Here is a 224,977-nt window from a genome sequence, read left to right on the forward strand (position 1 = left end):
TTGCTGGGGCTTCTTTCGCTGGTCGCCGCACCGGCAACAGCGCAGGAGCTTTCCATTAACTTGGGCGATGGCGGGTCTCTGTCCGCTAGGTCTGTTCAATTGATCTTGCTGTTGACCGTATTGAGCCTTGCGCCGGGACTTGCGGTAATGGTGACCTGCTTTCCCTTTGTGGTGACGGTGCTGTCGATCCTGCGCCAGGCCATTGGGCTCCAACAGGCGCCACCCAATATGCTGATCGTCAGTCTGGCGCTGTTTCTGACGTGGTATGTGATGGATCCGGTCTTTACCACGGCCTGGGTAGACGGGCTTGGTCCTCTTAGCCGCGAAGAACTGGAATTGGGGCCTGCCATTACACGAACATTGGCACCCTTCCGCGAATTTATGGCGGCGCGACTGGACCCTGCAACATTTGCCCATCTGGCTGAATTGCGACCCGGCCCGATGCCCGCCGCCTTGCCCGATGCGCCGCTATCGGTGCTTGTCCCTGCCTTCATGCTAAGCGAGATCAAACTGGCCTTTGAAATCGGTTTTCTGGTGTTCCTGCCATTCCTGATCATCGATCTGGTGGTGGCGGCAGTGCTTATGTCGATGGGCATGATGATGGTGCCGCCCGCGATCGTCTCACTGCCCTTCAAACTGGCATTTTTTGTGGTCGCAGACGGGTGGAGCCTGATCGCGCAGGCCTTGGTCCGGTCGTATATGTAGCGAACTTACTGCGCTGAAAGCGCCGTAAGGATCGCCTTGGCGCTGTCGCTGTCCCATTCTGCGTCGCCAATCAGACGGGCCACTTCTTTGCCCTGAGGGTTCAGGATCAGCGTCACCGGCAGGGCCATCACGCTGGCCGACCGTGACAGTTGCGATTTCGGATCGCGCAGGATGGGCAGGTTGACGATACCGGCCTCGGTATAGAATTTCTGAATACCCGGCACGGCATTGCGACCCGTCGCTACCGGCACCACAGCAATGTCGGGCAAGGCCAATTGCAGACGGTCAAGTGAGGGCATTTCATGCCGACAGGGCGCACACCATGTGGCCCAGAAATTCAGGACAACCCATTTACCATGAAAGTCTGCAAGGGATTTCTGCTCGTCAGCTGCATCGAACAGGGCCACATCTGCCAGTGCGACAAGTGTAGAGTGCAGGGCGAGTTTTTTCATGTCGCCATCGCGCATGGCGGCGATGTCGGCGGCCACCGGATTTGCACCAAGCGCCAAGGCCGTATAAAGAACAGCCAGAGATTTCCGTAGCATCATCCCTCCGAAAGCCGCATCCATGACCGCACCCGCAGACCCAAAGACCGCCAACCAGATGTGGGGCGGGCGTTTCGCCGAAGGGCCGGACGCGATCATGACGGCGATCAATGCCTCGATCGGGTTCGACAAACGGCTTTACGCGCAGGATATTGCCGGGTCGCGTGCCCATGCGGCGATGCTTGCCACTACAGGTATTTTGACACCTAGCGATGCGGAGGCGATCGGGGAAGGCCTGCTCACCGTGTTGTCAGAGATTGAAACGGGAAACTTTCCGTTCCGCACCGATCTGGAAGACATTCACATGAATGTGGAGAACCGTTTGAAAGAGCTCATCGGTGCGCCGGCTGGGCGGTTGCACACGGCGCGGTCGCGCAATGACCAGGTGGCGGTCGATTTCCGCCTTTGGGTGCGCGACCAATGCGATGCGGCAATTGCGGGGCTGACGGCGCTGATGCAAACCTTTGTCGCGCAGGCTGAGGCGGGGGCCGATTGGGTGATGCCGGGCTTTACCCATCTGCAAACCGCGCAGCCGGTCACATGGGGGCATCACATGCTTGCCTATGTCGAGATGTTCGCCCGCGACCGCTCGCGCTTTGCAGATGCGCGGGCGCGGATGAACGAATGTCCGCTGGGTGCCGCGGCTTTGGCGGGGACGGGTTTTCCGATTGACCGGCACATGACGGCGCAGGCGTTGGGGTTTGATCGTCCAACAGCCAACAGCCTCGATTCGGTCAGCGACCGGGATTTCGCGCTGGAGTTTCTAGCGACCTCCAGCATTTGCGCGATGCATCTGAGCCGGTTTGCCGAAGAACTGGTGATCTGGTCCAGCGCCCAGTTCCGTTTTGTGCGGCTTTCGGACAAATGGACGACGGGCAGCAGTATCATGCCGCAGAAGAAAAATCCGGATGCGGCGGAATTGCTACGCGCCAAAATTGGGCGGATTCTGGGGGCAACGGTGGCGCTGTTCACGGTAATGAAGGGCCTACCGCTGACCTATTCAAAGGATATGCAGGAAGACAAGGAACAGGTCTTTGACGCCGCCGATACGCTGATGCTTGGCCTTGCTGCCATGACCGGGATGGTCGGCGACATGACCGCCAACCGCGTGGTTCTGACGCAGGCTGCGGCAAGCGGCTTTTCTACCGCAACTGATCTGGCCGACTGGCTTGTGCGCGAACTGGGCTTGCCATTCCGCGACGCGCATCATGTGACAGGCACGCTGGTGGCCTTGGCCGAGGCCGAGGGATGTGATTTGCCCGACCTGACACTAGAGCAGATGCAGGGCGTGCATGTGGGCATCCGAGAGGATGTATTTGATGTGTTGGGGGTCGAAAACTCGGTCCGCTCGCGGCAGTCTTATGGTGGCACCGCACCCGATCAGGTGCGCGCGCAGGTGGCGCGTTGGAAGGAGATTTTGGCATGATCCGATTCATCGGGGTGCTTTTGACAGTCGGTGTGCTTGCGGGTTGCGGAGCAGATGGCCCGCCAGAACGTCCATCTTCTGGCGTAAAAGTGACGGGTGATGCCCGGATCGGCGTCGTTCTGAACTGACGACTCTGGCCAAGACTGGTGCAGGCGCTAGCTGGTCGGTCGAGAAGGGGGCGCAGATGGCACCGATACGCATGACTTATCTGGCACTTGCCATCTGGGGCGCGGTGCATCCGATGTATTGGTTTGTCCGCTACATGCGCGAGACGGGCACGGGCCTGTCGGGCCTGATTGATGCTTGGTATGTCAATGCGTCCACCACGGGTCTTACGTGGGATCTGACCATTGCCGCGATCGCGCTGACAGTCTGGATCGTGGCGGAAACGGCGAAGCGTAAGGCATGGCGCAACCTTATTGCCATCCCGGCCATTTTTTGCATTGGTGTCAGTTGTGGCTTGCCGCTCTATTTGTTTTTGCGCACGCGCTGAGGCTCAAGCGGCTGCCCGCTATAGTTCCGTTTGAATTTGGTCGCGGCAAAGGCTAGATGCTGGCGCGCACAAGGGGCGGGGTTGCGGGGCACATGGATCATTTTCTGTATCAAAACGGGCTCCTTCATGCCGAAGATGTCGCGATTGCCGACATTGCGGCCACGGTTGGCACGCCGTTTTATTGCTATTCCGCAGCAACACTGACAAGGCACTATCATCTGTTCACCGAAGCGCTGACGCCGCTGCCGCATCTGGTGTGCTTTGCGATCAAGTCTTTGTCGAATGTCGCAGTGCTGAAGCTGTTGGGTGATCTGGGCGCGGGTATGGATGTGGTGTCGGGGGGCGAATACCGCCGTGCGCGCGCTGCGGGTGTTCCGGGGGAACGGATCGTGTTTTCCGGCGTAGGTAAAACACGTGAGGAGATGCGGCTGGCGCTGACCGGGGGGATCCGCCAGTTCAACGTGGAATCGGAACCCGAAATGCGGGCGCTGTCCGAGGTGGCTTTGTCTTTGGGCGTGGTGGCCCCGATCACCATCCGGGTGAACCCGGATGTCGACGCCAAAACGCATGAGAAGATTGCCACCGGTAAAAGTGAGAATAAATTCGGCATCCCCATCGCCCGCGCGTCCGAGGTTTATGCCGAAGCCGCGGCGCTTAAGGGGCTGCGCGTTATCGGGATTGATGTGCATATCGGCAGCCAGCTAACGGAACTGGAACCGTTTGAGCAGGCCTATCTGAAGGTTGCCGATCTGACCCGACGGTTGCGCAGTGAGGGCCACTCGATTGAGCGTCTTGATCTGGGCGGCGGCTTGGGCATCCCCTATGCCCGCTCAAACGAGGCGCCGCCGTTGCCCACGGATTACGGCGCGCTGATCAAGCGGACCGTCGGCGATCTGGGCTGTGAGATCGAGATCGAACCCGGTCGTCTGATTTCCGGCAATGCGGGCATTTTGGTGTCTTCCGTCGTCTATGTGAAGCACGGTGAAGGCCGGGACTTTCTGATCTTGGACGCGGCAATGAACGATCTGGTGCGCCCTTCAATGTATGGTGCGCATCATGACATCGTGCCGATTGTCGAACCCGCGCCGGGGCACGAGTCACAGCCCTATGATGTGGTTGGCCCGGTATGCGAGACAGGCGATACCTTTGCAAAGCAGCGCGCTCTGGCATCGTTGGCAGAGGGCGATCTGATCGCGTTTCGCAGTGCGGGGGCCTATGGTGCTGTGATGGCATCAGAATACAACACAAGGCCACTTATTCCGGAAGTTCTGGTCAAAGGGGATCACTTCGCTGTCATTCGGGCACGTCCGACCTTTGACGAAATACTTTCGCGCGATACCATCCCTGCGTGGCTGTGACACTCCGTCCGGCCGATGGAAAGGCTGGCATGGCGGTTTCCGGGTCAAATGATATTCTGAAAAGCATCGCAAGACCGTTGCGGCTGACCCATTTCGGCCTTTGGGCGGAACGGTTGACGCGGGCGTTTTGGCCGTTGTGGACATTGGTTCTTTCGGTGCTGGCACTGCTGGCTTTTGGCATTCAGGACCATGTTTCGCTTGATCTGGTCTGGGGCGGGGCCGCGATTACACTGATCTTGGCGGTGCTGGCGCTTGGGCTTGGGCTGCGCGCGTTTCGGGCGCCGACGCGGGCCGAGGCTTTGGTGCGACTTGATTCGCGCCTGCCGGGGAACCCTATTGCGACCCTCGCGGATGTGCAGGCGATCGGTGCAAGCGATCCGGCATCCTTGGCCGTGTGGCGCGCGCATCAGGCCCGGATGGCGGCGCGGGCGGCGCACGCGCGGGCGGTGGAACCGGATCTGCGGCTGTCGTCTCGAGATCCTTTCGCTCTACGCTATGTCGCGCTGACGGCCTTTGTCATGGCGCTGATGTTTGGCTCTTTGTGGCGGGTGACTTCGGTGGCAGCCCTTGCACCGAGCGCGGCGGGGTCGCTGGCGGCGGGGCCAACGTGGGAAGGCTGGGCGCAGCCGCCCACCTATACCGGCAAGCCGACGCTATACCTGAACGATGTGACAGCCGAGGCTGTAGAGGTGCCGGTTGGCACTCGGATGCAGTTCAGACTTTATGGTGAGGTCGGCGCGCTGACGCTGACCGAAACTGTGTCAGGCACTGATGCGGCCTTGGTCGATGCTGCGCAAAGTGTTGCGCGGGACTTTGTGCTGAACACATCAGGCACGGTGACCATCAACGGTCCGGGTGGGAGGTCATGGGCCTTTACCGCCAAGCCCGACATTGCGCCGACGATCTCGACGGAAGGCGAGATCGGGCGTGAAGCGGACGGACGGTTCCGTCAGGGGTTTGCGACCAGCGATGATTACGGCGTGGTTCAGGGTCAGGTCAGCATAGCGTTGGATTTGTCCGGCATAGACCGCCGGTTCGGGCTGAGTGCAGAGCCAGAGCCGCGTGATCCGGTGGTTTTGGATCTGCCTATGCCCGTTACCGGAAACCGTGCGGCATTTTCGGAAACGCTGATCGATGATCTTTCACAACACCCGTTTGCCAATCTGCCGGTGGTGATGTCGTTTTCAGCCACAGATGCAGCAGGGCAAGTCGGGCAAGCCGCGCCCTTGACCGTCACACTTCCCGGCAAGCGGTTTTTTGACCCGTTGGCGGCCGCTTTGATTGAAATGCGGCGTGATCTGCTTTGGACGCGCGAGAATGCACCCCGGTCGGCGCAAGTACTCAGGGCTGTGACCCATCAGCCCGAGGGATTCATCCGCAACCAGCGTGCATACTTGCGTCTGCGCGTGGTGATGCGCCAGTTGGATGTTGGAAAGGCCAGTCTTACGCCAGACGTGCGCGACGACATCGCCGAGGAGTTGTGGCAAATTGCGCTCTTGGTGGAAGAAGGCGATCTGGCCAGCGCAATGGAACGCCTGCGCCGTGCTCAGGACCGCTTGGACGAAGCGATCCGCAATGGCGCCAGCCCGGAAGAGATTGACCAGTTGATGCAGGAAATGCGGCAGGCACTTGCCGATTACATGCAACAACTTGCCGAGGAGGCGGAACGTAACCCCGACAGCCAGCTTTCGCAGAATATGGAAGGCATGGAGATGTCGGGCGACCAGCTTCAGGAAATGCTGGATGAATTGCAGCGTCTGATGGAAGAAGGCCGCATGGCCGAGGCGCAGGAACTGATGGAAATGCTGCGCCAGCTTATGGAGAACATGCAAGTCACCCAAGGTCAGGGCCAGGGACAAGGCCAGGGTCAGGGCAATCAGGCGATGCGTGAGCTGGGTGAGACGCTGCGCGACCAGCAGGGACTGTCCGATGATGCCTTCCGCGATTTGCAGGATGGCCAGCCGGGTGGTGAGCAGGAGGGGCAAGAGGGCGAAGGGCAGGGCGGCGAAGGTCTTGCGCAGCGCCAGCAGGAATTGCGCGACCGTCTGGGCCAGTTGGGCCGGGGGCAGTTGCCGGGCGAGGGCAGCGAGCGTGGTGACGCGGGCCGTCAACAGATGGACCGCGCCGGCCGCGCAATGCGCGACGCCGAAGACGCGCTGCGCCGGGGCGATCTGCCGGGCGCGCTGGACCGTCAAGCCGAAGCCATGGAAGCCCTGCGCGAAGGCATGCGCAATTTTGGCGAGGCTTTGGCCGAAAACCAGCGCGAGCAGCAGAACGGGGCCGATCAAGGCGACGCCTTTGGCCGCGCCGACCCCAACAGCCAGCGCGACCCCTTGGGTCGCGAGCCCGGCGATTCTGCGCGCATCGGGTCTGACCGCAATATGTTGCAAGGCGAAGACGTGTATCGCCGCGCGCAGGATCTGCTGGACGAAATCCGCCGTCGTACCGGTGATCAGCAGCGGCCAGAGGCCGAGCGTGATTATCTGCGGCGCTTGCTGGATATGTTCTAGACGGGCGGGCGGCCCTTGATGGGCCGCCAGTTTAGCGCAGGCGCAGGTCGGTTTTGGCGTCAAACGCCATCATCTGCGCCGCATCAAAGCTGACAGCCACTCGGTCGCCCAATCGCACTCTTGGGTCTTCGCGCGACTCGATCACCAACTTTTCGCCGGTTTCGCCAGTGACATGCAGATAGCTGACCCCGCCAAGTGCTTCGGTCATCTCGACCTTGTGCGTGGTGCCTTCGGTCAGGGTCAGGTGTTGCGGCCGGATGCCAAGTGTTACCGGCTGGCCGGGTTTAGGCAACCGCATCGACAGGCTGACCGGGCCATTCAGGCCGGGCGCCGTCACGCTGCCCGGCGCAGCTACCTGTGCCGAGACGAAGTTCATCGCGGGGCTGCCGATGAAACCCGCCACGAATTTGTTGTCGGGGTCGTGATAGAGGTCCAGCGGTGCGCCGACCTGTTCCACCCGACCCGCGCGCAGCACCACAATCTTGTCGGCCAGCGTCATCGCTTCGACCTGATCATGGGTGACATAAATCATCGTGGCCCCTATTTCGCGGTGCAGACGGGCAATTTCCACCCGCATTTCCACTCGCAACTCGGCATCAAGGTTCGACAAAGGTTCGTCGAACAGGAATACTTCTGGCCCGCGCACAATCGCACGACCGATCGCAACCCGCTGGCGTTGGCCACCAGACAGCGCCTTTGGCTTGCGGGTCAGATAATCACCCAGCTTCAGGATACGGCTGGCCTCGGCCACTTTGCGCTCAATTTCGGGCTTGGGATGGCCAGTCATTTTCAGGCCAAACCCCATGTTTTCAGCCACGGTCATGTGTGGATAAAGCGCATAGGTCTGGAACACCATCGCAACGCCGCGCTCTGCCGGGTCGGCGTGGGTAACATCGCGGCTGCCAATGTGGATAGCGCCGCCTGAAGTTTCCTCCAGCCCTGCCACCATACGCAAAAGCGTGGATTTACCACACCCCGATGGTCCGACAAAGACGCAGAACTCACCGTCCTTCACCTCCAGATCCACGCCATGGATCACCTGAGCATCACCGTATTTCTTGACCACGCGGTTCAGCGTAACGCCTGTCATTCCCGTATCCTCCCCTTAATTCTGATCCGGAAAACGCCAGTTTTCCGCTTCGGCTGCGATCTGCGTGGCGCAGTCCGTGATTCGAGTGGCTTCTGCCTCCAGCGTCGCAAGCGAGCTGCGCGCCGTGGTTGATGTCACCGACAGTGCCCCCATCACTTTGCCGCTGCGTGCGAGAATCGGTGCGGCACAGCAGATGATTCCCGGCTCATGCTCTTCGCGGTCAAAGGCATAACCAAGGGTGCGAATCGCCGCTAACTCGGCACGCAGCTTGCCCGGTGTGTCGAGCGTGTGATCGGTAAAGCGGTGAAACGACTGGCGCGAGATTGCGGCTTCGACTGCATCATCGGACATGAAGGCCAGCATCGCCTTGCCCACCCCGGTGCAATAGGCTGGGCCAACCTTTCCGGCCTGCGAAAACATCTCAACCGGCTTTGCCGCATTGCGCTTGTCGACATACAAAACTTGCCCCTGATCCATCTGGGCAAGGTGAACCGTTTCCCCGGTCTGGGCCGCTAAGTCACTGATAAATGGGCGCGCCAATGGTGCAAGTGAGCTTTGCGTCCAAGCCGTATGGGCCAATCGCACCAGTCGCACCCCCAGCGAATAGGTGCCGCGATCTGTGTCATAGGCCAGCATGCCCTGATGCGTCAGCGTCTGCAAAAACCGGTAAAGCGTGGCTTTGGGATAGGGCGATTTTTCCAGCAGATCGGAAAAGCGCACGGGGTGGCCATGGCTGGAAACCATGTCGAGCACATCAAGCGCTTTCCCGACCGTTCCGTCGGAGTGTCCTTCGCTTCCCATTCATTCCTCCCGCAGCGTCCCTGTTGACAGCCATAACGATACCCGACATAGTTTTCAATATTCAAGACTAAGTTTCAAATAATGGAACCAAACGGGAGGAAACCATGGTCCATCTTGCAAAGGGCGCTCTGGCCCTGACGGCGGCTTTGCTGTTGTCCACTGCCGCATCGGCGCAGCAGCGTGTGCTTAAATACAATGCCGATTACGACCCGATTCCGCTGGCAGCGATGGAGGCGCTGATTGCGGACTTTGAGGCCGCAAATCCGGACATCGACGTCCAGCTGAACAACTTTGACCACGAAGGCTACAAAACCGCGATCCGCAACTTTCTGACTGCGGATGCCCCCGATCTGGCCAACTGGTATGCGGGCAACCGCATGGCTCCGTTTGTTGCGGCTGGTCAGTTCATGGATGTGAGCGATGTGTGGGAATCGGCGGGCCTTGGCGACGATCTGGCCTCGGCCAAGGCGTCGATGACCATTGATGGCAAGCAGTGGGGCGTGCCCTATACCTATTACCAGTGGGGCATTTATTTCAACAAAGACGCTTACGCTGCGGCTGGCGCAGAGGTGCCAACAACCTGGGCTGAGTTCGTTTCCAACTGCGAAAAATTCGCGGCAGCGGGCGTAGATTGCCTGACTACCGGTTCAAAGGCCCTGTGGCCAATTGCTGGAATTTTCGATTATCTCAGCCTGCGGACCAATGGCTATGAATGGCACATGGACCTGACCGCCGGAAAGGTGGAGTGGACCGATCCAAAGGTCAAAGCCGTGTTCGCTGAATGGGCAAAGATCTTGCCCTATACTACCGCGAACCACGCGGCGATTGACTGGCAGGATGCGGCGGCGCTGTTGGTACAGGGCAAGGCAGCCAATTACGTCATGGGCAACTTTGCCGTCGGCACCTTCAAAGAAGGCGGCATGACCAACGAAAACCTTGGCTTCATGATCTTTCCGGAAATCACACCGGGCATTCCACGGGCCGAAGAAGCACCGACCGATACGATCCACATTCCGGCTGGTGCCAAGAACGTCGAGGATGCCAAAGCCTTCCTCGCCTTTGTCGCCAGTGCCGAGGCGCAGACCAAGTGGAACACGGCGGTTGGTCAGTTGCCGACCAACAAGAATTCGTCCGTGCCTGCGGATGATCCCTTCCTTGTTGCCGGGTTCGAAGCTCTGTCGGGTGCCTACGCTCTTGCGCAGTTCTTCGACCGCGACGCACCTGCCGAAATGGCCAAAGTCGGGATGGAAGGGTTTCAGGAGTTCATGGTGAAACCTGACAACGTTGACGCCATTCTGGACCGTCTCGAAAAGGCTCGCGCGCGCATTTACAAGTAAGCGCAAAGGCCGGGGTGGCGCGATGCTTCCTCGGCAAACCGGCTCCGGTGTGAACACACCGGGGCCTTCTCACCCCGGAAGATGAGGGCGTGCTATGTCCGCACTGTGGAAAGCCAACCAGCGCAGAATTGCGCCGTGGCTGTTTCTGGCCCCCGGCCTGTTCATGTTTATGATCTATGTGATCATTCCAATTTTTCAGTCGATTTGGGTCAGCTTTTACGACTGGGATGGGCTGGGTGCCGCGCGATGGATCGGCACCGCGAATTACATTGAACTGGTTGATGACGACGCGTTCTACACCTCGTTGAAAAACAACGTGATCTGGCTGGTGCTTTACATGCTGGCGGTGCCCGCCGGGCTTATGATCGCGATTTTTCTGAACCAGACGATTTCGGGGATGCGGCTGTATAAGTCGCTGTTCTTCTTTCCGTTTGTGATCTCACAGGTTGTGGTTGGCCTGATGTTTTCGTGGTTCTATGCGCCTAATTTCGGGCTGTTCTACAACCTGCTGGAATGGCTGACCGGCAAGGGCACAGCCGTTCTGGCCGATGATCGCTATGTAACTTATGGGATTATCGCAGCAGGGCTTTGGCCACAGATTGCCTATGTGATGATCCTGTATCTGACGGGTCTGAACAACGTGGCCCCCGATCAGGTAGAGGCCGCACGGCTGGATGGTGCCAAGGGCTGGCGGATGCTGTGGTATGTCATCCTGCCGCAATTGCGTCCGGCGACCTTTATCGCGGTCGTGGTCACGGTGATCGGCGCGCTGCGCAGCTTTGACTTGGTGTCGATCATGACCAACGGCGGCCCCTATGGGTCTTCGCGCGTGCTGTCGTTTTACATGTATGAGCAGGCGCTTAGCGAATATGGCTACCGTATGGGATATGGCGCTGCGATTGCGGTGGTGTTGTTTGCTATCATGATGATTTTCATTTCGGGCTTCATCTGGAAGATGTGGCGCGACGAAACGGAGCGTTAGGCCATGTTTCCCCGTCCGATTACCCAGCTTTCAGCCCCCATTCAGACGCTTTATAAAATCGCCGTGCCGGTCGCGCTGTTCTTGTGGCTGCTGCCGCTACTGGGTGTTGCACTTACCTCGGTGCGGCCGGCGTCTGATCTGGCGCAGGGCAATTACTTTGGCATGCCCTCGGCGCTTGCGTTTGAAAATTACGCGCTGGTGTTCAAGAACACGCCGATGCTGCAATACATGCTGAACTCCTTCTGGGTGACGATCCCAACGGTCATCGGGGCGATTACCCTGTCATGCCTGACCGGGTTTGCCCTGGCGATTTACAGATTTCCCTCGAACCTGATCGTGTTTTTCATGTTCGTGGCGGGCAATTTCGTGCCGTTTCAAATCCTGATGGTCCCGGTGCGAGATCTGACGCTCAGCCTTGGGATGTATAATACCTGGTATGGGCTGGCGCTGTTTCACATCGCGTTCCAGACCGGGTTTTGCACATTGTTCATGCGGAATTTCATAAAATCCCTGCCGTTTGAATTGATCGAGGCCGCGCGGGTCGAGGGCGTTGCCGAATGGCGCATCTTCTGGTTCATCGTGATCCCGCTGATGCGCCCAGCGATTGCGGCGCTGTCGGTGCTGGTCTTCACCTTCATCTGGAACGACTTTTTCTGGGCCACCGTGCTGACCACCAGTGCGGCGACGCAGCCGGTAACGGCGGGTCTGTCGTCGCTGAATGGGCAGTGGATTGCGCAGTGGCATCTGGTGTCGGCAGGCTCGATTCTGGCGGCCTTGCCGCCGGTGCTGATGTTTTTTCTGATGCAGCGGCATTTCATTGCCGGTCTGACACTTGGGGCGGTGAAGTGATGCAGTGGCGGATGGATGCTGGGGAGCAAACGCTTGCCCTGACGTCGAATGGCGGTTTGCCAATGGTGATCTATTGGGGCGCGCGGCTGCCCGACGACGAAGATCTGGCGCAACTTGCCGCAAGCGCGCGCCATGACCTGACCGGCGGCATGATCGACCAACTGCCCGCGCTGACGCTGTCGCCAGAGTCAGGCCGCGCCTTTGCCGGGCAACCAGGGCTGATCTGCGCCGAGGCTGATGGCACTCCGCTGCATCCGGTGTTCAGCTTTGACCGCGCAGAACACAGTGCGTGCAGCCTGTCGCTGATCTGCAGCGCAATGGGTCTGACACTTGCCCACCGGATCACTGCGCAGCCGACCGGGGTTTTCACGCTGCAAACCGTCCTCGAGGCTGATCGAGATATTCGCCTGCACTGGCTGGCGGCACCGGTACTGCCCGCGCCGCAGGCGGCCGACACCATGATCGACCTGCATGGCCGTTGGGTGCGGGAATTCCATCTGAACCATGTGCCTTGGGCCCCCGGCATTCGGATGCGGGAAGCGCGCACGGGCCGGTCAGGGCATGAGCACCCACCCTATCTGATCCTGCCCGAAACTGGTTGCACCAATACCAGCGGCAGCGCATTTGCTCTGCATTACGCATGGTCGGGCGGGCACCGGATGGTCGCAGAGGAGTTGCCAGACGGCCGCCGTCAGGTGCAGTTCGGAGCGACGACAGGGGCTGAGACCCAAGCCAAGCGCCGTTTTGAGACCGCCGAACTGGTCGCACTCCATTCCACCATCGGCCTGAATGGCATCGCCGCGGCCTTTCAACGCGACACGCGTGATCGTGTGGTGAAATGGCCAAACCCGGCCCGCCCGCGTCCGGTGCATTACAACTGCTGGGAGGCGATCTATTTCGACCACAGCCTTGCCGACCTGTCCGACATTGCCGATCGCGCGGCCGCCTTGGGCGCAGAGCGGTTCGTGCTGGATGACGGCTGGTTCGGGCGGCGCGATGATGACACTACGTCGCTGGGCGACTGGACCATTGACCGCACCAAGTGGCCCGATGGGCTACAGCCGTTGATTGCGCATGTGAAGTCGCTGGGGATGACTTTTGGCCTGTGGTTCGAGCCGGAGATGGTGAACCCCGATTCCGACCTGTTCCGGGCGCACCCCGACTGGATGCTGGGTCCGGTAGATCAGGTGACTGGGCGGCATCAACTGGTGCTGGACTTGTCGAAACCGCAGGTCCGCGATTACTTGTTCGATGCCGTGTCGGCCATTCTGGCCGGGCATGACATCGATTACATCAAGTGGGATCACAACCGCCTGCTTCCGGTGGTCGATGCGGTGCAGAGCCATGGGGCCTATGACCTGTTCGACCGTCTGCGGGCCGCGCATCCGGGTGTCGAGATCGAAAGCTGCGCGAGCGGAGGCGGGCGGATTGATGCCGGCATCCTGGCGCGCACGCATCGGGTCTGGCTGTCGGATTGCATCGATGCGGAAGAGCGGTTGCGGATGCAGCACGACGCGGCGCTGTTCCTGCCGTCTTGCGTCACGGGCAGCCATGTCGGCGCTTTGCACAGTCACACCACTGGCCGCGCCCTGCCGATGGCATTCCGCGCATGGGTCGCGGCGCAGCGGCATTTTGGGTTCGAGATGGACCCGCGCAAAATTTCCGGCGCCGATGCCGCGGTGCTGAGCGAGGTGACGGCGTGGTACAAGGCCAACCGCGTGTGGATGATGGCGGGCACGATCCTGCGGCTGGACAGCGCAGACCCGACCGTGACGTCGGAAATGCAACTTGCCGCTGATGGCGGGCGTTTTGTACTGTTTGCCGGGCAGAACGCGCAGACCGTGCAGATACTGCCGCGACCGTTGCGACTGACCGGGCTTGACCCTGCGGCTCTCTATCGTATCACCCTCCGCAATGCGGGGGACGCGCCGCCGCAATCGCGCGGACCCAATGCGTTGAAAAACGGGCCGCTGACTCTGTCCGGGCGCGCGCTGATGGGGCAAGGCATATTGCTGCCTGTGGCATGGCCCGCGACGATGTGGGTGGTTGAAGGAGAACGGCTGTGACCCCAGACTGGATTGCGGTAGACTGGGGGACATCCAACCTGCGGGTCTGGGCGATGGGGTCCGAACGGGTTCTGGCCTCGGCCGCGTCGGAAGATGGCATGGGCCGCCTTGCGCGCGACCAGTTCGAAGCGTCGCTGTTGTCGCTGATTGCGCCGTGGCTTGGGGTTGATGTCACGCCTGTCATCGTTTGTGGTATGGCAGGCAGCCGTCAGGGCTGGCATGAGGCGCCCTATCGCGCGGTTCCCTGCACGCCCTTGGACCGGGCGGGGTTGGTGCGGGTAAAGGTCGCTGATGCGCGGGCGGCCGTCTACATTGCCCCTGGTCTGAAACAGGCAAAGCCCGCCGATGTGATGCGCGGTGAGGAAACCCAGATTGCGGGCGCGCTTGCCTTGCATCCAGCCTTTGACGGGGTGATGTGTTTGCCCGGCACCCATTCGAAATGGGCGCAGATCAGTGCGGGCGAAGTGGTCAGCTTCCAAACCTTTATGACGGGCGAGATGTTTGCCCTGTTGGCAGAGCACTCGGTGCTACGGCATGGCATGGCAAGCGGTGGCTGGGACGATGTAGCCTTTGACCTAGGTCTGTCGGATGCCCTGTCGCGCCCTGACCGGATTGGTGCGCAGCTGTTCACCCTGCGGGCCGAAGGGTTGATTGCCGACCTGCCCGCAGCACAGGCCCGCGCCCGGTTGTCGGGACTGTTGATCGGGGTCGAACTGGCGGCCGCCAAGCCCTATTGGCTGGGTCAGCCAATCACCCTGATCGGGGCCGAGGCGCTGTGCCACAGCTACGCCCGCGCACTTGCCACACAAGGGGTAACCGCGCGCATCCTGCCCGCAACCGAATGCACTCTGGCTGGCCTTGCCAGTCTTGCCCGTCAGTTGGAGACAGCCATATGACCCATCGCAACCTCATTGCCATTCTGCGCGGTATAACGCCGCCCGATGCGGTGCCGGTGGCCGAAGCGCTGATTGCAGCCGGGATCACCCGGATCGAGGTGCCGTTGAACTCACCCGATCCGCTGGCCTCCATTACTGCCATGGCGCAGGCGACGGCGGGGCGGGCGCAGATTGGTGCGGGCACGGTTCTGACACCTGCCGATGTTGCAGCAGTGCAGGCGGCTGGCGGCACACTGATCGTGTCGCCCAATTGCGACCCGCAAGTGATCGCAGAGACAAAGGCGCGCGGCATGGACTCGTGGCCCGGAGTGTTGACGCCTACCGAGTGCTTTGCCGCTTTGAAGGCCGGGGCGGACGGGCTGAAGATATTTCCAGCCTCGCTGATCGGCCCCGAAGGTATCAAGGCGATGCGTGCCGTGTTGCCGCGCGCCACTCCGGTTTATGCGGTCGGGGGGGCTGGCCCACACAACTTTTCGGATTGGATCAACGCGGGGGCGGATGGCTTTGGCATCGGCACCGCGATCTATACTCCCGGCCTGTCGGTCGCCGAAGTCTCCGCTCGCGCACAAGCCATTGTCAAAGCCTATGACGAGGCCACGGCATGACCGTGTTTGACGCGACCCCATGCATTCTTGGCGAAGGTCCGCTTTGGCACCCCGGCAGGGGTGAGCTGTTATGGTTCGATATTGTGAACTGTCGTTTGCATTCGGCCAGCCGCCAGTGGGATTTTCCCGAAATGGTCAGCGCCGCGGGCTGGATCAGCCAGGATGAGGTGCTGATCGCATCTGAAAGCCGCATTTTCCGGTTCAATCTGGGCAGCGGGACCGAAGAAACCCTTTGCGCGCTAGAGGCCGACAACCCAGAAACCCGGTCGAACGATGGCCGCGCCGACCCGATGGGCGGGTTCTGGATCGGCACCATGGCCAAGGCCGAGGCGAACGGTGCAGGCGCGTTCTACCGCTTTTACAAGGGCGAATTGCGCAAGCTGTGGGAGGGCATCACCGTGACCAATGCACAGTGCTTTGCCCCGGATGGCCGCACCGCATACTTCAGCGATACGCCGACGCATCAGGTGATGCGCGTGGCTTTGGATTCCCACGGCTGGCCTTGTGCCACGCCCGAGGTTGTATTGGATTTCACGGCGCAGGGCTGGTATCCCGATGGCGCTGTGACCGATGCCGCAGGCAACCTGTGGATCGCGTTCTGGGGCCGGGGCTGCGTGGAAGGCTACACACCCTCGGGCGAAAAGTTGCAGACCTATGATTTCCCTTGCCCGCAGACCACTTGCCCGGCCTTTGGCGGCTCGGATTTCAGTCAGCTTTACTGCACCTCTGCCGCGCGGGATCTGACCAACGACAATCCCGCAAATGGCCAGACCTTTGCCGTAGACACGCCCCTGAAGGGCCGCGCCGAACCGCGCGTCCTGCTCTGACCCCCTTAGCCCTGGACCAAACCCATGAAGCGCACTCTTGGCGTCTGCTATTACCCCGAACATTGGCCGGAACCTCAGTGGGAGGAAGACGCCGCCCGCATGGCCGCACTTGGCCTGACATGGGTGCGGATCGGTGAATTCGCATGGGCCAGAATGGAGCCTGTGCCGGGCGCCTATGACTGGGGCTGGCTGGACCGGGCGATTGAAACGCTGGGGCGGCATGGGTTGCAAGTGGTGCTGGGCACGCCCACGGCCACGCCGCCACGCTGGATGATCGACCGCCATCCCGATATGCTTGCAGTGGATGCGCAGGGTCGCCCGCGCGGCTTTGGCTCGCGCAGGCATTATGATTTCTCTCACCGGGGGTATCGGGGCGAGTGTACCCGGATTGTGCAGGCGATGGCCGAACGCTATGGCCGCAACCCGCATGTGGCTGCATGGCAGACGGATAACGAATATGCTTGCCATGATACAGTGTTGTCTTATTCGCCAGCAGCACTTTCGGCGTTCCGTGATTGGTGCGCGCAGCGGTATCAATCGACCGACGCGCTGAACCGGGCTTGGGGCAATGTGTTCTGGTCAATGGATTATGACCGCTTTGACAATATCGGCTTGCCCAACCTGACCGTGACCGAGGCGAACCCGGCGCATGTGATGGCGTTTCGCCGCTTTGCCAGTGATGAGGTGGTCAGCTTCAACCGCCTGCAAACTGAAATCATCCGCCGCCATTCCGACGCGCCCATTGCGCATAACTACATGGGCCGCGTGACCGACTTCGACCACTTCGACGTCGGTGCCGATCTGGATATCGCGTCATGGGACAGTTACCCGCTTGGATTTCTGTCGGACCGGCTGGAGGCCACGCCTGACCATAAGCGCCGCTTTGTCCGCCAAGGTGATCCTGACCTGCAAGCCTTTCACCATGATCTGTACCGGGCTGTCGGGCGCGGGCGGTGGTGGATCATGGAACAGCAGCCCGGCCCGGTGAACTGGGCGCCCTACAACCCTGACCCATTACCCGGTATGGCAAGGCTTTGGGCATGGGAGGCGTTTGCGCATGGGGCCGAGGCGGTGTGCTATTTCCGCTGGCGGCAGGCCCCTTTTGCACAGGAACAGATGCACGCCGGCCTGTTGCGCCCCGACAGCGTGGCAGCCCCCGCGCATGACGAGGCGGCGCAAGTCGCGCGCGAATTGGCGAGCCAGCCCGAACAGGGCACCGCATTGGCCGATGTGGGGCTGGTGTTCGATTATGCTTCGGCGTGGGCGTGGCAGACCCAGCCTCAGGGCCGTGATTTCGACTACTTCCGGTTGGTGTTCCACATTTACAAAGGGCTGCGTCGACTTGGCCTGAACGTCGATATCCTGCCACCCGATACTGCTGATCTGTCAGGCTATCCGCTGGTGATGGCGCCCGGTGTAGCCACGCTGTCTGACAGCCTTCTGGCCGCTTTGGCTGCGCATCAGGGGCAAAGCATTATTGGTCCGCGCAGCAACGCAAAGACAATTGAATTTGCAACGCCCGTGCCGATGCCACCCAACCTGCCGGGGCTGAACGCCACTGTGATGCGGGTTGAAAGCCTGCCACCTGATGTTCCGGTCCCGCTTGCGGCGGGAGGTAACCTGCGGCACTGGCGCGAAAAGCTGGACACCACAGCACAGGTAATCGAGCAATCGGCCGATGGTTTCCCCGCGCTGATCGTCGCGGGGGGGCTGCACTATCTTGCGGGCTGGCCGGATGATGTGGCGCTTGACCGTATCCTGACCGCAGCGTGCCATCGTGCGGGGCTGAAAACCACCACGCTGCCCGATGGACTGCGCCAGCGCAACAGCAACACGCACCGCTTTTGGTTCAACTACAACCCCGATCCGGTGGAGTGGGAGGGCATCACCGTGCCGCCCGCTGGGGTGCATTGGCAGGCGCTCTAGCGGCCTTTACTTCGTGCAAAGACCGGATCAGAACGGCCTCGCAATCTGTGTGAGGCCGACATGTTCGAAGTGACTGCCGATCTTGTGGCTCTGCTGATCCTTGCGGCCTTTTGGGCCGGTTTTGTTGATGCCATTGCGGGGGGCGGCGGGCTGATCTCGGTTCCCGCTCTGCTGTTGGCGGGGGCCAGCCCGGTTGAGGCGCTGGCCACCAACAAGCTGCAAGGCACCTTTGGCGCAGGGACAGCGATGGTCAGCTATGCGCGCGCGGGGCATGTCCGTCTGCGTGATCAGGCCGGCATGGCCTTGGTCAGTCTGGCTGCGGGGGCATGCGGCGCGCTGGTCGCGCATCTGATCCCGGCCGAGGTGCTGCGGGTGATCATGCCGGTGATACTTGTCGCGGTGGCGCTGTTCTTTGCGCTGAAACCGGGCCTGAGCGATCAGGACCGGGTGCAGCGGATGGGTCCGGGGGTGTTCACCTTTACGGCTGTGCCTTTGATCGCGGCCTATGACGGTTTTTTTGGGCCGGGGACGGGCAGTTTCTTCATGCTCGGCTTTATCCTTTTGGCGGGGTATGGCGTGCTCAAGGCGACGGCCCATACCAAGCTTTTGAACTTTTCCTCGAACCTTGGGTCGCTGGCGGTTTTTGTTTTCTCGGGTGCGACGTGGTGGGCGGTGGGGCTGGCCATGGCGGTCGCTCAGGTGGCGGGGGCCGCACTGGGCGCGCGGCTTGCGATGCGGGTCGGCGCGCGGCTGATCAAGCCGCTGCTGGTCACCACATCCACCCTGATGGCCGCCCGTCTGCTGTGGCAGGTCTGGGGCTGATGTAACACAGGGGGAAGAGTCTTGAGTATAATAAATTCAATGGGTTGGCGCTGTTGGGTTAAGGTTTTTTAACCTTTTCCCACGCGGGCCTGCAGATGGCCCGGACACATATACCTCATTCAGCAGCCGGTGCGGCTCTGCCGGGGAGAGCGTTCAGATGGGCGGTTTGAGGCCATTTCGGTGTTTCAGATTATCATCCAAGTCGGCGCGCCCAACAAGCTGTTGCCCCTCTCAGGCCAAGACAAGCAGGCGGCTGGGCCGGGCTGTCATCTGCCATGAACCATCAGCGCGACGACAAGAGCTTCGGTGTTGTTAAAGTAGATTGGATTATTGGTCAGTTCCTTGATCAGGGCTGAGCGGCGAGCTTCCGGAACGTCGGCAAGGTTCATGGCACCGGTCAGCTCGGGCCCTCCGCCTAGCATGGCTTGCCTCAAGATCATTGCCTGATGCGCAGTGACAAAGTCTGACACCTGTGCGCGGCGGGCGTCATAGTTGACATTTGACAGCGCAGACCCGACCGACGTGACGGGCCATGTCAGCGGGTTCCCAATATGGTTTGCTTCGGTGGAACAGCCAGCCAAGAGCAGTAGCGGTATTGAAAAAAGCAGCTTTGGCACCGGTTTTCCTGTGTCTTCAGGTTTCTTGATCGATACCATGTAAAGAGAGGACGATGTCGCCTGCAATGGTCATGTAGGAATGACGATACGACGGCGCGCGATCTGTAAAACCGACGCTCAAGTCAGTTATTTCTGCAATCGCAGTGAATGACCGAGAGGTCCGCATTCCTGCCGTTCACACGCAAGGCTGATTGGCACTAGCCGCCGTTCCGCGCTCCTTCAGGTTCGGATCACAAACCCGCGCGCGATGTGGTTTCGGACGAACCAGATCATCGCAAGGCCGGGCAACAGGGAAAACACGGTCATTGCCATCACCAGCCCGATGTCGGTTTGAAAGGTGAAGAGCGCGTTGATGGCCATGGTGATGGGTTTGCCTGCAGTGACGGTGAGGATGCGGGCGAAGACCACCTCTACCCATGAAAAGATAAAGCAGAAAAACGCGGCGACGCCGATGCCGGGGGCGATGGCGGGGATCATGTGGCGTAGGAAAAAGCTGGGCAGCGAGTGGCCGTCAAGGAAAGCGGTTTCGTCAAATTCGCGCGGAACGGCGCGGATGAAGCTTTCCAGGATCCAGATCGCAATCGGCAAGTTGAACAGGCAATGCACCAGTGCGATGCCGACGGGGCTGTTGATCAGGCCAAATTGCGCGAACAGGATAAAGATTGGCAGCGACAGAACGACAGGGGGCGTCAGGCGAAAGGCCAGCATCAGGAACAGAAAGTGCCGGTCGCCGACAAAGCGGTAGCGGGCAAAGGCATAGGCAGCAGGCAGGCCCGCAATCAGGCACAGCGCCACATTCAGCAGCACATAGATCAGCGAATTCATCAGCGCATCGACCAGCGCAGGATTGGCAAAGATGTTGCGATAGTTGATCAGGCTAATGCCGCCCACCTTCACGCCCTCATGCGGCAGGGTGGCGGTAAAGCTGAGCAGGATGGTCTGCGCCAATGGCAACAGGATGAACATTGCCAGTGCGACAAGCGCCGCCGCGCGCAGAAGGATCATGCGCCAACCTCTGGCTGTTGGCGTTTGCGGTGGTCGGTGACCGCGACAAAGATGCGCACCACAGACAGCACGATCAGGAAATACACCATGGCCAGCGCTGCGGCAGAGCCGTAGCTGAAGCCCTTTATCGCCTCGCCCAGATCGAGCGACAGGAAGGTGGTGGCGTTGTTTGGCCCACCTGCGTTGATGGCAAATGCCTCGGTATAGATCATGAAGCTGTCGACAAAGCGCAGTAGGATCACGATGAACAGCGCTGAACTGATCCGGGGCAGCTCTATATGCCGAAACAGCGCCCAGCGGGATGCGCCATCTATCGCGGCGGCCTGATAATAGGCGCGCGGAATGCCGGAGAGACCCGCATATGCGAGGATCACCACAAGGCCCAGCCAGTGCCATGTGTCCATCACCAGCAGCAGCGCCCATGTGTGCAGAGCTGTGAATTTGTAGTCAAATGTGATGCCCAGGGTGACCATCGCCCGACCGGCAAGGCCGGTATCAGGGTTGACCAGTGACAGCCACATGATCGGGATCATGTTCCACGGCACCACCAGCGGCACCGCGACCAACAGCAGCATGAACAGCCCCACGCGCCCCGAGCGCACCAGAAGCAGCGCGATTGCAATGCCCAACGGCAGTTGAATGCCAAGGACCAGCGTAGAAAACAGCAGGCTGCGGCCAAGGCTGGCGTGAAAGCGGGTCGAGGTGATGATGGACTCATACCACTCGGTCCCGATCCAGTGCAGGCTGTCGAGCGTGAAGATGTCGTGAAACGAGAAGTTCAGCACGGTCAGCAGCGGCAAAAGGCCCACAAAGGTCATGACCGCAGCCGCCGGGATCAGCAAAAACCACGCCCTGTTGTCGTGAGATTTCATCTGTGCCCTCCCCGATCTGTACGCTGTGCAGGGGCGATGGTGTTGGGACTGCGCGCAAGAGGCAAGCACAAAGGTGATCTGGGCTATTTGCCTGTCAAATTCCCATGTTGCGCCCAAATGATGTGAAATGGCCAGAAATTTAGGCGAGTGGGCTGGTCGTGAGACACTTTTCGGACGACCTGACTTTCACATTTTCGTTAACATGTGGGGATGGGCGGTGTGCTGCCGCCCCAAGCTGACGCGTCAGATCAGTGTGAAACACCAACAAAGGAGTATGGATATGCCGGGGAAGATATTGGTTGCCGTGGATGGCAGCGACGCGGGTGCGCGGGCTTTGGCCTTTGCCCATTCGCGGGCGAAGCGTGAGGGCTGGTCACTGATGCTGGTGCATGTGCTGGAATGGTCGCCCTACACCTTTCTGACCGCGGAGGAGTTGGAAGAGCGCCATGCGCGACGCAAGCAGGAACTTGCACGGGCCGAGGCCGCGATCATCTCGCCCTTGGTGGCGGCGTATCAGGGGCAGGGTGTCGAGATTGAGACAGCCATCAAATACGGCCATGTGACCGAGACGATCTGTGATGTCGCTACCGAGATCAGGGCAAGTGAGATTGTCACTGGGCGGACCGGCAATTCAGGCGTGATGTCGCGCGTTTTTGGCTCTGTTGCGGGCACGCTGGCGCAGATTGCACCGGTGCCTTGCACCATCGTTCCGTAAAAGGAGTTCCAGATGACACGTTTTATTACCCATCTTTTGGCGGCTTTCGCGATCTTTGCCGCGGGTTCGGCGCGGGCGCAGAGTATTGACGAAACAGTGAACGAAATTTTTGCCGCCTCGACCGGGTGGTTTGTGAGTTTTATCTTTGCTCCGATCCCCGGCACAGGATTTGCGTGGATTGTGGCGTGGCTGGTGATTGCGGCGTCGGTGTTTACTCTGTATTTCGGCTTTATCCAATTTCGCGTCTGGCGCCATTCTATCCAGTTGGTAAGCGGCAAATATTCTGACCCAAATGACGCGGGTGAGGTCAGCCACTTTCAGGCGCTGGCAACCGCGCTGTCCGGCACCGTTGGTCTGGGCAATATTGCCGGGGTGGCGGTTGCTGTCACCATTGGTGGAGCAGGAGCGACGTTCTGGATGATACTGGCCGGGCTGCTTGGCATGGCATCGAAGTTCACCGAATGCACTTTGGGTGTGAAGTATCGCAACGAGTATCCTGATGGCACGGTCTCGGGTGGCCCGATGTATTACATTACCAAAGGGTTTGCCGAGCGTGGTCTTCCGGGCGGCAAGATACTTGCGGTCATGTTCGCGATTTTCTGTGTGTTGGGGTCGCTGGGTGGCGGCAACATGTTTCAGGCCAATCAGGCGCATCAGCAATTGGCGAGTGTGCTGGGGCAATATCCGGGCTGGATCACCGGGGTGATCTTTGCCGCCATCGTCTTTGCCGTGATCATCGGTGGGCTGAAGTCGATTGCACGGGTGACCGAGCGTGTCGTGCCCTTGATGGGCGTACTGTATGTCGGTGCTGCGCTGATCATTCTGGTGATGAACTACGACATGATCGGCTGGGCCTTTGGTCAGATCATCAACGGGGCCTTTACCGGCAACGGGATCGTCGGCGGCATGATCGGGGCGCTCATCCAAGGGTTCCGGCGGGCCGCGTTTTCGAACGAGGCGGGCGTTGGCTCTGCTGCTATCGCCCATTCGGCAGTGCGGACCAAAGAGCCGATCACCGAAGGCTTCGTGTCACTGTTGGAGCCGTTCATTGATACCGTGCTGATCTGCACCATGACAGCGCTGGTCATCATCATCACGGGTCAGTTGACCACGGATGCAGCGACGGGGCTGTATATTTTGGGCGAGAATGGCCAGATCGTCACCGCGTCGGGCACGACGGGTGTTGGCCTGACCTCGGCTGCGTTTGGATCAGCCTTGCCCTGGTTCCCATATGTGCTGGTGATCGCAGTCTTGCTGTTCGCGTTTTCAACCATGATTTCTTGGTCTTACTATGGGCTGAAGGCCTGGACCTATCTGTTCGGTGAGGGCAAAAACCAGGAGATCTCGTTCAAGGTGATGTTCTGTGTGTTCGTGGTGATTGGCGCTGCTGCATCGCTGGACCCGGTGATTGACTTCTCGGACGCCGCGATCTTTGCGATGGCCGTGGTGAACATTATCGGCCTGTATTTCCTGATGCCTGTCGTGAAGCGCGAACTGAACAGCTATCTGGCGCGGCTGGAATCGGGTGAGATCAAGCGGTTCAAGTAAGGCGTTCCTGAAAAGCAAAGGCCCGGACCCGACAGGTCCGGGCCTTTGGCCTTACTGGCCCCAGTCAGCGCCCTGCATTTCGCGCAATCGGCTGGCGGTGCGTTCAAATTCAAAACTGCCGGTGCCTTCGGTGTAAAGCCGTTCGGGCTCGTCTGCGGCGGAACAGATCAGGCGCACGCGGGCTTCATACAGCGCGTCAATCAGCATGACAAAGCGTTTGGCCTCATTGTAGTTGCTGGCCGACAGTTGGGGGATATCCTCAAGGATAAGCACGCGGACGGCGGCGGCGATGGCAAGGAAATCAGCGGCTCCCAAGGGGCGGGCGCAGAACTCCCAGAAGGTGGCACGGCCAACGCCATTGGCAAAGCGGGGGATCTCTGCCTCGCGCCCGTTGACGGGCAGTTTCAGGGGCACACCTTGCATGCCGCCCGTCAGGTCGGTCCATATCGCATCAATCTGCGCACGGGCCTTGCCTGCGGGGTGGAAATAGACCTGCGCCCCGGCAAGCCGGTGTTGGCGATAGTCGTTGGGGCTTTCCAACTCGTGCACGGTCAACCGGTCACGCAGCATGGCGATAAAAGGCAGGAACAGTGCGCGGTTCAGGCCGTTGAGATACAGGTCTTCGGGCACGCGGTTGGATGTTGTGACAATGACGACGCCAGCATTGAACAGCTTTTCAAACAGTCGCCCCACAATCATCGCATCTGTGATGTCGGTGATCTGCATTTCATCAAAGGCCAGCAGACGGGTATCTTTGATGATGGCATCGGCCACCGGCGCGATCGGATCTTCGACACCTTCCTTGCGTGCGGCGTGGATGCCGTGATGAATGTCCTGCATGAAGGCGTGGAAATGAACGCGGCGCTTTTTGTCGATGTCGGTCGCGTCGAAAAACAGGTCCATCAGCATGGATTTGCCGCGACCGACCCCGCCCCACATGTAAAGTCCCTTTGGTGGGGTAAGTGGTTTGGCGAACAACCCGGCGAACAACCCGGTGCGGCGAGTGGCGTTTTCTTCCAGCCAGGTGCGCAGCGAGTCCAGTTCCGGCAGCACGCCATGCTGCGCCGGGTCGGGGCGCAGGGTGCCCGCCGCGATGCGGGCGTCGTAAATCTGGAGCAGGCTTTGGCGCATTAGCGCTGTATACATCGGTATGCTGTGAACGGGCAACACTAGGATTGTGCGGATTGCAGCTTGAAGCACAGATTCAAAACGGTTTGACTGTGGTAAACGGTGTAGGGGACGGGTATGGCGGAATGGTGGCGCGGGTCGGTGACCTATCAAGTCTATCCGAGGTCTTTTCAGGATTCCAACGGCGATGGCATTGGCGATCTGGTCGGGATCACCGCGCGCCTGCCGCATCTGGCCGCTCTGGGGGTTGATGCGGTCTGGCTAAGCCCGATTTTCAAAAGCCCGATGGCAGATATGGGCTATGACGTTTCGGATTATACCGACGTCGACCCGTTGTTCGGTGATCTGGCGGCGTTTGATGCGATGGTGGCGCAGGCTCATGCTCTTGGGCTAAAGGTGATCATTGATCAGGTGATTTCACATTCGTCGGATCAGCATGCGTTTTTTCGCGAAAGCCGGCAAAGCCGCGATAACCCGCGCGCCGATTGGTATGTCTGGGCCGATGCGAACCCCGATGGCAGCCCGCCGACCAACTGGCTGTCAGTGTTTGGTGGGTCGGCGTGGGAGTGGGATGCGCGCAGGCGGCAGTATTATTTGCACAACTTCTTGCCCAGCCAGCCGGATTTCAATTTTCATAACCCGGCGGTGCAGGACTGGGCACTGGAGGTGCTGCGGTTCTGGCTGGAACGTGGGGTGGACGGGTTCCGTCTGGACACGGTGAATTACTATTTCCACGATGATCAGCTGCGCTCGAATGGCCCGATGCCGACGCGTGACAACCGCCCGCCGGTGAACCCCTATGACTTGCAGGATCATGTGTTTTCCAAATCGCGGCCCGAAAACACAGGCTGGCTGGAGCGCATGCGCGCGCTGACAGATGAATACCCTGACCGCACCATGGTGGGCGAGGTGGGCGATGCAGCGTGGCGCAATGTGGCGATCATGGCAGAATATACCCAGCCGGGGCGGCTGCACATGGCCTATAGCTTTGACATGCTGGGGCCGGAATTCACCGCAGGCCATTTCCGTGAAAAGATCGAAGGCTTCTTTGCCGGTGCGCCCGATGGCTGGCCGATGTGGGCGTTTTCCAATCATGATGTGATCCGGCATGCCTCTCGCTGGGCCAGTCACGGCGCTCCCGATGCGGTGGCCAAGTTGGCGTCGGCGATGTTGCTGTCGTTCGAGGGCTCGGTTTGTCTGTATCAGGGGGAGGAGGCCGGGCAGGTTGAGACGGAAGTGCTTTTTGAAGAACTGACCGACCCGCCGGGGATACGGTTCTGGCCCGACTACAAGGGGCGCGATGGCTGTCGCACGCCGATGGTCTGGGACGCGTCGGAGCATGGCGGGTTTTCCGAGGTAAAGCCGTGGTTGCCGGTGAAAGCGCCGCAGCTGGCGCGCAATGTGGCGGCGCAGGACGGGGTGCCGGGGTCGGTGCTGGAGTTTTACCGCGAGATGCTGGCGTTCCGGCGCATGACCCCCGCGTTGCAGGTCGGGCGGACCCGGTTCTTTGATTTGCCCGAGCCGGTGCTGGGGTTTGCGCGCGGCGACGGCTTGGCCTGCGTGTTCAACCTGTCCGCTCGCCCGGTGGTGCTGACTGCCACCGGCGCTTTGATAGACGGCGCGCCCTGCCATGCCGCGCATCTGGACGCGGGGCGATTGCTGCTTGGGGCCAATGGCTTTGCCTTTCTGCGCCCCGACGGCGGGCTTGGCCTTAGCGCAGGGTAAACTTGCGGTGGATGCGCCCGACGACCTGCCCGGATTTCAGTGCGTAATCCGGCTCGGCCCCGATGTCGGTGAACCCGAGCCGGGCGTAATAGGCCAGCCCTGGCACATTGTCGGCGCGGATGGTGGCGAAAATCCCGGCGATACCCTTGTCGAGGCACAGCATGCTGGTTTGCGCGAAAAGAGCGCCGCCCGTGCCTTTCGCCTGAACGTCCGGGCTGACGAAGGTGCCAATGTGCGGGTCTCCGTCATGCCAGCCAACCGCCTGCCAGCCGATGATCTGCGCGCCGACTTCGGCAACCACACAGGTAAGGGTGTCGGGACCGTCGATGTAATCGTGGCACACGGCGTCAGGTTTTTTTTGGTCTTCATGCGCGGTGGTGCCGCCAATGGCGATGATGCGGTTAAGCAGGTCAGCCATGGCGGGCGCATCCTGCGGAATCGCTGCGCGGACGATCATGCTGCAAATTCTTCGCGCCGGTAGCCTTGCAGATACAAAAGCGCGGTCAGATCACCGTGGTTGACGCGCAGATTGCATTGAGCGGCGACCGATGGCTTGGCATGCAGCGCCACGCCTGCGCCCGCGTTGGTCAGCATGGCAAGATCATTGGCGCCATCCCCCACGGCGATGGCATCGTCGGGCGTGATACCCAGCCGGGCGGTGATCTCTAGCAGCGCATCAAGCTTGGCTTGTTTGCCAAGGATCGGATCTGCGACATGGCCCGTCAGTTTCTCGTTTTCGATCAATAGGGTATTGGCGCGATTCTCGTCAAAGCCCAGAACGGCGGCAATGTGCGCGGTAAAGGCCGTGAAGCCGCCCGACACCAGTGCCGCATATGCACCATTTGCGCGCATCGTGGTCAGAAGGGCAAGGCCGCCGGGCATCAGGGTGATACGGTCGCGGATCACGCGGGTGATGGTATCGGCAGGCATGTCGCGCAATAGGCCCACACGCTCACGCAGGGCGCTGTCGAAATCCAGCTCGCCATTCATCGCGCGGGCGGTGATGCCCGCGACATAGCTGCCCACCCCCGCCTCATCCGCCAACTCGTCAATACATTCTTGCTGGATCATGGTTGAATCCATATCGGCGATAAGCAGGCGTTTGCGGCGATTCGCGCCAGGCTGCACGGCAAGGTCGATGCCCAAGGGTTGCAGGCCGGACCACACGTCCCATAGATTTGCGGGAACCGCTTCCAGTGGAAATTCCGCCGCCACACCCGGATCAAGCCAGATCGCATCGCCGCCGCCCCACGCGTTGCGCAGCGACTCCACCGTCGCGCGGTCAAGGACAGGCGTTTCCGGGTTGGTCAGCAGGGTGGCTGTAAACATGGGCAGGGTCCGTCTGGCAGGGGCGTCGTTTTCGCGCGGTGATGCGCCGCATTACGACGATTTTCCCTCTTGTGCCAGAGGGGGCGGCTCTGTAAACGCGGCAGCGGGACACCCTTCCCCAACGAAGGGCATTTATCTGTGAGGATACCATGGCTGATCTGATCGCCCCGGCGTTGCGCCCGGCAAACCCGCGCTTTTCTTCTGGCCCTTGTGCCAAGATCCCCGGCTTTTCCCTTTCGATGCTTGACGACGCGCCGCTGGGCCGCTCGCATCGTGCCGCTGTCGGCAAGGCAAAGCTGCTTGAAGCCATTGACCTGACCCGTGAGATTCTGGGTGTGCCTGCGGATTACCGCATCGGCATCGTGCCTGGTTCCGATACTGGCGCTGTGGAAATGGCGATGTGGTCACTGCTTGGTGCCCGCCCGGTTGAGATGCTGGCGTGGGAGTCGTTTGGGGAGGGTTGGGTGACCGATGTGGTCAAGCAACTGAAGCTGGATGCGGTGGTCAAGAAAGCCCCTTACGGCCAGATCGTTGATTTTTCGACCGTCGATTTTGACAAGGACGTGGTGTTCACATGGAACGGCACGACCAGCGGCTGCCGCCTGCCAAATGCCGATGGCATTCCGGCAGATCGCGCCGGGCTGACCATTTGTGATGCCACCTCGTCGGCCTTCGCGATGGAGATGGACTGGGCCAAGCTGGATGTGGTGACGTTCAGCTGGCAAAAAGTGCTGGGCGGTGAGGGCGCGCATGGCGTGCTGATCCTGTCGCCCCGCGCGGTTGAACGGCTGGAAAGCTATACCCCCGCATGGCCGCTGCCCAAGATTTTCCGCCTGACAGCCAAGGGCAAGCTGATTGAGGGGATTTTTGTGGGTGAAACGATCAACACGCCCTCGATGCTGGCGGTGGAAGATTACCTTGTGGCGCTGAAATGGGCCAAATCGGTGGGCGGTCTGCAAGGGCTGGTTGGCCGGGCAAGCGCCAATGCGCAGGTGGTCTGGGATTTCTGCGCCGCGAACCCATGGTTGCAAAATCTGGCTGAAACGGCTGAGACTGCGTCGACGACCAGTGTTTGCCTCAAATTTGCCGACGCGCGGATCACCGATGGTGAGGCTTTTGCCAAAGCGGTGGCCAAGAGGCTGGAAAAGGCCGGGGTTGCCTACGATATCGGCGCGTATCGCGATGCACCCGCCGGTTTGCGCATCTGGTGCGGATCGACGGTGGAAACCGCCGATGTGGCCGCGCTGATGCCTTGGATCGCCCATGCGTTCGAGGCCGAAATCGCAGCAATGGCGCAAGCCGCCTGATCGGGATGGCGGGGTGAACCCCGCCCAACCCCCCATTTGTAGGGCGGGGTTCACCCCGCCACCCCCTTCCCTTTCAAGATAGGTTCCATAATGGCCCCCCGCGTTCTTGTTTCCGACGAACTTTCCGAAACCGCCGTTCAGATCTTCCGCGACCGTGGGGTCGAGGTGGATTACATGCCCAAACTGGGCAAAGACAAAGATGCCCTGCTTGCCGTCATCGACCAGTATGACGGGCTTGCCATCCGCTCTGCCACCAAGGCCACCGAAAAGCTGCTGGCTGCGGCCACTCGGCTGAAGGTTATTGGGCGCGCCGGGATTGGTGTCGACAATGTCGATATCCCGGCCGCGTCGAAAAAGGGTGTGATCGTGATGAACACGCCGTTTGGCAACTCGATCACCACCGCTGAGCATGCCATCGCGATGATGTTTGCCGTGGCGCGTCAACTGCCCGAGGCCAATGCCAGCACCCATATGGGTAAGTGGGAAAAGTCCCGCTTCATGGGCGTGGAACTGTTCAACAAGACCCTTGGTGTGATCGGCGCGGGCAATATCGGCGGCATCGTCTGTGATCGCGCCCTTGGCCTGCACATGAAGGTGGTCGCCTATGATCCCTTCTTGTCGGAAGAGCGGGCGATCCAGATGGGTGTCACCAAGGTTGAGCTGGATGAGTTGTTGGCGCGGGCTGATTTCATCACTCTGCATGTGCCGCTGACCGACAAGACCCGCAACATCCTGAGCCGTGAGAACCTTGCCAAGACCAAGAAAGGCGTGCGTATCATCAACTGCGCCCGTGGCGGTCTGATCGATGAGGCGGCGCTGGCCGAGGCGCTGCAATCAGGCCAGGTGGCCGGTGCCGCTTTGGATGTGTTTGAGGTGGAACCGGCAACGGAAAACCCACTGTTCAACCTGCCCAACGTGGTGGTCACGCCGCATCTTGGGGCCTCGACCAGTGAAGCGCAGGAAAACGTTGCGCTGCAAGTGGCCGAACAGATGTCCGACTACCTGCTGACCGGCGCTGTCACCAACGCGCTCAACATGCCGAATGTCACCGCCGAAGAGGCCATCGTCATGGGCCCCTGGGTCAAGCTTGCCAGCCATCTGGGGGCCTTCATCGGCCAGATGACCGACGAGCCGATCAAGGCGATCAACATTCTCTATGACGGCCGCGTGTCCGAAATGAACATCGCCGCGCTGAACCAGTCGGTGATTGCGGGCGTGCTCAGGGCGCAGAACCCGGATGTGAACCTCGTCTCCGCCCCGATCGTGGCCAAGGACAAAGGCATTCAGATATCGACCACCCGGCAGGACAAATCGGGGGTGTTTGACGCCTATATCAAGGTGACGATGGTCACCGACAAGCGTGAGCGGTCGATTGCGGGCACCTGTTTTTCCGATGGCAAGCCGCGCTTTATTCAGATCAAGGGTATCAATATCGACGCCGAAGTGGGCGAGCACATGCTGTATACCACAAACGAAGATGTGCCGGGGATTATTGGCCTTTTGGGCATGACGCTGGGCAAGAACGGCGTGAACATCGCCAACTTCACCCTTGGCCGCTCGGCCATAGGCGAAGATGCCATCGCTCTGTTGTATCTGGATCAGGCGATCAACCCTAAGGTCGTCGATACATTGGAATCCACAGGCATGTTTTTGCGCGTCAAACCGCTCGTCTTTGAAGGCGCATAAGGACAGAAGGCTCTTTCCTCATTTTCTGTCTTCAAATATTCCGGGGGTCCGGGGGCAACGCCTCCGGGCTTTCCGCATTCGAAAGGCCCGACCATGCAGACATATGCCATTGGCGACATTCACGGCCACATTGACCTGCTCAAGGGCGTGCATGACCTGATCGCCAACGACATGGCCCGGCATGGTGCGGGGCAGGTGGTGCATGTGGGCGATCTGGTGGACCGTGGGCCAGACAGCAAGGGCGTGGTGGATTACCTGCGCCAAGGCATAGCCGATGGGCAGGACTGGGTGGTGCTGAAGGGCAATCACGACCGGATGTTCAGCCTTTTCCTCGACGATCCCGCAGCGCAAGACCCCGGTTTGCGCTCGGTTTACAGCTGGCTTCACCCCCGTCTGGGCGGAGCGACGACGCTTGAGTCTTATGGTGTCGCAAACGCGGGCGACCGTCCGGTTGCCAAGGTTCATGCGGATGCTCTCGGTCTTGTTCCGCAAGCGCATATTGATTTTCTGGCAAACCGCCCGACTTTTCACCGTAGCAATGGTGCGATCTTTGTTCATGCCGGGGTGCGACCTGGTATTGCCATCACCGATCAAGATGAAGACGATCTGGTCTGGATCCGTCAAGGTTTTCTGGACCACGACGCCCCGTTTGAGGCATTGATCGTTCATGGTCACACTGCCATCGATACTCCGACCCATTACGGCAATCGGGTCAATATTGATTCCTCCGCCGCCTATGGCGGACCGTTGTCTGTGATTGTGGTTGAACAGGATACACAGGTGTTTCACCTGACCGCAAAAGGCCGGGTGCCGCTGCTGGATTGACCAGCGACTGTGACGCTCGGGGACAACAGCACCAAAAGCGCGGCAGCCCGCTCGCGCATTCCTTTTGGACAGAATATCTGGCTAGCGGCGCAATTCTGGCAAGCGCCGATACAGGCGCAGGCCCAGAAGCGCAGAGGTCGCGGCGACGGCCGCCAGAATGACGAAAAACCCAATGCCTCCGAGGGGTTCCAGCAGCGGGGCCAGCACCACAGGGGCCAGAATGCCGCCGACCAGACCCGCCGCAATGATGGTTGGTGCCGTGCGTGGGTCATCGCCCATCAAACGGCTTGCGGCGACATAAAAACCGGGGAAGAACAGCCCGGCCGAAACGCCCAGTGCTACGAAAAACACGCCTGGGCTGACAAAGGCTGCAAGGCTGGCAGAGATCGCCGCACCCGCCATGGCACCTAAGTAAAGCGCGAAGGGCGGAGCAAGGTGGGCGATGAAAATCAACAGCGTTCGCGCGCCCAGAAAGGCCACAAAGAACGCGCTGAGAAGTTGCGCGGCGGCAATTTCGGAGATGCCAGTTTCGATCAGGGCGCTGGGGCCAAGACCGATCAGGGTCGCCTCAATCCCGATACCGGCAACGGCAAACAGTTGAAATGGCAGCATTGGACGGAACGGGCCGGTTGCCCCGGCCTCTGGTGGTGGGGCGGCGCGTCCGGCAGGGCCAGCGCCCAACCAGACAACCCCGGCAAACACGGCGACAAGTCCGAAGGACAAGGCCGGGTTTGATCCCAGCCAGACATAAATCAGCGGGGCGGCAATGGCACCGATGCCAAAGGTGGCATTCACCAGACTGACCATAGCGGTGCCGCGTATGCCGAATGCCCGCAAGATGCGGGGATTGAACACAACCGCGGCCAAGCCATATCCGATGCCAAAGATTATTGCTCCGGCAAAGGTGGCGGCTGTGCCAACACCGGCTGCAATCAAGGCAAGGCCAATGGCCATCGTGCCAAGCGTGATGCGTGGAGAGATGCCTTTGCCCCAACGATACATCATGGCCACACCGACTGCACAGCCGATCCAATGCGCCGAGATCAGCCATCCGGCCTGTGCCGTGTCAAGCAAGAGGGTCCGGCCAAAAGCGGGAAGTGCAGGGCCATAAAGGGCTTGCCCTGCCCCCATCATGACAAAGGTGGCGATCCCTACCAATAGCAGGCCAGTGTTTGCCCGTTTCACATCTTGCATCACGGCCTCGGATGGGTTTGCATCTGCATTCCTTCGCTTGGCGCGCAGGGAGTGTCAATCGACGCTGCGTTATCTTTCCCCGTTGCGGAAATTACCGTTAGACTTGCTCAAATTTCAGGAGGTTCCGATGGCCAGCGACTCGAATGATGTGTTTGTCCTGTCTGCAACGCGCAGCGCGATTGGTGGGTTCGGCGGGGCGCTTGCCTCGGTGCCGCCGATTGATGTGGCGGCGCAGGTGATCGGGTCTGCTTTGCGGCAGGCCGGGATAGGTGGCACGCAGGTGGGCCATGTGGTGATGGGCCATGTGATCAACACCGAGCCGCGCGACATGTATCTAAGCCGGGTGGCGGCGATGCAGGCGGGGATACCCGAAACCACGCCCGCGATGAATGTCAACCGGCTGTGCGGGTCGGGCGCGCAGGCGGTGGTGTCGGCGGTGCAGGCCTTGATGCTTGGCGATTGTGCCGTTGCGGTGGCGGGTGGTGCCGAAAGCATGAGCCGGTCGCCCTATATCCTGCCTTCTGCGCGCTTTGGGCAGAAGATGGGAGACACGAAGGCGTTGGACATGATGACCGGTGCGCTGACTTGTCCGTTTGGCACCGGGCATATGGGGGTGACGGCGGAAAACGTGGCTGCTCAGCATGGGATCAGCCGCGCCGCCCAAGACGCTTTTGCGCTGGAAAGCCAGAAGCGGGCCGCGCGCGCGATAGAAGGCGGGCTGTTCGCCAGCCAGATCACACCGATCAAGGTGGAAACGCGCAAGGGCGTGGTGGAATTTGCGGTCGATGAACACCCCAAGGCCACCTCACTGGAGGCGCTGTCGGGGTTGCGGACCGTGTTCCAGAAGGACGGCACCGTGACGGCGGGCAATGCCAGCGGCATCAATGATGGAGCGGCGGCGATCGTCTTGTCGCGCGGGCTGTTTCCGGGGGCACGCCCGCGGGCACGGGTGATGGGCTATGCCCATGCGGGAGTGGACCCACGGGTGATGGGGATTGGCCCGGTTCCGGCAGTAGAGGCGTTGTGTGCCAAGTTGGGTATGAAGCCCGGCGATTTCGACTTGGTTGAATCAAATGAGGCCTTTGCCGCGCAGGCGATTGCGGTCAACCGCGAGCTTGGGCTGGACACCACGCGCGTCAACCCCAATGGCGGGGCGATTGCACTGGGCCATCCGGTCGGGGCGACCGGGGCTATTCTGGTGGTGAAGGCGCTGCATGAGCTGGAGCGCACGGGCGCGCGCACAGCGCTGATCACCATGTGCATCGGTGGTGGGCAGGGTATTGCACTGGCGATCGAGCGGGTGTGAAGTTTGGAGACTCACACCGTGCGCGGGCGGATCTTTCGGATGCGCCCGCACGGCAGTATTTTTGCCAAGATGAAGTCTACAGTGCAAACGGGTGGGGGGCGTGCTGTGGCGTTGGTCAGTGCAGCCGCACCTTTGCACGGGCCGAGCGGCCTTGGGCGTCGATCACTGACAGGCTGACAAAGCCGGTGCCGGGCAGGGTAAGCATCGCTTGTCTTGCGCGGTCTTGTACCACGACCGGCACGCCATCGGCCAGCCATGTGAACGGCCCTGTGCCGCCCGCAACCTTGACCATCAGGATGCCGTTCAGCAGTTCCACCTCGGCCCCGTCGGGGGGGAAGGCAACGCTGGGTGCGGTCGTGTCGCCGGTGAGGGTGTCGCGGGGGCGAAAGCGTTGCAGTGGTTGCGGCAGTTGAGTGTTTGACACCAGCAGCGTGGCGGGTGGCGCAGGCGGTTGGGGGGCCAGCTGGGGCGCGATGCGGGTAAAAGCCTGAAACAGCACGGGGGCGGCAAGGTCTGCACCAAAGACGCCGGGCACAGGCGTGCCATCGGCGCGGCCCAGCCAGACGCCGACGACATGGCGGCCATCATAGCCGATGGCCCATGCGTCTCGGTGGCCATAGCTGGTGCCCGTTTTATAGGCCAGCCGGTTGGAGGGCGCACCGGGGGGCGGCGCAAGGCCAGCGAGGATGTCGCCAACCTGCCAAGCGGAGCCGGTGGACAGCAGGCGCTGCCCCTCGGCCCTTGTGCCATCCATCCGCCATGTCAGCGGCAGGGCGACGCCGCCGCGCGCGATGGCGGCGTAGAGTTGCACCATGTCGGTCAGGCTGATGCCGATGCCGCCAAGGCCGATGGCAAGACCGGGTTGGCCGCCGGGGATAACCGCGCGAATTGCGGCCTTGTCGAACGCGGCCAGCAAGCGGGGCGGGCCCATGGCATCCAGCAATTGCACGACGGGCAGGTTCAGCGACAGTTGCAGCGCGTCACGCACCCGGATCGTGCCGCGAAACTGGCGGTCAAAGTTTTGCGGGGCGTAAGTGCCAAAGCGCTGGGGCCGGTCTTCCATCATCGTCTCGGGGTGCGCGAGGCCCTGATCAAAGGCGAGGCCGTAGATCAGCGGTTTCAGCGTCGAGCCGGGGCTGCGCAGGGCAGTGGTCATATCGACAAAGCCCGCGCGGGCGTCGGCCTGAAACGCGGCGGACCCGACAGAGGCAAGTATTTCGCCGGATTTATGGTCGGCGGCGACAATGGCGATTTGCAGACGCTCGCCTTGAGTCGCAATCACGTCTCGGGCGAGGAATTCGAGGCTGCGTTGCAGGCTGGCTTTCAGCGTCAGCTGGTGGCGGGCGGCGATGGGGTCGTCGCTGCGCGCGCGATCGGCCAGATGCGGGGCAAGGGCGGGGAAGGGCTGGCGTGCGTTCGGCACTGGTTCGGTCAGCGCCCCTTGCGCCATGTGATCCGGCACGATGCTATCGCGCAGGGCGCGGGCCAGCACCCGTTCGCGGGCGGCCACCGAGCGGGCGTGAGCGCGGTCGGGGCGGCGGGATTCGGGGGCTTGTGGGATGGCGACCAGCAGGGCGGCCTGGGCGGGGGTCAGACGGCGTGGTTCCTTGCCGAAGTAGGCGAAGGAGGCAGCGCGGACACCTTCGAGGTTGCCGCCAAACGGAGCGAGGTGCATGTAAAGCTGCAAGATCTGGTCTTTGGTCAACTGCCGTTCCAGCGCCCATGCCACGCGCATCTGACGGAACTTTCCTGCCATTGCGCCGGTGCCTGAATCCTCGAGTAAGCGCGCGACCTGCATGGTCAGGGTTGACCCGCCCGAGATCACTCGGCCATTGCGCAGGGCTTGGGCGACGGCGCGGGACATGGCGCGCAGATCGACGCCTGCGTGGTCGTAAAACCGCTTGTCTTCATAGGCGATGAGCATGGCGCGGTAGTCTTCATCAACGTCGCCAAGGTCCACCGCCATGCGCCAGCGGCCATCTGCGACCGTGTAGGCGCGCAAAAGGGTGCCGTCGCGGTCCGTCACTTCAACCGAGGTTTCCAGCGCGAGCGGGGGAAGATGGGTGGCGGTGATCCAGTCGTCAAAGCGGTCGCGGGCCAGTCCGGTAAGGAACAGGCTCGCGGCGAGAGAAAAGGCGATGCTTGCACGCATCACTCGGCAATCGTCACCCGGCCCGTGTCGGAGCGGGCGCGGAAGGAGGGGCGATACATGTCTTCTACCGAGGCTGCAGGGTGGTGGAATTCCCCCGGTGAGATCGCGCGCACGATGTAGCCAAGGCGGAAGGCATTGCCATTGGTGCGGTCGATTGCGGTAAGGAAGCGGTCTTGCCGGAATTCACTATGCGCGACATCGCCTTCAAGGTTCAGCCATTCCAGATTGGCCAGAGCGCCGCCCGAGATCAGGTTGGGGTTGTCGATTTCAAACCCTGCGGGCAGGGGATCGGACACCATCAACCGGGCCTCACCTTTGCCAAATGGTGTCACCTCTAGCACCGTGACCAGTCGGTCGCCGGTGCGCAGCGTGTCAAGCGTGGTCGGCGCGCCTTCCGTTGTGTAGTAGTTGCGGGTGATGGCATAGCCGTTGCCGCCTGCCGGTTCGGGTTCAACCGGGGTGCCGAAAGCGGTCAGGGTCAGCAGGGTATCGGCGCCGCTGTTTTGTACGATGGCGGGGCTGCTGGCTGCGGTCAGCACCTTGACCAAGGGGCCGGTCATGGCCGCACCGTTAAGGGTGATGCCATCAAGGCCGGGGCGGTCGATCAGTGCGTTGGTGGCCATCAGCGCCCACGTTGCCTCTTGGGTCGACAGAGTGGCGGCATTGGCCGAGATGCGGGTGATGAGGGCCTGCTGGTTGATGGCTTGGCTGCCGGATTCGACAGCAAGGGTCAGGATCGCGGCAGAGTCGCGGAAGTTGGTGCCATAATCGGCGCGGAACGTCTGTTCGGATTCCGTTGCCATCAGCGCTTGCACCCGGGCGCCTGCGCGGCGGAACATCGCATCGGCGCGGGGTTGGTCGCCGTAGCTGGCCAGTGCTGCGCCCAGTTGCGCCTGAGCCAAGGCAGTGCGGAAGGCGTCGCCTTTGACATCGGCAAAGTAGCGCAGATCACCAATGGCGGCAGCACCTTCGCGGGCAAGAACCATCAGCGCATAGGCAAGCGCCTCGCCGCCGCCGTTGGAGTTTGCGTCAAAGTCGGGGGCGTAGTTGACCTGCGCTCGAAGGGAATCCAGCGCAGAGCGGAAGGCGCGGTCTGGCACTGCATGCCCCTGCGCGCGAGCGCGGCTAAGGAAATCGGTGACGAAGGCATCAAGCCAGAGATCACCGCTGCTCGCCGACCACAGGCCAAAGCCGCCCTCGGTGCCTTGGTTGGTGAGGATCTCGGCCACCGCCTGTTCGATACGCTGGCGGATGTTGTCGGCACCCTTCAGGTCCATCGCTTGGGCGACTTGGTCGAAATACAAAAGCGGCAGGGCTTTGGAGGTGATCTGTTCGGTGCAGCCGTAGGGGTAACGGTCAAGCGCAGCCAGCAGGCCGGGTGCGTCCATTTGGGCCAAGGGGCCGATGGCCATGCTGGCCTTGGCGCTTGCGGGGGCAAGGCCGGCAAAGATGGTGTCATCCAGCGTCAGCGTTTGGCCTTGCGCAAGGGTAAGACGGGTGGTGCGCGCAACCTCGGGGTCGTTTGATTGCACCGGCAGGGTGAGGGTTTTGGCCAGTTGCTTGCCGTCTGGAGTGGTAAGGTTGACGGTGATGGTCTGGATGCCCGTCTCGTCAGCGGTGACGGGAACGGCGAAGACGGTTTTGGCCTGATCGCCAAGGTCAAAGCCGGATGGAACGGGGCCAAGGGTGACGCCGGCTGATGTCACGTCCAGACCCATGCGGCCCGATGGGCCGGTGGCGTGGACGATTTCGAGCAGCATCCGGCTGGTATCTCCGGGGGCCATAAAGCGGGGCAGGCTGGCTGTCACGACAACCGGATCGCGCACCAGCACATCGACATTGGCTTGGCCGACGGCTTTGGCGGACCATGCCACAGCCATGATTTTCACGCTGCCGTTGAACGAGGGCAGGGTAAAGGTGGTGCGGGCGTAACCATCTGGTCCAACCTGAAGTGGGCCGGTGAAATAGGCGACCAGTTCTTCTGTGGGCGGCGGCGCTTGCAGCCGGGCCTGCGCGCCCGCGTCACCGCCAGAACGGACAGTTCCCTGCGCGCCGTTCAGCCCATCGATCAACCGGCCATAAACGTCACGAATGCCCACACCCAGCTTGCGCTGGCCGAAGTAATGCGCGGATGGGTCCGGCGGGGCAAAGGCGGTAAGGTTCAGGATGCCCTGATCCACCGCCGCGATGGTAACCCAGGCAGGTTCGTCCTGTGCCAGCCCGGCCACGTTGATAGCCACATCCAGCGGGCCGCGCGGGGCGGCCTCGATCACGGTTTCGATCGTGACATCCAGCTTGCGCGCACCGGGATCAATCGCGGCATAGGCAAGTCCAAGTGCGCGGGCGGGGTTGCGGCCTGCGGCCACATCCATCGGGCGCAGCACCGATGCGGTGACATAAACGCCCGCGCCCCAGTCGTCGGTGACGGGCAGGGTGATCAGGTTTTCGCCCTCGGAAACCTCGACCGCCTGCATGGCGATCAGGCGGTTAGACAACACGGTGATCAAAGCGGTGCCAGCCGCGCGCGGAACGATGCGCAGGGTGGCAGTGTCGCCAGCTTTATAGGCGGCTTTGTCGAGCGAAAGTTCCAGCGTGTCTGGGGTGGAGGTTACATCGGCGGGCGCATACCAGCCCGCATAAAAGGTGGTGGAGGTGACAGCGCCATTGGCGGATTTCACCCGCAGTTCGTATTCGCCCCATTGCACCGGGGCAACAATTTCGACGGCCTGCACCCCAAGCTGGGCAGTGCCTTCGGCAGTGATGGTGCGGGAAACCACAGGCTCCCAGTTCCAAGATCCATAGCTTTGATACCATTGGTAATTGGTCTGGATACGGGTAATCTGCCAGTCCACCGGCATATCGGCGGGCTTGCCATCGGGACCAAGGCCGATCAGAGCAAAGCGGGCCTCGGTGCCCTCGGCCACCACGCCATCAAACAGCGGTCGGGCGCCGATCATCGGGGTGGTAGGGGTCAGAAGTTTGGCAATCTGACGTTCTACCGGGCGGCCTGATCCTTCGGCAATGCGGACGGTAAAGCGCGCCTCAAGCGGTTGTTGAGGCGCTTCGGCGAAGGGGAGGGCGGGCGCTATGATGGCCACACCGGATACGTCCGTGCGGTCGCCACCAAAAGATTCCATCCGTGCGCCAAAGGGTTCGTCATGCGGGCCGAAGACATAGTCGGTGAAGCCTACGATTTCCTTTGCGGCGCGCAACAGCACCTCGCCCTCAATCGCAAGGTCAGCGCCGGGGGCACCGAACAGGTAGCGCGCCTTGACGGTCAGCTCTGGCGAGTCGCCAAGGCGCAATTCGCTTGCGGCCAGCGACAGATCAAAGTCGATGCGTTCGGGCAGAAAATCCTCGACCAGAAAGGTGCGGCTGGTCAGCGGGTCGGCATCCGGGTCGGCCAGCACCTCCAGCCGCCAGACGCCACGCGGGGCGGTGCCTGCGATGGGAAGGGCAAAGACATGGCCACCCGCGCCTGCATCTTCGACCAGAGCGCGGGAATACTCCACGCCGTCGGGTCGTTTCAGGCGGGCGGTCAACGGCAGGCCGGGCACGGCTGCGGCGGTGCTGTCGCGCGCAAGGGCGGTGGCATAGACAGTTTCTCCCGCGCGGTACGCGCCGCGATCAGTGGTCAAGAACACATCGACCGGCGGGGCTGCCGGGCGGCCTTCAACCCCGCGATCTGAAAGATCGAATTCCGGGTCTGTCAGTGACAGAAACGCAATGTCATCGCCGCCGTCGCGCGCCACAATCAGCGCGGGAGCGGCGCCGCCAGTGCCTCGGGTCAGCCCTGCGTCAAAGCGGGCATAGCCCATGGCGTCTGTCGTGGCGGTGGCAAGAACCTCATTGGCGGTCGAAATCAGCTCCACCGTTGCCTCTGCCCGTGCGCCCGCAGTGCCAAGGCTGCGGACAAAGACATGCAGGCCATCGACGCCCGACAGGGTGGTGAGGCCAAGGTCAGACACCACAAACCATTGCCATCCGGCAGCCACGTCATATGGGTCTTTGCCGGGGATCGCGGCCTTCAGCGCATATACGCCAGCGGGTTGGCCCTGTAAGGCCTCGGTCAGGGGCAGGCGGGTGGTGACATCGCGGTTCACATCCAGACCAACGGTTGCGTTGCCCGTCCATATCTGTGCGCCGATTTCACCGTTGAAATAGCTTTCCTGCCAGTTGGAAATTGGTTGGCTGAAATAGCCATTCTGGAACGCGCGCAAAAGGTTGCGGTCGGTCACGCGAAACAGCGTCAGGTCAAGTTTGTCGGTGTTGACGGTTTCAACCGGAATGGCGGCGCTTTCGCCCTTTGGCAGCACATAGGACCGGCCCGGAAAGCGCACACCGGCGGCACGGTCGCGGACATAGGCGGTGATGGCGACAGATTTCGCCATATCCTGCCCGTCGGCTGCGGGCAGCCCCTCTCGGAAGGTTACGGTATAGCGCGCGCCATGGACCAACCCTTCGACACACAAAGTGCGGTAGCCGTCAGAGGTGACGGTCAGCCCCGATTGCGGCAGCTGCACGAAGGTTTCATAATCTACCCCGGCCTTGACCAGATCTTCTGAAAAGCTGGCGCAGATGCGCGGGCGCAGGGAATCGGCCTGCACCTCATGCTCAGTGATGCGGAAACCGTATTTCCCGATGGCGGTTTCAAGCGCCGAGGCCGTGTCATCGCGGGGTTGCAAGGATTGCGCAAGACGCAGGGCGCCAACTGTATCGCGACCCCGACCAAGGGCTTCCAATGCCTCGCCCATGGTCACAAGTATGGAGTGGCGCAAAGGCGCGGCTTCGGCGCGCAGATAGCTGTTGATGGCAGCCTGAAGCGCCTGTTGGCGGAGTGCGCGTTGGCCGGATGCATTGCGGCTGCCTGCCTTGAGCGACAGGCGGGCATATTCAAGCCACCCATCGGCCGAGTCGGTCAAGGCAACGGCGGCCCCGGCAAACTGGACTGCGGTATCAAAGTCGCCACGCGCGTCAGCGTCTGCGGCGGCGCTGAGGAAAACGTCGGCGTTGGAGCCATTGGCCGGGTAATTGCGGCCAAGTCCTTGGGCTTGTGCAAGAGCATCCTGGCTGTCCCGGTCCGAAATGAAACGCAGGTCGTCGCGACGGGCACGGGCGCGATCAGCAGCGCCCGGTGCTGCGCGCAGAATCTGTGCCGATATTGCCCCAAGGTAATAGCTTGCCTCGCCTGGGTTTGCCTTTGGAAAACACGAGCCGTTGCGGGTGTTGAAGGTAAACGCGGTGCATTGTGCGTTGCTCAGACATGCGCGCTCACACGCCTCAGCCGTGGTGTCAAACAACTGGGCGATGTCGCCGCCGGGAAGATCGGTATCTTGCGCCAGAATCGCGCGCTTTTCAGGGATCAACGCTCTGTCTTGTGCCAGAGCTGGAATGGCAAAACCCAGCGAGGCCACCACTAGAGGAGCCAGAATCAGTGCTGAAAACCGCATATCAATATCCCTTATCTGAACGCGGGCATGATGATCTGACAGCCCCTTGGGCGCAAGCATCACCAATCCGCTGACACGATTTGTCATGTTAATCCGGCGTTCATTTTGTTGCCGTTATGGTCCGGCGATGGCCCTGCGGCAGAAAGCGGAACGGGGAACGGGTCGGAATGGATATGACAGAGCGACTGGCAAAAGAACGGCGCGCGCGGCTTGCGGCGGAACGGTTGCTGGAACAGAAAAGCCGCGAATTGTTTGCTGCCAATGAAAAACTGGCAATGCATGCGCGCGTGCTTTCTGACCAGATCGTTGTTCAACGCTCGGTCATGCGTGAGGCGCAGTCGGAGGCGGAGGCGTTGAAAGGCCAGAACGCCCAGTTCGTGACTGCGTTGGAACAGGCGCACACCCTTGCCGTAATGGCTGAACGGCGGTTGTGGGACTCGATTGACACGATTCGTGATGGTTTTGCCGTTTTTGATTCTGGTCTGAACATGGTGGCAGCGAACCGGGCATATCTGGGGGCGTTTGCTGGCCTCAATGTGGGCCCTGGCATCAGCTATCAGGCGATTTTGCAACTTGCCGCCGAGCGCGCTCTGGTCCGGTTGGAGGGTGACAGCCCCGAAGACTGGGTGGCGCGGATGCTTGCACGGCTGGAGGATGAGGTGGTCGAACCTGTGGTCCTGCAATTGGCCAATGGCAATTACCTGCGCCTGATGGACAGGCGCGCGCGCGATGGCGACATGGTCACATTGGCGATTGATATAACCGAACAGATGCGAATTTGGGCCGCGATTGAAGCGATCCCCGATGGTTTTGTGCTTTTTGACAGGGAGGACAGGCTCTTGACCTGCAACCAACAGTATCGCGACATCTACCCGGAAAGCGCAGATATTCTGCGCCCCGGTGTGACGTTTGAGGACATCTTGCGCCAGGGACTGGCACGCGGCAAATATGCCGAAGCGGTCGGGCGTGAGGCAGAGTGGATGTCGGAGCGTATGGCCGCTCATCGCGCTCCGTCATCCATCAGCGAACAGAAGATCTCGAACGGGCGTTGGCTGCGTGTGCTGGAACAAAGCACTCCTGATGGCGGGCGGGTTGGCTTGCGGGTCGATATCACCGACTGGAAAGACCAGCAGGCCGCGCTGGAGGCTTCACGGCTGCAAGCCGAGGCTGCAAACCGCGCCAAATCGGCGTTTCTGGCCAATATGAGCCACGAGATCCGCACGCCGATGAATGGGGTGGTGGGGATGGCAGAATTGCTCTGCGATACCCAGCTCTCCGAGGAACAGCGCCTGTTCGCAGAGACCATCCGCTCGTCCGGCGAAGCACTTCTGGTCATCATCAATGATATCCTCGACTACTCCAAGATTGAGGCTGAGCGGCTGACACTTCACCCGGAACCTTTTGATCTGGAGAGAACAATCCACGAGGTCGCAATGCTTTTGCAGCCGCGTGCGCGGGCCAAGGGCATTGATCTGATGATTGACTACGACATGTTCCTGCCCACCCGCTTTGTTGGTGATCCGGGCCGTATCCGGCAGGTGTTGACCAATCTGATGGGCAATGCGGTGAAGTTTACCGATCAGGGTCATGTTCTGGTGCGCGTGGTTGGACCAGAGGGGGGCGAGGGCGTGCAGCAGGTGCATGTGACGATCGAAGACACCGGGATCGGGATTTCGCAAACCAATCTCGAGCACGTCTTTGGCGAGTTCAATCAGGTCGAAGATCAGCAAAACCGCAAGTTTGAGGGCACGGGCCTTGGTCTGGCCATCACCAAACGGCTTATCGAACGGATGGAAGGCTCGGTCTGGGTCGACAGTGTTTTGGGCAAGGGGTCTTGTTTTGGCTTCCGGATCCGGTTGCCGGTTTCGGAGAAGGTTCCCGGTGCGCGGTTGCCCATTACCTTGCGCAGGGCACTTGTGGTGGATGACCAGTTCATCAACCGCACCATTCTGGAACGGCAACTGACCCCGTATGGCATTTCTGTCACCTTGTGCCGGTCGGGTGCAGAGGCACTGGCCACTCTGGCGCGTGACAGCGGGTTTGATGTGGTGCTGACCGATCACGACATGCCTGAAATGGATGGGCTGACACTCGCGCGCAACATCCGTGCGGCCGGACATCACACGCCCTTGGTCCTGCTGTCATCAAACCCCTTTGTTGCGCGGGACGCAGGCGCGGATCTTGCGGCAATCCTGCAAAAGCCATTGTTGCGGGCAGATCTATATCGCCACCTTCAGGCGCTGTCGGTAACTGTTGCCGCAGCACCGCTGGCCGGACCGCCCATGGCGCTTGGCCCGCGTCAGATGCGGGTTTTGGCGGCAGAGGACAACCGGACAAACCAGCTGGTTTTTGCCAAGATGGTCAAGGACATCGACATTGACCTGCGCTTTGCCAACAACGGGCGCGAGGCGGTTGAACAGTTTCAAAGCTGGAAGCCGGACCTGATTTTCATGGATATCTCCATGCCGGAAATGGATGGGCGGGAAGCTGCGCGTGCGATCCGCCTGATCGAGGATGGCCGTAGCCATGTGCCGATTGTCGCGCTGACCGCACATGCGATGGATGGGGATGGCACCGAAATACTAGCCTCCGGTATGGATAAATACATGACCAAACCGCTGCGTAAATCGGCCATTCTAGACGTGCTGGAGGCCTATTGCCCGGAAGAGGTGCGCCCAGTGGGGGCGGCCGCTTAGGCCGCCTGCTGTGCGGGGGCCTGGCGCAGGAAAACCATTTGCCTGTCGCTGGACCTGTCTGGCTGGTGGCGATATCCGCCAACGCCAAAACTGCGCAGGTCAGCGGGATCGGTGATCTGATGCTCACACACGTAGCGCGCCATCGCGCCACGGGCGCGCTTGGCCCAGAAGCTGACGGTTTTGGCTTGCCCGTCCCGATCTTCAAGAAAAACGGGGGTGATGACTGGTTGATGCAGGACCATGGGATCAACAGCGCCAAAATACTCGACCGAGGCGCAGTTGAGCACTGCACGTGCCCCCGAGTCTTTGGCAAGCGTGTTTAGCGACTGTGCGATACGCTGGCCCCAAAAGGCGTAAAGGTCTGCCCCACGCGGATTGGCAAGGCGGCTGCCCATCTCAAGCCGATAGGCCTGAATGGCATCAAACGGACGTAACAGGCCGTAAAGACCGGAAATGATACGCAAATGCCTCGCCGCCCATGTCAAGGCGGGGGCAGACATCGTGCGGACCTCAAGCCCCTGATAGGTGTCGCCTGCAAAGCACTGAACCGCCGGATAGATCGTACCGGGGGCGGGCGTTGCGCTGAAGGCGGCGAAACGGTCGCAGTTCAGACGGGCGAGGGGTTCAGAAATGCGGCTGAGCTTGCGCAACTGATCCACTGACAAATCGCGGGCGAGGGTGGCCAGTTCAAGCGCCTGCGCCACGAACTCAGGGTCGGTCATCTGGTGTCCGTCAGGCAGCGCCTGTGGAACCTCGTTCAGCTTCTTGGCGGGGGAGATGACGGTCAGCATGAGTAACCCTTTTGTTGACCACAGAAGATATGGTGTGTGGCGGCTGTGTCCAGAGCATCGCGTCAGGCGTTGCGCAGAACGTCCAGAAAAGCCGTGCCAAAGCGTTCGATCTTGGCAGGGCCAAGATCACCCACCCGGTCAAGGTCTGAGAGGGTCGAGGGTCGCGCCTCGGCGATGCGACGCAGGATGCCGGGCGACAGGCTCAGCGGCTTTCCGGTGCCGTCGATCCCGCGCAGCAAGGATAGCTGCACCTCGGCCAAACGATCATACACAGCGCCCGAGGGTTTGCCCGCAAGGCGCATTCTGGCGGGGTGAAGCCCCTCGGACGCCCCGTTGATGACGGCCAGGAAGGCCGCGCCGTAGCTTTCCAGCTTTTTCGCGCCAACCCCGGTCACGCCCGCCATATCATCCAAAGTCGCGGGCTTGCGTTCGGCCATCTCTATCAGAGTGCGATCAGGGAAGACGACATAGGCCGGCACGCCCGCCGCCTCGGCCATGGCGCGGCGTTTGGCTTTCAGCGCGGACAAGAGCGGCGCATCTTCGTCCGCGACCAGCGTTTTGACGATGGTGCGAGGGATGGCAGAGGTGATGGTATCGCGCCGCAGTGAAATGCTCGCCTCGCCGCGCAGGATCGGGCGGGCGTTGTCGGTCATTCGCAGGGCGCCAAAACGGTCGGGATCGGGCCGCACCAGATCTCGGCCCATCATCTGGCGGAACACAGCACCCCAAGCGGGTTTCGACAGGTCGCGGCCCACGGCAAAAGTGGGGAGTTGGTCATGCCCCTTTTCGCGCACCTTGGCGGTGGCATTGCCGGTAAGAATGTCGATCAGATGACCTGCGCCGAACCATTCGCCGGTGCGCAGGATGGCGGAAAGTGCTTTGCGCACCGATTCAGTCGCGTCGAACACCTCCACCGGACGGTCGCACAGGTCGCAGTTGCCGCAGGGCGTGGAGGTTTCGCCGAAATAGCCAAGCAGTACCTGGCGACGGCAGGCGGTCGCCTCGGCCAAACCCAGAAGAGCGTTCAGGCGGCCATGGTCGGCGGCCTTACGGTCGGGCGGCGCGGCGCCTTCATCTATCTGGGTGCGGCGCAGGCGGATATCGTCGGGGCCATACAGGGTGAGGGTTTCCGCCGCCGCCCCATCTCGACCCGCGCGGCCGATTTCCTGATAATAACCTTCGATGCTTTTGGGCAGATCGGCGTGGGCAACCCAGCGGATATCGGGTTTGTCGATGCCCATGCCAAAAGCGATGGTTGCCACGACGATCAGCCCGTCTTCTTGCTGAAAGCGGATTTCCACGCGGCGGCGCTCTTCTGCCTCCATCCCACCGTGGTAGTGGCAGGCAGAATGACCAGCCTCACGCAGGGCTTGCGCCAGCACTTCGGTACGGGCGCGGGACGCTGTGTAGACGATGCCGGACTGGGTTTTACGCGCGGCGGCAAAGCGCAGGATCTGGTCGCGCGGCTTGTCTTTGACGGCAAAGGCAAGGTGGATGTTGGGCCGGTCAAAGCCGCGCAGAAAGGTTTCAGGAGCCACGCCATCAAACAGCCGGGTGACGATTTCGGCGCGGGTTTCCTCATCCGCGGTGGCGGTAAAGGCGGCCAGCGGTACGCCAAGGACGCGGCGCAATTCACCGATGCGCAGATAGTCTGGGCGGAAGTCATGACCCCATTGCGACACGCAATGCGCCTCATCCACAGCGATCATGGTAACGCGGGCGCGGCGCAACAGCGACATGGCCCCGCCCGAGGCAAGGCGCTCGGGCGCCATGTAAAGCAGCTTCAGCCGGCCTTCGTCGATGGCAGTGAAAACATCTTCAGTTTCGGCGTCGGTGTTGCCAGAGGTCAGCGCCCCCGCCTCTACCCCAGCTGCTTTCAGCGCGCGAACCTGATCACGCATAAGGGCGATCAGGGGGGAAATCACGACGGTCACGCCGTCACGGCACAGCGCGGGAAGCTGGAAACACAGCGATTTGCCGCCGCCCGTTGGCATGATGGCAAGGGTGTTGCGGCCTGCCATAACCGCTTGCACGATCTCTTCCTGTCCCGGCCTGAAATCGGGAAAGCCAAAGACTTGCTGCAAAAGCTGGTGGGGGTCGTGCATCGGGAGGATCAGAACCCGCCCGTGGCGACCAGTCGTTGCAGGAAGAAGATCACGATCAGCACGATCAGCGGCGCAAGATCCAGCCCGCCCATATTTGGCATCATGGCCCGGATGCGCGAGTACAGTGGGTCAAGGATCCGGTTCAGCCCGTCCCATATCTGGGCGACTAGCGGCTGGCGCAGGTTCAGCACCTGAAAATTGATCAACCAAGACATGATGATATGCACAATGATGATCCATTGCGCGATGTTCAGGATCAACAGCAGGGTGTCGCGAAGCGCAATCATTGGGGTGACCTTATCCGAAGGAGACTAGGGGTTGTGGTATTCGTATCGTGCGTCCCCGCGAAGGGCAACCGCCTTCCGCTGCGTCTTGCTTGACGTTTGCGTAATGCCGGGGCAGCAGGGGGCGGTCAGACCGGAGTAGGCCGCACATGTATCCTTATGCCCGAATGTTCAAGGAATTGTTCAAATTCCGCAACGCGCCCAGGTTGGGTGTGTTTGATACCCATATCAGCCATCACATCTGCTGGCCTTGGGATATCGACCCGTGGATGGAGCTGAACAACGGCCGCACGCTGACCCTGTATGATCTGGGGCGCATTCCGCTGGGGCAGCGGATGGGGCTGCACAAGGTGCTGAAGGCGCGTGGTTGGGGGCTGGCGGTTGCAGGCAATACCACGCGCTACCGCAAGCGGGTGAAGATGTTTCACCGGGTTGAGATGCGCACGCGGATCATCGGCTGGGACGCGCGGTTTTTGTATATTGAGCAGTCAATGTGGCGGCGGGGCGAATGCACGTCGCACATCCTGATCCGGTCGGCGGTGACGGGGTTGGGCGAGCGTGGCAAAGGCGGGATCGTGCCGCCAGCCGAGCTGGCGCGGGCCTTTGGTCTGCCGCCCGAAAGCCCGCCCCTGCCGGAATGGGTGCAGGCGTGGATCGCGGCGGATGCAGCGCGGCCTTGGCCCCCGATGCAATAACGCCCGTCTTGCGCCCGTCATCCTTTTGAGGCTTGATCCTGAAAAGGCCGATGACAGGGCCAACTGGGGGCGGGAATGACTGCGGATAAAAAGCGGATCTGGGGTTGGTATTTTTTTGATTGGGCCAGTCAGCCCTATAACACGTTGCTGTTGACGTTCATCTTCGGACCCTATGTCGTGTCGGTCGTGGGCGATGGCACGGCGGCGCAGTCGATCTGGGGTTACGGTATCGGCACGGCAGGGCTGATCATTGCCGTGCTGTCGCCGCTTTTAGGCGCGGTCGCTGACAAGTCGGGCGGGCGGATGGCGTTCATCTGGCTGTTTTCGGCACTGTATGTGATTGGCGCGTGGATGCTTTGGTATTCGGCGCCCGGTGATTTCAACGTCTGGTTTGTGATGCTGTTCTTTTGCATCGGCCTGATCGGGATGGAGTTTGCCACCACTTTTACCAACGCCATGCTGCCAGATCTGTGCCCGCGCGCCGATCTGGGGCGGATTTCTGGCAATGGGTGGGCGTTCGGGTATCTGGGTGGCATTGTTGCGCTGATCATCATGCTATTGCTGCTGGCAGAGAACGCGTCCGGGCGGACGTTGCTGGGTATTCCGCCGATCTTGGGGCTTGATCCGGAAACCCGCGAAGGCACGCGGTCTGTCGGGCCCTTGGTGGCCATCTGGTATGCGGTGTTTATGATCCCGTTTTTTCTGTGGGTGAAGGAACCGCGCAAAGCGGGTGCGATGGCGATAGGACAGGCCATGCGGGCGGCATGGCCAGAGCTGAAATCGACACTGGTCCGGTTGCCGCAGCAGCGCAGCCTGTTTGCCTATCTGGGCTCGTCGATGTTTTACCGCGATGCGCTGAATGGCATGTATGTCTTTGGCGGCATTTATGCGGCGGGGGTGCTGGGTTGGTCTGTCACCAATGTCGGGATTTTCGGCATCATCGCGGCGCTGACCGGCGCGATTTTTGCCTGGGCAGGCGGCAAGATGGACAGCCGGGTGGGACCAAAGCCGGTGATCATTCTGAACGTGACCCTGTTGACGGCAGTGGCCATCGCGGTGGTGTTTGTCAGCCGGGATTCTGTGTTTGGCGTGCCGGTTGGGCCGGACAGTATTCTGCCGGACGCTGGGTTTTACATCCTTGGCGCACTGATCGGCGCGGGTGGCGGATCGCTGCAGTCGTCCAGCCGCACGATGATGGTGCGGCAGGCCGAACCGGGGCGGATGACAGAGGCGTTCGGGCTGTATGCTCTGGCCGGTAAGGCCACATCTTTCATCGCACCGTTGTCGATCGGTGTTGTTACCGATCTGACGGGAAGCCAACAACTTGGCGTGACTCCGCTGATCGGGCTGTTCCTGATCGGGCTGTTCCTGTTAGTCTGGGTGAAACCAGAGGGAGAGTACGCATGATCCGAGCCGTGATTTTGGCAGCAAGTTTGTGCTTGCCCGGCGCGGTGCAGGCGCAGCAGCTGGCCAATCAGCTGTTTGGCGCGCATGCCGCCCCCAGCCAGCAAAAACCGATGCCGGTGGGATCTTATGCCAAGGGCTGTGCGGCGGGCCTGGTGGCTTTGCCGGAAAGCGGGCCAAGCTGGCAGGCCATGCGCCTGTCGCGCGGGCGCAATTTTGGCCACCCAGAGATGATCAACTTTCTGGTCGACCTGAGCCGGACGGCGCAGCAGATTGGTTGGGCGGGGCTGTATATCGGCGATATCAGCCAGCCGCGCGGCGGGCCGATGACCAGCGGTCACGCCAGCCATCAGATCGGGCTGGATGCCGATATCTGGCAACTGCCGCCCCAGCGCCTGAACCTGACGCGGAGCGAACGCGAGAACATTTCATCAATTCCGGTGCGGTCGGCAGACCAGAAATCGGTGACAAAAAATTGGACTGCGCGGCACCATGCGGTGATGCGGGCGGCGGCGTCTGACAGCCGGGTGGACCGGATCTTTGTGGCCGCCTCGGTCAAGATCGAGATGTGTAAAACCGCAACGAAAGCAGATACGCCGTGGTTACAGAAAATCCGCCCAGTGGCGGGGCATGACACCCATTTTCATGTGCGACTGAAATGCCCGAAAGGTGCGCGTTTGTGTCAAACCCAGACTCCCACGGTTTCCGAGCTGTCCAAAGGTGGCAATGGCTGTGACGAAACTCTGATGTGGTGGGTGACCGACTACCTGAACCCGCCCAAGAATACGACGAAAAAGCCCGTGGACCCTGACACGCCGCGGGCGCGTCATCCGCGCCAGTTCACGATGAAGGATTTGCCTCAGCAATGCCAGGACGTTCTCGCCTCGCGGTAATCGCGGCGGCGGCGCTGGTTGCCTTCGGGCTGCAAGGAAGCGCCAATCCGACACAACAGCCGGGGTTTCTTGGCACGTTTCGCTGGTCAGTCGCGGACCCTCGTTTTGGCGGGTTCTCGGCCATTGACCTGTCGGCGGACGGCGTGCAGTTCACGGCATTGAATGACAGGGGTGCCTTTGTGCAGGGCCGTTTGCGCCGGGCAGCAAATGGAACGATTTCGGCAGTTGAAATGGGGCCGATTAAGCGGTTGAAATCCAACACGAACGAACCGATTGCGATCGGGCGGAACGACAGCGAAGGCATTGCAGTGGCTGCTGACGGGACGACCTATGTCTCGTTTGAGGGGGTTGCGCGCGTGCTGCGCTACCGTGATCTGGACGGTTTGGCTGAAAACTTGCCGACACCGCCAGAGTTTGGTGCCTTTCCCCGCAATGCCGCGCTTGAGTCTTTGGCGATAGATGCAAAGGGCGTGCTTTACACGATCCCCGAGGAGTTGCCGGGATCAAAGCGCATTCGCCTGCTGACGGGGCAACCGGGCAACCCGGACGGACCAGATTTTCCGGTTTGGCGGTTTGCAAACGGGACATGGACTCAGCCGTTTGATCTGCCGCGCGATGGAGTGTTTTTGCCAGTCTCAGCCGATTTCGGGCCAGATGGCCGGCTTTATGTGCTGGAACGGTCGTTTCGCGGCATCGCAGGCTTTGCCAGCCGGGTCCGGTCATTCAAGGTCGGAGCAAAGGCATTGACCGATGGCAGGCTGCATTTGCAGACACCGACCGGCCAGCATGGTAATCTGGAAGGGCTTTCGGTCTGGCGCGACCGCAGCGGGGCGATCCGGCTGACGATGATTTCAGACGATAACTTTATATCGCTGCTGCGCACCGAGATTGTGGAATACCGTCTGATGGATTGACAGGCGCGCGTTGCTGCATTAGGGCAGCGCGTCCCCAATCAAGCGGGGGGCAAGTCTCCGCGACCTTGCATAAAAAACGGATCACATGATGCAAAAACTTCTGCCTGGCGTAATTGCCATGGCCGCGATTGTCGTGGCCTCTAATATCCTTGTACAGTTTCTGTTTGGCCAATGGCTGACGTGGGGGGCCTTTACCTATCCGCTGGCCTTTCTGGTGACGGATCTGACCAATCGTCTGTATGGCGCGCAAGCGGCACGGCGGGTGGTGTTTACCGGCTTTGCCGTGGGTGTTGCCTGTTCGCTGATCGGCACGCAGATCATGGGCGAGTTCGGCCCGCTGGTGACATGGAGGATTGCCATCGGGTCTGGGGTAGCGTTCCTGACCGCGCAATTGCTGGACGTGGCGGTGTTTGATCGCTTTCGCAGTGGTGCGTGGTGGCGCGCTCCTCTGGTGTCAACGCTGATCGGATCGTCCGTCGATACGGCGCTGTTCTTTTCCATCGCGTTTTCGGGGGCCCTGGCGGGGCTGGAACCGGGCAATGATGTGAGCTGGGCCAACGAGGTTTTGCCGGTGCTGGGGCTTGGTCCGGCAGCACCCTTGTGGGTGTCGCTGGCGATTGCAGACTGGGGTGTAAAGCTTCTGCTCGCTTTGGTGGCACTTTTGCCATTTCGGCTAATTGTCAGAAAATTGACCGCACCGATTGCGTAAAAGCATTTGACAGGCACAAAATCTGTGTCACGCTACCCATATCGGCAACACATTTGAAAGGAGGTGATCCAGTGTCTAGAGTGATATTGGAGAGACGTGTCGGGACAGTCATGGGGGGTGTTTTCTAGGGGCAACCCCTTAGTCAACGAACCTTTGATTGGGACAGGTTACCTAACTGGCCCATCTCCTTGAACTCGGAAAGGGTTGCCGCACTCCGGCAACCCTTTCTCGTTTGCAGATTTTGAAGAGCTGAGCGCGCTATGCGCGCATTCTTTTTGTCTCGTTGGCGCCTGCGCGCCGCCTCGGATGTTTGCGCGCCGCGCGGGGATATTTAAGAACAGAAAATGGACAGGGCTTTCGTTGTGGCTGGCCTTTGCTATGGTGCGGGCATGTTGCAGATTACAGATACAGTGTCGCTGGCCGACTGGGAGTTGACGGAGACCTTTACCCGCTCGCAAGGACCGGGGGGGCAGAATGTCAACAAGGTTGAGACGGCGGTGGAATTGCGGTTTGAGGCCGAGCGGTCGCCGCATTTGTCGGGGCCGGTGAAGGCACGGCTGAAAAAGCTGGCCGGGCGGCGCTGGACGCTCGACGGGGCGATTTTGATCCGGGCGGAGGAGACGCGGAGCCAGGCCCGCAACCGGGAATTGGCGCGTGAGCGGCTGGTGGAGATGATCCGGCAGGCGCTGGTGGCACCCAAGCGGCGGGTGGCGACCAAACCGACGTATGGTAGCACCTTGCGGCGGTTGAAGGCCAAGGCGGTGCGTGGGGATGTCAAGGCCGGGCGCGGCCGGGTGGAGGGGGATGATGACTGAGACGCTTGCGGCCCAGAGCTTTGAAGTGCGGCGGGCGCGGCTGATGGGGCCGAATGTGCCGACCTTTTACCGCGCGCCAGTGCATATCGTGCGCGGGCAGGGGGTATGGTTGTGGGATGCAGACGGCAAGCGCTATCTGGATTGCTATAACAACGTGGCCCATGTCGGGCATTGTCATCCGAAGGTGGTGGCGGCGATTGCCGGGCAGGCTGCAGTTTTGAACACCCATACCCGCTATCATCATGGTCTGGTGCTGGACTATATCGAGCGGCTGGTGGCGACGCTGGGGCATGGGGTTTCCCAGGCGATCATGGTGTGCACCGGATCAGAGGCGAATGATCTCGCCTTGCGGATGGCGCAGGCGGTGACGGGCAAAACGGGGATTATTGCCACCGACAACACTTACCATGGCAATACGGCGGCGGTGAGCCAGCTTTCCACTCGCCGGCCGCCGATTGGTGGGCGTGCGCCAAATGTGCGGCTGGTGCCGTCGCCTGACACGCTTGCGCCTTTGGGTGACAGTGCTGCGGCGCAGCCTGCGGCATTTGCGGCGCATGTGGCGCGGGCGATTGAGGAGCTGGAGTCTGCGGGGTTCGGGTTTTCTGGGCTGATGCTGTGCCCGGTCTTTGCCAATGAGGGGTTGCCTGACGTGGGGCCGGGGTTTCTGGACCCTACGGTTGCAGTGGTGCGTCGGGCGGGTGGTTTGATCCTGTGTGATGAGGTTCAGCCGGGGTTTGGTCGGGTGGGCAGCCACTTCTGGGGGCATGATCTGTTGGGCTTTGCGCCGGATGTGGTGACGGTTGGCAAGCCGATGGCGAACGGGCATCCGGTGGCGGCCTGCCTTGCGCGGCCCGATGTGATGGCGGCCTTTCGTGAGGCGTTTGGCTATTTCAACACCTTTGGCGGTAATCCGGTGTCGGCGGCGGCCTGTCTGGCCACGCTGGATGTGATTGAGGAAGACGGGTTGCAGGCGCGGGGGGCTGCGACCTCGACCTACTTGCTGGAGCGGTTGGGCGATTTGCGGCATGGCCGGATTGTGAATGTGCGCGGGACGGGCATGTTCTTTGGGGTGGAGTTCGGCGGTGTGGATGCGGGCGAGTTTGCCGCTGATCTTGTGGAGGATATGGTGGCGCGCGGGTTTTTGCTGAACCGGATTGGGCGCGGGGGGGCGACGCTGAAGATCAGGCCGCCGATGGTGTTTGGGCAGGCCGAAGCGGACCTGCTGGCGGATGCCCTGCAAGCGGCGATGGATGCGGCATGATCGAGGCGGAGGACGCGGCGGGCCTGTGGGGGGGCACAGTGGTGCGCCCTTTGCGGCTGCGCGAAAATGAGGTCTATGAGGTTTCGCTCGCGGGCAGGCGTGCGGCGTTGCGATTGCATCGCCGGGGATATCAGTCGGCGGATGCGATCCGGTCAGAGCTGTGGTGGTGTGCGGAACTGGCGCAGCTGGGTTTGCCGGTGCCAGCGGCTTTGGCCTTGCCGGAGGGTGGGCATCTGGCAGTGCTGACGGGCGGGCGGATGGCGTCTGTTGTGGATTGGGTTGATGGCGCGCCTTTGGGGGAGGCGGGGGTGCCGTTGGGCGGATCATCGGCGGATCAGGCGACGCAGCACCATACCTTGGGGCAGTTGGTGGCGCGGGTTCATGCGGCGACGGATGGGCTGCCCTTGCCCGACTGGTTCACGCGGCCCTGCTGGGATCGTGACGGTCTGGTGGGGGAGGCGCCGTTCTGGGGGCGGTTCTGGGAGCATCCTGCGCTGAGTGCTGCTGAGGCTGGTTTGCTGGCCGAGGCGCGCGCCTGGTTGTCAGAGCGCTTGGCGGTGCAGGCCGGGCCGATGGGGCTGATCCATGCCGATGTGTTGCGGGAGAATATTCTTGTGAACGGGCATTCACTTTCCATGATCGACTTTGACGACAGCGGCTTTGGCTATCGGATCTATGATCTGGGAACCGTGCTGTCGCAAAACCTGTATGAGCCTGCTTATGATGATATCAGGGCGGCGCTGTGTGAGGGGTATGGGTTGGCTGACACAGGGCTGGTCGATGCGTTCACTTTGGCCCGGACGCTGGCCTCGGTTGGTTGGGCGGCCCCGCGCCTGCCCACGGACAGCCCGGTTCATGCCAGCCACATTGCGCGGGCGGTGATGTTTGCGCAGCGCTGTCTGGCCTAGGGGGAATCGGTTGTCAGGGCCATTGTGAACGGATAGTCAGCGCATCTGTAACGCGGGCGTGACGCTCTGGTAACAGGTAAATGACATGACGGATCAGCCGCCCCCGCCGATCAACCAGTGGAAAACACTGGACAAGGATCTGGGTCGTATCGTGCAACTGGAGCAGGCGCTGGTCTATATCAGCCGCCCGATGATTGCGATCAGTCTGGGTATCCTGTTCATTTTGATCTGTGCGGTTTCGGCGATCATTCTTGCGGGTGGGTCATCTTCGACGGTCATTCTGGTGACGGCGGCGGCGTTCGGTGCCTATATGGCGCTGAACATCGGTGCGAATGATGTGGCCAACAACATGGGACCAGCGGTTGGGGCCAATGCGCTGACCATGGGCGGTGCGCTGATCATCGCGGCGGTGTTTGAAACTGCTGGCGCGTTGATTGCTGGTGGCGATGTTGTCTCGACCATCTCAGGGGGAATTGTATCGCCTGATGCAGTGGCCGATCCTGACACGTTTATCTGGGCGATGATGGCGTCGCTGCTGGCGGCGGCTCTGTGGTTAAATCTGGCAACATGGATTGGTGCGCCGGTATCGACCACACATTCCATTGTGGGCGGTGTGATGGGCGCAGGGATCATGGCTGCCGGTTTTGGGGCGGTGAACTGGCCGACGATGGGACAGATTGCGGCAAGCTGGGTGATATCGCCGCTGTTGGGTGGGTTGATTGCGGCGTTGTTCCTCAGCTTCATCAAGGCATTTATCAATGATGTGCCGGATAAGATCGGGGCTGCGCGCAAATGGGTGCCGGTGCTGATCGGCGTGATGGCGGGCGCGTTTTCAGCCTATCTGGCGGTCAAGGGGCTGCGGCGGATTGTTGAGATAAACCTGACAATGGGCCTGATTTTGGGTCTGGCTATCGGGGTGGCGGCGACGCTGATCACGCGTCCCATGGTGCGGCGGCAATCCGAAGGGCTGGAGAACCGCAAGAAATCGCTGAAAAAGCTGTTTGCCATTCCTTTGGTGGTGTCCGCCGCTTTGTTGTCCTTTGCCCATGGGGCCAATGATGTGGCCAATGCGGTCGGACCCTTGGCCGCGATTGCCCATGCCGTGCAAGAAGGTGGAAATGGCGCGCGGGTGACGATTCCGCTGTGGGTGATGATCATTGGCGCGGCAGGCATTTCTTTTGGGTTGGTGCTGTTTGGCCCCAAACTGATCCGCATGGTGGGCGGAGAGATCACCAAGCTGAACCCGATGCGCGCCTATTGCGTGGCACTGTCGGCGGCAATTACGGTGATTGTTGCCAGCGGGCTGGGGCTGCCTGTCAGTTCGACCCACATCGCGGTAGGTGCAGTGTTTGGCGTGGGGTTTTACCGCGAATGGCATGCCGAGCGAAAAGCGCGGCTTTTGGGGATCGAAAAGGGTAAGCCTGTGGCCCCGGATGAACGCAGCCGTCGCAAACTGGTGCGGCGGGCGCATTTCCTGACCATTGGGGCGGCTTGGGTGGTCACAGTGCCGATGGCGGCCATGATGTCCGCGCTGATCTTTCTGGCACTGAAAGCGGTTTCCTAAACCACCACGTCCATCGGGGCCTGTTCGCCCACTTGAAACACCCGTTTGTAACGGGCGATCTCATCTGGCGGGCCCATTGCCTTGTTAGGGTTGTCCGACAATTTGACCGTAGGCCTGCCATTTGCTGAAACTGCCTTGCACACCAGACTGAATGGCGCGAGCGCATCATTTTCCGCAAGACCGCGGAAGTCATTGGTCAGCATGGTGCCCCAGCCGAACGATACCTTTACCCGGCCGACGAACTGGGCGTGCAGTTCGGCGATTTTGTCTGCGTCCAGCCCGTCGGAAAAAATCACCAGCTTGCCTTGCGGGTCTTCGCCACGCTCTTTCCACCAGCGGATTGCGGTTTCCGCGCCCGTTGCCGGATCGCCCGAGTCGATGCGGATGCCGGTCCATTTCGCCAGCCACTCAGGCGCGCGGGCAAGGAAGCCCTCGGTGCCGTAAGTGTCGGGCAGCATGATGCGCAGATTGCCGTCATGCTCTTCATGCCAGTCGGCCAGCACCTGATAGGGGGCTTGGGCCAGTTCGGCGTCAGTGTTGGCGAGGGCGGAGTAGACCATCGGCAGTTCATGCGCGTTGGTGCCAATCGCCTCGACTTCACGCCGCATGGCGATCAGACAGTTTGAGGTGCCGATGAACTTGCCCTCCATGCCCTCAATCAGGGCCTGCACTGCCCAATCCTGCCACATAAAGGAATGGCGGCGACGGGTGCCGAAATCGGCCAGCCGCAGCCCGTCAATCTGGCGCAGCTTCTCGATCTTGGCCCAAAGCTTGGTCATGGCGCGGGCATACAGTACCTGCAGTTCAAACTTGCCCATGCTGCGCAGCACCGCGCGCGACCGCAACTCCATCAGTACGGCAAGCGCGGGGATTTCCCACATCATGACCTCGGGCCATTTGCCCTCGAATGTCAGTTCATACTGGCCGTCATGCTTTTCGAGATGGTAGGGCGGCAATTGCAAGCCTTCGAACCAATCCATGAAATCGGGGCGAAACATCTGGCGTTTGCCATAGAACGTGTTGCCCCGCAGAAAGGTGCTTTCGCCGCGTGACAGGCGCAGGGTGCGGATATGATCCAGTTGTTCGCGCAGTTCACCTTCGTCGATCAGATCGGCAAGGCGGATGCTTTTGGTGCGGTTGATCAGGCTGAAGGTGACGGTGGTATCGGGGCGATTGCGAAACACCGACTGACACATCAGCAGTTTGTAAAAATCGGTATCCAGCAGCGACCGCACAATCGGGTCGATCTTCCACTTATGATTGTGGACGCGGGTGGCGATATCGACCATCTGGCAGCTCCTGCACGGCACTTTGGGCCGTTAAATCAACTGGGCGCGGCGCTGTCCAGTTATGTCAGCGCTTTTCAGCCTTCCAGCCGGATGCCTGCGTCTGTCATCCGTGCTTGCATGGTGGCAAGGCTGCCCTCCAGATCAATGGCGCGGCACAGGTCCATCCGCACGGTCACGTCATAGCCCAAACGTGCTGCATCCAGTGCGGAAAAGGCCACGCAAAAATCCGTGGCCAGCCCGGTCAGCACCAGCCGCGATATGCCCCTGTCGCGCAAATAACCGTCAAGTCCGGTCTGGGTGGTCTGGTCATTCTCGAAAAACGCGGAATAGCTGTCGATTGCGCGGCGAAAGCCTTTGCGTAGGATCAGATCGGCGCGAGTCATGTCCAGACCCGCATGAAACGCGGCCCCCTCGCTGCCCTGCACGCAATGGGTGGGCCACAGAACCTGTGGGCCATAGGGCATCTTGGTCAGGCTGAACGGTGCGGTGCCCGGATGGTTCGCCGCGAAAGAGCTGTGGTTGGCCGGGTGCCAGTCTTGGGTCAGCACCACGGCGGCAAATTCGGCCATCAGGGCGGTGATACCGGGCACAATCGCATCACCTTCCGCCACCGCTAACGCACCGCCGGGGCAAAAGTCGTTTTGGACGTCAATGACGATCAGGGCATCGGTTGCTGGGCGCATTTGTGTCTTCCTTCTGGCAGTCGTGCAAGTGGACGGGATCGACTGCACGCTGTCAATTGCCAATGGGCAGCGGCAAGCTGTCGCTTGATCCGGCACAGCACTTGGCCTATGCCGCGCCCATGTTCACCATTGCCGCACTCTACCACTTCACTCGTTTTCCCGACTATGCTGCCTTGCGCGGGCCGCTGATTGATCTGTGCGCGGCACAGGGCGTCAAAGGGTCGCTGCTTTTGGCGGCAGAAGGGATCAACGGCACCATCGCAGGCACCCGTGCGGGCATCGATACGGTGCTGGCCCATATCCATGCCTTGCCGGGCTGCGCGGATATGGAGTGGAAAGAAAGCTTTGCCGATAAAATGCCGTTTGGCCGCATGAAGGTGAGGCTGAAGCGCGAGATCGTGACGATGGGCGTGCCGGATGTGGACCCCAAAGCGCGGGTGGGTCACTATGTGACTGCCGCCGACTGGAACGATCTGATCAGCCAACCTGATGTGGCGGTGATCGACACCCGCAATGATTACGAGGTGGCGATCGGCACATTCGCAGGTGCCGTCGACCCCGCCACCCGCAGTTTTCGCGAGTTTCCGCAGTGGTGGGAAGAAAACCGCGACCGCTTTCACAATAAGCGGATCGCGATGTTCTGCACGGGCGGCATCCGCTGCGAGAAATCAACCAACTATTTGCTGTCGCAAGGGGTCGAGGATGTGTTCCACCTCAAAGGTGGTATCCTGAAATACCTTGAGGACGTGCCGCAGGATCAAAGCCTGTGGCAAGGCGAATGCTATGTGTTCGACTCCCGCGTGTCAGTCGGTCACGGGTTGATTCCAGGTCAGAATGACAGCTGCGGCGCCTGTCGACGCCCGGTCACGCCTGAGGGCCGCGCGCATGCCGCCTATGAACGGGGCGTGTGCTGTGCCGCCTGCGCAGGTGAATATCAACCCGAAGACCGCGCCCGCTTCCGTGAACGCCAACGCCAGATGGACCTTGCCCACGCACGGGGCGAAACCCATCTGGGCGGCTGAGTTTCATCTTGGCAAAAACACTTAGGGGCTGGCGGGGCAGTGCCCCCTTACCACAAAGGCCAAGCCTTACCCGCCCCCGATCAGAACGCCCGCCGCAAACACCAGCGCGCCACCCAGAACCACCTGCATCGCCGCGCGCAGGAATGGCGTGTCCATAAACTTGTTCTGAATCCACGCAATCGCCCAAAGTTCGATAAAAACCACAACCATCGCGACAGAGGTTGCGGTCCAGAAATCGGGGATCAGATAGGGCAGGGCGTGACCCATGCCACCGATGGTGGTCATCACCCCCGAGGCCACCCCGCGCTTCCACGGGCTGCCACGCCCGGACAGCACGCCATCGTCATGCGCGGCCTCGGTAAAGCCCATCGAGATGCCCGCACCCACGCTTGCGGCAGTGCCGACCAGAAAGGTCGTCCAGGTATCCTGCGTGGCAAAAGCGGTGGCAAAGATCGGGGCGAGGGTAGAGACAGAGCCATCCATCAGCCCGGCCAGCCCCGGCTGCACCCATGTCAGGATGAACTGCCGCTTGGCAGCCCGGTTTTCCTGATCTTCAGAGTCGGGGTCAACATGTTCGGTGATCAGGGACCCGGCCTGTGTCTTGTGGCTCGATTCCGCTGCCGCCAAATCGCCCAGCAGTTTGCGGGTGCCCGCGTCTGACGTGGCTTGGGCAGCCTTGAGGTAGAAGATTTCGGCCTGCCGCTCCATCGCTTCGGCTTCGCCGCGGATGGTGTCAAGCGACAGGTTTTCCACCAGCCAAACGGGACGCCGGGCATAGAAACCGGCGACATGCTCACGGCGGATCAGGGGGATTACCTCGCCAAAGCGCTGGCGGTGCAGTTCGATCAGGCGGCGGCGGTGGTCATCTTCTTCCACGGCCATGCCGTCAAACGCGCGCGCTGTGGCCGCATAGGCACCGCGCAGGCGTTCCGCATAGCTACGGTAGATGCGGGCGTCGTCCTCTTCGGAGGAAATGGCAAGGGCCAGAACCTCTTGTTCCGAGAGGTCAGAGAATCTGCGGCGATGTGTCAGGGCAGAGAGCATGGCTTCACCTTTTAGAATAATTCTAAACTATCCGCGCCGCAATGATGTGCAAGAGATAATAATGAACTAAGCAGTTCATTTTTCGCTTGCGTGAGAATACTTGTGAGTCCATATGAACTGAACTCAAAAGTTCAATTTCAGGAGTTTTCCATGCGTCCCGTTCTGTTCGCCCTTACCGTTGTTTTGACAGCCGCCCCTGCCTTCGCCTTTGGCACTGTCGTGGATTTGCCAAATCTGACCTGGCCACAAGATGCTCAGACCAGCACATCTACCAAAGGCTGTGAAACCATTTCCCAGCCAGCCACCGACGAGTGCAAGTAACCTTGTCCCGATGGGTGGCTTGCTGTCCTGCGGCTTCCTGACCTATGGTCGGGAAAACGGGGTGAGTATGGCTCAGGTTGTGGAACAGGTGGTGCGCCGGGGGCGCAAGTTTGATCAGGTGCTGGCAGGCGCCCGGACAATCTTTCTGCGCGACGGGTTTGACGGTGCCTCGGTCGATGACATTGCGCGCCAAGCAGGTGTCAGCAAGGCCACGCTTTATGCCTATTTCCCTGACAAACAGCTGTTGTTCAAGGAAATCTGCTCGCAGGAGTGCCTGCGCCAAACCCAAGAGGTTGAGGCAGAAATTGATCCGGCGATGACGGTCGAGGCCATGCTGATGCTGGCAGGTGTTCGAATCGCCGGGTTCCTGATGTCCGATTTTGGGCAGAACGCCTGTCGGCTGGTGATCGGTGAAGGCGCGCGCTTTCCTGAATTGGCGCGGGATTTCTACCGCAACGGCCCTGCATTGGTGCATGATCGCTTGGCGCATCATTTGCACCATCTGGCGCAAAATGGTCAGCTACAGATCGACGATCTGGATCTGGCGGCAGATCAGTTCATTCAGCTGTGCAAAGCGTCCATTCTGGAAAAGCTGGTGTTCCGCATGGACCACCATCTGCGCGAAGACCGGGTCCGCCAATCGGTTCAGGGTGCGGTAGAGATGTTCATGGCGCGTTATGGGGTGCAGCGCGGCTGAGTCTGCGCACCCGCGCTGTCGGCCCCCTAGGGTCGCAGACCAGCAGTGTTTTCTGAGGCGCTGCCTGAAGCCAGTTTCGCCACGATTTTTCCGGTGTCTGCGAAATCTGAAATCCGGCACGTGAAGCTTCTGTATTCAGCAAGGTGATTGCAACCCCGTCTGCCCCTGAAACCGCAAGCCGCGAAACCACCCATTCTGTCAGGTCTTTGGTGTCCTTGGTGGCCTTCGGCGGTGGGGGAGGCTGCGGCTGCGCAACGTCAAGGTGAGTGAACTCGGTGCAGGCGGCGCGGAAGGCTCCGGGTGTCTTGCCCTCTCCCATACCGATCAGGCGATGGCCACATTCGCGCAGTTGATTGGCCAGATAAGAAAAATCCGAGTCACTTGAAGCGACGATCAGAGTTTTAATATTGTCCTTCAACGCCAGTGTCATCGCTTCCACCGATAGCAGCAGATCGGCTGCATTCTTGCCGGGACGGGTGGTGATCAGCCGAAACCCATGGTCTGCCCAAGCTGCGATCGCTTCGGGTTTGCCATAAACACGGCGGATCATAGGGTCGCCATAGCGACGGGCGTTGGTCAGGATCGCCCGTGCGTGGGTGAAGGACAGGTTTTCCCCATCGACAAGAACGGCGACGGGCGGTTTTTGCGGGGACAGGTCCATCACGGCGACTCACATTGCAGTTTGTGAGAACAAAGCAAGCAAATGCGGCTGTCGTGAGGCTCTTTGTAGCCTCTACCCGTTTTCGCGCAAAATCGCACCAGCAAGGTAAAGTGAGCCACAGATCAGCACGCGAGCTGTTGGGTAGGTTGCCGAAATGGCAGACAGCGCGTCAGACACGGAAGGGGCGGCATGAGCTACCAGTCCAGCGGCAAGGGCCGCGTCGCGGGTTGTTTCTGCGGGCAGCGTGTTCTTTTCGCCGGGGATGGAAACGGCATGCAACCCTGCGACATGCGGGGCCAGCGGCCGCATATACCCTGTCACGTCCTTGGTGTTCAGCATGCCGCAAATCAGCCAAGTGGGGCGTTTCGGCATCCGGGCAAGGGTCGCGGCGATTGCCTTGCCCCCAGCCGGGTTGTGCCCGCCGTCGAGCCACAGCTCGATGTCGGGGGCCATATCGACCAGCGGGCCATGGCGCAGGCGCTGCATCCGCGCGGGCCAGACGGCAGTGGTGATGGCGGCTTCACACGCCGACTCATCCCGGCCAAGGGCGCGCAGGGCGGCGATGGCGGCTCCCGCGTTCTGGATCTGATGCGGGCCGGGCAGGTTGGGCAGGGGCAGATCCAGCAGGCCGGACTCGTCTTGGAAAATCAGCCGGCCCCGGTCTTCAGCCACATGCCAATGCTGACCATAGGCAAGGATCGGCGCACCCATGCGGGCGGCTTTTTCTTCAATGACGGCCAAGCCTTCGGGGCTTTGTGGGCCGACGATGACCGGCACAGCGCGTTTGATGATCCCGGCCTTTTCGCCCGCGATTTCGGGCAAGGTATCGCCAAGGTATTGCTGATGGTCGATGCTGACCGGGGTGATGATGGTAAGCCGCGGGTGATCGATCACGTTGGTTGCGTCCAGTCGGCCGCCAAGACCCACCTCAAGCAAGGTAAAATCGGCAGGGGTGCGGGCAAAACCCAAGAGGGCGGCGGCGGTGGTGATCTCAAAAAAAGTTATGGAGTCCGGGCCATTGGCCTGCACGCATTCATCAAGCAGGGCGGTCAATGCAGGTTCACTGATCAGGTCACCCCCCAAACGGATGCGTTCATGAAACCGCGCCAGATGCGGCGAGGTATAGGCGTGAACGGTGGCACCAGACGACTCTAGCCCCGCACGGATCATCGCTTGGGTGCTGCCTTTACCGTTGGTGCCGGCGATGTGGATCACTGGGGGCAACTGGCGTTCGGGGTTGCCAAGCGCGGCCAGCAGGCGGTGCATGCGGTCCAGCGTAAGGTCGATGACCTTGGGGTGCAGGGTCATCATCCTTTCAAGGATGGCGTCGGAACCTTGCGCCAAGATCAACCTGCGGCGGGTGCTGGCGGGACGGGCGCGGGTTCGGGTGCTGTGGGGGCGGGCAAGTCACCTTTGACGGCGGGGGACTGGCCGGTGAGCATGCGCAGAATGTTGGTCAGCTCATCGCGCATTTGCTTGCGATGCGTCACCCGATCCAGCATGCCGTGATCCAGCAGGTATTCCGCGCGCTGGAAGCCTTCTGGCAGCTTTTCGCGGATGGTTTGCTCAATCACGCGGGGCCCGGCAAAGCAGATCAGCGCATTGGGTTCCGAGATCTGGACATCACCCAGCATCGCATACGAGGCCGTTACCCCGCCTGTTGTGGGGTGGGTCAGGACAACGACATAGGGCAGTCTCGCCTCTTTAAGCATTTGAACTGCAACGGTTGTTCGTGGCATCTGCATCAATGACAAGATGCCTTCTTGCATCCGCGCGCCACCGGCGGCGGAGAACAGGACCAAGGGGCGTTTCAGTTTCACGGCGCGTTCGGCGGCGGCCAGAATGGCGTTGCCGACATACATGCCCATGGAGCCTGCCATGAAGCTGAAATCCTGTGCCACGGCGACAATCGGGGTGCGGCCCATCTCGCCCTCGGCGACCAGCATCGCCTCTTTTTCGCCAGTCGTTTTCTGTGCGGCTTTCAGGCGGTCGGGGTACTTCTTCTGATCCTTGAAGTGCAGCGGGTCGACCACGGGTTCAGGCACCTTGACTTCGGTGAAAATACCACTGTCAAACAAGGCCTTGAACCGGTCACGCGGGCTGATCGCCATGTGGTGATCGCAGTTGGAGCAGACGTTCAGATTTTCCGCCAGCTCGCGGTGGAACAGCATTGTTCCGCACTCAGAACACTTCGTCCACAGATTTTCCGGCACTTCCCGGCGCGAGAAGAGCGAGTTGATTTTCGGGCGGACGTAGTTCGAAATCCAGTTCATGCGGGCGTGCCTTTCGGGTGCCGATCTTTGCGTTCAGATAAAGCGCCGGGGGATGAAATGCAATCGGCAGCGTCGTATGGATCGTGTCTGGCGCGGGTCTGGTTCACGTATGGCAAGTGTCATGACGTTGGTGCGCAGGGCAAGAAGCGGTCAGGGCAGGGTAAAGGCGGTTGCGGGCAGGCGCATAATCAGGTTGGGGTCGGGGCAGATGGCTTGCCAGACATCCCACAGGCTGCTGTGCCCGACGCCGTAGAAGTTGCCGTTCGCCTGATCCAGCATGTCGGTCATGATCTGGAAGTGTACATGCGGGGCCCAGCCGCCATTTTCAGGCCAGTCACCAAGGTCGGCAATATGCTGGCCCGCTGCGACCTGTGCGCCGGGTTGCAGCAAGCTGGGCAAGGTGGCGGCAAGGTGGCCGTAAAGGGTGTAGAACGGTGCGCAATCAGACTGGTGTTCCACAATCAGCGTGTGGCCGTAATCCAGTGGGTCGGCGTTGTAGGTCAGGTGCAGGACGCGGCCCGCCAGCGGTGCATGGACGGGGCTTCCGGCGGGGGCGAAGACATCTATGCCCAGATGCCGGGTGCGGCGTTCGGGGCTGATCGCATCGGCGAATTGGGCGGTGCGGTAGACTGACCGATCCTCGCCATAGGTGCCAATGCCGTAGGGCACGTCTTTTGCCGCAAACCACGCGTCAAAGTTGCGGTCGGAAAACGGCGGCATATCGGGGTGTTCGTCATTGGTCAGCAGGGCAAGCGTGCGGCTGTTGGCAACATCGGGGCGGAACAATGGTTCGGGTGTCAGCGCGCGCAGATGGGTGATGATCCGGGGGGCGGAGGGAATCGCAGGCTGGCCAAGCCCGGCACGCAGGATCGCGCGCAGCAGGCCCTGATCCGCAGCGCGCAGACGTGTGGCGACGTGTGGCGGGCTGGCGGCTATCAGGGTGGGCAGGTCTTCTGGCGCAGCCCCGCTGCGGCGCAGCGCGGCATAGAGATCGGGCTGATCGGGGATCGGGTGCATGGCGGCCTATAGGTAACGGGTGAAGATATAGACCGCGCCGAACAGCACGGGCTGGTGGATCAGATAGATGGCAAGGCTGTGTTTGCCGGGCCAAAGCGCTGCACGTGTCACATTGCCGGGTTGCCAATGGCGCAGCCTGTCCCATGCCCCGGCGCGGGTCATCAGCTTTGCGGTGGCGATGCCCAGAAGGACCGGGCAGAGCCATGGCAACAGCGGTTCATAATCTATCATCGGCGGGATTTCAGTGGACAGGCCAAGCCAGACCCAGTGCGGGGCGTTGAACACCTCGGACCGGGCCAGATGCGGGGCGGTGAAAGCTGCGGCCGCGATGGTGACGGTCAGGATCACGGGCGCGCGCAGGAACAACAGGCCGATCAGGCTGCCGGCGGCGATGGCATGCAGGATTCCCCAGCGGATGAATTGCGCGCCCATGGTGTAATAGGTGGCGATGGTGACAAGCGCCGCCGCCGCAGCGACCATGGCAAAGCGCCACCAGAATGCGCTCCAGCGGATGCGTTTGTTGTGGGCCAGCCAAAGCGACACGCCTGCCAGAAACAGAAAACTGGAGGCGATGGCGCGGGCGATCAGCGGCCATGGGCCCTGAAACACAAAGCCCGGTGGCAGATGGCCAAAGAGCATCAGATCAAAGGTAAAGTGATACCCCGCCATCGCCAGAAGGGCGAGCGAGCGGGCAAGGTCGATGGCATGGATGCGCTGTGCGGTCATAAGCCGACACAGTATCCAAGCCAGCGGCGGTGGAAAGCCCCGATGCTTTGGCGGGTTTGTTGGCGGGCAATAAACTGCGTTTTGGGCAAGGGCGTTTCGGGCCGCGCTGTCTGGTGTTGGGGCTGCGCTTGTTGCAAGTGTAGGGCGGGGTTCACCCCGCCTTGCCCGGCACATATGGCGGGGTGAACCCCGCCCTACCCCTTTGGCATTGGCCAATGACATTCGATTACCCCTGTGTCCTTTGCTTTCGCGGCTTGCCCCCGCTGGTTTCGCCCATTATCCAAATGCCAGCCAGTCAAAGCGGGAGGATGCCCATGTCCACGAACACGCGTTTCGATAAATCGAAACTTCCCAGCCGTCATGTGACCGAGGGTCCGGCGCGTGCGCCGCATCGGTCGTATTTCTATGCCATGGGCATTACCGAGGAAGAAATTCACCAGCCTTGGGTTGGCGTGGCCACCTGCTGGAACGAGGCCGCACCGTGCAACATCGCGCTGAACCGTCAGGCGCAGATCGTGAAGCATGGCGTGAAAAAGGGTGGCGGCACCCCACGCGAGTTTACCACCATCACCGTGACCGATGGTATTGCCATGGGTCATGAGGGGATGCGGTCGAGCCTTGCATCGCGTGATGCGATTGCCGACACGGTGGAATTGACGATGCGTGGGCATTGCTATGATGCGCTGGTCGGTCTTGCGGGCTGCGACAAGAGCTTGCCGGGGATGATGATGGCGATGGTTCGCCTGAACGTGCCGTCGGTGTTCATCTATGGCGGGTCGATCCTGCCGGGCCGCTATCAGGGCCGTGACATCACCGTGCAGGATATGTTCGAAGCCGTGGGCCAGCATCAGGCTGGCAACCTGTCGGATGCGGAACTTGAGATCATGGAGCGTGTGGCCTGCCCGTCCAGTGGTGCGTGTGGCGCACAATACACCGCCAACACCATGGCCTGCGTGTCCGAGGCCATCGGGCTGGCGCTGCTGAATTCATCTGGTGCGCCTGCACCTTATGAGAGCCGCGACCAATATGGTGAGGCGTCGGGTGTGGCCGTGATGCATCTGATTGAAAAGAACATCCGCGCGCGCGACGTGGTCACGCGCAAGTCGTTGGAAAATGCGGCGCGGGTTGTGGCCTGCACCGGGGGCAGCACCAATGCAGCGCTGCACCTGCCCGCAATCGCGCATGAGGCTGGCATCGATTTCGACCTGTTCGATGTGTGCGACATCATGCGCGACACGCCCTATTTCGTCGATCTGCGCCCGGGCGGCAAATATGTGGCCAAGGATCTGTACGAGGTGGGCGGCGTGCCTGTCGTGATGAAGGAACTGGCCAAGGCCGGGTTGATGCATCTGGACTGCATCACCGCCAGCGGCAAGACGATTGGCGAAAGCCTTGAAGAGATCACGGGTGTGGCCGATGGCCGGGTGATCTATCCGGTGGAAACGCCGATCACCAAGACCGGCGGCGTTGTTGGCCTCAAGGGAAATCTTGCCCCTGATGGCGCAATCGTCAAAGTTGCGGGCATGAGCGAAGCGGAGCAGGTGTTCACTGGCCCGGCGCGTGTGTTCGAGTGTGAAGAAGACGCTTTTGCCGCGGTCAAGGCCCGCAGCTACAAGGAAGGCGAGGTTATCGTCATCCGCAATGAGGGCCCCGCTGGTGGGCCGGGCATGCGCGAGATGCTGTCTACCACTGCCGCTTTGTCGGGGCAGGGGATGGGCAAGAAGGTGGCTCTGATCACCGATGGCCGCTTTAGCGGTGCGACTCGCGGGTTCTGTGTGGGGCATGTGGGACCAGAGGCGGCTCATGGCGGGCCGATTGCGCTGCTGCGTAACGGCGACATGATCACGCTGAACGCGCTGACCGGCGAATTGTCGGTGGCGGTGTCGGACGAGGAACTGGCCAAGCGCAAGACCGAATGGAAAGGCCCGCGCGAGACGCAATATGCGACGGGTGCTTTGTACAAGTTCGTGAAGCTGGTGGGCGGGGCGCGTTGGGGGGCTGTGACCCATCCGGGGGCCAAGGCTGAGAAGCATGTATACATGGACCAGTAGGCTGGTCCTGCTGATGGGGCTGGCGCTGAGCCAGCCCCTTGTCAGCATGGCCGACGTGCCATTGCCAAAGACGGTCATGTTACGCGCGCAAGACCTGACTGTGCAGGGGGCAGCGGGCTATTGTCCTGATCCGGCGACACTGAAACAGACGGATGGCGCTGTGGCGGTGTTGTTGGGCAGGTGCAACGATCAGACCTCTATCGCGCCAGCGATCATCACCATTACCTTTGGCCGGGCCGGAAGTGCTGCTGCCATGGCGGCGGGCGGGGCAGAGTTGGCTGCATTTTTCGCGACAGAGGCCGGGCGCAAATCCCTTAGTCGTCGTGGACGAGCGGCAGATGTGTCGGTGACCTCGGCGCGCAGTGTGGGAGATGTGTTCCTGTTCCGGGTGGCAGACCGGGGAGAAGGCACCTATTGGCGCGGCATGACGGCCCTGAAGGGCCGCACGGTCAGCGTGAAGGTCTCGGGCCCTGATCTGGACGAGGCGACGAGCCGCAAGCTGGTCGAAGACACCGCAAAAGCGCTGCGTCGCGCCAATCGCTGAGTGCCGGTTGCCGGGCTATTGTGATTGCACCCGTCGCCTCGCCTGCAAAGTGTGTGGAGTCTTAGGATTTTTCCGGCAATAAAGGGAATCGTTTCCGCGCCGTCAACAATCGGCGCGGGTTACCGGGTAGAGTTGCGGAAAAGCATATGGCAGGCAGGTTTGACGCGTTTCTTGATCGGGTGTTGCAACGCCGGATGCAACGCCGTTGGGGCGCCGTGGCTGAACGTGCTGCCAGTTTGGATCTGGAGCAGCTCAGCACTTTGCGCGGACGCGCACGCGCGATCCGCCGTCAGTTGGACCGGGTGATCCATGAGGCCGAGCATCGGCTGGCGTTGCCGGTGATCGGGTCCAACGCGATGCGCCGCCCGTTGGGCACGGACTGGTCATGGCGGCCAGCGCTGTGGCGGGGGCCTATTCCGGTGCCGGGTTTTTCCTCGGTGCCCGGCCGGGCGCTGGTTTGCGAGGGTGCGACGGTGTTTCACGATTGCCGCCGGAGTGAGTTGACCGTGCGCCAGATCCGCAACACACGGCAATCTGACCTTGCGCCCTTTGGCTTTCGGATGGACGTGTTCCGCTTTGACGGCTCGTTTCTGAGTCTGGTGCTGGATCTGCCGCCCGAGGCCGCGTCCGGGTTGAAGCTGCGCCATCTGATCCGGCTGGATGTGATCGTGGAAATGGAAAAACCGTTGGAGATTTTCGCGCGGCTGAACATCAAGCACGGGCCCAATGTCGAGCAGATTGTGCGTGAGTTGCCGCTTGGTGACGAGGAAGTGATGGTCGAATTCGACCTTGCCTATACCAAGGTCAGTGAAAAGCGGGTGGAGCGTTTGTGGGTGGACCTGATCTTTGAAGGTCCGGAGATGAACCAGATCATCCTGCGCGATGTGACGTTCAGCCGTCGCCCCCGCGCTGAATTGTAAGCGTGGGCAAGTGTGAGGCAGAGATGATCGAAAAGCGATTGACCAAGACCCGTATCCGCGCCGGCATCTGGGAGGGTGTGCTGAGCGGTGGGGACACGTTGCCCGCGCTTGAGGTGCTGTTGCTGGAGACCCCGTTGCCCGGCGTGAGCGTTGAGCCCGTTGCGGGCCGCGCCGGGGAATGGGCGGTGCGCGTGCCCATTCCGTCTGCGGTGCTGACAGACGGGGTGCAGACCTTCCTGATCCGCGAGATCGGTAGCACGGAGACTTTGGCACATTTCACAATCATCACCGGCGTGGTGCTGGAAGACGACCTGCGGGCCGAAGTGGATTTGCTGCGGCAGGAGTTGGACATGCTGAAACGTGCGTTCCGGCGGCATTGTCTGGAAACCATGGACTGAGCCCGTGACAGGCGTGATCTGACGGAGCGGGCGTTCCGCCCGCGCGCGGTATGTCGGGCCGCAGCTTGCGCCGCGATCCCTCCGGCGGGGGGGCGTTGCCCCCCGTCGCGCGAAGGGCGCGACTCCCCCCCAGGATATTTGTGAACAGGTAAATGAGAGCGGGTTGTGGTTACGCTGGGTTTCTGAAAGCTTGCAGGGGACTGTGGCGAAAGGGCGACGATGCTGCCGATCCTTCTGAAAACCCTGCCGTTCTTTGCTCTGATCGGGTTAGGCTATCTGGCTGGGCGCACACGGTTCTTCAGCGCCGAGGCGACGGCGGCGCTGACAAAGTTTGTGTTTTATTTTGCGCTGTCGGCGATGCTGTTCGGCTTTGCAGCCAACCTGTCGCTGGGGGAGATTTTCAACTGGACCTTCGTCTTTGCCTATCTGTCCGCTTCGGTCGTGGTGTATCTGCTGGCAACGGGTGTGGCGCTTTGGCGCGGCGTGTCGGTTGAGGAAGCTGCGGTTGAGGCGCAATGCGCGGTGATCGGCAATGTGGGCTTTCTGGGCGTGCCGATGCTGGTCTTGCTGCTGGGGGCTGCGGCGGCGGGGCCGGTTCTGTTGGTGCTGGCGGTGGATCTGATCGTGTTTTCGAGTGTGATCACGCTGGTGATCACCGCGCGGCGCGAGGGGCGGATGAGCCTTGGCATTTTCCGGGTGCTGGCGCTGGGCCTGTTGAAGAACCCGATGATTGTGTCAATTGTGCTGGGGCTGTCATGGGGGGCCACGGGCTGGGTGGTGCCGGGGCCGGTCAATGAGTTCATGACCACGCTTGGGGCTGCGGCCACGCCGGGGGCGCTGTTTGCGATTGGTGCATCGCTGGCGGGGCGCAGTGCTGAGCGGGTGCAGGTTGCGGCGTGGCTGGCGGCGGCCAAGCTGGTGCTGCATCCGGCGGCGGTGGCTGTGGCGGCTCTGGTGATTTTTCCGGTGGAGCGGTATGCGGCAGGCGTGATGATTGCGGCCGCCGCCCTGCCGGTGGCGGGCAACGTGTATATTCTGGCTGCGCATTTCGGCGTGGCCCCGCAACGGGTTTCGACGGCGATCCTTTTGTCTACCGCGGCTTCGGTGCTGACGGTGACGGCGGTGATTGCCTTGGTGAATGGAGGGACGTGATGAAGACGGTATCTGAGAACAGGGCGTTTGGTGGCGTGCAGGGGGTGTATTCGCATGCCTCTGCCGCGACTGGCACCGAGATGACTTTTGGCCTGTTCCTGCCCGAGGGGGCCGAGGATGGGCCGGTGCCGTTGGTCTGGTTCCTGTCGGGGCTGACCTGCACGCATGAGAATGCGATGGTGAAGTCGAACGCACAGCGCTGGGCGGCGGAGGCCGGGGTGGGGGTGGTGTTTCCCGACACCTCACCGCGTGGGGACGGGGTAGCGAATGATGCCGCTTTTGATCTGGGGCAGGGGGCGGGGTTTTATGTGAACGCTACGCAGAAACCCTGGGCGCCGCATTTTCGGATGTGGGATTATGTGACGGATGAGTTGCCGCGGTTGTTGTTCAGCGCCTTTCCGCTGGCTGAGGAGGCGCAGGCGATCACCGGGCATTCGATGGGCGGGCATGGGGCGCTTACCATTGCGATGAGCTTTCCGGGGCGGTTCAAGTCGGTGTCGGCCTTTGCGCCGATCTGTCATCCCACGGCGGGCGACTGGGGGCGCAAGCAGTTTGCGGCCTATCTGGGCCGCGATGAGGCCACCTGGGCCGGGCATGATGCCACGCTGTTGATGCGCAAGCGCGGGTTTGACGGGCCGATTCTGGTGGATCAGGGCACGTCGGACCAGTTCATTGATCTGCTGAAGCCCGAGGCATTGGCCGAGGCGATGGCGGCGCGGCGGCAGGGTGGGGCGGTGCGGCTGCAAAAGGGCTATGATCACAGCTACTTCTTCGTCTCGACCTTTATGGAGGAGCATATCGGGTTTCATGCCAAGGCGCTTTATGGCTGATCAGCGATGACGCGGTTGTTCATTGATGCCGATGCCTGTCCGGTGAAGGCCGAGGCAGAGCGGGTGGCCACGCGGCATGGCGTGAAAATGCTGGTGGTGTCGAATGGTGGCATCCGGCCTTCGCCCAATCCTTTGGTGGAGAGTGTGTTCGTGGCCGCCGGCCCGGATGAGGCCGACAAGTGGATTGCCGACTCTTGTGGTCCCGGTGATGTGGTGGTGACGGGCGATATCCCTTTGGCGGCGAAATGTGTGGCTGCGGGGGCGCGGGTGCTCAAGCACAACGGCGAGGAATTGGGGACTGCCAATATCGGCATGGCACTGGCCACCCGCGATCTGATGCAGGATCTGCGCAGCGCAGATCCGTTCCGGCAGGGCGGCGGGCGGCCGTTTTCCAAGGCGGACAGGTCGCGGTTTCTGGATGTGCTGGACCGCGCGCTGCGGGCGGCGAAGGCACAGAGCGGGGGTTGAAACTCTGGTTCGGGCAGAGCTCTATGGCCATGACGGATAGACCAAAGGTGTGCGATGACACGACCCGAAGCAGTGGTTTTCGATATCGGCAATGTGCTGATGCACTGGAACCCTGAGGGGTTTTACGACAGGCGGCTGGGTGAGGCCGGACGGCGACGGCTGTTTGCCGAGACGGGCATCGAGGAGATGAACGTGGCGGTTGATGCGGGTGCGCCCTTTCGCGCGACGGTCGAGGCGCATGCGGCGGCCCATCCCGATTGGGCCGAGGATATTCTGTGCTGGTATCACAACTGGATCGAGATGGCGGCTCCGCGCATTGAGGGGTCAATCGCGTTGTTGCGGGCATTGCGCGCCAAGGGGATTCCGGTGCTGGCCCTGACCAATTTTGGCGACGACAGCTTTGCCTATGCCCAAAGTCAGTATGATTTCCTGAACGAGTTTGACCGCGCCTTTGTGTCGGGGCGGATGGGGGTGATCAAGCCGGATGCCGAGATCTACCGGCAGTTGGAAGACGCGACCGGGATCACGCCTGACAGGTTGATCTTTACCGATGACAAGGTGGAAAACATTGATGCGGCGGCGGCGCGGGGCTGGCGGGTGCATCTGTTTGTCGGCTGGCAGGCTTGGGCTGCGCGGCTGGTCGATGAGGGATTGCTGACGCAAGCAGAGGCGGGGTTATGACAGTGCAGATCATCGGGCAAGAGGTGGAGCCGCGGTTGACATGGGACGGTCTGACCGCCGCGCTGGAGGCCGGGCATCGGCGGCCAAGGGCCGAGATCCGCGATATGGTGTTGTATCGTGGCGGCGATACGCTGCTGAACCGGGCTGCGTGGATTGACGGCCTTGGACAGTTGGTCAAGGTGGCAACCGTGTTTCCGGGCAATGGCGGTCATGGATTGCCGTCTGTGAACGGGGCGGTCACGCTGTATGACGATCAGACCGGGGTGCTGACCGCACTGGTGGATTTTCATCTGGTGACCAAGTGGAAGACGGCCGGTGACAGTCTTTTGTCGGCCAAGCGGCTGGCGCGCAAGGACTCGCGCCGGATTTTGCTGGTGGGCGCGGGCACTGTGGCGCGGTCGATGATCAGCGCCTATTCCAGCCTGTTTGCGCAGGCCGAGTTCACAGTCTGGAGCAGGAACCGCGCCACGGCGCAGGCGATGGGTCATTCCGTGGCCGATGATCTGGAAACCGCAGTGCGCGCGGCCGATATCATCTGCACCGCTACCATGTCACGTGAGCCGCTGGTGATGGGGGCCTGGTTGCAACCGGGGCAGCATCTGGACCTGATTGGCGCCTACACGCCCGCTATGCGTGAGGTGGACGACGAGGCGATGGCGCGCGCTCGGGTGTTTGTTGACAGCCGTGCCACGACGATTGGCCATATTGGCGAAGTGATTGAGCCGATCAAAAGCGGCGCGATATCAGAGGCAGATGTGATTGCCGATTTCTACGACGATCCGACAAGCTATGTGCGGCGCTCGGCGGATGACATTACGATCGCCAAGAATGGCGGTGGGGCGCATCTTGATCTGATGACCGCAGATTATATCTCGCGGGTGGCGAACGCAGGTTAGCGGGGGCCAGACTTTGCGGGGGCCAGTCTTTGCGGGGGCAGACTTGATTGACCGCGGGTTCGAAAGGGGTAGGGCGGGGTTCACCCCGCCTTGCCTGCCACAAAAGGCGGGGTGAACCCCGCCCTACCCCATCCGAATGGCCGAAAGACATGTGACATCACAGGATCGGCAAAACCCCGCAATGTTTGTGCATTGCAGGATGCAAGACCGACTTGGCGCCATTATATTGCAATTATGAACCGTAGAACCGCCATATTGGCCCCGCTCGCCCTTTTCGCGCTTGGCGCCCCGGCTTTCGCCGCCCGGATCTCGCTGGCCGATCTTTCTGCCTATCTGAACGGTCTGACGACTGTGCAGGCTGATTTTACGCAAGTGAACAGCAATGGCACCATTGCTACCGGAAAGCTGTTTATCCGTCGGCCGGGCCGTATCCGGTTCGAATATGCGCCGCCGGATCGCTCTTTGGTGATGGCGGGGGGCAGTCAGGTGGCGATATTCGACCCCAAGTCGAACCAGCCGCCCGAGCAATACCCGCTGGCCCGCACGCCGCTGAACCTTATTCTGGCGGCGAATGTCAACCTTGGCCGGTCGGGCATGGTAGTGGCGCACCGCGAGGTGGAAAACACCACGCGCGTGGTGGCGCAGGACCCGCAGAACCCCGGTTACGGCACGATCGAACTGGTGTTCACCGCCGGCCCGGTCGAGTTGCGTCAGTGGATCATCACCGATGATGTCGGGACCAAGACAACGGTGATTTTGGGTGAGATGAGCAAGGGCGGGTCAATTCCGGCCTCACATTTCGACATCACCGCCGAAACGCGCAAACGCAACCTGTAAACGGCTGCGCCTGACGCGTATCGGCGGGCTGTGTCACGCACCACACTGCGGCGCGGGTCGATCAGATCCGCCCGCAGGATGCGAGTTGTTGGGCATACATGCCGGACCGCCGTTCCACACGGGCGGCCACATCCACCAGCCAGGGTTTTGCCAGATAGCTTTGACGGGCATAGCCGGTGCGGCCTTCGTGATAGGCAAGATACTGGTTCTGGGCGTCGGTCTTTGAGATACCGAGGCGCTTTTGGGTCTGGTCCATATACCAGCCCATGAAATCGGTGGCGTCAGAGATTCGGTCACGGCGCGCACCGCCGCGGTTCTGCTCTTTCTGGTATTCCTCCCAAGTGCCATCCAGAGCCTGAGAATAGCCATAGGCCGAAGATTGCCGCCCCATCGGAATGATCCCCAGCGCAAACTGGTGCGGGGTTTGGGCATTGCCGATGAATTTCGATTCCTGATGGATCGTGGCCATCTGAACATGAATGGGCACACCCCATCTGCGTTCAGTTGCCTGCATGGCACGGAAATATTGTGGACGCTCACGCACAATGGCGCAGGCGTTTTCCAAATCACGGGGCGCCGAAAATTGACTGCTTCCACCGCCACAGGCAGCCAGCAACAGCAACAACATCGACGCACGGAGAAGTCTGCTCATCTGCCCCTCGCACGTTTTTCTTATTAACGGCCACAGTAGGGCAAAAACGCTGCGGGGGAAATGGGGCACAATGCCCCGTCATAACAGAAATCCGAGAGTTATCGGCAAAGTGATGACCGCAAGCAGGGTGGAGGCAATGACAAGCCCCGCCACCGCATCGGCATCGGCCCCGTATTTCTCGGCCAGCATATAGGACGTGACCGCGACCGGGGTGCTGATCTGTACCACAAGAACAGCAAAGGCCACCGGGTCCAGCGCAAAGAACCGGCCGATGGCCACCGCCACCGCCACGGTCAGCCCGCCGCGCATCACGGACAGCCAGACCGCGCGCCCCAGCCGCCCCGGTGTCAGCCGCGCAACCGCCACACCCAAGGTTATCAGCATCATCGGAATGGCAATCTGACCCAGCAGGGTCAGCGAGTTTGTCAGCCAGACCGGCGTTTGCCAGCCCTGCCACAAGAACAGCGCGCCCAGCAGGGTCGCCGCCATCGCCGGCTCACGGATGACCCGCAGCACTGACCCGCCGCCCGACACCAGCCAGATGCCGAAGGTAAAACTCCAGACCATCATTACTGCGAAGATGACAACGGCATAGCCGAGGCCCGCCTCGCCAAAGGCAAACAGCGCCAGTGGCAGGCCGACATTGCCGGTGTTGCCAAAGATCAGCGGTGCCAGATAGGTGCGCCGATCAAACCCCAACACCTTTACCACGCCCCACAAGATCAGCGTCAGCGCACCGTAGGCGGCAATCGCGGCCAATGTCACGGCGGTCAGCGCGCCTGGGTCCAGTTCGGTTTTCATCAGCGCGGTAAAGATCAGCGCGGGCACCGACAGGGTCATCGACAGGCGGGTAATGAACTCCATCCGGTATTCGTGGCCAGTCCGAACCCACAGGTAGCCGATGGCCCCAAGCAGACCGACCGGGGCCACGATTTCCAGCACTGTCAGGATAAGGACCACAGTTTGTTTCCCCAAATCAACGCCTGTCATGTGGACAAGACACTGCCATCGGGATTAATAACCATCATCAGGGGATGCAATGTGATGCTGAGATTAACACCGAAATACCACCTTGGTCAGGTGCTGCGGCATCGCAAACATCCGTTCCGGGGTGTGGTGTTCGATGTGGATGCCATGTTTTCCAACACCGACGAATGGTATGAAAACATCCCCGAGGAAAGCCGCCCGTCAAAGGACCAGCCGTTTTACCATCTGTTGGCCGAAAATGACCAAAGCTTTTACGTCGCCTACGTGTCCGAACAGAACCTTGTGCCGGACGAAACCGGGGAGCCTGTCGGCCATCCTGATCTGGGCGATTTGTTCGGTGACTTTGAAGATGGCCGCTACCCGTTGCAGTTTCAGTTGAACTGACCCGTCATCGTTGCCCGCCGCTGTTGATTGATCGGTAACCTTCTGGGGTTAGCCTTTCGTCAGGACCCGGAGGGCACGAATGCAACTGGACTGCACCCAAACCCAAGATCTGATGATCGTTCATGTGCGCGAAACGCGCATTGATGCGGCTGGCGCCATTGATTTCAAGGACAAGATGCGCGACCTGACTGCGGCCAGCCAGTGTCGGGTGATGCTGGATCTGTCGCTTGTCGGCTTTATTGACAGCTCTGGTCTGGGCGCAGTGGTTGCTGTGCGCAAGTCATTGGGCCCTGACCGCCCGTTAGAGCTTGCCGCGCTGACCCCGGCGGTGGAAAAGGTTTTTCGCCTGACCCGCATGGATTCCGTGTTTATCATTCACCGTGATATTCCGGCCCGTGCAGACAGCTTTCGTGATGTCGTCTAACGCCATCGGGGGCCGCACCCGTATCGTTATCGCCTCTGACCCGTTGGCCGTGCGACAGGCGCTTTGCGCGTTGTTTGATCGGCTGATGGCTGGGCGGATGGCGGAAGATGCCCGTGACACGGCACAGATTGTTCTGGCAGAAGCGCTGAACAATATTGTTGAGCACGCCTACGCACAAACGCCCGGAGAGATCGAGGTGACGGTAGATGTCTCGCCCGGCGGGCTGACCTGCTGGATCATGGATGCCGGTCTGCCCCTGCCGGACAGCGCCTTGCAAGATACTTTGCTTGTGCAGCCGCAGCCCGGCGACGATTTGCCGGAAGGTGGCTTTGGCTGGCATTTGATTCGCACCTTGTCCGATGATCTGGATTACCGGCGCGAAGGGGGACGAAACTTTCTGACATTCCGAATCTCGGCGCAACAATATTCGAATTGACCGGGGCACTGTTTCTTACTGCCAGATTTGACGCGAAAGCGCCCAAATTTCCCCCTAAAACTGACGCACTGTGCGTCAATATAAAAGGGGTAGCTGCATAAAGCTTCCCTCGGCGCTGCGGATAATTGCCCCCGCCCAGTTCGTGGCGCCGAGGTTTTCTATGCTGTTTGCACTCTGCGCCCGGTGTGACTAGCCTGCCCCTGAATGACAGGGGGCAAAATGCGCGATTTTCATCTTCCGGGCCGATCAGCCGTTTATGCCGAAAATGGGGTTTGTGCCACGTCGCACCCGTTGGCGGCGCAAGTGGCTGTGGATGTTCTGAAATCCGGTGGCAATGCGGTGGATGCCGCCGTTGCGGGCGCGGTCTTGCTTGGATTCTGCGAACCTCAGATGACCGGGCTGGGCGGCGATTGTTTCGTGCTGCTGAAGCCGGCCGGAGAAGAACGGGTGCTGGCGCTGAACGGGTCTGGCCGCGCGCCCGCCGGTTTGTCGGCGGCACAGATGCGCGACCGGGGCCTGTCGGCGGTGCCGTTGCGCGGGGTTGAAGCGGTGACACTGCCCGGTGCGGTGGATGCGTTCTGCACCTTGGTTGCGGATTGGGGGCGCCAGCCCTTGGCGCAAAGCCTTGCCCCTGCGATTCACTACGCTGAAGCTGGCGTGCCTGTCGCGCCGCGTGTGGCGTTCGACTGGGCCGATGATGCGCCAAGCTTGCAGGGGCGGGCGCGCGATCTGTTTTTGCTGAACGGTCAGGCCCCGAAACCCGGTCAGATGTTCCGGGCCCCCGGTCAGGCCGAGGTGCTGCGCCGTATCGCACAGCAAGGCCGCGCCGGGTTTTACGAGGGCGAAGTGGCTGATGACATGATCGCAAGCCTGCGCGCCCTTGGCGGCACGCATACGCTGGACGATCTGGCCGCCACCCGCTGCACCTGGGGCGAGCCTGTGCAGGGGCCCTACAAGGGCATCGACCTGTTGGAGCATCCGCCGAACGGGCAGGGCGCTACGGCGATTTTGCTTCTGAAAATCCTGTCGCATTTCGATCTGGCCGCGATGGACCCCTTTGGCGCGGCCCGCGTGCATCTAGAGGCAGAGGCAGCAAAGCTGGCTTACGATGCGCGCAACCGGTTTATCGCCGACCCCGCCGCGCGGATTGACCATATGCTGTCGGATGATACGGCGGCAAAGCTGGCGGGGCTGATCCGTGCTGACCGCGTGATTGCAAAAGCCGCGCCGCTGACCGAGGCGATTCACCGCGATACGATCTATATCACGGTCGTTGACCGCGACCGGATGGCCGTTTCGCTGATCTATTCGGTGTTCTGGGGCTTTGGGTCTGGCATGGCCTCGGACAAATTTGGGTTGAATTTCCAGAACCGCGGCGCTGGTTTCACCCTGACCGCAGGCCATCCGAATGAGGCGGCGGGTGGCAAGCGGCCGATGCATACGATCATTCCGGGGATGGTGATGCAGGGTGGGCGCGTGACCATGCCCTTTGGCGTGATGGGCGGTGGGTATCAGCCAGCGGGCCATGCGCGGCTGATCTCGAACCTGTGCGATTTCGGGATGGACCTGCAATCGGCCATCGACGCCCCGCGCAGCTTTGCCGGGCCGGACGGGCTGGAGCTGGAGCGCGGTTATGGCGAAGGGGTGCGCGCCGAACTGGCGGCACTGGGGCACCATATTGTCACGCCTGATACCCCGCTTGGCGGCGCGCAGGCCATTGTGCTAGGGGCGGATGGCGTGCTGGTCGGCGGGTCTGATCCGCGCAAGGATGGCATTGCTCTGGGGTATTGAGATGAGCGTTGATTATGACGGCCTGCGCAGTGCGATCCTGTCGCTGACGGCTGGCGAGACGGATGCGGTGGCGCTTATGGCGACGGTGGCTTGTGAGGTGCATCACCACCACCCGTTCAGCGACTGGACCGGGTTTTACCGCGTGGTGGCCCCGGAACTGCTAAAGATCGGGCCGTATCAGGGCGGCCATGGTTGTCTTGTGATTCCGTTTTCGCGCGGGGTCTGCGGGGCTTGCGCGCGCACTGGGCAGGTGCAAAACGTGCCGGATGTTGACGCCTTTCCGGGGCATATCGCCTGTGCATCGTCAACCCGGTCGGAACTGGTGCTGCCAGTCTGGACCGGGGCAGGGGTGTTGCTGGGCGTGCTGGATCTGGACAGCAACACGCCTGCGGCCTTTACGGCGCAGGATGAGGCATTTTTCACCACCCTTCTGGCGGATGTGTTCCGCGACGCTTCCTGAAAGGCACTCTTATGGCACAGATCACATTGTTGGACGGGGGAATGGGGCAGGAACTTATCGCCCGCGCGGGGGATGACCGCTCTGCGCTGTGGGCCACGCGTGCGATGATCGACCATCCGGGTCTGGTGCGCGAGATCCACGCCGAGTATTTTGCCGCCGGGGCATCGGTTGCCACCACCAACACCTATAACATCCTGCATGACCGTCTGACCAAGGAAGGCCTGGACCACCTGTATCACGCGCTGCATCTGAGTGCGCTGCTTCAGGCGCATGAGGCGCGGGCCGAGCATGGCCGGGGCATCATCGCCGGGTCGATGGGGCCTTTGGGTGAAAGCTATCGACCTGACCTGACACCTCCGGTCGCGGTTTCGGCGGCGCTTTATGCCGAAAAGGCGCGACTGATGGCGGCGCATGTCGATGTGATCTTGTGCGAAACCATGTCCTCGCTGGACCTTGCGCGCGGGGCGTTGCAGGGGGCGCAGGCGGCGGGGATGCCAGTCTGGCTGTCGGTATCGGTGGATGACCGCGACGGCAGCAAACTGCGGTCGGGGGAGCCTGTGGCGGCACTGGCCGAGGTGATCGCAGAGCATCCTACAGCCGCGGTGCTGGCCAATTGCTCGATGCCCGAGGCGATGCTGGCGGCTTTGACCGAGCTTTCGACCATGGGCTTGCCCTTCGGGGCCTATGCCAACGGGTTTTCCGAGATTTCCAGCCTGCCGCTGCCGGAAAGTCATGACGCGCCCGCTTATACCCATCGCCACGACCTGACGCCGGAGAAATACGCTGATTTTGCGATGCAGTGGGTTGATCTGGGGGCCACCATCGTTGGTGGCTGTTGCGAAGTGGGGCCGGCCCACATCCGGCATCTGGCCGCCCGCCTGACAGCGGCGGGCCATACCATCTTATGACGCGGCGCATTGTCCCGGATCATGCGCCCAGCCTGATCCCCGATTTCAGCTATGACCCGCCAGACGTGCCGCTGTCGGTGCTGCATGAGGACAAGCAGATTCTGGTGGTCGAGAAGCCCGCCGGGTTGCTGAGCGTGCCGGGCAAGCTGGAGGGGCGACAGGATTGCCTGATCACCCGGCTTCAGGCAGAATATTGGGATGCGCTGGTGGTGCATCGGCTGGATTGCGACACTTCGGGCGTGATGATCTTTGCCCGGACCAAACAGGCGCAAGCCTTTCTGGGCCAAGAGTTCGAGCAGCGCCGGGCGCGCAAGACCTATGTGGCAAGGGTCTGGGGCGCAATGAAAGATGAGAGCGGCCATGTAGATTTGCCGATTGGCAGCGACTGGCCGCGCCGCCCGCGTCAGATGGTGGACCCTGAAAACGGACGCCCCGCGCGCACCGACTGGGAGGTGGTCGGGCGGTCAGAGCTTGAAACGCGGGTGCAGTTGCATCCGCTGACCGGGCGCAGCCATCAGTTACGGGTGCATATGCTGGCGCTGGGGCATGTCATCATCGGTGACCAGATTTATGCGACCGGTCCTGCGCGTGAGGCCCCGCGCCTGATGTTGCATTCCGAGACATTGCGCCTGCATCATCCGGCCACGCAGGAACTGGTAACCTTTGTCGCCCCGGCGCCCTTCTGAGCAAATCTGCTTTCCTCTGGCGGGGTTAATGGTCTAAGCATTTGCCATGAGATGGACGCTTCCCAATATCCTGACGGTGATGCGCCTGATTGCAGCCCCCGGCGTCGCGATCATGTTTTTGTATTTTCATCGCCCCTGGGCAGACTGGTTTGCGCTGACCCTGTTCATCGTGGCGGCAATAACCGACTGGTTTGACGGTTATATCGCCCGGCGCTGGCAACAGGAATCGAAGTTTGGTGCCATGCTGGACCCGATTGCCGACAAGGCGATGGTGGTGATCGCGCTGGTCATCATAACGGGGTATTCGGGGATGAATCCCTGGCTGATACTGCCGGTGACGCTGATCCTGTTCCGCGAAGTGTTCGTCTCTGGCCTGCGCGAGTTTCTTGGGGCAAAGGCCGGGCTTTTGAAGGTGACAAATCTGGCCAAGTGGAAAACCACCGCGCAGATGGTGGCGATTGCGGTGCTGTTTCTGGGCACCGGGCTGGAGCATCTGGAGGGCATTGCACGGCGGGGGATGACAACCGAGCAATATGCCGATCTGGTCACGCGCGGGCTGGCCGACCCATTGCGGTCTTGTGGCGCGCGGGGGTGCTCGTCGATGGCCACGCTGGTTGGTTTGTGGATGATCTGGATTGCGGCTGCGCTGACAATGATGACCGGCTGGGATTATTTCCGCAAATCCCTGCCGTTTCTGAAGGATGACAAGCCGTGAGCGTCGAGGTCTTGTATTTCGCATGGGTGCGCGAGCGGATCGGCCTGCCCCGCGAAAAGGTGCAGACCGATGCGGCGACCGTTGCCGACCTGATCGCCGAACTGGTCGCGCGTGAAGACCGCTATGCGTTGGCCTTTGCTGATCTGGCCTCTTTGCGGGTGGCGCTTGATCAGGAGCTGTCATCGTTTGATGCGCCCCTTGCCGGGGTGCGTGAGGTGGCCTTTTTTCCGCCGATGACCGGGGGGTAAGATGCGGCTGTCTGTGCAGAGCGCGCCGTTCGATCTGGGGGCCGAGTCGGTTGCCTTTGCCAAAGGCGCTGCGGGGGCCGGGGCGGTGGTGACCTTTACCGGCATCGTGCGCGACAATGGCGGAGCGCTGGCCGCGATGGAGATCGAGCATTACCCCGGCATGACCGAACGCGCGATTGGTGCGATCATGGATCAGGCGATGGCGCGCTGGTCGCTGGCAGACGCGCTGGTGATTCACCGCCATGGGCGGCTTGCGGGCGGTGAGATGATCATGATGGTCGCCACCGCGTCACCGCACCGGGCAGATGCCTTTGCAGCGGCAGAGTTTCTGATGGATTACCTTAAATCCCGCGCGCCGTTCTGGAAAAAGGAACTGGGGCCGGATGGGGCCACTTGGGTTGCGGCCAAGGATGAGGACGAGGCGGCCCTGCTGCGCTGGTAGCGCTTGTGGCTTTTGGGGAATGCGCTCCGCGCGGGAGTATTTGACAAAGCAGCAAATGCTGGTGGCTTTCTTGCGCGGCAGCGGCGTGCTAGGGCTGGCGGTATGGAACAATTGCCCAGCAAAGAGCAGATCCTGCAATGGATCACCGAGAACCCCGGTCTTCAGGCCAAGCGCGATATTGCAAAGGCCTTTGGCATCAAGGGCGCGGCGCGGATCGAGTTGAAACGCATATTGGCGGAGCTTGAGGATGAGGGGCATGTGGCCAAAAAGGGCCGCAGCTACCGTGACCCGGAAAGCCTGCCCCCCGTTTCGATTCTGGTGATCACCGGGCCAGATGCGCAGGGCGATGTGTTTGCCCGGCCGATGGAATGGGATGGCGAGGGCGAGGCCCCGCGTGTGCTGTTCATTGCCAAGAAGGGCGACCCGGCGTTGGCGGCGGGCGACCGGATTCTGGCGCGGTTGTCGCCGGTGGATGTGGGCGAGTATCAGTATGAGGCGCGGCTGATCCGCCATATCGGGACCAACCCGTTGCGGGTGTTGGGCGTGTTTCGTGCGAATGCCGAAGGCGGACGGATTGTGCCCATCGACAAGGGTCAGGACAAGGAATGGCGCGTCGGGCGCGACATGACCCTTGGGGCCAAGGACGGCGAGCTGGTCGAGGGTGAGGCTATCGGGCGGCGCAACATGGGGTTGCCGCAAGCGCGGGTGACGGCGGTTCTGGGCGATCCGTCGGGGCCGCGCGCGGTCAGTCTGATTGCGATTCATCAGCACGGCATTCCTGATCAGTTTCCTGATGCGGTGATTGCCGAGGCGGACCGGGCAGAGCCTGCGGTACTGGCCGGGCGCGAGGATTTGCGTGATCTGCCGCTGTTGACCATTGACCCTGCGGATGCGCGCGACCGCGATGACGCGGTTTACGCCGAGCACGACGCCGAGCCGGGCAATCCGGGCGGGTTCATCGTTTGGGTCGCGATTGCGGATGTGGCCTATTATGTGCGCCCCGGATCGGCGCTGGACCGTGAGGCGCGCAAGCGTGGCAATTCAACTTATTTCCCCGACCGGGTGGTGCCGATGTTGCCGGACATTTTGTCGGGCGATTTGTGCAGCTTGCATCAGCATGTGGACCGGGCCTGTCTGGCGGTGCGGATGCGGCTGGATGCCCAAGGCGCCAAGGTCAGCCATCGTTTCGTGCGCGGGATCATGCGGTCTGTGGCCAGTCTGAGCTATGAGCAGGTGCAGGCGGCTGTGGATGGCAGCCCCGATGCGGTGACAGAACCGCTGCTGGAGCCGGTGCTAAAGCCGCTTTACGCCGCCTATGCTGCCACCAAACTGGCGCGGGCCTTGCGCCAGCCGTTGGATCTGGACCTGCCCGAGCGCAAGATCGAGCTGTCGGATGCGGGCGAGGTGAGGGCGGTGTCGTTCAAGGAGCGCTTTGACGCGCACCGCTTGATTGAAGAGTTCATGATCCTTGCCAATGTGGCGGCAGCGGAAGAACTGGTGCGGCTGAAGCGGCCGCTGTTGTTCCGGGTGCATGAAGAACCGACGCCGGAAAAGCTGGACAATCTGCGCGAGGTGGCCGAGGCATCAGGCTTTGTGCTGGCCAAGGGGCAGGTGTTGCAGACGCGGCATCTGAACACGTTGCTGGCGGCGGCGCAGGGCACCGAGTTTGACGAGTTGCTGAACATCAGCACGCTGCGCAGCATGACGCAGGCCTATTATTTTCCGCAGAACTTTGGCCATTTCGGGCTGGCGCTGAAGAATTATGCGCATTTCACCAGCCCGATCCGGCGCTACTCCGACCTGATCGTGCACCGGGCGCTGATTGCCGGGCATCGCTGGGGCAATGACGGGTTGTCGGTGCAAGACGTGGAAACGCTGGAGGAAACCGCCAAGCTGATTTCTGACAGCGAGCGGCGCAGCATGGCGGCGGAACGCGACACGACGGACCGTTATCTTGCGGCCTATCTGGCCGACCGGGTGGGCGCAGATTTCACCGGGCGGATTTCAGGCGTGCAGCGCTTTGGCCTGTTTGTGAAGCTGGACGAAACCGGGGCAGATGGGCTGATCCCCATTCGCAGCATCGGGCGCGAGTTTTTCCATTATGATCAGGACAGTCAGACCCTGACCGGGGCTGATAGCGGCATGACGATTGGGATTGGCCAGCGGGTCACGGTGCGGCTGGCCGAAGCCACGCCTGTCACTGGCGGCATCACGCTGGACCTTTTGACCATTGAAGGCGGGGCGATGCCGAAAACCGCACAACGGCGCGGTCGGTTCAGCCCGCGCAAGCCGGGGCAGGCGGTGGCAAAGGACAGCAAGCTGAAACGCAAGGTGCTGCGTAAACGGCGCTAGGGCTTGAGGCGGCGGCGGTGTGCAGGGGGGATACGCAGCTCGGCGCGGTATTTCGCGACGGTGCGCCGGGCAAGGGCTGCCCCGTCTGTGCAAAGCGCCTGCGCCAAGGCATCATCTGACATCGGCTGTGCCGCGTCTTCAGTTGCGACCAGCCGGGCCAGACGGGCGTGCAGTGCGGCGGCGGCGGTATCGGCCCCCATGTCGGACGAGAACAGGCGGCGTAGCCACCATGTGCCGTGTGGTGTGTCCACAGCAGCCCCCGCGACCACACGACTGACCGTGGATTTGTGCAGCCCGATTGTTTCGGCAAGGCTTTGCATTGTCAGCGGTCGCAGGGCCGAAGGGCCGACATCCAGCGCGGCGCGCTGATGAGACAGAATGGCCTGTGCGACGTTCAGCAAGGTGGTGTTGCGCGTCTCGACCAGCCGGATCACTTCGCGCGCCCGTGCGGCACCTGACGCGTCGGGGTCTATGGTCAGCGCGGGCAGGGCAGAGTGGTTCAGGGTGATTTGCCAGCCGCCTTCGCCTTGACGCGCGATCAGATCTGGTTCGCGCAATGGGCTGGCAATGGCCGCGAAGCTGGCCCCCGGTTTCGGGTTGAAGCTGCGGATCAGCCGGAACCGCACCAGAATCTCGGCCTCGGAGGTTTGTGCCGCCCGTGCGAGTGTAGCCCAGTCGCCTGACGCCACCAGATCAAGCCGCGACAGCATGGTGGTCAGGATCGGGTCTGTCACCTCGGCGTCGATGGCTTGCAGGCGCAGACATTCCGCCAGATCGCGGGCAAAAAGGCCGGGCGGGTCGATGCGGTGCAGCCGGGACAGGACAGGGCTGACGGCATCCACCGACAGGCCCAACTCGGCGGCTATGTCTTCAAGGCGGCGCCCCAGCCAGCCAGATGGTTCCAGCGCATCGGCCAGTGCAAGCGCGATTTTGCGGTCACGTTCGCCAGAGACAAGAGCCGGGATGGCGCTGACCACATGGGCCATCAGGCTGGGGCCATGTGCGGCAAGGGTGGCGACCTCGTCCGGACCGCTATGCGGCAGGACGCCTGACCAGCGAGGCAGCCAGTCGCCTGCCCCCGGAAACACCGGGCGCAGCACAAGAGCCGGAGTTTCGGCGGCCTGCTCCTCCAGATACCTGATCAGGGCGGCGGCATCGGCGCGCAGCACGTGCAACGCTGTTTGCAGCCCCAGACTGAGGTTCATCCGATGGGTCTGCGTGATCTGCAGGTTGGTGCGTGCCTTCATGGCGGCAGCTTACGGTGCTGCGCAAAGGTCGGGCAAGGGCCTGTCTGACAGCGGTGGCACTGCGCAACACAAAGGGTTGTGCCGGCAGCCCTCGCCCTTGGAACAGCAAGCGCGTAGGGTTGGGGCGGTTCCGATGAAAGGTCTTTGTTGATGCACATGCCCCCGCTTCCCCTGACACGCGACATTGTGCTGATCGGCGGCGGGCATAGCCATGCGCTTGTGCTGCGGATGTGGGCGATGGACCCTTTGCCGGGGGTGCGGATCACGGTGATCAACCCCGGCCCGGTTGCGCCCTATACCGGGATGTTGCCGGGTGCGATTGCCGGGCATTACACGCGTGATGCCATGATGATCGACCTTGTGCGGCTGGCGCGGTTTGCAGGCGCGCGGGTGATCCTTGACCGGGCCTGCGGGATTGACCGGGCGGCTGGCAAGGTAGTGCTGAAGTCCGGGCGGTGGCTGCGTTATGATGTGGCATCGGTCGATATCGGGATCGCGTCGGATTTGCCGGATGTGCCGGGATACGACGAACACGGGGTCGCAGCCAAGCCACTTGGGGCCTATGCCGCGCGGTGGGAGGCGTTTGTGGCGGCGTCCAATGCTGCGCCGCAGTTAACCATAATTGGTGCGGGGGTCGGCGGGGTCGAACTGGCGCTGGCGTCGGCGCATCGGTTGCTTGCGATGGGCAAAACGCCCCGGATTACGCTGCTGGACCGGGGGGCAGAGGCCTTGCAGGGCGTGTCACCCGGAACAAGGCGTAACCTGATTGCGGCGATGACGGCGCATGGGGTGTCGTTGCTGACCGGGGTGACGGTGGCGGAGGTGTTGGCCGATGCGGTGGTGCTGAGTGACGGGCAGCAGCTTGGGTCAGACTTTACGCTGTCTGTGGCGGGTGCGCGACCGCAGGACTGGCTGACCGGCACCGGGCTTGCGCTGACGGAGGGGTTCATCGATGTGGGGCCGACACTGCAATCCTCTGACCCCGGGATCTTTGCGGTGGGGGATTGCGCGCATCTGACCCATGCGCCGCGCCCCAAGGCAGGGGTCTTTGCGGTGCGGGAGGCCCCGTTTTTGCTGCATAATCTGCGGGCAGCGGTGTCGGGTGGCACGATGCGCAGATACCGGCCGCAGCGCGATTACCTGAAGCTGGTGTCTGTGGGCGGCAAAACGGCGGTGGCGGACAAATTCGGGTTGCGCTCTGGCGGGGCATGGCTTTGGGGGTTGAAAGACCAGATTGACGCGAGGTTCATGGCAAAGTTTGCCGCGTTCCCGGCGATGGCCCGGCCCGTTTTGCCGCAGCCGCATGCCCTTGGGCTTGCCGAGGCGGTGGGCGACAGGCCAATGTGCGGCGGCTGTGGGGCCAAGGTGGGTGCGGGCGCTTTGCGGGTGGCGTTGGCGACATTGCCCGCCACGGGCCGCGTCGATGTGCTGACCGGTGCGGGCGATGATGCCGCCATTCTGCGCATCGGTGGGCAGGCGCAGGTGATTACCACTGACCATTTGCGCGCGTTTAGCCATGACCCGGCGCTAATGGCGCGGCTGGCGGCGGTGCATGCGCTGGGCGATATATGGGCGATGGGCGCGGATCCGCAGGCGGCACTGGCACAAATAACCCTGCCGCGTCTGTCCGAGGCGCTTCAGGCCGATATGCTGGCCGAAGTGATGCAGGCGGCGGGGGCGGTTTTTCGCGCGGCCGGGGCCGATGTGGTCGGCGGGCATTCGTCGGTGGGCGATGAGCTGACGGTGGGGTTCACCGTGACCGGGCTGCTGGAGGGGCCGGTGCTGCGCAAGTCCGGGGCGCGGCCGGGGGATGCGATTGTGTTGACCAAGCCTTTGGGCACCGGTGTTGTTCTGGCGGCAGAGATGGCGATGGTGCAGCCCGATCTGACCGGCACCGGCGGATTGATGATGGGCGAGATCTGGGCCGCCTGTATGGCCAGTATGGAGCAGCCCTTGGCACGTGCGGCGGCCATCCTGCGTGAGCGGGCAACGGCGATGACCGATGTGACCGGCTTTGGACTGGCGGGGCATCTGTGGGAGATGCTGGAGCCTGCCGGGCTGGGGGCCGATCTGTCGCTGGCGGCGTTGCCGCTGCTGCCGGGGGCGGAGGGGTTGGCGCGACAGGGTGTCGCCTCGACCCTTGCGCCATCAAACCGGGTGGCCGTGGGCTGGCAGGTGGAGGCGGTTGCGGGGCCGCGGCTGGACCTGTTGTTCGATCCGCAGACCTGTGGCGGGCTGCTGGCAACGGTGCCGGCGGAATGGCTGCGCCCGATGTTGGTTGACCTGACGCGTGCGGGTGAGCATGCGGTGGTGATTGGGCATGTGACCGCCGGGCCGGGGCGGATCGTACTGCGCTGAGAGCAAGATGGCTGATGGCGCGGCTGTTGTGGCAAGCGTCGGATGCGCTCCGCGCGGGAGTATTTCAAGAGCAGCAATCCGGCAGGGGTCAGCTTTGGTGGAGCGCACTTGCGATGCGGCGGGCCAGATCGGGCAGTTGGTCCTGGTCCAGCGTGGGGGTGGTGAGTTCGGTCATGGCCTGTGTGCTGCGGGTCCGGTGCTTGGCGTAGCGCGGATCATAGTGATGCTGCATCAGGCCTGACGCCAGGGCAGTGAACTGATCAGTTTGGGCCAGATCCTGCCACTCTGCGATGCGTTCGGCGGAATGCGAGGGGCGCAGTTGATGCAGCGCCGCGTCCAGTCGTGCGCTGTCGCTGACAAGATCGGTGTAGGCATGCGACAGGTAGCGGGCGCGCGCGTCCAGCGGGGCCGAAATCGCGATGCGCGGGGCCTGCACCATGGCCCGCCACAGACCGGCGGGCAGGCGCAGGTCGCCGATTTTGGAGCTTTCCGCCTCGACCACGACGGGGCGGGCCGGGTCAAGCCGGGTGATGGCAACGGCCAGCTGGCCCTCGAAGCTGCGTTGCGATGGCTGCGGACCCATGGCGCCGAACAGGGAGCCGCGGTGGTTTGCGAGGCCCTCAAGGTCGATCACCTGCACGCCTTGGGCAGGCAGATGGTTCAGCACTTCGGTCTTGGCGGTGCCGGTATTGCCGTCCAGCACGATCAGCGGGCAAGGAAAGGGCTGGTCATACAGCGCCTGCACCACCAGGCTGCGCCATGTCTTGTAGCCGCCGCTGATCACCTGAACCCGCCAGCCGATCTGCGACAGGATGGAGGCGAAGGAATTGGAGCGTTGCCCGCCGCGCCAGCAATAGACCAGCGGTTGCCAGCTGCCGGGCCGGTCCGCCAGTGGCCCCATCAGATGGGCGGCGGCGTTCTTTGCCACCAGAGCGGCGCCGATCTTGCGCGCGTCAAAGGGGGATACCTGTTTGTAGATGGTGCCAACGCGGGCGCGTTCAGCATCATCCAGCACCGGCAAAGAGATTGCGCCGGGCAGATGGTCGTCGGCATATTCCGCAGGCGCGCGCACGTCGATGATGTCATCAAAGCGCGAGGCCAACACATCGGCCAGTGAGGTCAGTTCTATGGCCATTACGCCCCCTGTTCAGGACGCAGCATTAGCGGGTTGATGGCGGGGCGCAAGGCCGGGTGCGAGGTGCTGGCGACGGAATTTGTCACAAGATACCCTAGTCTCAGGCCAAGGCTGCCACGCGCGCATGACAGGGGCATGTCAGCAGATGGTCGTTGACCATGCCCGTTGCCTGCATGAAAGCGTAGACAATCGTCGGGCCGCAAAAGGTGAATCCTTCGGCCTTGAGCGCCTTTGACATGGCTTGGGAAACGGGGGTCTGTGCAGGCACTTGCGACAGGCTTTCCCATTGGTTTTGCTGCACGGTCCCATCCTGAAACTGCCAGATGAAATTGGCAAACCCTTCGCGCTGTTCAATCCGCTGATAGGCGCGCGCCGATTGAATTGTGCCCGCGATCTTGCCCCGGTGCCGGACGATGCCGGGGTTTGCCAAGAGGCGGGTTATGTCTTCCTCGGTCCAAGAGGCAATCAGATCGGGGCGGAACCCGTCGAATGCCGCCCGAAAATTATCACGCTTTTTCAGAATGGTGATCCAGCTTAGCCCGGCCTGAAACCCGTCGAGGATGAGTTTTTCCCAGAGCGTCCGGCCATCCCGTTCCGGGACGCCCCATTCATGATCATGATAATCCACATAAATCTGCTCTGTCCCGCACCAGCCGCAGCGCAGCGCTGTCTGAGTGTTCATTATTTGTCTTTCGCTGGCCAACAATTCCGACAATTGGAACAAAATGTGAAACTTTACGCAAGCTTTACCCTTGTGGCGGCATCAAGGCACTTGGGTCGGCATAAGGGCGTGCATCATGGAAAAGACAGTTCTGAGTCAAGATGTGCCCTTTGCCGAAGCCAGCCCGTTGGCCTTTGCTGTTTCTGAGAATGACCGTCAGACGATCGCTATGGTGCGGGATGCGTTGCGCACCGGGCGTTTGCGGCTGGCGTATCAACCCATTGTGCTGGCGGCGGACACGAATCGCATCGGGTTTTACGAAGGGCTGATGCGGGTGCTGGACCCATCGGGCCGCGTCATTCCGGCGCGTGACTTCATGGGCGCGGTTGAAGCCCACGAAATCGGGCGGGAAATTGATTGCTCTGCTTTGGCGATGGGGCTGGCAACATTGGTTTCACAACCCCAATTGCGCCTGGCGGTGAACATGTCGGCACGGTCCATCGGCTACCCGAAATGGACGGCGATTCTGCGCAAGGCCCTGCGCATTCACCCCGGTCTGGGAGAGCGGCTGATTCTGGAGATCACCGAAAGCTCGGCCATGCTGGTGCCCGAAATCGTTGTCGCTTTCATGGACAACCTGCAAGCCGAAGGGATCGCCTTTGCGCTGGATGATTTTGGGGCGGGCTTTACCGCCATTCGCTACCTGAAGGATTTCTCCTTTGATATCATGAAGATTGACGGTGAGTATATTCGCAACATCCATTCAGACGCTGACAATCAGGTGGTTGCCGCCGCCCTTCTGGCGATTGGTAAACAGTTCGACATGCTTTGTGTCGCGGAATCGGTCGAAACGCTGGCCGATGCAGAATACTTGCAGGCTTTGGGTGTCGATTGTTTGCAGGGGTATCTGTTCGGGGCACCCACAGTCAGGCCGGAGTGGGCTGTTTCTGGCCGCAAACAAAGGGCCTGACCCCACATTCCTGACGCTGCGTCATATCTTGCGCGCAAGAATCTTGCGCTTTGTGGCATGGGAGCTTAGGTCGGAGGGGAAGGCAGGGGAAGGGACCTCTGCCGCCTTGGCCAAGGGAGAGAGATCACATGACCAATGTCGTAATCGTTGCTGCGGGGCGGACCGCTGTGGGCAGCTTCAATGGTGCTTTTGCCAATGTGCCTGCGCATGACCTGGGCGCCGCCGTGATCGCAGGTGTTGTGGAGCGCGCCGGGATTGACAAGGCCGAAGTGGAAGAAACCATTCTGGGTCAGGTGCTGACTGCCGGCCAAGGCCAGAACCCCGCACGGCAGGCACATATCAAGGCCGGTCTGGCGAAAGAGGCCAGTGCATGGTCGCTTAATCAGGTCTGCGGCTCGGGTCTGCGCGCAGTGGCGCTGGGCGCGCAGCATGTGCAGCTGGGCGATGCGCGCATCGTCGTTGCAGGCGGTCAGGAAAACATGAGCCTTTCGCCCCATGTCGCGCACCTGCGCGCCGGGCAGAAGATGGGCGATCTGAATTTCATCGATTCGATGATCCGCGACGGGCTGTGGGATGCGTTCAACAGCTATCACATGGGCCAGACCGCCGAGAACGTCGCCAATCAGTGGCAGATTTCGCGCGACATGCAGGACGAATTCGCACTCGCCAGCCAGAACAAGGCCGAAGCCGCGCAAAAGGCCGGCAAGTTCGCGGATGAGATCATCGGCTACACCGTGAAGACCCGTAAAGGGGAAACGGTGGTCGATCAGGACGAATACATCCGCCACGGTGCCACGCTGGATAGCATGCAGAAACTGCGCCCGGCCTTTGCCAAGGATGGATCGGTGACGGCGGGCAATGCATCGGGGTTGAACGATGGCGCGGCCGCGGTTTTGATCATGTCGGAAGAAGAAGCCGCCAAGCGCGGTCTGAAGATCATCGCGCGTATCGCGTCATATGCGACTGCCGGGCTTGATCCGTCGATCATGGGCGTTGGCCCGATCCACGCCTCACGCAAGGCGTTGACCAAGGCGGGCTGGTCGGTGGGCGACCTTGATCTGGTAGAGGCGAATGAGGCCTTTGCCGCACAGGCGTGCGCTGTGAACAAGGATATGGGCTGGGATCCGTCGATTGTGAACGTGAACGGCGGCGCAATTGCCATCGGTCACCCGATCGGCGCTTCGGGCTGCCGCATCCTGAACACGCTGCTGCATGAGATGGCGCGGCGCGATGCGAAGAAGGGTCTCGCGACTCTGTGCATCGGTGGCGGCATGGGCGTTGCCATGTGCCTTGAGCGCTAAATAATTCGTCGCTGCACCTGCACAATGGGCGCGCAATAATCTTGCGCGCCCATTGGCTTAACGATACCTATATTTCAAGAATGCCAGAATTAGGAGGATACTATGGCTAGAGTTGCATTGGTTACGGGGGGCTCGCGCGGGATTGGTGCGGCGATTTCTGTCGCGTTGAAAGCCGCCGGTTATACCGTTGCCGCGAATTATGCGGGCAATGATGAGGCCGCGGCCGCTTTCACCAAGGAAACCGGTATCCCCACCTATAAATGGTCTGTCGCCGAATATGACGCTTGCGCGGCTGGCATCAGCCGGGTGGAGGCCGAACTGGGCCCGGTCGACGTGTTGGTCAACAACGCGGGCATCACCCGCGATTCGATGTTCCACAAAATGACCCCCGGCCAGTGGAAAGAGGTGATCGACACCAACCTGACAGGCCTGTTCAACATGACCCATCCGCTGTGGTCGGGCATGCGCGACCGCAAATTTGGCCGGGTGATCAATATCTCATCGATCAACGGGCAAAAAGGGCAGGCGGGGCAAGTCAACTATTCCGCCGCCAAGTCGGGCGATCTGGGCTTTACCAAGGCTCTGGCGCAAGAAGGCGCGCGCGCTGGAATCACCGTGAATGCAATCTGCCCCGGTTATATCGGAACCGAAATGGTGCGCGCGATTGATGAAAAAGTGCTCAACGAGCGCATCATCCCGCAAATTCCGGTCGGCCGTCTGGGCGAGCCCGAAGAAATCGCGCGTTGCGTGGTGTTCCTTGCGGCAGAAGATGCCGGTTTCATCACTGGCGCAACGATCAGCGCGAATGGTGGCCAGTTCTTCGTCTGAGTCGATCTGACAAACTGAAAGGGCCGTCCCAAGTGGGGCGGCCCTGTTCTGTCAGGCTTTTGCCACGTTGCCCACAACAGGCTTGCGACGGAAAAAGCTGATGATGCTGCGCATCATGTCTGCCATTGCCTGTGCACGCAGAGCGCGCGCTTCGCGCATGATGGCGTCGTGATCAATGTGAACTTTTGTTTCCAACATCGGACATTTCCTTTTGGATCTGTCCTCCCTGCATTAAAAATGCCTGTTGTGTCAGAACATTGCAACCTGAGAGTCCATGCGTTTTCTGCATTGCCGCTGCCCGGAAAACGCAAGCGCGGGCTTGACCTTAAGCCGTGGCTGGCATCTGTTCCGCACCGATTGAGCATCGCAAAGGGGCGGTATCGTGACGCAAAGCATGGCCACCGCCATCGGGTTTACAGCTGTTCTGATGTGGGCGCTGCTGGCGCTGTTGACCATTGGATCGGCCCCGGTACCGCCGTTTTTGCTGAATGCCTTGTGCTTTGGCATTGGTGGATTGATCGGTCTGGTCTGGACCGCGCGGCGTGGCTTTGGCGTGTTGCGCGGCGTGTCGTGGAAGGTTTACGCCTTTGGCACGCTGGGCCTGTTTGGCTATCATTTCTTGTATTTCACCGCGTTTCGCATCGCGCCAACGGCTGAAACCGGGCTGATCGCCTATCTGTGGCCGCTGTTCATCGTGCTGTTTTCCGGCCTGTTGCCGGGGGAGCGGTTGCGCGGCCAGCATATCGTCGGCGCGCTGGTGGCTTTTGCTGGCGCGGCCCTGATCGTGCTGCGCGGCGGGGTTGATCTTGGTGGGGCATCGGCACCCGGTTTGCTGCTGGGTTTTGGCTGCGCGATCACCTGGGCGGCTTATTCGGTGCTGTCGCGACGTCTGGGAAATGTGCCGACCGAAAGCGTGACGGTGTTCTGCCTTGCCACTGCTGCGCTGTCACTGGTGGCGCATCTGGCGCTGGAACAGACGGTCTGGCCCGCGAACACGCTTGGCTGGCTGGCCGTGCTGGCACTGGGGCTTGGCCCGGTGGGGCTTGCGTTTTTCACCTGGGATATCGGCATGAAAAAAGGCGACATCCAGCTTTTGGGCGTCGCCTCTTATGCTGCGCCTTTGCTGTCAACGCTGGTGCTTATCGCCGCCGGTATAACGCCCGCCACCCCTGTCATCGGGGTGGCGGCGCTTTTGATTGCCGGGGGCGCTGCGCTGGCGGCACGCGCAAGTGCCAGCGCGCCCAAATCGTTGTAAGGTCAGGCCTGCGCGAGGCGGTTGATTTCTTCCTTCAGCTTCATTTTTTGCTTTTTCATATCGGCGATCTTCAGTGCATCCGTTGCCGGGCTGCGCTGCTCACGCTCCACCATGTCCGAGAGGTGCTCATGCTTGCGGCGCAGTTCCTGCAGGTGCGAAGCAACGGTCATCTTAACCCTCCTTTGGTCAGTTCCAATATGACGATTGCATCACAAGAGTTGAGTCGTGTCGCCATAAATCGACCGCTGCACAGCAGCGATTACAGCAAATTCAGCGAAAGCGCGCCAAAAGGTCGCTGCCATTGCGCAGAACTGCGCTCGCCTCTGGCGTGTAATTCTCGCGGTCGCCGTCATGGGCCAGACCGGTATGCAGCACAAAGGGTGCCAGCAGGCGAAACGGGGCGCGCCCGCCTTTGCGGGCCTGAACGATAATGCGCTGTGCCATACGGCCCGCGCGGGGGGCCAGCGGCAGCACTGCGATAGAGCCAAGTTTGGACATGCCGCGCAGCACGTCGGGCAAGCCATCGGTGCCGCAGATCAGTGTCAGCCAGCCGCGCGGGGCCAGTCTGCGCGCGCCGGCTTGCACCCAATCGCCCAAGGGCAGATCGACCTGCATCGCGCGCGCGCGTTCGGGCAGGGGCGATGGGGTGCCTGCGGGCGGGTAATAGGGCGGGTTCATGATGACATGGTCAAAGTCCATCCGCAGCGCGGCGGGGATTTGAGACAGATCGCCGTCATGCACCTGCATCGCCAGCCCATTGCGCGCGGCATTGCGGCGGGCAAGGTCGGCGTAGACGGGCTGCACCTCCAGCCCCCAAAGCTGCGCGCCGGGCACGCGCGCCCCAAGGCAAAGGCTTGCCGCCCCTGCGCCGCAGCCGATATCCAGCACACGATCGCCCGCCAGCGCTGGACAGGCGGCGGCCAGTAAAACCGGGTCGGTCGCGGCACGATAGCCTTTGACGGGCTGCAACAGCTGCAAGCGGCCGCAGAGGAACTTGTCATCCGTCAATTCAGCGTCAGTGAACATTGCGGTGCAGCATCCTACTGGCCAAGGTCGATATCATTGTCGCGCATCACAGTCCGGGCCATGAACAGATCCTGATCGCGCACCATCAGGCGGCGCGGCAATATGCCAAGGCTGCCGTCAAGGATGCTCATGTGGACGTCCATTTCAAACGTCGCTATACCCTCGCCCTGTAGTAGGGTCTGTGCATAGGCGATCACTGTGATGTCGTTTGTGCGCAGTAGCTCTTTCATACGCCCAGATTTATGGTCTTTTCCATGAAAAGGCGAGAGTGGAGCGGACAGGGGATGAGTTTGGATCACATGGCAGCAAAGCAGGCCGCGCAAAAGCCGCAAGAACGGCTGTCTGCATGGCTGGCAAACGATATGGATGCCGTTAATCTGCTGATCCGCGACCGCATGGCCAGCGAACATGCACCACGCATTCCGCAAGTGACCGCGCATCTGATTGAGGCCGGGGGCAAGCGGTTGCGCCCGATGCTGACTTTGGCGGCGGCGCGGCTGTGTGGCTATGACGGGCCGTTTCATGTGCATCTGGCGGCGACGGTGGAATTCATTCACACCGCCACGCTGTTGCATGATGATGTGGTCGATGAAAGCCGCCAGCGGCGTGGGCGGCCTACGGCTAACCTTTTGTGGGACAACAAATCCAGCGTGCTGGTTGGCGATTACCTCTTTGCCCGCAGCTTTCAGTTGATGACCGAAACCGGCAATATGCGGGTGCTGTCGATCCTGTCCAATGCGTCCGCCGTGATTGCCGAGGGTGAGGTGTTGCAGCTGACCGCCGCGCAGGATCTGCGCACGGATGAAAGCATTTACCTGAAAGTGGTGCGCGGCAAGACCGCCGCCCTGTTCTCTGCCGCGACAGAGGTGGGCGGCGTGATCGCCGGGGCCACGCCCGCACAGGTGCAGGCGCTGTATGAGTATGGCGATGCGCTTGGCATCGCCTTTCAGATCGTCGATGACCTGCTGGATTATGGCGGCACTGACGCGGCCATCGGCAAGAACACCGGCGATGATTTCCGTGAGCGTAAACTGACCCTGCCGGTGATCAAGGCCGTGGCTCAAGCCACGGTTGAGGAACGCGCGTTCTGGGAGCGGGTGATCGAAAAGGGCGACCAGCGCGATGGCGATCTGGAGCAGGCCCGCGCGATCATGGCCCGCCATGGCGCGATGGAGGCGGCGCGTCACGATGCGCTGGCATGGGCCGCCCGCGCCCGCAACGCACTGGATGACCTGCCCGCGCATGATCTGCGCGACATGCTGGCCGATCTGGCCGATTATGTGGTCGAGCGGATCAGCTGAGCATTTGCGCCGGGGCGACCCACCAACCGGGTTGCGCGGCCTGAACCGCGCGGGCGGCAGCGCTGGCGGTCAGGCCATCGGCGAACAGCCCGAAGCAGGTGGCCCCAGACCCCGACATCCGCGCAATCAGGCAGCCGGGCTGCGCTGAAAGCGCGGATTTGACGGTGCCGATCATCGGGGCAACGGCCAGTGCTGGCAGCTCCATGTCGTTGCGCATCATCTGCAAGAACGCGGCAAGCTCGGCGGTGGACCGCAGGCGCGGCATCTCGCGTGGCATCGGCGGGTTGTCCTTGCGGGACAGGCCGCGAAACACATCCGGGGTTGCGACGGCGACCCCCGGATTGGCCAGCACCAGCCAGCCCGTGGGCAGCGGGGGAGCCGCGATCAACCGTTCGCCCACGCCTTGCATCCGGGTGGCACGCCCCGTGAGGCAGACCGGCACATCCGCCCCAAGGGTCAGGACAGCGCCAGCATCGGGCAAGTTCTGCCCGCCAAGCCGCGCCAAAGCCCGTAGCGTGGCCGCCGCATCGGCAGAGCCGCCCCCGATGCCAGAAGCGACGGGCAGGATTTTTTCAAGGGTGATCGCAGCAGTCGCGCCCATCAGCCGCGCCGCCCGCAGAACAAGATTGTCGTCACCGACCGGCAAAGCCGCCGCCTGTGGACCTGTGATCTGCAACGACAACTGGTCTGAGGCGTGCACATGCACCCGGTCGCCCACATCGGCAAACACCACCAGACTGTCCAGCAGGTGATAGCCGTCTGCGCGTTGCCCGGTGATGTGCAGGGTCAGGTTGATCTTGGCCGGGGCAAATTCGCTGTGACCTGCCTTGGCTTCAGTTGCCATTCGCCACCGCTTGCAAAGACGGTGCGCCTTCTTCGGCCAGAACGGCATCCAGCCCGATTTCCAGCTTGCGGCGGATGCGGATCGCGTCTTTCTCTACGGGGTCAAAAGACAGCGCGCGGCGCCACTGGAACCGCGCTTCGAGCTGGCGCCCGACGGCCCAGTACACATCGCCCAGATGGTCTGTCACCACCGGGTCTACAGGTTCGAGCAGGCTGGCCCGTTCCATCTGTGGCAAGGCGTCTTCATAGCGGCCAAGCCGGAAATAGGCCCATGCCAGGCTGTCGATGATATAGCCTGCGTCGGGGCGGGCGGCGACCGCGCGCTCGATCATGCCAAGCGCTTCTTCAAGGTTTTCACCCCGGTCAACAAAGCTGTAGCCCAGATAGTTCAGTACCTGCGGCTGATCAGGGTTCAGCTCCAGCGCCTTGCGGAAATCGGCTTCGGCCTTGTTCCATTGGTCGGACCGTTCATGCGCAACCGCACGCGAATAGAACAGCCCCCAATGCCGTTCGGTCGGCTCTGACACAAGACCGACCGCGACATCATAGGCTTCCGCAGCTTGCTCAAACTGTTCATTGCGGCGCAGGGCATCACCGTAAGCCATGTGAACGATCAGCAGTGCCGGATGGCTTTCCGTAAGGGCCTTGAGCGCGGCGAGGGCTTCGTCTTTCTTGTCCATCGCCAGCAGGGATGCCGTGCGCCCTATCTCGGCGGAATGAAAGCTGGGGTGATCCTTTGGCAAAAGGGCGTAGGTTTCGCCCGCCAGTTCGGATTGGCCCAACTGTTCCAGCAGCCCCGCCGACAGCAGCGTGGCATCTGTATGGGCCGGGTTCAGATCAAGTGCAGCGCGTGAATAAAGCAAGGTGTAGCCGTCTTCGGCCTCGCCATTGAGGGCGACGGCGACGGTGAAGAACACTTCGGCAATGCCATCCTTGGCACTGCGCACCACGTCAAACGCCAAAGGCGTGCGCGCAGAAAGTTGGGCGCGCAACGCGATCATTTCCGGCTCTGGTTCGGTGCCGAAGCTTTGGTCCAAAAGCGCCAGGGCATCGTCGAATTGTTCCAACTGGCTCAGCATCTGCACATGCGCGATGATGCCACGGCGGTTGACCACCAGCGGGCCTTCGGCGCGGCCTGACAGAATATCGTCGGCGCTTTCAAAATCGCCCACAGCTGCCAGCGCCAAAGCCTTGTGATACAGGCCAAAGGCCTTCAACCCGTCGGTCCTTGCAATCGCGTCAAAGGCGGCGGTTGCCTCTGACATCCTGCCCGTGCCGAATTCAGCCCATGCGCGCACCAGATCGTCCATCAGATTGCCGATCTTGCGCGAGTCGGGCAGCGCAAGAATGGCTTCGTAATTTTCGGCCTGCGTGTCGCGGACCAAAAGCGCCATGCTGGCCCCGATGCTGCGGCCCTCAAGCTCGGTCAGGCGGGCGGCGGATTGGCCGGCTTTCACGAAATCGCCCACACCGATATATGACAGGATCGCCCCCTCGAGCAGCCCAAGGTTATCGGGGTCGCTTTCCAATGCGCGCGAAAACCAATGCGCCCCTTCGCGGAAATCGCCCTGCGAAGACGCCGAGCGCGCCGCAAGATAGGCCCCCGCGTCGCCCGGTTCGGCACTTTGCTGGGCGTCAGGGGCAGGGTCGGTCTGCGCGGGCAACGTGCCCGGATGCAGGGAAACAAGGCCCGCCAGCAAAAGGGCAGTCAGGCGGGGCGGCAGGGCATGGGTCATTGGGGCACTTTTCATCTTGGCTCGGTCCAAAGCTAGCCCCCGCCAGCGTCGCTGGCAATGGCAGCGGGGCGCTACAGGCAATGATCGCGCAATTGTCAGATCCAGCGCAGAACGGCGATCACCAGCGCAGCCAGAACCGGCAGACCAAACAGGATCAGCGGTGCATTCAGCCATTGCCGCGAGGCGGCCACGCTTAGCACCGGGTAGGTCACCGGCCAGCGCCCGGTCTGCGCGGCGTATGCCAAGGTGCTGACCGCGATGGGCAGGCGCACACCGAACAGATGGGGGGCCGGAAACGGCCAGCCGGGCCGCAGCAATCGCTGTTCGTCGCGGTGGTGAAACCGGGGTTCATACCCGGTCAGGTCCACCCCGAACTCTGCTGCAAAGCTGGTCATGAAGGCGGCAGCGTTTTCGCCGTCAAGCGAAAGCGCGGCCAGCACATCAGCCTGTTGCAGCGGGCTGAGCCGCCGCCCGAACCGGGCTTCGATGAACATTACAATGTCTTCTCGCCCCGGTCCGTTCATGCTGGGTCACATATTGGGATAGTTCGGACCGCCCGCGCCCTGAGGCGTGGTCCAGACGATGTTTTGCGACGGGTCTTTGATGTCGCAGGTCTTGCAGTGAACGCAGTTCTGGAAGTTGATGACAAAGCGTGGCTCTTTGCCATCTTCGGCCACCACCTCATACACCCCCGCCGGGCAATAGCGCTGCGCAGGTTCGGCATATTTCGGCAGGTTGACCGCGATGGGAACCGACGGGTCGCGCAGTTTCAGATGCGCGGGCTGCGCCTCGTCATGGTTGGTGAAGCTGTAGGCCACGTTGGTCAGCCGGTCGAAGGACAGCTTGCCATCAGGGCGCGGATAGTCGATGGGCGCGAAATCCTTGGCCAGCCCGGTAGCGGCGGCATCAGATTTACCGTGCTTCAGCGTGCCAAACAGCGAAAAGCCGAGCGTGTTGGTCCACATGTCGATGCCGCCGCCAAGCAGGCTGGCAACAAGGCCATACTTTGACCACAAGGGTTTGACGTTGCGCACCTTTTTCAGATCGCGGCCAATCGCGCCACCGCGCACATCGGTTTCATAGGCCGACAGCTCATCGCCCTGACGTCCGGCCTTGATCGCGGCATGCGCGGCCTCTGCTGCGGCCTTGCCTGACAGCATGGCATTGTGATTGCCCTTGATGCGCGGCACGTTGACCATGCCGACCGAACAGCCCAGCAGCGCCACGCCGGGGGCCACCATTTTTGGCATAGACTGATAGCCGCCCTCGGAAATCGCCCGCGCGCCGTAAGCCACGCGTTTGCCGCCTGCAAGCAGGTCGGCAATCATCGGGTGATGCTTGAAGCGCTGGAATTCCATATAGGGGTAGAGATGCGGGTTTTCGTAGTTCAGGTGGACCACAAAGCCGACGTAGACCTGATTGTTTTCAAGATGATAGATGAACGATCCGCCGCCCGCATTGCTGCCCAACGGCCAGCCCATCGTATGCGTGACCGTGCCTTCGCTGTGCTTGGCCGGGTCAATTTCCCAGATTTCCTTCATGCCAAGGCCGAATTTCTGTGGGCAATGCCCTTTTGACAGATCGTATTTGTCCATCACCTGTTTGGCGAGGCTGCCGCGCACGCCTTCGGACAGGAACACATATTTGCCGTGCAGCTCCATGCCGGGCTCATAGCTTGGCCCCGGCTCTCCGGTCGCGGGGTCGCGGCCAAACTCGCCTGCCACCACTCCTGCCACACGGTCGCCGTCGAAGACCAGTTCCGAGCATGACATGCCGGGGAAAATCTCGACCCCAAGGCCCTCGGCCACGCCCGCCATCCAGCGGCAGACATTGGCCATCGACACGATGTAGTTGCCGTGGTTGTTCATCAGGGGCGGCATCGGGAAGTTGGGAATGCGGATCTGACCCGCAGGGCCAAGCATGTAGAAATTGTCTTCTTTCACCAGCGTTTTGATCGGCGCACCCATGCTGTGCCAGTCGGGCAGCAGCGCATCCAGTCCCGACGGGTCGAGCACCGCGCCTGACAGGATATGCGCGCCAACCTCAGAGCCTTTTTCCAGCACCACGACCGACAGATCGCTGTCCAACTGCTTGAGTCGAATGGCCGCGGACAGGCCCGCCGGGCCTGCGCCCACGATAACCACGTCATATTCCATCGTTTCGCGCGTGATCTGGCTCATCTATCGTCTCCGCTCGCCGGGCCGGGCCCGTATCTGACTTGGGTGATTTTGCTGGTATCGTCATTGCCCCAAGGCTCGCCCATGGTCAACCATAACGCAACATCACGTTTCCGCATTGCAGCATTGCCGCAATATTCTTGCTTGTTGGCGACAAGCCGCCGCCCGGTTGCGCCATCTCCTCTTGCATTTCATGCCGTCATCCGTTTGGGTGATATCCAGTTAGTGACGGGCCATGGCCCCCGACAGGGGCCGTGGCCTCCCTTTTCGTGGAAGATGACGATGGAAAAGATCCCGATGACCCGCGGTGGGTATGATGCTCTGGATGAAGAGCTGAAAATCCTCAAATCGGTGGAGCGCCCCGCTGTGATCCGCGCAATTGCCGAAGCCCGCGAACATGGCGATCTGTCGGAAAATGCCGAGTACCATTCGGCCCGCGAAAAGCAGTCCTTTATTGAGGGTCGCATCAAGGAGCTTGAAGGGATTTTGTCGCTGGCCGAGGTTATTGACCCGACCAAGCTGTCAGGCTCTATCAAGTTCGGGGCCACTGTGGTGCTGGTCGATGAAGACACCGACGAGGAAAAGAAGTATCAGATCGTAGGTGAGACCGAAGCCGATATCGAACGTGGTTTGCTGAACATACGCTCGCCTTTGGCCCGTGCCCTGATCGGCAAGGACGAAGGTGACAGCGTCGAGGTGAAGACCCCCGGCGGGGATCGCAGTTATGAAGTGGTAAGCGTTCGTTACGTCTGATCCCCCGGAACGGAACGAGGCGACCATGCCCGACAAAACTGATAAAAACGTTGATCTTGGGGCAATTGCCCGCAGCGAAGAGCCAGGCTTTTCAGCAGCTGAAGTTGTGGCATCTGGTCTGGCGGTTGTCTGGGTCGTGGCCGTGGTCGTCTTTGTGCTGCGCGCGCCAGAAGGCACCGGAACGCTGGGGCTGGTGATGACGCTGCTGGTGGTCTTTCTGCCGCTTGCGCTGATCTGGGCGGCGGTGACGACGCTGCGCTCGGTGCGGGTGCTGCGGCTTGAGGCTGCACGGTTGCAGGCCTCGGTGGATGCAATGCGCAACGCTTTTATCAACAGCCAGCAGTCTGGTGCTGCGGGCCTGCGGCCATCGGTCGAGAAAAAGCTGGATGACATCGCGCGCCAGACCGAAACCGCATTGGCCACCTTTACCTCGCGGCGTGATACGGTGCTGACGGTGCCATCAGCCGACCGCAAGGCCGCGCTGATCCCGGCGCCGACACCTTTGCCGGGCGAGGAGCAACCGGGTCTTGCGCTTGGCACCCCGGCCGAGGCGCTGCGTCCGCCTCTGTCGGTCGCGGACTTCATCCGCGCGTTGCAATTTCCGGAAAACCCAGACGACCGCGAAGGGTTTCGTGCGCTGCGTCTGGCGCTGGAAGACCGCGACGTGGCAAAGCTGATCCGTGCCGCCCAGGATGTGCTGACGCTGATGAGCCAAGAGGGCATCTATATGGATGACCTGCGCCCTGACCGCGCCCGGCCAGAACTGTGGCGACGCTTTGCGGCGGGGGAACGGGGGCGCGGCGTTGCGGCGATTGGCGGCGTGCGGGATCGGTCATCGCTGGCGCTGACGGCCGGGCGGATGCGCGAAGACCCGGTGTTCCGCGATGCAGGCCACCACTTTCTGCGCACCTTTGACCGCATGTTCCAGCAGTTTGAAAAGAACGCGACGGATGCCGAGATTTCAGACCTTGCCGATACCCGCACCGCCCGCGCGTTCATGCTGTTTGGCCGGGTGATGGGAGTGTTTGACTAATTGCGGGGGGCTGCGGCCCTGCGCAAACGGTCGTTGATCGCGCGGCCAAGCCCGGATTCGGGCACCGGGGCAAAGGCGATCCGTCCGCCCGGACCCGCCAAGGCATCCGCATCGCGCAGAGTCTGAAACAGTGCCGCCGCCGCCTCTATCAGATCACCACCGGGCGAGAGTGACAGGGCGGCACCCTTGCAACCGGGCCCAAAGCCCACCCAAACCTCATCCGCCTGTGGCGCGGTTACGGCCAGCCGCACCCCGGCCTCGGGTGCGTAATGGCTGGCCAATTGCCCCGGCGCGTTGGGTTTGTGCGCGTCCCCGCCCATGCAGATTGGCCCCAGCATCGCCTCTAGCGCCTCAAGTGGCACCCCACCGGGACGCAGCAGCGTAGGCGCACCGTCCAAGCCAAGAATGGTTGATTCCACCCCCACAGTGCAGGGGCCACCGTCGAGGACCGCGTCAATCCGCCCGGTCAGTCCTGCCCGCACATGATCTGCCCGCGTGGGCGATACCCGGCCCGATGGGTTGGCCGACGGCGCCGCCAACGGCCCGCCAAATGCCCGCAACAACGCTTGCGCCACCGGATGCGCCGGGCAGCGGATGGCCACCGTTGACAAGCCTGCGGTGACCAGTGGTGACAGCCCGGCATCGCTGCGCAACGGTAAAACCAGCGTCAGCGCGCCCGGCCACAACGCCGCCGCCACCGCGCGCGCGCGGTCATCAAACACGGCCAAGGTCTCGGCCATCTCCAGTCCGGTCACATGTGCAATCAGCGGGTTGAAGGTGGGCCGCGCCTTGGCTGCGAAAATCTGCGCCACCGCAGTCCCATTGCGCGCATCGCCCGCCAGCCCGTAGACCGTTTCCGTAGGCATAGCCACCAGACCGCCCGCCCGCAAAATCGCGGCGGCACGTGCCACGCCTTCATCCGAAGCCATAAGGTCTTGCGTAATAAGTATCATGTGACGCAGCGTAGGGCTTGAGAGGTCGGCCCCCATGGCTAACCTATGCACATTGCCCATACTCTTGCCCGCCGTCTTTGCCAAGGCTGGCCGCCCAGACCCGAGGTTTCGATGCCCTACCGCGCCCCAATGTCCGACCTGCGATTCCTGATGGATCACGTTGTTGGTTTCGCTCAGGTTGCTGCGACTGACCGATTTGCCGAAGCCACCCCGGAAACGGTCGAGGCAGTCTTGTCCGAAGCGGGCCGTCTGGCGTCCGAAGTGCTGGCCCCGGTCAACCGCTCTGGTGACAAGGTGCCTGCGCGTCTGGAAAACGGCGTGGTGCGCACGTCACCCGGCTTTGCCGAGGCCTATCAGGCGATGGCAACGGGCGGTTGGGTGGCGATTACGGCTGGGGTGGACCATGGCGGCATGGGGCTGCCGCTGACGTTGGCCAGTGCTGTGAATGACATGTTTTCCGGGGCTTGCCTGTCGCTGCAACTGAATCCGTTGCTGACCCAAGGCCAGATTGAGGCGCTGGAGCATCACGCCAGTGATGAACTGAAAGCCCGGTATCTGCCCAAGCTGATTTCCGGCGAATGGAACGGCACCATGAACCTGACAGAGCCGCAGGCCGGGTCTGACGTCGGCGCACTGCGGTCAAAGGCCGAACCCAATGGCGATGGCAGCTATGCGATCAGCGGGCAGAAAATCTACATCACATGGGGGGATTCGGATTTTCAGGCCAATACGATTCATCTGGTGCTGGCTCGTCTGCCCGATGCAGCCCCCGGCACTGCGGGGATCAGCCTGTTTCTGGTGCCGAAATTCCTGCCAGATGCTGCGGGCAACCCTGGCCTGCGCAACAGCCTTACGGTGGTCAGTCTTGAGCACAAGCTGGGCATCCACGGCAGCCCGACCTGTGTGATGCAGTTTGATGGCGCGCAAGGCTGGCTTGTGGGGGCTGCGCACAAGGGCATGGCCGCGATGTTCACCATGATGAACAACGCCCGGCTGGGGGTTGGTCTGCAAGGCGTTGGCGTGGCCGAGGCCGCGTATCAGCAGGCATATGATTACGCCATGACCCGCCAGCAGGGCCACACCAGTGACCCGCATACGCCCACCATCATCGGCCATGCCGATGTGCGCCGGATGTTGGCCACGATGAAGGCACAGGTGTTTTCTGCCCGTGCCATCGGTTTGTCATGTGCGGTGGCCATCGACATGGCCACTGCAACAGGCGAGGCAGATTGGAAAGCCCGCGCGGCGTTTCTGACCCCGATTGCCAAGGCTTATGGCACCGATGTCGGCGTTGCTGTTGCATCCGAGGGCGTGCAGATTCACGGCGGCATGGGGTTTATCGAAGAAACTGGCGCGGCCCAGTTCCTGCGCGATGTGCGAATTACGTCGATCTATGAGGGCACCAACGGCATTCAGGCGATGGATCTGGTCGCGCGCAAGATGATGGACAACGGCGAGGCCGCGTTCCGCCTCATCCGCGAGATTGAAATGGGGGCGCAAACCGCCCGTGCCAGTCTGCCCGATATTGCTGAAGATCTATGGCAGGCCTGCGAAACGCTGCGCGAAGCGACAGAAGCGCTGTTGACGCAAGGTATGACCGACCGTTTTGCTGGGGCTGTGCCCTATCTGCGGGCGTTCGCGCTTGTTTTGGGCGGGCATTTCCACCTTAGGGCGGCATTGGCAGAGGGTGGCACTGGCCCGCGCAGCGCATTGGCGCGGGTTGCGGTGAAGCGATTGCTGCCTGAACACCTTGGTCTGCTGGTGCAGATGCGCGAGGGCGCGGCTGATCTGTTCGCGCTGACCCCGGAAGACTTTGCGGCGTGACCTATGCAGGGGTGACAGGCATTGCCCATCCTTTCCCCGAAGCTCCGGCCGAGGGGGAGGCGACCGAAATCGCCCCCGGCATCCTGTGGATGCGCCTGCCGCTGCCGATGGTGCTGGATCATGTCAATGTCTACGCACTTGATGATGGGGACGGCTGGACGCTGATTGACACCGGTATGGCCAGCACCCGCAGCCGTGCGATCTGGCAACGGCTGCTGGATGGACCTTTGGCGGGCCGCCCCGTGCTCCGGGTGATTGTGACCCACCATCACCCCGATCACGTCGGTCTTGCCGGCTGGTTTCAGCAGCAAGGCGCGGCATTGCTGATGCCCCGCACCGCTTGGCTTTATGCCCGGATGCTGGTTTTGGACGAACAACCCCTTCCCGCCGCCGAGGCCCAGCTTTTCTACCAACGCGCCGGAATGCCTGCCGCCATGCTGGCCGAACGCGCGGCGCAGCGCCCGTTCAACTTTTGCGATATCGTGGCCCCCTTGCCGCTGGGGTTCACCGCGCTGGCCGATGGTAGCACGATCCACATGGCCGGGCGCGATTGGGACATTCGGTTTGGCTCTGGCCATGCACCGGATCATGCAACCTTTTGGTCGGGTGATCTGATCCTTGGCGGCGATCAGTTGCTGCCGGGTATTTCCGCCAATATCGGCGTGTACCCGACCGAGCCCGATGCTGACCCCCTGGCTGATTGGCTGGCCAGTTGTCGTGGCTTTCAGCCATTGGCCCTCGACAGCCATCTGGTGCTGCCCGGCCACAAGCTGCCCTTTACCGGGCTGCCTCTGCGCCTGACCCAGATGATCGACAATCATCTGGGCGCGCTGAACCGTCTGCTGGGCCATCTGGCACAGCCCCACACCGCCGCCGATTGCTTTTTGCCGCTGTTCAAACGCGACATCACCGGACCCGCCTATGGCATGGCGCTGGTTGAGTCGGTGGCGCATCTGAACCATCTCTTGCACCAGAGGCAGGTTTCACGCCACCTTTCCGATGAAGGGGCATGGCTTTGGCAAAGGGGGTAACGATGGAAGATTCGAACGAGAGGCTGCCAGCGAAGGCATCCAAGGACGCTCCATCCCCCAAAACCAAAAGCGAGGCCGAATGGGCCTATGAGCGCGTCATCCAGTATCTGCGGAACTTCGAAGCACAGCTCGACAACGCGCATGAGGTGGCGCTTGGCTTTACCGGATCAAACGCGGGGGTTCTTCAGATCGAGGGGCTTGGTTTTTATGAGCCCGACATCGTGACCTTCTATGGCATCGACGAAGAAGGGTTGAAAACCCAATTGATTCAACACGTCAGCCAGTTAAATGTGATCTTGCGCGCAGTGCCCAAGCGCCGCTCTGCTGAACCGCCGCGCCGGATCGGCTTTCACATGCCAACCGGCTGGGTAGGGGGAGAGTCAGGGGACGGGTCGGTGTGAACAGCCCAGAATACCAACATATCACAGTCAAGTTTGTCGCGCATCCAGCCTCGTGACAGGCCGCGATGAATCGTTTATCAGCAGGAAAAGACCAACACAGGAAGTCGCATCATGGCCGAACACAAGCATGGCAGCATGGATACCACCACTCAGGAAAAGACCTTTGCCGGCTTTATCCGCATGGTGACCTGGGGTGCTGGGATCAGCATAGCCATTTTGATCTTCATGGCTTTGGTCAACGCCTGAAAGACATGCACATGGTTCGCCTGATTCTCGCCTTTGCGGCGATGTTATTTCTTGTTGCCTGCGGGGCAGAGCCTAAATGGGCCTCTGATGAAGCGGTGTCGCAAGCGCGCTATGTGCACAACGGCCCGCCGTCTGTCACTCTGTTCACCGTGTTGTCTACCCGTGACGGGTCTGGCGCGCATTCCGGGCTGATGATCAACGGGTCTGAGCGTATCATTTTTGACCCGGCCGGCACGTGGCAGCATCCGCAATTGCCCGAGCGCAATGATGTTCATTTCGGTATGACACCGAAGATGGTGGCGTTCTACATCGACTATCATGCGCGCGAGACGTTTGATGTGATTGAGCAAACGATCATCGTGTCGCCCGGCGTGGCGGAGTTGGTGGCGCAGCGGGCAAAGGCCTATGGTGCCGTGCCAAAAGCGCAATGCACCAAGTCGATCTCGGCGATCCTGAGCGAAGTTCCGGGCTTTGAATCGCTGCCCTCTACCTGGTATCCGGCCAAGTATATGGAAGCATTCGCCAAACTGCCCAGCGTTACCAGTCGCAAGATCACCGATACGGATGCCGACAACAATCACGGCGTGTTGCTGGTTCAGGCAGGCGATCCGCGGGTTCAGTAGTCAGATCCACAACACCGCATACAACGTCACGCCCCCCGCAAGGATCGCCCCGATCACGCTGCGTGTGGCAATTCCCACTGCAAGTGTTACGCAGGCCGCCGCCAGTCGCGCGGGGTCGGTCTGACCTGCTGTTGCGGCTGGCCATAATACCGCTGGCGCGACCAGCCCCGGCAGGATGGCCACAGCCGTATAGCGCAAGGCGCGGCGCAGGCCTAGAGGCAAGGGGCGGCTTCCCAGCACGCCCAGAAAAGACAGCCGTATCAGATAGGTGCCAAGCCCAAGGGCAGGCAGCACGATCCAGAATGTTGCCGGATCAATCTTCATGACCCTGCCTCCGGTTCAGCGCAACCTCGGTTCCGGCACCTGCTGCCATGGCCAGCACCGCCGCAATCAGCAGCCCGGTGCCGTAAGGCATGACCGCCAGCACCAGCGCCGCCACGATCGACACCGCCGCCGCAACCACATGCGGAATTGAGCGCAGCATCGGGGCGCAAATGGCGAGAAAGGTAATGGGCACTGCGAAATCCAAGGCATAGGCCTTGGGAATCGCCTCGCCGACCACGGCACCGGCAAAGGTGGCGATGAACCATAGCGGCGCAATTGGCGTTACGGTGCCGAAAAAGAACGCCACCTTGTCAGCGAGCGGCTGATCGGGCCTGCGTTCAAACTCTATCTGGCTGGCGGCAAAGCTTTGATCCACAAGAAAATATGCCATCAGTGCGCGCGTGCCAAACGGGGCCGCGCCTAGGTGCGGGGCCATGGCCACCGAATACATCACCATCCGCAGATTGACCGCCAGCGATGTGGCCAAAACGATCAGCACCGGGGCCTGATCCTGCATCAGTTGCACAGCGGCAAATTGCGAGGCCCCGGCAAAGACGCTGAAGGAAAACAGCATCACTTGCAGCAGATCAAGCCCGGCTTCGGTTGCGACCACGCCAAACAGGAGCGCAAACGGCACCACCACGATGACAAATGGTGCAGAGGCAAGGCAGCCCCGCAAAAATGGAGATCGGATGGGGGTCATGGCTTTGGCCTTTACCGGGCGTTGTTGACGGCTTAGGCATTTTGAGAGCGACTGAAAAGGGGCAAACAGGGTGCAAGTCAGGCTTGGTCTGCCGGATCAGCTGAAACCAGAGGCGGCCAGGCTGTATTGGCAGGCCTTTGGCGGAAAACTTGGCCGGGTGATGGGGCCAGAGGATCGGGCGCACGCGTTCTTGCTGCGGGTGATCCGTGCCGATCATTGCATCTGTGCCGTATCGGATGACGGCGCCTTGTTGGGGATTGCCGGGTTCAAATCGCCGTTTGGAAGTTTTGCGGGCGGTGAATTGAGCGATATGCAGGTCGTTTATGGCCGCGTCGGGGCTGCATGGCGCAGCAACCTGCTGCGCCTTTTGCAAAGTGATATCGACAATGATCGCTTTCTGATCGACGGAATCTGTGTCGCGCGCGAACAGCGCGGGCAGGGGATTGGCAGCAGCCTTGTCGCCGCCTTGATGCGCGAAGGGGTGGCGCGGGGCTATCCCGCAATCCGGCTGGAGGTGATCGACACCAACATTCGCGCGCGCGCTTTGTATGAACGCTTTGGCTTTGCGCCATGGCGCAGCGAAACGCTGGGGCCGTTGCGGCATGTCTTTGGCTTTTCCCGGTCTGTGACCATGGTGCGTGCACTGCCATAGCAGTTGATAGCGCTTTGGTTGCGATAATTCCCCCTTTTTTATGGTCGTATCTGTGGCATAACCAATGCGCTTGTGGTCGACGCATGGGTGGAAAGGCTGTCAAAAAGGCGGCCGCACAAAGGGGATATGTGGATATGCTTAACGAATTCAAAGCCTTTATTGCCAAAGGCAATGTGGTTGATCTTGCGGTTGGTATCATCATCGGTGTGGCGTTCACGGCCATCGTCAATTCGCTTGTGGGCGATTTGATTAACCCGATCATTGGTCTGATGACTGGAGGTCTCGATTTCTCCAATTTGTTCATCGACCTGTCGGGCACCAATCCGGCGTCGCTGGCCATCGCGCGTGAGGCGGGTGTGCCCGTCTTTGCTTACGGTGCCTTCATCACCGCCATTATCAATTTCCTGATCATCGCTTGGGTGGTGTTCCTGTTGGTCAAAGCCGTCAACAAGCTGAAAGAGGCAACCGCGCGCAAAGAGGCCGCCGAGGCTGCTGCTGCGGCACCGGCTGGCCCGACCGAACTGGACTTGCTCAAAGAGATCCGCGACTCGCTGCAACAGCGCTGAACGCATAACGATAGAAAAAAGGCCCCCGTTTTCCGGGGGCCTTTTTTATGTCAGATCTTCATCGCCTCATCCGCAGTGATCGACGCAAGGCCCAATGCCTCACCCACTGCGGCATAGGTCAGATGTCCGGCATGGGTGTTGAGCCCGGCTTTCAGATGCGGGTCATCGGCACAAGCCGCCTTCCATCCCTTGTTCGCCAGCGACAGCAGAAACGGCAACGTGGCATTGCCGAGGGCCTGCGTAGAGGTGCGGGCCACTGCGCCGGGCATGTTTGCCACGCAATAGTGGATGATGCCATCCACATCATAGATCGGGTCTTGATGCGTGGTGGCCCGGCTGGTCTCAAAGCAACCGCCCTGATCAATTGCCACATCCACAATCGCGGCCCCCGGCTTCATCGTGGCCAGTTGCGCCCGGCTGACCAGCTTGGGCGCTGCTGCGCCGGGGATCAGCACGGCGCCGATCACCAGATCCGCCTCGGTTACGGCCGCTGCTGTTGCGGCCCCGCTGGCATAGGCGTTGCGGAATTGCCCGCCAAACACATCATCCAGATAGCGCAGCCGGGTCAGTGAGCGGTCAAGCACCACCACATCCGCCCCCATGCCCGCCGCGACACGCGCTGCGTGCGTGCCGACCACGCCGCCGCCGATCACCACGACCTTGGCAGGCAGAACCCCTGGCACACCGCCCAGCAGAACGCCGCGCCCGCCATTGGCCTTTTGGAGCGTCCATGCGCCAACCTGTGGCGCAAGCCGCCCCGCCACTTCTGACATCGGTGCCAGCAGTGGCAGACCGCCTGCACGGTCGGTCACGGTTTCATAGGCAATCGCCGTCACACCCGATTCCAGCAGATCGCGGGTCTGGTCCGGGTCTGGCGCAAGATGCAGATAGGTGAACAGGATCTGCCCGTCGCGCAGGCGCTTGCGCTCTGCCGCTTGGGGTTCCTTTACCTTGACGATCATTCCGGCCTCGGCAAACACCGTCTCGGCATCTGGTGCGATCTGTGCCCCGGCGGCGATGTAGTCGCCATCGGCAAAACCAGAGCCAAGACCCGCCCCGGTTTCCAGCAGCACAGAATGGCCATGCGCCACCGCGTCGCGCACCGCATCGGGCGTCATGCCCACGCGAAACTCTTGTGGTTTGATCTCTTTCGGGCAACCGATTTTCATGATGAGTCCCTGTTGGTTTATTGGTTATACTCTCCAGTGTTGCGCCGATTGGCCGTCACTTCTTTGAATTTTCCGCGACAGTGGGTCTAGATTGGCGTAGAATACTTCGCAGCACCCCACTTTGGCGAAAGAAACCACCAACTCCATGGATCTTGATGCAACAGACCGCCGCATTCTGAACGTGTTGCAACGCGATGGTCGCATCACCAATGCAGACCTGTCAGAGCGGGTGAATCTTTCGCCTTCGGCCTGCCACAGAAGAACGCAGCGGTTGGAAGAGGAGGGCTATATCGCGGGTTACGTCGCCTTGCTTGATACGCGCAAGATCGGACGGCTGACGACGGTATTCGTTGAAATCACCCTGCAAAGTCAGGCCGAAGACCTGCTTGACGCGTTCGAACGCGAGGTGGCGCGGTTGCCTGACCTGCTGGAATGTCATCTGATGGCAGGCACGGCGGATTATCTGCTGAAAATCATGGCCGAGGACACCGAGGATTTCGCCCGCATCCACCGACAGTTCCTGTCGCGATTGCCCGGCGTGCGGCAGATGCAGTCCTCTTTTGCGCTGCGCACCGTGGTGAAAACCACTGCAATTGCTGTCTAAAATATCCGGCAGAATCTGTCTGGATTTTGGATTTCTTAAAGGGTCCGCGCCTAACCTCCTGACAACGGATGAGGTTGCGATGAATGTCACGCTTTCCCTTTTGGCGGTGCTTGTCACCCTGCTTGGCCCACTTGGTCTTGTCATGTCGGCTGCCCCTGTGGCCGGACAGCCCGTGTTGGTGATCGTGCCGCCCTGGGCCGATGCGGGCGCCATTATCGCGCAGGCCGGGGGGCAGGAGATCTCGCCCTTGCGTGCAGCGATGGCCACGCTGGCCTATGCCGAGGCCCCTGATTTCGTTCAGCGATTGCATCAGCAGGGGGCCTGGGCCGTCCGCAACGGCAGCTTTGACACCCTTTTCTGCGGAAAGTTCCTATGACCTATTCCTTGAGTGAGCTGCGCCAAAGTCAAGATCGGGCCTGTCGCGCTCTGCTGATCGCGGCCAGTCTGATGCTGCCTGTTGTGATGCTAAGCGCCTTTCTTGTCGGCGCAGGGCTGCTTGCGCCCGTGCTTTCGGCATCGTTTCTGGCGATTGGTTGGCTGGGCCAAAGCAAGGGGGATCTGACTGCCCGGCTTGGCGTCAGCTTTGGCGTGATCGGTCAGGCCATCGCGATGACCGCTGCCTTTGCCGGGCATCCGTGGCAGCTTGACATGCACATGACCTTTTTTGCCGCGCTGGCGACCCTGATCCTGCTGGTGGATATCAGGCCGATTCTGGCAGCGACCGGGCTGATTGTTCTGCACCACCTGTCGCTGAGTGTGGTGATGCCCGGCCTGATCTACCCATCAGCCGATGTTGCGGACAATATCGCGCGCACGCTGCTGCATGGTGCCACGGTCGGCGTGGAAACTGCGGCGCTGATTGCGGCGGTCATCATCCGGCTTCGCTTGCATGCGCAGGCGGATGAAAAGGAACGGGAACTGACGCTGGCCCGCGAAATTGCCTCTGACATGCTGGTCAAGGCAGAGGTCGCCCGCGATCAAGCTGACCTGCAACGGCGCGAGGCCGATCAGATGCGAGAAGCTGCCGAAGCCGCGCAAGAGCGTATCGCCACGCAAAGCGCCGACGCCGAAGTCGCGCACCGGCTGGCGCGCGAGATCGACGAGAAGCAGGCCGCACACCGCGCAAAAGTTCTGGAGGAACAGGGGCTTATCGTAGCCGCCTTGTGTGATGCGCTGGATCGTCTGTCGGGTGGCGATTTGACGGTGACGATCACAACCGACTTCCCGCCCGAATTTGGGAACCTGCGCGATGACTTCAACACCTCGGTCGGCCGTCTGCGGCAGGTGATTGCGCAGGTGGCCGAAGTCTCGGGCTATGTTCAGGAAAAGGCGGCAGATATCCGCGGCTCGGCCGAAAACCTGTCGGTCCGCACCGAACGGCAGGCCGCCACGCTGGAGGAAACCTCGGCCGCGATGGTCGAGTTTCTTGCCAGTGTGCGCCAGTCCGCCCATATCGCCTCGAACGCCGAGGCGTCCACAGCCCTTGCGCAAAGAGAGGCACTGGGCGGCAGCCGCGTGGTGGAACAGGCGATTGCGTCGATGCAAAGCATCGCGGAAAGTTCGCAAAAGATTGCCCGGATCAACTCGGTCATCGACGAAATCGCGTTTCAAACCAATCTGCTGGCGCTGAACGCCGGGGTCGAGGCGGCCCGCGCGGGCGAGGCGGGGCGTGGCTTTGCGGTGGTCGCGTCAGAGGTGCGCGCCCTTTCGCAACGCTGTTCCGACGCGGCCAAGGAAATCACCGGTCTGGTGCAGGAAGCTGGCCTGCACGTCCGCGAAGGGGTCGATCTGGTGGGCCAGACTGGAACCGCACTGACGGTCATAACCCAAAGCGTCGCCGCCGCGGCCAAACAGGTTGCGGCCATCGCCAGCACGGCCAGCGACCAATCCCGCTCGCTGAGCGAGATCACCGCAGCAATCAACGATCTGGACAATGTGACCCAACAAAACGCGTCGATGTTCGCGGAAACCACGGTTGCCTGCCAGTCGCTGGACGAAGCCACCGAGTCGATGATCGACATGGTCAGCCAACTGAACGTCACCCTGCCGGAGCGCGCGCCGGTTGCCTATCGGCGCAAGCTGGCCTGACGCACCCCGGCGACCGGCAAAAAGAAAAACCCCCGGCCTTGCGGACGGGGGTTGATCGTGGGGCAAGGGCATACAGCCCCCACCCAGCATTCCAAGAACGACTTAAACGCCGCCTTCGCGCAATGCCTTTTTGCGCGCAAGCTTGCGCGCACGGCGAACGGCTTCGGCTTGCTCGCGCGCTTTTTTGACGGAGGGTTTCTCGAAATGTTGCTTGAGCTTCATTTCGCGGAACACGCCTTCGCGCTGGAGCTTTTTCTTGAGGGCCCGAAGGGCTTGCTCAACGTTGTTGTCACGGACGCTGACCTGCATGTGGTTGTCACCACCTTCCTAGGTTAGAGTTGCACTGTTTGTGCAGGCAGGCTGCGCTATAACAAAGCCAATAGCCCCTGTCCACCGCCATGACGGAAGGATGACGACATGACGACCGAGAACACGACCCCCACGCCCGCAGATCGTGTGCTGGATGCCGCTTTGCTGCATGTGCCCTTTGATGGATGGTCCGAAACCACCCTGCGTGCCGCGATTTCCGAATCGGGGGTGCATGATGCGCTGGCCCGGTCGCTGTTCCCGCGCGGCGGGGTTGATCTGGCGCTGGCCTATCACCGCCGGGGCGATGCGCTGATGCGTGACCGGCTGGCCGCGACCGATCTGGCCGCGCTGCGCTACCGCGACCGGATCACCACCGCCATTCGCCTGCGTCTTGAACTGGTCGAAGACAAAGAGGCAGTGCGCCGGGGCACCACTTTGTTCGCCCTGCCGATCCACACCGCAGATGGCGCCCGCGCGATATGGGGCACGTCGGATGCGATCTGGACCGCGCTTGGCGACACCAGCCGCGATATCAACTGGTATACCAAACGCGCTACGCTTTCGGCAGTCTATTCGGCCACCGTGCTGTTCTGGCTGGGCGACGACAGCATCGGCCATCAGGCCACGTGGGATTTTCTTGACCGCCGGATCGAAGATGTGATGCGCATCGAAAAGGCCAAAGCCGCGATGCGTGATAACCCGGTTGCAAAGGCATTGCTTGCCGGGCCGATGAAACTGATGGAAAAGATCCGCAAGCCCGATGTTCCCGATGATCTGCCGGGCAAGATGATGGACCGTTTCCGCTGAAAGGCCACTGATGACCCTGTCCCATACCATGCGCGCCGTTGAAATTTCTGAACCCGGCGGGCCAGAGGTTCTGAAACCCGCGACCATGCCAGTTCCGGTGCCGAGCCATGGCCAGATCGTCATTCGTGTGGCCTATGCCGGGGTCAACCGTCCTGATGCCCTGCAACGTGCGGGTCTTTATGCACCCCCCGCCAACGCCTCGCCCCTGCCGGGGTTGGAGGCGTCGGGCACGGTGGTTGCGTTGGGGCCGAACGTGATCCGCTGGAGCATCGGTGACAAGGTTTGCGCCCTGCTGCCCGGTGGTGGTTATGCCGAATATGTCACCACCCATGAATCCCACGCTTTGCCCGTGCCGCCCGGCATGGGCATGAAGGAAGCCGCCTGCCTGCCGGAAACCTGCTTTACCGTCTGGTCAAACGTGGTGATGCGTGGCGGTCTGCGCGGCGGCGAGCGTTTCCTTGTTCACGGTGGTGCGTCCGGCATCGGCACCACCGCCATCCAGATCGCCCGCAGCCTGGGCGCGCGCGTCTTCACCACCGCAGGCACCGACGACAAGGCCCGCGCATGTGAGGCACTGGGGGCCGAGCGCGCCTTTAATTACAAAACCGAAGATTGGGCGACCGAAGTCAAGGCCGCAGGGGGGGCCGACCTGATCCTTGATATGGTCGGCGGCCCGTATCTGCCGCGCAATATCCGCACGCTGGCCGATGATGGCCGCCTTGTGCAGATCGCGTTTCTGCAAGGCCCCAAGATCGAGCTGAACTTTGCCGAGATGATGATGCGCCGCCTGACCATCACCGGATCAACCCTGCGCCCGCAATCGGATGCCGCCAAGGCCCGCATCGCGCGCGAGGTGGAAACCCACGTCTGGCCGATGATCGCCGCTGGCCACTTTGCCCCGGTGATGGACAGTGAATTTCCGCTGGAGCAGGCTGCTGACGCCCACACGCGTATGGAAAGCTCGGGCCATACCGGCAAGATCGTGCTGAAGGTCGAAAGATAGGCGCGGGCGCTCAGCCCGCGTCACGCGCTTCGGATGAGATTTCGGGAATATCGGTGCGTTCTGATGCCTCTGCCCCGGTCAGCAGGTCCACGGCGCGGTCAGCGGCATCCTGAAACGGTTCCAACACGGTATTGGCGCCAGCATCCAGCAAGGCCTGTGTCTCTGTCGCCCCGTGCGAAGCCATGGCGATCTTGCCAGAGAACCCGGACGCGCGCGCCAGTTGCATAAGCGTGTGGCGGGTATCTTCGTGGCTTAGCCCGGTCAGATGCACTGGCACTGTCGAAACGACCCAATTTGCCTCGCGCAAGGGCAGTTCGGCCAGAAACTCCGGGTCTGTCGCATCGCCAAATTCGGCGTCCAGGTCTAGTTCGCGCCAGCGCTTCACGGCCTGCGGGTTGAAATCCACTCCCAAAACCTTGATGCCGCGCTTTTTCAGCCGCATGCCGATTGCCGTGCCAAACCGCCCCAGACCAAAGAGGATGATTTCGGGCCGTTCGCTTCGATTGGTGCTGTCGTCGCCTGTTTCGCGCGGGGTGCCCTTGCGCTCAAACACCCCAAGATAGGGCTCGAACACGGCATAAAGCGTGTGCGAGAATGTGATCATGTAGGTCGAGGCCGCAATGGTGACCAACCCGACCATGGTCACCAGCCCCAAGGCGTCATCCGGCACATGGCCGAGGCTGACACCCATCGCCACAAAGATCAGCGAAAACTCACTGATCTGCGCAACGGTCAGCCCGGCCAGAAAGCCGGTGCGCTTGCGATACCCCATGACCCCCATGATGACCAAAACGATCAGCGGGTTCCCGATCAGCACAAACAGGGAAAAGATCACCGCCCCAGTAACATGCGTGCCAAGCAAAGACAGATCCAGCGTGGCCCCGAGGGCGATGAAAAAGAACAACAGCAGGAAATCGCGCAACGGGGCCAGCCGGGCGGCAATCGTTTCGCGGTAGTTGGTCGAGGCCAGTGCGACCCCGGCCATCAGTCCGCCCACCTCTTTGCCCAAGCCCACGGCATCCCCTATAGCGGCAAACAAAGCAGCCAGTGCAATCGCAAAGATCACCAGCAGTTCGGGCGCTTGTGCCAGCCGTTCGGTCAGCGGATTTGCGGCAAAACGGATAAACAGAACCACCGCCGCCACCATGGCCAGACCCGCGATCAGGACGGTCCACACCGACCCGCCGCCATCTTCCGCGCCACCGATGCCAATGGCCGACAGCACGATCATCGCCAGCACCACCACCAGATCCTGCACGATCAGGAAGCCCAGTGCGATCTGGCCATGCAGCGAGTCGATCTCGCGCTTGTCGGACATCAGTTTCACAATGATGATGGTGGATGAAAACGTCAGCGCGATGGCTACGTATAGGCTGGTGATCTGCCCGAGACCAAGTGCAAGGCCGATCAGATAGCCAAAGAACGCGGTAAAGGCGACCTGGCCCAAGCCTGTCACCACAGAAACCGCCCCCAAAGAGCGGACCATTTTCACATCCAGCTTTATCCCCACCAGAAACAACAGAACTGCGATTCCCAGTTCGGACAGGATCTCAATCTGTTCGTCTGAATGCACCAGATTAAGCGCTGATGGCCCCGCAATCAGGCCCACAGCAATAAAGCTGACTATCAGCGGTTGCCGCAAAAGCGTGCCGACAATCCCGATCCCCGCCGCCATGACCAACAGAACGGCAATTTCAGCAAAAGGCGTCATTGTCAGCATTCGTGGTCCTTTCAAAGCCCGTCGAGATCAGGTGCAGGGTTTGGGGCGGGCGTGTTCAGATACCAACGCCAGACCCCTGTTTGCAATCTGTTCAGGATTGCCAATAGCATTCGTTCGGCCAATGTGACCGACAAAAGCGCAGTCAGGATTATTTCTCGTGTATTACTGCGGGAATTTACTGGTCGGAGCGAGAGGATTCGAACTTCTTACAAATCCATAAATCCCTTATTTTGTTGACGTTTTGTGGAATCTCCTTGTGAAAATGGCCGATTCTACCATACAAAATACCATACAGTTACCATACACGGACCCTCAGATGACCGCCCGAAAGAGGAAGAACGTCGACCTAATCGACCACGTCACCAAGACCTCAAGCGGCGCATACAAGTACGCCCGCCGGGTTCCGAAAGACCTTGTGGAAGTCTTGGGCCGCACAGTCTGGGACTATTCTTTGGGTTCCGACATCAACAAGGCCGTTTCCCGAGGGCTGGCTTACACCCAAGAGCATGACGAACTGATAGCTAGGCTTTCCACCCCGGAAGCCAGAAACGGGTTCGCCGCCCGGCAGGAGTCAGAGGTGGCAGCCGTTGCGTTTTCTTTGCCTCTACAGCTAGCGGCGCAAGCCCGCGCGCCTGAGGCAAGCGAAGACGTCAGATTGGCGGCTGACGCCGCCGCATCGCTTATCGCCCCCGGCCTGAGAGTCGACGTGTCCGCGTCCGTCTGGCGGCGCACAGAAGAGGCCATGCAGCAAGCCCGCGCCTTGCCCGCCAAGGCCGAACGCGACAAGCTAGCCCTGTTCGCGGCTTACGCCTTCGGTGATCGGTCCTATCTGGACGAACAGGCAGTTGATGACCCTTTCGGCAACATGCTTGTGGAGACCCTGCAACCCAGCCGCCCCTTGGACAAGACCGGCGGCATGTTCTGGGATGCGTACAAGGCAGCGCTGGACGCCAGACTTGCTGAATTGACCCCAGAGACCCGAGTCGACACGTCGCTGTGCATCAAGGAGTTGATGGACGTTTACGCAGCGACCAAGCGCCCGCAGACCCGCCGCGCCTACATAGACAAGGTGCGCCGCCTCACCGATGCACAGGGGAACCACCCGCCCGCGTATTACACCAAAGAACGCCTGCAAGAGCATCGCGACCTGTTGCTGAAAGACGGAGTCAGCCCGGCAACTATCGCCAAGCATTTCGAGACGCTCAAGACGCTGTGGCGGTGGGCCGTTCGCGAGAAAAGCGCCCTCGCCGGGCTGACCTTTCCCGACATCGTCATGCCCGACATCACCACGACTGTGGAGGATACACGGTGGCAGGCGTTCGATGACGATCAAATCAAACAGGTTTGGCGCTTGCTGAATGATGCGTGGGGGCCGGAAGCAGAAAGCGGGCTGTCACAGTCGCGCCGCGCCGCCTTCCTCATGGGCTTCCGGGTTCTGCTGTACACGGGGATGCGACCTGTAGAGTTGTTCCACCTTGGACCGGACAGCGCGAAGAACGGAGAACTGCACATTAGGTACACCAAGACTGGCACGCCCCGGCGCATTCCCCTTGCTGCGGCCCTTTCGAACCTGCCGGAATTCCTTGTGAAAGGTGGCTTCGCAGCAGAGCTTGAGGCAGGCAAGACCGCAGTCCGACAAGGAAAGGTCTATGGGCAGGCAACCAAGCCCGACTCGCTAGCGCGGGCGTACACTACGGCATTTTCAACAGTGATCCGGTCGGGCGGTTTTACTAATGACCGGCACGTACTCTACAGCACCAAGGATACCCTGATTGACCGCTTGCAGCGCCAAGGCATGACAGATGACGTCATGCGCGGCATCATCGGGCATGTAGGCGGGCAAGGCAAACTGCGGCACTACAAGACGCCCTTTGGGCAATCCAAGCATGGTATGGCACAGATGCGGGCAGCGCTGGATGCGATAACTTACTGGTGAGACCCGCTGACGCGGAAAAGCGTCAAGCCTGAATATCGACAACGCCACCAAGCATGGCGGCTGACACTGCGCGCGACAGAGAGACGTATTTGCTGCGTAGCTAGACGCTGCCCGACGCGTCCTCATGCGGGAAATATTCCCTATCTTCGCCGCCTTCCTGAATGGTGTCCCGGCAAAGTCAGCTTGAAGCTGAACTTGGCCGGAACCCTTCCCCCAAGGTCGGCCCAAAGTTAGCTTGAAGACGAACTAAAGGCTTGATTTTGAACAATAAAGATTCGACTCGCCTGCCTTTTTTAGGTTAGAAGACATTTACAGGACAGGCAAATCGGACAGAAAGGGCAGATCATGGGCGAGTTGATCGGTTACGCGCGAGTATCCAGTCGGGGACAGTCGCTCGACGTCCAAGAAGTTGCCCTTCGCAACGCGGGCGTCAGCCCGGAACACCTTTACACTGAGAAGGTAAGCGGGCGCAGCCGCGACGGCAGGGCCGCGCTGGCTGAGCTTCTTGGGCGCGGTACTCGCAAGGGCGACACTGTCGTATGTACGCGCCTTGATCGCCTAGCACGTTCAACGCGCGACCTTCTGGAAATAGCAAAGACCCTTGAGGACAAGGGCGTGCACTTGCGCGTTCTTGAACAGCCCATTGATACCAGCACCGCCGCAGGCAAGCTGTTCTTCACCATTCTTGGGGCGTTCGGAGAATTTGAAGCCACGATCAGGACAGAGCGCCAAAGAGAAGGCATCGACGCTGCGCTTGCAAAGGGCGAAGCCAGCCCCTTTAAGGGTCGACCGGCGACCATAGACGCGGGTAAGGTTCGCGCATTGCGGCAGCAAGGAAAAACGCCAACATATATTGCTAAATCGCTTGGTGTGGCGCGGTCATCTGTCTACCGGTATCTGCTTGAGCAAGGCTCAATTTAGGGCCTGTAATCCATTCGGTCGTCACCGACTCTACAAACGCCTATCGGATGACGCTCGCCATCCGGACAAGTGACATGCTGAAATTTTTGACAGGGTCCCAAGAGGGTATATCACCCTGCCTTTTTCCCCGACACAGTAGCTGCGGGCACATATGCAACTAGTCTATTTGGTTGCCATCGTGGCCAATAACTCGCAGAACCGTCGTGCCTTATTCAGCAGCTACGGGCACTTGCAAAGCCGCGTCACCGGATAGTGCGCCCGCGACAACTCGTGCAACCGCCTCTGCGAGCAATGGCGGCACTGCATTTCCCAATTGGCGATACTGAGCGCTTCTAGAACCAGCCAGCCTATAGTTGGCCGGAAATGTCTGAACGGCGATGCACTCATCTATCGTCAACCTACGAAGACGCTTGGGGGCTTCCCCAACTCTTGGCTCGCCGCCAGCCATCAGGTGGCGGTGGTAGGTTTCAATATAGCTCTCTTCGCCATCAAAAATCTCTGCTTCATCAACGATAGGCGTTTTGTTTCCACCCATAGAAGCAGGAAGGGTCGTCGCCCATTTTGATGGAGGCAAGGGTCGACCTGCCCCGTTGAACATCATCCCTGCATATGGTGACTTTCGCATAATGGGCGCACGGGCGAATGTGATCTTAGCTGCGCAGGTTCTTGAATTTCCAGACGTGCCAGCACGCCCTAAGTCGCGAATGATATCAGCAACTGTTCTTGGTTTTCTGACTTGGGCTAGAAGGGCTGCTTCGATCATGTTCTGAAGCTCTGTATCAGACCCAGCAAAAACCTCCTTATGCAGCCCAATCAAGAACATGCGTTCCCGGATTTGAGGGACGCCATAATCGGATGCGTTCAGTATGATTAGGGCAATGCGATAGGCCTTGCGACCGCGTGCAAAAAGCGCATTCCTTACGCTTTGCCACTTGGTAAGAACAGCAAGAGCCTTCACATTCTCACAAACGAAGGCCTTGGGTTGCAGCAAATCCACCACGTCAAAGAATGAGTGGATTAGTTGACTCCTCTCATCGTCAGGGTCCATTTTCCCGGCAACGGAAAATCCCTGACAAGGTGGACCACCAAAGACCAAGTCAACCGCCCGTCCAGCCACCAGTTCAAGCGGGTTGATACTGAGCAAGCTTGCTTGGGCGATGCTATCACCATGATTTAGTCGGTATGTCGCGCAAGCGTCAGGGTCAATGTCGTTGGCGAACAGGATGTTGAAGCCAGCATTGGCAAAGCCAATGTCCATCCCTCCGGCACCGGAGAAGAGCGAGACAGCCGAGAAGGCGTTGCGCCGGTCCATCTTGCTGTGCCCTCCCGCTGGCATTCTTACATCATTTAGTTACCGATACCCTACCGTCCACAAGAAATCTAGCCCAATGTGACTTATAGTCCGTGGACGCATAATCTACATAGACGCTACCGCTAGGTGCATGGAAACATTGGATTCAGCCCTTGTTCAGGCCTTCGCGAGCAACCTCAAACGGCTGCGGACCAAGGCGCGGCTGACGCAGGAAGAGTTGGCATTACGTGCAGGACTTGACCGCACTTACATCAGCGGTTGCGAACGTGGCGTCCGCAACCCGTCCTTGCTGTCCGTCGAGAAGATTGCAGAAGCTCTGAACGCGACCGCCACTGATCTGCTGGGAGGCGGTAAGGATGTTTGAACTCCGAGCGGCAGTGCGCGGAATTCTGTTGCCCGTGGCATCAGCAAGAGAAGCGGAGTTCTTGGCGGAGGTTACCCGGCTACTGGAAATTGCCGGAGTCACGGACGACAAGGCTAGCTGGATTTCTCTGCAACTGCGACGCTGGCAACGTGACGGCGCACCGACGCCCGCATTCCGCGCATTTGTCCGTGATCTTCTTTTTCTTGCAGACCGAGACCCAAAGACATTCATTTTTGATAGCCTTGAAGGTCCGAATGGAGCTGCATATCAGAACGCTTCCCGGCTTGCGTCAGCGAATTTCTTTGACCTTCATGCAGCGCTTGTATCTGCCCACTTGCTTGACCACGACTCAGCAAGACAAATCTTGTCGCATTCTGGGATGATAGCGCGGCTTGCTGTTGAAGAGAAAATGACGGCTTCTGAAATAAGCCGATTGATTGCAGTCAGAGACAACCGCTTTTCTCTCAATTGGCGTGCTGTTCAAGCCATACTCACAAAATTCGGGTGTGCACCGACCCTATCACTCCCAGCGTCAAATGAAGTATTTGAGGATGATATGTCCGCAGAGCCAGCGCTATTTGGCGATTTGGACATAGAAGGCGGAATCGAGCGTGTTGCAGAGGTAGCCAAAAGTCTTGGGTGTGCTGGAGACTTTTCTGCTTGGCTGTCGGACCTCTTCATAAATGATCTTCACCATCCTTATCTGCTTCTGCTGCACTACCAGCTCCTGATTCAGGCTCGCTTCGACCATGCTGTAACCTACGCATATGAATTCAAGCCGCGCGGACAGATTGCGGATTGGCTGACAGAGAAGTACATCTCATCGGGCATTCCCGTGGCCAAGAACGCTTTCTTGAACAATGCCAAGGCTACGCTTCGCTTCGATCAGGTGTGGGTGACAGGTCGCACTGATAGCCCTCGTTCTGCGACCGCACTGGCAAACATTCTGGAGACGATTGAGAATCTTGGCTCACTGGCGAAAGACGAACTTGCTGCGCAGATTCGTGGACTACTGCACCGCTACATCCGCGTGGAGTCAGAGAAAAACAACGGCGATATTCCTCATAGGATTCCCGTTTTGAATGTCGCTCAAGCGACTACTTTGCTGAACGCTACTGGTAACGGCAACACCGGCACAAACGGAATTCTGGAACAGCGACTATTGGACTGCTACGGTCTGATGCACCACACGGTGGCAAACGGTTGGACTCCGAAGGGGTTACGGGACTCAGTTTTTGCCGCGAATACCTTCCGCAAGAAGTTTGGGGACGTCGAGTTCGAGCGCCCCGTTAGACCCAACCCTGAAGTGGTTGCCTATGAATCGCATGGTGGACGTCTTACTCTTCCCTATGTTCTGGATCACTTGGACTCGTTTGCCTCTGTTCTGGCCCTGCGAGAAGAGGAGCTAACCAGTATCGCGCCACTTGCAGACTGGCGCTTTGAGGTTGTGTTCGTTGCACACGTTTTTGATGCAGCCTTGCCGCCCGTTCGCGTTGTCAGGGGCGTCAATGTCGCGGTCCGATACATAACCTTTGCAGCGGCTGCGCTTGAACTGGCAGCCGCAAATGCGACGGCATCTGTCAACTCTCACATAGTGGACGCGCTTAACAATGGCTTCATTCACCCTCAGGTAAGGCAGCGCGCTTTGGGGATGATCGCGCCCTAGTTGGCCCCAAGAATCAGCTAGTTCCTGGCAGTTCCAAAACCCGGATAAACGGTAGGTCAGACAAGCTGAAGCCAACTTTCCTCTACCATACAAAAACGGCGCTGGCACCATACATGCGGCCGCGAAAATCTTCTTAAGTATTTGAAATTATTCGGGAAAAAATTGGTCGGAGCGAGAGGATTCGAACCTCCGACCCCCTGCTCCCGAAGCAGGTGCGCTACCAGACTGCGCTACGCTCCGACCGTGGGGAACGCCGTAAACTTTTCGCTTTTGCTTTTCAAGAGGGCGGCGGCGTTACTCTGCCCGCCTACGGTCACCACGTTTCAAGAGCAGGCTGATGCGCGGCATCAACCCGGTTTCGGGACGTGATTTGTTCGACAACACGGGGCTGTTTTTCGACACGCTGCCGGTGCCTTCGCGCAAGACGATATAGATGCCCGACGCGATGATTACCGATGTCCCGACCAGCGTATAAAAATCTGCCGCCTCGTCAAACAGCAGCGCCCCATAGATCACGGCCCAGATGATCTGCGAATATTGCATCGGGGCCACGATGATGGCGGGGGCGGTGCGATAGGCGGAAATCGACAGCATGGCGGCGATAAATCCTAAAAAGGCAATCACCCCGGTCAGCGCCAGATGCTCCAGCGGCATCGGGACATAGACAAAGGGCATCGCGGCCCCGGTAAGAATGAAGGTCGCGACCATCGGATAAAGCATCAGGACGGCCGAGCGTTCCTCGGCCCCGATCTTGCGCACGATGACAGAGGTCAGCGATCCGGTCAGCGCCGCCGACAGCGCCGCCAGATGGCCCCATGACAGCTCGGCCGAACCGGGGCGCAGCACGATCAGAACCCCGATCAGCCCGACCACAACCGCGATCCCGCGCCGGAACCCCACCTTTTCGCCCAGCATCGGAATGGCCAGCACTGTGATCAGCAGCGGCATGGCGAACAAGATTGCATAGGTTTGCGCCAGCGGCAGCACGGTAAAGGCATAAAACCCTGCCGCCCCGGTCGATACGGCCGTCAGCGACCGCAACAGGGACCACCACGGATGGCGTGGAATCAGGTTGCCATCTGTGCGGTCGCTCATCAGCATGAAGGTGATGATGGGAAAGCCCAGAAGCCCTGAGAAAAAGATGATCTGGAACGAATTATAGCTTTCGCCCAGATACTTGATGACAACATCATGAGTCGCATAAAGCGCGAATGCGAGCAGCGCCAGCAGCGCACCTTTCAGATTGTGACCCATGCTATCTCCTTTGCCAGCAGGGGCAGAACGCCACACCTGTTTGCGCTGGCAGCTTTGGCAGAAAGCGGGCCAAGGCTCAAGCAGGGTCGGCAACAGATCGCGGGACATAGTTCCGCCGCAGCCGTCGGATACCCCGTTTTTGATCAGCTAAGTGCGGAGCCTGTGTGTTGAAACGTGTTCAGACAGTTCCGGGGTTGGGGGCGGCGGCGTTGGTTGGCCTTGCCCTCTTTTTGTGGCCCTGCGGTGCTCAGGCGCAATCCGCCGCCGATCCAGTGCCCACTTTTCTGACAGCCATTCGACTGAGCACCACGGCGACGCGGTTTGACCGCTCTGACGTGGTTCTTGATCGCTGCGTCATTCGGCATCTCAAATCCGACAGCGCGATCTGCGCGCGCGGTCTTCCACACTCTTTGTGGCAATATGAAACGGTCGTTGAGCTGCGGTCGCTGGCCGGGGCGACCGTTTCGGACGGGCCAGCGATTCGGGATGGCGCTTATCAGGCGGATCGGCTGATCATTGGCCTTGCCCCTGCAGTTCAGGAAATGCTTTTGCGCGCATCGGCAAATTACATGGATCTTTTTGCAACGTCACAGAATGGCGTTTTGCGTGATCTGCCTTGGCAAAGTCCCGCTGCGCGTGAGGCTGGGTTTGAGTCGTTTCTGGAAGGGCAGGTGCGTGATGCCGCCCCGATGTACACGGTGGCAACCGCCTGCGATGGAACCCGCTGGCTTACCCTGCCCAATCGTGACGCTGTGATCTTGCACCATCCTATGCCGCCGGGGGCTGCGCTGTCGGCCCTGCGCTACGCTTTGCACCAGTGTCGTTGACCTGTACGGCCAACGAGCAAGGCCCGCACCAATTGGTGCGGGCCTTGTTCATCAACCATTGGGCAGTGCTTACAGGCTGGCGTCCAGCGCCGCGATGATGGCATCGCCCATCTGGGTGGTGGTGATCGGTGTGCCGCCGTCCGGACCCATCAGATCGGCGGTGCGCAGCCCGTCGGCCAGCACCTTCTCGACAGCCTTTTCGATGCGGGCCGCATCTTCGCCCATGTCGAAGGAATAGCGCAGCGCCATAGCGAACGACAGGATACAGGCGATGGGGTTGGCTTTGCCCGTGCCCGCGATATCGGGGGCAGAGCCGTGGACGGGTTCATACAGTGCTTTGGGCCGGCCGTTGGCCATTGGCGCACCAAGGCTGGCCGAGGGCAGCATGCCCAAGCTGCCGGTCAGCATCGCGGCGCAATCTGAAAGCACATCGCCAAACAGGTTGTCGGTGACGATCACATCAAACTGCTTGGGCCAGCGCACCAGCTGCATTGCGCCATTGTCGGCATACATATGCGACAGCGCCACATCGGGATATTCCTTGTCATGGATTTCCTGCACCACTTCGCGCCACAGGATGCCGGATTCCATGACATTGGCCTTCTCCATCGAGCAGACCTTGTTGGCACGCTTGCGGGCCAGTTCAAAAGCCGACCGCGCCACACGGGCGATTTCGCTTTCGGTATAGCGCTGGGTGTTTATGCCCACCCGCTCATTGCCCTCTACGAAAATGCCGCGCGGCTCGCCGAAATAGACGCCGGAGGTCAGTTCGCGCACGATCACGATATCCAGCCCGGCCACGACGTCTTTTTTCAGCGACGAGAAGTCGGCCAAAGCGTCAAAGCACTGTGCCGGGCGCAGGTTGGAAAACAGGTCCATTTCCTTGCGAAGACGCAGCAGGCCGCGTTCGGGCTTTACGCTGAAATCGAGGTTGTCATATTGCGGACCACCCACGGCACCCAACAGCACGGCATCGACCTCTTGCGCCTTTGCCATGGTGTCATCATGCAGTGGCACGCCATGCTTGTCATAGGCGCAGCCGCCGACCAGATCTTCGGTTACATCAAAGGTGACGCTGCGCTTGGCGCCCATCCAGCCGATGATTTTCTTCACTTCGGCCATGACTTCAGGGCCGATGCCGTCACCGGCGAGGATAAGAAGGGAAGGGTTGGCCATCACAAAGGCTCCTGTCTTGGGGTTGGCTGCGGGGTAGCCAATGGGCCGCACAGGGTCAAGCGGTCCTTGGGGAAAGCGGGGGGTCAGGGTGTGATTTCTACCCAAATCGGGTGATGCCGTGCGCCTTCTGGCGTGGGGGCGTGGCCTGAAGCGGTGACCGCGATCCCGGCCGAGGGCAGGATATAGCTGACCCGCAGCGACCCGAGCGTGCCACCGTAGTCTACCGTGTCGCCCATAAGCACATCTTGCAGCCGGGGGTCCGCCAGCAAGGCGCGGATTGCGGCCGGGTTGCCATTGCCTTTTGCGGGGTCCACATTGGCCTGTCCCAGCAGCACAAACGGCGGCTGTGGGGTTTGCGGGCTGTTCAGCAAATGCAACCAGAACGCGGCCTCGTCATGGTTGCGCCTTGTGTTGCGCAGGTCGGGCCCGTCAAAGGCGGGCGGGGTGGCATGCCATGTCAGAAGATGCAGGTGGCGCCCATCCGGCAGCACAACGGCGGTATCGTGATGGCCGGTCGAAGACAGCCGCAACATATCTGCTGCACCATCGGGCAAGGGCGGCACATCAGCCCCCGGCAGATCGCGCCACAGCAACCCCGAATGATCGGCACCTGCGCCCGCATCAAGCGGCAGCCGCGACAGCACCACCATGCCGCCTTCGCCTGGAAACCGGCCATAGGCGATGGCGTCACGCGGCTCAAAGCTGCGTCCGTTGCCATCAAGGTCAAATCCGCTGGGAATGCCGGTATTGGGGCGCAGTGCGGCAAGATGAGGATAGGGTAGCGGCAAGGCCGAGTTCAGCGCCGCCAGCGCCAACCCGCCTGCATCATAGTCAAACCCCGAAAGCACCAGCAGATCGGCGTTCAGGGCCGCAATCGCGGCTGTTGCCGTAGTCAGGTCAGTAGACTTTCCCGCCACCAGATCGCGCAAAAGCAAGCCCGGCCCGGCCCGGTTCAGATCGGTGTTCCAATAGGCAACCCGAAGCGTCTCGGCTTGTGCCGCTGCGCTCAGCGCAATCAGAAGGCCCGCGAGGCCCGCGCCATAGCAATTTCGTCCCTTGCGCCCTGAATGCGGCGGATCTGGCGGATCATGTCGGCAATTCGGCCCATGGCGATGCCGCGCATGAACAAGCTTGCAGGAAGAAAGGCCCATGCTGTCATTGTCCAGATCAAGGTTTGCGAGGCTGTCATGCTGTCCGGGTTGACGCCAGTTGACGACAGGCTGACAACAAAGGGAATGATGAATGGTAACAAAAAGCCAAGGGCGATGTTGATGCGCGCGTCACGCTCCAGCCGTTCAACCATGTCCCCGGCGGTCGGATCAAACGTGGGCAGATTGACCCAGACGTTGAACACCCGGTTCCGCATCGGCCAGCTTCCGGCCTTGAGCATCACGACAAATACGCTCAACGATATCAGCGAAGTGATATAGGCAAGCCCTGCGGCATCCCGAACCGCCTGCACCTGTTCGATGGTTGCGGTTTCGGCCAGCATCAGCTTGGCCAAGCGCACGGGTGAATAGGGGAAATCCATGGAGCGTCCGACAAGATGGCCTATCGCTTGCACCAGATCGGTCAGGCTGGTGGATTGCGCCCGGCCACTTTCCATCACCGAAAGACAAAAGACGGTGAAAAACAGCATGCCCAAGCGCACGCGGTTGAATGGTGGGGCATCGCGGAATTCGATCAGGCTGGGCGCTTCGGCATTGTATTCAACAAAGGTCAACAGCCCGGCAAACAGCGCGACCAGCGCGGCCATCTGTTTGGCATCGCTGGAGACATCCGACAAAAGGACAGAGGGCGTAACCACCACAGCCATGACCAGCATAGCTCTTATGAAAGCCCCCGAGAAACGCGAGACCACTGCTTTTCTACCTTCCATCCGGTCGGTCCCGATACTGTGCCGGGCCCTTGTTCCGAAGATCTCCCACCATTTGTGGCGGGTTGCCTCAATCTTGCCCAATTTGTGCCTTCTTTCGCTTCGGCCCGCAATCGCCTGATATGGTTTGATTAAATATTGTGGCACATTCACGGTGAATGTGTCGCCAGATTGCATCAAGAAAGAGGAAACAAAAAGGCCGCCCTGTGGGGCGGCCCAAGATGTTGTGGTTCAACGCGTGTCAGGCCCAAGGGCGCAGGGTGGCGGCGGTTGCTTCATAGCTGTCGATGGCGGCGGCCTTTTCGAGAGTGAGGCCGATATCGTCCAATCCGTTCAGCAAACAGTGCTTGCGGTGGCTGTCCACGTCAAAGCCAAAGCTCTGTCCGTCCGATGTGGTGACCGTCTGCGCTTCCAGATCGATGGTCACGCGGGCGTTTGCCCCTTTGCGTGCATCGGCCATCAGCACATCGACAACATCCTGCGGCATCACGATCGGCAGAATGCCGTTCTTGAAGCAGTTGTTGTAGAAGATGTCGGCAAAGCTGGTGGCGATCACGCAGCGGATGCCGAAGTCGAGCAAGGCCCATGGCGCATGTTCGCGCGACGATCCGCAGCCGAAGTTATCGCCTGCGATGATGATCTCGGACTGGCGATAGGCGGGCTGGTTCAGCACGAAGTCAGGAATTTCCTGCCCGTCTTGCGTGAAGCGCATTTCGTCAAACAGGTTCTTGCCAAGGCCGGATCGCTGAATGGTCTTCAGGAACTGCTTGGGAATGATCATGTCGGTGTCGATGTTGACCAGCGGCATGGGGGCCGCAATGCCGGTCAGGGTGGTGAATTTGTCCATGGGATGCCTCTGGTGATCTGCCGGTGGTCCGGGCGGAGAGCCCCGGGGCTCTGCCCCGGACCCCGGGATATTTGGGAACAGGAAATGATCAGACAGCTTCGGTCATCAACTCGCGCACATCGGTCAGGTGGCCGGTCAACGCTGCCGCCGCTGCCATCGCGGGCGACATCAGATGCGTGCGACCGCCACGGCCCTGACGGCCCTCAAAGTTGCGGTTGCTGGTCGCGGCACAGCGTTCACCCGGCGCCAGTTGGTCGGGGTTCATCGCAAGGCACATTGAGCAGCCTGCCAGACGCCATTCAAACCCTGCGTCGATGAAGATCTGGGCCAGACCTTCTTCTTCCGCCTGCGCCCTCACAAGGCCCGAGCCGGGGACGACCATCGCGCGGATGCCGTCTTTCTTCTTCTTGCCTTTCAGGATGGCGGCCGCCGCCCGCAGATCTTCGATCCGGCCATTGGTGCATGACCCGATGAAAACCGTGTCGATCTTGATATCGGTCAGGTTCATGCCCGGAGTCAGGCCCATATAGTCAAGGCTGCGCTGCGCCGCCTCGACCTTGCCGCCGGTGAAGTCGCTGGCCGCAGGCACGGTGCCGGTGATCGACAGCACGTCTTCGGGGCTGGTGCCCCAGGTCACGACGGGAGCGATATCTTCGCCCCTGAGGGTCACCACTTTGTCCCAATGCGCGCCGTCATCAGAGAACAGGGTTTTCCAGTAGGCGACGGCCGCTTCCCATTTTGCGCCCTTTGGCGCATGCGGGCGGCCCATGCAGTATGCGAATGTCTTTTCGTCTGGCGCGATCAGACCGGCACGTGCGCCGCCCTCAATCGCCATGTTGCAGACGGTCATCCGGCCTTCCATCGACAGTTCGCGAATGGCTTGCCCGCAATATTCGATGACATAGCCGGTGCCGCCAGCGGTGCCGGTCGCGCCGATCACCGACAGGGTGATATCCTTGGCGGTCACGCCGGGCATCAAAGACCCGGTGATTTCCACCTTCATGTTCTTGCCCTTGCGCTGGATCAGCGTCTGGGTGGCCAGAACATGTTCGACTTCGGAAGTGCCGATGCCATGCGCGAGCGACCCGAAGGCCCCATGCGTGGCGGTGTGCGAATCGCCGCAGACCACGGTCATGCCGGGCAGGGTCCAGCCCTGTTCAGGCCCGACAATATGCACGATACCCTGACGCACATCGGACACCGGGTAGTAGTTGATCCCGAAATCCTTGGCGTTCTTGTCAAGAGCTGCCACCTGAATGCGGCTGTCTTCGGTCATGGTTGCGGCATTGGCGCGGTCCAGCGTGGTGGGCACGTTATGGTCTGGCACGGCGATGGTCTTTTCAGGCGCGCGCACGGTGCGGCCCGTCATGCGCAGGCCTTCAAACGCCTGCGGGCTGGTGACTTCGTGCACCAGATGGCGGTCGATATACAGCAAGCAAGTGCCGTCTTCGGCGCGGTGGACGACGTGATCGTCCCAGATTTTATCGTAAAGGGTACGCGGAGCGGTCATGGCTCTCACCTTATTTTATTTTGGGATGGCTTTTGAAAGGGGGCTGCAACGGGTGGCGCCGAACGGGCGCACGGCCAGTGTCAAAGGCGTGCGAGCACGCTGCGGGTCATGCCGAAAAAGCGGGCAGGAAGCCGCGCATGGTCGGTGATGTTGAAATAGATGAACCCGGTCATGGCGCGCTTGATACGCCCAAACGCGGCGTCAGGCAAGGTTCTACGGCACGGCTGGTCCGTCTTCGCTTGCGCGTCGCGTCAATCAGGGCTATGCCCGCCCGCTTGCCCGATTTGTTGAGGTTGCGCCACAAGGGTGCTACCCTGAGGGCTACCCCGGCGCCGGGGGTGGATCGGCGCGTCAGATGGAGGACGATGTCCTGTCTCACTCAGATCCTGCGACCGGGCTTCCGGTCGGACCCCGGGCCAACCGCATGAGCGGCCCGGATTATACACCCGAACAGCTGCTGGAAGCGGTGCTGGCATCGGTAGACGATGACAAAGCCGAAGGCATCGTGCAGATTGATCTGCGCGGCCGGTCGGACGTGGCTGATTACATGGTGATCTGCTCGGGCCGGTCTTCGCGTCAGGTGGCGGCGATTGCCGAAAAGCTGGCCGACCGGATCAAGCAATCCTTTGGCATTCTGGCCAAGATGGAAGGCAAGGAAACCGGCGACTGGGTGCTGATCGATACCGGCGATGTGATCGTCCATGTCTTCCGCCCCGAAGTGCGCGAGTTCTATCAGCTTGAAAAGATGTGGCTGCCGTCGGGCGACGCATTGCGCGGGTCGATCGTTTAAGCTTCATGCGGGTGCATTTGTGCGCCGTGGGCCGGTTGCGATCCGGCCCGGAGCGGGATCTGATCGACGACTATGTGACACGCTTTGACCGCTCTGGGCGGGCGCTGTCGCTTGGCCCATTTTCCGAGCATGAGGTTGAAGACAAGCGCGGCGGTGGTATGGCGGCGGAGGCGGAGCTTTTGGCCCGCGCCCTGCCATCCGGCGCGTTGATCGTGACACTGGATGAGCGCGGGGCGCTGGTCAGCAGCCCCGAATTTGCCTCGATGCTGGCTCGCTGGCGTGACGACGGTCGTCAGGATGTGGCCTTTGTCATCGGCGGTGCGGATGGGATCGACCCCGGTTTGCGGGCGCGGGCGGACGCGTCTGTCAGTTTTGGCAAGATGGTCTGGCCGCATATGCTGGTGCGGGTGATGCTGTGCGAACAGCTGTACCGGGCGGCGTCAATTCTGGCCGGGGCGCCCTATCACCGGGCGTAGATCGCGCGGCAGGGTGCGGGTGCCTCTGGCGGGAGTATTTTTGCCAAGATAAATGGGCTTAGCGCGTGCTTGCCCATCGAAGCTGGGCTTTGGTTTCCACTGCGCAAGGCCTTGCGGCACGGAGGCGGCTGAGTGCGGCGTCAGGGTCTTCGCCACCATCGGCCAACAGGCGCAGTACGGCCATGCCGGATCGTCCGCAGCCGCCCATGCAATGCGCCAGCACCCGGCCCCCTTGCGCCAGATGGGCGCGGGCCTGCGCAGAGGTATCGCTCCAGAGCGCCGCAGTGTCGGCCTTGGGAGTGCCGAAATCCGGCACTGGCAGATGCCGCCAGTCTATACCTGCCGCCGCCAGATCGGCGGGCAGTGTTGCGGCGCCTTTGGTGGCCAATTCCAGCTTTGAGGTCATGGTCAGGACAAGACCGGGCCGCCAGATCAGCAGAGTTTCAAGATCGGCTGCATAGCCGCCGTTGCGGCCCGGCATCGGGCAAAGCGCGAGGGTGCCGCCGAGGGCCGGGATTTCTGCGATCTCAAGGGTCATATCATGGGCCTTCGGGTGGACGTGGGCTGCGACAGCGCCTAAGTTGAGGCGAGTGTGATCCCCCCGGAAGGCAGTATGTCCGACAGTCCCGAGAAATCCTATCAGGTTCTGGCGCGGAAATACCGCCCCGCCACCTTTGCCGATCTGATCGGGCAGGAGGCAATGGTGCGCACCCTGAAAAACGCCTTTGCCGCCGACCGGATCGCCCATGCCTTTGTGATGACCGGCGTGCGGGGGGTGGGCAAGACCACCACCGCGCGGATCATTGCCAAAGGGCTGAACTGCGTGGGGCCGGACGGCTCTGGCGGGCCGACGACAGAGCCTTGCGGGGTGTGCGAACCGTGCCGTGCGATTGCCGAGGGGCGCCATGTTGATGTGATGGAGATGGACGCAGCCAGCCGCACGGGCGTGGGCGACATTCGTGAGATCATCGATTCGGTACATTACCGCGCGGCGTCGGCGCGCTACAAGATCTACATCATCGACGAAGTGCACATGCTGTCGACCAGCGCGTTCAACGCGCTACTCAAAACGCTGGAAGAGCCGCCGGCGCATGTGAAGTTCATCTTTGCCACCACCGAGATTCGCAAGGTGCCGGTTACGGTGTTGTCCCGCTGTCAGCGGTTCGATCTGAAGCGGATCGAGCCAGAGGTGATGATGGCCCATCTGTCGCGCATTGCCGGGCTGGAAGGTGCATCGCTGGCGGCGGATGCCATGGCGCTGATAACAAGGGCCGCCGAAGGGTCGGTGCGTGATGCCATGAGCCTGATGGATCAGGCGATTGCCCATGGCGCGGGCGAGACGACGGCGCTGCAAGTGCGCGCCATGCTGGGTCTGGCTGACCGGGGGCGGGTGCTGGACCTGTTCGACCTGATCATGAAGGGCGATGCCGCGACCGCGCTGACCGAGATTGCCGGGCAATATGCCGATGGGGCTGATCCGATGGCGATCTTGCGCGATCTGGCCGAAATCACCCATTGGGTGTCGGTCATTAAAATCACACCAGAGGCCGCCGAAGACCCGACCACCCCGCCGGATGAACGGGCGCGCGGCCTTGAGATGGCGCAACGCTTGCAGATGCGCAGCTTGAGCCGGATGTGGCAGATGCTGCTCAAGGCGATTGAGGAAGTGGGTCTTGCCCCCAATGCGATGATGGCGGCGGAAATGGCAATCATCCGTCTGACGCATGTGGCCGATCTGCCTGACCCCGAAACGCTGATCCGGCGTTTGCAGAACGCGCCTGCACCCATACCGGGTGGTGCTCCTGCGGGCGGTGGCGGTGGCGGCACCGTGCATGGTGCAGTGCTGCGCGCGCCATCGGCACCGATGCGCGGGCCGATGATGAACAGCGCAGGGCAGGCGATGGCGCTGGCAACCGAACAGGTGGTCTATGGCAGTTTTGAAGCTGTGGTAGAACTGATCCGTGACCGTCGTGACATGAAGCTGCTGTATGAGGTTGAGGAAGGCGTGCGCCTTGTGCGCTATGCGCCGGGCCGGATCGAATTTGAACCGTCGCCAAAGGCCGGGTCTGACCTTGCCGCGCGGCTGGGGCAGCGGTTGCAGGCCTTTACCGGCCAGCGTTGGGGCGTGTCGGTTGTGTCAGACGGCGGTGCACCGACACTTGCTGAGGCGCGTGATGCAGGCAGGGTGCAGGCCGAGACCGAGGTGATGCAGACCCCGCTGGTGCAGGCGATACTGGCGGCCTTTCCTGGGGCGAAGATTGCCGAGATTCGCAGTGCAGAAGATCTGGTGCAGGCGGCAGCGATAGAGGCCCTTCCAGAAGTGGAAGATGAATGGGATCCTTTCGAGGATGGTTAAGAGGATAAGCAAATGCTGAAGGGTTTGGGCGGTCTTGGCGATATGGCCGGGATGATGAAAAAGGCGCAAGAGATGCAGGTCAAGATGGCCGAGATGCAAGAGGATCTCGCGCGCATTGTGGTTATCGGCGAATCCGGGGCGGGTCTGGTGCGGGCGCGGGCAACCGCCAAGGGCGAGTTGACCGGGCTGGAGATTGACCCGTCGATCTTTGTCGCCTCGGAAAAGGAAGTGGTTGAGGATCTGATCCTTGCCGCCGTCAAGGATGCGCAATCCAAAGCGGCTGAGCGCAGCCAGACGGAGCTGGCCAGACTGACCGAAGGTCTGGGCTTGCCTCCGGGCATGAAACTGCCGTTCTGACACATGTCTGGCCCCCCGCGCGAGATTGAGGCCCTGATCGCGCTTATGGCGCGCATGCCGGGGCTGGGGCCGCGGTCTGCACGGCGGGCGGTTCTGCATTTACTGAAGAAGCGCGATACGGTGATGGCCCCCTTGGCGCAGGCGATGGCCACTGTCGCGCTGAGCGCGCAGGATTGCCGGGTTTGCGGCAATATCGGCACCAGTGACATCTGCCCGATCTGCGATGATATGCGCCGCGCGACGGGGGAAATCTGTGTGGTCGAAACCGTGGCCGATCTGTGGGCGATGGAACGGGGCGGCGCGTTCAAGGGGCGCTATCATGTGCTGGGCGGCACGCTGAGCGCATTGGATGCGATTGGCCCCGACGATCTGCGCATCCCGGATCTGGCTGAACGGGTCCGGGCTGAGGGGGTGGCCGAGGTGATCCTTGCGCTGAACGCCACTGTCGATGGCCAGACCACCGCGCATTACATTGCCGATACGCTGGCGCCGTTGGGGGTGCAGATCAGCAGCCTTGCGCAGGGTGTCCCGATTGGTGGCGAGCTGGATTATCTGGATGACGGCACCATCGGCGCGGCTTTGCGGGCACGGCGGCGTGTTTAGAGCAGATGCCAAAGTTTCTGCAACGCGCACTTTGTTACCCAAATCTGCCGTGGCTTGGGGCGTATTCGCTTTGGCAGAGTGATTGCAAAAAAGCCAAACTGCGTGATCTTAAGTGTCGCAGGTTGATCTTAGGCACTGGACAGCCACGCGTATTTCGACAAGCTGAAAATGCCGGGTCGGAACCAGCACTCGTATCACTCAGATGCGGGCTTTCGCCCTCCGACCCGTACTCAACGTGTAATGGCATCAGAGAAATCTGGCCAACCTATTGGTGTGAAATGCAAGTTGTTTACTTGAACGGCAGGCGTCTGCAATTGACGTGGCGTGAAATGCAGGGGCAATTCCGCCATCCGCTGTTTATGGGCATGATGCTGATGATGGCGCTGTGCATTGTCGTTATCGGTCCATACGACCACTTGCTGAACTTTGACGTCCTGCGCCTCACGATTTTTTACGGAGTGTGTTTTGGCAGCTTTACGGGCCTTTTGTACTTTGCGCTGAATCTGTGCCACCGTTTCGAATGGCGCGCCTATGGGCTGTTTACGGTTGGCTTCGCCGCGCTGGGGGCCACATTTTTCGGCCTGGCCGCTGCGATGGTTTTGGGGGCGCCGACGCCTTCGATCAGCGACATGGCTCTGGTCGCCGGATTTAATCTGGTATTCTGTTTTCTGGGCGAAGTCTTGCTGTCGATCTTCATCATCCCCCGCGTTCTGGCTGATCTTCGGGGGCGAGCGGCCAACGACATTCTGGCAGAATTTATCGCTTCTGAAGCTGGGTCTTTAGGACCATCGGCCGGCCCATCTGGCCCGGCCATTGCGCCGCACCCCGGTCTTTCTCCTGAGATGCCAGCCCAGATTAGTATCTTTGGCCAGTCTTTTGATCCCAAACGCATCTTCATGATTGAGGCCAAGGAGCATTACATTGCCGTCTTCCTGACGGATGGGACAGAGTTGTTGCTGCGGGGGCGCATCGTTGATGCGGTGGCGGCGATCCCGTCTCAGCTTGGGCGGCGGGTTCACCGAAGCTATTGGGTTTCTGCGGTCGCGGTAGCAGCCCTGCGCCCGGAAAAATCAGGCTTGCAACTGACGTTGACCGATGGACAAAGCGTGCCCGTTGCCCGGTCGCGGATCCCCGAGATCCGTCCATGGGTCGAAACGGTCTTGGCGACCGCAAAACAAAAAGCACCCAAAAAGGTGCTTTCTGCCTTGTCCTGATAGATTTCTGAACGATCAGCGACGTGGATCGTCGTCATCCTCGTCGTCATCGTCATCCTGTTGCGGCAAGTTGAAAAAACTTTCGGCATCCGAGAAATCAGCAGGCTTTTGTTCTTTTTCAGGGCGTGTGAAGGCTTCAAGCCCCGACGGGATCTTGGGTTCTTCCGACATGCCCAGCGACTGTTCAGTCGACACCAGCTTGCGACGTTCGTCATCGCTCATAACCACGCCATCAGATGCGCGACGGCGTACGGCGGCCTGAACAGCGGTGTCAAGTTCGGACTGCTTGCACAGCCCCAAAGCAACGGGATCAACCGGGCTGATGTTGTTGATGTTCCAATGCGTCCGCTCGCGGATCGCCTGAATTGTCGGCTTGGTGGTGCCAACCAGCTTGCCGATCGCGCCATCCGACAATTCGGGGTGGAATTTAACCAGCCACAGGATCGCGGCGGGGCGGTCCTGACGTTTCGACAGCGGCGTATAACGCGGGCCGCGACGTTTTTCTTCGCCAACAGCTGCCGCGTTGAATTTCAGCTTCAGCTTATAGAGCGGGTCGTTCTGACCCTTTTCGATCTCGCCTGCGTCAAGCTGGTTGTTGGCAACCGGGTCAAAGCCTTTGACGCCGGGAGCGACATCGCCATCGGCAATGCCTTGCACTTCCAACTCATGCATGCCGCAGAAATCAGCGACCTGCTTGAATGACAGGGTGGTATTGTCCACGAGCCAGACGGCGGTGGCTTTTGCCATGAGCGGCTTGTTCATGCCCAACTCCTTTACAAATCTGTCCCGTGCCGGGAAAACGGCTACAGGCCTTGGCCTGCGATTTCCACGATGTCGGGGAATTCTAGGCTCATATAGGCGGTTTTGACCGGAAGGGGAAGCGAAAATGCGGGGGCTATGGTGGGCGCTGGCGCTGATCTGCGCAGGCGCTGGGGCTGCTCGTGCCGAGGGTGAGCGGGCGGGCGAGTTTGATTATTATGTGATGGCGCTGTCATGGTCATCCAACTGGTGCACGCTTGAAGGTGACGCCCGGCGCGATCCGCAATGTGACCGGGGCCGGGGCACGCCCTTTGTGCTGCACGGGCTTTGGCCGCAATATGAACGCGGCTGGCCCAGCTATTGCCGGACCGGGGCGCTTGATCCGTCGCGCGGTGACACGGCAGCGGTGGCTGATGTATTTGGCGGGGCAGGGTCCGCGTTCTATCAGTGGAAAAAGCATGGGCGCTGCTCGGGCCTGCCCGCCCGCGACTATTATGCGCTGGCACGCAAGGCGGTTGCGTCGATCAACATTTCGCCTGTTTTCCCCCGCATCAACAAGGATCTGAAAGTTCCGGCTTCGGTGATTGAGGGCGCGTTTCTGGAAGCGAACCCCGGACTGACCCGTGATCAGGTCACCGTTACCTGCCGCTCTGGCATGATCCAGGAGGTCCGCATCTGCCTGACGCGCGATCTTGAACCGCGCCGCTGCGGTGCGGATGTGATCCGTGATTGCACGCTGCAAGACGCGGAACTGAACGCGGTGCGCTGACACTGCAACGCAAAACGCGCCCCCGGACGGGGACGCGTTTTGCGGTCAGTCTGCCAGATCCGATCAGGTCTCTGGCACCAGAATTTCACGCTTGCCGACATGGTTGGCGGCGGTGACGACCATCTGTTCTTCCATCTGTTCGACCAGTTTCGCGGCCTTGTTATAGCCGATCCCCAGTTTGCGCTGAATATAGCTGGTTGAGCATTTGCGGTCCTTGGCTACAATCGCAACCGCCTGATCATACAGCGTGTCATCGCCGCCTTCACCGGTCGACAGGCCCAGCACCACGTCGATATCGCCGACCGAATCCTCATCCGGGCCTTCTACCACGCCCGACATATAGACCGGCGGGCCGAATGATTTCAGGTGGTTGACGATCTCCTCGACTTCTTCATCGCTGACAAACGGGCCATGGATACGGGTGATCTTGGCGCCGTTGCCCATGTAAAGCATGTCGCCCATGCCCAAAAGCTGCTCGGCCCCTTGTTCGCCCAGAATGGTGCGGCTGTCGATCTTCGAGGTCACCTGAAAGCTGATCCGGGTGGGGAAGTTGGCCTTGATGGTGCCGGTGATGACATCGACCGATGGTCGCTGGGTTGCCATGATGAGGTGGATGCCAGAGGCGCGGGCCATCTGGGCAAGGCGCTGGATGCAGGCTTCAATCTCTTTGCCCGCAACCATCATCAGATCGGCCATCTCATCGACGATGACCACGATATAGGGCAGGGCCACGGGGGCAAATTCTTCGGTCTCGAACACCGGCTCGCCGGTGTCTTCGTCAAACCCGATCTGAATGGTGCGCTTGAACATCTCGGCCTTGGCCAATGCCTCACGCACGCGGCCATTATATCCCTCGATGTTGCGCACGCCCATTTTGGACATCTTGCGATAGCGTTCTTCCATCTCGCCCACGACCCATTTGAGGGCCACAACCGCCTTTTTCGGGTCGGTCACAACGGGCGAGAGCAGATGCGGAATGCCGTCATACACAGACAGTTCCAGCATTTTAGGGTCGATCATGATCATCCGGCATTCTTCCGGTGACAGCTTATACAAAAGCGACAGAATCATGGTGTTGATGGCAACCGATTTGCCCGAACCCGTGGTCCCTGCGATCAGCAGGTGGGGCATCTTGGCAAGGTTGGCGACAATCGCATCGCCGCCAATGTCTTTGCCAAGCGCCAGCGGCAGGCGCATGTTGCTGTCGCCAAAATCGCGGGCGGCGATGATTTCGCGCAAGACCACCTTTTCGCGGGTTGCGTTGGGCAATTCGATCCCGATCACCGACCGCCCCGGAACGGTGGACACCCGCGCCGACAGGGCCGACATCGAGCGTGCGATGTCATCAGCCAGACCGATCACGCGGGATGCTTTCAGGCCCGGCGCAGGTTCCAGTTCATACATCGTTACCACCGGGCCAGGGCGCACGCTGACGATCTCACCCTTGACCCCGTAATCATCCAGCACGGATTCCAGCATCCGCGCGTTTTCTTCCAGTGCCTCATCCGACAGGGCAAAGCGCTCTACCGTGGAGGGGCTGGACAAAAGCGAAAGTGGCGGCAGTTCATAGGGTTGGTTGACCACCTCGTCAAACCGTAGCCGAGGCTGGCTTTCAGCCATGGCCTGCCGCGACGGCGTCAGCGGCTTTTTCACCACATGCTGCACGACGGGTTTGCGCACCTCGGCCACCGGGACGCGGGGCGGCAAGGGTGCCGGATCATAGTCTGGTTCATAGTTGCTGTCTGGCTGCCATCCATAATCACCTTCGTCTTCATAGGCAGGTTCGGGCGGCAGATCGGGTGTGAAGATACTGTCGTCATTTTCCCAAGCATCAACCTCTGGCGCGGGCTGATAGGTACGGGGCAAGGGTTGAAAGTGCGGGGGCAGAGGCGGCACGACGGAACTGCGCGCGATCTGCGCCGAGGTCAGAGGCGGCTCTGCCGGCAGGCCAGAGGCGCCCATCGGCGCTTTGCGGGTGTCGGCGATCAGCGGCTGAGGCCCACGCAGCCGCTGGGTCAGGCTGCGGGCTACGGGCGGTTCGCGGCGGGCCTGTACGGCGGTGGAAACCGGATTCAGCACCGGGCCGGGATGGCGCATGCGCGAGCGGATTGCATCGGAAATCCGGGCCTTGATCCGGTCATCATTCGGGGCCAGATCGTCGGAAAACTCCGGCAGCACAGGATCGATCAGCTCCGGCTCTGGTTCGGAGCGGCGCATCAGTTGCGGCATGCGTGCCAAAAGCCCTGCCTTTTCGCGCGGAGGTGCATAATGGGCGGCTTCGGCCATTGGTTCGGGATAGCGCGGATCGGCGCGCAAGGTGCTGTGCAACGCCGATGGCCGGCCCCATTCGGCGGCATTTTGGGCGGATTTCACCCCAGTTTCTGCCGCCGCGCGGTGAATGGATGCAACGCGAGCGCCCATTGCGGGCGCGGTCATCATGGGGGGGTGTTGCGCGTCATCCCAGTCTTGCGACCGGGTGGCGGCATGATAGGCAGCTGCCTCGGCCTTTGTTGCTTTGCGTTCGGCCAAAGCTTCTGCCGCGCGCGAGGTGCCGCGCCCTGCCAACCCAAGAACCGTATCATAGGCAAAGATCGTCCCCATCGCCAGAAACCGGCCAATCACGCCCAGTTCCGTCAGGGTAAATCCTGTCACCCACAGCCCCATCACCAACAGCAATCCGCCAAGGATAAGTGAAAACAGGGTGAGGCCGACGCCGGCGCTGACCGGGGCCACGCCCAAAAGCGTGCCAAGGATGGTGTCGCCAAACAGGCCGCCCAGACCAAAGGAATGAGGCCAGCCTGCGCCCGGCACCAGCGTGGCTGCAAACACCGATGCAAGCGCCACCGCGATGACCGCAAACACGATGCGCCCCACGGCGCGATCCGCCCCACGATGCAACACAAAGCGCACGCCCCAGACCCCAAGGATCAACGGCAGCATCCACGCGCCCTTGCCGCCAATGATCATCAGCGTTGATGCCACCGCAGCGCCAAACCGGCCCAGCATGTTGTTGGCAGGTTCATCCGTTGCGACCATCCAGCCCGGATCTTCGGGGGAATAGCTGCCCAGCATCGCGGCAAACAGCACCGCGCCCAAAAGCAGGGCGAGCCCGACCAACTCGCGACCCCGGCGTTCAAGCATGGCGGCGGTGTCCTGATCCAGAAGAGGGTCGCGTTGACGCATATTGATGGATGCCATGACCTTACCTGTCCTCAATCGTAGAGGCAGTCACGAAGGCGGATCAGCCCGTGCTGCAATTCTGTTTGTGGGGCGACCAGGGCCACCCGAATATAGGCTTTTCCGGGGTTTTCGCCCCCGACATCGCGCGACAGATAGGCACCGGGCAAAACCCGCACGCCTGTCTTGCGCCATAATTTCAATGCGGCGGCTTCGCCATCGCGCTCAGGCACTGGCAGCCAAAGAAAGAACCCGCCTTCGGGGGCCACGCGGTTGTGCAGGCCGGCAAACACCTCATCCGCCATGCAGAACTTGGCCTGATACAAGGCGAGACTGTCCGAGACATGCGAGTCGTCCGCCCAAGCAGCCTCGGAGACACGCTGAATGGGCAAGGGCAAGGGCGCACCGGCAAAAGCGCGCAACTGGCGAATGCGGGCCATGCTGTGCGTCCCGGTGGCGACAAAGCCAGACCGCAGCCCCGGAAGGTTCGACCGTTTTGACAGCGAATGAAACACCGCCACCCGCTCTGGGTCGGTGCCGGTGGCTTGCGCCACCTGCAAGGCACCGGGCGGCGGGGCATCGCGCCAGATCTCAGAATAGCATTCATCGGCAAAAATACGAAAATCGTGCTTTTCTGCCAGTGCCATCAGCCGTGCCAGATAGTCGGCGGGGGCCACAACCCCCTGCGGGTTTGCGGGCGAGCATAGATAGGCAACCGTCACCCGGTCCAGCACGTCGGGGGGCAATGCCTCATAATCCGGCAGAAATCCTGTCTCGGCGGTGGCGGGCACATAGACCGGCTCTGCCCCCACGGTCAACGCGGCCACGGCATAGACCTGATAAAACGGGTTCGGCATCAGAATGACCGGGCGTTTGCCAGCCTTGGTTTCCGGCGACAGGGCGATGGCCGCATTGAACAGGCCTTCACGCGTGCCGTTCAGCGCCATGATCTGATCGGGGTTCAGGCTAACGCCATAGCGCCGCTGCACCCAACCAGCGATGGAGGCTAACAGGTCTGGCGTGCCATCATTGGGTGGATATACCCCGAAACCATCCAGATGCTGTGCCAGCAAAGGCCCGACAAAGGCGGGCATCGGGTGGCGTGGCTCGCCAATGGTCATGGCAATGGGATCACCGCCGGGCGCGTGACTGTCCAACAGCTTCCGCAAACGCGGAAACGCATAATCCGGCAGGTTCGAGAACCGCTCTGGAAACGCCATATCTGCCTCATGTTCAGGGTCGTATCGCCCTGTTTTTTCTAACGATAGCCACTCACGCGGGCGCGGTCCAGAAAAAGCCGCGACTGCGTGGGGTTAGCCACAAGGGATTGTGTCTTTTTCGCCCTTATGCTGCGCGCTGGTCCCTCCCTTGCGGTCGCTTCCGGCTAGCGCAGCGCGCGCTCTGCTGCGGCCCCCAGCCGCAACAGGCGCTCTTCCTGCAATGGCCCCGCCATCAGGCTGATGCCGCACGATGGCTGCGAGGTTGGCAACGTCAGCGCACAGCCCCCCATCAGATTGCCAATCCGCGTGTTGCGCAGGGCCAGCAGGTTTTCGGTAACGTAGTAGGCGTCATCTGTGATCAGCCGTGCGGCATCGGGTGGCAGAATGGGCGCAGTTGGCACAAGAACCGCATCATAGCCTGCAACCGCGTGGGCCCAGACCGCGCGCAAATCATGCAGCCGCCGCCACGCTGCCACATAATCCGCTGCCCTGAATGCCGCGCCAGAGCGGAACCGATCCAGAATGGAGGGAAACATTTTATCCGGCGCGGCCTCAATCACCTTGCCCCAGATGCCATAGGCCTCGGCGGTGAACAGGATTGGCGACAGCAACATCGCCTCGGTCAGTTGCGGCACAGTGCCGCGCTCGATCCGCGCGCCCGCCCGCGCCAGTCGGGCCAAAGCATCGTCGAACCCGCGCGCGGGCTCGTCGCGCAGATCATCCAGCGCCACCGTTTCCAGCACCAGAAACCGCGCGCCTGCCAGGCTGGCCCCTGCCAGATCCGCCGCCCGCCCGCCCTCCAGTGCGGCCAGAAGCAGCGCGCAATCTTCGACCGTATGGGCCAGTGGGCCGACGGTATCGAACATCTCGCACAAAGGCACGACGCCCTTGACCGACACCCGGCCATGCGTGGTCTTTAACCCCACCAGATCATTCCACGCCGCTGGAATCCGCACCGATCCGCCGGTATCCGACCCGATCGCCGCCGGAGCCAGACCGTAGGCCACCGAGGCCGCCGCCCCCGAAGACGACCCGCCCGCCACCGCCGCCTCATCGTTGATGCAGGGCGGAGTCGCCGTCACCGGGTTCAGCCCCAGCCCAGAAAAGGCCAGCTCGGACATGTGGGTTTTTCCAAGACAAACAAGCCCTTGCAGCGTGGCCATGCGCAGAACCTCGGCATCTGCCAAAGGTGTGCGCCCGCGCAGCAGGGCCGACCCCGCCTCGGTTGCGCGGCCTGCGGTGTCAAACAGATCCTTCCAGCTGACCGGTACACCGTCGAGGATACCGCGCCGCAACCCTGCCTTGGCGCGGGACGCTGATGCCATCGCCTCGGCCCGGCTGCGGTTGGGCATGACACGGGCGTAAATCCGGTCACGCAGCGGGTGGCGATCAATGGCATCAAGCTGCATTTCGCACAGTTCCACCGGGTTGACCCGGCCTTTGCCGATTTCAGCCCCCAGTTCCGCTGCCGTCATATTTGCCCAAGTCTTTGCCATGCACCCGCCCCAGCCCGATTTGCAGCCACGCTAGCGGCAAGGCGGCGCATGGACAATTCCGATCTTTGCCCCATAGTTCACACCATGACTTATGACAGCGATATCCTGATTGCCGGGGGGGGATTGAACGGCCCGGCACTGGCGCTTGCCCTGGCCCAAGGGGGGCTAAGCGTGACGGTGGTCGATGCTCGGCCTGCGACCGTACGGGCCGAGGCTGGCTTCGATGGGCGCAGCTATGCACTTGCCATCGCGTCCAAGCGCCTGCTGACGGCTATTGGCGTCTGGGGCGATGTGGCCGACCGGGTGCAGCCGATCCTCCAGATCAAGGCATCGGACGGCATCGCAGGGCAGGGCGCGGCCCCGTTCTTTTTGCACTTCGACAGTGCCGAGATAGAAGAAGGCCCGATGGGCTTTATGCTGGAAGACCGTCACCTGTACCGTGCGTTTCTGGATGCGATGGGCAGCACGCGTGGCGTAACCCTGCTGTCGGGTGAAACCGTTGTGGCGCAGGACACGACGCCGCAAGGCGTCAGCATTACCCTTGCTTCTGGCAAAACCCTGACAGCGCGGCTTTTGGTTGGCTGCGACGGGCGCGGCTCGGGCACCGCGGCACGGGCAGGCATCCAACGGGTTGGCTGGGGCTATGGCCAGACCGCGCTGGTCACGGCGATCCGCCATGAAAAGAACCATCAAGGGATCGCCCAGCAATTCTTTATGCCCGCTGGCCCGCTTGCCATCTTGCCGCTGCCGGGCGGTTACCATTCCTCGATCGTCTGGAGCGAGACCGACAGCGCCGCCGCCGCGATTCAGGCGCTGGAGGATGCTGATTATCTCGCGGTGCTGCGCCCGCGCTTTGGTGACTTTCTGGGCGAGATCGCACTTGCCGGTGCGCGATTTACCTATCCGCTATCTCTGAGCCTTGCGCAGAGTTTTGTGGCCCCGAGGCTGGCGCTGGTCGGCGACGCCGCGCATGGTGTTCACCCGATTGCGGGTCAGGGCCTGAACCTTGGTCTGCGCGACGTGGCGGCGCTGGCAGAAGTGCTGGTGGACGCCTCGCGTCGGGGCGAAGATATTGGTGCTGCAGATGTGCTGGACCGCTATCAACGCTGGCGGCGCTTTGATTCTACCACCCTTGCGCTTGGCATGGACGGCGTGAACAGGCTGTTTTCAAACGATCATGGTGCCCTTCGTCTGGCGCGCGATCTTGGTATGGGCGCGATCAATGCGCTGCCCGGATTGCGCCGTGGGTTCATCCGTCAAGCGGCCGGCCTGACCGGAGATTTGCCGCGTCTGTTGTCTGGTCAATCTTTGTGACTGAAATGTCGGGGCCGTCGCAGGTGGCATCGAGCCACCCGCGACGGGGTTGCCATGCAAGGCGGGTGCGGCTGATCACGGCTTCGAACGTCTGCGCCTTTGTCGTTGTGGACGCCTCCGGCGGGAGTATTTTACAAGCAGCAATAATAGCTTAACCCCGAATTAAGGTTAACCTGTCAACTTGGTTGGGCGGTACAGGGAGGAGTCCCGATGACCGCAAGCAGCAAGTCGCCCCGGTTGCGTGGAAAGCTCTTCCTGCGCACTGGACCGGTGCCGTTGGCCGGGGTGCGCTGGCCTTGAGATTGCTGCTTTCCAAATACTCAAAATACAACCGTTCCGCTGCGAATGCGGTGGGTCAGTGTGGCGGCCCGCGCCGGGCCGGTCAGTCTGCGAGATGGGACCTGAAGGTCTGCACCACCTGTTCATAGACCGCGCGTTTGAAGGGAACGATCGACTCGCACATGTCGCGCGCGCCGATCCATTTCCATGCAGCGAATTCCGGGTGATCGCGGTCAATTGTGATCTGATCGTCATGGCCCAGATAGCGAAACAGGAACCACTTTTGCTTCTGGCCGCGGAACTTGCCTTTCCAGACTTTGCCCAGAAGGTCAGCGGGCAGGTCGTAGGTTACCCAGCCTTTGGTCTTGTCGATGACCTCGACCAGATCGCGTGTCACGCCAGTTTCTTCCCACAGCTCACGAAAGGCTGCGTCGCGGGGAGCTTCTCCCTCATCTATGCCACCTTGCGGCATTTGCCAGGCAGGCGAGGGCGAATCGATGCGTTGGCCGGTCCAGATCTGGCCAACGCGGTTTATCAGCACCACCCCCACGCATGGGCGGTAGGGTAGGGATTCGGGATCAAGGGTCATCAAGGTCCGCCGTTTGGCTCTGCTTCCTGTTGTGCAAAAGATCATCTTTTGCACAACAGGAACAGGGTGGTTATTGTGCCACAGCGGCAAGCCCGCGCAGGATATCAACGGCATAGGCCAGTTGGTAATCTTCATCGCGGAGTTTGGCGGCTTCTTCGGTACGGGCACGCTCGTCTTCGAGCAGTTTGCGTTCATCCTCGGACATCGAGTCGTTCGACAGGGTGCCGCGCAGGTCTGCTTCGGATGTTGGGCGACGGGTGGCGCTTGCCGGTTCTTCCGGTGTTTCGGTGGCGGTCGGGTCGCGGCGTGGTTGGTTGACCACGATGTCGGGCATGACGCCCAGTGCCTGGATCGAGCGGCCTGAGGGCGTGTAATATCGCGCCGTGGTCAGGCGCATGGCACCTTCACCGCGCAGCGGAATTACGGTCTGCACCGAGCCTTTCCCAAAGCTTTTGGTACCGACCACAATCGCGCGGCGATGGTCTTGCAGCGCACCGGCCACGATTTCCGACGCCGAGGCAGAACCACCGTTGATCAGCACGACCATTGGCTTGCCTTCGGCCAGATCGCCCAGTTTGGCGTTGAACCTTTCGCTGTCACGGGTCTCGCGGCCACGGGTAGACACGATTTCGCCCTTGTCCAGGAAGGCGTCTGACACGCGGATTGCCTGTGTAAGCAGGCCGCCGGGGTTGTTGCGCAGATCGACGACAAAGCCGTTCACATTTTCCATGCCGCCCAGTTCGGAGACTGCTTTTTTAAGGTTTTCTTCCAAACCGGAATAGGTCTGGTCGTTGAATGTGGTCACGCGCAGCACGACCGTATCCCCGACCACGCGGCTGCGTACCGCCGTCAACTTTATGGTGTCACGGATGATTGACACGTCAAACGGCTCTGCCACATCCTTGCGGACCACGGTAATGATGATTTCCGACCCGACCGGCCCGCGCATCATTTCAACGGCAGCGTCAAGCGTCAGGCCCAAAACGGATTCGCCGTTGACATGGGTGATGAAATCGCCAGCTTCGATCCCGGCCTCATCGGCGGGTGTGTCGTCGATGGGGGAAACCACTTTCACAAAGCCGTCTTCCTGCGTTACCTCGATGCCGAGGCCGCCGAATTCCCCACGGGTCTGCACCCGCATGTCGTCAAAATCCTTTGGCGCAAGATAGTTGGAATGCGGGTCGAGTGATGTCAGCATCCCGTTGATCGCGGCTTCGATCAGCTTTTTGCTGTCAACTTCCTCTACATATTGCCCCCGCACCCGTTCGAAAATATCGCCGAACAGGTCAAGCTGTTCATAGACATTCGCGTTGCGGGCGTTTTCCTGCGCAATCAAAGGGGCCGCGAATTGTGTCGTAAGGACGACCCCGGCCACTGTGCCGCCGATGGCGGCCAATACGAACTTTTTCATAGCCTCGTCCTTATTCCCTCAATGCTGCGAACCATTCGGCCGGATCGACCGGGTCTGCGCCTTGTCTAAGCTCCATATAGAGCGTTTCCGTGCCTTGCACGCCACCACCTTCTTGCGCGGCGGCCAGAAATTCAGCAACCCCCGGATCACCCCCGCCCATCAGGCCAAGGGCTGCTCCGGGGGCAATAACCTCACCTACCTGACCATAAACTGTTCCCAGCCCAGCTAGGATCAATAGATAGCCTCCTCCGGGCTCCAGCACGATCACATTTCCGTAGTCCAGAAGTGGACCCAGATATCGGATGGTTGCGGGCCACGGCGTTGTGACCAAGGCGCGGGGCCGGGTGGCCAGTGTCAGGCCGGGACGGCGCACGCCTGCTGCATCCGATTCCATTGACCGGCGCAGAAGGGTTCCAAGTACAGGCAGGGGCAAGCGGCCCTTTGCGTCTGTAAAACTGCTGGTGTCACGTTCATCAAGGGCAAGGCCCGATGCAAAAGCCTCTAGCGTATCGGCGCTTTGCAGCAATCCACGCAGCGTTTCCGGGTCCTCGGTGAAGCGTCGGGGCAGTTCGGTTCGGTCAGAAATGGCCTGTGACAAAGCTGTGCGCGCGTCTTGCGCCACCGCCAATCCGCCAATCAGAGTTTGACCTGCTGCCTGTTGCAGCGCGCGCAGGTCGCGCAATTCGGTCAGTTCGGCGTTCAGCGTTTCGGCTTCGGCCTGAAGCGCCGGGGTTACATCGGCCAGCATCATACCTGACCGAACCGTGCCCAAAGGGCCAGAGGGATGCAGCAGAAGCAAAGGGCCGGGGCGGCTTTCCATCTGGCTCAGCACGCCGATCAGTTGCGCCACACGGTCTCGCTTGGCCTGAAATTGCAGTTTCAGGGTGGTTTCGCGCAGATGCGCCTGCCGCAACGCTTCGCGCAGGGCGCTAAGGCCGTTTTCATAGGCGCGAATAGTCTGGGTCAGTGCAGAGACCCGGTCACGCGATGTTTTGGCCTGCTCCAACGCTGCCACTGCCGCTTGCAAGTCAACCGAGGCCGATATCGCTTGTTCAGCCACACCCTGCGCCAAAGCGGGAGTGGTCAACAGCAGCAGGCCAAGTGCGGCAGCGCGGATCATGTCAGAAGGCTTACTCCGGTCATCTCGGGCGGTTGTGGCAGCCCCATCAACTGCAACACCGTGGGTGCAAGATCAGCCAAACGCCCCCCATTGCGCAAGCGCGAACCTTCGGGTGCGCCCATCACGATCACGGGAACCGGGTTCAACGTGTGCGCCGTATGAGGGCCATTGGTCAGCGGATCCCACATCTGTTCGCAATTGCCGTGGTCCGCCGTGACGATCATCGCACCGCCGCGTGCCCTTAGTGCAGCGACAGCGCGGCCCAGTCCGTCATCAACCGCCTCACAGGCGGCAATCGCTGCAGGTAAAATCCCGGTATGCCCCACCATGTCGGGATTGGCGAAATTCACCACGATCAGATCGTAGCCCGCGTTGATTGCGCCGACTAGTTGATCGGCCACTTCCGGTTCGCTCATCTCGGGTTGCAGGTCGTATGTTGCCACCGATGGCGATAGCGGCATGAAGCGGTTTTCGCCGTCAAACGGCACCTCGCGCCCGCCGTTCAGGAAAAACGTGACATGCGGGTATTTTTCCGTCTCTGCCAGCCGGAACTGGGTTTTTCCGTTTGCGGCCACCCATTCGCCAAGGCAATTCACGATCACTCGCTTTGGAAAGGCTGTGGCGATATAGCCGTTATGCGCGTCGGAGTATTCGACCATTCCGAGCATGGCCGACCATGCAGGGCGCAAGCCTGTGTCAAAGGCGGCAAACCCCGGTTGGCCAAATGCCGCCAGAATTTCCCGCGCGCGGTCAGCGCGGAAATTCAGGCAAAACAGCCCGTCACCATCTTTGGCACCCTTATAGTCAGCAATCACCGTGGGGGCGAGGAATTCATCCGTCTCGCCCTTTGCATAGGATTGCGCCACCGCCGTCACGGCATCTGGTGCCGCTTCGCCTGATGCGTGGACCATAGCGCCATAAGCCCGCGCCACTCGGTCCCAGCGGTTATCGCGGTCCATTGCCCAGTAGCGGCCGGTGACTGTCGCCACATAGGCTCCTGCTGGCAATCCGGCCACCAGTTGCGCGATGAAACCCGCAGCTGAAGAAGGTGGCACATCACGGCCATCGGTCACCGCATGAAGGGCAACAGGCACACCCAGATCGGTCAGCGCCTGGCACGCGGCAAGCACATGGCTAATATGCCCATGCACGCCACCATCGGACACCACGCCCACCAGATGCGCGGTTCCCGCCTTGGCCTTTACCGCCTCTGCAAACGCAAGAAGGGAGGGGTTCGCGGCGAAACTGCCATCTTCCACGGCCAGATCAATCGCGCCCAGATCCATCGCCACCACGCGCCCCGCGCCGATGTTGGTATGGCCCACCTCGGAGTTGCCCATCTGCCCGGTCGGCAGGCCGACATCCGGGCCAAAGGTGGTCAGGGTGCTGTGCGGGCAAGTGGCCATCAGGGCATCAAAGTTTGGTGTCTTTGCCAACGCAGGTGCGTCCCATTCGCGCACCGGACCGATCCCCCACCCGTCAAGAATGCACAACACGACGGGTTTTGGAATGCTCATGGCGTGGCCTTCTACGTTGGTCTGGCGCGTTCATAGCCTTTGCGCGCGCATCGGGCAACAGTCCGCCACCGCTCTTGCGGGCGGACCCAACACGCTGGATGGAACGATTCAACGTTGAAGAAAATGGGTGAGAGGCTGGACAACGACCCAAGCGGGGCTCGTTACGGCTGCTTCCTTCCGGACCTGACCGGGTTGGCGAGGCGCTCGCCCGCGCCAACCTCTCAAGCGGTCAGATAGGGTAGGGCAGCGGATTCTGCAAGCCCCCAGATCATCACCTGCTGATCATCAAGCGGCCGTTAGCCCCAGATTCCGGCCCAGCGGGCACCGTCAGTCAGGCTGGTGGCGACATGGTGGGCGAACCGACCCGATGCCGGGATCATATCGGGCACCTGCACCACGGTCATGCCCGCGCTGAACGCGGCTTCGGCCCCCGGTTCGCTGTCCTCAAACACCAAACAGCGGGCGGGATCTACACCCAGCCGTGATGCGGCCAGCAAATAAGGTTCGGGATGCGGTTTTGGCGCGGATACATCGTCGCGGGTGATCACCGCATGGAAGGCCGGTCGCAAGCCAGCCTGCACCAGACGCGCCTCTGCCGGGTCGCGGCGCGAAGACGTCACCAGCGCCAGCGCATGCCGATCACGCAGGCCATGCACAATTTCGGATGCGCCCGGTTTCAGCAGCAGATCCACCGCCTGTGCCGCCAAAAAAGCGGTTTCCCAGGTCTCGTTCAGGCTGTGTATGTCAAGCCCCGGAAAACGTGCAAGGATCATCCCCGCCGAGGTGATCTGGTCGATGCCGACAATGCTGTGCAGCAGGTCTTCAACATCATGATGGCCCTGTGCCGCAAAGGCGGCAGCCCCGGTCTGCACCGTCAGACGTTCACTATCGACCAGCGTTCCATCAAGGTCGAAGAATACAGCATCAAACACAGCTTGCCCCTTATCTTCGCAAGGCCGCGGGCCCTACATATGCCGCTGAGGTATCAGATCAGCCCCGGATGAGGAAGCCAGAGCCGGGGTTAAAGCGTCAGCCTCAGACGCAAGAAGCCATCTTTGGTGCGCAACAGTGGTGTCAAAGACAGTTGGGGATGTTCGTCAAGATGATGCTCGGCCAGTGGGCTTGTATCGAAGACAACCGAGGTGTCAGGCATTGGCCGGAACCGCCAACCGGGCGCTGTGGGTATCATTGGCGGGCCTGTGCCGGACAGCGTGCGCGAAATATGGGCGATCAGAATGTCGCGGTTTGCCGTTTGCTCCTCAAGCACGACACGGCAGCTGTCTAACTTGGCATAGCCGCCGTTGCCAGAACCGCGATAGCTGTTGGTGGCAAGGATGAAGTCCTGCGCCGGATCAAGAGGTGCGTCGTTCCAGCAGAGGTCGCGAATGCGCTGCCCGCCCTGATCTGCTGGCGGGGCCGAGAGGTCAATTTCATAGGTTAGACCGACAATGCTGTCATGGACAAAGGATGGTATTTCCGGTCGGAACAAAGGTTGATCTGACAAGCCAAGAGCGATCTGGTGATAGCCGCGCGCTGAATTTTCCAGCCAGTTCCGCAGCTCGGCGCCTGTAATCTGCAATGCCATGATGGTGTTGGGGTGAACATAAAGGTCAGCCGCATGGCCCAACAAAATATCACCTGGCGGGATAAAAGAGTAGTTCTCTGGCCCGCCGATTCCGCCCACTTTGAACGGAGCAGTTGCTGACAGGACAGGCAAATGGGCCAGTGGCCCGCCGGACAACCGCTTTGCCACATAGTCCATCTGCGCCTGATTGATCATCTGAACCGACGGACAATCTGTGACCATCGCAAAAAAGCTGTGAATGGCGCGCGATGTCCGGCCAATCGGCTTGCGTGCCCACGCGCGCGTTGCTTTATGTGCGGGGCCGACAAGCGTGGTCAGGCTTTGGTCGGGCGCCACCAACCCCACGGATCTGCCTTCGGCATCGCGGCTGAAAATCGGACGCGCTGCAACCCGCTGCCCGTCCACACGCCAGCCAGTGTCGGTCCGAGCCAGATCAAGGTCGATCACGCCAAGATGCGAGCCGAAAAAGCCAGGCATCACGGCGGGCTTGCCATGCAGCGTTGCAGCTTGTGCATCTATGCCAATAGCCGGCGGATGCGCGCCGGTGCCGGGAAATACGCCATGCACATGCCCCATGATCAGGGCGTCTACGCCGTCAATTTGCGCGATATCCAGCGCGCCCTCTTGTGGACCGCTGCCATCAGAGGCAGGACCAATTCCGCAATGGGCCAGCACCACGATTACATCTGCCCCGGCGGCGCGAAGGGTAGGAATGTGGCGGGCCACAGAGTCGGCCATTGGCAGCATGTGCGCCATGCCATCTATCGCCTGCCTGTCCCAGATTTCGGTCTGCGGCGGCAACACTCCGATGACCCCCAGCCGCACCTGATGCGCATTGCCGGTTGTGTCGGTCAACGTTCGTTCAATGATCGCCCACGGTTGGAGGCGTTCGGCCAGCGGGCTTTCAGGCAGGGCGACGGTATTTGCCGACAAGACCGGAAATGGTGCATCTGCCAGTGCGGTCGTCAAAGTTTGGATCCCGTGCGAGAATTCATGATTGCCGATATTCACGGCATCATAGTTCAGCTGGGTCATCGCCTGCACCATCGGATGCGGCCGCAACTCGACGCGAGCGACGTAATCACCCAGTGGGCTGCCTTGCAAAAAATCGCCATTGTCCAGCAGCACCGACCCCGCGACCTCTGCTCTGGCTTGCGCGATCAAGGTCGCTGTCAGGCAAAGTCCTTTGCGCACACAGGGGGTATCTGCATGGTAGTCGTGACCAGACAAGTGCATGTGCAGATCGCTTGTCGCAAGAACTCGCAGCTGAACGCGTGCGGGGAAAACGATGGAACTCTCGTCCTTTGAAGGGTTTGTCTTAGGGCATCCTGCTGTCATGGGATGTGATTGACTCGTTGATCCAAAAACTAAAAATTTGAGACTGATCGTATTGGGATACCCTTAAGTTGAGGAGGATCAACTAGCGAAATCAAATCTGACAGCCTGATATCCCTAGAGTTGTATTTTAACACTACTTGGTCTGCGGCAGTTTACGCTTGTCTGTCTCCATGCCATCACATGCCTCAGCCTGTTCGGGCGTTCGGCGGAGGCAGAAGATGCGTTTGGCAGAGACGGTGACGTTTGGCGGTTCAGGGCTGAACCGTGCTGCAGAGTTGCGTAGCGATGCGGCGGCGCAGGCCGGTCTTCTGGGTCGTGGGCAGGTGTTGCCAGTCTGGCGCGGCAAACCCTTGATGCAGGCCGATGCGCTGGGCTGGGTCGGATCGGATTCGGTGGTACTGCACCATGCAGGCGCGCCGGTTTTTCTGGGGCTGGACGGTGATGTGCCCTGCTTTGCGGCAGATATCTCAGACTGGATGCCGGAAGCTGGGGCCGATGCTGTGCAGGCCGGCTTTATTGACACCAGCGAACAGCCCCACCCCGCATTGCCCGAAAGCTTTGCATTTGCCGAATTGCGCGCTGTCATGCTGCGTCTGACCCCGCGTGATGCGGAACTGGCCACGATCGCCAAGGCCGTCTTGCAATGGCACCGCAGCCATGGGTTTTGTGCTGTCTGCGGTGCAAAGTCGGTTTCGGCGATGGCGGGGTGGCAACGGTCGTGCCAGACCTGCGGCGCGCAGCATTTCCCGCGCACCGATCCGGTTGTGATCATGCTTGTGATCCATGGCAACCGGGCGCTTTTGGGTCGCAGCCCCGGCTGGCCCGAAGGCATGTATTCCTGTCTGGCTGGTTTTGTTGAACCGGGCGAGACGGTTGAAGCCGCGGTCCGGCGCGAGGTCTGGGAGGAAGCGGGTATCCGCTTGGGAGCGGTGCGCTATCTAGCCAGCCAGCCTTGGCCCTTTCCTGCCAGTCTGATGCTGGGCTGCGCCGGCGAGGCACTTGGCGATGCCATCACGCTTGACCCGAATGAAATTGAACACGCGCTATGGGTCAGTCGCGAGGATATGGTTTCGGTGATGGCAGGCACCCACCCGATGATAAAGCCCGCCAGAAAGGGCGCGATCGCGCATTTCCTGATACAGAACTGGCTTGCGGACCGGTTGGATTGACTTCAGATTCACGTCACAGGACGAAACGTCCGACAGAGCTTCGGCGGGCATCTTTTTGCTGAATGTTCAGTATCAGTTTCAAGGGTAGCAGAATGCATCTTTCTTCACGAACCGACATCGAAGCGCCCATAGAGCATGTCTACAAGGTCATGTCCGATTTCGAGAACTGGGAACGCGCAGCGATGCGGCGGGGTGCGGATGTCAGCCGCACCGACAAATTGCGCGCGCCGGGTGTGGGCATGGGGTGGCATGTGATTTTCCGCTTTCGCGGCAAGGAACGTGCTATCGACATCTATCTGACCGAGCAAGAGCCGGGCGCAAAGCTTGCGTTCAAAGGCAAAGGCCGCATGGTCGAAGGTGATCTGTCCATAGAGCTGGTGTCACTTGCCCCGAAACGAACGCGGATGGTGCTGCACACTCAAGTGCGCCCGCTGACAATCGCTGCGCGGCTGTTTCTTCAGTCTTTGAAACTGGCCAAAGGCCGGGTTCAGGGCAAGCTGAACAAACGCATGGAGCAACTGGCGATCGATATCGAAACCCGGTTCAACGGCGCGCGTGGTCGGTGAAAGCCTGTGTCAACCGCGGGTGCGATCTGATGGATAGACGCCCATGATGTTGATGTTATTTGTGAAATACCGAAGTTCTTCCAGCGCAAGTGCGACATTTGCGTCGTCTGGATGGCCTTCGATATCGGCATAAAACTCGGTCGCGATGAAGCTGCCGCCGACCATATAGCTTTCCAGCTTGGTCATGTTGACGCCGTTTGTAGCAAATCCACCCATAGCCTTGTAAAGCGCCGCAGGAATGTTGCGCACCTGAAAGGTAAAGGTTGTGATCATCTGCTCTGCGCGGCGGCTGTGATCAGCTTCGCGGCTCATCACCAGAAAGCGGGTCGTGTTGTTTTTGTGGTCTTCGATATGGGCGGCCAGCACGTCCAGTCCGTAAATCTGGGCTGCCAGTTCACTGGCCAGCGCCGCGCGGGTTTTATCCCCGGCCTCGGCCACTTCGCGCGCGGCGCGGGCGTTATCGGAACTGACGCGCCCGGCGATTCCATGGCTGCGCAAAAAGCTGGCGCATTGCGGCAGGATCACAACATGGCCATGCGCCTCGCGCACATCAGCCAGAGTGGCGCCCGGCACACCCAGCAGGTTGACATGCACCCGTACAAAGGCTTCGGCCACGATATGCAGGCCGGATTTGGGCAACAGGCTGTGAACATCCGCCACCCGGCCATAGGTCGAATTTTCGACCGCCAGCATTCCCAGATCAACCGTGCCAGACCGGGTCAGTTCGACCACATCCTCGAATGTTGTGCAGGGCACGACCTCCATATCCGGGCATGCTTGCTGGCACGCCTGATGTGAATAGGCGCCAAGTTCACCCTGAAAAGCGATGCGACCAGTCATGTTTCAGGCTCCGATTGATAAAGACACGTCAAAAAGGGGCGATTGGTCGCGCACCTACACCTTGAAACATGTATAGGGAAGCGGGTAGAAGCCGTGCAAAGAGAATGCCAAGGGAAAGCGCGACATGTTCGACACGATGACGATGACCAAGGTGTTGGGGGCGGTCTGCGGCTCGCTTCTGGTGTTTTTGCTGGGCGGTTGGGCAGCGACTGCGCTGTATTCAACCGGCGGCGGCCATGGCGCAGGCCATGAGCAGGCCTATGTAATCGACACCGGCGCATCTGATGCACCAACCGAAGCGGCAGAAGCACCCGATTTCGAGACGATCTTCGCGGCAGCTGATGCCGCAGCCGGCCAGTCGGTGTTTGCCAAATGCCGCGCCTGCCATAAGCTGGACGGCGCCGATGGCGTTGGCCCACACCTGAACGGCATTGTTGACAAGGCAAAAGCTGCGTCTCCTGGATATGCCTATTCTGATGTGCTCAAGGGTATGGCATCTGACGCATGGACGCCGGAAAACCTGTATGCCTTTTTGCAAAATCCACGCGGTTATGCGCCTGGCACCAAAATGGCCTTTGCAGGTCTGCCCCGCAGCGACGAGCGTGCAAATCTGATCGCCTATCTGGCTACCGTCAACTGAACTGGCTGAAATGCCGTGCAAAGGCCGTCCCACAGGGGCGGCCTTATTGCTTTCTTGCCCTGATCACGCAATCGCCACTTGAGCCATCGACAATCCGCGCTTTACTTCCCTAAATGAACCAAAGCCGTGAAAAAGGCGGTCAAGGCATAAAGGGGAAGGTCAGATGGCGATGGCATATGTCAAAGTGGCGGTGCTGGGGGCAGCTTTTGTGGCAGCGATACCTGCCTGGGCGCAGCAGACGGTGATCACCTCACACGGAATTTCGACGTTTGGCGAATTGGAGCTGGCCGCCGATTTCACCCATCTGCCCTATGTGAATCCCGATGCGCCGAAGGGCGGTGAAATCTCTATCTGGGCGTTTGGCGGCTTTGACAGCATGAATCCCTATTCGGTCAAAGGGCGCGCTGCGGGCCTGTCTTCGGCGCCATACGAATCTATCCTTGTCGGCACGGCGAATGAAATTGGCGCAGTTTATTGCCTGCTGTGTTCTACGCTGGAATACCCAGAGGATCGGTCTTGGGTGATTTTCAACCTGCGCCCCGAGGTGACATTCTCTGACGGCACCCCGATGACTGCCGAAGATGTATTGTTCTCTTATCAGACCTTTCTGGAAAAGGGTCTGACCGATTTCCGCACAGTTCTGGCCACGCAGGTTGAAAGCGTAGAGGTGCTGGACCCGAACCGCATCAAGTTCAGCTTCAAACCGGGCGTGCCCCATCGTGACCTGCCCGCTGATATGGGCGGCCTTCCCGTGATCTCAAAGGCCCATTACGAGGCCAGTGATCTGGACCTTGAAGAAAGCACGATGACGCCGATGGTGGGCAGCGGCAAATATGTGCCGGGCCGGATCGACGTTGGCAAATCGGTAACCTGGGTCCGCAACGAGGAGTATTGGGGCAAAGATTTGCCCATGAGCAAAGGGCGGGGCAATTTCGACACCATCCGCATCGAATATTATTCCGATTACGATGCCGCGTTTGAGGGCTTCAAGGCCGGCAACTACACCTTCCGCAACGAGGCCAGTTCGATCAAATGGGCGACGGGTTTTGACTTTCCCGAAGTGGCGGCAGGGCACATCGTAAAGACCGAATTGCCCGATGGCAGCAAGGCCAGCGGGCAGGCGTTCCTGTTCAATATGCGCCGCGAGAAGTTTCAGGATCCGCGCGTGCGCGAAGCCATTGGGCTGATGTTCAACTTTGAATGGTCTAATGCCACGCTGTTTTACGACCTTTACGCCCGTATCAATTCAGTCTGGGAAAACACCTGGCTTGAAGCCGAGGGCGCCCCCTCTGTGGAAGAAGCGGCGATACTGCAACCGTTGGTCGATGAAGGGCTTTTGCCCGCCACGATCCTGACCGACGAGGCGGTGATGGCAGCCACTTCGGGCGAGCGGCAGCTGGACCGCGCCAATCTGCGCCGCGCCAGTGCGCTTCTGGATGAGGCGGGCTGGGCCGTGGGCAGTGACGGTATGCGCCGCAACGCCGCCGGACAGGTGCTTTCGGTCGAAATGCTGAATGACAGCCCCAGCTTTGATCGCGTGATGAATCCCTTTGTCGAAAACCTCAAGGCGCTTGGTGTTGATGCCAGACTGACCCGCGTTGACAACGCGCAGATGGAAGCGCGCACGCGCCCGCCGTCATATGACTTTGATCTGATTACTGGAAATGCGCGGTCCAGCTACATTTCCGGTTCTGAACTCAAGCAGTTCTACGGGTCGGAAACCGCTGATGTGTCTGCCTTCAACGTCATGGGTCTGAAAAGCCCCGCCGTTGACAAATTGGTGGATGTGGTGATGGCCTCGCAGTCGCTCGACGATCTGACCAACGCGACCAAGGCGCTTGACCGTGTGCTGCGCGCGGAACGATTCTGGGTGCCGCAATGGTATAAGAACGTCCACACCATCGCCTATTACAACTTGTTCGAACATCCCGAAACCTTGCCGCCCTATGCTCTGGGCGAGCTGGATTTCTGGTGGTATAACGCGGAAAAAGCAGTGGCGCTTCGGGCAGCGCGCATCCTGCGATAACAAGAACAACAGGCAGGCAGACCACATGGGCGCCTATATCCTTCGGCGGATTTTTTTGATCATCCCGACGCTGATCGGGATCATGATCATCAACTTCGGGCTGACGCAGTTTGTGCCGGGCGGGCCTATTGAACAGGTGCTGGCCCGAATCGACGGCGGCGGCGACAGCATTCAGGCAATCAGCGGCGCAGGGGATGCGGGCATCGCCCAACAGGGCAACGATTCTGGCTATGTTGGCGCGCAGGGGCTGGACCCCGCCTTTCTGGCCGAACTGGAGGTACAGTTCGGTTTTGCCCGCTTTGTCTGCGAGCCGGGGTTTTCCGGCAGACCCTCGGCGCGCGCGACCGAATGTGTCAAGGAAGCGATCCCGGCTTGGGAGCGGTTCTTTATCATGATGTGGAACTATATTCAGTTCGACTTTGGCCAAAGCCATTTCCGCTCGATCGGCGTGCTGGAGCTGGTCTGGGAAAAACTGCCTGTGTCACTGACCCTTGGCTTGTGGTCGACGCTGATTGCCTACGCAATTTCCATTCCGCTGGGCATCCGCAAGGCGGTCAGCGATGGGTCCAGATTCGACACATGGACCAGCGGGGTTATCATCGCGGCCTATGCGATCCCCGGCTTTTTGTTCGCCATTCTTTTGCTGGTGCTGTTCGCGGGGGGGAGCTATTTCCGCTGGTTCCCGCTGCGGGGGCTGACCTCGGACAATTTTGACCAATTGTCGATGATCGGCAAGGTGCTGGATTATTTATGGCACATCACCCTTCCCGTTATTGCGTCTACCATCGCCAGCTTTGCCACATTGACCCTGCTGACCAAGAACAGCTTTCTGGATGAGATCAAAAAGCAATATGTGATGACCGCCCGCGCAAAGGGGTTGCCCGAAAGCCGCGTGCTGTATGGCCATGTGTTCCGCAACGCCATGCTGATCGTGATTGCGGGCTTTCCGGCTTTGTTTTTGTCGGTGTTCTTTGGCTCCAGCCTGATTATCGAGACGATCTTCAGCCTCGACGGCCTTGGCCAGTTGGGCTTCCGTGCGGCGGTGGAACGCGATTATCCGGTGATCTTTGGCACGTTGTTCTTCTTTGGTCTGATCGGGTTGTTCGTCGGTATTCTGTCCGATCTGATGTATGTCTGGGTTGACCCGCGCATTGATTTTGAGCGGAGGGGGTAGATGGCCCTTTCACCGCTGAATCAGCGCCGTCTGCGCAATTTCAAAGCGAATCGCCGGGCCTACTGGTCTCTGATCCTTTTTTCCATCCTGTATGGCATCTCGCTTTGTGCCGAGATCGTGGCCAATGACAAACCGCTGCTGGTGCAGTTTCAGGGCGAATGGCACGCCCCTTTCGCACGGTTCTATCCCGAAACCGCCTTTGGTGGTGATTTCCAGACCGAGGCGAAATACAAAGATGTCGAAGTGCGCTGCCTGATCATGGCCGCCGGGGCCGAAGCCTGTTGGGATGACCCCGAGGGCATCTTGGCCGAGGCAACGACGCAAGGCACCGCCTTGGGTGAGCCGATTGAGCGCGGGCGGATCATCTGGGCGCCTGTTCCCTACAGCTACAACACCATCAACGACATCGGCAAAGCCGCCCCTTCTGCCCCCGATGCGCAACATTGGCTGGGCACCGACGACACCGCCCGCGATGTGCTGGCGCGCGTGATCCATGGCTTTCGCCTGTCGGTCAGCTTTGCGCTGATCGTCACTGTGCTGACCAGCATCATCGGCATTGCCGCAGGCGCGGTGCAGGGCTATTTCGGCGGCCTCACGGACCTTATCTTTCAGCGCATCATTGAAATCTGGGGCGCTACGCCGACGCTTTACGTCATCATCATTGTGGCGGCCATCTTCACCATGAACTTCTGGATACTCGTGTTCTTAATGGTGCTGTTCGGCTGGACAGCCTTGGTGGGCGTGGTGCGGGCCGAATTCCTGCGGGCGCGCAATTTTGAATATGTCCGCGCAGCGCGTGCGTTGGGCGTGCCTGACCGGGTGATCATGTCCCGCCATGTGTTGCCCAATGCGATGGTGGCCACGCTGACGCTGTTGCCCTTTATCATCACAGGCACCATCGGCGCTCTGACCGCGCTTGATTTTCTTGGCTTTGGTCTGCCGTCTTCATCCCCCAGCCTTGGCGAGATGACGCAACAGGCCAAGCAAAACCTTCAGGCGCCATGGCTTGCGTTTACCGCGTTTTTCACCTTTGCCATCATGCTGAGCTTGCTGGTTTTCATCTTTGAGGGTGTCCGCGATGCCTTTGACCCGCGAAAGACCTTTCAATGAGCGTGCTTGCGGTCAACGATCTGAAGATCAGCTTCCGTCAGGATGGCCGGGTGATACAGGCGGTGCGCGGTGTTTCCTTCACCGTGGGGAATGGCGAAACCGTGGCCTTGGTGGGCGAATCCGGGTCGGGCAAGTCGGTTACCGCGCTGTCCACCGTTGGATTGCTTGGTGATAGTGCCATTGTTGAAGGGTCGGTCGTTTATCAGGGCACCCAGATGGTCGGGGCGTCCGAACCCGACCTGCGCCGGGTGCGTGGCAATGACATCAGCTTCATCTTTCAGGAACCGATGACCAGCCTGAACCCGCTGCACACCATTGAACGGCAGTTGGGCGAGAGCCTTGCGCTGCATCAGGGTCTGCTGGGGCAGGCGGCGCGTGACCGTATTCTGGACCTGCTGGCCAAGGTTGGCATCCGCGACGCTGAAAGCCGGCTGGGTGCTTATCCGCACCAGTTGTCGGGCGGGCAGCGTCAGCGGGTGATGATCGCCATGGCGCTTGCCAACGGGCCGGAGCTGTTGATCGCGGATGAGCCAACCACCGCGCTGGATGTTACAATTCAGGCGCAGATCCTTGACCTTCTGGCCGATCTGAAGCGGTCTGAAGGGCTGTCCATGCTGTTCATCACCCATGACCTTGGCATCGTGCGCCGTATTGCTGACCGTGTCTGCGTGATGCAAGGCGGCGAGATTGTCGAACAAGGGCCAACGGCAGAAATCTTTGCCAACCCGCAACACCCCTATACCCAAAAGCTGCTTGCGGCAGAGCCAAAGGGCCTGCCCGACCCGGTACCCGAGGGCGCGGCCGAGGTGGTCCGCACCCAATCTTTGCGCGTCTGGTTTCCGATCACGGCGGGTTTCCTGCGCAAAACGGTGGGCCATGTCAAAGCGGTGAACGATGCCACACTGTCGGTGCGCGCGGGCGAGACGCTGGGGATTGTGGGCGAAAGCGGGTCGGGCAAGACTACGTTGGCCCTTGCGATCCTGCGCTTGGTGCCGTCAACCGGGCCGATTGTGGTTCTGGGCCGCGATGTTTCGCGCCTGTCTGGTGCTGCGCTTCGCCCGGTCAGGCGTGACATGCAGGTGGTTTTCCAAGACCCGTTCGGGAGCCTGTCACCGCGCATGACAGCCGAGCAGATCATTGCCGAGGGCATGGCTCTGCATGGTCACAACACGCCCGCCTCGACCCGTGAAAAAGTGGCCGCCATCATGTCAGAGGTGGGTCTGGACCCGGCCATGATGGGTCGCTACCCGCATGAGTTTTCCGGCGGGCAGCGCCAACGCATCGCCATCGCCCGCGCCATGATCCTGCGGCCGAAACTGGTGGTGCTGGACGAGCCGACCAGCGCGCTGGACATGACCGTTCAGGTGCAGATCGTTGGCCTGTTGCGTGATTTGCAGCGTAAGTGGGGGTTGGCCTATATCTTCATCAGCCACGATCTGCGCGTGGTGCGGGCCCTGTCGCACAAGGTGATGGTGATGAGGGCTGGCGATGTGGTCGAATCTGGCGACGCCCGCACCGTGTTTGGTGCCCCGTCCTCTGACTATACTCGTGCGCTGTTGCTGGCTGCCTTTGGCGACATGTCGGGGGAAATGGCAAAGGCAGAGGCATGAAGCTGTTGTTCTTGCATCAGAACTTTCCCGGCCAGTTCCTGCATCTGGCCCCGGAAATGGCGCGGCGCGGGCATGATGTAACGGCGATGACCGATGCAAAAAACAATCGGCAGTCCACGGTCAAAACCATCCGCTACAAGCATGAAGCCAGAAATGTAGAGCCGGCGCAGACCCGTCTGGGGCGTAACTACACAACCATGTCAGACCGAGGTGTCACTGTCGCGCGCGCCTGTGCCCATTTGCGCGATACACAAGGATATGTGCCCGATGTGATTTTTGGCCATTCAGGCTGGGGCGAGACGCTGTTTCTGAAAGAGATATGGCCGCAGGCCAAGCTTATTGTCTATGCCGAGTTTTACTATCGCGGTGTTGGGGCCGATGTTGGTTTCGATACCGAGTTCGCCCCCTATGGGCTTGATCAGATCCTCATTGCCCAAGCCCGCGCCGCGCATCTGGGGCAAGCGCTGTTGCATGCTGACGCGGGCCTTGCGCCAACCGCATGGCAGGCCAGCACCTATCCTGATGCGCTGCGCGGCATGATCCGCGTGATCCATGACGGCGTTGATTGCGACGCCATGCAGCCGAATCCGCAAGCCAGCGTGACGCTGCCCGATGGTCGCACCTTGCGCGCGGGCGATGAGGTGCTGACGTTTGTGAACCGCAATCTGGAACCGTATCGCGGATATCATATGTTCATGCGCGCTCTGCCCGATGTGCTGCGCTCCCGGCCAAATGCCCATGCAGTAATCGTTGGTGGCAATGAGGTCAGCTATGGGGCCGCGCCAAAGGGGGCCAAGGGCTGGAAAGACCTGATCCTGTCCGAAGTGCAAGACCGCCTGCCGATGGATCGTGTGCATTTCATGGGAAAAGTGCCTTACGGTGCCTTTGTGTCGATCATGCAGATCAGCCGGGTGCATGCCTATCTGACCTATCCCTTTGTGCTGTCATGGTCGATGCTGGAGTCGATGGCTGCGGGCTGTTTGGTGGTCGGTTCTAAAACCGCCCCGGTCGAGGAGGTGATAACCCATGGTGAAAACGGCCTGCTGGTTGATTTCTTCGATATCAAGGGCTGGTCCCAGACCTTGACCGACACGCTCGCCCACCCTGAACGATATGATGCGCTGCGGGTTACGGCCCGGCAGACCGCGCAGACGCATTATGACATGCGCGGAGTCTGCCTGCCGCGCATGATCGACTTTGTCGAAGGCTTTGGTCCGAAAGGTTAAGCTGCTTTCGCTTGGCTCAGGTCTGTCAGCGCGTCGGCGGCAATGGCAAAGGACCGTAGCCGCGCCGCATGATCGTGGATCATCCCCGTCACCATCAGCTCATCCGGCTGATAGCGATCTAGGATCGTCGCGAGTTCGCGCCGCACCGTGACGGGTGACCCGACTGCTGCGACCGACAGCGCGTGATCGACACCCGCCCTGACCGGGGCCGGGATATGCGCGTCAATATCCGCCACCGGGCGTGGCAGTTTGCCGGGCTTGCCCGTGCGCAGCCGGGCAAAGGCCAGCATTTGCGACGTGCGCAGGAATTGCGCCTCGGCATCGGTGTCTGCGGCGCAAACTCCCGCCGCCATCATCGCATAGGGCTGCGCAAGGAACCGCGACGGGCGGAAGGTGGCGCGATAGGTTTCCAGCGCCTCCTCCAGCATTGCAGGCGCGAAATGGGATGCAAAGGCGTAAGGCAGGCCCAGATAGGCGGCCAATTGCGCGCCATAGAGGCTGCTTCCCAGAATCCAGACCGGCACATGGGTGCCTTCGCCCGGAATGGCGCGCACGGCGGCCCCTTCGGTGGGTGTGTCGAAATAGGTCATCAGTTCCACCACATCCTGTGGGAAGCTGTCTTCGGGCGCCATGTGGCGGCGCAGTGCACGGGCGGTCGCCATATCGGTGCCCGGTGCCCGGCCAAGCCCCAGATCAATCCGCCCCGGATACAGGGTTTCCAGCGTGCCGAACTGTTCGGCCACGATCAGCGGCGCGTGGTTGGGCAGCATGATTCCACCCGCGCCAATCCGGATTGTCCGCGTCGCCGCCGCGACATGGCCAATCACAATCGGCGTGGCGGCAGAGGCGATGCCGGGCATGTTATGATGCTCGGCCAGCCAAAAGCGGTGATAGCCCGAGGCTTCAGCCAGTTGCGCCAGCGCCACCGTATTGGCCAGCGCCTGCGCCGTGCTGCTGCCCTCGGGCACTGGGGAAAGATCAAGCAGGGAAAAGTGGTGCATCGTTGTGTCTCCTGCCCGTAAACCTAAGGGCAGGGACCACGCAATGTAAGGGCCACGCTCTTAAACGGCTGCCGAATGCTGCGCCTTGGTCTGGTCATAGGCATCAAAGGCCCGTGCCACCATCCGAGCCAGAGGCCGGGCCTCGGGCGGAATGGAAAGTCCTGTGGCATCCAGCTTGACCATCCCGTCAAACCCGTCTGCCGCGTGGTGCAGCAACGCGTTCAGCCGCTCTGGTGTGCAGTCAAAGTCCCGCAATATCTCGGCCCGGTTTACATGGAAGTCGCACATCAGCGCTTCGATGATCCGGGCACGCATCTGGTCTTCCCCGGCAAACACATGGCCGCGATGGGTGGAAAACTGCCCGGCCCGGATTGCTTTGGTGTAGTCTGAGGTTCCGCTGGCATTCTGCGCAAACCCTTGCGGAAAGCGGCTGATCGACGATGCGCCAAGCCCAATCAGAACCGGGGCGGTGTCATCGGTGTAGCCCTGAAAATTCCGCCGCAAAGTGCCCGCTTTCAATGCTTTTGCCATGCCATCGGCTGGCCGTGCGAAATGGTCGATGCCCACCTGATCATAGCCGTCCCACCGAAACAGCTCTGCCGCCGTCTCGAACAGACGCAAGCGTTCTTGCGGGGTCGGAATCGTGTCCGACGGAATCATCTGCTGGCGGCGGCTCATCCATGGCACATGGGCATAGCCGTAAAGCGCCACCCGGTCCGGTGTCAGTGTCAGCAGCTTTTGGACCGAATCCGAGATGCGTGCTTTGGTCTGATGCGGCAGGCCATACAGAATATCGGCATTCAGACTGTCCACACCACGATTGCGAATCATGTCGGCTACGCTACGCGTTAGCTCATAGCTTTGTTCGCGCCCGATGGCTTTCTGGATTATCGGATCGAAATCCTGTACCCCGATTGAAGCGCGGTTCATCCCGGATGCGGCCAGCGCATCCAAACGCTCGGCGTCGATCTCATTCGGGTCGATCTCGACCGAGAATTCGGCGTCTTTGCCCATTGGCACCGTCTCGAACACCGCTTCGGCCAGACGTAGCATCTCGGGCGCGGTCAACAGCGTTGGCGTCCCGCCGCCCCAATGCAAGCGAGAGAGTGTAACGCCGCGCGGCAAATGCCGCCGCAACATCGCAATTTCTGTCCGCAAGGTCTGTGCATAGGCGATTACGGGCGTGTCGCTGGTTGTGCCTTGGGTGCGACAGGCGCAGAACCAACACAGCCGCCGACAGAACGGCACATGCAGATAAAGCGAAATTGCCGATCCCTCTGGAATTGCCTCGACCCAGTCTGTGAACAGTCTATGATCTACGGACCCGCCAAAATGCGGGGCTGTGGGATAGCTTGTGTAACGCGGAACGCGCGCGTCAAAGAGTCCAAGCCGTGCAAGTTGCGGTTCATATGTCATTCCCGTATCTTCACCAAGCAGAACCAGATCTGCCTTGATGCAGATCAATAGAAGAAAGTGTGGCCATGTCTGTCCACCGTGACATCCGAGCGTCGAACCAGGATTGTGGCGATTGCCCCATTCGTCATCGTGCGGTGTGTGCGCGTTGCGAAGAGGATGAGCTGATCCAGCTGGAGCAAATAAAGTATTACCGCAGCTATCAGGCGGGCCAGACGGTGATCTGGTCCGGCGACAAGATGGACTTTGTGGCAAGTGTGGTCACCGGAATTGCCACCTTGACCCAGACCATGGAAGATGGCCGCCGTCAGATGGTCGGCCTGTTGCTGCCGTCTGATTTTGTTGGGCGTCCGGGGCGGTCTGCCGCGGCCTATGATGTGACCGCGACCACTGATCTGGTGATGTGCTGTTTCCGGCGCAAACCGTTCGAGGAGTTGATGGCCAGCACACCGCATATCGCGCAGCGCTTGCTGGAAATGACGCTGGACGAACTGGATGCGGCGCGCGAATGGATGTTGCTTTTGGGTCGCAAAACGGCGCGGGAAAAGATTGCATCTCTTTTGGCCATCATTGCCCGTCGTGATGCGAGCCTGAAAGAGCCCCGCGCCAATGCGGGCGCCATTACGTTTGATCTGCCACTGACGCGCGAGGAAATGGCCGATTACCTTGGCCTGACGCTGGAAACGGTCAGCCGCCAGATGAGCGCGCTGAAACGCGACGGAATCATCACGCTCGATGGGAAACGTCAGGTGACAATCCCGGTGCTTGATGCCTTGATGGAAGAAACCGGCGATGACAGTGACGGGGGTTTTCTTGTTTAAAATAGCGGCCTTGAGCCTGATGGTTGCGCTGCCGGCACAGGCAGGACTGTTGGAGGACGTCAAGCGTTGCGGTTGGTATGCCAACCCCACTCCGGGCAATCATTGGTTGACTGACCGTGACGCCACATGGGCCTTGTCCACCCAAGGCGGGCCTCAGGTGCCAGGCTGGCTGGACCTGCCCACAGAGGCCTTCGCCTTTGATGTAGCCTCGAACTGGGTCGAAACCAACGGATCTTATGGCTATGGCTGCGCCTGTGTCACCGGGCATTTCGGCCTTGCGGATGAGGGGGAGGTCTACCGCGTCAGCAAGATGGACGCGCTGCCGCTGGCACGCTGCGAAGCGGACCCCAGCCTGCCCGAAGCCGAGGGCTGAACGCCCCCGGCCTGTTGGGTTTTGCCGGCTTTTGGGTCAATGCGCCATCAACACCGGCACGGTTGCCTGTTCCAGCATATTTCGGGTGGCCCCGCCCAGAATCGCCTGACGAAACCGCGAGTGGCCATAGGCGCCCATCACCAGCAAATCGGCGTCTCTGTCGCGCACATGGCGCAGCAGCACGTCAGACACGCGGGGCAGGGTGCGGGCCAGAACCGATACTTCGGCGTGCACGCCGTGGCGCACCAGCATCTGACACAGCATCCCGCCGGGGTCTGACCGTTCCGGCCCATGAACGGGCGGATCAACCACAGTGATTGTCACCTGCTCGGCTTGCTTCAACAAAGGCAGGGCGGCGCGCACGGCCGCCATCGCTTCACGCCCTTGGTTCCATGCCACGATGACCCGTTTGGGCGTGGCAGTTGCCAGCCCTGATTCTGGCAACACCAACACCGGAGCGCGGCCTTCGAACAACGCCGATTCAACGACGGCTTCGGCTTCTATTCCCTGATCCGTGCCATAAGGTCGCGCCAGTATGACCAGATCAGCAAAACGGGCGCGTTGGGCGACAATTTCTGTGATGGCGCCGATCTGGGTCACCGCCGCCTCGGTGCTGACCCGCAGACCCGGCCCTTCGGCGGCCACCGCGGCTTTCACCGCAGCTTCCAGTGCGCGGGCATCGTTGTCGGCGCGTTCTTGCGCGACCTGCAACAGAACGGCGCCCGTTCCGATGTAGGAGTAGCCCATTTGCGTTCGGTCAACGCCAAGCGCCAGCACATCCAGATGTGCGTCGTTCTGGGCGCAGAACCGCGCTGCCGCGGCGATGGTCAAGGGCACATGCTCCGCTTGGGTGGCCACGGTAAAGATGGTTTTGTAGGTCATGGGTCGCCTCCTCTATCCCTGTCTCGCTTCACGGACCGGAAATCATAGAATGACGCCTGCGCAATGACGCCGCATTGACCTTTATCAGTCAGAAGCAGACGATTGGTTGATATGGATCAAGGCCGCCTGCCGACCTCTGCCCCAAAAGCAATCCTGTCGGAAAGCGCGCGGACAGTTCCCCGAATCAAAGAGGGGGCAGATTCAGCCAAAGACGAAGGGACGCCGAATGTGGGATTATCTTAAACTGGTCGTACTTGGCCTTATTGCCGTGGTTGCGGCAATTGCTGCCAACTACGCTTGGGACCTGGCCTATATGGTCAACGCTGTCACTGTCATGCTTGCGGCTGGCATCACCTTTCTGGTGGTGCTGCGCGGCGCGGGCGAAGTGAGGACCGTAAACAAGAATGAATATATGGACGGGGTGGTGCGCGCAGGCGTGATTGCAACCGCGTTCTGGGGCGTGGTCGGCTTTCTGGTCGGCGTGGTCATCGCCAGCCAGCTTGCCTGGCCCGGCCTGAATTTTGAGGCGTTGCAGGGATATGGCAACTTTGGCCGTCTGCGCCCGCTGCACACCAGCGCGGTGATTTTCGCCTTTGGTGGCAATGCGCTGATCATGTCGGCGTTCTACGTCGTGCAGCGCACCAGCGCGGTACGGTTGTGGGGCGGAAACCTGGGATGGTTCGTGTTCTGGGGCTGGCAGCTTGTGATCGTGCTGGCCGCAACCGGCTATGTTCTGGGTGCCACGCAGTCCAAGGAATACGCTGAGCCCGTCTGGTATGTGGATATCCTGATTACCGTGGTCTGGGTTTCCTTCCTTGCGGTCTTTGCCGGCACGCTGATGAAGCGCAAAGAACCCCACATATACGTGGCAAACTGGTTTTATCTGGCCTTTATCATCACCATCGCCATGCTGCATCTGGTCAACAACATGGCCATTCCGGTGTCGGTCTTCTCAAGCCAGTCGGTGCAGGTCACCAGCGGCGTGCAGGATGCGATGATCCAGTGGTGGTATGGCCACAACGCGGTGGGCTTCTTCCTGACCGCAGGCTTCCTTGGCATGATGTATTACTTCGTGCCCAAACAGGCCGAACGCCCGGTGTTCAGCTATAAACTGTCGATCATTCACTTCTGGGCGCTGATCTTCCTGTATATCTGGGCTGGTCCGCACCACCTGCACTACACGGCGCTGCCTGACTGGGCTTCGACCCTTGGCATGGTGTTCTCGATCATCCTGTGGATGCCGTCCTGGGGTGGCATGATCAACGGTCTGATGACGCTTTCGGGCGCATGGGACAAGCTGCGCACCGACCCGGTGATCCGCATGATGGTGGTGTCGATCGGCTTTTACGGCATGTCGACGTTCGAGGGCCCGATGATGAGCATCAAGGCCGTGAACTCGCTGTCGCATTATACCGACTGGACCATCGGCCATGTCCACTCCGGCGCGCTGGGCTGGAACGGCATGATCACCTTTGGCGCGCTGTACTTCCTGGTTCCGCGTCTGTGGAACCGCGAACGGTTGTACAGCCTTACGCTGGTTAGCTGGCACTTCTGGCTCGCCACCATCGGGATCGTGCTTTACGCATCGGCCATGTGGGTGTCGGGCATCATGGAAGGCCTGATGTGGCGCGAAGTCGATGCCAACGGCTATCTGGTGAACGCTTTCGCTGATACCGTTTCCGCGAAATACCCGATGTATGTGGTGCGTATGCTGGGGGGCCTGCTGTTCCTCGGTGGGGCAATCATCATGTGCTATAACCTGTGGATGACCGTGCGTGCGCTGCCCTCAAGGGTGACGACACATGCGGCTGTTCCTGCTGAATGATCGGAGGGCAGGACAATGGCAATTCTTGACAAACACAAAGCAATCGAAACCCATGCCACGCTTTTGATGGTCCTCAGCCTGTTGGTTGTGTCTATCGGTGGTCTGGTCCAGATCGTTCCGCTGTTCTATCTTGAGAACACGATCGAAAAGGTCGAGGGGGTTCGCCCCTACACGCCTCTGGAACTGGCCGGGCGCGACATCTACATCCGTGAAGGCTGCTATGGCTGCCACAGCCAGATGATCCGCCCGATGCGGGACGAGGTTGAACGCTATGGCCACTACAGCCTTGCAGCGGAATCGATGTATGACCATCCGTTCCAATGGGGGTCAAAACGCACCGGGCCGGATCTGGCCCGGGTGGGCGGGCGTTATTCCGACGAATGGCACCAGGATCACTTCATGGATGCCAAATCGGTGGTGCCGGAATCGGTGATGCCGCCCTATGGTTTCCTGTTCAACCGTGAGATTGACGGGAGATACATCGAAAGCGTGGTCAAAACCCACGCCTTTGTCGGCGTGCCTTACACCAGCGATATGATCGAAAATGCGCGGGCCGACTTTGCCGCGCAGGCCGATCCGAACAGCGATTCCTCTGGCCTGCAATCGCGCTATGGCGCGGCGGCGGTGCCCAACGGTGCCGATGTGAACGTTCGCAACTTTGACGGCCAGCCACAACTGACCGAAGCGGACGCGCTGATCGCCTATATGCAAGTCCTTGGCACGATGGTCGATTTCTCGACCTTCACGCCCGACGCCAGCCGATAAGGGGGGCAGAATGGAAACCTACAGCTTTTTGCGTCAGTTCGCCGATAGTTGGGCCTTGTTGTCGTTGTTTTTGATCTTCCTTGGCGTCGTGGTCTGGGCTTTTCGCCCAGGCAGCAGCAAGGTGCATGACGAAGTGGCCAACTCCATCTTTCGCAACGACAAAAAACCCGCCGAAGCGGAAACGCCCAAGCCCCACGTAAAGGAGGCGTGACACCATGTGCGCCAAAAAAGTAACTCAAAAGCCGACGGATGTTCCGACCACTGGCCATATCTGGGACGGGATCGAAGAATACGATAACCCGATGCCGCGCTGGTGGGTCTGGGTGTTCTATGCCACCATCGTCTGGGGCATCGGCTACACCATCGCCTATCCGGCCTGGCCGATGATCAAGGGGGCCACACCGGGCCTGCTAGGGCACTCCACCCGCGGCGATGTGGCAGCCGAGATCAAGCAGTTCGACGACGCGAACAGCGCGATCAAGGGCCGTCTGGTCGAGGCGGATATGTCAACAGTGTCGCAAGACCCTGAACTGATGTCCTTTGCCCAGAACGCTGGGGCCGCCGTATTCCGCACCAATTGCACCACCTGCCACGGCTCGGGTGCAAACGGGATCGAGGGCAAGGGCTATCCCAGCCTGCTGGATGATGACTGGCTCTGGGGCGGTGATGTCGAGAACATTCAGTTCACGATCACCCACGGCATCCGCAACACTACCCACCCCGAGGCGCGTTATTCCGAAATGCCGCGGTTTGGCGCGGATGAGATCCTTGAAAAGCCCCAGATTTCAGAGGTTGTGGAATACGTTCTGAAGCTTTCCGGGCAAGACTACGATGCTGCGCTCGCAGCCGCGGGTGAGGAGGTCTATCTGGACAACTGCTCTGCCTGCCATATGGAAGACGGCTCGGGTGATATCAATCAGGGCGCACCCAATCTGGCCGATGCGATCTGGCTTTATGGCGGCTCGCGCGATGCGATCACCTATTCGGTTGTCAACGCCCGCTTTGGCGTGATGCCCGGATGGAACGACAAGCTGACCGAGGATGAAATCCGGGCCGTGGCGCTGTATGTCCACAGCCGCGGTGGTGGTCAGTAACAAAACACGCCCCGGACAGCGTCGTCTTGTCCGGGGATATTCCATTTGCGCCGATGCGCCAGACCACTTTGCCCGGCCGCATCAGACCTGATGCGGCTTTAAATCACTCCTATCCTCTACGATTTATCGGCGTTTTATGGCCTTCCGCGGTTATCTGCCACATCGAAACCTGCATCTGCGACGCGCATTTTGATACAGGTCAATGTCTTGCCAGACGCCCCGGCGTAGGAAGACCTGAATAAGCCCAAGATCGGAGCCACTTCGTGAGCACCCCAGAAGCCACCGAGCCCCCCAGCCTTTACGCAGCGCGCGAGCCCATCTTTCCGCGCCGGGTCTATGGCAAGTTCCGCAGCCTGAAATGGTGGCTGCTGGGGCTGATGCTTGGCATTTACTATATAACGCCATGGATCCGTTGGGACCGGGGCCCCAGCCTGCCCGATCAGGCGGTGCTTCTTGATCTGGCGCACCGGCGGTTCTTTTTCTTCATGATCGAAATCTGGCCGCACGAATTCTACTTCGTCGCCGGTCTTTTGGTCATGGCGGGGCTTGGTCTGTTTCTGTTTACCTCTGCTGCCGGGCGGGTCTGGTGCGGCTATGCCTGCCCGCAAACCGTCTGGACGGATCTGTTCATTCTGGTCGAACGCTGGGTGGAGGGCGACCGCAACGCCCGCATCCGCCTGCACCGCCAGAAATGGAACGCCGAGAAGATCCGCAAGAACGCCGTGAAATGGTCGGCGTGGTTCCTGATTGCCATGGCAACGGGCGGGGCCTGGGTCTTTTACTTCACCGATGCGCCCACCCTGCTGGTCAATCTGTTTACCGGACAGGCAAGCGCTGTCGCCTATCTTACCATCCTGATCCTGACCGGAACCACCTTTGCCTTTGGCGGCTTCGCACGGGAACAGATCTGCATCTATGCCTGCCCATGGCCGCGCATTCAGGCCGCGATGATGGACGAAGATACCCTGACCATCGCCTACCGCGACTGGCGCGGAGAGCCGCGCGGCAAGCTGCACAAAGGCGCGATTGCCGAAGGGCAGGGTGATTGCATCGACTGTATGGCCTGTGTCAATGTCTGCCCAATGGGCATCGATATCCGCGACGGCCAGCAATTGGCTTGTATCACCTGCGGGCTGTGCATCGACGCGTGCAATGACACGATGGACAAGATTGGCCGCCCGCGTGATCTGATCGGCTATCTGGCGCTGACAGATGAAACTGCAGAGCGCGCCGGGGCCGCGCCGAAGTCGGTCTGGAAACATGTGTTCCGCCCGCGCACCATTCTTTACACTGTGCTTTGGGCCGGGGTGGGTATTGGTCTGATTGTGGCGCTGTTCCTGCGATCGCCGATTGATGTCAACGTGACCCCGGTCCGCAACCCGACGTTTGTCACGCTGTCGGATGGCACGATCCGCAACGCTTATGACGTGCGTCTGCGCAACAAGCAGGGGGCGGATGCGGTGTTCACCATCTCTGTTCCTTTCGACTCTGGTCTGGTGGCGGAACTGGAAGGCCTGTCGGGCCTGTCGGTGAACGTGAACGCCAATGAAACTCTGTCGCAGCGGGTCTATCTAAATGCCCCGCGCGGATCACAGCCCGCCACCACAGACCGCACCCAGATCCGGCTGTGGTTTGAAGAACTGGGCACGACGAACCGGGTCCATCATGATACCGTGTTCAACGGAAAGGTAGAATAGATGTCGGAATTCACAGGTCGCAAAATGGCCATCACTATGGTCAGCTTTTTTGGTGTCATCATCGCGGTCAATTTCCTGATGGCTTACAAGGCTGTCAGCACTTTTCCGGGGCTGGAGGTTAAAAACTCGTACGTTGCAAGCCAGCAATTTGACACCATCAGGGCCGCGCAAAAAGACCTTGGCTGGACCATGACGCCGGATTACGACAACGCCGAAGGCAGGCTCTATCTTGCCTTTACCGATGCCAATGGTCAGCCCGCAATGCTGACTGACCTTTCGGTTCTGGTGGGTCGATCGACGATCGCGCGCGATGATCAGACGCCAGAGTTCGTAAATGCGGCAGGCCTATGGACCGCGCCAATCAATCTGGAACCGGGAAAATGGCTGCTTCGCGTCGATGCCCGCGCTGCTGATGGCACGCTGTTTTCGCAACGGGTCGGCATTACGGTAAAGGGCTAGGACAATGACGCTTGCCGCAGGTCCTCTCGACCAGAACGAACCGATGCGTGCAAGCCTTTCGGCCTGTCCGGCGTGTGTTGCCGCCCCATCGGCTGAGCGTCTGGCCCAAATGGCACAGCCGACCAGCGCCCGGCTGATGCTGTCGGTGCCGCTAGCCCATTGCGCCGTTTGCATCTCGACCCTTGAACATGCCATGACCGCCGTGCCGGGCGTTAACTCGGCCCGGTTGAACCTGACCCTGAAACGCATCAGCGTCGAGGCTGATCCAAACGTTACCGCGCAAACTCTGATCGCCGCCGCCGCCAGCGCGGGCTATGAGGCGCATGAACTGGACCCCGGACTTCTGTCCAGCACCGAAACCGACCGTCAAGGCCGTGACCTTTTGATGCGGCTGGGCGTGGCGTTCTTTTCGATGATGAACATCATGCTGCTGTCGGTCGCCGTCTGGTCGGGGGCGGAAGATGCCACGCGCGACATGTTCCATTGGATTTCTGCCATCATTGCCCTGCCAACGGTCATCTTTTCCGGCCAGCCGTTTTTCAAATCAGCATGGCGGTCCCTGCGCGCGGGGCGTCTGGGTATGGATGTGCCGATCAGCCTTGCGCTGATCCTTGCCTCGTCAATTTCCCTGTTTGAAACGTGGATGTCCGGGCGTCACGCTTATTTCGATGCCGCAGTCATGCTCACCTTCTTTCTGCTTCTGGGGCGCTATCTTGATCACCGTACCCGCGCGGTGGCCCGATCTGCTGCCGAAGAACTCGCCGCGCTTGAAGTGCCGCGCGCGACCGTTTTGCGTGATGGCGCCGAAGAGGTGGTCAGCATCACCGAAGTTGTCGTCGGCGATCTGGTCCGCGTGCGCCCCGGTGGACGGATGCCGGTCGATGGTGTGGTGACGGATGGCACGTCTGAACTCGACCGCTCGCTTCTGACCGGAGAATCGCTGCCTGTTTACGCCGGTATCGGCACAGCGGTTTCGGCGGGTGAGGTGAACCTGACCGGCCCGTTGACCCTGCGTGTCACCGCTGCGGGCAAAGACAGCAGCTTGCACCGCATGGCTGATCTGGTGGCCGTCGCCGAATCCGCCCGCACCAAATACACCAGCCTCGCCGAACGCGCGGCAGCGCTGTACTCGCCACTCGTGCATATCCTGTCCTTCGCCGCCTTCGGCTTCTGGATGTGGAAAACCGGTGGCGATCTGCGCTATGCAATCAACATCTCTGCTGCAGTGCTGATCATCACTTGCCCTTGCGCCCTTGGCCTTGCCGTGCCCGCCGTGGTTACATCGGCAAGCGGGCGGCTATTCCGCAAGGGGCTGCTGATCAAGCAAGGCACCGCGCTGGAACGTCTGGCCGAGGTGGATACCGTGGTTTTCGACAAGACCGGCACCCTGACCATGGGCGCGCCTGAACCGACCAATCTGGGCACCCATCCGCGCGCCTCACTTGAGGTGGCCTATGCCCTTGCCGGGGCCTCGTCCCACCCGCTTGCTATGGCGCTGGCCGATGCCGCCCGCACCGCAGGCGTGCGCCCCGAACGGGTTGAAGACATCCGCGAAGTGCCGGGCTACGGTATCGAGGGGCTGTGGAAAGGCACCCGCGTGCGCCTTGGCCGCGCCGAATGGTGTGGCGGGCAGGGGCTGGATGTGACCGCCACCTATCTTTGCACCGGCACCCGCACCCCGCGCGCCTTTACCTTTGCGGATCGCCTGCGACCCGGTGCGGAAATCGCGGTTGCCGCGCTCAAAGCCCAAGGAAAAGACATCAAGCTGATCTCGGGTGACGCCCCCGGCGCGGTGCGTGAGCTGGCCGACCGGCTTGGCATTTCGGACTGGACAGCAGGTGCCCTGCCCGCCGAAAAGGCGCAGGCCGTGGCCCAGTTGACCGCCGCAGGGCATAAGGTGCTGATGGTGGGCGACGGGCTGAACGACACGGCAGCGCTGGCCTCGGCCCATGTGTCGATCTCACCCGCCTCGGCGCTGGATGCCGCGCGCGTTGCGTCCGATATCGTGCTGCTGGGCCAGGACATGGCCCCGATTGCCGACGCCGTCCGTATCGCAGGCCAATCGACCAAGCGCATCCAGGAAAACTTCGGGATTTCGGCGCTTTACAACGTTGTCGCCGTCCCGCTGGCACTGGTCGGTCTTGCAACGCCGCTTGCAGCGGCGCTGGCGATGTCGCTGTCGTCGATCACCGTTTCGCTTAATGCGCTCAGGTTGAAATAATGGAAATTCTTGGACTGCTGATCCCGGTGTCGTTGATCCTTGGCGGATTGGGGCTTGCCGCCTTTTTCTGGGCGATGCGCACCAAACAATTTGACGACCCCGAGGGGGACGCCAACCGCATTCTGACCAAGGATTATGATGACAAGCCTAAGCCTTAGGCGATGGTGACCTTGGCCGGGCCCAAGCCGTCAATCGTGACGGCGCAGATCTGTCCTCGGCTTAGCGGGCCAACCCCGGCAGGGGTGCCGGTCATGATCAGATCGCCGGGGGCCAGTTCGACCAGCCGTGACAGGTGCGCAATCACGGCAGGCACCGACCAGATCATGTCAGACAGCCGCGCCTCTTGCTTTACGTCATCATCCACAATGCAGCGGATCATCGCTGCCTTGTCCACCGGACCGGGCCGCAAAGCGCCCACCACGGCAGATCGGTCAAAGCCCTTGGCCATGTCCCAAGGGCGGCGGGCGGCTTTGGCTTCGGCCTGCATATCGCGGCGCGTCAGATCATTGCCTGCGGCATAGCCCCAGATCAGCGTCTCGGCCTGATCTTCGGAAACCATGAACCCAGACTTTCCGATGGCCACCACCAGTTCGGCCTCGTGGTGGAAATCGGCGGTGGCGGGGGGATAGGGAATCGTGCTGCCATCCGGCACCAGCGCATCGGCAGGCTTGGTAAAGAAAAACGGCGGCTCGGCGTTTGGATCATGGCCCATCTCGCGGGCGTGGTCGGCATAGTTGCGCCCGACACAAAAGATCCGGCGCACCGGAAAGCGGTCAAAGGTGCCGGAAACGGCGACCGAGGCCGGGGCAGGGGGGGCAAATACCATCCCGCCCATGGCCTCAGGGCCCCATCGCAAAGCATTGGACCGCACGGGCCTGAAGCCGCCGACAGGCCAGATCGGCCTGATCCTGCGTCAGCCCCATAAAGTTGGCCTCAAAGCCGCCGCCGCGCTGCACCACTTTGCGCAAACCGTCGTTCAGGGTCGCACTTTCGGCCAGTTGGGTTTTCAAGAGCAACCGCTCTGCTTCGGACCGCGAGTTGAAGCGGCCCAGAGTCACGCCCCAATGGCGCGCATTCGAAGTGGAAAGCTGGATCACCACCGGCTCATCTACCGCGCGCGCCTGTGGTGCATCGGCAACGCGGTCAAAGATCGGCGCATTGCGTTTTGGCGTAGCAGGCGCTTGGGGGGCGACAGGGGCGATCATCGCGGCCACCTGCATCGGTTCTGTCACGGTCAACTCATCATCTGGTATGGCAGCAAATTGCGCGGCCTGCGCATCCAATGTTGGCTCGGCCGCCAGAGCCACGGCTTGCGCCTCCGGCGTTCCGGCCTCGGGCGCAGCGGCGATGATTACCTCGGCGGGCGCTTCGGGTTCTGCGGCAACTTCGGCGATCAGCGTCTCTGGCCGGGCTGGTGGGGCGGAGATGGAGGGTTGTTCCACCATGGGCGTGCCTTGAGCTATGGCAACGGCTTGTGCGTCCAGCGTGCCGGGTGGTGGTGGTTCAGCCACGGCTTCGGCCAGTGCGGCGGCGATGCTGTCCTCGATGGCGGCCACGGCCACTTCGGCTGCGGCAACCTTGCCTGCGTCTGGCCGTGTGACCGGGCGTGGAGATTTCGCCACCGCCATTTGCAGTCGAATGGTCTTGCCCGCCCCGCCCACAACTTCGGGCAGCGGATCAGCCTGTGCCATCAGCGCCGCTTCGACATCGGCCGAATAGGTTGGTGCCTGTGGCACGGTGGTTGGCGCATTGGCCGGAGCCTTTTGGAACCCAACGTCCAGAAGCTGCGCAATTTTGGCATTGCGCGCCGCGGTCGAGGCCCCGCCGAATACGGTCGCAATAATCCGCACATTGCCCCGTTCTGCCGATGCGGTCAGGTTGAACCCTGCGGCGTTGGTAAAGCCGGTCTTGATCCCGTCAGCGCCTCTGTAGGCATCCAGAAAACGGCTGTTGGTGTTGCGCACCTCGGCGATGCCTGCATCGGTCGAGCGACGAGAGAAGATGTTGTAATATTGGGGGAAATCATAGAACAACCGCCGCCCAAGCGTGTTCATGTCCCGCGCTGTGGACAAATGTCCATTCGCTGTCAGCCCGTTTGCGTTCTTGAACGTGGAATTGCGCATTCCCAGTGCCTTTGCCGTCGCATCCATGCGGCGTGCGAAGCCTGCCTCATTTCCGCCGATGTGATCGCCCAAAGCCGAGGCGGCATCATTTGCCGACTTGATTGCTGCCGCCCGGATCAGATAACGCACCGCCACTTTTTGTCCGGCCCGCAGACCCAGACGCGATGGCGGTTTGGCTGCAGCGCTGGCAGTTACAGTAACAAGGGTATCAAGGCTCAGCCGGCCGCGCTGAATTTCCTCAAAGGTGATGTACAGTGTCAGCATTTTGGTGAGTGAGGCCGGGTGCAGCCGTGTATCGGCATTCTCGGCGTGCAGAATTTCACCCGTGCGGGCGTCCTGCACAATTGCTGCATAGGGTGCTGCACCTGACGGCTGCGGGGACGAACAAGCCGCCACCACGATAAATGCCACCAGACAAACGAAATTGCGGGCAAATCGCCCCATAAGCGTTGTCACGATGAAGTTCCTTACTCTGCCTCGGCCCGCCCCGATTGTTTTGTGGGGCGTGATTTGGAACAAAGCTAGCACAGCATCTGATTCCGCAAAACCCCGGAAATTCAATGGCTTTGTCGTTTATCCTCATGTTGTGATAAATCCGGCGGGCCTTTAGCGGTGCTCCCTAGGTTTAGTGGTCTCCGCGCAAAACTGCCACCAGATCAGGCAATGCGGCCAGATCGGCTAACTGATGAAACCGCTGGTGGCCGGTCGGTGGTTCGGCATGCTCCAGTGCCCATGTAAGGCCATGCGGCACATGCACCCCCCAGCCGCCGACATCCAGTACCGGCAGCACATCAGATTTCAATGAGTTCCCCACCATCATCGCCTGTGCAGCCTGCGTCCCATGCCGGGCAAAAATCGCAGCGTAAACAGGCGGGGTCTTGTCCGACACGATCTCGACCCCGTCAAACAGATCGCCCAAGCCAGATTGCGCCAGCTTTCGTTCCTGATCCAGCAGGTCGCCCTTGGTAATCAGCAACACATGATGATCAGCGGAAAGTGTCTCTACCGCTTCACGCGCATGGGGCAGTAGCTCTATCGGGTGGCGCAGCATGTCGCGGCCTGCCGCCATCAGCTCACTGATCACCGAGGCAGGCACCCGACCGTCCGTCACCTCGATCGCGGTTTCGATCATCGACAGGACAAAGCCCTTAACCCCAAAGCCGTAATGGCCCAGATTGCGCCGTTCTGCCGCCAAAAGCCGGTCGTGCAAGTGGTCGTGATCGGCGTATTCCGCCAGAAGTGCGGTAAACCGTTCTTGGGTCAGCCGAAAAAACGCCTCGTTTTGCCAGAGCGTATCATCTGCATCAAAACCAATCGTGGTCAGGGTCATTGGGGCCTCCATCTGGCAGTCTTAATGCCTGCTTTACCTCTTTGTCGCAATCACTGTGGGTGACGCCCTTTCCCCACGGCCAAAAACCTCTATATTGCGCGCTGAACCCAAGTATCCGAATCTCTTTGCATGAGGCGCCGCTCGTGATCCAGTTTCCCCATTCCATGTCTGACAAGACCGATGGGCCGGGTAATGACGCAGGGCTGCTGACCAAAACCAAGACCCGCACCCAGCGCCCGCCAATGTATAAGGTGATGTTGCTGAACGATGATTACACACCGATGGAATTCGTTGTGCATGTGCTGGAACGGTTTTTTGGTCTCAACCATGCGCAGTCGTTTGATATCATGTTGACCGTCCACAAAAAGGGCCTTGCCGTTGTCGGGGTCTTCTCGCATGAGGTGGCCGAAACCAAGGTGGCACAAGTGATGGATTTTGCCCGCCGTCATCAGCACCCCCTTCAATGTACGATGGAGAAGGAGTAGGCCGCGCGCCTATTCCGCCAGCCTATGCGCTCAACCCGCCTAGATTTCGCACTGGAAAGCGGTGCGCTTGTTCTGCCGCCCGAAGGCCCCGTGGTGATCTATCGCCCGCGCGAAGGCGATGATCTGTCCAGTATTTCCATTGCGCGGGTCCATGTCGCCACTGGCTTTCGTCCCGATGCCGAATGGTTTGCCGCCCGTGGCTATCAGGGTGCCGAAGGCCCGCCCTATGCGGCGGCCATCGTTTGCCTGCCCCGGTCACGCGAAGCCGCCCGCGCGCTGATCTCGCGCGCTATGGTCGAAGTGACGCCAGGCGGTCCGGTCGCGGTTGATGGCCAGAAAACGGATGGTATCGACAGCATTCTGAAAGATTGCCGCGACATGGGGCTGACCATGTCGGGCCCGTTGTCAAAGGCGCATGGCAAGATTTTTGTGTTGCAAGCCGGGGCGGAACTGCCGGGCTGGGATGCCCGGCCCCGGCTGATCGACGGTGGCTTTCAGACCCTGCCGGGGATGTTTTCCGCCGACGCACCCGACCGTGGATCGGTTTTGCTGGCGCAGGCCCTGCCGGAAAAGCTGGGGGCCCGCGTGATCGACCTTGGCGCAGGGTGGGGATATCTGTCGCATGCGATCCTGAGCCGATCTTCCGTCGCAGAGCTTGATCTGGTCGAGGCAGAGCAGGACGCGTTGGATTGCGCGCAAGTGAATGTCGAAGACGCCCGCGCCCGCTTTCACTGGGCGGATGCCCGCACATTCAAACCGATCCGCCCGGCGCATAGCGTTGTGATGAACCCGCCCTTTCACGCCGGGCGTGATGCTGACCCGGCACTTGGCGTGGCATTCTTGCGCGCGGCGGCATCGATGCTGGTGCCAGATGGCACACTATGGCTGGTCGCCAACCGCCACTTGCCCTATCATCAGCCCCTGACAACGGTGTTCCGTCAGGTCGAAGATGTCGGCAGCGATCCGGCCTTTAGGCTGACGCGCGCCAGCCATCCGGTTCGCAAGCGCTAGACCCTTCCCAACCCCGAGGATTCCATGTCCCTTTCCATCGCAGGCAAGACCGCCATCGTGACCGGCGCGGCAAAGGGCATCGGGCTTGCCGTCGCCCGCCATTTTCAGGCCAAGGGTGCCAATGTGATGTTCGTCGATATCGACGAGACCTGCCTTGACGCCGAACTGGGCACCGAGGCGCGCGCCGAAGGATCGGTGCGTATGTTCACCGGCGATCTGCGTGAAAAGCTGACCATCGCCAACCTGCTGTCGGCCACAATCGACGCCTTTGACCGGGTTGATATTCTGGTCAACGCCAGCCGGCGCATGGCCATTTCAGACCCGCTGAATGCCGAAGATGATGCGGTTGAGATGCTGTGGCAGGAAAATGTGATGACCAGTCTGCGACTGTCGCAGATGACCGCCAAGCGTATGATTCATCAGGCGGAAAAGGCAGCCAGCGAAGAAGATCTTATCGGTGCGATCATCAATGTGTCGTCAATCGCAGGGTGCCAGACGCAGCCCGATTTGCTGGGCTATTCGATGGCCTCTGCTGCGGTTGATCAGATGACTCGATCCTTGGCGGTGGCACTTGCTCCAAAGCGCATCCGGGTGAATGCCGTAGCCTTTGGATCGGTAATGAGCGCGAGTCTGAAAGCCGCGCTGAAAGACACCCCGGACTGGCGCGATGCTATCATTGACGGCACACCGCTGGGCCGTATCGCCGCCCCGGATGAGCTCGCCGAAGTCATGCAGTTTCTTGCCTCTGACGCTTCGGGCTTTATGACCGGTCAGGTGTTGCGCGTTGATGGCGGTCGCGGCCTGCTTGACCGCGTGGTGATCCCGGCCTACTGAGCGCTACTGCGGAAACTCGGCCTTGCATTGCGCAATGGCTGGCCCTGCCGCGCGCATCTGTGCCGCGCGCTTTTCCTTCATCGAGGCCAGCTTTTGCGCCTCTGCCCGCAGATCAATTGCCTTGGGTTGTGTTTGCGTCTCGCGCACTTCGCGCAAGCACAGTTGTGGAGGAGGGGGCGGCGGGGCAGGTTGACCTTCGACCAGTTCGGGCCGGACAGCCGGGCATTGCACCCAACGGTCACGATACGTCACAACTTCCTCAAGAGCATAGCCGCGCTGCAGGTTGCCCTCACTCTCCACGATCAGCCGGTCCAACACCCGGATATCCCGCGTCTCACGCGCGATGCAGCGTTCTTGCGGGGTGCCACAAGCGGTGAGCAGTAGCAAAACGACCAGTGTGCGGCGCATGAAATCCTCCCGATCTTTGTACTTTCCCACCATAGCCATGCCCTGCGACAAATGCCATGTTGGCGCGCGCCGCCGCTTTTGCTAGGCAAGGGTAACAAGCTTTGGGGAGCAAGCAATGTCCGACCAATTCGACGCCCGAAAGACCCGCGCTGCGGCATGGTTCCGCACGTTGCGCGACCGGATCGTCCAGTCTTTCGAGGCGCTTGAAGATGCCCACGGCACCGGAACACCTGGCCGATTTGAGGTCACGCCCACCACCCGCGCTGATGGCGGCGGTGGCTTGATGAGCGTGATGCGCGGTGGCCGCGTGTTCGAGAAAATCGGCGTCAACGTGTCCGAGGTTCATGGCACCTTGGGTGAGCGTGCGCAAAAGGCGATGGCCGCGCGTGGCGTGCCCGGCATGGACCGCGATCCGCGTTTCTGGGCGTCGGGCATCAGCCTTGTCGCCCATATGGTCAACCCGCATTGCCCGGCGGTCCACATGAACACCCGCATGTTCTGGACACCCCATGCGTGGTGGTTTGGCGGCGGCGCAGACCTGAACCCGGCGCTGGAATATGCCGAAGACACCGCACATTTCCATGCCGAGATGCAACGCGCCTGCGAGGCGCACGACCCGGCCTATTACCCCAGGTTCAAGGCCTGGGCCGATGAGTATTTCTTTGTGCCGCACCGGGGCCGCGCCCGTGGTGTGGGCGGCATCTTCTACGATGACCTGAACACCGGTGCCACAGATGCCGATTCGTGGGAGGCGGATTTCGCCTTTACCCAAGACGTCGGCTCGGCCTTTCTGCCCGCTTTTGTCCCGCTGACCGAACGCCGGATCGCAACCCCGTGGTCCGACGCCGACCGCGAGGCACAGCTGATCCACCGCGGGCTTTATGCCGAATACAACCTTGTCTATGACCGGGGCACCAAATTCGGGCTGGAAACCGGGCATGACGCCAATGCCGTGCTGATGAGCCTGCCGCCCATCGCCAAGTGGACCTGAGCCACCTTCCCGCCTTTGCCCTGACCTCCCTGTTGGTCGAGCTGACACCGGGGCCGAACATGGCATGGCTGGCGCTTTTGGCTGCGACCGAAGGCCGCCGTTTGGGCTATGCTGCGGTGGCGGGCGTCTCGCTTGGGCTTGCGGTGATCGGGCTTCTGGCGGCGCTTGGCCTTGCCGCTTTGTTGCAGGCGCAGCCCATGGCCTATCAGACCCTGCGCTGGGCTGGGGTCGCTTATCTGCTTTATATCGCGTGGGATACATGGCGCGGGGCCGAGGCTGACGAGGCTCACGCCGGGCCGGGGGCCACGGCGGTTGCGCAATTCCGGCGCGGGGTGATCACCAATCTGCTGAACCCCAAGGCGGCAGTGTTCTACGTTACCGTTCTGCCCGGTTTTCTGTCGCCCACCGCCCGCTTTGCCGAGGTGTCGGTCCTGTCCTTCACCTATGTTCTTGCCGCCACACTGGTTCACGCCAGCATCGTCACCGCTGCAGGCACTGCGACAGGATGGCTTGCAGATGGCCCCCGCGTCAGGCTAACCCGGCGCATCATGGCGCTAGCACTGGTCGCGGTCGCGATCTGGCTTTTCACAAGGACGTAACCCCAATGAACGCCCCAACGGCTGATATCACCATCCACGCCGCCTATGCCTCGGTTGTCGAAGATGACGAAGACGGCATGCTGTTCATAGGCTTTGCCCAAGGCGAGGAAGAAGACGAACCCTATGCCTTGTTCCGCCAGCCGATTTCGGGTGGACCGGTCTGGTTTGCCGTGAATGACGAAGATTTCGGCGCGGATGACGCCGTGCAAAGCATCACCCTCGATGCCAAGGGCCTGACGGTCACGATCCGCCCCGAACATGTCGCCAGCTTTGGCTGGGCGGGGGTTGTCGCCATCCGTATCGGCCCGCACACCGAAGATGCAGAGCAGGCCATCACCGCGTTGCATGACGTTTTTGGTGAAATTTTCCCCCACTGATCTGGTTTGAAACGCCTTGGCGATCGGTGAATTGCGCCTGTATGTCTTGCGACATGCGGGCGTTTGCGTGCCGTTGAAATGAGCTGTCCAGCCCAACGTCAGGGAGTTACGAGTATGAAGAAACGACTTTCCGCCGAATTGATCGGCACATTCTGGCTGGTGCTGGGCGGTTGCGGAAGCGCCGTTCTGGCTGCTGGGTTTCCCGATGTCGGCATCGGCCTTTTGGGGGTGTCGCTGGCCTTTGGTCTGACCGTACTGACCATGGCCTATGCAGTGGGCGGCATCTCGGGCGGGCATTTCAACCCTGCCGTCAGTCTGGGCCTTGCGCTTGCGGGCCGGTTCGAGATGAAACATCTGCCAGCCTATTGGGCGGCACAGGTGGCAGGCGCCGTGCTGGCGGCGCTGGTCTTGTATGCGATTGTCTCGGGCAAGGGTGATTTTGCCGGTGTGGGCGGCTTTGCGTCAAACGGCTATGGCGCGGCTTCGCCCGGTGGGTTCAGCCTGACAGCGGCGCTGGTGACCGAGGTGGTGATGACGGCGATGTTCCTGATCGTCATTCTGGGGGCCACGGCCAAAGGCGTTCCGGCGGGCTTTGCGCCCATCGCCATCGGCCTTGGGCTGACGCTGATCCACCTTGTGTCGATCCCGGTCACCAATACATCGGTCAACCCGGCCCGTTCGACTGGCGTGGCGCTGTTTGCTGATGGCCCGGCGCTGGCGCAGCTTTGGCTGTTCTGGCTCGCTCCGCTTGCGGGGGCTGCCATTGGTGCGCTGATCTGGAAGGCGCTGCTGGCCGACGACTGATCGGGCGGCGGGGTGAACCCCGCCCTACCCAAGCTTGGGCGCGGCACATCAGTGATCAGGCAATGCTGCCCCGCCAGACCAATGTGTAGGGCGGGGTTCACCCCGCCCCAACCTCAGGCGCTGCGCACCGTTTCAATCATCAGCGCCACATTGTCGGGGTTCGCATCGGGCGTGATCCCGTGCCCAAGGTTGAAGATATGCGGCCCCTTGCGGAAAGCAGTCACCACCCGCCGAGTTTCACGCACCAGATCTTCACCGCCCGACACCATATGCACCGGCGACAGGTTGCCCTGCACGCAACCACCAGGCTGCACATGCGCGGCTGCCCATTCCGGCGTTACCGAGTTGTCGATCGCAACACAATCGGCCCCCACCGCCGCACCAAAGCCGATATAGCCGTCCCCAGCCTCACGCGGGAAGGCGATGACCGGTAGGCCGGGGTGCAGGGCTTTCAGCGCGGAGATGATGCGCGCGGCAGGTTTCAGGGCAAAATCAACGAAATCATCACCTTTCAGGCTGCCCGCCCATGAATCGAATAGCTTTACCACCTCGGCCCCGGCTTTCACCTGTTCCGACAGATAATCCACCGTTGCCTCGGTGATGATGTCGATCAGCGCCACAAAGGTTGCCCGGTCCGCCGTTTTCAGCGCATGGGCCGCGCCCTGATCTTTCGATCCGCGCCCCGCTATCATATAGGTGGCCACCGTCCACGGCGCTCCGGCAAAGCCGATCAGCGTGGTCTGGGGCGGCAATTCGCGCGCCAAAATCTTCACCGTTTCATAGACTGGCGACAGCGTGTCATGGATCAGATCCTTTGACTTCAGCGCCCGCACCTGATCCATCGTGGTGGTGGTTTCCATGCGCGGGCCTTCGCCCTCGACAAACCACAGCTTTGGCCCCAGCGCCTGCGGCAGCAGTAGAATATCGGCAAACAGAATCGCCGCATCAAAGCCAAAGCGGCGGATCGGTTGCAACGTCACCTCGGCGGCCAGATCAGGATTGTAGCACAGCGACAAAAAGTCGCCTGCCTGCGCGCGTGTGGCACGGTACTCGGGCAAATACCGACCGGCCTGACGCATCATCCAGATCGGCGGGGTGGGAAGGATTTTGCCGGCAAGCGCGCGGAGGATGGTCTTTTCGGTCATGTAAGGCTCCTTTGCCCCATGGGTCCGATGTGCGCCCCGCGTTGTCAAGAGTTGTCAGGCAAAGATGACAGTAGTATGCCTGTGCGCATGACGCAAAAACTACCCTCACCCGCCCAACCCCTCAAGATCGGAACCCGAGGCTCACCGCTTGCCCTGTGGCAGGCGCATGAGGTTCGGCGCAGCCTGATGGTGGCGTTTTCGCTGCCGGAAGATGCGTTTGAAATCTGCGTTATCAAGGTGATGGGTGACCAGATCCTTGACAAGGCGCTGAAAGATATCGGCGGCAAAGGTCTGTTCACGCGTGAGATCGAGGAGGCGCTGCTGGATGGCGGCATCGACATCGCGGTGCATTCGATGAAAGACATGCCCACGATGCAGCCGGATGGGCTGATCCTTGATTGCTATTTGGCGCGCGAAGATGTGCGCGATGCCTTTGTTTCGCCCACCGTTGCCCGTCTGGCCTATCTGCCGCAAGGCGCGGTCGTCGGGTCGTCCAGCTTGCGGCGTCGTGCGCAATTGCGCTTGAAACGTCCCGATCTGCAGCTGGTCGAATTTCGCGGCAATGTGCAGACGCGGATGAAAAAGCTGCAAGATGGCGTGGCTGTTGCTACCTTTCTTGCCATGGCTGGCCTGAATCGGCTTGGCATGGCCCATATGGCCCAATGTGCGATTGAAACCGAAGATATGCTGCCCGCCGTGGCGCAAGGGGCGATCGGGATTGAGCGCCGGCTTGATGATGCCAACACCGCCGCCCTGCTTGCCGCGATCCACCATACCCCCACCGGCTTGCGGCTGAGCGCCGAGCGCGCGATGCTTGCGCGGCTGGACGGGTCCTGCGAGACGCCGATTGCCGGGTTGGCCGTGCTTGACGGGTCAAACCTGCATCTGCGCGGCGAAATCCTGCGCCCCGACGGGTCGGAATCCATCACCGGCGATCGCTCTGGCCCTGCGTCAGAGGCAGCCGCTTTGGGCACCGGTCTGGCCGAAGAGCTGTTGTCAAAAGCACCCGCCGATTTCTTCAGCTGGCGGTGATCAGAACTGCACCGCCACCTCTTAAACTGTCGTCATTGTGGTGTTACATTCCCGCAATGAGAAAACTTGACACCACGCCACTGTCAAAACCCGTGGCTGCTGTGCTTGAAGCAGCACTTGCACAGCCTTCCCAACGGATACAGGCCTTGGATCTGCCCGATGGTGGGCGGGTCTGGCTGAAACGGGTGGAACAGGCGACAGGGCTGATGCGCCTGCAAAAGGGCAATGGCCTGACCGCTTTTGTGGCTGAACGCGAGGCGCTGCACCTGTTGCGCGCCAAGGGCGCGCCTGTGCCGGATGTCATCGCCGAAGGCCCCGATTACCTGCTTTTGCCAGACCTAGGCCCGAACCTGTCAACGCTGCTGAATGATACGGCCCATCCTGTAGCAGATCGCAGCGCGGCCTTTGCTGCCGCAGGGGCGGCGCTGGCGGGGTTGCATCGAGCGGGCTTTGCACATGGCCGCCCGGCTCTGCGCGATTTCTGCTGGCAGGCGGGAGACCTGCGCCTGATCGACCTTGAGCGCTTTCGCAACCGCAAGCGTGGCCAGATGATGCGGGCGCTGGATATCGTGGTCTTCACCCACAGTTGGTTTGCCAATGGCCGCGACATCGCCCCCGGCCCGGAACTTGATGCAGCACTGACGGCCTATCGCAGTGCGGCGCCGGCAGGGCTTTGGCGGGCCGTTGCACAAATGGTGCGCCTGCTGTCGCCATTGGGGAGCTTGGCGGGCGGAGTCGCCCGGATCAGCAAGCCGTCAAAGGATGTGCAGGCGATCCCGCCCACACTCGCCTATCTGAAGCGCATCACGCAGTATCCGGGCTGACCCTCGCCCTGTCGGCCAGCCACAAGCCAAGGCCACCGGCAATGGCAATCCCGCCGCCGAGGCCTGCGGTCAGGGCATAGCCGCCAATCGCCAATCCGGCGCTGAATGCCAGCGCTGCAATTACGTCGGCTACCAGCTTTTGCAGGGCCAGCATTGACGCCGCGGTGCCGGGCCGCCCGGCCATCAGATCCTGATAGTAGGAAATTGGCAGGATCAGCATGGCGACCCCGCCCAGACCCGCAGGCAGGGTCATCACCCAGATCCAAGGGCTGTCCGCCAGAAATGGTAGTGCTATCAGATGGCTGACATACAGCACCGTACCCCAGAAAATCAGGGTCGGCCGGGGAATGTGCGACAGATAGCGCGGCAACAACAGCATGAACGGCACCTCCCACCCGGCCACCATGCCCACATACAGCGCGGTATCTGCCGCACCGCGCCCCGGCGTTTCCGAAAACACCAGTGCCGCAAGGATCATGTAAAGCACACCCGAAGATGTCACCGCCCCAAGGCATACCAGACGCAATGCCACCGCAGGCCGCGCCAGTTGCGCCAATGCAGCCCCCAGCCGCAGGCCCGAGGGTTGATCCTGCCACCCGGTCTGCCCGTCGCGCGGCCAAAACCCCCAGATCAGCGCCAACAGCGCCAGACTGGCGACGCCGCCCGTCGCATAGGTCCACATCACATCGGCACCCCAGCCAAAGGCAAAGGTCCAGAATACCAACATCAACAGAAAGGTGACAGACATCGACGCCCGAACCGTGGCCTGTATGCCTTCGCGCTGCGCGGGGAAATCCTGACTGGCCAGCCGGTTGAGCGCAAAGGCCTGACCAAAGATTGACGAGGCGATCGGCAGCAACACCCCATTGGTCAGCACAAAACTGACCGGACCGGGCGCAAACACCATCAGCGCCGCACCAGACGCCCCGATCAGCGCCGTGATCAGCGCCAGGCGTCGCCGGTTCGCCCTTTGGTCTGACAGGATGCCCAGCAGCACCGAAGTTGTGACCGCCACTGCCGAGGCCAGCACCAGAACCAGCGCGAACATCTGTTCGGACAGGCCCAGAACCTCAATTCCGATCAGCGATTGATAGGGGTAAAGTGAGGCGTTGATCAGCCCCATCAACCCGATCACCCCGGCCAGCATCCGAAACACGGGGGTTGCGAAAACAGTGTGAAGGGCTGTCACGATGCCACGCCTGATCCTTGGGGAATGACCTTGCCGGGGTTCATCCGCCCCTCGGGGTCCAGAGCGGTTTTGATCGCCTGCATTACGTCCAGCGCCACCACATCCTTGCGCCGCACCATGGATGCAAGTTTAGACAGGCCCACGCCATGTTCTGCCGAAAAACTGCCCTTCAGATCGGCAACCACATCCTCGATCATCGTGATCACAAGGTCATAGGTTGCCCCTGATCCGTCAACGGGGAACACTGTGAAGTGCAGGTTGCCATCGCCCAGATGGGCCACGGTCATCGTCTCATGCGCCTGATCCACGGTCTGCAACCGGGTATGGATCGCGTCCAGAAACGCTGCGGCCCGGTCCAGCGGCACTGCGATATCAGTATCGACAAAGGGACGCTTGGCAAAGGTGATCTCTGCCGCCGCCTCGCGCCTTGCCCACATTGCGCGGCGCTGCGTCTCGCTTTGGGCGACGATGGCATCATGGATCAACCCTTCGTCCATCAATGCCGCCACAGTGGTTTCCAGCAAATCCGTCAAAGGCACCGACCCATCTTCGCGCGGGTCGCACAGCGCGGGCGCGGTGGCACCCAGTTCGGTCAGGATCGTTACCTCTGGGACCGTGCCAAACGGCAGGCCCAGATCGGGGCGCACTTCGGCCAGACGGCGGGCGTAGCTGGCGGGCATGAATTCAAACGCCTCAACCAGCCCGCCCGACGCCTCTTGCAAGCGGTTGAGCAGCACCAGCGCATCGCCAAGGCTGCGCAATCCCAGCGTGGCGGTGGCATGGGCGCGCGGGGCAGGCACCAGTTTCATCACCGCAGCGGTGATGATGCCCAGCGTGCCCTCAGCTCCGATGAACAGGTCTTTAAGCGCATAGCCCGAATTGTCTTTGTGCAATGCAGACATCAGGTTCAGCACCCGGCCATCGGCCAGAACCACCTCCAGCCCCAGACAAAGCGTGCGGGTGGAGCCATAGCGCAGCACATTGGACCCGCCCGCATTGGTAGAGAGCACCCCGCCAATCATCGCCGAGCCGCGCGCGCCAAACCACAGCGGGAAGTAGAGCCCCTGTTCGGCAGCGGCATCATGCAGGCGCGACAGGATCACCCCAGCCTCAACCACCGCTGAGCGCGTGGCCGGGTTCAGATCGCGGATGCGGTTCATCCGTTCAAGGCTGATCATCAGGGCCTGCGTGGTAAAGGTGCCGCCCACCAGCCCTGTATTGCCGGAGACCGGCACCACAGCCACGCCATGCCGCGCGGCTTGGGCCAGACAGGCCGCCACTTCGCCGGTATCGCAGGGCCGCACCACCGCAAGCGGCTGGCCCGCGTATTTCCCGGTCCAGTCGTGTGCGTAGCGGTCCATATCTGCCCCGGTTAGCACATGGGCCGGGCCAAGCAGGTCACTAAGATCAGAAATCAGGGTCATCGCGCGGTCCTTGCACGGGCCGCATAGCAATGAACCGTCACGGGCTGCTCATCAAGCCCTTGCGGGCATTCTTCATGGTGCAGTGCCCGGTTTTTTTATCGTGCGCCCGGGGGCGGGCGGGGGAGCCTCCGGCGGGAGTATTTCGCAAGCAGCAAAGGCTGGTCAGTCGACCTGCCCAACCAGTTTCAGGATCTGCGGGCCAAGGCTTTCTACCGCGCGTTTGACGCCATCTGCATTGGGATGGATGCCATCGGCCTGCATGAGTTCTGCAATCTGGCCGGGATCTGTGGCGTCGGGGTCGATCAGGCCAAAATAGCTGGCGATGTGCTGCGCGCCGTATTGGGCCGCGAGCTCTGGGTAAAGCTGGTCGAAGGCGGTTTTGTAATCGGGACCGAAATTGCCCGGAGCCTCCATCCCGATCAGCAGAACCGGCAAGGCGCGGGTTTGGGCCTCGACCAGAATTTTCTCAATATTGTTGCGTGTCACGACAGGTTGCAACCCGCGCAAGAGATCGTTGCCGCCCAAGGTTACGATCATGGCATCAACCTCGGGTGTCAGGCTCCACGCCAGTCGCGAAAGGCCACCCGCCGAGGTATCGCCGGACACGCCGCCATTCAGCACGGTGATGTCGGCTCCCTGATCTGCCAGCCACAGATTAAGTTGCGGCACAAGACCTTCGCCATCGGGTAGACCGTAGCCGGCTGTCAGGCTGTCACCCAGCGCAAAAACGGTCACGGATTCGGCATTCACGGCTGTGGCGACGGAAAACGGTAACGCCAGCGTGAAGGTCAGGTTGCGGATGCAGCGTAATGCGCCATATGCAACAGGGGACAGTGTAAAGGAAAAGATCATGGGTCAGACCGTTCTGGCGTTGAAGGATGCGACGCTTACTTTGGCAGGCAATGCCGGGCCGGTTGAGATTCTGAAGGGCATCGACCTTGATGTCATGCAGGGCGAGACATTGGGTCTGATCGGTCCGTCCGGGTCTGGCAAGTCGTCTCTCCTCATGCTGATGGGCGGGCTGGAGCGCGCGACATCGGGGTCTGTCATTGCGCTGGGGTCGGATCTGACCGCTTTGGACGAGGATGCCCTCGCGCGCTTTCGTAGGGGGAATATGGGGGTGGTGTTCCAATCTTTCCACCTGATCCCGACAATGACCGCTTTGGAAAACGTTGCGGTGCCCTTGGAGTTGGCTGGCGTGACCGATGCCTTTGCCCGGGCCGAGGCGGAATTGCGCAGTGTGGGCCTTGGGTCGCGGATGGACCATTACCCGCGCCAGATGTCGGGGGGCGAGCAGCAGCGGGTGGCGCTTGCACGGGCCGCTGCGCCACGGCCGGCAATCTTGCTGGCTGATGAGCCGACGGGCAATCTGGACGGCGTGAACGGGTCGGCGATCATGGACATGCTGTTTGGTCTGCGCGACCGGCATGGGGCGACGCTGGTGCTGGTGACCCATGCGCCGGAACTGGCGGCGCGGTGTGACCGGGTGGTACGGTTGGCTGATGGACGGATCGTGGGCGAAGACCGCATGAAGGCGGCGGCGGAATGAGCGGCATGACAACTTGGCCCCTTGCTTGGCGTCTGGCGCGGCGTGAATTGCGCGGCGGCCTGCGCGGGTTTCGTATTTTTCTGGCCTGCCTTGCGCTGGGCGTGATGGCAATTGCGTCTGTCGGCATGGTGCGCGCTGCGATCGAGGCGGGGTTGCGCGATCAGGGGTCGGTTCTGTTGGGCGGCGATGCGCAGATGGAATTCACCTATCGTTTCGCGGATGACGGCGAGCGGGCGTATATGGACAGCATCGCCTCGGGTGTGTCGGAGGTGGTTGATTTCCGGTCGATGGCAGTGCGCGGCGACGACACAGCGCTGACCCAGATCAAGGCGGTGGACAGTGCCTATCCCCTGTTGGGTGAGGTGGCGCTGGAGCCGGATATTTCGCTGGATCAGGCATTTGCCACAATGAATGGCCTGCCCGGTGCGGTGATGGACCGGGTGTTGGTCGACCGGCTTGGTCTGTCACTGGGCGACACATTCCGGCTGGGCGTGCAGGAATTCCGCCTTGGTGCCGTGCTGCTGCGCGAACCAGACAGCGCCACGCAAGGGTTTACACTTGGCCCACGCACGATGGTGCAGACCCGTGATCTGGCGCAGTCGGGGCTGATCGGGCCGGGGTCGCTTTATGAAACCAAATACCGGATGACGCTGCCTGCGGGGGCTGACCTTGCCGCGCTAAGGGCGCAGACAGAAGCGGCATACCGCGACAAGGGCGTGCGCTGGCAAGACAGCCGCCGCGCCACACCAGGGGTGGAGCGCTTTGTAGAACGCATGGGGTCTTTCCTTATTCTGGTGGGCCTTGCCGGGCTGGCCGTCGGTGGGGTGGGGGTGTCTTCGGCGGTGCGGGCCTATCTGGATGGTAAGGTGTCTACCATTGCCACGCTCAAAACTCTGGGGGCCGAGGGCGGGATGATTTTCCGCGTGTATCTGTTGCAGATTGCAGTGCTGGCGGGTGTTGGCGTGGCCATCGGGCTGGTGCTTGGCACTGTGATTCCGATGCTGCTGGCCCCGGTGATTTCGGCGTCATTGCCGCTGCCGGTGATCTTTCGTCCCTATCCGATGCCCCTGCTGGAGGCTGGATTCTATGGGTTGGTGACGGCGCTTTTGTTCACGCTGTGGCCGCTGGCACGGACACAAAGCGTGCGGGCGGCGGCGCTGTATCGTGGCGCGGGCCGTGAAGGCTGGGCCGGCTGGCCTGCGGCTTTTTCTGTGGTGGGGTTGCTGGCGCTGTTGGTTGGGGGTGCGGTCTGGTTTTCGGGCGTGCCGGAACTGGCGCTTGGTTCTGCCGCCGGGATTGCCGGGGCGCTTTTGGTGCTGGCGGGGGCGGCATGGCTGTTGCGTCGGGCCGCCAACCGTGTGGCGCGGTCGGTGCTGGCGCGGGGCCGCGTTGCCTTGCGGCTTGCGTTGGCGGCCATTGGTGGCCCGCGGGCCGAAGCGACAAGTGTTGTGCTGTCACTGGGTCTTGGGCTGTCGGTGCTGGCGGCGGTGGGACAGATCGAGGCAAACCTGCGTATGGCAATCGCGACTGACCTGCCTGATCGCGCGCCATCGTATTTCTTCGTCGATATCCAACCTGACCAGATTGACGGCTTTCTGACCCGCGTGACCGAAGACCCTGCGGTCAGCAAAGTGGAGAGCGCGCCGATGTTGCGTGGCGTGGTTACCCAGATCAACGGCCGCCCCGCGCGGGATGTGGTGGGCGAGCATTGGGTTGTGCGCGGCGACCGGGGTGTGACCTATGCCGCAGCCCCGTCCGAGAACACGACCATCACCGCAGGCACATGGTGGCCTGCCGATTACGCGGGCGAGCCACAGATCAGCTTTGCCGCAGAAGAAGCGGGCGAGATGGGTCTGAAACTGGGCGACCGGATCACGACCAACATTCTGGGCCGCGACATCACCGCGACGATCACCAGCTTTCGTGAGGTCAATTTTTCCAGTGCAGGCATGGGCTTTGTGATGACCCTGAATCCTGCCGCCGTGTCAGGGGCACCGCATACCCACATTGCCACCGTTTATGCTGAACCGCAGGCGGAAGCCGCGATCCTGCGCGATCTGTCACGGGCCTATCCCAATATCACTGCGATCCGGGTCAAAGATGCGATCGAGCGGGTGACCGAGGCATTGGGTGCCATCGCTACCGCGACCGCATGGGCGGCGGCGGCGACGCTGTTGACCGGGTTTGTTGTGCTGATCGGTGCTGCAGCCGCAGGCGAGCGGGCGCGGGTCTATGAGGCGGCAGTGTTGAAAACCCTTGGGGCCACGCGTGGGCGTATCCTTGCCAGCTTTGCGCTGCGCTCTGCGCTGATGGGGGCTGCTGCGGGGGGTGTTGCCATTGTGGCGGGGGGCTTGGCGGGTTGGGCTGTGATGGTATTTGTGATGGAGACGAGCTACCGCTTTGAACCCATTTCGGCCTTGGCCATTGTCGCAGGCGGTGTGATCGCCACTCTTGGGGCGGGATTGGCCTTTGCCTTGCGCCCGCTTGCTGCGCGGCCGGCTCAGGTCTTGCGCTCTGCTGAATAAGGCGAAGGAGCACGCGTGCCGCGCGCGTTCTTTTGTCCGCGCCTTCTGTGGCTGCGCCACAACCGGCGCGGGCGTTGCCTCCGGCGGGGATACTTTTGAACAGAAAATGTTCAGGTTCGTATCAGAGACCCAGCAGGCGGGGCAGATCGTTCATGTCGAAAAATGGCTCTGCACCAACGGCGGTCAGTCTTTCGGCAGGGGTGTGGGCGGCAAATCCCATGCAACGCATCCCCGCCGCACTTGCTGCGCGTGCGCCTGTCGGGCTGTCTTCGATCACCACGCAATCGGTGGGCGCAACGCCCAGTTGGCCTGCGGCATGCAGATAAAGGTCGGGCGCGGGCTTTGGTGCGCCAAGCGTCTGACCGGAGTAAAGATGGCCCCGAAACCGAGCGATCAGGCCAGGGTGCTGGCCCAGCGTGATCTGCATTTTCTGATCGGACCCGTTGGAGCCTATCGCAAAGGGAATGTCCGCCGTGTCCAACGCATCCAGCACGCCCAAAATGCCGGGGATCATCGGGGTACCTTTGGCCAGCCGGGTATAGAGGCGCTGATAGAAGTCATCGACCCAGGTGTCGGGGAGTGTCGCCCCCGCCTTACGGGCGCGGTGGGCCACATCTGCCATTGTGCCGCCGATAAAGTCCCGTGCGATGACTTCCACGGGCAAGAGCAAGTCATGGCTGGCGAATTCGCCAACCAGCAACTCAAAGGTCATGCCCTCGCTGTCCACCACGACACCGTCACAGTCGAAAATCACGGCCCGAGGGGTCATTCTGGCATCCTTAGCAGGGTTACAGATGTGTCACCATATTTGCGCTGATCAAGCAGGGCCAGCCCTGCGGGTGGGATTGGCTGGGTGCTTTCTTCCCAGACAATCACGGCATTCGGGGCCAGCCAGCCGCCCGCAACGGCCGAGGCGATGGCCTTTTCCCCAAGACCTTTGCCGTAGGGCGGATCAAGGAAGACCAGATCAAACGGCGCGCCCCGGTTGGCCCCAAGTTGCGTTGCATCGCGTCGCGAGATTTCGGTTTCGGCTGTCGCACGCATCAGGGCGATGTTGCGTTTGATCAGGCTTAGCGCGACCTTGCCGTCTTCGACGAATGTGGCCTGTGCAGCCCCGCGCGACAGCGACTCCAGCCCCAGGGCCCCAGTGCCGGCGAACAGATCCAGCACCTTGGCTCCTTGCACCAGATTGCCGTGGCCACCGTTGAGCAGCAGATTGAAGATCGACTCGCGCACGCGGTCAGAGGTGGGGCGCAGATGTGCCTGCGCATCGCCTGCGCCAAGTGGTGTCAGATGCAACCCGCGCGCGCGGCCCCCGATGATCCTCACCTGAGCAGCGCCTTCAGATCGGTTGCAGGGTCCGCCACCAGACCAGGTGCGGGGGATTTTCCCGCCTCGATCAGGCGCTTGCCGACCATGTAGGCGCGGGCATCGTTCATCGCGTCCAGCGCCAGCAGGCGGTCGTCCTGGTAATACCAGAACGACACAGAATTGCCGTCGCCGGGGCGGGTTACAATCCGGTCATAGCCGGTGTTCAGACCGGCGATCTGCAATTTGCAATCGTATTGATCGGACCAGAACCATGGTGCCGCAAGGTAGGGTTTTTCGGCACCAAGCATATTTGCCGCGACCACCTCGGCCTGATCAATCGCATTGCCCACAGATTCCAATCGAAGCCGCCCTGCGCCCCATGGAAAGGATGCACAATCGCCCGCTGACCAGACGTCGGGCGCCGAAGTGCGGCCATGGGCATCGGTTGCGATTCCGTTGTCCAGTGCGATGCCAGCCGCTTCGGCAAGGGTGGTGTTTGGCACGATGCCCACGCCTACAATCACGAAATCTGTTGCGATTTCGCGGCCGTCGGACAGACGCGCTCCCGTGACACGGCCCTCACCCAGCAAGCGCTCCAATCCGGTGGATTCCAGTAGTGTCACGCCATGTGCCATGTGCAAGGCGCGGAAGTAATCTGACGTTTCAGGTGCCGCGACGCGTTGCAAAATGCGTGGGGCCATTTCCAGAACGGTGACTTGCAGGCCCAGCTTTGCGGCCACTGCCGCTGCTTCCAGACCGATATAACCACCGCCTATAATCACCACCCGGCGGCCGGGCTGAAATTCGGGCCGCATTGCGTCAACATCGGCCAGACCGCGCACGGTATAGACCCCGGCCATATCGCCGCCGATTGCGGCGGGCAGGCGGCGCGGGCTGGAACCAGTTGTCAGTGCCAATGCATCATAGGCGATGGCTTCACCGCCGACATTTACGGTCTTGGTTGCCGTGTCCAGTCTGGTAACCGGCGCACCCAACCGCAGATCCACCCTTTGATCGGCCCAGAATTCAGGCGCGCGCAGCCACAGACGCTCGGCTGCCATCTCGCCCATCAGATAGCCTTTGGACAGCGGCGGGCGCTGATAAGGCGGTGCGATTTCCTCGCCAATCATTGTGAGTGGCCCGGTATGGCCAAGGCTTCGCAGCTTTGCCGCCAGTGCCGCTCCGGCCTGCCCTGCGCCGACGATCACCACATGCATGGTCATATTCCTCTGGTCGCCCAACCGACCGGACCCTATATCCTGTGCCTAAGTAAACGCAACGCGAGAAGGATATATTCATGACGATTTCTGTAGGTGGCACGTTACCGGATGCGAAGCTGGCGCACATGGGCGATGGCGGACCTGCCCTGGTGTCATTGCATGACAAGCTGAAAGGCCGCAAAGTCATTGTATTCGCCCTTCCCGGCGCCTTCACCGGCCCATGTTCGACGATACATCTGCCAAGCTTCATCCGTACAAAGGACGCATTCATGGCCAAGGGTGTCGAAGAGATCATCTGCATTGCCGTGAATGATCCCTTTGTTCTCAAGGCCTGGGGCGAAGCAACCGGTGCAACTGAAGGTGGCATCACGCTGCTGGGCGATGCCGACGGGTCGTTCACCAAATCACTCGGGATGGATTTCACTGCGCCGCACATCGGGCTGATCGGCCGGTCCAACCGCTATGCTCTGGTGCTGGAAGACGGCGTTGTCACGCATGCCAACATCGACAACCCGAACGAGTGCAATATCTCCACGGGCGAGGCGCTTCTGGCCGCGATCTGATTGCAAATGCAAACCGCGAACCGTTTTTGCGGCGCGTGCGCGGTTTGCAAACCAAGCCCTTGACGGCGATTTCTGATGCGGGCATCCCAACCTGCGGATGGGAAGGGTGCCAGACTGCCCTGATATCCAGGGGTCTCGTCAGGTCGCTAAGCGCTGGTCAGTAGCCCGCCGCCTTGTCCATCCGTTTGGCCAGTTTCACATCCAGATCGGTCAGCCCGCCCGCGTCATGGGTGGTCAGCTTTACCTTGACGGTGCGGTAAACATTCGACCATTCGGGATGGTGGTTTAGCGCCTCGGCGTCGTCGGCCACCTGAGTCATGAAGGCAAAGGCCTGCTTGAAATCGCGGAACAGGAATGTCTTGACCAGCGCGTCCTTCCCCTCGGCCATTGCCCAGCCGGTGCCGAACAGGGGCACCAGGGTTGCGCGGTCCAGTTTTGGCGTGTCTGTCATGTGTTACTTCCTTTTGCATCGGGGGGCAGTCGGTGGGGGGCAGTCGGGTCGGTCAGTCTTCGGAGTGGACACGACGAAAAGGCCCGTATTGCGTCAGGACCTCAATTTCTTCGTCTACGGCGCGGCGCTCTTCTTGCAAATAACGCGCAACGGCGTCGCGAAAGCCGGTATCTGCGATCCAGTGCAGCGAATGCACCGGCGTTGGCAAATAGCCGCGCGCCAGTTTGTGTTCGCCCTGCGCCCCCGCCTCAACCCTGTGCAGGCCATTTGCGATCACCCAGTCGATCGCCTGATAATAGCACAGTTCAAAGTGCAGGCAGGGGTGATCCTCGACACAGCCCCAATAGCGGCCAAACAACGTATCGCGCCCAATGAAATTCAGCGCGCCTGCCACGGGGCGGTCGCCGTCAAAGGCCATCATCAGCAGGATGTCATCCCGCATCGTGTCGTGAAAGCGGGTGAACGCCGCACGGGTCAGATAGGGCGTGCCCCATTTGCGCGCACCGGTGTCTTGATAAAACTGCCAGAACGCATCCCAATATGCAGGCTCGATCTGGTCGCCGGTCAGCGCGCGGATGATCAGACCGGACGCGCGTGCCGTTTCACGTTCTTTGCGGATCATCTTGCGCTTGCGGCTGGAAAGCTGGCTCAGGAAATCGTCAAAGGTTGCGTAGCCGTTGTTTTCCCAGTGAAACTGCTGCGTAACCCGGTGCAAAATGCCATCTACCCCGGCCAGAGAGTCCGCCTCGTCGTCGGTGCAGAAGGTCACATGCAAAGAAGACAGACGATTGCGTGTGGCAACCGAAATCGCCGCTGTCAGCATCGCCTCATGATATGCCGCAGCGCCCAAAAATCGCCGCCCCGTGGCAGGCGTGAATGGCACTGCGATCTGCAATTTGGGGTAATATCGACCGCCCGCCCGTTCAAACGCCTGCGCCCAGCCGTGGTCAAAGATATACTCGCCCTGAGAATGGCCCTTTGCATACATCGGCACGGCGGCCACCAACTGACCATCTACGCGCAACGCTAGCGGATGCGCGGTCCAACCGGTGCCTGTTCCTGTCGATCCTGAAGAGTCCAGCGCTTGTAAAAAGCGATAAGTCGTAAACGGGTCCACGGGCCGGCCGGACGCTTGTTCAGGTGCCGCGACAGCATCCCATTGGGTCGCGTCAATCTCGGACAGGCTTTGATGCAGGGTGATTTCGGTCATGGTTCCGCTATTAGGCTGCGCCCACAAAGCGCGACGGTAAAGACTGTGCCGCATCCCGCCAAATTCAAGCCGGGATCGCGCTCAGATAGCCCTCAAACGTCACATTTGCCGCAATCTGCCGCGCCATCGCCTCTTGTTCGGGCGAACGGATGGTCCAGCACAACACCGGCACACTCGCATCCCGAAGCTCCAACACGCGCGGGCGGGTCAGGTCGTTGGCCTGATGGCTGATGAAAGACGCCCCCACCCGGTCAAAATCCGGGATCCCGCGCAGATGGTCGCAGACCGCAGCCGGAACCGGTGACCAGTCTTCCGGATCATAGGAGGATGTGGTCAGCCCCCGCGCAACATGCGGCGACAGTCGCGCCATATGGGCCATGCTATGGGGGTTGAATGACATCACCGCCACGTCGCCGCCATAGCCCGCCAACGCCTGTGCCACTGCTGTCTCCAACCGCCCGTCGGTCTGGCCCATCACCCCGGTCTGATCCTTGATCTCGATCAGCAGGGGCACCCGGCCTGCGACCAGTGTCAGAACTTCGGGCAGGGTAGGGATCGTGTCACTGCCCCCGGTGAGAACGATCCGCCCCAAGGCGTCCGCCGACTGCGCTGATACCGGGCCATGGTGTGCAGTCAGGCGGTCCAGATCATCATCATGGAACACCATCGCCCGACCATCGGCAGACAGATGCACATCAACCTCAATGGCATAGCCCGCCGCCACCGCCGCCTTGATCGCCGCAGGGCTGTTTTCGATCCGCCCGGCCGCGCGGTCATGCAGGGCGCGGTGGGATACTGGCAGGTGCAGCAGGCTGGCGGGCAGGGCGGGGCGCGTCATTTCAGGCAATCTCGAACACCGCCTCGATCTCGACCGCGACGCCAAACGGCAAAGATGCCGCCGATACGGCAGAGCGTGCATGACGCCCGGCATCGCCCAGCACGGCCACCATGAAATCTGACGCGCCGTTGATCACCTTTGGCTGATCCACGAAATCCGGGCCCGAGTTCACAAAGCCCACCAGCTTGACCAACCGCACCACGCGGTCAATGTCGCCATCGGTGGCGGCTTTCAACTGCGCGAGAAGCGAGATTGCACACGCCTTTGCCGCTTCGGCCCCTTGCTCAACGCTCAGGTCCGCGCCGAGCTTTCCCTTAATCATGCCGCCCGCGTTCTGGCTGATCTGACCCGAGATGAACACCTGTTTGCCGCTGATCACCCAAGGCACGTAATTCGCCGCTGGTGCAGGCGCATCGGGCAGGGTCACCCCCAGTTCGGCAAGTCGGGTTTCGATCTTTGACATGGCATATACTCCGTTCTGTTTGCCGCAAGCTAACGGCGGGGCAAGGCGGCGGCAAGCACAGCCTGTGGCATGGTCGGTGCTTGGTTGGTGCCGGTGTTATCACAAGACATATCTGCCGCCTGCGGATCGCCCAAAACCTGCCCAAATGCCCATCCCAGACTGACGCATCGTTGTAATCCAATGCCATGGCCTATATCAAAACATATGATCGAATGATGACGCTCCCCGATTTCGGGGCAGAACAATGGCCGTGACCCAGTATGATTTTATCTGCCCGATTGCCGACCGCTTACCGCGCACCGAAGCGCATGGTCATGGCGCTTGCCGCCTTCGCCCTGCTGGCCGCCTGTGCACAAAAACCTGCGCCGACGGGCTTCAATGACCCGCTGGAAGCGAACAACCGCCAGATCCACGACTTCAACCGCAGTGTGGACCGCGCCATTTTGCGCCCCCTGTCCAGCAGCTTTGGCAACGGGCCGCCCGGTCCTGTCATGCAGGGCGTGACCAACTTTGCGCAGAACCTTGATGCGCCGGGGGCGGTGGTGAACAACCTTCTGCAAGGCCGCCCGCATTTTGCGGCGGAAAACACGCTGCGCTTTGTGCTGAATACCACTGTCGGCATCGGTGGATTGTTTGATCCAGCCAGTGCCATTGGCGTGAACGGCAAAGTCACCGATTTCGGCGAAACCCTGCATGTCTGGGGCGCCGGCGAGGGGAATTATGTGGAACTGCCCTTCATTGGCCCGTCAACCGAACGCGATCTTGTCGGCAAGATTGTCGATGTTGGTCTGAACCCGCTGCGCTATGTTTTGCCCAAGCCTGAAGACAACATCGTGCCGGTTGCAAAGCTCGCATCAAGTCTTGGTGATCGGGCGCGCTATTCCGAAACAGTCGACTCTGTCCTATATGATAGTGCAGACAGCTATGCACAGGCGCGCCTGTTGTATCTGCAAAGCCGTCGTTTTCAATTGGGGCAAACCTCTGGCGAAGCCGGAGATGACGCTTTCGAAGATCCGTATGAGGACATCTATGGCCAATGACAGACTGATCATCACACGGCGCGGCTTTGGCATCGGTCTGGTCGGAGGGGCCGCTGCCCTTGCGATGCCGCTTCCCGCCGCCGCTCTGACCGTCGATCAGGCCCGGGCACTGGTAGGCAAGACGATTGCAGACGTGAACCGCACGATCAATTCCGGTAAATCCGCCAGTGCCATGTATGCTGATTTCGAGCGTATTTTCCGCAGCTACGCCGATGTGCCGACCATTGCGCGCTCGGCCCTTGGTCCGGCTGCCCGGTCGGCGTCAAATGCGCAGCTGTCGGCGTTCACCACCGCTTACCAAGGCTATATCGCCCGCAAATATGGCGCCCGGTTCCGTGAGTTCATCGGCGGCCAGATCGAGGTGACGGGCGCACGCGCCGTCAAAAGCTATTTCGAGGTGATCTCGGTCGCCAAACTGCGCGGACAGGCCCCGTTTGACCTGCGCTGGCATGTGTCGGACAAATCCGGCAAGGATCTGTTCTTCAACATCATCATTGAGGGCGTGAACATGCTGGCCAGCGAGCGCACCGAAATCGGCGCCATGCTTGACCGCCGCCGCGGCGATATCAACGGGCTGATCGAGGATCTGAAAAAGGCCTGAGCCGCCCACCGCAAACGACCGACGCCGACCACCGAAACAGGAGGGTCGGCGTTTTGCTTTGCGGCGGGGTAAGGTGTAACGGCGAGGACGCTATGAGTCCGTTGCAGTCATTGCCGAAATGCGCGGCTTGAAACCTGAATTGAATTCTTGGACGGATCTTTGGCATTGGCAAATTCATACCCGCCAGCCTTGTGGATCTTGCCAAAATCAACTCCGTCGGCCTTGGCAGCTTCGCAAAAGGCCGATACGTCCTCAACGTCAAATACAAGCTTCACCAAAACCTGTCCTTCTTTCTGCTTTGCCGCTGCCGGGTGCAAAAGCAGTGCCAAACCCGAGTTTTGCGCCCTTAGCTCAACAATGCGTTCGTTGTCAGCCCGCAACACCGAGAAGCCGAAGTGCTTGGCGTAAAAGTCAGCCATCTCGTCGATCCTGCTTGTGTAGATCACCAATCGCCCGAGTGATGCTGACATTTCTGCGCCTTCGACAAGCCCTGTTTCTGGAAACCATAGCACCGTATGGTTCGAGACGGCAGTTCCGTCCCGCATGGCACAAGCACACCTGTTGCGTCGCCTCATGCTGCTGCTCAAGCAGCAAAAAGCGCTCTGGTTTCAGTCCCCGGCGATAACTGTGCTTCAAGGGTTTAAACGCTAAAAATCGGTCAATCCCACACCCCTAACACCATGATATCACAAGGGGCCCAAATCCTCCCCCTGTGTTATACGCCCTTTGTGGGGGCAGGGTCAGTTCCCGAACACCCCCAGAACGTCGCGCAGGATCTGATCGGCCAGATCGCCTTCTACCGGCCCCTCATTGATCCAATCCTGCGGCACCGGCCCGTCATAGATGATCACCTCTTGCGACGGCATCTCGCCCTGCCACTCACCTGCGCCGGGTTGGGGCACCGGGGCCGGGGACTGGCCATCTGCCATCACGTTTGGTGACGGCGCGTAGTAGCCGCCCGGTGGCAGTTTCGGTTCAGGGACCAGCATAGGCAGCGTTTGCGGTTGCAGGCCCTGATGGACACGCACCATCACCTCACGCCAGATTTCTGCAGGCAAGCCACCGCCCGTCACACCTGTCAACGGGGCGTTGTCGTCGTTCCCCATCCAGACCCCAGCGACATATTCGGCAGTAAAGCCCAGAAACCACGCATCGCGTGCCGCCTGTGTTGTGCCGGTCTTGCCTGCTGCCTGCCATCCGGGAATTTTTGCCCGCGTGCCGGTGCCGTTTTCGATCACCCGGTTCATCATATAGGTCAGATACAGCGACGCTTCTTCACTGATCACCCGCTGTCCGACGCCGCCGGTTGCTCCCAAAAGCATATCTTGTTCGCCCTGAAGCCGCAATTCGACCAGACCATAAGGCGTCACCGACGACCCACCGTTCAGGATGCCCGCATAGGCCCCCGACATCTCCAGCAGCGACGATTCCGACGCGCCAAGTGCCAGCGCCGGACCATCGGCCAAGGCCGAAACGATGCCGAAGCCATTGGCCACCCGCCGCACGGCATCGCGCCCCACCGCTTCCGACACCCGCACGGCAGGAATGTTGCGGCTTTCGGCCAATGCCTGCGAAAGCGTGATCATGCCCTTGAACTGGTTGTCGTAGTTCTTCGGCGTCCATGCGCCTGAACCGGGGATGTTGATGGTCAGCGGGGTGTCTTCGACATAATCCGCCGGGGTAAAGCCCAGATCCATCGCCGCAGCATAGGCAAAGGGTTTAAAGCTGGATCCGGTCTGCCGCTTGGCTTGTGTTGCACGGTTGAAGCTGCCCGCTGCCACCGCTTCGCGCCCGCCCACCATGGCGCGCACAGCCCCATCGGCAGACATCACCACGATTGCAGCTTGTGCCTTTGATCCCTCTTTTACCTTGGTCTCAAACACGAATTTGACCGCATCCTCGGCGGCTTTTTGCAACCGTTGGTCCATTGTGGTGTGGATGATGACATCTTCGGTCGTCGCCGACGACAGAAAGCTGGGGGTGGATTCCATCACCCAATCGGCAAAAGCGCCACCTGATTTTGTCTCGGCGGCCTTTGACAGCCGTGCCGGGTTCTGGCGGGCATCGTTTGCCTGCGCGGGGGTCAGGAACCCCTGTTCCTCCATCAGGCCTACCACAACCGCGGCCCGCTCCTGCGAGCGGATCAGGTTGTTGGTGGGGGCAAAGCGAGAGGGTGCGGTCAGAAGGCCTGCCAGCATCGCCGCTTCGGCCGGGCCCACCTCATTGGCGGATTTGCCGAAATAGCGTTGCGACGCCGCCTCGAAGCCGCGTGCGCCCGCGCCCATATAGGCGCGGTTCAGATAGATGGTCAGGATTTCCTGCTTGGAATACTTGACCTCCATCGCCATCGCATAGGGGATTTCCTTGACCTTGCGCCAGACGCCGCCGCTGCGGCAGTCCTGTTCATAGGCGGCCTCTGATTTCCACTCTGTCGGATTATAGGGCACGCCAAGGCACAGAAGCTTGGCCACCTGCTGGGTGATGGTCGATCCGCCGTTGCCCGACAGCGGGCTGCGGCCCTGGCTCATGTTGATGCGGATTGCCCCGGCAATACCACGCGGGCTGATGCCTAAGTGGCCGTAAAAGCGCTTGTCTTCGGTTGCGATCACCGCGTTGTGCAAGTCGCGCGACACATTTTCGGCGGTGATCTGGCCGCCAAACGTCTCTCCGCGCCATGCAAAGACCTGACCTTCGCGGTCCAGCATGGTGACAGAGCCACGCGCCCGGCCGTCCAGCAATTCGGTCACGGCGGGTAGCTGGCTGTAGAAATAGAACACGGTCAGTGCCAGCACCATGCCGACCACGGCACCGACCCGCCATGTCACACCCCAAAGGATACGCCAGATCAAGCGCCACAGGCCCACGATCAGCCCGACCACAAAGCCATGCTGACGCCGCGGCTTGCGCGGTGCGGGCTTGCGGGGCGGGCGCCCACCGGATGTGGATTTGGCTGGGGTCGCCTTTTGCGTCCCATACCGCTTGTCCGCGGTCAGCTTTCCCCGACCATTGCCCGATACTGCCATTGCCTGCCCAACCGTTAAACGCGTGCTCTTTTGCGCGACTCTAGCCCGAATAGCGCAGGTTGTGGAGAGCGTGAGTTCACGATTCGGATACCTTGAGCGCCTAAAAATTAATCAAGTTGCACAATAAGTATAAATTTTGTGCAGTTTGGTGGGGTCTCGGGCAAAGTTCCACCGCCCATTTCTTGTTCTGGCTGCCCGAAACACGGCTTCTGTCTGCAAGGGCCCAACCCCGGGCCCCACAGAACGAAGGGGAAGGACGTGAAACTAATCATTGCAGCAATCAAGCCGTTCAAGTTGGAGGAAGTGCGTGAAGCACTGACCACCATCGGGGTGCGCGGCATGATGGTTACCGAGATCAAAGGTTTCGGCAGCCAGTCTGGTCATACGGAAATTTATCGCGGCGCTGAATACGCCGTGAATTTCGTGCCAAAGGTCCGTCTGGAAATCGTGGTCAGCAACAGCCTTGCCGATGCGGTCGTCGAGACAATCCGCACTACCGCAAAAACCGACAAGATCGGCGATGGCAAGATCTTCGTGCTGGATGTCCAGCATGCCGTGCGCGTGCGCACTGGCGAAATCAACGACGATGCGCTCTGACGCGTTGGGGACAGGGGAAAACGCAAAAATGAACAACCTGATTAAAATTTCTGGCCTGACGACGTTGGCCGCTTCGCTGTTTGCCAGCCTGCCAGCCTGGGCGCAGGAGGCCACTGTCGAGGCGACCGAAGTTGTGGCTGAAACGGCTCCGGCTGTGATTGATAATGCTTTCATTTTCAACACATTGCTGTTTCTGATTGGTGGCTTTCTTGTGTTCTGGATGGCTGCAGGCTTCGCGATGTTGGAGGCTGGTCTGGTCCGGTCCAAAAACGTCACGATGCAGTTGACCAAGAACATCGCGCTCTTTTCGATCGCGTCGATTATGTATTGGCTCGTCGGCTATAACCTGATGTATCCGGGCGACGCCTGGACCATGACTGGCTATGTTGGCCAATTGTTCGCCGCGAAATCTCTGGCGGGTGATCCTGATGTTGCCGCTGGCTATTCGGTTGCGTCGGACTTTTTCTTTCAGCTGATGTTCTGTGCGACCACTGCCTCGATCGTTTCGGGCACCTTGGCCGAGCGGATCAAGCTGTGGCCGTTCCTGATCTTTACTGTGGTGCTGACTGGGATTCTTTACCCGATCGAAGCGTCATGGCAGTGGGGTGGCGGCTGGTTGTCCGAAGCAGGCTTCTCTGACTTTGCCGGATCGACACTTGTTCACGCAGCAGGTGGTTTTGCAGCCCTTGCCGGTGCACTGATCCTTGGACCACGTTTGGGCAAGTATACGAAAGACGGTCGCGTCAATCCGATGCCGGGCTCTAACCTTGCGCTTGCCACTTTAGGCACGTTCATTCTGTGGCTGGGTTGGTTCGGCTTCAATGGCGGCTCGCAGTTGGCGCTGGGGACCGAGGCGGATGCAAATGCCGTGTCGATCATCTTTGCCAACACCAACATGGCGGCCTCTGCCGGTGCTGTGACTGCCCTGATCCTGTCGCAACTGATTTACAAAAAGGTTGACCTTACCATGGTGCTGAACGGTGCCTTGGCTGGTCTGGTGTCGATCACCGCTGGGCCGCTGGACCCGACATTGTTCGGCGCGCTGTGGATCGGTTCAATCGGTGGTGTGATCGTTCTGGTGGTCGTGCCATTGCTTGACAAGTTGAAGATCGATGACGTGGTTGGTGCCATCCCGGTTCACCTTGTGGCTGGCCTTTGGGGTACCATGGCGGTTCCGTTCTACACTGCGGACACCAGCTTTGCGACGCAGCTTATGGGCTTTGTTGCCATCGGTGCCTTCATGATGATCGCTTCTGGCATCGTCTGGTTCATCCTCAAGGCAACCATTGGGCTGCGCCCAAGCCAGGAAGACGAAATGATGGGTCTGGACAAAGCCGAGCTTGGTCTGGAAGCCTATCCTGAGTTCACCAAGGGCTGATCACTCCTCCTCCCGATTAGTCCAGGGTCTGGCCCGAGCCGCAAGGTTCGGGCCTTTTTTACTGCCGTGTGATCAAAGTGCGCATGAAAAAGCCCGCGACCGGCGCGGGCTTTTCCTTGTAACTTTGGCCAGATCAGCCCGCCACTGTTGCAATCGCCGCCGCGAGGATCGGCACGGTGCGGGCGTTCAGCCCGGCAATGTTGATACGGCTGTCGCCGACCATGTAAATCCCGTGATCGTCGCGCAGAACATTCACCTGCGCTTCGGTCAGCCCCAGACGGCTGAACATACCACGATGATGCGCGACGAAGTCAAAACGGTCAGAGTTGGTGGCGCGGCGCAATTCATCCGCAAGGGTCTTGCGCAGGTTCAGCATATTTTTCCGCACCTCCTCCAATTCGGCCTTCCAGTCGGCGCGCAGGGTGTCATCTTCCAGAATCATCGTGACCAGACGCGCGCCATGATCGGGCGGAAAGCTGTAATTCTGGCGGTTCAGATAGGCCAGATTGCCCTGCACTACCGCACGGCGCGCGGGGTCGGTCAGCGCAATCAGCACTCCGGTCCGCTCGCGGTAGATACCGAAATTCTTGGAACATGACGCCGCAATCAGCACTTCAGGAAAGCGCGCCGCGATCATCCGGGTGGCAGCGGCGTCTTCTTCCAGCCCGTCGCCAAAGCCCTGATAGGCGATGTCGATGAACGGAATAGCACCGCGCGCTTCCAGCACATCGGCCACTTGCGCCCACTGGTCAGTGGTAAAATTCGCGCCCGTCGGATTATGGCAGCAGCCGTGAAGCAGCACGATGTCGCCAGATGCAACGCTGCCAAGGTCTTCCAGCACGCCCGAAAAATCCACGCCGCGCGACTCTGCATCGAAATAGCGATACTCGGCCATTTTCATGCCAAGATACTTGATGATCGAGGGATGGTTCGGCCATGTCGGATTTGACAGCCAGACCGTTGCACCGGGCGCCGCCATTTTCACCAGTTCCAGCGCCTGACGAATGGCCCCGGTGCCGCCTGGTGTCGCAACGCTTGCTGCACGATCAGCATAGCCTGCGCCCAAAATCATGCCCACCATCGCCGCGTTATAGGCAGGCTCTCCTGCCAGCCCGGTATAGCTCTTGGTGGTCTCAACCTCCCACAGTTTTTTCTCGGCGGCCTTGACCGCGCGCATCACGGGGGTGAGGCCAGTGGCATCTTTGTAGACGCCAACGCCAAGGTCGATCTTGGTGTCGCGCGGGTCATCGCGGTACAAGGCAATCAGTTGCAGGATCTTGTCCTGCGGTTGCGGGTTCAGCACTTCCAGCATTGGCCTATCCTTTGGCGACGGCAAGATCTTCATACATGCCCCATTCGGACCACGATCCGTCATAGAGCGAGTGGCTGCGGTGCCCCAGGCGTTCCAGCGCAAGCGACAGAATCGCGGCTGTCACGCCAGACCCGCAAGAGGTGATGGCAGGTCTGGACAGATCGACGCCCGCGGCCTCGAAAACAGCTTTCAGTTCGGCGGGGGGCTTCATTGTGCCATCGGCATTCAGCAGCGTGGCAAAGGGCACGTTCCTGGACCCCGGAATATGGCCCGACCGCAGGCCGGGGCGCGGCTCGTCCACCTCACCCTTGAAGCGGGCGGTGGCGCGGGCGTCAATAATCTCGGCCTGCGCCAGTTTGGCGGCGTGCGCCACCTGCGTGACGTCCTTGACCAGATGGTTCTGGCGGCTGACGGTCATGTGCCGGTCACGCACCACAGGGGGCAGGTCTTCGACTTCGCGCCCCTCGGCCTGCCACTTCGGGAAACCGCCGTCCAGCACGGCCACATCCATTTTGCCCATCAGCCGGAACGTCCACCAGACGCGCGCCGCCGAAAACAGCCCTGCCCCGTCATAGACCACCACCTGATGCCCGTCGCCTACGCCCATCGCACGCATCCGGCTCATGAACTTTTCAACCGGCGGCACCATATGCGGCAGGTTTGACCGGTGGTCGCTGATGTCGTCGATATCAAAAAAACGAGCGCCGGGGATATGGCCAGCAGCATACTCGGCCTTTGCATCGCGGCCCGAGTCCGGCATGAACCACGTCGCGTCCAGCACCCGCAGATCCGGGTCTTTAAGATGGGCCGCCAGCCAGTCAGTCGATACCAGCGTTTTCGGGTCATCACTGGGCGAGGGTGTCACAAGTTTTGTCATCGGCCATGCTCCGCGCGGGTCTGGTTCCGCATATATCGGCAGAGGCACACAGGGCAAGTGTGCAGCTTTGGTGTCGGGACTAGTCCCGGGCGTTTTGCTTCATAATCCGGGCCTTTTGCCGGTCCCAGTCGCGCTTGGCGCTGGTTTCGCGCTTGTCGGCCAGCTTCTTGCCTTTGGCGACGCCCAGTTTGATCTTCACGATGCCGCGCTCGTTGAAATACATCTTGATGGGCACGATGGTCATGCCTTCGCGCGCGGTCGAGTTCCACAACCGGGCCAGCTCACGCTTTGACACCAAGAGCTTGCGCCGGCGGCGTTCGTCGTGGCTGTCCCAGTGGTTTGACTGGTTGTAAGGCGCGATATAGCCGTTGATCAGCCATAGCTCGCCGCCCTCAACGCTTGCATAGCTGTCGCCGATGTTCGACCCGCCCTTGCGCAGCGATTTGACCTCTGACCCTTGCAGCATGATCCCGGCTTCCAGATCAGACTCGATATGGTAGTCGAACCGCGCCCGGCGGTTTTCGGCAATCAACTTGGAATTGGGGTCAGAAATCGTGGCCATCCACTTCACATAAGCGCAGGGCGGGGCCAAGTCCAGATGGTGGCCACCACTGTCTGCGGGCTGTGGCTGGTTATTGTGGCAGGCGCGTCGCCGGGTTTGTCAAAGGGCGCGTTTTTTGCCGATTTCCACGGATCAGCGTGTAAATTCCTGACCCCACTACCAGCGCCGACCCAAGCCACGTCGCCAGATCAGGCCGCTCGCCAAACAACAGCATGGCCAGCGCCATCGCAAACACCAGCCGCACATATCGGAACGGGGTCACAAACCCGATCTCACCCGTGCGCATCGCCGAGGTCAGGGCGTGATAGCCCAGCACAGCAAACAGCGCCGTCCCGGCCAGCAGCGCAACCCCTTTGGCATCAGGCAGCACTGCCCCGCCTGTAAAGGCCAGAATGGCCGCCCCGGCCAAGGCCAGCATGGCAAAGCCTGCCACCCCCAACTGTCGGTTCGACATCACCTTTGGTGCGGCCCGCGTCGCCAGATCGCGCCCGGCGAACCCCAGCATGCCCGCCACCGCCAGCAGGGACAGCGCCGAAAACCCGTCCAGCCCCGGCCGAATGATGATCAACACGCCCACAAAGCCGACCACCACCGCCAACCAGCGCCGCCAACCCACGCGCTCACCAAAGAACAGCGCCGCCCCGCCCACCACCACCAAGGGTGAGGCCTGCAAAATTGCCGATGTCGTTGAAAGCGGCGTCAGCGCGATGGCCAGGGCATAGAACAACCGCCCCGACACCTCGAACCCCGACCGGATCGCCAGCCCGCGCGTCAACAGTGCCGGATGAAACACCGGCTCCCGCATCCGCCGCGCCATCAGGGCAAACACCGCCATGCCGCACAGACCCACGATCAGCACCGCCTGTCCTATCGGCATCACGCGTGAAGCAGTTTTCAGAAGCATATCCTCAACTGCAAACCCCGCCATGGACAGGATCATGAATGCCGCGCCGCGCAAGTTCGCGTTCTCAAACATCGGATATCCGCCCAAAACAGATCAGCGATTCACTGCCCTGTGGTGCAATTTTGACTCAAAACCCTAGGTTCAGTCATTCATCTTGGCTGAAATACTCTTGGGGGGGCAGGGGGTCAGACAGCCCCCATGTTCAGCAGCAGTCTTCGGTCCGGGATTTCAGTTCAACAGCCCGGCATGGCGCATCGCAGCCTTGATCTTGTCCTTGGTGCCATCGGTCAGGCCGACAAGCGGCAGCCGCACATCTTCGGCACAACGGCCCAGCAGTGACAGACCGTACTTTGCCCCCGCCAGCCCCGGCTCGATGAAAATAGCCTCATGCAGCGGCATCAGCCTGTCCTGAATTTGCAAAGCGGTGCGGTAATCCCCGGCCAGAGTGGCATTCTGGAACTCGGCGCACAGGCGCGGGGCCACGTTTGCCGTGACCGAAATGCATCCGGTGCCGCCATGCGCGTTAAAGCCAAGCGCGGTCGCATCTTCGCCCGACAGCTGGATAAAATCCTTGCCGCAGGTCTCGCGTTGCATCGACACGCGCTCGATTTTGCCGGTCGCGTCTTTTACCCCAATGATCCGCGGCAGTCTCGACAACGCGCCCATGGTGTCGGGGGACATATCCACCACCGACCGGCCCGGAATGTTGTAAATGATGATCGGTAGGGTGCAGCAATCATGCAGTGCTGTGAAATGCGCGATCAATCCGGCTTGCGTTGGCTTGTTGTAATAGGGTGTCACCACCAGCGCGACATCAGCTCCCACCCGTTCGGCGTGCTGAATAAGCCGGATGCCTTCAACCGTGTTGTTTGACCCGGCCCCTGCAATGACCGGCACACGGCCCGCAGCGAATTTCACCACCGCCTCGATCATCGCCTCATGTTCTTCATGGCTCAGCGTCGGGCTTTCGCCCGTTGTGCCCACCGGAACCAGCCCATGCGAGCCTTCGGAAATTTGCCAGTCGACCAGCTTTTTCAGCATGTCCAGATCAAGTTCGCCGTTCTTGAACGGCGTAACCAAGGCGGGGATGGACCCTTTGATCATGGCACGCAGACTCCTGTTGGCGCGACACGCAAGGGCGAGTCGCTTGGGCTGAAAATCCCGCCTTGATTAGCCGGGGCGCGGGCAATTGCCAAGCGCAGCCTTTCATCTGCCGCTTTTGGCCCGGTTGACAGGATCGTGGGTTGTCGACCCAACGGGCTTCGGGCAAAATCCGTGCCATGAGCAGAAGATCAAAAAACACGGTTGTGGGGCTGCTGGCGCCTGTTGTGCTTGCGCTGGCACTCACCGGCCCGGTGCGGGCAGATGAAACACAGGCGATGCGGCAGGTTCTGGACCGCATCTCGGCCAAGGATTGGGCGGGAGCCGCCGCCATCGCCCCGCATGACGTCGCCCGCGATCTGGTGGTCTGGAGCAAGCTTCGCGCAGGCGACGGGCTGCTTGGCGACTATGAAGCGTTCCTCAAGCGCCGTCCGGATTGGCCGGGTCTGCCATTTTTGCGCCAAAAGGGTGAAGCCGCCGTTGCCCGGTCGAACACGCCAGACCGGGTGGTCGCCTATTTCAACGGCCAGACCCCACAAACCGGCGAAGGTGCCGTGGCGTTGGTCCGCGCGCTTCAAGCCCTTGGCCGCCGGGATCAGGCCGAAGATCGCGCCATGCAGGCCTGGTCCGATCTGACCCTTTCCGCCGAACATGAAGCGGCGTTGCTGTCCTTGTCCCCTCAATCGGTGGCCCTTGTGCATGAGCTGCGGATGGACCGCCTGCTCTGGCAAGAGCGGCGCGCAGAGGCGCAGCGGATGTTGCCGCGCCTGCCCGCCGATTGGCAGGCCCTCGCCAAGGCCCGCATGGGGTTGCAGACCGGGGCTGATGGCGTGACAGCACTGATCAACGCCGTGCCACAGAGCCGCGCGACCGATCCGGGTCTTGCTTTTGACCGCTTTATCTGGCGCATGAAGCGTGACCTTTATGACGAAGCCTTGCCGTTGATTCTGGACCGCAGTGCCAATGCCGCCGCTTTGGGCGATCCGCAGGCTTGGGCGGCGCGTCGTGCCGTGCTGACACGCTGGCTCTTGCGTCAGAACCGTCCTGCCGAGGCGTACCGCGTTGCGTCATCGCATCACCTGACCGCTGGCGGCGGCTATGCCGATCTGGAGTTCCTGTCGGGCTTCATCGCCCTGCGTCGCCTGAACGATCCCGCCCGCGCGCTGGAGCATTTCCGCCACCTCGAAGCCGGGGTGGCGACGCCGATTTCCCTTTCACGCGCGCTTTATTGGCAGGGCCGCGCCCAAGAGGCCGGCGGCGCGCGCGATGCGGCACAGCGCGCTTATCAGTCTGCGGCCCGGCATCAGACCGCCTATTATGGCTTGCTTGCCGCCGAAAAACTTGGGCTGTCGCTGGATGCAACCCTGCTCAGCGCCGCCCGCCCCGCCGATTGGCGACAGGCTGGCTGGACCCGCTCAAGCGTACATCAGGCTGCTCTTTTGGCCCTGCGCGCAGGCGACCGCAATCTGGCCAAGCGGTTCTGGCTGCATCTGGCCGAAAGCCTTGATGCCACCGGCCTTGACCAGTTGGGCGATATGGCCTTGGCGCTGAACGAGCCGCATATCGCGGTGCTGATCGGTAAACATGCGGCCGAGCGCAGCATCATTCTGCCGCGCGCCTACTATCCGATAACCGATCTGGTGCCTGATGGGTTGGCGGTCAGCCGTGCCTTCGCCCTCGCCATCGCGCGGCGCGAAAGCGAATTCGAACCCTCCGCCCGCTCGCCGGCCGATGCGCGCGGGTTGATGCAGCTTTTGCCCGGAACCGCGAAGATGATGGCCGACAAGGTGTCGGTGCCGTTTGATGCGGGCCGCCTGACCCGCGACCCCGGCTATAACGCCATTCTGGGCGGTGCTTATCTCAAACAACTGGTCGATGAATTCGGCCCCTCCATCGCGCTGGTCGCCTCGGGCTATAACGCAGGCCCCGGCCGCCCGCGCCGCTGGATCACAGAATACGGCGATCCGCGCCGCGCTGATGTCGATGTCATCGACTGGGTGGAGTCGATCCCCTTCACCGAAACCCGAACTTATGTGATGCGGGTGATCGAAGGCGTGATCCTTTACCGCGCCAAACTGCGCGGCACCCCCGGCCCGGTTAATGTAACGGGCGAGCTAAAAGGCTGATCCCCTCAGGATTGCTGCTTTCCAAATACTCCCGCGCGGAGCGCTCCTACACGCTCCGCTTGGGCCAACCCATCAAGCCTTGCGCTTGGCTTTCATATGCTGACGCCAAAGGGTGAACAGCCCGGCGGCCACCACGATCCCGGCCCCGGTCGCTACATTCAGCCGGAGGGATTCGCTAAATACGAAAAGCCCGATCAATGCGGCGAAGGGCAATTGCAGATAGGCCAAAGGCTGAATGGCTGACGCCTCGGCCACCTCATAGGCGCGGATCAGGCACCAGTGCGACAGCGCGGCGGTCATGCACAGCAGCGCCATCCAGCCCATGTCGGGAACACTCATCGGTTCCCAATGCCAGATGCCGATGGCGGTCATCACCACCGCCCCGGTTGTTCCGGTCCAGAAGAACGACACCATCGCGGCATCCTCGCGCGCAACATAGCGGGTCAGCAGACCGTAAAGTGCAAACATCGTCGCCGCTGCCAGCGGGATCAAAGCCTCCACCTTGAACACACCAAAACCGGGTTGCAGGATCACCACGACGCCCACAAAGCCGACGCCAATCGCCAGCCACCGCCGCCAACCTACGGTTTCGCCCAGAATGGGGCCAGACAGCGCGGCGATCAGCAGAGGATATGTCGCAAACACCGCATGGCTTTCGACCAGCCCCAGCGCCACAAACCCCAGCACCATCACGCAGATTTCCAGTGCCAGCAGGACACCACGCAAGATCTGAACCTTTGGCATCCGCGACCGCACCGCCGCCCGGATCCCGCCCGGTGCGCGCGACACCAAAGCGATAACAAACGCCGCAAAGAACCAGTAGCGCAGCATCACCACCATCCAGACGTTATATGTCCCGCCCAAATGGCGCGACAGCCCGTCCTGCACCGCGAAAATCAACGTCGTGCCAACCATCAGCCAAATGCCGAGCTTTGTGTTTTGCGCAACACTCATGTCTTCGCCGTCCGTTCCAGCGACAGGGCATAAAGCCCCGCCGCAATGATAATGCCAGCCCCCAATGCCACCAGTGGGCTCAGCGTTTCGTTGTAAACCGTCAACCCGATCAGGGTGACAAAGACAATCTGCAAATAGGCATAGGGCTGCACCCGCGCGGCCTCGATCTGCTCATAGCATTTGAGCAAAAGCCAATGCGAGAAAATCGAGATCACTGCATAGATGGCCAGCAAGGGCAGGTCGGCAGGGGCCACAGCTTGCCAGTTCGGCAGGCCCGCCACGGTCATCAAACCAGCCCCGATCACACCCGGCCAGAAGAATGACGGAAACGTTGGCTCATCCCGCGTGGTCAGTCGGGTGAGGATGGAATACAGCGCGAACATCACCGCCGCCGCCAAGGGCAGCAGTGCGGCAGGCGTAAACACCCCCATGCCGGGACGCAGGATCACCACCACGCCCAGCATTCCCGCCCCAATTGCCAGCCAGCGTTGCCAGATGATCCGCTCGCCCAATATCAGGCCTGAGAACGCCGCGATCAGCAGCGGGCAGATGGCAAAGACCGCGTGGCTCTCAATCAAACCGATCAGGGTATAGCCCCAGACGATCACGCAAATCTCGCCCACCAGCAACAAGGACCGCGCGACATGCACGCGCATGTGGCGCGAGGCGACAGCGCTGCGCAGCCCCTCCGGTCGGCGCAGGGCAAGCAGGGTGACGAACCCCGCAAACACCCAATAGCGCACCATCACCACCATCAAGGTATTGTATTCGCTGGCCAGATAGCGCGAAAATCCGTCTTGCGCAGCAAAGGCGGCGACAGCGGCAATCATCAGCCAGATGCCAAGCCGCGGGTTCCGGCTCATCGCACACCCGTCGTCATATGCCGTTTGCGTCCGTGTCCGGGTTGACGTGTCACGGTGAACCCGGCGTCGGTCAGCGCGCGCCGGACATGGCCTGCGGCGGTATATGTGGCGAAGGTGCCGCCGGGCGCGGTGTGGCGCGCGACTTCGGCCATGATCTCGGGCGACCAGAGTTCAGGGTTCTTGGCGGGCGAAAACCCGTCCAGAAACCACGCGTCCGCCATGCCCTGCCAAGCGGGCAGGGTGTTGCGCGCGTCACCGATGATCACCTCAACCTCCAGCCCGGGCAGGCGGAATTGGCGTGCGCCCTTGGCCCATGCCGCCAGAAATTCGCCCGCAACGGCCTGCGCCGCGGGGAAGTGGGCCAGCGCGCGGAAGATGTCATTGGCCGTCATCGGATAGGCTTCGAAACTGGTGAAACGAATTGTGCCGGGGCGGGCCGTATCCGCCCAAGCCATCAGAACCGCCAGAAGGTTCAGCCCGGTGCCAAAGCCCAGTTCGGCAATGTGAAAGCCATCTCGCAGCCGATCCGGCAGAGTGTTGCCTGCCAAAAACACATGCCGCGTCTCGGCCAGCCCGTCATTCAGCGAAAAGTAGGGATCATCAAAACGGCGCGAGACCGGAATCACGCCATCGCGCCAGTCCAGACCCTCTGGATCATGCTCTGTACCCTGTTCGATATCCGACATTTGCCCTATGCCTCGCGTCAGGTGATCCATGGTCAGAAGGCACAGCAAATGACAAGACCCGATCTGACAGTCAGGGGCGGCGGCATCTTTGGTCTGTCTGTCGCATGGGAAGCGGCCCGGCGCGGCGCGCGCGTGCGGCTGATCGAGACGGATCGGATCGGGGCGGGATCGTCGGGCGGCGTGGTCGGTGCGCTGGCCCCGCATGTGCCGGAGAACTGGAATGAAAAAAAGGCTTTCCAGCTGGAAAGCCTGCTGATGGCCGGGGCGTTCTGGGCCGAGGTTGCTACCGTTTCGGGCCTGCCCACAGGCTATGCCCGGTTTGGCCGCCTGCAACCGCTGGACAGTGCCGAGGCTGTCGCGCGCGCTCAGGACCGGGCCTTGGAGGCTCGGTCCTTGTGGCAAGGGCGTGCTGAGTGGCAAGTGGTTGCTGCCACAGGGAAAGGTTGGGAACCTGCAAGCCCAACGGGCTTGCTGATCCATGACACCCTGTCTGCCCGGTTGCACCCGCGTCTGGCGGCTTTGGCTTTGGTGCAGGCGATCCGGGCCAAAGGGGGCGAGGTGGTGATCGGTAAGGCGGAGGCCTCAGGCCCGGTGATCTGGGCCACGGGTCTGGCAGGGTTGCTGGCGCTGAATGACGATTTAAAGCGCCGCGTTGGCGCCGGGGTCAAGGGGCAGGCGATGCTTTTGGCCTATGACGCAAGCGATCTGCCGCAGATGCAGGTCGATGGGCTGCATATTGTGCCCCATGCGGATGGCACAGTGGCGATTGGGTCAACGTCAGAAAACCAGTGGGATGATCCCATATCGGTGGACGCGCAATGCGATGCTCTGCTGGGTCGGGCGATTGCGGCTGTGCCTGTTTTGCAAGACGCAAGGGTTATGGAGCGCTGGGCCGGCCTGCGCCCCCGCGCGCGCAGTCGCGCGCCGATGCTGGGGGCCTGGCCGGGGCGGCCGGGGCAGTTTGTGGCCAATGGCGGGTTCAAGATTGGTTTTGGCATGGCGCCAAAGGTGGCGCAGGTGATGGTGGATCTTGTGCTTGAGGGCGCCGACCATGTGCCCTGCGGGTTCCGGGTGGAAGCTTCGCTGTAAGGGGGGCTTTGGCCCAAATGGCCGGGGGCTCTGCCCCCGGACCCCCGGAGTATTTTTGCCAAGATGAAATCAGCGGGCGATTTGGCTGCGCAAAAGCTGCATCAGCTCTGTCAGCCCCTTTTGCGCGCGTTCGTCTTTGAGGTGGCCCTGATCGTCAAAGGCAGCGCCTGAATTTGCGATGAACACCTCTGGCCCTGGCAGCAGGTGCGGACGGAACGGGATGAGGCAATGGCGCAGCGAGAATTGCGATCGCTCGCCCCCGGCGCGGCCTGCCGCGGCCGAGAGGATGGCGACCGGCTTGTCGCGCCATGGGCTGCCCTTGGTGCGGCTGACCCAGTCGAGCGCGTTCTTCAGCACGCCGGACAGGTTCTTGTTATACTCTGGCGTGGCAATCACCACGGCATCGGCGGCGGTGATCTGGTCGGCGAGGGCTTGCACTTCGGATGGGATGCCCTGTTCCTCCAGATCGCCGTCGTAGAGTGGCAGGCGCAGGTTGGCTTCGGTAAAGGTGCAGTCGCCAAAGGCGCGGACGGCTTCCTGCATCAAAAGGCGGTTGGTGGAGGCCGCACGGAGGGAGCCACAGATGCCGAGAAGGGTAGGGGTCATTGCAAGCCTTGCTGGATCAGGGACAGGGACAGCGGCGCGATAAGCGCCGTCGCAACGGCATTTAGCGCCATGCCAAGCGCTGCAAAGGCTCCGGCGGTGGGATGAACCTGTAATGCGCGGGCGGTGCCGATTCCGTGGCTGGTCAGCCCCACCGCAAAGCCGCGCGCGCGCCAGTCTTTCAGGCGCAACAGGTTGAGGAGCGGCGTGGCGACAATTGCCCCTGTGATCCCGGTCAGGATCACGAGAACGGCTGTCAGCGTGGGCGATCCGCCGATGCGTTCTGCGATGCCGATGGCGACAGGGGCGGTGGCCGATTTGGGAGCGAGCGAGGCCAGCACCGTTGCATCCACGCCCAACGCCGCGCCGATGGCCAGGGCCGACAGCGCGGCGGTGAACGAGCCTGCGATCAGGGCTGCCAGCGTGGGCCAAAGGGCGCGGCGTAACCGGGGCAGGCTGTCATAAAGCGGCAAAGCAAGGGCCACCGTGGCCGGGCCAAGCAGGAAATGGACGAACTGCGCGCCCTCAAAATACGTGGAGTAGGGGGTAGCGGTCAGATGCAGCAGCACCGCGAGGGCCGCGACGGCGATCAGCACCGGGTTGACCAGCGGGCTGCGCCCTGCGAGCCGGAAACAGGCATCCCCCAGCGCATAGGCGGTCAGGGTGGCCGTCAGCCACAGGAGCGGGCCTTGGGATAGATAGCTCCAGATTTCGGCGAAATCAGTCATCGCGTGATCCTGTCAGCCAGGCCACAAGGGCAAAGGTCAAGGCGCCCGCGGTGATGGCGAGGATGGTAGAGCCGACAACCGCCAGCAGGATGGCGGCGGTCTGGGTGCCAAGCGTGGCGAAATGGCCCACCACGCCGACGCCTGCGGGCACGAACAGCAAGGACAGATGCGACAGGATCCCTTGTGCGGTGGGGCGGATCAGAGCGGCAAAGCGGGGTGAGGCGATCAGTGCGGCCAGCATCAGTACCATGCCCAGAACCGGGCCGGGCAGGGGAAGCGACAGGACGCGGGCGGCGGACTCTCCCAGCACCTGGCAGATCAGAATGGCGATCAGGGCGTGAAGCATGGGTGTGGCCTTTGGCTGTTTTGGCAACCCTAAGACCTTTGGCACAAAAGAAAAGGGCGGCTGTGGGGACAGCCGCCCTTTGGTCCGGGGGAGGTGGTTATTCGGCGGGAACGGCCTGTGTTTGCACCGCGCCAAAGTGGCGGCGGTTCAGCGCCAGCACCAAGAGCACCATGGCGATCTGCACCATCACCAGCACCGACGTCAGCGCCCAGTAGGCAAAGCCGAACTTGGCCAGCAACCCTGCACCGACCAGCGCCTTGTTGATCCAGAACTGCAGCAGAACCGACAGGCCGACACCGGGGCAGACCAGACCATAAGCGCCCGCTGATGGTGTGGCCGAGGTCATGAAGCGCGCCACATAGTCATGCTTTTTCAGGATCGACAGACCAAAGCCGAGAAAGCCGATCTGCACCGCCAGAAGCGCTGTCAGGAACCACAGATCGTCACCCGGCGCGGCATGCACGCCAAAATGCACGTGCAGGCCATGGCTTTGACGCAGCATCAGGATACCCAGAACGGTCACCAAGGGTACGATGTTCATCAGGGTCGGGATCTGTTCGGCCACCGTGCCATGTTGCAGCATAGCCAGCAGGCCAAGGATGACGCCAACCGCTGCCCAGACCACAGCGATCACCAGCACAATGGTGGACAGCACCAGCGCGATGCCCGCCACGGTGGGCGAGGTTGACAGCGCCGCCGGGGCCGACATGCCCACGCCGATCATGCCAAGCGCAAAGGCGGGCTGCACTTGCAGGAACGATCCCGCTTTGGTCATGTCAAAGGTGCCTGCCACGGACAACCGCGCAATATGCGCGCCCATCATCTGCAGGGTCATCACGGCAAGGGCTGCAAACGCCATCAGCGCCAGCGGGAACAGGTATTCCACCACGCTCCACAGCCCCGGCACAAAGGCCAGACCGGCGGAGAAGCTGACATTGACCGTCATCGCCAGCATCAGGGGCAGGCCGAACAAGCCGGCGCCGGCGTTGGAATTCTGAACTCCCGCAAAGCCGGGGCTGCGTTTGAAGTCTGCATAGCGGCGCAGGTTCCAGATCATCAGCCGCACATGCTGGACTGCAAAAAACCCAAGGCCCAGATAGGCGAGAGCGATCATCGCCTGTTGTAATGGGGTGCCGATGGCAAAGGCGCGGGCCACGTCTTCAAAGATCGGCACTGGCTGGCCGGGGTGTGGCACCCACATATAGAGCCAGAGGAAAAAGGTCACAGCAATCCCACCTGCGCCAAGCGCAGACAGGAAATAGGGCGGGGACCATTGGTCGGCAGGGCGGGACAGGGTTGGCATGATGGGCCTCCTACAAATTCATAATCATGAATATGAATATATGTGACCCATCCGTCAAGACATTCTATCAGAGCTGGACAAGGTGTCGCGGGGCGCGCGCGTCGGGTCTTTTGGCTGTCCGGGCTTTTTCAGACCGCGCGCTGAAAGATCAGGGTTGTGGGGCGGTCATAGCCCGGATGGCTGCCGCGCCCGACCTCGGCGAAGCCCATGGCGCGAAAGGCGGCATGATTTTCCACCAATTCGATCCGGGTCTTCAGTTCGAGGATCGGCAGGCCCAAAGCACGCGCCCGCGCAGCGGCAGTGTCGATCAACACCCGAGCCAGACCGCGCCCTCGCCGGCTGCCTGCGACGGCCAGTTTGCCCAGATACAACGCCTGTGGTTTGACCGTCAGGAACAGGCAGGCCACGGGCGGCGCGCCGATCACCCAGACCTCACCCGTTTGCGCCTGTCCGGCAATCGCATCGCTGGTCAGGGCGTGCATCGAAGATGGCGGGTCGATCCTGCCCTCCATTGACGCGAATTCAGTCTGGATCAGCCGCAGAATGACAGACCAGTCATAGGGGGCTTGGGCTTCGTGCGGGGTCATTTTCCGGGGCCTTTCACGGTCAGGCTACAAAACGCGAAACCAAATCCTTCGGCAAGTGACCAAGATGTTGGGGATAACCAGCGCGAGACCGCCAGATACGGGGGCACCCCTGTTGACTCTGGCCGCCCCAATGCACGACCATCGCCACCTTGCGACTCAACGAGGCACAGGTGCGCTTTTCCCGGCTTAGGCTCAACGGCTTCAAAAGTTTTGTCGACCCCACGGATCTGGTGATCCATGAGGGGCTGACCGGTGTTGTTGGGCCAAATGGCTGCGGCAAGTCCAACCTGCTGGAGGCGTTGCGCTGGGTCATGGGCGAAAACCGCCCGACCGCCATGCGTGGCGGCGGGATGGAGGATGTGATTTTCGCCGGGGCCGCCACGCGCGGCGCGCGGCATTTCGCCGAAGTGTCCATCGTTATTGACAATCAGGACCGTCTGGCACCCTCTGGTTTCAACGATGCCGATACCATCGAAATCGTGCGCCGGATCACCCGCGATGCGGGATCGGCCTATAAAGCCAATGCCAAGGATGTGCGCGCCCGCGATGTCCAGATGTTGTTCGCCGACGCCTCTACCGGGTCACATTCCCCTGCGCTGGTGCGGCAGGGACAAATCTCGGAACTGATCAACGCCAAGCCCAAATCCCGCCGCCGCATTCTAGAAGAAGCGGCGGGTATTTCGGGGCTTTATGCCCGTCGGCATGAGGCGGAACTGAAACTCTCGGGGGCCGAGCAGAACCTTTTGCGCGTCGATGATGTGTTGGAGGGGTTGGCGCAACAGGTCGCCACCCTGACCCGTCAGGCCCGGCAAGCCGCCCGCTACCGCGAAATCGGTGAGGAG

At 61.1% G+C, this 224,977-nt stretch carries 220 protein-coding genes, 1 tRNA gene and 1 other RNA gene (2 of these 222 running past the window's edge); 126 read left to right on the forward strand and 96 right to left on the reverse strand.

Annotated features, from left to right (window positions below):
* Positions 1-705 carry the 3' portion of a flagellar type III secretion system pore protein FliP gene (gene fliP / locus Q8K08_RS14385; RefSeq protein ID WP_304798947.1) on the forward strand. Its footprint begins 21 nt before the window's first position, so the window shows 705 of its 726 coding nt (coding positions 22-726); its start codon lies off the left edge, out of view; its stop codon occupies positions 703-705.
* Between the two features lie 5 nt (positions 706-710).
* On the opposite strand, the gene Q8K08_RS14390 is transcribed toward fliP, so the two are convergent.
* Positions 711-1,250, reverse strand: coding sequence for a TlpA disulfide reductase family protein (locus tag Q8K08_RS14390; protein WP_305250500.1), 540 nt, complete (start codon positions 1,248-1,250; stop codon positions 711-713).
* A 22-nt stretch (positions 1,251-1,272) separates the two neighbouring features.
* On the opposite strand from Q8K08_RS14390, the gene argH reads away from it, so the two are divergent.
* The 5 genes from argH (at position 1,273) to Q8K08_RS14415 (ending at position 7,037) form a co-directional block, all read left to right on the forward strand.
* Complete coding sequence (gene argH, locus Q8K08_RS14395) at positions 1,273-2,676, forward strand: argininosuccinate lyase (RefSeq protein ID WP_304798951.1); 1,404 nt, start codon at positions 1,273-1,275, stop codon at positions 2,674-2,676.
* The gene (locus Q8K08_RS14400; RefSeq protein WP_304798953.1) at positions 2,673-2,804 is read left to right on the forward strand and encodes a hypothetical protein; all 132 of its coding nucleotides are present in this window, start codon (positions 2,673-2,675) and stop codon (positions 2,802-2,804) included. Before argH ends, Q8K08_RS14400 begins: the two co-directional genes overlap by 4 nt.
* 56 nt (positions 2,805-2,860) lie before the next feature.
* Positions 2,861-3,169: a DUF2834 domain-containing protein gene (locus tag Q8K08_RS14405; protein WP_304798955.1), complete on the forward strand. Its 309-nt coding sequence runs from the start codon at positions 2,861-2,863 to the stop codon at positions 3,167-3,169.
* A 92-nt stretch (positions 3,170-3,261) separates the two neighbouring features.
* A complete protein-coding gene (lysA, locus tag Q8K08_RS14410) occupies positions 3,262-4,527 on the forward strand; it encodes a diaminopimelate decarboxylase (protein WP_305250501.1) in 1,266 nt (421 codons plus the stop codon).
* A gap of 29 nt (positions 4,528-4,556) precedes the next feature.
* Positions 4,557-7,037, forward strand: coding sequence for a DUF4175 domain-containing protein (locus Q8K08_RS14415; protein ID WP_305250706.1), 2,481 nt, complete (start codon positions 4,557-4,559; stop codon positions 7,035-7,037).
* A 31-nt stretch (positions 7,038-7,068) separates the two neighbouring features.
* On the opposite strand, the gene Q8K08_RS14420 is transcribed toward Q8K08_RS14415, so the two are convergent.
* Together Q8K08_RS14420 and Q8K08_RS14425 are read right to left on the reverse strand one after the other, a co-directional pair.
* Positions 7,069-8,127: an ABC transporter ATP-binding protein gene (locus Q8K08_RS14420; RefSeq protein ID WP_304798961.1), complete on the reverse strand. Its 1,059-nt coding sequence runs from the start codon at positions 8,125-8,127 to the stop codon at positions 7,069-7,071.
* Between the two features lie 15 nt (positions 8,128-8,142).
* Complete coding sequence (locus Q8K08_RS14425) at positions 8,143-8,928, reverse strand: IclR family transcriptional regulator (RefSeq protein WP_305250503.1); 786 nt, start codon at positions 8,926-8,928, stop codon at positions 8,143-8,145.
* 104 nt (positions 8,929-9,032) lie between these two features.
* Between Q8K08_RS14425 and Q8K08_RS14430 the strand changes: the two genes are divergently transcribed.
* The 9 genes from Q8K08_RS14430 to Q8K08_RS14470 all read left to right on the forward strand — a co-directional run bounded on the left by Q8K08_RS14430 (position 9,033) and on the right by Q8K08_RS14470 (position 19,238).
* Entirely contained in the window at positions 9,033-10,265 is a 1,233-nt protein-coding gene (locus tag Q8K08_RS14430) for an ABC transporter substrate-binding protein (RefSeq protein ID WP_305250505.1), read from the forward strand.
* 94 nt (positions 10,266-10,359) lie between these two features.
* Entirely contained in the window at positions 10,360-11,247 is an 888-nt protein-coding gene (locus tag Q8K08_RS14435) for a carbohydrate ABC transporter permease (protein ID WP_304800668.1), read from the forward strand.
* A 3-nt stretch (positions 11,248-11,250) separates the two neighbouring features.
* Positions 11,251-12,096: a carbohydrate ABC transporter permease gene (locus Q8K08_RS14440; protein ID WP_305250507.1), complete on the forward strand. Its 846-nt coding sequence runs from the start codon at positions 11,251-11,253 to the stop codon at positions 12,094-12,096.
* A gap of 11 nt (positions 12,097-12,107) precedes the next feature.
* Positions 12,108-14,162 (forward strand): alpha-galactosidase, encoded by a 2,055-nt coding sequence (locus Q8K08_RS14445; protein ID WP_305250508.1) that lies wholly within the window; start codon positions 12,108-12,110, stop codon positions 14,160-14,162.
* Complete coding sequence (locus Q8K08_RS14450; RefSeq protein ID WP_305250509.1) at positions 14,159-15,058, forward strand: 2-dehydro-3-deoxygalactonokinase; 900 nt, start codon at positions 14,159-14,161, stop codon at positions 15,056-15,058. Before Q8K08_RS14445 ends, Q8K08_RS14450 begins: the two co-directional genes overlap by 4 nt.
* Complete coding sequence (locus Q8K08_RS14455) at positions 15,055-15,663, forward strand: 2-dehydro-3-deoxy-6-phosphogalactonate aldolase (RefSeq protein ID WP_304797175.1); 609 nt, start codon at positions 15,055-15,057, stop codon at positions 15,661-15,663. Before Q8K08_RS14450 ends, Q8K08_RS14455 begins: the two co-directional genes overlap by 4 nt.
* Positions 15,660-16,490: an SMP-30/gluconolactonase/LRE family protein gene (locus Q8K08_RS14460; RefSeq protein WP_305250510.1), complete on the forward strand. Its 831-nt coding sequence runs from the start codon at positions 15,660-15,662 to the stop codon at positions 16,488-16,490. The genes Q8K08_RS14455 and Q8K08_RS14460 overlap by 4 nt, the downstream gene beginning before the upstream one ends.
* A 24-nt stretch (positions 16,491-16,514) precedes the next feature.
* Complete coding sequence (locus tag Q8K08_RS14465; protein ID WP_305250511.1) at positions 16,515-18,416, forward strand: beta-galactosidase; 1,902 nt, start codon at positions 16,515-16,517, stop codon at positions 18,414-18,416.
* 60 nt (positions 18,417-18,476) lie between these two features.
* A complete protein-coding gene (locus tag Q8K08_RS14470; RefSeq protein WP_305250512.1) occupies positions 18,477-19,238 on the forward strand; it encodes a TSUP family transporter in 762 nt (253 codons plus the stop codon).
* Positions 19,239-19,504: 266 nt separating this feature from the next.
* On the opposite strand, the gene Q8K08_RS14475 is transcribed toward Q8K08_RS14470, so the two are convergent.
* The 3 genes from Q8K08_RS14475 to Q8K08_RS14485 all read right to left on the reverse strand — a co-directional run bounded on the left by Q8K08_RS14475 (position 19,505) and on the right by Q8K08_RS14485 (position 21,732).
* Positions 19,505-19,921, reverse strand: coding sequence for a hypothetical protein (locus Q8K08_RS14475; RefSeq protein ID WP_305250514.1), 417 nt, complete (start codon positions 19,919-19,921; stop codon positions 19,505-19,507).
* Between the two features lie 153 nt (positions 19,922-20,074).
* Complete coding sequence (locus Q8K08_RS14480; RefSeq protein WP_305250515.1) at positions 20,075-20,860, reverse strand: carbohydrate ABC transporter permease; 786 nt, start codon at positions 20,858-20,860, stop codon at positions 20,075-20,077.
* Positions 20,857-21,732 (reverse strand): carbohydrate ABC transporter permease, encoded by an 876-nt coding sequence (locus tag Q8K08_RS14485; protein ID WP_304799884.1) that lies wholly within the window; start codon positions 21,730-21,732, stop codon positions 20,857-20,859. Before Q8K08_RS14485 ends, Q8K08_RS14480 begins: the two co-directional genes overlap by 4 nt.
* Before the next feature lie 280 nt (positions 21,733-22,012).
* On the opposite strand from Q8K08_RS14485, the gene Q8K08_RS14490 reads away from it, so the two are divergent.
* Positions 22,013-22,447, forward strand: a complete 435-nt coding sequence (locus Q8K08_RS14490) for a universal stress protein (protein WP_304799882.1) — start codon at positions 22,013-22,015, stop codon at positions 22,445-22,447.
* A gap of 12 nt (positions 22,448-22,459) precedes the next feature.
* Positions 22,460-23,995: a sodium:alanine symporter family protein gene (locus tag Q8K08_RS14495; RefSeq protein WP_305250516.1), complete on the forward strand. Its 1,536-nt coding sequence runs from the start codon at positions 22,460-22,462 to the stop codon at positions 23,993-23,995.
* A gap of 51 nt (positions 23,996-24,046) precedes the next feature.
* Here the strand turns inward: Q8K08_RS14495 and zapE are convergent, their stop codons facing one another.
* Positions 24,047-25,126 carry a cell division protein ZapE gene (gene zapE / locus Q8K08_RS14500; RefSeq protein WP_305250707.1) on the reverse strand — a complete coding sequence of 360 codons (1,080 nt, stop codon included), beginning with the start codon at positions 25,124-25,126 and terminating at the stop codon, positions 24,047-24,049.
* 114 nt (positions 25,127-25,240) lie between these two features.
* On the opposite strand from zapE, the gene Q8K08_RS14505 reads away from it, so the two are divergent.
* On the forward strand, positions 25,241-26,848 hold the full coding sequence (locus tag Q8K08_RS14505) for an alpha-amylase family glycosyl hydrolase (RefSeq protein ID WP_304804482.1): 1,608 nt from the start codon (positions 25,241-25,243) through the stop codon (positions 26,846-26,848).
* Here the strand turns inward: Q8K08_RS14505 and Q8K08_RS14510 are convergent.
* On the reverse strand, positions 26,835-27,305 hold the full coding sequence (locus Q8K08_RS14510) for a GNAT family N-acetyltransferase (RefSeq protein WP_304804485.1): 471 nt from the start codon (positions 27,303-27,305) through the stop codon (positions 26,835-26,837). The two genes, Q8K08_RS14505 and Q8K08_RS14510, sit on opposite strands and share 14 nt — an antisense overlap.
* Positions 27,302-28,177, reverse strand: coding sequence for a phosphoserine phosphatase SerB (gene serB / locus Q8K08_RS14515; protein WP_305250518.1), 876 nt, complete (start codon positions 28,175-28,177; stop codon positions 27,302-27,304). The genes Q8K08_RS14510 and serB overlap by 4 nt, the downstream gene beginning before the upstream one ends.
* 149 nt (positions 28,178-28,326) lie before the next feature.
* Here serB and Q8K08_RS14520 point away from each other — a divergent pair, with 149 nt between their 5' ends.
* The 3 genes from Q8K08_RS14520 (at position 28,327) to Q8K08_RS14530 (ending at position 31,995) form a co-directional block, all read left to right on the forward strand.
* Positions 28,327-29,484 (forward strand): phosphoserine transaminase, encoded by a 1,158-nt coding sequence (locus Q8K08_RS14520; protein ID WP_305250519.1) that lies wholly within the window; start codon positions 28,327-28,329, stop codon positions 29,482-29,484.
* Positions 29,485-29,574: 90 nt separating this feature from the next.
* Positions 29,575-31,170: a phosphoglycerate dehydrogenase gene (serA, locus tag Q8K08_RS14525; protein ID WP_305250521.1), complete on the forward strand. Its 1,596-nt coding sequence runs from the start codon at positions 29,575-29,577 to the stop codon at positions 31,168-31,170.
* Between the two features lie 93 nt (positions 31,171-31,263).
* Positions 31,264-31,995, forward strand: coding sequence for a metallophosphoesterase (locus tag Q8K08_RS14530; RefSeq protein ID WP_304803973.1), 732 nt, complete (start codon positions 31,264-31,266; stop codon positions 31,993-31,995).
* 81 nt (positions 31,996-32,076) lie between these two features.
* Here Q8K08_RS14530 and Q8K08_RS14535 read toward each other — a convergent pair whose 3' ends face one another.
* Positions 32,077-33,189, reverse strand: coding sequence for a sugar MFS transporter (locus Q8K08_RS14535; RefSeq protein ID WP_304803971.1), 1,113 nt, complete (start codon positions 33,187-33,189; stop codon positions 32,077-32,079).
* A 127-nt stretch (positions 33,190-33,316) separates the two neighbouring features.
* Between Q8K08_RS14535 and bktB the strand changes: the two genes are divergently transcribed.
* Positions 33,317-34,495, forward strand: coding sequence for a beta-ketothiolase BktB (gene bktB / locus Q8K08_RS14540; protein WP_304803969.1), 1,179 nt, complete (start codon positions 33,317-33,319; stop codon positions 34,493-34,495).
* 115 nt (positions 34,496-34,610) lie between these two features.
* On the opposite strand, the gene pbpC is transcribed toward bktB, so the two are convergent.
* Complete coding sequence (pbpC, locus tag Q8K08_RS14545; RefSeq protein WP_305250522.1) at positions 34,611-36,650, reverse strand: penicillin-binding protein 1C; 2,040 nt, start codon at positions 36,648-36,650, stop codon at positions 34,611-34,613.
* Positions 36,647-42,097, reverse strand: a complete 5,451-nt coding sequence (locus tag Q8K08_RS14550) for an alpha-2-macroglobulin family protein (RefSeq protein ID WP_305250708.1) — start codon at positions 42,095-42,097, stop codon at positions 36,647-36,649. Before Q8K08_RS14550 ends, pbpC begins: the two co-directional genes overlap by 4 nt.
* 167 nt (positions 42,098-42,264) lie before the next feature.
* Here Q8K08_RS14550 and Q8K08_RS14555 point away from each other — a divergent pair, with 167 nt between their 5' ends.
* Positions 42,265-44,793: a response regulator gene (locus Q8K08_RS14555; RefSeq protein ID WP_305250523.1), complete on the forward strand. Its 2,529-nt coding sequence runs from the start codon at positions 42,265-42,267 to the stop codon at positions 44,791-44,793.
* Here the strand turns inward: Q8K08_RS14555 and yaaA are convergent.
* The 3 genes from yaaA to Q8K08_RS14570 form a co-directional block, all read right to left on the reverse strand.
* Positions 44,790-45,584: a peroxide stress protein YaaA gene (gene yaaA, locus Q8K08_RS14560; protein ID WP_305250524.1), complete on the reverse strand. Its 795-nt coding sequence runs from the start codon at positions 45,582-45,584 to the stop codon at positions 44,790-44,792. The two genes, Q8K08_RS14555 and yaaA, sit on opposite strands and share 4 nt — an antisense overlap.
* A 62-nt stretch (positions 45,585-45,646) precedes the next feature.
* Entirely contained in the window at positions 45,647-47,689 is a 2,043-nt protein-coding gene (recQ, locus tag Q8K08_RS14565; RefSeq protein ID WP_305250525.1) for a DNA helicase RecQ, read from the reverse strand.
* Between the two features lie 8 nt (positions 47,690-47,697).
* Positions 47,698-47,976: a YggT family protein gene (locus Q8K08_RS14570; protein WP_304801495.1), complete on the reverse strand. Its 279-nt coding sequence runs from the start codon at positions 47,974-47,976 to the stop codon at positions 47,698-47,700.
* 146 nt (positions 47,977-48,122) lie between these two features.
* Here Q8K08_RS14570 and Q8K08_RS14575 point away from each other — a divergent pair, with 146 nt between their 5' ends.
* From Q8K08_RS14575 to Q8K08_RS14615, 9 genes are all read left to right on the forward strand, one after another.
* A complete protein-coding gene (locus tag Q8K08_RS14575) occupies positions 48,123-48,668 on the forward strand; it encodes an acyl-CoA thioesterase (protein WP_304801497.1) in 546 nt (181 codons plus the stop codon).
* 75 nt (positions 48,669-48,743) lie between these two features.
* On the forward strand, positions 48,744-50,075 hold the full coding sequence (locus Q8K08_RS14580) for an MFS transporter (protein ID WP_304801499.1): 1,332 nt from the start codon (positions 48,744-48,746) through the stop codon (positions 50,073-50,075).
* A complete protein-coding gene (gene mepA / locus Q8K08_RS14585) occupies positions 50,072-50,965 on the forward strand; it encodes a penicillin-insensitive murein endopeptidase (protein ID WP_305250527.1) in 894 nt (297 codons plus the stop codon). The genes Q8K08_RS14580 and mepA overlap by 4 nt, the downstream gene beginning before the upstream one ends.
* A complete protein-coding gene (locus Q8K08_RS14590) occupies positions 50,938-51,879 on the forward strand; it encodes an esterase-like activity of phytase family protein (RefSeq protein ID WP_304799902.1) in 942 nt (313 codons plus the stop codon). The genes mepA and Q8K08_RS14590 overlap by 28 nt, the downstream gene beginning before the upstream one ends.
* A gap of 85 nt (positions 51,880-51,964) precedes the next feature.
* The gene (locus Q8K08_RS14595; RefSeq protein ID WP_304799894.1) at positions 51,965-52,588 is read left to right on the forward strand and encodes a queuosine precursor transporter; all 624 of its coding nucleotides are present in this window, start codon (positions 51,965-51,967) and stop codon (positions 52,586-52,588) included.
* 389 nt (positions 52,589-52,977) lie between these two features.
* Positions 52,978-53,403, forward strand: coding sequence for an alternative ribosome rescue aminoacyl-tRNA hydrolase ArfB (gene arfB, locus Q8K08_RS14600; RefSeq protein ID WP_304799896.1), 426 nt, complete (start codon positions 52,978-52,980; stop codon positions 53,401-53,403).
* A complete protein-coding gene (locus tag Q8K08_RS14605; RefSeq protein WP_304799898.1) occupies positions 53,396-54,664 on the forward strand; it encodes an aspartate aminotransferase family protein in 1,269 nt (422 codons plus the stop codon). Before arfB ends, Q8K08_RS14605 begins: the two co-directional genes overlap by 8 nt.
* Positions 54,661-55,572, forward strand: a complete 912-nt coding sequence (locus Q8K08_RS14610; protein ID WP_305250528.1) for a phosphotransferase — start codon at positions 54,661-54,663, stop codon at positions 55,570-55,572. Before Q8K08_RS14605 ends, Q8K08_RS14610 begins: the two co-directional genes overlap by 4 nt.
* 85 nt (positions 55,573-55,657) lie before the next feature.
* A complete protein-coding gene (locus Q8K08_RS14615) occupies positions 55,658-57,136 on the forward strand; it encodes an inorganic phosphate transporter (protein ID WP_305250529.1) in 1,479 nt (492 codons plus the stop codon).
* On the opposite strand, the gene pncB is transcribed toward Q8K08_RS14615, so the two are convergent.
* Together pncB and pncA are read right to left on the reverse strand one after the other, a co-directional pair.
* Positions 57,133-58,425: a nicotinate phosphoribosyltransferase gene (gene pncB / locus Q8K08_RS14620; protein WP_304798149.1), complete on the reverse strand. Its 1,293-nt coding sequence runs from the start codon at positions 58,423-58,425 to the stop codon at positions 57,133-57,135. The two genes, Q8K08_RS14615 and pncB, sit on opposite strands and share 4 nt — an antisense overlap.
* 74 nt (positions 58,426-58,499) lie before the next feature.
* A complete protein-coding gene (pncA, locus tag Q8K08_RS14625; protein WP_305250531.1) occupies positions 58,500-59,108 on the reverse strand; it encodes a bifunctional nicotinamidase/pyrazinamidase in 609 nt (202 codons plus the stop codon).
* A gap of 119 nt (positions 59,109-59,227) precedes the next feature.
* Here pncA and Q8K08_RS14630 point away from each other — a divergent pair, with 119 nt between their 5' ends.
* A complete protein-coding gene (locus tag Q8K08_RS14630) occupies positions 59,228-60,130 on the forward strand; it encodes a rhodanese-related sulfurtransferase (protein WP_305250709.1) in 903 nt (300 codons plus the stop codon).
* Between the two features lie 66 nt (positions 60,131-60,196).
* Here the strand turns inward: Q8K08_RS14630 and mbfA are convergent, their stop codons facing one another.
* The gene (gene mbfA, locus Q8K08_RS14635; protein ID WP_304801858.1) at positions 60,197-61,174 is read right to left on the reverse strand and encodes an iron exporter MbfA; all 978 of its coding nucleotides are present in this window, start codon (positions 61,172-61,174) and stop codon (positions 60,197-60,199) included.
* 150 nt (positions 61,175-61,324) lie between these two features.
* On the opposite strand from mbfA, the gene Q8K08_RS14640 reads away from it, so the two are divergent.
* Both Q8K08_RS14640 and Q8K08_RS14645 read left to right on the forward strand, forming a co-directional pair.
* On the forward strand, positions 61,325-61,495 hold the full coding sequence (locus tag Q8K08_RS14640) for a hypothetical protein (protein ID WP_304801856.1): 171 nt from the start codon (positions 61,325-61,327) through the stop codon (positions 61,493-61,495).
* Between the two features lie 67 nt (positions 61,496-61,562).
* Entirely contained in the window at positions 61,563-62,192 is a 630-nt protein-coding gene (locus tag Q8K08_RS14645) for a TetR/AcrR family transcriptional regulator (protein WP_305250533.1), read from the forward strand.
* On the opposite strand, the gene Q8K08_RS14650 is transcribed toward Q8K08_RS14645, so the two are convergent.
* The 5 genes from Q8K08_RS14650 to Q8K08_RS14670 all read right to left on the reverse strand — a co-directional run bounded on the left by Q8K08_RS14650 (position 62,161) and on the right by Q8K08_RS14670 (position 66,869).
* On the reverse strand, positions 62,161-62,853 hold the full coding sequence (locus Q8K08_RS14650; RefSeq protein ID WP_305250710.1) for an NYN domain-containing protein: 693 nt from the start codon (positions 62,851-62,853) through the stop codon (positions 62,161-62,163). The two genes, Q8K08_RS14645 and Q8K08_RS14650, sit on opposite strands and share 32 nt — an antisense overlap.
* 72 nt (positions 62,854-62,925) lie before the next feature.
* Positions 62,926-64,164: a folylpolyglutamate synthase/dihydrofolate synthase family protein gene (locus Q8K08_RS14655; protein WP_305250535.1), complete on the reverse strand. Its 1,239-nt coding sequence runs from the start codon at positions 64,162-64,164 to the stop codon at positions 62,926-62,928.
* Positions 64,165-64,199: 35 nt separating this feature from the next.
* Positions 64,200-65,126 (reverse strand): acetyl-CoA carboxylase, carboxyltransferase subunit beta, encoded by a 927-nt coding sequence (gene accD / locus Q8K08_RS14660; RefSeq protein ID WP_304797427.1) that lies wholly within the window; start codon positions 65,124-65,126, stop codon positions 64,200-64,202.
* Positions 65,127-65,276: 150 nt separating this feature from the next.
* Complete coding sequence (locus Q8K08_RS14665) at positions 65,277-66,143, reverse strand: peptidoglycan DD-metalloendopeptidase family protein (protein ID WP_304797425.1); 867 nt, start codon at positions 66,141-66,143, stop codon at positions 65,277-65,279.
* A gap of 6 nt (positions 66,144-66,149) precedes the next feature.
* The gene (locus Q8K08_RS14670) at positions 66,150-66,869 is read right to left on the reverse strand and encodes a DUF1624 domain-containing protein (RefSeq protein ID WP_305250538.1); all 720 of its coding nucleotides are present in this window, start codon (positions 66,867-66,869) and stop codon (positions 66,150-66,152) included.
* A 314-nt stretch (positions 66,870-67,183) separates the two neighbouring features.
* On the opposite strand from Q8K08_RS14670, the gene ilvD reads away from it, so the two are divergent.
* The 10 genes from ilvD (at position 67,184) to Q8K08_RS14720 (ending at position 75,646) form a co-directional block, all read left to right on the forward strand.
* Positions 67,184-68,920 carry a dihydroxy-acid dehydratase gene (gene ilvD / locus Q8K08_RS14675; RefSeq protein ID WP_370654127.1) on the forward strand — a complete coding sequence of 579 codons (1,737 nt, stop codon included), beginning with the start codon at positions 67,184-67,186 and terminating at the stop codon, positions 68,918-68,920.
* The gene (locus tag Q8K08_RS14680) at positions 68,901-69,464 is read left to right on the forward strand and encodes a hypothetical protein (protein WP_304800183.1); all 564 of its coding nucleotides are present in this window, start codon (positions 68,901-68,903) and stop codon (positions 69,462-69,464) included. The genes ilvD and Q8K08_RS14680 overlap by 20 nt, the downstream gene beginning before the upstream one ends.
* A 146-nt stretch (positions 69,465-69,610) precedes the next feature.
* Positions 69,611-70,384: a DUF6478 family protein gene (locus Q8K08_RS14685; protein WP_305250539.1), complete on the forward strand. Its 774-nt coding sequence runs from the start codon at positions 69,611-69,613 to the stop codon at positions 70,382-70,384.
* Positions 70,385-70,407: 23 nt separating this feature from the next.
* Positions 70,408-70,782 (forward strand): hypothetical protein, encoded by a 375-nt coding sequence (locus Q8K08_RS14690; protein WP_304803954.1) that lies wholly within the window; start codon positions 70,408-70,410, stop codon positions 70,780-70,782.
* A gap of 219 nt (positions 70,783-71,001) precedes the next feature.
* Positions 71,002-71,934 carry an AEC family transporter gene (locus Q8K08_RS14695; protein ID WP_304803952.1) on the forward strand — a complete coding sequence of 311 codons (933 nt, stop codon included), beginning with the start codon at positions 71,002-71,004 and terminating at the stop codon, positions 71,932-71,934.
* Complete coding sequence (gene fghA / locus Q8K08_RS14700; RefSeq protein ID WP_305250540.1) at positions 71,934-72,764, forward strand: S-formylglutathione hydrolase; 831 nt, start codon at positions 71,934-71,936, stop codon at positions 72,762-72,764. The genes Q8K08_RS14695 and fghA overlap by 1 nt, the downstream gene beginning before the upstream one ends.
* A 6-nt stretch (positions 72,765-72,770) precedes the next feature.
* Positions 72,771-73,232 (forward strand): YaiI/YqxD family protein, encoded by a 462-nt coding sequence (locus Q8K08_RS14705; RefSeq protein ID WP_305250542.1) that lies wholly within the window; start codon positions 72,771-72,773, stop codon positions 73,230-73,232.
* A 54-nt stretch (positions 73,233-73,286) separates the two neighbouring features.
* Positions 73,287-73,913, forward strand: coding sequence for an HAD family phosphatase (locus Q8K08_RS14710; protein ID WP_305250543.1), 627 nt, complete (start codon positions 73,287-73,289; stop codon positions 73,911-73,913).
* A complete protein-coding gene (locus tag Q8K08_RS14715) occupies positions 73,910-74,809 on the forward strand; it encodes an ornithine cyclodeaminase family protein (RefSeq protein ID WP_305250544.1) in 900 nt (299 codons plus the stop codon). The genes Q8K08_RS14710 and Q8K08_RS14715 overlap by 4 nt, the downstream gene beginning before the upstream one ends.
* Before the next feature lie 234 nt (positions 74,810-75,043).
* Positions 75,044-75,646: an outer membrane lipoprotein carrier protein LolA gene (locus Q8K08_RS14720; RefSeq protein WP_304797763.1), complete on the forward strand. Its 603-nt coding sequence runs from the start codon at positions 75,044-75,046 to the stop codon at positions 75,644-75,646.
* A 61-nt stretch (positions 75,647-75,707) separates the two neighbouring features.
* Here Q8K08_RS14720 and Q8K08_RS14725 read toward each other — a convergent pair whose 3' ends face one another.
* Complete coding sequence (locus Q8K08_RS14725) at positions 75,708-76,298, reverse strand: lytic transglycosylase (protein ID WP_304797765.1); 591 nt, start codon at positions 76,296-76,298, stop codon at positions 75,708-75,710.
* A gap of 78 nt (positions 76,299-76,376) precedes the next feature.
* On the reverse strand, positions 76,377-77,258 hold the full coding sequence (locus Q8K08_RS14730) for an AEC family transporter (RefSeq protein WP_304797767.1): 882 nt from the start codon (positions 77,256-77,258) through the stop codon (positions 76,377-76,379).
* Between the two features lie 84 nt (positions 77,259-77,342).
* On the opposite strand from Q8K08_RS14730, the gene hspQ reads away from it, so the two are divergent.
* The 11 genes from hspQ (at position 77,343) to rnr (ending at position 86,131) form a co-directional block, all read left to right on the forward strand.
* Positions 77,343-77,669, forward strand: coding sequence for a heat shock protein HspQ (gene hspQ, locus Q8K08_RS14735; protein WP_304797769.1), 327 nt, complete (start codon positions 77,343-77,345; stop codon positions 77,667-77,669).
* Between the two features lie 79 nt (positions 77,670-77,748).
* Positions 77,749-78,093, forward strand: a complete 345-nt coding sequence (locus Q8K08_RS14740; RefSeq protein ID WP_304797771.1) for an STAS domain-containing protein — start codon at positions 77,749-77,751, stop codon at positions 78,091-78,093.
* The gene (locus Q8K08_RS14745) at positions 78,065-78,529 is read left to right on the forward strand and encodes an ATP-binding protein (protein ID WP_305250548.1); all 465 of its coding nucleotides are present in this window, start codon (positions 78,065-78,067) and stop codon (positions 78,527-78,529) included. Before Q8K08_RS14740 ends, Q8K08_RS14745 begins: the two co-directional genes overlap by 29 nt.
* A 219-nt stretch (positions 78,530-78,748) precedes the next feature.
* Positions 78,749-80,320: a gamma-glutamyltransferase family protein gene (locus Q8K08_RS14750; protein ID WP_305250549.1), complete on the forward strand. Its 1,572-nt coding sequence runs from the start codon at positions 78,749-78,751 to the stop codon at positions 80,318-80,320.
* Position 80,321: 1 nt separating this feature from the next.
* The gene (locus Q8K08_RS14755) at positions 80,322-80,780 is read left to right on the forward strand and encodes a GAF domain-containing protein (protein ID WP_304797776.1); all 459 of its coding nucleotides are present in this window, start codon (positions 80,322-80,324) and stop codon (positions 80,778-80,780) included.
* 11 nt (positions 80,781-80,791) lie between these two features.
* Positions 80,792-81,688: a homocysteine S-methyltransferase family protein gene (locus tag Q8K08_RS14760; protein ID WP_305250550.1), complete on the forward strand. Its 897-nt coding sequence runs from the start codon at positions 80,792-80,794 to the stop codon at positions 81,686-81,688.
* On the forward strand, positions 81,685-82,374 hold the full coding sequence (locus Q8K08_RS14765) for a pseudouridine synthase (RefSeq protein WP_305250551.1): 690 nt from the start codon (positions 81,685-81,687) through the stop codon (positions 82,372-82,374). The genes Q8K08_RS14760 and Q8K08_RS14765 overlap by 4 nt, the downstream gene beginning before the upstream one ends.
* 46 nt (positions 82,375-82,420) lie before the next feature.
* Positions 82,421-83,089 (forward strand): CDP-diacylglycerol--glycerol-3-phosphate 3-phosphatidyltransferase, encoded by a 669-nt coding sequence (pgsA, locus tag Q8K08_RS14770; RefSeq protein WP_305250552.1) that lies wholly within the window; start codon positions 82,421-82,423, stop codon positions 83,087-83,089.
* On the forward strand, positions 83,086-83,337 hold the full coding sequence (gene moaD, locus Q8K08_RS14775; RefSeq protein ID WP_304797505.1) for a molybdopterin converting factor subunit 1: 252 nt from the start codon (positions 83,086-83,088) through the stop codon (positions 83,335-83,337). The genes pgsA and moaD overlap by 4 nt, the downstream gene beginning before the upstream one ends.
* 1 nt (position 83,338) lies before the next feature.
* The gene (locus tag Q8K08_RS14780) at positions 83,339-83,779 is read left to right on the forward strand and encodes a molybdenum cofactor biosynthesis protein MoaE (protein WP_304797504.1); all 441 of its coding nucleotides are present in this window, start codon (positions 83,339-83,341) and stop codon (positions 83,777-83,779) included.
* A gap of 102 nt (positions 83,780-83,881) precedes the next feature.
* Positions 83,882-86,131, forward strand: a complete 2,250-nt coding sequence (gene rnr, locus Q8K08_RS14785; RefSeq protein WP_305250553.1) for a ribonuclease R — start codon at positions 83,882-83,884, stop codon at positions 86,129-86,131.
* Here the strand turns inward: rnr and Q8K08_RS14790 are convergent.
* Positions 86,128-87,378, reverse strand: coding sequence for an RNA polymerase sigma-54 factor (locus Q8K08_RS14790; protein WP_305250555.1), 1,251 nt, complete (start codon positions 87,376-87,378; stop codon positions 86,128-86,130). The genes rnr and Q8K08_RS14790 overlap by 4 nt on opposite strands.
* A 156-nt stretch (positions 87,379-87,534) precedes the next feature.
* Here Q8K08_RS14790 and selD point away from each other — a divergent pair, with 156 nt between their 5' ends.
* Positions 87,535-89,736, forward strand: a complete 2,202-nt coding sequence (selD, locus tag Q8K08_RS14795) for a selenide, water dikinase SelD (protein WP_322573295.1) — start codon at positions 87,535-87,537, stop codon at positions 89,734-89,736.
* A gap of 88 nt (positions 89,737-89,824) precedes the next feature.
* Here the strand turns inward: selD and mnmH are convergent, their stop codons facing one another.
* Together mnmH and Q8K08_RS14805 are read right to left on the reverse strand one after the other, a co-directional pair.
* Positions 89,825-90,871, reverse strand: a complete 1,047-nt coding sequence (mnmH, locus tag Q8K08_RS14800; protein ID WP_305250558.1) for a tRNA 2-selenouridine(34) synthase MnmH — start codon at positions 90,869-90,871, stop codon at positions 89,825-89,827.
* A 100-nt stretch (positions 90,872-90,971) separates the two neighbouring features.
* Positions 90,972-91,553, reverse strand: a complete 582-nt coding sequence (locus tag Q8K08_RS14805) for a DNA-3-methyladenine glycosylase I (RefSeq protein WP_304803533.1) — start codon at positions 91,551-91,553, stop codon at positions 90,972-90,974.
* A gap of 115 nt (positions 91,554-91,668) precedes the next feature.
* On the opposite strand from Q8K08_RS14805, the gene Q8K08_RS14810 reads away from it, so the two are divergent.
* The 3 genes from Q8K08_RS14810 to phbB all read left to right on the forward strand — a co-directional run bounded on the left by Q8K08_RS14810 (position 91,669) and on the right by phbB (position 94,631).
* Positions 91,669-92,502: an EAL domain-containing protein gene (locus Q8K08_RS14810; RefSeq protein WP_305250559.1), complete on the forward strand. Its 834-nt coding sequence runs from the start codon at positions 91,669-91,671 to the stop codon at positions 92,500-92,502.
* A gap of 128 nt (positions 92,503-92,630) precedes the next feature.
* Positions 92,631-93,803, forward strand: a complete 1,173-nt coding sequence (locus tag Q8K08_RS14815) for an acetyl-CoA C-acetyltransferase (protein ID WP_305250560.1) — start codon at positions 92,631-92,633, stop codon at positions 93,801-93,803.
* Positions 93,804-93,905: 102 nt separating this feature from the next.
* On the forward strand, positions 93,906-94,631 hold the full coding sequence (phbB, locus tag Q8K08_RS14820; protein WP_305250562.1) for an acetoacetyl-CoA reductase: 726 nt from the start codon (positions 93,906-93,908) through the stop codon (positions 94,629-94,631).
* A gap of 51 nt (positions 94,632-94,682) precedes the next feature.
* On the opposite strand, the gene Q8K08_RS14825 is transcribed toward phbB, so the two are convergent.
* The gene (locus Q8K08_RS14825; protein WP_304803525.1) at positions 94,683-94,829 is read right to left on the reverse strand and encodes an RSP_7527 family protein; all 147 of its coding nucleotides are present in this window, start codon (positions 94,827-94,829) and stop codon (positions 94,683-94,685) included.
* Positions 94,830-95,013: 184 nt separating this feature from the next.
* Here Q8K08_RS14825 and Q8K08_RS14830 point away from each other — a divergent pair, with 184 nt between their 5' ends.
* Positions 95,014-95,886: a DMT family transporter gene (locus Q8K08_RS14830; protein ID WP_304803522.1), complete on the forward strand. Its 873-nt coding sequence runs from the start codon at positions 95,014-95,016 to the stop codon at positions 95,884-95,886.
* A 2-nt stretch (positions 95,887-95,888) separates the two neighbouring features.
* Here the strand turns inward: Q8K08_RS14830 and Q8K08_RS14835 are convergent, their stop codons facing one another.
* The 3 genes from Q8K08_RS14835 to Q8K08_RS14845 all read right to left on the reverse strand — a co-directional run bounded on the left by Q8K08_RS14835 (position 95,889) and on the right by Q8K08_RS14845 (position 97,142).
* The gene (locus tag Q8K08_RS14835) at positions 95,889-96,056 is read right to left on the reverse strand and encodes a YdcH family protein (RefSeq protein WP_304803520.1); all 168 of its coding nucleotides are present in this window, start codon (positions 96,054-96,056) and stop codon (positions 95,889-95,891) included.
* Positions 96,057-96,156: 100 nt separating this feature from the next.
* Positions 96,157-96,912, reverse strand: coding sequence for a tRNA1(Val) (adenine(37)-N6)-methyltransferase (locus Q8K08_RS14840; RefSeq protein ID WP_305250563.1), 756 nt, complete (start codon positions 96,910-96,912; stop codon positions 96,157-96,159).
* A 14-nt stretch (positions 96,913-96,926) separates the two neighbouring features.
* Complete coding sequence (locus Q8K08_RS14845) at positions 96,927-97,142, reverse strand: DUF2007 domain-containing protein (RefSeq protein ID WP_304803515.1); 216 nt, start codon at positions 97,140-97,142, stop codon at positions 96,927-96,929.
* A 54-nt stretch (positions 97,143-97,196) separates the two neighbouring features.
* Between Q8K08_RS14845 and Q8K08_RS14850 the strand changes: the two genes are divergently transcribed.
* Positions 97,197-98,213: a polyprenyl synthetase family protein gene (locus Q8K08_RS14850; protein WP_305250564.1), complete on the forward strand. Its 1,017-nt coding sequence runs from the start codon at positions 97,197-97,199 to the stop codon at positions 98,211-98,213.
* On the opposite strand, the gene Q8K08_RS14855 is transcribed toward Q8K08_RS14850, so the two are convergent.
* The 4 genes from Q8K08_RS14855 to Q8K08_RS14870 all read right to left on the reverse strand — a co-directional run bounded on the left by Q8K08_RS14855 (position 98,206) and on the right by Q8K08_RS14870 (position 102,972).
* Positions 98,206-99,057 (reverse strand): 4-(cytidine 5'-diphospho)-2-C-methyl-D-erythritol kinase, encoded by an 852-nt coding sequence (locus Q8K08_RS14855; protein WP_305250565.1) that lies wholly within the window; start codon positions 99,055-99,057, stop codon positions 98,206-98,208. The two genes, Q8K08_RS14850 and Q8K08_RS14855, sit on opposite strands and share 8 nt — an antisense overlap.
* A complete protein-coding gene (locus Q8K08_RS14860; protein ID WP_305250567.1) occupies positions 99,047-100,807 on the reverse strand; it encodes a tetratricopeptide repeat protein in 1,761 nt (586 codons plus the stop codon). Before Q8K08_RS14860 ends, Q8K08_RS14855 begins: the two co-directional genes overlap by 11 nt.
* Before the next feature lie 80 nt (positions 100,808-100,887).
* Complete coding sequence (locus Q8K08_RS14865) at positions 100,888-101,286, reverse strand: hypothetical protein (RefSeq protein WP_305250568.1); 399 nt, start codon at positions 101,284-101,286, stop codon at positions 100,888-100,890.
* Positions 101,287-101,322: 36 nt separating this feature from the next.
* Complete coding sequence (locus Q8K08_RS14870) at positions 101,323-102,972, reverse strand: electron transfer flavoprotein-ubiquinone oxidoreductase (RefSeq protein WP_305250569.1); 1,650 nt, start codon at positions 102,970-102,972, stop codon at positions 101,323-101,325.
* 279 nt (positions 102,973-103,251) lie between these two features.
* Here Q8K08_RS14870 and greA point away from each other — a divergent pair, with 279 nt between their 5' ends.
* Complete coding sequence (gene greA / locus Q8K08_RS14875; RefSeq protein WP_304800675.1) at positions 103,252-103,722, forward strand: transcription elongation factor GreA; 471 nt, start codon at positions 103,252-103,254, stop codon at positions 103,720-103,722.
* Positions 103,723-103,747: 25 nt separating this feature from the next.
* On the forward strand, positions 103,748-104,755 hold the full coding sequence (locus Q8K08_RS14880) for a hypothetical protein (protein ID WP_304800677.1): 1,008 nt from the start codon (positions 103,748-103,750) through the stop codon (positions 104,753-104,755).
* On the opposite strand, the gene Q8K08_RS14885 is transcribed toward Q8K08_RS14880, so the two are convergent.
* Positions 104,752-105,708, reverse strand: coding sequence for an L-threonylcarbamoyladenylate synthase (locus Q8K08_RS14885; protein WP_370870554.1), 957 nt, complete (start codon positions 105,706-105,708; stop codon positions 104,752-104,754). The genes Q8K08_RS14880 and Q8K08_RS14885 overlap by 4 nt on opposite strands.
* 111 nt (positions 105,709-105,819) lie before the next feature.
* Here Q8K08_RS14885 and Q8K08_RS14890 point away from each other — a divergent pair, with 111 nt between their 5' ends.
* The 5 genes from Q8K08_RS14890 to Q8K08_RS14910 all read left to right on the forward strand — a co-directional run bounded on the left by Q8K08_RS14890 (position 105,820) and on the right by Q8K08_RS14910 (position 109,833).
* Entirely contained in the window at positions 105,820-107,532 is a 1,713-nt protein-coding gene (locus Q8K08_RS14890) for an acyl-CoA dehydrogenase (RefSeq protein WP_305250570.1), read from the forward strand.
* Positions 107,529-108,563: an MBL fold metallo-hydrolase gene (locus Q8K08_RS14895; protein ID WP_305250571.1), complete on the forward strand. Its 1,035-nt coding sequence runs from the start codon at positions 107,529-107,531 to the stop codon at positions 108,561-108,563. The genes Q8K08_RS14890 and Q8K08_RS14895 overlap by 4 nt, the downstream gene beginning before the upstream one ends.
* 2 nt (positions 108,564-108,565) lie before the next feature.
* Positions 108,566-108,964 carry a DUF6173 family protein gene (locus tag Q8K08_RS14900; protein WP_304796737.1) on the forward strand — a complete coding sequence of 133 codons (399 nt, stop codon included), beginning with the start codon at positions 108,566-108,568 and terminating at the stop codon, positions 108,962-108,964.
* Positions 108,965-109,075: 111 nt separating this feature from the next.
* Entirely contained in the window at positions 109,076-109,210 is a 135-nt protein-coding gene (locus Q8K08_RS14905) for an aa3-type cytochrome c oxidase subunit IV (protein ID WP_304796740.1), read from the forward strand.
* 11 nt (positions 109,211-109,221) lie between these two features.
* Positions 109,222-109,833 carry a hypothetical protein gene (locus tag Q8K08_RS14910; protein WP_305250572.1) on the forward strand — a complete coding sequence of 204 codons (612 nt, stop codon included), beginning with the start codon at positions 109,222-109,224 and terminating at the stop codon, positions 109,831-109,833.
* On the opposite strand, the gene Q8K08_RS14915 is transcribed toward Q8K08_RS14910, so the two are convergent.
* Together Q8K08_RS14915 and Q8K08_RS14920 are read right to left on the reverse strand one after the other, a co-directional pair.
* On the reverse strand, positions 109,834-110,157 hold the full coding sequence (locus tag Q8K08_RS14915; protein WP_304796747.1) for an AzlD domain-containing protein: 324 nt from the start codon (positions 110,155-110,157) through the stop codon (positions 109,834-109,836).
* Positions 110,147-110,860 (reverse strand): AzlC family ABC transporter permease, encoded by a 714-nt coding sequence (locus tag Q8K08_RS14920; protein ID WP_305250574.1) that lies wholly within the window; start codon positions 110,858-110,860, stop codon positions 110,147-110,149. Before Q8K08_RS14920 ends, Q8K08_RS14915 begins: the two co-directional genes overlap by 11 nt.
* A gap of 70 nt (positions 110,861-110,930) precedes the next feature.
* Between Q8K08_RS14920 and Q8K08_RS14925 the strand changes: the two genes are divergently transcribed.
* The gene (locus tag Q8K08_RS14925; RefSeq protein WP_304796751.1) at positions 110,931-111,512 is read left to right on the forward strand and encodes an N-acetyltransferase; all 582 of its coding nucleotides are present in this window, start codon (positions 110,931-110,933) and stop codon (positions 111,510-111,512) included.
* Positions 111,513-111,640: 128 nt separating this feature from the next.
* Entirely contained in the window at positions 111,641-112,078 is a 438-nt protein-coding gene (gene mscL, locus Q8K08_RS14930; protein ID WP_304796753.1) for a large conductance mechanosensitive channel protein MscL, read from the forward strand.
* A 50-nt stretch (positions 112,079-112,128) separates the two neighbouring features.
* Here the strand turns inward: mscL and ald are convergent, their stop codons facing one another.
* Entirely contained in the window at positions 112,129-113,247 is a 1,119-nt protein-coding gene (gene ald / locus Q8K08_RS14935; RefSeq protein WP_304796756.1) for an alanine dehydrogenase, read from the reverse strand.
* A gap of 145 nt (positions 113,248-113,392) precedes the next feature.
* Here ald and Q8K08_RS14940 point away from each other — a divergent pair, with 145 nt between their 5' ends.
* The 3 genes from Q8K08_RS14940 (at position 113,393) to Q8K08_RS14950 (ending at position 115,939) form a co-directional block, all read left to right on the forward strand.
* Positions 113,393-113,851, forward strand: coding sequence for an Lrp/AsnC family transcriptional regulator (locus Q8K08_RS14940; protein WP_118150560.1), 459 nt, complete (start codon positions 113,393-113,395; stop codon positions 113,849-113,851).
* 79 nt (positions 113,852-113,930) lie between these two features.
* A complete protein-coding gene (locus Q8K08_RS14945) occupies positions 113,931-114,227 on the forward strand; it encodes a hypothetical protein (RefSeq protein WP_304796762.1) in 297 nt (98 codons plus the stop codon).
* A complete protein-coding gene (locus tag Q8K08_RS14950; protein WP_304796764.1) occupies positions 114,224-115,939 on the forward strand; it encodes a methyl-accepting chemotaxis protein in 1,716 nt (571 codons plus the stop codon). Before Q8K08_RS14945 ends, Q8K08_RS14950 begins: the two co-directional genes overlap by 4 nt.
* Positions 115,940-116,041: 102 nt before the next feature.
* On the opposite strand, the gene rpsU is transcribed toward Q8K08_RS14950, so the two are convergent.
* Entirely contained in the window at positions 116,042-116,248 is a 207-nt protein-coding gene (gene rpsU / locus Q8K08_RS14955) for a 30S ribosomal protein S21 (RefSeq protein WP_100196301.1), read from the reverse strand.
* Positions 116,249-116,356: 108 nt separating this feature from the next.
* Between rpsU and Q8K08_RS14960 the strand changes: the two genes are divergently transcribed.
* Together Q8K08_RS14960 and Q8K08_RS14965 are read left to right on the forward strand one after the other, a co-directional pair.
* Entirely contained in the window at positions 116,357-117,055 is a 699-nt protein-coding gene (locus tag Q8K08_RS14960) for a COQ9 family protein (protein ID WP_304796772.1), read from the forward strand.
* Between the two features lie 10 nt (positions 117,056-117,065).
* Entirely contained in the window at positions 117,066-118,058 is a 993-nt protein-coding gene (locus tag Q8K08_RS14965; protein ID WP_304796775.1) for an NAD(P)H-quinone oxidoreductase, read from the forward strand.
* A gap of 10 nt (positions 118,059-118,068) precedes the next feature.
* On the opposite strand, the gene Q8K08_RS14970 is transcribed toward Q8K08_RS14965, so the two are convergent.
* Positions 118,069-119,769 (reverse strand): cation:proton antiporter, encoded by a 1,701-nt coding sequence (locus Q8K08_RS14970; RefSeq protein WP_305250580.1) that lies wholly within the window; start codon positions 119,767-119,769, stop codon positions 118,069-118,071.
* A 325-nt stretch (positions 119,770-120,094) separates the two neighbouring features.
* Between Q8K08_RS14970 and Q8K08_RS14975 the strand changes: the two genes are divergently transcribed.
* Positions 120,095-121,714 (forward strand): DUF6538 domain-containing protein, encoded by a 1,620-nt coding sequence (locus Q8K08_RS14975; protein ID WP_305250581.1) that lies wholly within the window; start codon positions 120,095-120,097, stop codon positions 121,712-121,714.
* A gap of 345 nt (positions 121,715-122,059) precedes the next feature.
* Positions 122,060-122,635, forward strand: coding sequence for a recombinase family protein (locus Q8K08_RS14980; protein ID WP_305250583.1), 576 nt, complete (start codon positions 122,060-122,062; stop codon positions 122,633-122,635).
* 208 nt (positions 122,636-122,843) lie between these two features.
* Here Q8K08_RS14980 and Q8K08_RS14985 read toward each other — a convergent pair whose 3' ends face one another.
* Positions 122,844-123,947 (reverse strand): DNA cytosine methyltransferase, encoded by a 1,104-nt coding sequence (locus tag Q8K08_RS14985; protein WP_305250584.1) that lies wholly within the window; start codon positions 123,945-123,947, stop codon positions 122,844-122,846.
* Positions 123,948-124,077: 130 nt separating this feature from the next.
* Between Q8K08_RS14985 and Q8K08_RS14990 the strand changes: the two genes are divergently transcribed.
* Together Q8K08_RS14990 and Q8K08_RS14995 are read left to right on the forward strand one after the other, a co-directional pair.
* Positions 124,078-124,311: a helix-turn-helix domain-containing protein gene (locus Q8K08_RS14990; RefSeq protein WP_305250585.1), complete on the forward strand. Its 234-nt coding sequence runs from the start codon at positions 124,078-124,080 to the stop codon at positions 124,309-124,311.
* Positions 124,304-125,977: a hypothetical protein gene (locus Q8K08_RS14995; protein ID WP_305250587.1), complete on the forward strand. Its 1,674-nt coding sequence runs from the start codon at positions 124,304-124,306 to the stop codon at positions 125,975-125,977. Before Q8K08_RS14990 ends, Q8K08_RS14995 begins: the two co-directional genes overlap by 8 nt.
* A gap of 163 nt (positions 125,978-126,140) precedes the next feature.
* Here the strand turns inward: Q8K08_RS14995 and Q8K08_RS15000 are convergent.
* A tRNA-Pro gene (locus tag Q8K08_RS15000) sits at positions 126,141-126,217 on the reverse strand.
* A gap of 54 nt (positions 126,218-126,271) precedes the next feature.
* Positions 126,272-127,231, reverse strand: coding sequence for a DMT family transporter (locus tag Q8K08_RS15005; protein WP_305250588.1), 960 nt, complete (start codon positions 127,229-127,231; stop codon positions 126,272-126,274).
* A gap of 167 nt (positions 127,232-127,398) precedes the next feature.
* Between Q8K08_RS15005 and Q8K08_RS15010 the strand changes: the two genes are divergently transcribed.
* Positions 127,399-128,058: a hypothetical protein gene (locus Q8K08_RS15010; RefSeq protein ID WP_304802148.1), complete on the forward strand. Its 660-nt coding sequence runs from the start codon at positions 127,399-127,401 to the stop codon at positions 128,056-128,058.
* Between the two features lie 69 nt (positions 128,059-128,127).
* On the opposite strand, the gene leuB is transcribed toward Q8K08_RS15010, so the two are convergent.
* The 5 genes from leuB to leuC all read right to left on the reverse strand — a co-directional run bounded on the left by leuB (position 128,128) and on the right by leuC (position 133,467).
* Entirely contained in the window at positions 128,128-129,234 is a 1,107-nt protein-coding gene (gene leuB / locus Q8K08_RS15015; protein WP_304802150.1) for a 3-isopropylmalate dehydrogenase, read from the reverse strand.
* An 83-nt stretch (positions 129,235-129,317) separates the two neighbouring features.
* Positions 129,318-130,253, reverse strand: a complete 936-nt coding sequence (locus Q8K08_RS22005) for an endonuclease/exonuclease/phosphatase family protein (RefSeq protein WP_370870556.1) — start codon at positions 130,251-130,253, stop codon at positions 129,318-129,320.
* The gene (locus Q8K08_RS15020; protein ID WP_305250589.1) at positions 130,250-131,059 is read right to left on the reverse strand and encodes a hypothetical protein; all 810 of its coding nucleotides are present in this window, start codon (positions 131,057-131,059) and stop codon (positions 130,250-130,252) included. Before Q8K08_RS15020 ends, Q8K08_RS22005 begins: the two co-directional genes overlap by 4 nt.
* A gap of 292 nt (positions 131,060-131,351) precedes the next feature.
* Positions 131,352-131,957: a 3-isopropylmalate dehydratase small subunit gene (leuD, locus tag Q8K08_RS15025; protein ID WP_304802155.1), complete on the reverse strand. Its 606-nt coding sequence runs from the start codon at positions 131,955-131,957 to the stop codon at positions 131,352-131,354.
* 88 nt (positions 131,958-132,045) lie between these two features.
* Entirely contained in the window at positions 132,046-133,467 is a 1,422-nt protein-coding gene (leuC, locus tag Q8K08_RS15030; protein WP_304802157.1) for a 3-isopropylmalate dehydratase large subunit, read from the reverse strand.
* Between the two features lie 466 nt (positions 133,468-133,933).
* Between leuC and rsfS the strand changes: the two genes are divergently transcribed.
* The gene (gene rsfS, locus Q8K08_RS15035; protein ID WP_370654155.1) at positions 133,934-134,257 is read left to right on the forward strand and encodes a ribosome silencing factor; all 324 of its coding nucleotides are present in this window, start codon (positions 133,934-133,936) and stop codon (positions 134,255-134,257) included.
* A gap of 5 nt (positions 134,258-134,262) precedes the next feature.
* Positions 134,263-134,733 (forward strand): 23S rRNA (pseudouridine(1915)-N(3))-methyltransferase RlmH, encoded by a 471-nt coding sequence (rlmH, locus tag Q8K08_RS15040; protein WP_304802161.1) that lies wholly within the window; start codon positions 134,263-134,265, stop codon positions 134,731-134,733.
* Positions 134,734-134,791: 58 nt separating this feature from the next.
* Here the strand turns inward: rlmH and Q8K08_RS15045 are convergent, their stop codons facing one another.
* Positions 134,792-135,271 (reverse strand): protein-tyrosine phosphatase family protein, encoded by a 480-nt coding sequence (locus tag Q8K08_RS15045; RefSeq protein ID WP_304802164.1) that lies wholly within the window; start codon positions 135,269-135,271, stop codon positions 134,792-134,794.
* Positions 135,272-135,346: 75 nt separating this feature from the next.
* Here Q8K08_RS15045 and Q8K08_RS15050 point away from each other — a divergent pair, with 75 nt between their 5' ends.
* From Q8K08_RS15050 to Q8K08_RS15065, 4 genes are all read left to right on the forward strand, one after another.
* On the forward strand, positions 135,347-137,089 hold the full coding sequence (locus Q8K08_RS15050) for a DNA polymerase III subunit gamma/tau (protein ID WP_305250592.1): 1,743 nt from the start codon (positions 135,347-135,349) through the stop codon (positions 137,087-137,089).
* Between the two features lie 12 nt (positions 137,090-137,101).
* Complete coding sequence (locus Q8K08_RS15055) at positions 137,102-137,446, forward strand: YbaB/EbfC family nucleoid-associated protein (RefSeq protein ID WP_304804238.1); 345 nt, start codon at positions 137,102-137,104, stop codon at positions 137,444-137,446.
* 3 nt (positions 137,447-137,449) lie between these two features.
* A complete protein-coding gene (gene recR / locus Q8K08_RS15060) occupies positions 137,450-138,049 on the forward strand; it encodes a recombination mediator RecR (protein WP_304804236.1) in 600 nt (199 codons plus the stop codon).
* A 329-nt stretch (positions 138,050-138,378) separates the two neighbouring features.
* Complete coding sequence (locus Q8K08_RS15065) at positions 138,379-139,263, forward strand: LytTR family DNA-binding domain-containing protein (RefSeq protein WP_305250594.1); 885 nt, start codon at positions 138,379-138,381, stop codon at positions 139,261-139,263.
* 15 nt (positions 139,264-139,278) lie between these two features.
* On the opposite strand, the gene Q8K08_RS15070 is transcribed toward Q8K08_RS15065, so the two are convergent.
* Positions 139,279-140,025, reverse strand: a complete 747-nt coding sequence (locus Q8K08_RS15070) for a DUF1013 domain-containing protein (protein WP_304804231.1) — start codon at positions 140,023-140,025, stop codon at positions 139,279-139,281.
* A gap of 124 nt (positions 140,026-140,149) precedes the next feature.
* Here Q8K08_RS15070 and Q8K08_RS15075 point away from each other — a divergent pair, with 124 nt between their 5' ends.
* Positions 140,150-140,791 carry a ribonuclease T2 gene (locus Q8K08_RS15075; protein WP_304804229.1) on the forward strand — a complete coding sequence of 214 codons (642 nt, stop codon included), beginning with the start codon at positions 140,150-140,152 and terminating at the stop codon, positions 140,789-140,791.
* Between the two features lie 63 nt (positions 140,792-140,854).
* Here Q8K08_RS15075 and Q8K08_RS15080 read toward each other — a convergent pair whose 3' ends face one another.
* The 3 genes from Q8K08_RS15080 to Q8K08_RS15090 form a co-directional block, all read right to left on the reverse strand.
* Positions 140,855-143,989, reverse strand: a complete 3,135-nt coding sequence (locus tag Q8K08_RS15080) for a DNA translocase FtsK (RefSeq protein ID WP_305250595.1) — start codon at positions 143,987-143,989, stop codon at positions 140,855-140,857.
* Between the two features lie 14 nt (positions 143,990-144,003).
* Positions 144,004-145,188, reverse strand: a complete 1,185-nt coding sequence (locus Q8K08_RS15085; protein ID WP_304796559.1) for an aminotransferase class I/II-fold pyridoxal phosphate-dependent enzyme — start codon at positions 145,186-145,188, stop codon at positions 144,004-144,006.
* Between the two features lie 164 nt (positions 145,189-145,352).
* Positions 145,353-146,684: an amidase gene (locus tag Q8K08_RS15090; protein ID WP_304796562.1), complete on the reverse strand. Its 1,332-nt coding sequence runs from the start codon at positions 146,682-146,684 to the stop codon at positions 145,353-145,355.
* A gap of 84 nt (positions 146,685-146,768) precedes the next feature.
* Here Q8K08_RS15090 and Q8K08_RS15095 point away from each other — a divergent pair, with 84 nt between their 5' ends.
* Positions 146,769-147,998, forward strand: a complete 1,230-nt coding sequence (locus Q8K08_RS15095; RefSeq protein WP_304796565.1) for an FAD-dependent monooxygenase — start codon at positions 146,769-146,771, stop codon at positions 147,996-147,998.
* A 382-nt stretch (positions 147,999-148,380) separates the two neighbouring features.
* Here the strand turns inward: Q8K08_RS15095 and Q8K08_RS15100 are convergent, their stop codons facing one another.
* The 7 genes from Q8K08_RS15100 to Q8K08_RS15130 all read right to left on the reverse strand — a co-directional run bounded on the left by Q8K08_RS15100 (position 148,381) and on the right by Q8K08_RS15130 (position 155,837).
* Positions 148,381-148,866, reverse strand: coding sequence for an RNA pyrophosphohydrolase (locus Q8K08_RS15100; RefSeq protein WP_304796567.1), 486 nt, complete (start codon positions 148,864-148,866; stop codon positions 148,381-148,383).
* Between the two features lie 70 nt (positions 148,867-148,936).
* The gene (locus tag Q8K08_RS15105) at positions 148,937-150,277 is read right to left on the reverse strand and encodes a S41 family peptidase (protein WP_304796570.1); all 1,341 of its coding nucleotides are present in this window, start codon (positions 150,275-150,277) and stop codon (positions 148,937-148,939) included.
* Between the two features lie 10 nt (positions 150,278-150,287).
* Positions 150,288-151,397 (reverse strand): murein hydrolase activator EnvC, encoded by a 1,110-nt coding sequence (locus Q8K08_RS15110; RefSeq protein WP_305250596.1) that lies wholly within the window; start codon positions 151,395-151,397, stop codon positions 150,288-150,290.
* Positions 151,394-152,914 (reverse strand): 2,3-bisphosphoglycerate-independent phosphoglycerate mutase, encoded by a 1,521-nt coding sequence (gene gpmI, locus Q8K08_RS15115; protein WP_305250598.1) that lies wholly within the window; start codon positions 152,912-152,914, stop codon positions 151,394-151,396. The genes Q8K08_RS15110 and gpmI overlap by 4 nt, the downstream gene beginning before the upstream one ends.
* 125 nt (positions 152,915-153,039) lie before the next feature.
* An RNA gene (gene ffs, locus Q8K08_RS15120) (signal recognition particle sRNA small type) lies at positions 153,040-153,138 on the reverse strand.
* Positions 153,139-153,210: 72 nt separating this feature from the next.
* Complete coding sequence (locus tag Q8K08_RS15125) at positions 153,211-153,846, reverse strand: HAD family phosphatase (RefSeq protein WP_304796580.1); 636 nt, start codon at positions 153,844-153,846, stop codon at positions 153,211-153,213.
* Between the two features lie 89 nt (positions 153,847-153,935).
* Positions 153,936-155,837, reverse strand: coding sequence for a bifunctional 2',3'-cyclic-nucleotide 2'-phosphodiesterase/3'-nucleotidase (locus Q8K08_RS15130; protein WP_305250599.1), 1,902 nt, complete (start codon positions 155,835-155,837; stop codon positions 153,936-153,938).
* A 218-nt stretch (positions 155,838-156,055) separates the two neighbouring features.
* On the opposite strand from Q8K08_RS15130, the gene nudC reads away from it, so the two are divergent.
* A complete protein-coding gene (gene nudC / locus Q8K08_RS15135; protein ID WP_305250601.1) occupies positions 156,056-157,006 on the forward strand; it encodes an NAD(+) diphosphatase in 951 nt (316 codons plus the stop codon).
* A 92-nt stretch (positions 157,007-157,098) separates the two neighbouring features.
* Positions 157,099-157,572 carry an SRPBCC family protein gene (locus tag Q8K08_RS15140; protein WP_304797532.1) on the forward strand — a complete coding sequence of 158 codons (474 nt, stop codon included), beginning with the start codon at positions 157,099-157,101 and terminating at the stop codon, positions 157,570-157,572.
* Positions 157,573-157,581: 9 nt separating this feature from the next.
* On the opposite strand, the gene Q8K08_RS15145 is transcribed toward Q8K08_RS15140, so the two are convergent.
* Positions 157,582-158,412: a prephenate dehydratase gene (locus tag Q8K08_RS15145; protein ID WP_304797531.1), complete on the reverse strand. Its 831-nt coding sequence runs from the start codon at positions 158,410-158,412 to the stop codon at positions 157,582-157,584.
* A 124-nt stretch (positions 158,413-158,536) separates the two neighbouring features.
* On the opposite strand from Q8K08_RS15145, the gene Q8K08_RS15150 reads away from it, so the two are divergent.
* The 6 genes from Q8K08_RS15150 (at position 158,537) to Q8K08_RS15175 (ending at position 166,198) form a co-directional block, all read left to right on the forward strand.
* Entirely contained in the window at positions 158,537-159,052 is a 516-nt protein-coding gene (locus Q8K08_RS15150) for a cytochrome c family protein (RefSeq protein WP_304797529.1), read from the forward strand.
* 163 nt (positions 159,053-159,215) lie between these two features.
* Complete coding sequence (locus Q8K08_RS15155) at positions 159,216-161,078, forward strand: extracellular solute-binding protein (protein WP_305250603.1); 1,863 nt, start codon at positions 159,216-159,218, stop codon at positions 161,076-161,078.
* Between the two features lie 25 nt (positions 161,079-161,103).
* Positions 161,104-162,252, forward strand: a complete 1,149-nt coding sequence (locus Q8K08_RS15160; protein ID WP_304802089.1) for a microcin C ABC transporter permease YejB — start codon at positions 161,104-161,106, stop codon at positions 162,250-162,252.
* On the forward strand, positions 162,253-163,362 hold the full coding sequence (locus Q8K08_RS15165) for an ABC transporter permease (RefSeq protein WP_305250606.1): 1,110 nt from the start codon (positions 162,253-162,255) through the stop codon (positions 163,360-163,362).
* On the forward strand, positions 163,359-164,972 hold the full coding sequence (locus Q8K08_RS15170; RefSeq protein WP_305250607.1) for an ABC transporter ATP-binding protein: 1,614 nt from the start codon (positions 163,359-163,361) through the stop codon (positions 164,970-164,972). The genes Q8K08_RS15165 and Q8K08_RS15170 overlap by 4 nt, the downstream gene beginning before the upstream one ends.
* A complete protein-coding gene (locus tag Q8K08_RS15175; protein WP_305250609.1) occupies positions 164,969-166,198 on the forward strand; it encodes a glycosyltransferase family 4 protein in 1,230 nt (409 codons plus the stop codon). The genes Q8K08_RS15170 and Q8K08_RS15175 overlap by 4 nt, the downstream gene beginning before the upstream one ends.
* Here the strand turns inward: Q8K08_RS15175 and Q8K08_RS15180 are convergent.
* Both Q8K08_RS15180 and hemN read right to left on the reverse strand, forming a co-directional pair.
* Positions 166,195-167,199 (reverse strand): LLM class flavin-dependent oxidoreductase, encoded by a 1,005-nt coding sequence (locus tag Q8K08_RS15180; protein WP_305250611.1) that lies wholly within the window; start codon positions 167,197-167,199, stop codon positions 166,195-166,197. The genes Q8K08_RS15175 and Q8K08_RS15180 overlap by 4 nt on opposite strands.
* A gap of 60 nt (positions 167,200-167,259) precedes the next feature.
* Positions 167,260-168,615, reverse strand: a complete 1,356-nt coding sequence (hemN, locus tag Q8K08_RS15185; protein WP_304799646.1) for an oxygen-independent coproporphyrinogen III oxidase — start codon at positions 168,613-168,615, stop codon at positions 167,260-167,262.
* A gap of 65 nt (positions 168,616-168,680) precedes the next feature.
* Between hemN and fnrL the strand changes: the two genes are divergently transcribed.
* Together fnrL and Q8K08_RS15195 are read left to right on the forward strand one after the other, a co-directional pair.
* On the forward strand, positions 168,681-169,433 hold the full coding sequence (gene fnrL, locus Q8K08_RS15190) for a transcriptional regulator FnrL (protein WP_304799648.1): 753 nt from the start codon (positions 168,681-168,683) through the stop codon (positions 169,431-169,433).
* On the forward strand, positions 169,426-169,806 hold the full coding sequence (locus tag Q8K08_RS15195; RefSeq protein WP_305250612.1) for a DUF4087 domain-containing protein: 381 nt from the start codon (positions 169,426-169,428) through the stop codon (positions 169,804-169,806). The genes fnrL and Q8K08_RS15195 overlap by 8 nt, the downstream gene beginning before the upstream one ends.
* A gap of 36 nt (positions 169,807-169,842) precedes the next feature.
* On the opposite strand, the gene Q8K08_RS15200 is transcribed toward Q8K08_RS15195, so the two are convergent.
* Positions 169,843-170,688 (reverse strand): universal stress protein, encoded by an 846-nt coding sequence (locus Q8K08_RS15200; protein WP_304799652.1) that lies wholly within the window; start codon positions 170,686-170,688, stop codon positions 169,843-169,845.
* Between the two features lie 226 nt (positions 170,689-170,914).
* Between Q8K08_RS15200 and ccoN the strand changes: the two genes are divergently transcribed.
* The 8 genes from ccoN (at position 170,915) to ccoS (ending at position 178,907) form a co-directional block, all read left to right on the forward strand.
* Positions 170,915-172,513, forward strand: coding sequence for a cytochrome-c oxidase, cbb3-type subunit I (gene ccoN, locus Q8K08_RS15205; protein ID WP_304799654.1), 1,599 nt, complete (start codon positions 170,915-170,917; stop codon positions 172,511-172,513).
* 15 nt (positions 172,514-172,528) lie between these two features.
* Positions 172,529-173,278, forward strand: a complete 750-nt coding sequence (gene ccoO, locus Q8K08_RS15210) for a cytochrome-c oxidase, cbb3-type subunit II (protein WP_304799656.1) — start codon at positions 172,529-172,531, stop codon at positions 173,276-173,278.
* A 10-nt stretch (positions 173,279-173,288) separates the two neighbouring features.
* A complete protein-coding gene (locus tag Q8K08_RS15215) occupies positions 173,289-173,489 on the forward strand; it encodes a cbb3-type cytochrome c oxidase subunit 3 (protein ID WP_304799658.1) in 201 nt (66 codons plus the stop codon).
* A gap of 4 nt (positions 173,490-173,493) precedes the next feature.
* Complete coding sequence (ccoP, locus tag Q8K08_RS15220; RefSeq protein ID WP_305250613.1) at positions 173,494-174,372, forward strand: cytochrome-c oxidase, cbb3-type subunit III; 879 nt, start codon at positions 173,494-173,496, stop codon at positions 174,370-174,372.
* Positions 174,373-174,635: 263 nt separating this feature from the next.
* Positions 174,636-176,069 carry a cytochrome c oxidase accessory protein CcoG gene (ccoG, locus tag Q8K08_RS15225; protein ID WP_304797924.1) on the forward strand — a complete coding sequence of 478 codons (1,434 nt, stop codon included), beginning with the start codon at positions 174,636-174,638 and terminating at the stop codon, positions 176,067-176,069.
* Entirely contained in the window at positions 176,070-176,528 is a 459-nt protein-coding gene (locus tag Q8K08_RS15230) for a FixH family protein (protein ID WP_304797922.1), read from the forward strand. It begins immediately after the preceding gene.
* A 4-nt stretch (positions 176,529-176,532) separates the two neighbouring features.
* The gene (locus Q8K08_RS15235; protein WP_304797920.1) at positions 176,533-178,749 is read left to right on the forward strand and encodes a heavy metal translocating P-type ATPase; all 2,217 of its coding nucleotides are present in this window, start codon (positions 176,533-176,535) and stop codon (positions 178,747-178,749) included.
* Entirely contained in the window at positions 178,749-178,907 is a 159-nt protein-coding gene (ccoS, locus tag Q8K08_RS15240) for a cbb3-type cytochrome oxidase assembly protein CcoS (protein ID WP_304797918.1), read from the forward strand. The genes Q8K08_RS15235 and ccoS overlap by 1 nt, the downstream gene beginning before the upstream one ends.
* Here the strand turns inward: ccoS and Q8K08_RS15245 are convergent.
* From Q8K08_RS15245 to Q8K08_RS15255, 3 genes are all read right to left on the reverse strand, one after another.
* Entirely contained in the window at positions 178,904-179,584 is a 681-nt protein-coding gene (locus tag Q8K08_RS15245) for a fumarylacetoacetate hydrolase family protein (protein ID WP_305250616.1), read from the reverse strand. The two genes, ccoS and Q8K08_RS15245, sit on opposite strands and share 4 nt — an antisense overlap.
* 4 nt (positions 179,585-179,588) lie before the next feature.
* A complete protein-coding gene (locus Q8K08_RS15250; RefSeq protein ID WP_322573414.1) occupies positions 179,589-181,328 on the reverse strand; it encodes a serine hydrolase in 1,740 nt (579 codons plus the stop codon).
* 169 nt (positions 181,329-181,497) lie between these two features.
* Positions 181,498-182,202 carry an HAD family hydrolase gene (locus tag Q8K08_RS15255; protein WP_305250618.1) on the reverse strand — a complete coding sequence of 235 codons (705 nt, stop codon included), beginning with the start codon at positions 182,200-182,202 and terminating at the stop codon, positions 181,498-181,500.
* A 164-nt stretch (positions 182,203-182,366) separates the two neighbouring features.
* Here Q8K08_RS15255 and clpS point away from each other — a divergent pair, with 164 nt between their 5' ends.
* Genes clpS through Q8K08_RS15270 form a run of 3 tightly spaced genes read left to right on the forward strand, consistent with a single transcriptional unit; the run spans position 182,367 to position 184,532 of the window.
* Positions 182,367-182,687, forward strand: a complete 321-nt coding sequence (gene clpS, locus Q8K08_RS15260) for an ATP-dependent Clp protease adapter ClpS (protein ID WP_304798691.1) — start codon at positions 182,367-182,369, stop codon at positions 182,685-182,687.
* A gap of 24 nt (positions 182,688-182,711) precedes the next feature.
* The gene (locus Q8K08_RS15265; RefSeq protein ID WP_305250619.1) at positions 182,712-183,698 is read left to right on the forward strand and encodes a class I SAM-dependent methyltransferase; all 987 of its coding nucleotides are present in this window, start codon (positions 182,712-182,714) and stop codon (positions 183,696-183,698) included.
* A gap of 24 nt (positions 183,699-183,722) precedes the next feature.
* On the forward strand, positions 183,723-184,532 hold the full coding sequence (locus tag Q8K08_RS15270; protein WP_304798659.1) for an SDR family NAD(P)-dependent oxidoreductase: 810 nt from the start codon (positions 183,723-183,725) through the stop codon (positions 184,530-184,532).
* 3 nt (positions 184,533-184,535) lie between these two features.
* Here Q8K08_RS15270 and Q8K08_RS15275 read toward each other — a convergent pair whose 3' ends face one another.
* Positions 184,536-184,940, reverse strand: a complete 405-nt coding sequence (locus tag Q8K08_RS15275; RefSeq protein WP_304798662.1) for a hypothetical protein — start codon at positions 184,938-184,940, stop codon at positions 184,536-184,538.
* A gap of 115 nt (positions 184,941-185,055) precedes the next feature.
* Here Q8K08_RS15275 and hemF point away from each other — a divergent pair, with 115 nt between their 5' ends.
* From hemF to aqpZ, 4 genes are all read left to right on the forward strand, one after another.
* A complete protein-coding gene (gene hemF / locus Q8K08_RS15280; protein ID WP_304798664.1) occupies positions 185,056-185,931 on the forward strand; it encodes an oxygen-dependent coproporphyrinogen oxidase in 876 nt (291 codons plus the stop codon).
* Complete coding sequence (locus Q8K08_RS15285) at positions 185,922-186,530, forward strand: LysE family translocator (protein WP_304798667.1); 609 nt, start codon at positions 185,922-185,924, stop codon at positions 186,528-186,530. The genes hemF and Q8K08_RS15285 overlap by 10 nt, the downstream gene beginning before the upstream one ends.
* A 5-nt stretch (positions 186,531-186,535) precedes the next feature.
* Positions 186,536-186,907: a hypothetical protein gene (locus Q8K08_RS15290; RefSeq protein WP_304798670.1), complete on the forward strand. Its 372-nt coding sequence runs from the start codon at positions 186,536-186,538 to the stop codon at positions 186,905-186,907.
* 114 nt (positions 186,908-187,021) lie between these two features.
* Complete coding sequence (aqpZ, locus tag Q8K08_RS15295) at positions 187,022-187,711, forward strand: aquaporin Z (protein WP_304798673.1); 690 nt, start codon at positions 187,022-187,024, stop codon at positions 187,709-187,711.
* Between the two features lie 113 nt (positions 187,712-187,824).
* Here the strand turns inward: aqpZ and hemE are convergent, their stop codons facing one another.
* Positions 187,825-188,856, reverse strand: a complete 1,032-nt coding sequence (gene hemE, locus Q8K08_RS15300) for a uroporphyrinogen decarboxylase (RefSeq protein WP_305250621.1) — start codon at positions 188,854-188,856, stop codon at positions 187,825-187,827.
* An 87-nt stretch (positions 188,857-188,943) separates the two neighbouring features.
* Here hemE and hemC point away from each other — a divergent pair, with 87 nt between their 5' ends.
* Together hemC and Q8K08_RS15310 are read left to right on the forward strand one after the other, a co-directional pair.
* Positions 188,944-189,888: a hydroxymethylbilane synthase gene (gene hemC, locus Q8K08_RS15305; protein ID WP_305250622.1), complete on the forward strand. Its 945-nt coding sequence runs from the start codon at positions 188,944-188,946 to the stop codon at positions 189,886-189,888.
* Positions 189,889-189,944: 56 nt separating this feature from the next.
* Positions 189,945-190,712 (forward strand): hypothetical protein, encoded by a 768-nt coding sequence (locus Q8K08_RS15310; RefSeq protein WP_304798680.1) that lies wholly within the window; start codon positions 189,945-189,947, stop codon positions 190,710-190,712.
* On the opposite strand, the gene Q8K08_RS15315 is transcribed toward Q8K08_RS15310, so the two are convergent.
* From Q8K08_RS15315 to Q8K08_RS15325, 3 genes are all read right to left on the reverse strand, one after another.
* Positions 190,693-191,901: an MFS transporter gene (locus Q8K08_RS15315; protein ID WP_304798682.1), complete on the reverse strand. Its 1,209-nt coding sequence runs from the start codon at positions 191,899-191,901 to the stop codon at positions 190,693-190,695. The two genes, Q8K08_RS15310 and Q8K08_RS15315, sit on opposite strands and share 20 nt — an antisense overlap.
* Positions 191,898-193,325, reverse strand: a complete 1,428-nt coding sequence (locus Q8K08_RS15320) for an FAD-binding oxidoreductase (RefSeq protein ID WP_305250623.1) — start codon at positions 193,323-193,325, stop codon at positions 191,898-191,900. Before Q8K08_RS15320 ends, Q8K08_RS15315 begins: the two co-directional genes overlap by 4 nt.
* 162 nt (positions 193,326-193,487) lie before the next feature.
* Complete coding sequence (locus Q8K08_RS15325) at positions 193,488-194,177, reverse strand: arylesterase (protein ID WP_305250624.1); 690 nt, start codon at positions 194,175-194,177, stop codon at positions 193,488-193,490.
* Here Q8K08_RS15325 and Q8K08_RS15330 point away from each other — a divergent pair.
* Complete coding sequence (locus tag Q8K08_RS15330; protein ID WP_305250625.1) at positions 194,176-194,874, forward strand: ABC transporter ATP-binding protein; 699 nt, start codon at positions 194,176-194,178, stop codon at positions 194,872-194,874. The two genes, Q8K08_RS15325 and Q8K08_RS15330, sit on opposite strands and share 2 nt — an antisense overlap.
* Before the next feature lie 5 nt (positions 194,875-194,879).
* Entirely contained in the window at positions 194,880-197,399 is a 2,520-nt protein-coding gene (locus Q8K08_RS15335; RefSeq protein WP_305250626.1) for an ABC transporter permease, read from the forward strand.
* 121 nt (positions 197,400-197,520) lie between these two features.
* Here Q8K08_RS15335 and Q8K08_RS15340 read toward each other — a convergent pair whose 3' ends face one another.
* Genes Q8K08_RS15340 through Q8K08_RS15350 form a run of 3 tightly spaced genes read right to left on the reverse strand, consistent with a single transcriptional unit; the run spans position 197,521 to position 199,933 of the window.
* A complete protein-coding gene (locus Q8K08_RS15340; protein WP_305250627.1) occupies positions 197,521-198,168 on the reverse strand; it encodes an HAD family phosphatase in 648 nt (215 codons plus the stop codon).
* A complete protein-coding gene (gene rsmD / locus Q8K08_RS15345; protein ID WP_305250628.1) occupies positions 198,165-198,728 on the reverse strand; it encodes a 16S rRNA (guanine(966)-N(2))-methyltransferase RsmD in 564 nt (187 codons plus the stop codon). The genes Q8K08_RS15340 and rsmD overlap by 4 nt, the downstream gene beginning before the upstream one ends.
* Positions 198,725-199,933: an NAD(P)/FAD-dependent oxidoreductase gene (locus Q8K08_RS15350; protein ID WP_305250629.1), complete on the reverse strand. Its 1,209-nt coding sequence runs from the start codon at positions 199,931-199,933 to the stop codon at positions 198,725-198,727. The genes rsmD and Q8K08_RS15350 overlap by 4 nt, the downstream gene beginning before the upstream one ends.
* A gap of 74 nt (positions 199,934-200,007) precedes the next feature.
* Between Q8K08_RS15350 and Q8K08_RS15355 the strand changes: the two genes are divergently transcribed.
* Entirely contained in the window at positions 200,008-200,493 is a 486-nt protein-coding gene (locus Q8K08_RS15355; protein WP_304801480.1) for a peroxiredoxin, read from the forward strand.
* A 157-nt stretch (positions 200,494-200,650) separates the two neighbouring features.
* On the opposite strand, the gene Q8K08_RS15360 is transcribed toward Q8K08_RS15355, so the two are convergent.
* The 4 genes from Q8K08_RS15360 to Q8K08_RS15375 form a co-directional block, all read right to left on the reverse strand.
* Positions 200,651-200,944, reverse strand: coding sequence for a 4a-hydroxytetrahydrobiopterin dehydratase (locus Q8K08_RS15360; RefSeq protein ID WP_305250630.1), 294 nt, complete (start codon positions 200,942-200,944; stop codon positions 200,651-200,653).
* A gap of 52 nt (positions 200,945-200,996) precedes the next feature.
* Entirely contained in the window at positions 200,997-202,154 is a 1,158-nt protein-coding gene (locus Q8K08_RS15365) for a GNAT family N-acetyltransferase (protein ID WP_305250631.1), read from the reverse strand.
* 64 nt (positions 202,155-202,218) lie between these two features.
* On the reverse strand, positions 202,219-202,992 hold the full coding sequence (locus Q8K08_RS15370; RefSeq protein WP_304798782.1) for a glycerophosphodiester phosphodiesterase family protein: 774 nt from the start codon (positions 202,990-202,992) through the stop codon (positions 202,219-202,221).
* Position 202,993: 1 nt separating this feature from the next.
* Positions 202,994-203,455, reverse strand: a complete 462-nt coding sequence (locus Q8K08_RS15375) for a RidA family protein (protein WP_304798785.1) — start codon at positions 203,453-203,455, stop codon at positions 202,994-202,996.
* A 314-nt stretch (positions 203,456-203,769) separates the two neighbouring features.
* Here Q8K08_RS15375 and Q8K08_RS15380 point away from each other — a divergent pair, with 314 nt between their 5' ends.
* Both Q8K08_RS15380 and Q8K08_RS15385 read left to right on the forward strand, forming a co-directional pair.
* Positions 203,770-204,495, forward strand: coding sequence for a VacJ family lipoprotein (locus Q8K08_RS15380; RefSeq protein WP_305250632.1), 726 nt, complete (start codon positions 203,770-203,772; stop codon positions 204,493-204,495).
* Positions 204,485-205,096 carry a phospholipid-binding protein MlaC gene (locus tag Q8K08_RS15385; protein WP_304798791.1) on the forward strand — a complete coding sequence of 204 codons (612 nt, stop codon included), beginning with the start codon at positions 204,485-204,487 and terminating at the stop codon, positions 205,094-205,096. The genes Q8K08_RS15380 and Q8K08_RS15385 overlap by 11 nt, the downstream gene beginning before the upstream one ends.
* A 107-nt stretch (positions 205,097-205,203) precedes the next feature.
* On the opposite strand, the gene Q8K08_RS15390 is transcribed toward Q8K08_RS15385, so the two are convergent.
* A complete protein-coding gene (locus Q8K08_RS15390; protein ID WP_305250633.1) occupies positions 205,204-205,566 on the reverse strand; it encodes a VOC family protein in 363 nt (120 codons plus the stop codon).
* A gap of 270 nt (positions 205,567-205,836) precedes the next feature.
* Complete coding sequence (locus Q8K08_RS15395; protein WP_305250634.1) at positions 205,837-208,119, reverse strand: transglycosylase domain-containing protein; 2,283 nt, start codon at positions 208,117-208,119, stop codon at positions 205,837-205,839.
* Positions 208,120-208,377: 258 nt separating this feature from the next.
* Here Q8K08_RS15395 and Q8K08_RS15400 point away from each other — a divergent pair, with 258 nt between their 5' ends.
* Positions 208,378-208,716, forward strand: a complete 339-nt coding sequence (locus Q8K08_RS15400) for a P-II family nitrogen regulator (protein WP_304798829.1) — start codon at positions 208,378-208,380, stop codon at positions 208,714-208,716.
* 28 nt (positions 208,717-208,744) lie between these two features.
* Positions 208,745-210,094 carry an ammonium transporter gene (locus Q8K08_RS15405; protein WP_304798830.1) on the forward strand — a complete coding sequence of 450 codons (1,350 nt, stop codon included), beginning with the start codon at positions 208,745-208,747 and terminating at the stop codon, positions 210,092-210,094.
* Positions 210,095-210,227: 133 nt separating this feature from the next.
* On the opposite strand, the gene Q8K08_RS15410 is transcribed toward Q8K08_RS15405, so the two are convergent.
* From Q8K08_RS15410 to dapA, 5 genes are all read right to left on the reverse strand, one after another.
* A complete protein-coding gene (locus tag Q8K08_RS15410; protein WP_304798837.1) occupies positions 210,228-211,406 on the reverse strand; it encodes an amino acid aminotransferase in 1,179 nt (392 codons plus the stop codon).
* 4 nt (positions 211,407-211,410) lie between these two features.
* Entirely contained in the window at positions 211,411-212,283 is an 873-nt protein-coding gene (sseA, locus tag Q8K08_RS15415; protein ID WP_305250635.1) for a 3-mercaptopyruvate sulfurtransferase, read from the reverse strand.
* 79 nt (positions 212,284-212,362) lie between these two features.
* Positions 212,363-212,845 (reverse strand): SsrA-binding protein SmpB, encoded by a 483-nt coding sequence (gene smpB, locus Q8K08_RS15420; protein ID WP_304798841.1) that lies wholly within the window; start codon positions 212,843-212,845, stop codon positions 212,363-212,365.
* A 70-nt stretch (positions 212,846-212,915) separates the two neighbouring features.
* Entirely contained in the window at positions 212,916-213,821 is a 906-nt protein-coding gene (locus tag Q8K08_RS15425) for a DMT family transporter (protein WP_305250636.1), read from the reverse strand.
* Positions 213,822-213,977: 156 nt separating this feature from the next.
* Entirely contained in the window at positions 213,978-214,853 is an 876-nt protein-coding gene (gene dapA / locus Q8K08_RS15430) for a 4-hydroxy-tetrahydrodipicolinate synthase (protein WP_304798843.1), read from the reverse strand.
* Positions 214,854-215,029: 176 nt separating this feature from the next.
* Here dapA and Q8K08_RS15435 point away from each other — a divergent pair, with 176 nt between their 5' ends.
* Positions 215,030-216,976, forward strand: a complete 1,947-nt coding sequence (locus tag Q8K08_RS15435; RefSeq protein WP_305250637.1) for a lytic transglycosylase domain-containing protein — start codon at positions 215,030-215,032, stop codon at positions 216,974-216,976.
* 72 nt (positions 216,977-217,048) lie between these two features.
* Here the strand turns inward: Q8K08_RS15435 and Q8K08_RS15440 are convergent, their stop codons facing one another.
* From Q8K08_RS15440 to mnmD, 3 genes are read right to left on the reverse strand one after another with little or no spacing between them, the layout of a single operon-like run.
* Entirely contained in the window at positions 217,049-217,930 is an 882-nt protein-coding gene (locus Q8K08_RS15440; protein WP_305250638.1) for a DMT family transporter, read from the reverse strand.
* Positions 217,927-218,793 (reverse strand): DMT family transporter, encoded by an 867-nt coding sequence (locus tag Q8K08_RS15445; RefSeq protein WP_304798848.1) that lies wholly within the window; start codon positions 218,791-218,793, stop codon positions 217,927-217,929. Before Q8K08_RS15445 ends, Q8K08_RS15440 begins: the two co-directional genes overlap by 4 nt.
* Positions 218,790-219,479, reverse strand: coding sequence for a tRNA (5-methylaminomethyl-2-thiouridine)(34)-methyltransferase MnmD (mnmD, locus tag Q8K08_RS15450; protein ID WP_304798850.1), 690 nt, complete (start codon positions 219,477-219,479; stop codon positions 218,790-218,792). Before mnmD ends, Q8K08_RS15445 begins: the two co-directional genes overlap by 4 nt.
* A 48-nt stretch (positions 219,480-219,527) precedes the next feature.
* Between mnmD and Q8K08_RS15455 the strand changes: the two genes are divergently transcribed.
* On the forward strand, positions 219,528-220,568 hold the full coding sequence (locus tag Q8K08_RS15455) for an FAD-binding oxidoreductase (RefSeq protein ID WP_305250640.1): 1,041 nt from the start codon (positions 219,528-219,530) through the stop codon (positions 220,566-220,568).
* A 69-nt stretch (positions 220,569-220,637) separates the two neighbouring features.
* On the opposite strand, the gene Q8K08_RS15460 is transcribed toward Q8K08_RS15455, so the two are convergent.
* The 5 genes from Q8K08_RS15460 to Q8K08_RS15480 all read right to left on the reverse strand — a co-directional run bounded on the left by Q8K08_RS15460 (position 220,638) and on the right by Q8K08_RS15480 (position 224,135).
* Positions 220,638-221,174, reverse strand: a complete 537-nt coding sequence (locus Q8K08_RS15460) for an NADPH-dependent FMN reductase (protein ID WP_305250641.1) — start codon at positions 221,172-221,174, stop codon at positions 220,638-220,640.
* The gene (locus Q8K08_RS15465) at positions 221,171-221,899 is read right to left on the reverse strand and encodes an LrgB family protein (protein ID WP_304804671.1); all 729 of its coding nucleotides are present in this window, start codon (positions 221,897-221,899) and stop codon (positions 221,171-221,173) included. Before Q8K08_RS15465 ends, Q8K08_RS15460 begins: the two co-directional genes overlap by 4 nt.
* Positions 221,892-222,245, reverse strand: a complete 354-nt coding sequence (locus tag Q8K08_RS15470) for a CidA/LrgA family protein (protein ID WP_305250642.1) — start codon at positions 222,243-222,245, stop codon at positions 221,892-221,894. The genes Q8K08_RS15465 and Q8K08_RS15470 overlap by 8 nt, the downstream gene beginning before the upstream one ends.
* A gap of 97 nt (positions 222,246-222,342) precedes the next feature.
* Complete coding sequence (locus Q8K08_RS15475) at positions 222,343-223,548, reverse strand: hypothetical protein (protein WP_305250643.1); 1,206 nt, start codon at positions 223,546-223,548, stop codon at positions 222,343-222,345.
* A gap of 128 nt (positions 223,549-223,676) precedes the next feature.
* Positions 223,677-224,135 carry an N-acetyltransferase gene (locus tag Q8K08_RS15480; protein ID WP_304798547.1) on the reverse strand — a complete coding sequence of 153 codons (459 nt, stop codon included), beginning with the start codon at positions 224,133-224,135 and terminating at the stop codon, positions 223,677-223,679.
* A gap of 170 nt (positions 224,136-224,305) precedes the next feature.
* On the opposite strand from Q8K08_RS15480, the gene smc reads away from it, so the two are divergent.
* Positions 224,306-224,977, forward strand: partial view of a chromosome segregation protein SMC gene (gene smc / locus Q8K08_RS15485; RefSeq protein ID WP_305250714.1) — the beginning only. 2,784 nt of this gene lie beyond the right edge of the window; only the first 672 of its 3,456 coding nucleotides appear in the window; the start codon lies at positions 224,306-224,308; its stop codon lies beyond the right edge, outside the window.

It is taken from the genome of Pseudotabrizicola sp. (assembly GCF_030684215.1).
Lineage (GTDB): Bacteria > Pseudomonadota > Alphaproteobacteria > Rhodobacterales > Rhodobacteraceae > Pseudotabrizicola.

Excerpts from the sequence above, each read along its gene's own strand:
- Q8K08_RS14645 (WP_305250533.1), top strand. The coding sequence starts at position 61,563 with ATGGCTCAGGTTGTGGAACAGGTGGTGCGCCGGGGGCGCAAGTTTGAT.
- Q8K08_RS15375 (WP_304798785.1), bottom strand. The coding sequence starts at position 203,455 with ATGTCAAAGATCGAAACCCGACTTGCCGAACTGGGGGTGACCCTGCCC.
- Q8K08_RS14850 (WP_305250564.1), top strand. The coding sequence starts at position 97,197 with ATGAGTTTGGATCACATGGCAGCAAAGCAGGCCGCGCAAAAGCCGCAA.
- Q8K08_RS15170 (WP_305250607.1), top strand. The coding sequence starts at position 163,359 with ATGAGCGTGCTTGCGGTCAACGATCTGAAGATCAGCTTCCGTCAGGAT.
- Q8K08_RS15175 (WP_305250609.1), top strand. The coding sequence starts at position 164,969 with ATGAAGCTGTTGTTCTTGCATCAGAACTTTCCCGGCCAGTTCCTGCAT.
- Q8K08_RS14435 (WP_304800668.1), top strand. The coding sequence starts at position 10,360 with ATGTCCGCACTGTGGAAAGCCAACCAGCGCAGAATTGCGCCGTGGCTG.
- Q8K08_RS14445 (WP_305250508.1), top strand. The coding sequence starts at position 12,108 with ATGGATGCTGGGGAGCAAACGCTTGCCCTGACGTCGAATGGCGGTTTG.
- Q8K08_RS15425 (WP_305250636.1), bottom strand. The coding sequence starts at position 213,821 with ATGTTTGAGAACGCGAACTTGCGCGGCGCGGCATTCATGATCCTGTCC.
- Q8K08_RS15480 (WP_304798547.1), bottom strand. The coding sequence starts at position 224,135 with ATGACCCCGCACGAAGCCCAAGCCCCCTATGACTGGTCTGTCATTCTG.
- Q8K08_RS14760 (WP_305250550.1), top strand. The coding sequence starts at position 80,792 with ATGGCACAGATCACATTGTTGGACGGGGGAATGGGGCAGGAACTTATC.
- Q8K08_RS14455 (WP_304797175.1), top strand. The coding sequence starts at position 15,055 with ATGACCCATCGCAACCTCATTGCCATTCTGCGCGGTATAACGCCGCCC.
- Q8K08_RS14470 (WP_305250512.1), top strand. The coding sequence starts at position 18,477 with ATGTTCGAAGTGACTGCCGATCTTGTGGCTCTGCTGATCCTTGCGGCC.
- Q8K08_RS15335 (WP_305250626.1), top strand. The coding sequence starts at position 194,880 with ATGACAACTTGGCCCCTTGCTTGGCGTCTGGCGCGGCGTGAATTGCGC.
- Q8K08_RS14740 (WP_304797771.1), top strand. The coding sequence starts at position 77,749 with ATGCAACTGGACTGCACCCAAACCCAAGATCTGATGATCGTTCATGTG.
- Q8K08_RS14815 (WP_305250560.1), top strand. The coding sequence starts at position 92,631 with ATGACCAATGTCGTAATCGTTGCTGCGGGGCGGACCGCTGTGGGCAGC.
- Q8K08_RS15070 (WP_304804231.1), bottom strand. The coding sequence starts at position 140,025 with ATGAACAAGCCGCTCATGGCAAAAGCCACCGCCGTCTGGCTCGTGGAC.
- Q8K08_RS14975 (WP_305250581.1), top strand. The coding sequence starts at position 120,095 with ATGACCGCCCGAAAGAGGAAGAACGTCGACCTAATCGACCACGTCACC.
- Q8K08_RS14390 (WP_305250500.1), bottom strand. The coding sequence starts at position 1,250 with ATGCTACGGAAATCTCTGGCTGTTCTTTATACGGCCTTGGCGCTTGGT.
- Q8K08_RS15320 (WP_305250623.1), bottom strand. The coding sequence starts at position 193,325 with ATGACCCTGATTTCTGATCTTAGTGACCTGCTTGGCCCGGCCCATGTG.
- Q8K08_RS15410 (WP_304798837.1), bottom strand. The coding sequence starts at position 211,406 with ATGCTGGAAGTGCTGAACCCGCAACCGCAGGACAAGATCCTGCAACTG.
- Q8K08_RS14405 (WP_304798955.1), top strand. The coding sequence starts at position 2,861 with ATGGCACCGATACGCATGACTTATCTGGCACTTGCCATCTGGGGCGCG.
- Q8K08_RS14495 (WP_305250516.1), top strand. The coding sequence starts at position 22,460 with ATGACACGTTTTATTACCCATCTTTTGGCGGCTTTCGCGATCTTTGCC.
- Q8K08_RS14970 (WP_305250580.1), bottom strand. The coding sequence starts at position 119,769 with ATGACGCCTTTTGCTGAAATTGCCGTTCTGTTGGTCATGGCGGCGGGG.
- Q8K08_RS14460 (WP_305250510.1), top strand. The coding sequence starts at position 15,660 with ATGACCGTGTTTGACGCGACCCCATGCATTCTTGGCGAAGGTCCGCTT.
- Q8K08_RS14465 (WP_305250511.1), top strand. The coding sequence starts at position 16,515 with ATGAAGCGCACTCTTGGCGTCTGCTATTACCCCGAACATTGGCCGGAA.
- Q8K08_RS14480 (WP_305250515.1), bottom strand. The coding sequence starts at position 20,860 with ATGATCCTTCTGCGCGCGGCGGCGCTTGTCGCACTGGCAATGTTCATC.
- Q8K08_RS14440 (WP_305250507.1), top strand. The coding sequence starts at position 11,251 with ATGTTTCCCCGTCCGATTACCCAGCTTTCAGCCCCCATTCAGACGCTT.
- rnr (WP_305250553.1), top strand. The coding sequence starts at position 83,882 with ATGGAACAATTGCCCAGCAAAGAGCAGATCCTGCAATGGATCACCGAG.
- Q8K08_RS15215 (WP_304799658.1), top strand. The coding sequence starts at position 173,289 with ATGGAAACCTACAGCTTTTTGCGTCAGTTCGCCGATAGTTGGGCCTTG.
- Q8K08_RS15460 (WP_305250641.1), bottom strand. The coding sequence starts at position 221,174 with ATGACCCCTACCCTTCTCGGCATCTGTGGCTCCCTCCGTGCGGCCTCC.
- leuB (WP_304802150.1), bottom strand. The coding sequence starts at position 129,234 with ATGGCCAACCCTTCCCTTCTTATCCTCGCCGGTGACGGCATCGGCCCT.
- Q8K08_RS14690 (WP_304803954.1), top strand. The coding sequence starts at position 70,408 with ATGATCGAAAAGCGATTGACCAAGACCCGTATCCGCGCCGGCATCTGG.
- Q8K08_RS14855 (WP_305250565.1), bottom strand. The coding sequence starts at position 99,057 with ATGGCAACTGAAGCCAAGGCAGGTCACAGCGAATTTGCCCCGGCCAAG.
- zapE (WP_305250707.1), bottom strand. The coding sequence starts at position 25,126 with ATGCGCCAAAGCCTGCTCCAGATTTACGACGCCCGCATCGCGGCGGGC.
- hemE (WP_305250621.1), bottom strand. The coding sequence starts at position 188,856 with ATGACCGAAAAGACCATCCTCCGCGCGCTTGCCGGCAAAATCCTTCCC.
- Q8K08_RS15455 (WP_305250640.1), top strand. The coding sequence starts at position 219,528 with ATGACAAGACCCGATCTGACAGTCAGGGGCGGCGGCATCTTTGGTCTG.
- clpS (WP_304798691.1), top strand. The coding sequence starts at position 182,367 with ATGTCTGACAAGACCGATGGGCCGGGTAATGACGCAGGGCTGCTGACC.
- Q8K08_RS14980 (WP_305250583.1), top strand. The coding sequence starts at position 122,060 with ATGGGCGAGTTGATCGGTTACGCGCGAGTATCCAGTCGGGGACAGTCG.
- phbB (WP_305250562.1), top strand. The coding sequence starts at position 93,906 with ATGGCTAGAGTTGCATTGGTTACGGGGGGCTCGCGCGGGATTGGTGCG.
- ccoO (WP_304799656.1), top strand. The coding sequence starts at position 172,529 with ATGGCAATTCTTGACAAACACAAAGCAATCGAAACCCATGCCACGCTT.
- Q8K08_RS14960 (WP_304796772.1), top strand. The coding sequence starts at position 116,357 with ATGACGACCGAGAACACGACCCCCACGCCCGCAGATCGTGTGCTGGAT.
- Q8K08_RS14905 (WP_304796740.1), top strand. The coding sequence starts at position 109,076 with ATGGCCGAACACAAGCATGGCAGCATGGATACCACCACTCAGGAAAAG.
- Q8K08_RS15435 (WP_305250637.1), top strand. The coding sequence starts at position 215,030 with ATGAGCAGAAGATCAAAAAACACGGTTGTGGGGCTGCTGGCGCCTGTT.
- lysA (WP_305250501.1), top strand. The coding sequence starts at position 3,262 with ATGGATCATTTTCTGTATCAAAACGGGCTCCTTCATGCCGAAGATGTC.
- Q8K08_RS15340 (WP_305250627.1), bottom strand. The coding sequence starts at position 198,168 with ATGACCCCTCGGGCCGTGATTTTCGACTGTGACGGTGTCGTGGTGGAC.
- Q8K08_RS15110 (WP_305250596.1), bottom strand. The coding sequence starts at position 151,397 with ATGATCCGCGCTGCCGCACTTGGCCTGCTGCTGTTGACCACTCCCGCT.
- Q8K08_RS14755 (WP_304797776.1), top strand. The coding sequence starts at position 80,322 with ATGAGCGTTGATTATGACGGCCTGCGCAGTGCGATCCTGTCGCTGACG.
- Q8K08_RS14710 (WP_305250543.1), top strand. The coding sequence starts at position 73,287 with ATGACACGACCCGAAGCAGTGGTTTTCGATATCGGCAATGTGCTGATG.
- Q8K08_RS14555 (WP_305250523.1), top strand. The coding sequence starts at position 42,265 with ATGGATATGACAGAGCGACTGGCAAAAGAACGGCGCGCGCGGCTTGCG.
- Q8K08_RS14790 (WP_305250555.1), bottom strand. The coding sequence starts at position 87,378 with ATGAAGGCACGCACCAACCTGCAGATCACGCAGACCCATCGGATGAAC.
- Q8K08_RS15385 (WP_304798791.1), top strand. The coding sequence starts at position 204,485 with ATGGCCAATGACAGACTGATCATCACACGGCGCGGCTTTGGCATCGGT.
- Q8K08_RS14870 (WP_305250569.1), bottom strand. The coding sequence starts at position 102,972 with ATGAGCCAGATCACGCGCGAAACGATGGAATATGACGTGGTTATCGTG.
- Q8K08_RS15265 (WP_305250619.1), top strand. The coding sequence starts at position 182,712 with ATGCGCTCAACCCGCCTAGATTTCGCACTGGAAAGCGGTGCGCTTGTT.
- Q8K08_RS14715 (WP_305250544.1), top strand. The coding sequence starts at position 73,910 with ATGACAGTGCAGATCATCGGGCAAGAGGTGGAGCCGCGGTTGACATGG.
- Q8K08_RS14685 (WP_305250539.1), top strand. The coding sequence starts at position 69,611 with ATGGCAGGCAGGTTTGACGCGTTTCTTGATCGGGTGTTGCAACGCCGG.
- Q8K08_RS15395 (WP_305250634.1), bottom strand. The coding sequence starts at position 208,119 with ATGGCAGTATCGGGCAATGGTCGGGGAAAGCTGACCGCGGACAAGCGG.
- Q8K08_RS14580 (WP_304801499.1), top strand. The coding sequence starts at position 48,744 with ATGACTGCGGATAAAAAGCGGATCTGGGGTTGGTATTTTTTTGATTGG.
- Q8K08_RS15470 (WP_305250642.1), bottom strand. The coding sequence starts at position 222,245 with ATGCTTCACGCCCTGATCGCCATTCTGATCTGCCAGGTGCTGGGAGAG.
- ilvD (WP_370654127.1), top strand. The coding sequence starts at position 67,184 with ATGTCCACGAACACGCGTTTCGATAAATCGAAACTTCCCAGCCGTCAT.
- Q8K08_RS15380 (WP_305250632.1), top strand. The coding sequence starts at position 203,770 with ATGGCGCTTGCCGCCTTCGCCCTGCTGGCCGCCTGTGCACAAAAACCT.
- Q8K08_RS14510 (WP_304804485.1), bottom strand. The coding sequence starts at position 27,305 with ATGATCGTCCGCGCAGCGATTCCGCAGGATGCGCCCGCCATGGCTGAC.
- Q8K08_RS14420 (WP_304798961.1), bottom strand. The coding sequence starts at position 8,127 with ATGACAGGCGTTACGCTGAACCGCGTGGTCAAGAAATACGGTGATGCT.
- Q8K08_RS15100 (WP_304796567.1), bottom strand. The coding sequence starts at position 148,866 with ATGACCCTTGATCCCGAATCCCTACCCTACCGCCCATGCGTGGGGGTG.
- Q8K08_RS14490 (WP_304799882.1), top strand. The coding sequence starts at position 22,013 with ATGCCGGGGAAGATATTGGTTGCCGTGGATGGCAGCGACGCGGGTGCG.
- Q8K08_RS14590 (WP_304799902.1), top strand. The coding sequence starts at position 50,938 with ATGCCAGGACGTTCTCGCCTCGCGGTAATCGCGGCGGCGGCGCTGGTT.
- sseA (WP_305250635.1), bottom strand. The coding sequence starts at position 212,283 with ATGACAAAACTTGTGACACCCTCGCCCAGTGATGACCCGAAAACGCTG.
- Q8K08_RS15330 (WP_305250625.1), top strand. The coding sequence starts at position 194,176 with ATGGGTCAGACCGTTCTGGCGTTGAAGGATGCGACGCTTACTTTGGCA.
- Q8K08_RS14835 (WP_304803520.1), bottom strand. The coding sequence starts at position 96,056 with ATGACCGTTGCTTCGCACCTGCAGGAACTGCGCCGCAAGCATGAGCAC.
- Q8K08_RS15020 (WP_305250589.1), bottom strand. The coding sequence starts at position 131,059 with ATGCTGGTCATGGCTGTGGTGGTTACGCCCTCTGTCCTTTTGTCGGAT.
- leuD (WP_304802155.1), bottom strand. The coding sequence starts at position 131,957 with ATGGACAAATTCACCACCCTGACCGGCATTGCGGCCCCCATGCCGCTG.
- Q8K08_RS15075 (WP_304804229.1), top strand. The coding sequence starts at position 140,150 with ATGCGGGGGCTATGGTGGGCGCTGGCGCTGATCTGCGCAGGCGCTGGG.
- Q8K08_RS15090 (WP_304796562.1), bottom strand. The coding sequence starts at position 146,684 with ATGGCAAAGACTTGGGCAAATATGACGGCAGCGGAACTGGGGGCTGAA.
- Q8K08_RS14535 (WP_304803971.1), bottom strand. The coding sequence starts at position 33,189 with ATGCAAGATGTGAAACGGGCAAACACTGGCCTGCTATTGGTAGGGATC.
- Q8K08_RS15160 (WP_304802089.1), top strand. The coding sequence starts at position 161,104 with ATGGGCGCCTATATCCTTCGGCGGATTTTTTTGATCATCCCGACGCTG.
- Q8K08_RS14750 (WP_305250549.1), top strand. The coding sequence starts at position 78,749 with ATGCGCGATTTTCATCTTCCGGGCCGATCAGCCGTTTATGCCGAAAAT.
- Q8K08_RS15145 (WP_304797531.1), bottom strand. The coding sequence starts at position 158,412 with ATGACTGGTCGCATCGCTTTTCAGGGTGAACTTGGCGCCTATTCACAT.
- pgsA (WP_305250552.1), top strand. The coding sequence starts at position 82,421 with ATGAGATGGACGCTTCCCAATATCCTGACGGTGATGCGCCTGATTGCA.
- Q8K08_RS14415 (WP_305250706.1), top strand. The coding sequence starts at position 4,557 with ATGGCGGTTTCCGGGTCAAATGATATTCTGAAAAGCATCGCAAGACCG.
- Q8K08_RS15065 (WP_305250594.1), top strand. The coding sequence starts at position 138,379 with ATGCAGGGGCAATTCCGCCATCCGCTGTTTATGGGCATGATGCTGATG.
- Q8K08_RS14605 (WP_304799898.1), top strand. The coding sequence starts at position 53,396 with ATGACTGAGACGCTTGCGGCCCAGAGCTTTGAAGTGCGGCGGGCGCGG.
- Q8K08_RS14945 (WP_304796762.1), top strand. The coding sequence starts at position 113,931 with ATGAATGTCACGCTTTCCCTTTTGGCGGTGCTTGTCACCCTGCTTGGC.
- Q8K08_RS14505 (WP_304804482.1), top strand. The coding sequence starts at position 25,241 with ATGGCGGAATGGTGGCGCGGGTCGGTGACCTATCAAGTCTATCCGAGG.
- Q8K08_RS15355 (WP_304801480.1), top strand. The coding sequence starts at position 200,008 with ATGACGATTTCTGTAGGTGGCACGTTACCGGATGCGAAGCTGGCGCAC.
- Q8K08_RS15325 (WP_305250624.1), bottom strand. The coding sequence starts at position 194,177 with ATGATCTTTTCCTTTACACTGTCCCCTGTTGCATATGGCGCATTACGC.
- gpmI (WP_305250598.1), bottom strand. The coding sequence starts at position 152,914 with ATGAGCATTCCAAAACCCGTCGTGTTGTGCATTCTTGACGGGTGGGGG.
- Q8K08_RS15165 (WP_305250606.1), top strand. The coding sequence starts at position 162,253 with ATGGCCCTTTCACCGCTGAATCAGCGCCGTCTGCGCAATTTCAAAGCG.
- mepA (WP_305250527.1), top strand. The coding sequence starts at position 50,072 with ATGATCCGAGCCGTGATTTTGGCAGCAAGTTTGTGCTTGCCCGGCGCG.
- Q8K08_RS15080 (WP_305250595.1), bottom strand. The coding sequence starts at position 143,989 with ATGGCATCCATCAATATGCGTCAACGCGACCCTCTTCTGGATCAGGAC.
- Q8K08_RS14910 (WP_305250572.1), top strand. The coding sequence starts at position 109,222 with ATGGTTCGCCTGATTCTCGCCTTTGCGGCGATGTTATTTCTTGTTGCC.
- Q8K08_RS15290 (WP_304798670.1), top strand. The coding sequence starts at position 186,536 with ATGAACGCCCCAACGGCTGATATCACCATCCACGCCGCCTATGCCTCG.
- hemF (WP_304798664.1), top strand. The coding sequence starts at position 185,056 with ATGTCCGACCAATTCGACGCCCGAAAGACCCGCGCTGCGGCATGGTTC.
- Q8K08_RS14485 (WP_304799884.1), bottom strand. The coding sequence starts at position 21,732 with ATGAAATCTCACGACAACAGGGCGTGGTTTTTGCTGATCCCGGCGGCT.
- ccoN (WP_304799654.1), top strand. The coding sequence starts at position 170,915 with ATGTGGGATTATCTTAAACTGGTCGTACTTGGCCTTATTGCCGTGGTT.
- recR (WP_304804236.1), top strand. The coding sequence starts at position 137,450 with ATGTCTGGCCCCCCGCGCGAGATTGAGGCCCTGATCGCGCTTATGGCG.
- Q8K08_RS15050 (WP_305250592.1), top strand. The coding sequence starts at position 135,347 with ATGTCCGACAGTCCCGAGAAATCCTATCAGGTTCTGGCGCGGAAATAC.
- Q8K08_RS14985 (WP_305250584.1), bottom strand. The coding sequence starts at position 123,947 with ATGGACCGGCGCAACGCCTTCTCGGCTGTCTCGCTCTTCTCCGGTGCC.
- serA (WP_305250521.1), top strand. The coding sequence starts at position 29,575 with ATGGCCCCCCGCGTTCTTGTTTCCGACGAACTTTCCGAAACCGCCGTT.
- Q8K08_RS14995 (WP_305250587.1), top strand. The coding sequence starts at position 124,304 with ATGTTTGAACTCCGAGCGGCAGTGCGCGGAATTCTGTTGCCCGTGGCA.
- Q8K08_RS15140 (WP_304797532.1), top strand. The coding sequence starts at position 157,099 with ATGCATCTTTCTTCACGAACCGACATCGAAGCGCCCATAGAGCATGTC.
- Q8K08_RS15445 (WP_304798848.1), bottom strand. The coding sequence starts at position 218,793 with ATGAGCCGGAACCCGCGGCTTGGCATCTGGCTGATGATTGCCGCTGTC.
- Q8K08_RS15360 (WP_305250630.1), bottom strand. The coding sequence starts at position 200,944 with ATGACAGACACGCCAAAACTGGACCGCGCAACCCTGGTGCCCCTGTTC.
- Q8K08_RS15155 (WP_305250603.1), top strand. The coding sequence starts at position 159,216 with ATGGCGATGGCATATGTCAAAGTGGCGGTGCTGGGGGCAGCTTTTGTG.
- Q8K08_RS15045 (WP_304802164.1), bottom strand. The coding sequence starts at position 135,271 with ATGACCCTTGAGATCGCAGAAATCCCGGCCCTCGGCGGCACCCTCGCG.
- fghA (WP_305250540.1), top strand. The coding sequence starts at position 71,934 with ATGAAGACGGTATCTGAGAACAGGGCGTTTGGTGGCGTGCAGGGGGTG.
- Q8K08_RS14950 (WP_304796764.1), top strand. The coding sequence starts at position 114,224 with ATGACCTATTCCTTGAGTGAGCTGCGCCAAAGTCAAGATCGGGCCTGT.
- Q8K08_RS15270 (WP_304798659.1), top strand. The coding sequence starts at position 183,723 with ATGTCCCTTTCCATCGCAGGCAAGACCGCCATCGTGACCGGCGCGGCA.
- Q8K08_RS14765 (WP_305250551.1), top strand. The coding sequence starts at position 81,685 with ATGACGCGGCGCATTGTCCCGGATCATGCGCCCAGCCTGATCCCCGAT.
- aqpZ (WP_304798673.1), top strand. The coding sequence starts at position 187,022 with ATGAAGAAACGACTTTCCGCCGAATTGATCGGCACATTCTGGCTGGTG.
- Q8K08_RS14550 (WP_305250708.1), bottom strand. The coding sequence starts at position 42,097 with ATGCGGTTTTCAGCACTGATTCTGGCTCCTCTAGTGGTGGCCTCGCTG.
- Q8K08_RS15095 (WP_304796565.1), top strand. The coding sequence starts at position 146,769 with ATGACTTATGACAGCGATATCCTGATTGCCGGGGGGGGATTGAACGGC.
- Q8K08_RS14880 (WP_304800677.1), top strand. The coding sequence starts at position 103,748 with ATGCCCGACAAAACTGATAAAAACGTTGATCTTGGGGCAATTGCCCGC.
- Q8K08_RS14610 (WP_305250528.1), top strand. The coding sequence starts at position 54,661 with ATGATCGAGGCGGAGGACGCGGCGGGCCTGTGGGGGGGCACAGTGGTG.
- Q8K08_RS15475 (WP_305250643.1), bottom strand. The coding sequence starts at position 223,548 with ATGCCAACCCTGTCCCGCCCTGCCGACCAATGGTCCCCGCCCTATTTC.
- Q8K08_RS15085 (WP_304796559.1), bottom strand. The coding sequence starts at position 145,188 with ATGGCGTTTCCAGAGCGGTTCTCGAACCTGCCGGATTATGCGTTTCCG.
- Q8K08_RS15200 (WP_304799652.1), bottom strand. The coding sequence starts at position 170,688 with ATGACCTACAAAACCATCTTTACCGTGGCCACCCAAGCGGAGCATGTG.
- Q8K08_RS15370 (WP_304798782.1), bottom strand. The coding sequence starts at position 202,992 with ATGACGCGCCCCGCCCTGCCCGCCAGCCTGCTGCACCTGCCAGTATCC.
- mnmH (WP_305250558.1), bottom strand. The coding sequence starts at position 90,871 with ATGGCCATAGAACTGACCTCACTGGCCGATGTGTTGGCCTCGCGCTTT.
- Q8K08_RS14640 (WP_304801856.1), top strand. The coding sequence starts at position 61,325 with ATGCGTCCCGTTCTGTTCGCCCTTACCGTTGTTTTGACAGCCGCCCCT.
- recQ (WP_305250525.1), bottom strand. The coding sequence starts at position 47,689 with ATGCACGACCCCCACCAGCTTTTGCAGCAAGTCTTTGGCTTTCCCGAT.
- Q8K08_RS14810 (WP_305250559.1), top strand. The coding sequence starts at position 91,669 with ATGGAAAAGACAGTTCTGAGTCAAGATGTGCCCTTTGCCGAAGCCAGC.
- Q8K08_RS14940 (WP_118150560.1), top strand. The coding sequence starts at position 113,393 with ATGGATCTTGATGCAACAGACCGCCGCATTCTGAACGTGTTGCAACGC.
- Q8K08_RS14865 (WP_305250568.1), bottom strand. The coding sequence starts at position 101,286 with ATGTTCATCGAAGCCCGGTTCGGGCGGCGGCTCAGCCCGCTGCAACAG.
- leuC (WP_304802157.1), bottom strand. The coding sequence starts at position 133,467 with ATGACCGCTCCGCGTACCCTTTACGATAAAATCTGGGACGATCACGTC.
- Q8K08_RS14570 (WP_304801495.1), bottom strand. The coding sequence starts at position 47,976 with ATGATTGCGCTTCGCGACACCCTGCTGTTGATCCTGAACATCGCGCAA.
- pncB (WP_304798149.1), bottom strand. The coding sequence starts at position 58,425 with ATGGTCGATATCGCCACCCGCGTCCACAATCATAAGTGGAAGATCGAC.
- bktB (WP_304803969.1), top strand. The coding sequence starts at position 33,317 with ATGGCCAGCGACTCGAATGATGTGTTTGTCCTGTCTGCAACGCGCAGC.
- serB (WP_305250518.1), bottom strand. The coding sequence starts at position 28,177 with ATGTTTACAGCCACCCTGCTGACCAACCCGGAAACGCCTGTCCTTGAC.
- hemC (WP_305250622.1), top strand. The coding sequence starts at position 188,944 with ATGACGCAAAAACTACCCTCACCCGCCCAACCCCTCAAGATCGGAACC.
- Q8K08_RS14900 (WP_304796737.1), top strand. The coding sequence starts at position 108,566 with ATGGAAGATTCGAACGAGAGGCTGCCAGCGAAGGCATCCAAGGACGCT.
- Q8K08_RS15245 (WP_305250616.1), bottom strand. The coding sequence starts at position 179,584 with ATGGGCGGGATGGTATTTGCCCCCCCTGCCCCGGCCTCGGTCGCCGTT.
- Q8K08_RS15150 (WP_304797529.1), top strand. The coding sequence starts at position 158,537 with ATGTTCGACACGATGACGATGACCAAGGTGTTGGGGGCGGTCTGCGGC.
- Q8K08_RS14520 (WP_305250519.1), top strand. The coding sequence starts at position 28,327 with ATGGCTGATCTGATCGCCCCGGCGTTGCGCCCGGCAAACCCGCGCTTT.
- smpB (WP_304798841.1), bottom strand. The coding sequence starts at position 212,845 with ATGGCCACGATTTCTGACCCCAATTCCAAGTTGATTGCCGAAAACCGC.
- Q8K08_RS14650 (WP_305250710.1), bottom strand. The coding sequence starts at position 62,853 with ATGGACCTGTCCCCGCAAAAACCGCCCGTCGCCGTTCTTGTCGATGGG.
- Q8K08_RS15365 (WP_305250631.1), bottom strand. The coding sequence starts at position 202,154 with ATGACCGAAATCACCCTGCATCAAAGCCTGTCCGAGATTGACGCGACC.
- Q8K08_RS14665 (WP_304797425.1), bottom strand. The coding sequence starts at position 66,143 with ATGCACCCGATCCCCGATCAGCCCGATCTCTATGCCGCGCTGCGCCGC.
- pncA (WP_305250531.1), bottom strand. The coding sequence starts at position 59,108 with ATGCGCCCAGCAACCGATGCCCTGATCGTCATTGACGTCCAAAACGAC.
- Q8K08_RS14425 (WP_305250503.1), bottom strand. The coding sequence starts at position 8,928 with ATGGGAAGCGAAGGACACTCCGACGGAACGGTCGGGAAAGCGCTTGAT.
- Q8K08_RS15130 (WP_305250599.1), bottom strand. The coding sequence starts at position 155,837 with ATGACAGCAGGATGCCCTAAGACAAACCCTTCAAAGGACGAGAGTTCC.
- Q8K08_RS15055 (WP_304804238.1), top strand. The coding sequence starts at position 137,102 with ATGCTGAAGGGTTTGGGCGGTCTTGGCGATATGGCCGGGATGATGAAA.
- Q8K08_RS14400 (WP_304798953.1), top strand. The coding sequence starts at position 2,673 with ATGATCCGATTCATCGGGGTGCTTTTGACAGTCGGTGTGCTTGCGGGT.
- rlmH (WP_304802161.1), top strand. The coding sequence starts at position 134,263 with ATGCGGGTGCATTTGTGCGCCGTGGGCCGGTTGCGATCCGGCCCGGAG.
- Q8K08_RS14575 (WP_304801497.1), top strand. The coding sequence starts at position 48,123 with ATGTATCCTTATGCCCGAATGTTCAAGGAATTGTTCAAATTCCGCAAC.
- Q8K08_RS14680 (WP_304800183.1), top strand. The coding sequence starts at position 68,901 with ATGTATACATGGACCAGTAGGCTGGTCCTGCTGATGGGGCTGGCGCTG.
- hemN (WP_304799646.1), bottom strand. The coding sequence starts at position 168,615 with ATGACATATGAACCGCAACTTGCACGGCTTGGACTCTTTGACGCGCGC.
- Q8K08_RS14845 (WP_304803515.1), bottom strand. The coding sequence starts at position 97,142 with ATGAAAGAGCTACTGCGCACAAACGACATCACAGTGATCGCCTATGCA.
- Q8K08_RS14725 (WP_304797765.1), bottom strand. The coding sequence starts at position 76,298 with ATGAGCAGACTTCTCCGTGCGTCGATGTTGTTGCTGTTGCTGGCTGCC.
- Q8K08_RS15405 (WP_304798830.1), top strand. The coding sequence starts at position 208,745 with ATGAACAACCTGATTAAAATTTCTGGCCTGACGACGTTGGCCGCTTCG.
- Q8K08_RS14780 (WP_304797504.1), top strand. The coding sequence starts at position 83,339 with ATGCGGCTGTCTGTGCAGAGCGCGCCGTTCGATCTGGGGGCCGAGTCG.
- fnrL (WP_304799648.1), top strand. The coding sequence starts at position 168,681 with ATGTCTGTCCACCGTGACATCCGAGCGTCGAACCAGGATTGTGGCGAT.
- Q8K08_RS14430 (WP_305250505.1), top strand. The coding sequence starts at position 9,033 with ATGGTCCATCTTGCAAAGGGCGCTCTGGCCCTGACGGCGGCTTTGCTG.
- Q8K08_RS15105 (WP_304796570.1), bottom strand. The coding sequence starts at position 150,277 with ATGAAAAAGTTCGTATTGGCCGCCATCGGCGGCACAGTGGCCGGGGTC.
- dapA (WP_304798843.1), bottom strand. The coding sequence starts at position 214,853 with ATGATCAAAGGGTCCATCCCCGCCTTGGTTACGCCGTTCAAGAACGGC.
- Q8K08_RS15465 (WP_304804671.1), bottom strand. The coding sequence starts at position 221,899 with ATGACTGATTTCGCCGAAATCTGGAGCTATCTATCCCAAGGCCCGCTC.
- greA (WP_304800675.1), top strand. The coding sequence starts at position 103,252 with ATGGAAAAGATCCCGATGACCCGCGGTGGGTATGATGCTCTGGATGAA.
- arfB (WP_304799896.1), top strand. The coding sequence starts at position 52,978 with ATGTTGCAGATTACAGATACAGTGTCGCTGGCCGACTGGGAGTTGACG.
- Q8K08_RS15350 (WP_305250629.1), bottom strand. The coding sequence starts at position 199,933 with ATGACCATGCATGTGGTGATCGTCGGCGCAGGGCAGGCCGGAGCGGCA.
- Q8K08_RS14705 (WP_305250542.1), top strand. The coding sequence starts at position 72,771 with ATGACGCGGTTGTTCATTGATGCCGATGCCTGTCCGGTGAAGGCCGAG.
- Q8K08_RS14695 (WP_304803952.1), top strand. The coding sequence starts at position 71,002 with ATGCTGCCGATCCTTCTGAAAACCCTGCCGTTCTTTGCTCTGATCGGG.
- Q8K08_RS15310 (WP_304798680.1), top strand. The coding sequence starts at position 189,945 with ATGAGAAAACTTGACACCACGCCACTGTCAAAACCCGTGGCTGCTGTG.
- Q8K08_RS14670 (WP_305250538.1), bottom strand. The coding sequence starts at position 66,869 with ATGACCGCACAGCGCATCCATGCCATCGACCTTGCCCGCTCGCTCGCC.
- Q8K08_RS14890 (WP_305250570.1), top strand. The coding sequence starts at position 105,820 with ATGCCCTACCGCGCCCCAATGTCCGACCTGCGATTCCTGATGGATCAC.
- argH (WP_304798951.1), top strand. The coding sequence starts at position 1,273 with ATGACCGCACCCGCAGACCCAAAGACCGCCAACCAGATGTGGGGCGGG.
- ald (WP_304796756.1), bottom strand. The coding sequence starts at position 113,247 with ATGAAAATCGGTTGCCCGAAAGAGATCAAACCACAAGAGTTTCGCGTG.
- Q8K08_RS14990 (WP_305250585.1), top strand. The coding sequence starts at position 124,078 with ATGGAAACATTGGATTCAGCCCTTGTTCAGGCCTTCGCGAGCAACCTC.
- Q8K08_RS14965 (WP_304796775.1), top strand. The coding sequence starts at position 117,066 with ATGACCCTGTCCCATACCATGCGCGCCGTTGAAATTTCTGAACCCGGC.
- ccoS (WP_304797918.1), top strand. The coding sequence starts at position 178,749 with ATGGAAATTCTTGGACTGCTGATCCCGGTGTCGTTGATCCTTGGCGGA.
- hspQ (WP_304797769.1), top strand. The coding sequence starts at position 77,343 with ATGCTGAGATTAACACCGAAATACCACCTTGGTCAGGTGCTGCGGCAT.
- Q8K08_RS15275 (WP_304798662.1), bottom strand. The coding sequence starts at position 184,940 with ATGCGCCGCACACTGGTCGTTTTGCTACTGCTCACCGCTTGTGGCACC.
- mnmD (WP_304798850.1), bottom strand. The coding sequence starts at position 219,479 with ATGTCGGATATCGAACAGGGTACAGAGCATGATCCAGAGGGTCTGGAC.
- Q8K08_RS15235 (WP_304797920.1), top strand. The coding sequence starts at position 176,533 with ATGACGCTTGCCGCAGGTCCTCTCGACCAGAACGAACCGATGCGTGCA.
- rpsU (WP_100196301.1), bottom strand. The coding sequence starts at position 116,248 with ATGCAGGTCAGCGTCCGTGACAACAACGTTGAGCAAGCCCTTCGGGCC.
- Q8K08_RS14915 (WP_304796747.1), bottom strand. The coding sequence starts at position 110,157 with ATGAAGATTGATCCGGCAACATTCTGGATCGTGCTGCCTGCCCTTGGG.
- Q8K08_RS15180 (WP_305250611.1), bottom strand. The coding sequence starts at position 167,199 with ATGCACCACTTTTCCCTGCTTGATCTTTCCCCAGTGCCCGAGGGCAGC.
- accD (WP_304797427.1), bottom strand. The coding sequence starts at position 65,126 with ATGAACTGGATTTCGAACTACGTCCGCCCGAAAATCAACTCGCTCTTC.
- yaaA (WP_305250524.1), bottom strand. The coding sequence starts at position 45,584 with ATGCTGACCGTCATCTCCCCCGCCAAGAAGCTGAACGAGGTTCCACAG.
- Q8K08_RS14825 (WP_304803525.1), bottom strand. The coding sequence starts at position 94,829 with ATGTTGGAAACAAAAGTTCACATTGATCACGACGCCATCATGCGCGAA.
- Q8K08_RS14630 (WP_305250709.1), top strand. The coding sequence starts at position 59,228 with ATGTTCACCATTGCCGCACTCTACCACTTCACTCGTTTTCCCGACTAT.
- Q8K08_RS14595 (WP_304799894.1), top strand. The coding sequence starts at position 51,965 with ATGATGCAAAAACTTCTGCCTGGCGTAATTGCCATGGCCGCGATTGTC.
- Q8K08_RS14860 (WP_305250567.1), bottom strand. The coding sequence starts at position 100,807 with ATGAAAAGTGCCCCAATGACCCATGCCCTGCCGCCCCGCCTGACTGCC.
- Q8K08_RS15440 (WP_305250638.1), bottom strand. The coding sequence starts at position 217,930 with ATGAGTGTTGCGCAAAACACAAAGCTCGGCATTTGGCTGATGGTTGGC.
- Q8K08_RS14530 (WP_304803973.1), top strand. The coding sequence starts at position 31,264 with ATGCAGACATATGCCATTGGCGACATTCACGGCCACATTGACCTGCTC.
- ccoP (WP_305250613.1), top strand. The coding sequence starts at position 173,494 with ATGTGCGCCAAAAAAGTAACTCAAAAGCCGACGGATGTTCCGACCACT.
- Q8K08_RS14655 (WP_305250535.1), bottom strand. The coding sequence starts at position 64,164 with ATGATGACCCTGCACCCCAAGGTCATCGACCTTACGCTGGACCGCATG.
- Q8K08_RS14920 (WP_305250574.1), bottom strand. The coding sequence starts at position 110,860 with ATGACCCCCATCCGATCTCCATTTTTGCGGGGCTGCCTTGCCTCTGCA.
- Q8K08_RS15255 (WP_305250618.1), bottom strand. The coding sequence starts at position 182,202 with ATGACCCTGACCACGATTGGTTTTGATGCAGATGATACGCTCTGGCAA.
- mbfA (WP_304801858.1), bottom strand. The coding sequence starts at position 61,174 with ATGCTCTCTGCCCTGACACATCGCCGCAGATTCTCTGACCTCTCGGAA.
- Q8K08_RS15390 (WP_305250633.1), bottom strand. The coding sequence starts at position 205,566 with ATGTCAGCATCACTCGGGCGATTGGTGATCTACACAAGCAGGATCGAC.
- Q8K08_RS14615 (WP_305250529.1), top strand. The coding sequence starts at position 55,658 with ATGACGGATCAGCCGCCCCCGCCGATCAACCAGTGGAAAACACTGGAC.
- Q8K08_RS14805 (WP_304803533.1), bottom strand. The coding sequence starts at position 91,553 with ATGAACACTCAGACAGCGCTGCGCTGCGGCTGGTGCGGGACAGAGCAG.
- Q8K08_RS15230 (WP_304797922.1), top strand. The coding sequence starts at position 176,070 with ATGTCGGAATTCACAGGTCGCAAAATGGCCATCACTATGGTCAGCTTT.
- Q8K08_RS14840 (WP_305250563.1), bottom strand. The coding sequence starts at position 96,912 with ATGTTCACTGACGCTGAATTGACGGATGACAAGTTCCTCTGCGGCCGC.
- selD (WP_322573295.1), top strand. The coding sequence starts at position 87,535 with ATGCCCCCGCTTCCCCTGACACGCGACATTGTGCTGATCGGCGGCGGG.
- Q8K08_RS14720 (WP_304797763.1), top strand. The coding sequence starts at position 75,044 with ATGAACCGTAGAACCGCCATATTGGCCCCGCTCGCCCTTTTCGCGCTT.
- Q8K08_RS14885 (WP_370870554.1), bottom strand. The coding sequence starts at position 105,708 with ATGATACTTATTACGCAAGACCTTATGGCTTCGGATGAAGGCGTGGCA.
- Q8K08_RS15005 (WP_305250588.1), bottom strand. The coding sequence starts at position 127,231 with ATGGGTCACAATCTGAAAGGTGCGCTGCTGGCGCTGCTCGCATTCGCG.
- nudC (WP_305250601.1), top strand. The coding sequence starts at position 156,056 with ATGCGTTTGGCAGAGACGGTGACGTTTGGCGGTTCAGGGCTGAACCGT.